Source organism: Pseudosulfitobacter pseudonitzschiae, assembly GCF_900129395.1.
GTDB lineage: Bacteria > Pseudomonadota > Alphaproteobacteria > Rhodobacterales > Rhodobacteraceae > Pseudosulfitobacter > Pseudosulfitobacter pseudonitzschiae.
Genome location: NZ_FQVP01000001.1, coordinates 676,672 through 904,274, shown reverse-complemented (window position 1 = coordinate 904,274; position 227,603 = coordinate 676,672). Strand labels below are relative to the sequence as shown.

228 protein-coding genes, 4 tRNA genes and 1 other RNA gene (2 of these 233 only partly in view) are annotated in these 227,603 nt (G+C 61.2%); 124 read left to right on the top strand and 109 right to left on the bottom strand.

Translation table 11 applies throughout. The annotated features are described in order from the left end of the window. From BUC08_RS04405 to BUC08_RS04310, 20 genes are all read left to right on the top strand, one after another. On the top strand, window positions 1–457 hold the final stretch of the coding sequence (locus BUC08_RS04405; protein WP_037920211.1) for a terminase large subunit. Its footprint begins 1,211 nt before the window's first position; the window shows 457 of its 1,668 coding nt (coding positions 1,212–1,668); the start codon falls outside the window, past its left edge; it ends in the stop codon at window positions 455–457. Next, window positions 454–1,719: a phage portal protein gene (locus BUC08_RS04400; RefSeq protein WP_143186665.1), complete on the top strand. Its 1,266-nt coding sequence runs from the start codon at window positions 454–456 to the stop codon at window positions 1,717–1,719. Before BUC08_RS04405 ends, BUC08_RS04400 begins: the two co-directional genes overlap by 4 nt. Before the next feature lie 3 nt (window positions 1,720–1,722). Then, window positions 1,723–2,631, top strand: a complete 909-nt coding sequence (locus BUC08_RS04395; protein ID WP_037920214.1) for a S49 family peptidase — start codon at window positions 1,723–1,725, stop codon at window positions 2,629–2,631. Between the two features lie 89 nt (window positions 2,632–2,720). After that, a complete protein-coding gene (locus tag BUC08_RS04390) occupies window positions 2,721–4,034 on the top strand; it encodes a phage major capsid protein (protein ID WP_037920217.1) in 1,314 nt (437 codons plus the stop codon). 88 nt (window positions 4,035–4,122) lie between these two features. After that, a complete protein-coding gene (locus BUC08_RS04385) occupies window positions 4,123–4,527 on the top strand; it encodes a hypothetical protein (protein ID WP_037920221.1) in 405 nt (134 codons plus the stop codon). Window positions 4,528–4,538: 11 nt separating this feature from the next. After that, window positions 4,539–5,102 (top strand): hypothetical protein, encoded by a 564-nt coding sequence (locus BUC08_RS04380; protein WP_037920224.1) that lies wholly within the window; start codon window positions 4,539–4,541, stop codon window positions 5,100–5,102. Then, window positions 5,102–5,437: a phage head closure protein gene (locus BUC08_RS04375; RefSeq protein WP_037915382.1), complete on the top strand. Its 336-nt coding sequence runs from the start codon at window positions 5,102–5,104 to the stop codon at window positions 5,435–5,437. Before BUC08_RS04380 ends, BUC08_RS04375 begins: the two co-directional genes overlap by 1 nt. Continuing rightward, on the top strand, window positions 5,434–5,883 hold the full coding sequence (locus BUC08_RS04370; RefSeq protein ID WP_037920227.1) for an HK97 gp10 family phage protein: 450 nt from the start codon (window positions 5,434–5,436) through the stop codon (window positions 5,881–5,883). The genes BUC08_RS04375 and BUC08_RS04370 overlap by 4 nt, the downstream gene beginning before the upstream one ends. A gap of 3 nt (window positions 5,884–5,886) precedes the next feature. Then, complete coding sequence (locus tag BUC08_RS04365) at window positions 5,887–6,270, top strand: DUF3168 domain-containing protein (RefSeq protein ID WP_037920229.1); 384 nt, start codon at window positions 5,887–5,889, stop codon at window positions 6,268–6,270. Between the two features lie 9 nt (window positions 6,271–6,279). Beyond that, entirely contained in the window at window positions 6,280–6,717 is a 438-nt protein-coding gene (locus tag BUC08_RS04360; RefSeq protein WP_037920231.1) for a phage tail protein, read from the top strand. After that, window positions 6,714–7,091, top strand: a complete 378-nt coding sequence (locus BUC08_RS04355) for a hypothetical protein (protein ID WP_037920233.1) — start codon at window positions 6,714–6,716, stop codon at window positions 7,089–7,091. Before BUC08_RS04360 ends, BUC08_RS04355 begins: the two co-directional genes overlap by 4 nt. A gap of 80 nt (window positions 7,092–7,171) precedes the next feature. Further along, window positions 7,172–7,387, top strand: a complete 216-nt coding sequence (locus BUC08_RS04350; RefSeq protein ID WP_037920235.1) for a hypothetical protein — start codon at window positions 7,172–7,174, stop codon at window positions 7,385–7,387. Then, a complete protein-coding gene (locus BUC08_RS04345) occupies window positions 7,387–10,539 on the top strand; it encodes a phage tail tape measure C-terminal domain-containing protein (protein WP_051693755.1) in 3,153 nt (1,050 codons plus the stop codon). The genes BUC08_RS04350 and BUC08_RS04345 overlap by 1 nt, the downstream gene beginning before the upstream one ends. Then, a complete protein-coding gene (locus BUC08_RS04340; RefSeq protein ID WP_037920237.1) occupies window positions 10,536–11,468 on the top strand; it encodes a hypothetical protein in 933 nt (310 codons plus the stop codon). Before BUC08_RS04345 ends, BUC08_RS04340 begins: the two co-directional genes overlap by 4 nt. Further along, the gene (locus BUC08_RS04335) at window positions 11,468–12,454 is read left to right on the top strand and encodes a pyocin knob domain-containing protein (RefSeq protein ID WP_037920239.1); all 987 of its coding nucleotides are present in this window, start codon (window positions 11,468–11,470) and stop codon (window positions 12,452–12,454) included. The genes BUC08_RS04340 and BUC08_RS04335 overlap by 1 nt, the downstream gene beginning before the upstream one ends. After that, the gene (locus BUC08_RS04330; protein ID WP_037920241.1) at window positions 12,451–12,732 is read left to right on the top strand and encodes a hypothetical protein; all 282 of its coding nucleotides are present in this window, start codon (window positions 12,451–12,453) and stop codon (window positions 12,730–12,732) included. The genes BUC08_RS04335 and BUC08_RS04330 overlap by 4 nt, the downstream gene beginning before the upstream one ends. Continuing rightward, window positions 12,729–13,070, top strand: a complete 342-nt coding sequence (locus tag BUC08_RS04325) for a hypothetical protein (protein WP_037920242.1) — start codon at window positions 12,729–12,731, stop codon at window positions 13,068–13,070. Before BUC08_RS04330 ends, BUC08_RS04325 begins: the two co-directional genes overlap by 4 nt. Next, window positions 13,067–13,603, top strand: a complete 537-nt coding sequence (locus BUC08_RS04320) for a hypothetical protein (protein WP_037920245.1) — start codon at window positions 13,067–13,069, stop codon at window positions 13,601–13,603. Before BUC08_RS04325 ends, BUC08_RS04320 begins: the two co-directional genes overlap by 4 nt. Before the next feature lie 70 nt (window positions 13,604–13,673). Further along, the gene (locus tag BUC08_RS04315) at window positions 13,674–14,549 is read left to right on the top strand and encodes a lysozyme (protein WP_037920248.1); all 876 of its coding nucleotides are present in this window, start codon (window positions 13,674–13,676) and stop codon (window positions 14,547–14,549) included. A 123-nt stretch (window positions 14,550–14,672) separates the two neighbouring features. Beyond that, window positions 14,673–14,873 carry a hypothetical protein gene (locus BUC08_RS04310; protein ID WP_037920251.1) on the top strand — a complete coding sequence of 67 codons (201 nt, stop codon included), beginning with the start codon at window positions 14,673–14,675 and terminating at the stop codon, window positions 14,871–14,873. Between the two features lie 379 nt (window positions 14,874–15,252). On the opposite strand, the gene BUC08_RS24550 is transcribed toward BUC08_RS04310, so the two are convergent. Further along, a complete protein-coding gene (locus BUC08_RS24550; protein WP_156024879.1) occupies window positions 15,253–15,408 on the bottom strand; it encodes a hypothetical protein in 156 nt (51 codons plus the stop codon). A 565-nt stretch (window positions 15,409–15,973) separates the two neighbouring features. On the opposite strand from BUC08_RS24550, the gene BUC08_RS04305 reads away from it, so the two are divergent. Further along, complete coding sequence (locus BUC08_RS04305; RefSeq protein ID WP_037920253.1) at window positions 15,974–16,204, top strand: hypothetical protein; 231 nt, start codon at window positions 15,974–15,976, stop codon at window positions 16,202–16,204. A gap of 159 nt (window positions 16,205–16,363) precedes the next feature. On the opposite strand, the gene BUC08_RS24545 is transcribed toward BUC08_RS04305, so the two are convergent. After that, window positions 16,364–16,534, bottom strand: a complete 171-nt coding sequence (locus BUC08_RS24545; RefSeq protein ID WP_156024880.1) for a hypothetical protein — start codon at window positions 16,532–16,534, stop codon at window positions 16,364–16,366. A 351-nt stretch (window positions 16,535–16,885) separates the two neighbouring features. Next, window positions 16,886–16,959, bottom strand: a tRNA-Gly gene (locus BUC08_RS04300). 63 nt (window positions 16,960–17,022) lie between these two features. On the opposite strand from BUC08_RS04300, the gene BUC08_RS04295 reads away from it, so the two are divergent. Then, the gene (locus BUC08_RS04295) at window positions 17,023–17,442 is read left to right on the top strand and encodes a hypothetical protein (protein ID WP_037920255.1); all 420 of its coding nucleotides are present in this window, start codon (window positions 17,023–17,025) and stop codon (window positions 17,440–17,442) included. Here the strand turns inward: BUC08_RS04295 and BUC08_RS04290 are convergent, their stop codons facing one another. The 3 genes from BUC08_RS04290 to speB form a co-directional block, all read right to left on the bottom strand. Next, window positions 17,443–18,279, bottom strand: a complete 837-nt coding sequence (locus BUC08_RS04290) for a class I SAM-dependent methyltransferase (protein ID WP_037920257.1) — start codon at window positions 18,277–18,279, stop codon at window positions 17,443–17,445. It abuts the gene before it with no gap. Then, window positions 18,276–20,330 (bottom strand): ASKHA domain-containing protein, encoded by a 2,055-nt coding sequence (locus tag BUC08_RS04285; RefSeq protein ID WP_051693937.1) that lies wholly within the window; start codon window positions 20,328–20,330, stop codon window positions 18,276–18,278. The genes BUC08_RS04290 and BUC08_RS04285 overlap by 4 nt, the downstream gene beginning before the upstream one ends. A 198-nt stretch (window positions 20,331–20,528) precedes the next feature. After that, window positions 20,529–21,485 (bottom strand): agmatinase, encoded by a 957-nt coding sequence (gene speB / locus BUC08_RS04280; RefSeq protein ID WP_037920261.1) that lies wholly within the window; start codon window positions 21,483–21,485, stop codon window positions 20,529–20,531. Window positions 21,486–21,622: 137 nt separating this feature from the next. Between speB and guaB the strand changes: the two genes are divergently transcribed. The 3 genes from guaB to BUC08_RS04265 all read left to right on the top strand — a co-directional run bounded on the left by guaB (window position 21,623) and on the right by BUC08_RS04265 (window position 26,796). Continuing rightward, complete coding sequence (gene guaB / locus BUC08_RS04275) at window positions 21,623–23,071, top strand: IMP dehydrogenase (protein WP_028956644.1); 1,449 nt, start codon at window positions 21,623–21,625, stop codon at window positions 23,069–23,071. Window positions 23,072–23,199: 128 nt separating this feature from the next. Next, complete coding sequence (locus tag BUC08_RS04270) at window positions 23,200–24,357, top strand: RsmB/NOP family class I SAM-dependent RNA methyltransferase (protein WP_037920264.1); 1,158 nt, start codon at window positions 23,200–23,202, stop codon at window positions 24,355–24,357. A 234-nt stretch (window positions 24,358–24,591) separates the two neighbouring features. Beyond that, on the top strand, window positions 24,592–26,796 hold the full coding sequence (locus BUC08_RS04265; RefSeq protein WP_081855304.1) for a hybrid sensor histidine kinase/response regulator: 2,205 nt from the start codon (window positions 24,592–24,594) through the stop codon (window positions 26,794–26,796). A gap of 6 nt (window positions 26,797–26,802) precedes the next feature. On the opposite strand, the gene BUC08_RS04260 is transcribed toward BUC08_RS04265, so the two are convergent. Next, a complete protein-coding gene (locus tag BUC08_RS04260; RefSeq protein ID WP_037920268.1) occupies window positions 26,803–27,396 on the bottom strand; it encodes a hypothetical protein in 594 nt (197 codons plus the stop codon). A 200-nt stretch (window positions 27,397–27,596) separates the two neighbouring features. On the opposite strand from BUC08_RS04260, the gene recA reads away from it, so the two are divergent. The 3 genes from recA (at window position 27,597) to BUC08_RS04245 (ending at window position 31,762) form a co-directional block, all read left to right on the top strand. Further along, entirely contained in the window at window positions 27,597–28,670 is a 1,074-nt protein-coding gene (gene recA, locus BUC08_RS04255; RefSeq protein WP_037920271.1) for a recombinase RecA, read from the top strand. A 148-nt stretch (window positions 28,671–28,818) separates the two neighbouring features. Next, window positions 28,819–31,473 (top strand): alanine--tRNA ligase, encoded by a 2,655-nt coding sequence (gene alaS / locus BUC08_RS04250; protein WP_037920275.1) that lies wholly within the window; start codon window positions 28,819–28,821, stop codon window positions 31,471–31,473. A 1-nt stretch (window position 31,474) separates the two neighbouring features. After that, window positions 31,475–31,762 (top strand): DUF1330 domain-containing protein, encoded by a 288-nt coding sequence (locus BUC08_RS04245; RefSeq protein WP_037920277.1) that lies wholly within the window; start codon window positions 31,475–31,477, stop codon window positions 31,760–31,762. A 129-nt stretch (window positions 31,763–31,891) separates the two neighbouring features. On the opposite strand, the gene typA is transcribed toward BUC08_RS04245, so the two are convergent. The 3 genes from typA to BUC08_RS04230 all read right to left on the bottom strand — a co-directional run bounded on the left by typA (window position 31,892) and on the right by BUC08_RS04230 (window position 34,639). Further along, on the bottom strand, window positions 31,892–33,709 hold the full coding sequence (gene typA / locus BUC08_RS04240; RefSeq protein ID WP_037920279.1) for a translational GTPase TypA: 1,818 nt from the start codon (window positions 33,707–33,709) through the stop codon (window positions 31,892–31,894). A 117-nt stretch (window positions 33,710–33,826) separates the two neighbouring features. Then, the gene (locus BUC08_RS04235; protein ID WP_174861760.1) at window positions 33,827–34,156 is read right to left on the bottom strand and encodes a DMT family transporter; all 330 of its coding nucleotides are present in this window, start codon (window positions 34,154–34,156) and stop codon (window positions 33,827–33,829) included. A gap of 24 nt (window positions 34,157–34,180) precedes the next feature. Then, window positions 34,181–34,639, bottom strand: a complete 459-nt coding sequence (locus BUC08_RS04230; protein WP_037915374.1) for an Lrp/AsnC family transcriptional regulator — start codon at window positions 34,637–34,639, stop codon at window positions 34,181–34,183. 114 nt (window positions 34,640–34,753) lie between these two features. On the opposite strand from BUC08_RS04230, the gene BUC08_RS04225 reads away from it, so the two are divergent. Beyond that, window positions 34,754–34,960 (top strand): DUF6356 family protein, encoded by a 207-nt coding sequence (locus tag BUC08_RS04225; RefSeq protein WP_028956634.1) that lies wholly within the window; start codon window positions 34,754–34,756, stop codon window positions 34,958–34,960. Window positions 34,961–34,963: 3 nt separating this feature from the next. Continuing rightward, entirely contained in the window at window positions 34,964–35,755 is a 792-nt protein-coding gene (locus BUC08_RS04220; protein ID WP_037920284.1) for a class II glutamine amidotransferase, read from the top strand. A gap of 91 nt (window positions 35,756–35,846) precedes the next feature. Here BUC08_RS04220 and BUC08_RS04215 read toward each other — a convergent pair whose 3' ends face one another. The 5 genes from BUC08_RS04215 to BUC08_RS04190 form a co-directional block, all read right to left on the bottom strand. Next, window positions 35,847–37,061: an NADP-dependent isocitrate dehydrogenase gene (locus BUC08_RS04215; RefSeq protein WP_037920286.1), complete on the bottom strand. Its 1,215-nt coding sequence runs from the start codon at window positions 37,059–37,061 to the stop codon at window positions 35,847–35,849. A gap of 266 nt (window positions 37,062–37,327) precedes the next feature. Beyond that, a complete protein-coding gene (locus BUC08_RS04205; RefSeq protein WP_174861665.1) occupies window positions 37,328–37,741 on the bottom strand; it encodes a DUF7282 domain-containing protein in 414 nt (137 codons plus the stop codon). 105 nt (window positions 37,742–37,846) lie between these two features. Further along, window positions 37,847–38,464 carry an HD domain-containing protein gene (locus tag BUC08_RS04200; protein WP_224769752.1) on the bottom strand — a complete coding sequence of 206 codons (618 nt, stop codon included), beginning with the start codon at window positions 38,462–38,464 and terminating at the stop codon, window positions 37,847–37,849. 9 nt (window positions 38,465–38,473) lie between these two features. Next, window positions 38,474–38,710 (bottom strand): hypothetical protein, encoded by a 237-nt coding sequence (locus tag BUC08_RS04195; RefSeq protein ID WP_037920292.1) that lies wholly within the window; start codon window positions 38,708–38,710, stop codon window positions 38,474–38,476. Then, complete coding sequence (locus BUC08_RS04190) at window positions 38,710–39,363, bottom strand: alpha/beta hydrolase (protein ID WP_028956628.1); 654 nt, start codon at window positions 39,361–39,363, stop codon at window positions 38,710–38,712. Before BUC08_RS04190 ends, BUC08_RS04195 begins: the two co-directional genes overlap by 1 nt. A 181-nt stretch (window positions 39,364–39,544) precedes the next feature. Here BUC08_RS04190 and iscR point away from each other — a divergent pair, with 181 nt between their 5' ends. From iscR to BUC08_RS04140, 10 genes are all read left to right on the top strand, one after another. Then, a complete protein-coding gene (iscR, locus tag BUC08_RS04185; protein ID WP_037920295.1) occupies window positions 39,545–40,003 on the top strand; it encodes a Fe-S cluster assembly transcriptional regulator IscR in 459 nt (152 codons plus the stop codon). Between the two features lie 70 nt (window positions 40,004–40,073). Further along, window positions 40,074–41,144, top strand: coding sequence for a cysteine desulfurase family protein (locus tag BUC08_RS04180; protein WP_037920297.1), 1,071 nt, complete (start codon window positions 40,074–40,076; stop codon window positions 41,142–41,144). Between the two features lie 31 nt (window positions 41,145–41,175). After that, a complete protein-coding gene (gene sufB, locus BUC08_RS04175; protein ID WP_224769751.1) occupies window positions 41,176–42,702 on the top strand; it encodes a Fe-S cluster assembly protein SufB in 1,527 nt (508 codons plus the stop codon). Between the two features lie 3 nt (window positions 42,703–42,705). After that, a complete protein-coding gene (locus BUC08_RS04170) occupies window positions 42,706–43,506 on the top strand; it encodes a polysaccharide pyruvyl transferase family protein (protein ID WP_037920301.1) in 801 nt (266 codons plus the stop codon). Between the two features lie 27 nt (window positions 43,507–43,533). Next, complete coding sequence (gene sufC, locus BUC08_RS04165) at window positions 43,534–44,289, top strand: Fe-S cluster assembly ATPase SufC (protein WP_037920305.1); 756 nt, start codon at window positions 43,534–43,536, stop codon at window positions 44,287–44,289. Continuing rightward, entirely contained in the window at window positions 44,289–45,572 is a 1,284-nt protein-coding gene (sufD, locus tag BUC08_RS04160; protein WP_037920307.1) for a Fe-S cluster assembly protein SufD, read from the top strand. Before sufC ends, sufD begins: the two co-directional genes overlap by 1 nt. Continuing rightward, window positions 45,572–46,057 carry a hypothetical protein gene (locus tag BUC08_RS04155; protein ID WP_037920308.1) on the top strand — a complete coding sequence of 162 codons (486 nt, stop codon included), beginning with the start codon at window positions 45,572–45,574 and terminating at the stop codon, window positions 46,055–46,057. Before sufD ends, BUC08_RS04155 begins: the two co-directional genes overlap by 1 nt. After that, window positions 46,054–46,650 carry a YIP1 family protein gene (locus BUC08_RS04150; protein WP_037920309.1) on the top strand — a complete coding sequence of 199 codons (597 nt, stop codon included), beginning with the start codon at window positions 46,054–46,056 and terminating at the stop codon, window positions 46,648–46,650. Before BUC08_RS04155 ends, BUC08_RS04150 begins: the two co-directional genes overlap by 4 nt. Then, window positions 46,643–47,863 (top strand): cysteine desulfurase, encoded by a 1,221-nt coding sequence (locus BUC08_RS04145; protein ID WP_037920310.1) that lies wholly within the window; start codon window positions 46,643–46,645, stop codon window positions 47,861–47,863. The genes BUC08_RS04150 and BUC08_RS04145 overlap by 8 nt, the downstream gene beginning before the upstream one ends. Window positions 47,864–48,001: 138 nt before the next feature. Then, window positions 48,002–48,078, top strand: a tRNA-Arg gene (locus BUC08_RS04140). Between the two features lie 42 nt (window positions 48,079–48,120). On the opposite strand, the gene BUC08_RS04135 is transcribed toward BUC08_RS04140, so the two are convergent. The 11 genes from BUC08_RS04135 to menC form a co-directional block, all read right to left on the bottom strand. Beyond that, window positions 48,121–48,552: a VOC family protein gene (locus tag BUC08_RS04135; RefSeq protein ID WP_037920311.1), complete on the bottom strand. Its 432-nt coding sequence runs from the start codon at window positions 48,550–48,552 to the stop codon at window positions 48,121–48,123. A gap of 52 nt (window positions 48,553–48,604) precedes the next feature. After that, a complete protein-coding gene (locus BUC08_RS04130) occupies window positions 48,605–48,904 on the bottom strand; it encodes a glutathione S-transferase family protein (RefSeq protein ID WP_174861666.1) in 300 nt (99 codons plus the stop codon). Window positions 48,905–49,009: 105 nt separating this feature from the next. Further along, window positions 49,010–49,675 carry a TetR/AcrR family transcriptional regulator gene (locus BUC08_RS04125; protein WP_051693759.1) on the bottom strand — a complete coding sequence of 222 codons (666 nt, stop codon included), beginning with the start codon at window positions 49,673–49,675 and terminating at the stop codon, window positions 49,010–49,012. A 265-nt stretch (window positions 49,676–49,940) separates the two neighbouring features. Further along, entirely contained in the window at window positions 49,941–50,330 is a 390-nt protein-coding gene (locus BUC08_RS04120) for a Na+/H+ antiporter subunit G (protein ID WP_037920312.1), read from the bottom strand. Beyond that, window positions 50,327–50,614 carry a K+/H+ antiporter subunit F gene (locus BUC08_RS04115; RefSeq protein ID WP_037920313.1) on the bottom strand — a complete coding sequence of 96 codons (288 nt, stop codon included), beginning with the start codon at window positions 50,612–50,614 and terminating at the stop codon, window positions 50,327–50,329. Before BUC08_RS04115 ends, BUC08_RS04120 begins: the two co-directional genes overlap by 4 nt. Beyond that, window positions 50,611–51,111: a Na+/H+ antiporter subunit E gene (locus BUC08_RS04110; RefSeq protein ID WP_037920316.1), complete on the bottom strand. Its 501-nt coding sequence runs from the start codon at window positions 51,109–51,111 to the stop codon at window positions 50,611–50,613. The genes BUC08_RS04115 and BUC08_RS04110 overlap by 4 nt, the downstream gene beginning before the upstream one ends. Window position 51,112: 1 nt before the next feature. Continuing rightward, on the bottom strand, window positions 51,113–52,657 hold the full coding sequence (locus BUC08_RS04105) for a monovalent cation/H+ antiporter subunit D (protein ID WP_037920318.1): 1,545 nt from the start codon (window positions 52,655–52,657) through the stop codon (window positions 51,113–51,115). After that, window positions 52,654–53,010, bottom strand: a complete 357-nt coding sequence (locus tag BUC08_RS04100) for a Na+/H+ antiporter subunit C (RefSeq protein WP_037920322.1) — start codon at window positions 53,008–53,010, stop codon at window positions 52,654–52,656. The genes BUC08_RS04105 and BUC08_RS04100 overlap by 4 nt, the downstream gene beginning before the upstream one ends. A gap of 1 nt (window position 53,011) precedes the next feature. After that, entirely contained in the window at window positions 53,012–55,894 is a 2,883-nt protein-coding gene (locus BUC08_RS04095; protein WP_037920327.1) for a monovalent cation/H+ antiporter subunit A, read from the bottom strand. Window positions 55,895–56,311: 417 nt separating this feature from the next. Next, complete coding sequence (locus BUC08_RS04090; RefSeq protein WP_037920329.1) at window positions 56,312–57,028, bottom strand: GNAT family N-acetyltransferase; 717 nt, start codon at window positions 57,026–57,028, stop codon at window positions 56,312–56,314. Next, entirely contained in the window at window positions 57,025–58,161 is a 1,137-nt protein-coding gene (gene menC, locus BUC08_RS04085) for an o-succinylbenzoate synthase (protein ID WP_037920333.1), read from the bottom strand. Before menC ends, BUC08_RS04090 begins: the two co-directional genes overlap by 4 nt. 125 nt (window positions 58,162–58,286) lie before the next feature. Between menC and BUC08_RS04080 the strand changes: the two genes are divergently transcribed. From BUC08_RS04080 to BUC08_RS04035, 10 genes are all read left to right on the top strand, one after another. Then, window positions 58,287–59,186 (top strand): MurR/RpiR family transcriptional regulator, encoded by a 900-nt coding sequence (locus tag BUC08_RS04080; protein WP_224769750.1) that lies wholly within the window; start codon window positions 58,287–58,289, stop codon window positions 59,184–59,186. 36 nt (window positions 59,187–59,222) lie between these two features. Beyond that, window positions 59,223–60,791, top strand: coding sequence for an ABC transporter substrate-binding protein (locus tag BUC08_RS04075; RefSeq protein ID WP_037920335.1), 1,569 nt, complete (start codon window positions 59,223–59,225; stop codon window positions 60,789–60,791). A gap of 20 nt (window positions 60,792–60,811) precedes the next feature. After that, window positions 60,812–61,735 carry an ABC transporter permease gene (locus BUC08_RS04070; RefSeq protein ID WP_037920337.1) on the top strand — a complete coding sequence of 308 codons (924 nt, stop codon included), beginning with the start codon at window positions 60,812–60,814 and terminating at the stop codon, window positions 61,733–61,735. 14 nt (window positions 61,736–61,749) lie between these two features. Then, the gene (locus BUC08_RS04065; protein WP_234973737.1) at window positions 61,750–62,598 is read left to right on the top strand and encodes an ABC transporter permease; all 849 of its coding nucleotides are present in this window, start codon (window positions 61,750–61,752) and stop codon (window positions 62,596–62,598) included. Then, on the top strand, window positions 62,598–63,563 hold the full coding sequence (locus BUC08_RS04060; protein WP_037920340.1) for an ABC transporter ATP-binding protein: 966 nt from the start codon (window positions 62,598–62,600) through the stop codon (window positions 63,561–63,563). The genes BUC08_RS04065 and BUC08_RS04060 overlap by 1 nt, the downstream gene beginning before the upstream one ends. Then, window positions 63,556–64,506: an ABC transporter ATP-binding protein gene (locus tag BUC08_RS04055; protein ID WP_037920342.1), complete on the top strand. Its 951-nt coding sequence runs from the start codon at window positions 63,556–63,558 to the stop codon at window positions 64,504–64,506. The genes BUC08_RS04060 and BUC08_RS04055 overlap by 8 nt, the downstream gene beginning before the upstream one ends. A 3-nt stretch (window positions 64,507–64,509) precedes the next feature. Further along, window positions 64,510–66,015: a M81 family metallopeptidase gene (locus BUC08_RS04050; RefSeq protein ID WP_037920348.1), complete on the top strand. Its 1,506-nt coding sequence runs from the start codon at window positions 64,510–64,512 to the stop codon at window positions 66,013–66,015. A gap of 46 nt (window positions 66,016–66,061) precedes the next feature. Beyond that, window positions 66,062–66,877 (top strand): carbon-nitrogen hydrolase family protein, encoded by an 816-nt coding sequence (locus BUC08_RS04045; RefSeq protein WP_200796192.1) that lies wholly within the window; start codon window positions 66,062–66,064, stop codon window positions 66,875–66,877. Then, a complete protein-coding gene (locus BUC08_RS04040) occupies window positions 66,867–68,540 on the top strand; it encodes a flavin monoamine oxidase family protein (RefSeq protein WP_037920354.1) in 1,674 nt (557 codons plus the stop codon). Before BUC08_RS04045 ends, BUC08_RS04040 begins: the two co-directional genes overlap by 11 nt. Window positions 68,541–68,762: 222 nt before the next feature. Then, window positions 68,763–71,075: a Tex family protein gene (locus BUC08_RS04035; protein ID WP_037920356.1), complete on the top strand. Its 2,313-nt coding sequence runs from the start codon at window positions 68,763–68,765 to the stop codon at window positions 71,073–71,075. Window positions 71,076–71,080: 5 nt separating this feature from the next. On the opposite strand, the gene BUC08_RS04030 is transcribed toward BUC08_RS04035, so the two are convergent. Further along, window positions 71,081–71,968: a LysR family transcriptional regulator gene (locus BUC08_RS04030; RefSeq protein WP_037920358.1), complete on the bottom strand. Its 888-nt coding sequence runs from the start codon at window positions 71,966–71,968 to the stop codon at window positions 71,081–71,083. Window positions 71,969–72,102: 134 nt separating this feature from the next. On the opposite strand from BUC08_RS04030, the gene BUC08_RS04025 reads away from it, so the two are divergent. From BUC08_RS04025 to BUC08_RS04000, 6 genes are all read left to right on the top strand, one after another. Beyond that, window positions 72,103–72,858, top strand: coding sequence for an HAD hydrolase-like protein (locus BUC08_RS04025; RefSeq protein ID WP_051693762.1), 756 nt, complete (start codon window positions 72,103–72,105; stop codon window positions 72,856–72,858). Continuing rightward, window positions 72,855–73,781, top strand: coding sequence for an ABC transporter permease (locus BUC08_RS04020; RefSeq protein WP_037920359.1), 927 nt, complete (start codon window positions 72,855–72,857; stop codon window positions 73,779–73,781). Before BUC08_RS04025 ends, BUC08_RS04020 begins: the two co-directional genes overlap by 4 nt. Before the next feature lie 12 nt (window positions 73,782–73,793). Then, window positions 73,794–74,666, top strand: coding sequence for an ABC transporter permease (locus tag BUC08_RS04015; RefSeq protein ID WP_037920362.1), 873 nt, complete (start codon window positions 73,794–73,796; stop codon window positions 74,664–74,666). A 64-nt stretch (window positions 74,667–74,730) separates the two neighbouring features. Next, the gene (locus tag BUC08_RS04010; protein WP_037921930.1) at window positions 74,731–76,281 is read left to right on the top strand and encodes an ABC transporter substrate-binding protein; all 1,551 of its coding nucleotides are present in this window, start codon (window positions 74,731–74,733) and stop codon (window positions 76,279–76,281) included. A gap of 72 nt (window positions 76,282–76,353) precedes the next feature. Further along, window positions 76,354–77,199: a metallophosphoesterase family protein gene (locus BUC08_RS04005; protein WP_037920365.1), complete on the top strand. Its 846-nt coding sequence runs from the start codon at window positions 76,354–76,356 to the stop codon at window positions 77,197–77,199. After that, window positions 77,196–78,857, top strand: a complete 1,662-nt coding sequence (locus tag BUC08_RS04000) for an ABC transporter ATP-binding protein (RefSeq protein WP_051693764.1) — start codon at window positions 77,196–77,198, stop codon at window positions 78,855–78,857. The genes BUC08_RS04005 and BUC08_RS04000 overlap by 4 nt, the downstream gene beginning before the upstream one ends. A 204-nt stretch (window positions 78,858–79,061) precedes the next feature. Here BUC08_RS04000 and BUC08_RS03995 read toward each other — a convergent pair whose 3' ends face one another. Then, a complete protein-coding gene (locus tag BUC08_RS03995) occupies window positions 79,062–79,607 on the bottom strand; it encodes a YcbK family protein (protein WP_174861761.1) in 546 nt (181 codons plus the stop codon). A gap of 340 nt (window positions 79,608–79,947) precedes the next feature. On the opposite strand from BUC08_RS03995, the gene BUC08_RS03990 reads away from it, so the two are divergent. The 4 genes from BUC08_RS03990 to BUC08_RS03975 are packed head-to-tail and all read left to right on the top strand — an operon-like array spanning window position 79,948 to window position 84,207. Beyond that, complete coding sequence (locus BUC08_RS03990) at window positions 79,948–81,555, top strand: L,D-transpeptidase family protein (protein WP_037920371.1); 1,608 nt, start codon at window positions 79,948–79,950, stop codon at window positions 81,553–81,555. A gap of 46 nt (window positions 81,556–81,601) precedes the next feature. Continuing rightward, window positions 81,602–82,693, top strand: coding sequence for a UDP-3-O-(3-hydroxymyristoyl)glucosamine N-acyltransferase (lpxD, locus tag BUC08_RS03985; protein WP_037920373.1), 1,092 nt, complete (start codon window positions 81,602–81,604; stop codon window positions 82,691–82,693). Window positions 82,694–82,732: 39 nt separating this feature from the next. Continuing rightward, complete coding sequence (locus tag BUC08_RS03980; RefSeq protein ID WP_028956591.1) at window positions 82,733–82,999, top strand: acyl carrier protein; 267 nt, start codon at window positions 82,733–82,735, stop codon at window positions 82,997–82,999. Continuing rightward, a complete protein-coding gene (locus tag BUC08_RS03975) occupies window positions 82,996–84,207 on the top strand; it encodes a beta-ketoacyl-[acyl-carrier-protein] synthase family protein (RefSeq protein ID WP_037920379.1) in 1,212 nt (403 codons plus the stop codon). Before BUC08_RS03980 ends, BUC08_RS03975 begins: the two co-directional genes overlap by 4 nt. Before the next feature lie 74 nt (window positions 84,208–84,281). Here BUC08_RS03975 and BUC08_RS03970 read toward each other — a convergent pair whose 3' ends face one another. Next, window positions 84,282–84,962, bottom strand: coding sequence for an invasion associated locus B family protein (locus BUC08_RS03970; RefSeq protein ID WP_037920384.1), 681 nt, complete (start codon window positions 84,960–84,962; stop codon window positions 84,282–84,284). 488 nt (window positions 84,963–85,450) lie between these two features. Here BUC08_RS03970 and BUC08_RS03965 point away from each other — a divergent pair, with 488 nt between their 5' ends. After that, entirely contained in the window at window positions 85,451–86,995 is a 1,545-nt protein-coding gene (locus BUC08_RS03965; RefSeq protein WP_037920387.1) for a helicase HerA-like domain-containing protein, read from the top strand. A gap of 105 nt (window positions 86,996–87,100) precedes the next feature. Here the strand turns inward: BUC08_RS03965 and BUC08_RS03960 are convergent, their stop codons facing one another. The 5 genes from BUC08_RS03960 to BUC08_RS03940 form a co-directional block, all read right to left on the bottom strand. Beyond that, on the bottom strand, window positions 87,101–88,426 hold the full coding sequence (locus tag BUC08_RS03960) for a branched-chain amino acid ABC transporter permease (protein WP_037920390.1): 1,326 nt from the start codon (window positions 88,424–88,426) through the stop codon (window positions 87,101–87,103). After that, window positions 88,423–89,433, bottom strand: coding sequence for a branched-chain amino acid ABC transporter permease (locus BUC08_RS03955; RefSeq protein ID WP_037920392.1), 1,011 nt, complete (start codon window positions 89,431–89,433; stop codon window positions 88,423–88,425). Before BUC08_RS03955 ends, BUC08_RS03960 begins: the two co-directional genes overlap by 4 nt. A gap of 72 nt (window positions 89,434–89,505) precedes the next feature. Next, window positions 89,506–90,330, bottom strand: a complete 825-nt coding sequence (locus BUC08_RS03950) for an ABC transporter ATP-binding protein (RefSeq protein ID WP_073194123.1) — start codon at window positions 90,328–90,330, stop codon at window positions 89,506–89,508. Continuing rightward, complete coding sequence (locus BUC08_RS03945; RefSeq protein WP_037920394.1) at window positions 90,327–91,109, bottom strand: ABC transporter ATP-binding protein; 783 nt, start codon at window positions 91,107–91,109, stop codon at window positions 90,327–90,329. The genes BUC08_RS03950 and BUC08_RS03945 overlap by 4 nt, the downstream gene beginning before the upstream one ends. Window positions 91,110–91,215: 106 nt before the next feature. Further along, window positions 91,216–92,412, bottom strand: coding sequence for an ABC transporter substrate-binding protein (locus tag BUC08_RS03940; RefSeq protein WP_037920397.1), 1,197 nt, complete (start codon window positions 92,410–92,412; stop codon window positions 91,216–91,218). A gap of 181 nt (window positions 92,413–92,593) precedes the next feature. On the opposite strand from BUC08_RS03940, the gene BUC08_RS03935 reads away from it, so the two are divergent. After that, on the top strand, window positions 92,594–93,709 hold the full coding sequence (locus tag BUC08_RS03935) for a PQQ-dependent sugar dehydrogenase (protein WP_037920400.1): 1,116 nt from the start codon (window positions 92,594–92,596) through the stop codon (window positions 93,707–93,709). Here the strand turns inward: BUC08_RS03935 and BUC08_RS03930 are convergent, their stop codons facing one another. After that, window positions 93,710–94,714, bottom strand: a complete 1,005-nt coding sequence (locus tag BUC08_RS03930) for a GlxA family transcriptional regulator (protein ID WP_037920402.1) — start codon at window positions 94,712–94,714, stop codon at window positions 93,710–93,712. Window positions 94,715–94,928: 214 nt separating this feature from the next. Here BUC08_RS03930 and BUC08_RS03925 point away from each other — a divergent pair, with 214 nt between their 5' ends. Further along, window positions 94,929–96,302 carry a class II 3-deoxy-7-phosphoheptulonate synthase gene (locus BUC08_RS03925; protein WP_037920406.1) on the top strand — a complete coding sequence of 458 codons (1,374 nt, stop codon included), beginning with the start codon at window positions 94,929–94,931 and terminating at the stop codon, window positions 96,300–96,302. Between the two features lie 63 nt (window positions 96,303–96,365). On the opposite strand, the gene BUC08_RS03920 is transcribed toward BUC08_RS03925, so the two are convergent. Next, window positions 96,366–97,067, bottom strand: coding sequence for a PAS domain-containing protein (locus BUC08_RS03920; protein ID WP_037920408.1), 702 nt, complete (start codon window positions 97,065–97,067; stop codon window positions 96,366–96,368). A 207-nt stretch (window positions 97,068–97,274) separates the two neighbouring features. Between BUC08_RS03920 and BUC08_RS03915 the strand changes: the two genes are divergently transcribed. From BUC08_RS03915 to phoB, 11 genes are all read left to right on the top strand, one after another. Then, window positions 97,275–98,189 (top strand): YicC/YloC family endoribonuclease, encoded by a 915-nt coding sequence (locus tag BUC08_RS03915; protein ID WP_037920410.1) that lies wholly within the window; start codon window positions 97,275–97,277, stop codon window positions 98,187–98,189. Window positions 98,190–98,195: 6 nt separating this feature from the next. Next, window positions 98,196–98,855 (top strand): guanylate kinase, encoded by a 660-nt coding sequence (gmk, locus tag BUC08_RS03910; protein ID WP_037920413.1) that lies wholly within the window; start codon window positions 98,196–98,198, stop codon window positions 98,853–98,855. After that, window positions 98,852–99,376, top strand: a complete 525-nt coding sequence (locus BUC08_RS03905; RefSeq protein ID WP_037920420.1) for a gamma carbonic anhydrase family protein — start codon at window positions 98,852–98,854, stop codon at window positions 99,374–99,376. The genes gmk and BUC08_RS03905 overlap by 4 nt, the downstream gene beginning before the upstream one ends. Before the next feature lies 1 nt (window position 99,377). Then, a complete protein-coding gene (locus BUC08_RS03900; RefSeq protein WP_037920423.1) occupies window positions 99,378–100,565 on the top strand; it encodes a trans-sulfuration enzyme family protein in 1,188 nt (395 codons plus the stop codon). Window positions 100,566–100,570: 5 nt separating this feature from the next. Further along, complete coding sequence (locus BUC08_RS03895; RefSeq protein WP_037920427.1) at window positions 100,571–101,653, top strand: ATP-binding protein; 1,083 nt, start codon at window positions 100,571–100,573, stop codon at window positions 101,651–101,653. Window positions 101,654–101,968: 315 nt separating this feature from the next. After that, the gene (locus BUC08_RS03890; protein ID WP_037921940.1) at window positions 101,969–103,009 is read left to right on the top strand and encodes a substrate-binding domain-containing protein; all 1,041 of its coding nucleotides are present in this window, start codon (window positions 101,969–101,971) and stop codon (window positions 103,007–103,009) included. Between the two features lie 128 nt (window positions 103,010–103,137). Beyond that, the gene (pstC, locus tag BUC08_RS03885; protein ID WP_224769749.1) at window positions 103,138–104,649 is read left to right on the top strand and encodes a phosphate ABC transporter permease subunit PstC; all 1,512 of its coding nucleotides are present in this window, start codon (window positions 103,138–103,140) and stop codon (window positions 104,647–104,649) included. After that, the gene (gene pstA, locus BUC08_RS03880; RefSeq protein WP_037920430.1) at window positions 104,649–105,992 is read left to right on the top strand and encodes a phosphate ABC transporter permease PstA; all 1,344 of its coding nucleotides are present in this window, start codon (window positions 104,649–104,651) and stop codon (window positions 105,990–105,992) included. Before pstC ends, pstA begins: the two co-directional genes overlap by 1 nt. Before the next feature lie 30 nt (window positions 105,993–106,022). Continuing rightward, on the top strand, window positions 106,023–106,805 hold the full coding sequence (pstB, locus tag BUC08_RS03875) for a phosphate ABC transporter ATP-binding protein PstB (protein ID WP_397467035.1): 783 nt from the start codon (window positions 106,023–106,025) through the stop codon (window positions 106,803–106,805). Window positions 106,806–106,817: 12 nt separating this feature from the next. Further along, entirely contained in the window at window positions 106,818–107,525 is a 708-nt protein-coding gene (phoU, locus tag BUC08_RS03870; RefSeq protein WP_037920433.1) for a phosphate signaling complex protein PhoU, read from the top strand. Between the two features lie 12 nt (window positions 107,526–107,537). Continuing rightward, entirely contained in the window at window positions 107,538–108,227 is a 690-nt protein-coding gene (gene phoB, locus BUC08_RS03865) for a phosphate regulon transcriptional regulator PhoB (protein WP_037920435.1), read from the top strand. Between the two features lie 8 nt (window positions 108,228–108,235). On the opposite strand, the gene BUC08_RS03860 is transcribed toward phoB, so the two are convergent. The 5 genes from BUC08_RS03860 to BUC08_RS03840 all read right to left on the bottom strand — a co-directional run bounded on the left by BUC08_RS03860 (window position 108,236) and on the right by BUC08_RS03840 (window position 112,963). After that, entirely contained in the window at window positions 108,236–109,045 is an 810-nt protein-coding gene (locus BUC08_RS03860) for an alpha/beta hydrolase (protein WP_051693767.1), read from the bottom strand. 4 nt (window positions 109,046–109,049) lie between these two features. Beyond that, window positions 109,050–109,847, bottom strand: coding sequence for an ABC transporter permease (locus BUC08_RS03855; RefSeq protein ID WP_037920438.1), 798 nt, complete (start codon window positions 109,845–109,847; stop codon window positions 109,050–109,052). A gap of 4 nt (window positions 109,848–109,851) precedes the next feature. Beyond that, window positions 109,852–110,688: an ABC transporter permease gene (locus BUC08_RS03850; RefSeq protein ID WP_051693769.1), complete on the bottom strand. Its 837-nt coding sequence runs from the start codon at window positions 110,686–110,688 to the stop codon at window positions 109,852–109,854. Next, window positions 110,685–111,851, bottom strand: a complete 1,167-nt coding sequence (locus tag BUC08_RS03845) for an ABC transporter ATP-binding protein (protein WP_051693771.1) — start codon at window positions 111,849–111,851, stop codon at window positions 110,685–110,687. The genes BUC08_RS03850 and BUC08_RS03845 overlap by 4 nt, the downstream gene beginning before the upstream one ends. Before the next feature lie 74 nt (window positions 111,852–111,925). Next, window positions 111,926–112,963: an extracellular solute-binding protein gene (locus BUC08_RS03840; protein ID WP_037921955.1), complete on the bottom strand. Its 1,038-nt coding sequence runs from the start codon at window positions 112,961–112,963 to the stop codon at window positions 111,926–111,928. A gap of 263 nt (window positions 112,964–113,226) precedes the next feature. Here BUC08_RS03840 and BUC08_RS03835 point away from each other — a divergent pair, with 263 nt between their 5' ends. The 4 genes from BUC08_RS03835 (at window position 113,227) to BUC08_RS03820 (ending at window position 119,274) form a co-directional block, all read left to right on the top strand. Continuing rightward, on the top strand, window positions 113,227–114,771 hold the full coding sequence (locus BUC08_RS03835; RefSeq protein WP_037920439.1) for an acetolactate synthase large subunit: 1,545 nt from the start codon (window positions 113,227–113,229) through the stop codon (window positions 114,769–114,771). Then, window positions 114,768–115,901: an NAD(P)/FAD-dependent oxidoreductase gene (locus tag BUC08_RS03830; protein ID WP_037920441.1), complete on the top strand. Its 1,134-nt coding sequence runs from the start codon at window positions 114,768–114,770 to the stop codon at window positions 115,899–115,901. The genes BUC08_RS03835 and BUC08_RS03830 overlap by 4 nt, the downstream gene beginning before the upstream one ends. Continuing rightward, complete coding sequence (locus BUC08_RS03825) at window positions 115,898–117,364, top strand: M81 family metallopeptidase (protein ID WP_037920449.1); 1,467 nt, start codon at window positions 115,898–115,900, stop codon at window positions 117,362–117,364. The genes BUC08_RS03830 and BUC08_RS03825 overlap by 4 nt, the downstream gene beginning before the upstream one ends. 272 nt (window positions 117,365–117,636) lie before the next feature. Continuing rightward, window positions 117,637–119,274: a class I adenylate-forming enzyme family protein gene (locus BUC08_RS03820; RefSeq protein ID WP_051693776.1), complete on the top strand. Its 1,638-nt coding sequence runs from the start codon at window positions 117,637–117,639 to the stop codon at window positions 119,272–119,274. Window positions 119,275–119,344: 70 nt separating this feature from the next. Here the strand turns inward: BUC08_RS03820 and BUC08_RS03815 are convergent, their stop codons facing one another. The 3 genes from BUC08_RS03815 to BUC08_RS03805 form a co-directional block, all read right to left on the bottom strand. Further along, window positions 119,345–120,523, bottom strand: coding sequence for a M20 aminoacylase family protein (locus BUC08_RS03815; RefSeq protein WP_037920450.1), 1,179 nt, complete (start codon window positions 120,521–120,523; stop codon window positions 119,345–119,347). A 110-nt stretch (window positions 120,524–120,633) separates the two neighbouring features. Then, window positions 120,634–121,578 (bottom strand): LysR substrate-binding domain-containing protein, encoded by a 945-nt coding sequence (locus tag BUC08_RS03810; RefSeq protein WP_051693778.1) that lies wholly within the window; start codon window positions 121,576–121,578, stop codon window positions 120,634–120,636. 33 nt (window positions 121,579–121,611) lie between these two features. Then, the gene (locus tag BUC08_RS03805) at window positions 121,612–122,301 is read right to left on the bottom strand and encodes a TetR/AcrR family transcriptional regulator (protein ID WP_037920452.1); all 690 of its coding nucleotides are present in this window, start codon (window positions 122,299–122,301) and stop codon (window positions 121,612–121,614) included. Between the two features lie 119 nt (window positions 122,302–122,420). Between BUC08_RS03805 and BUC08_RS03800 the strand changes: the two genes are divergently transcribed. The 6 genes from BUC08_RS03800 (at window position 122,421) to BUC08_RS03775 (ending at window position 128,805) form a co-directional block, all read left to right on the top strand. After that, window positions 122,421–123,488, top strand: coding sequence for an ABC transporter ATP-binding protein (locus BUC08_RS03800; RefSeq protein ID WP_037920455.1), 1,068 nt, complete (start codon window positions 122,421–122,423; stop codon window positions 123,486–123,488). A 47-nt stretch (window positions 123,489–123,535) separates the two neighbouring features. After that, entirely contained in the window at window positions 123,536–124,597 is a 1,062-nt protein-coding gene (locus BUC08_RS03795) for an extracellular solute-binding protein (RefSeq protein WP_037920457.1), read from the top strand. A gap of 79 nt (window positions 124,598–124,676) precedes the next feature. Next, complete coding sequence (locus BUC08_RS03790) at window positions 124,677–125,510, top strand: ABC transporter permease (RefSeq protein ID WP_037920459.1); 834 nt, start codon at window positions 124,677–124,679, stop codon at window positions 125,508–125,510. A gap of 4 nt (window positions 125,511–125,514) precedes the next feature. Then, a complete protein-coding gene (locus BUC08_RS03785; protein WP_200796191.1) occupies window positions 125,515–126,309 on the top strand; it encodes an ABC transporter permease in 795 nt (264 codons plus the stop codon). A 31-nt stretch (window positions 126,310–126,340) separates the two neighbouring features. Beyond that, entirely contained in the window at window positions 126,341–127,129 is a 789-nt protein-coding gene (locus BUC08_RS03780) for an enoyl-CoA hydratase/isomerase family protein (protein WP_051693780.1), read from the top strand. 5 nt (window positions 127,130–127,134) lie between these two features. Further along, window positions 127,135–128,805 carry a class I adenylate-forming enzyme family protein gene (locus tag BUC08_RS03775; protein ID WP_073194121.1) on the top strand — a complete coding sequence of 557 codons (1,671 nt, stop codon included), beginning with the start codon at window positions 127,135–127,137 and terminating at the stop codon, window positions 128,803–128,805. Window positions 128,806–128,923: 118 nt separating this feature from the next. Here the strand turns inward: BUC08_RS03775 and BUC08_RS03770 are convergent, their stop codons facing one another. The 9 genes from BUC08_RS03770 to BUC08_RS03730 all read right to left on the bottom strand — a co-directional run bounded on the left by BUC08_RS03770 (window position 128,924) and on the right by BUC08_RS03730 (window position 140,496). Continuing rightward, window positions 128,924–129,850: a sulfite exporter TauE/SafE family protein gene (locus BUC08_RS03770; protein WP_159436669.1), complete on the bottom strand. Its 927-nt coding sequence runs from the start codon at window positions 129,848–129,850 to the stop codon at window positions 128,924–128,926. Window positions 129,851–129,863: 13 nt separating this feature from the next. Continuing rightward, a complete protein-coding gene (locus BUC08_RS03765) occupies window positions 129,864–130,319 on the bottom strand; it encodes a hypothetical protein (RefSeq protein WP_037921973.1) in 456 nt (151 codons plus the stop codon). Next, window positions 130,316–132,262: an FHA domain-containing protein gene (locus BUC08_RS03760; protein ID WP_051693784.1), complete on the bottom strand. Its 1,947-nt coding sequence runs from the start codon at window positions 132,260–132,262 to the stop codon at window positions 130,316–130,318. The genes BUC08_RS03765 and BUC08_RS03760 overlap by 4 nt, the downstream gene beginning before the upstream one ends. 14 nt (window positions 132,263–132,276) lie before the next feature. Continuing rightward, window positions 132,277–133,113, bottom strand: a complete 837-nt coding sequence (locus tag BUC08_RS03755) for an FHA domain-containing protein (RefSeq protein ID WP_037920465.1) — start codon at window positions 133,111–133,113, stop codon at window positions 132,277–132,279. Window positions 133,114–133,123: 10 nt separating this feature from the next. After that, the gene (locus BUC08_RS03750; protein WP_051693786.1) at window positions 133,124–134,536 is read right to left on the bottom strand and encodes an FHA domain-containing protein; all 1,413 of its coding nucleotides are present in this window, start codon (window positions 134,534–134,536) and stop codon (window positions 133,124–133,126) included. Beyond that, a complete protein-coding gene (locus BUC08_RS03745; RefSeq protein WP_051693789.1) occupies window positions 134,526–135,698 on the bottom strand; it encodes a PP2C family protein-serine/threonine phosphatase in 1,173 nt (390 codons plus the stop codon). Before BUC08_RS03745 ends, BUC08_RS03750 begins: the two co-directional genes overlap by 11 nt. Next, window positions 135,695–136,282, bottom strand: a complete 588-nt coding sequence (locus BUC08_RS03740) for an FHA domain-containing protein (RefSeq protein WP_051693791.1) — start codon at window positions 136,280–136,282, stop codon at window positions 135,695–135,697. The genes BUC08_RS03745 and BUC08_RS03740 overlap by 4 nt, the downstream gene beginning before the upstream one ends. Window positions 136,283–136,329: 47 nt before the next feature. Then, complete coding sequence (locus BUC08_RS03735) at window positions 136,330–138,720, bottom strand: serine/threonine protein kinase (RefSeq protein WP_051693792.1); 2,391 nt, start codon at window positions 138,718–138,720, stop codon at window positions 136,330–136,332. A 147-nt stretch (window positions 138,721–138,867) separates the two neighbouring features. After that, complete coding sequence (locus BUC08_RS03730) at window positions 138,868–140,496, bottom strand: alpha-D-glucose phosphate-specific phosphoglucomutase (protein WP_037920469.1); 1,629 nt, start codon at window positions 140,494–140,496, stop codon at window positions 138,868–138,870. Window positions 140,497–140,779: 283 nt separating this feature from the next. On the opposite strand from BUC08_RS03730, the gene BUC08_RS03725 reads away from it, so the two are divergent. From BUC08_RS03725 to BUC08_RS03700, 6 genes are all read left to right on the top strand, one after another. Further along, window positions 140,780–142,471, top strand: a complete 1,692-nt coding sequence (locus BUC08_RS03725; protein WP_224769748.1) for a class I adenylate-forming enzyme family protein — start codon at window positions 140,780–140,782, stop codon at window positions 142,469–142,471. Then, window positions 142,464–143,237, top strand: coding sequence for an enoyl-CoA hydratase-related protein (locus BUC08_RS03720; protein ID WP_037920476.1), 774 nt, complete (start codon window positions 142,464–142,466; stop codon window positions 143,235–143,237). Before BUC08_RS03725 ends, BUC08_RS03720 begins: the two co-directional genes overlap by 8 nt. Before the next feature lie 43 nt (window positions 143,238–143,280). After that, window positions 143,281–144,564 carry an acyl-CoA dehydrogenase family protein gene (locus tag BUC08_RS03715; protein ID WP_037921983.1) on the top strand — a complete coding sequence of 428 codons (1,284 nt, stop codon included), beginning with the start codon at window positions 143,281–143,283 and terminating at the stop codon, window positions 144,562–144,564. Then, window positions 144,561–145,334, top strand: coding sequence for an SDR family NAD(P)-dependent oxidoreductase (locus tag BUC08_RS03710; RefSeq protein ID WP_028956545.1), 774 nt, complete (start codon window positions 144,561–144,563; stop codon window positions 145,332–145,334). The genes BUC08_RS03715 and BUC08_RS03710 overlap by 4 nt, the downstream gene beginning before the upstream one ends. A gap of 4 nt (window positions 145,335–145,338) precedes the next feature. Continuing rightward, window positions 145,339–146,112 carry an SDR family oxidoreductase gene (locus BUC08_RS03705; RefSeq protein WP_037920478.1) on the top strand — a complete coding sequence of 258 codons (774 nt, stop codon included), beginning with the start codon at window positions 145,339–145,341 and terminating at the stop codon, window positions 146,110–146,112. 65 nt (window positions 146,113–146,177) lie between these two features. After that, window positions 146,178–146,549 (top strand): VOC family protein, encoded by a 372-nt coding sequence (locus BUC08_RS03700; RefSeq protein WP_037920480.1) that lies wholly within the window; start codon window positions 146,178–146,180, stop codon window positions 146,547–146,549. A gap of 36 nt (window positions 146,550–146,585) precedes the next feature. Here BUC08_RS03700 and BUC08_RS03695 read toward each other — a convergent pair whose 3' ends face one another. From BUC08_RS03695 to BUC08_RS03655, 9 genes are all read right to left on the bottom strand, one after another. Beyond that, entirely contained in the window at window positions 146,586–147,458 is an 873-nt protein-coding gene (locus BUC08_RS03695) for an acyl-CoA thioesterase (protein WP_037920483.1), read from the bottom strand. Beyond that, window positions 147,455–149,410, bottom strand: a complete 1,956-nt coding sequence (locus BUC08_RS03690) for an acetoacetate--CoA ligase (protein WP_037920486.1) — start codon at window positions 149,408–149,410, stop codon at window positions 147,455–147,457. The genes BUC08_RS03695 and BUC08_RS03690 overlap by 4 nt, the downstream gene beginning before the upstream one ends. Further along, entirely contained in the window at window positions 149,407–150,615 is a 1,209-nt protein-coding gene (locus BUC08_RS03685; RefSeq protein ID WP_037920488.1) for a serine hydrolase domain-containing protein, read from the bottom strand. The genes BUC08_RS03690 and BUC08_RS03685 overlap by 4 nt, the downstream gene beginning before the upstream one ends. Window positions 150,616–150,620: 5 nt before the next feature. Next, the gene (locus BUC08_RS03680; RefSeq protein WP_037921985.1) at window positions 150,621–151,373 is read right to left on the bottom strand and encodes an enoyl-CoA hydratase/isomerase family protein; all 753 of its coding nucleotides are present in this window, start codon (window positions 151,371–151,373) and stop codon (window positions 150,621–150,623) included. Between the two features lie 148 nt (window positions 151,374–151,521). Further along, window positions 151,522–152,226, bottom strand: coding sequence for an ABC transporter ATP-binding protein (locus BUC08_RS03675; protein WP_081855285.1), 705 nt, complete (start codon window positions 152,224–152,226; stop codon window positions 151,522–151,524). Then, window positions 152,223–152,984, bottom strand: coding sequence for an ABC transporter ATP-binding protein (locus BUC08_RS03670; RefSeq protein WP_037920493.1), 762 nt, complete (start codon window positions 152,982–152,984; stop codon window positions 152,223–152,225). Before BUC08_RS03670 ends, BUC08_RS03675 begins: the two co-directional genes overlap by 4 nt. After that, window positions 152,981–154,297, bottom strand: coding sequence for a branched-chain amino acid ABC transporter permease (locus tag BUC08_RS03665; RefSeq protein ID WP_224769747.1), 1,317 nt, complete (start codon window positions 154,295–154,297; stop codon window positions 152,981–152,983). The genes BUC08_RS03670 and BUC08_RS03665 overlap by 4 nt, the downstream gene beginning before the upstream one ends. A gap of 8 nt (window positions 154,298–154,305) precedes the next feature. Further along, complete coding sequence (locus BUC08_RS03660; protein WP_037920494.1) at window positions 154,306–155,262, bottom strand: branched-chain amino acid ABC transporter permease; 957 nt, start codon at window positions 155,260–155,262, stop codon at window positions 154,306–154,308. A gap of 90 nt (window positions 155,263–155,352) precedes the next feature. Continuing rightward, window positions 155,353–156,603 (bottom strand): branched-chain amino acid ABC transporter substrate-binding protein, encoded by a 1,251-nt coding sequence (locus BUC08_RS03655; protein ID WP_037920496.1) that lies wholly within the window; start codon window positions 156,601–156,603, stop codon window positions 155,353–155,355. Window positions 156,604–156,795: 192 nt separating this feature from the next. Here BUC08_RS03655 and BUC08_RS24265 point away from each other — a divergent pair, with 192 nt between their 5' ends. Beyond that, a complete protein-coding gene (locus tag BUC08_RS24265) occupies window positions 156,796–156,999 on the top strand; it encodes a hypothetical protein (protein WP_143186664.1) in 204 nt (67 codons plus the stop codon). 89 nt (window positions 157,000–157,088) lie between these two features. Here the strand turns inward: BUC08_RS24265 and BUC08_RS03650 are convergent, their stop codons facing one another. The 9 genes from BUC08_RS03650 to BUC08_RS03610 form a co-directional block, all read right to left on the bottom strand. Further along, window positions 157,089–157,886: an IclR family transcriptional regulator gene (locus BUC08_RS03650; protein WP_037920498.1), complete on the bottom strand. Its 798-nt coding sequence runs from the start codon at window positions 157,884–157,886 to the stop codon at window positions 157,089–157,091. Beyond that, on the bottom strand, window positions 157,883–158,917 hold the full coding sequence (locus BUC08_RS03645; protein ID WP_037920499.1) for a phosphotransferase family protein: 1,035 nt from the start codon (window positions 158,915–158,917) through the stop codon (window positions 157,883–157,885). Before BUC08_RS03645 ends, BUC08_RS03650 begins: the two co-directional genes overlap by 4 nt. Window positions 158,918–158,927: 10 nt before the next feature. After that, window positions 158,928–159,572, bottom strand: a complete 645-nt coding sequence (locus BUC08_RS03640) for a histidine phosphatase family protein (RefSeq protein ID WP_037920501.1) — start codon at window positions 159,570–159,572, stop codon at window positions 158,928–158,930. A gap of 10 nt (window positions 159,573–159,582) precedes the next feature. After that, on the bottom strand, window positions 159,583–160,578 hold the full coding sequence (locus BUC08_RS03635; protein WP_037920503.1) for an NAD(P)H-dependent flavin oxidoreductase: 996 nt from the start codon (window positions 160,576–160,578) through the stop codon (window positions 159,583–159,585). 91 nt (window positions 160,579–160,669) lie between these two features. Beyond that, the gene (locus tag BUC08_RS03630) at window positions 160,670–161,866 is read right to left on the bottom strand and encodes an acetyl-CoA C-acyltransferase (RefSeq protein ID WP_037920505.1); all 1,197 of its coding nucleotides are present in this window, start codon (window positions 161,864–161,866) and stop codon (window positions 160,670–160,672) included. Between the two features lie 78 nt (window positions 161,867–161,944). Next, complete coding sequence (locus BUC08_RS03625; RefSeq protein ID WP_037920507.1) at window positions 161,945–162,862, bottom strand: SDR family NAD(P)-dependent oxidoreductase; 918 nt, start codon at window positions 162,860–162,862, stop codon at window positions 161,945–161,947. A 3-nt stretch (window positions 162,863–162,865) separates the two neighbouring features. Next, window positions 162,866–163,690 (bottom strand): SDR family NAD(P)-dependent oxidoreductase, encoded by an 825-nt coding sequence (locus BUC08_RS03620; RefSeq protein ID WP_037920509.1) that lies wholly within the window; start codon window positions 163,688–163,690, stop codon window positions 162,866–162,868. A gap of 15 nt (window positions 163,691–163,705) precedes the next feature. Then, window positions 163,706–164,821: an acyl-CoA dehydrogenase family protein gene (locus BUC08_RS03615; protein ID WP_174861667.1), complete on the bottom strand. Its 1,116-nt coding sequence runs from the start codon at window positions 164,819–164,821 to the stop codon at window positions 163,706–163,708. After that, the gene (locus tag BUC08_RS03610) at window positions 164,818–165,984 is read right to left on the bottom strand and encodes an acyl-CoA dehydrogenase family protein (protein ID WP_037920512.1); all 1,167 of its coding nucleotides are present in this window, start codon (window positions 165,982–165,984) and stop codon (window positions 164,818–164,820) included. The genes BUC08_RS03615 and BUC08_RS03610 overlap by 4 nt, the downstream gene beginning before the upstream one ends. Window positions 165,985–166,139: 155 nt before the next feature. Here BUC08_RS03610 and BUC08_RS03605 point away from each other — a divergent pair, with 155 nt between their 5' ends. Further along, entirely contained in the window at window positions 166,140–167,135 is a 996-nt protein-coding gene (locus BUC08_RS03605; protein ID WP_037920514.1) for an NADPH:quinone oxidoreductase family protein, read from the top strand. A 9-nt stretch (window positions 167,136–167,144) separates the two neighbouring features. On the opposite strand, the gene BUC08_RS03600 is transcribed toward BUC08_RS03605, so the two are convergent. After that, window positions 167,145–167,807, bottom strand: a complete 663-nt coding sequence (locus tag BUC08_RS03600; RefSeq protein WP_037920515.1) for a histidine phosphatase family protein — start codon at window positions 167,805–167,807, stop codon at window positions 167,145–167,147. A 45-nt stretch (window positions 167,808–167,852) separates the two neighbouring features. Between BUC08_RS03600 and BUC08_RS03595 the strand changes: the two genes are divergently transcribed. From BUC08_RS03595 to BUC08_RS03580, 4 genes are all read left to right on the top strand, one after another. Then, window positions 167,853–168,857, top strand: coding sequence for an NADP-dependent oxidoreductase (locus BUC08_RS03595; RefSeq protein ID WP_037920517.1), 1,005 nt, complete (start codon window positions 167,853–167,855; stop codon window positions 168,855–168,857). A gap of 28 nt (window positions 168,858–168,885) precedes the next feature. Further along, on the top strand, window positions 168,886–169,362 hold the full coding sequence (locus BUC08_RS03590) for a MaoC family dehydratase (protein WP_037920519.1): 477 nt from the start codon (window positions 168,886–168,888) through the stop codon (window positions 169,360–169,362). Window positions 169,363–169,440: 78 nt separating this feature from the next. After that, a complete protein-coding gene (aroQ, locus tag BUC08_RS03585; RefSeq protein WP_037920521.1) occupies window positions 169,441–169,884 on the top strand; it encodes a type II 3-dehydroquinate dehydratase in 444 nt (147 codons plus the stop codon). Further along, window positions 169,881–170,642 carry a LuxR family transcriptional regulator gene (locus BUC08_RS03580; protein ID WP_037920523.1) on the top strand — a complete coding sequence of 254 codons (762 nt, stop codon included), beginning with the start codon at window positions 169,881–169,883 and terminating at the stop codon, window positions 170,640–170,642. The genes aroQ and BUC08_RS03580 overlap by 4 nt, the downstream gene beginning before the upstream one ends. A gap of 412 nt (window positions 170,643–171,054) precedes the next feature. Here the strand turns inward: BUC08_RS03580 and BUC08_RS03575 are convergent, their stop codons facing one another. From BUC08_RS03575 to BUC08_RS03550, 6 genes are all read right to left on the bottom strand, one after another. Further along, entirely contained in the window at window positions 171,055–171,825 is a 771-nt protein-coding gene (locus BUC08_RS03575; RefSeq protein ID WP_037920525.1) for an MBL fold metallo-hydrolase, read from the bottom strand. Window positions 171,826–172,038: 213 nt separating this feature from the next. Beyond that, a complete protein-coding gene (gene tsf, locus BUC08_RS03570) occupies window positions 172,039–172,914 on the bottom strand; it encodes a translation elongation factor Ts (RefSeq protein WP_037920527.1) in 876 nt (291 codons plus the stop codon). Window positions 172,915–172,990: 76 nt separating this feature from the next. After that, window positions 172,991–173,863, bottom strand: coding sequence for a 30S ribosomal protein S2 (gene rpsB, locus BUC08_RS03565; RefSeq protein ID WP_028956517.1), 873 nt, complete (start codon window positions 173,861–173,863; stop codon window positions 172,991–172,993). 163 nt (window positions 173,864–174,026) lie between these two features. Then, entirely contained in the window at window positions 174,027–174,878 is an 852-nt protein-coding gene (gene olsA / locus BUC08_RS03560) for a lyso-ornithine lipid O-acyltransferase (RefSeq protein ID WP_037920530.1), read from the bottom strand. Then, complete coding sequence (gene olsB / locus BUC08_RS03555) at window positions 174,875–175,657, bottom strand: L-ornithine N(alpha)-acyltransferase (protein ID WP_037920532.1); 783 nt, start codon at window positions 175,655–175,657, stop codon at window positions 174,875–174,877. The genes olsA and olsB overlap by 4 nt, the downstream gene beginning before the upstream one ends. A gap of 102 nt (window positions 175,658–175,759) precedes the next feature. Beyond that, on the bottom strand, window positions 175,760–175,945 hold the full coding sequence (locus tag BUC08_RS03550; RefSeq protein ID WP_028956514.1) for a DUF3553 domain-containing protein: 186 nt from the start codon (window positions 175,943–175,945) through the stop codon (window positions 175,760–175,762). Window positions 175,946–175,971: 26 nt separating this feature from the next. Between BUC08_RS03550 and BUC08_RS03545 the strand changes: the two genes are divergently transcribed. Beyond that, a complete protein-coding gene (locus tag BUC08_RS03545; protein ID WP_037920534.1) occupies window positions 175,972–176,568 on the top strand; it encodes a histidine phosphotransferase family protein in 597 nt (198 codons plus the stop codon). Here BUC08_RS03545 and BUC08_RS03540 read toward each other — a convergent pair. The 8 genes from BUC08_RS03540 to BUC08_RS03505 form a co-directional block, all read right to left on the bottom strand. Continuing rightward, the gene (locus BUC08_RS03540; RefSeq protein ID WP_037920536.1) at window positions 176,565–177,830 is read right to left on the bottom strand and encodes a glutamate-5-semialdehyde dehydrogenase; all 1,266 of its coding nucleotides are present in this window, start codon (window positions 177,828–177,830) and stop codon (window positions 176,565–176,567) included. The genes BUC08_RS03545 and BUC08_RS03540 overlap by 4 nt on opposite strands. A gap of 74 nt (window positions 177,831–177,904) precedes the next feature. Beyond that, window positions 177,905–179,011 carry a glutamate 5-kinase gene (gene proB / locus BUC08_RS03535; RefSeq protein ID WP_037920539.1) on the bottom strand — a complete coding sequence of 369 codons (1,107 nt, stop codon included), beginning with the start codon at window positions 179,009–179,011 and terminating at the stop codon, window positions 177,905–177,907. Further along, complete coding sequence (gene obgE / locus BUC08_RS03530; protein WP_037920541.1) at window positions 178,999–180,033, bottom strand: GTPase ObgE; 1,035 nt, start codon at window positions 180,031–180,033, stop codon at window positions 178,999–179,001. Before obgE ends, proB begins: the two co-directional genes overlap by 13 nt. A 39-nt stretch (window positions 180,034–180,072) precedes the next feature. Then, window positions 180,073–180,609: a GNAT family N-acetyltransferase gene (locus BUC08_RS03525; protein WP_028956509.1), complete on the bottom strand. Its 537-nt coding sequence runs from the start codon at window positions 180,607–180,609 to the stop codon at window positions 180,073–180,075. Between the two features lie 231 nt (window positions 180,610–180,840). Continuing rightward, on the bottom strand, window positions 180,841–181,110 hold the full coding sequence (gene rpmA / locus BUC08_RS03520) for a 50S ribosomal protein L27 (protein ID WP_028956508.1): 270 nt from the start codon (window positions 181,108–181,110) through the stop codon (window positions 180,841–180,843). A gap of 11 nt (window positions 181,111–181,121) precedes the next feature. Then, a complete protein-coding gene (locus tag BUC08_RS03515; protein WP_037920543.1) occupies window positions 181,122–181,820 on the bottom strand; it encodes a 50S ribosomal protein L21 in 699 nt (232 codons plus the stop codon). Between the two features lie 183 nt (window positions 181,821–182,003). Next, the gene (locus BUC08_RS03510) at window positions 182,004–182,822 is read right to left on the bottom strand and encodes a DUF2059 domain-containing protein (protein ID WP_037920546.1); all 819 of its coding nucleotides are present in this window, start codon (window positions 182,820–182,822) and stop codon (window positions 182,004–182,006) included. Window positions 182,823–182,825: 3 nt separating this feature from the next. Next, entirely contained in the window at window positions 182,826–183,653 is an 828-nt protein-coding gene (locus BUC08_RS03505) for a DUF2059 domain-containing protein (RefSeq protein WP_037920547.1), read from the bottom strand. A gap of 140 nt (window positions 183,654–183,793) precedes the next feature. Between BUC08_RS03505 and BUC08_RS03500 the strand changes: the two genes are divergently transcribed. Continuing rightward, window positions 183,794–183,883: transfer RNA gene (locus BUC08_RS03500), tRNA-Ser, on the top strand. 251 nt (window positions 183,884–184,134) lie between these two features. Here BUC08_RS03500 and BUC08_RS03495 read toward each other — a convergent pair. Continuing rightward, complete coding sequence (locus BUC08_RS03495) at window positions 184,135–184,710, bottom strand: hypothetical protein (protein WP_037920549.1); 576 nt, start codon at window positions 184,708–184,710, stop codon at window positions 184,135–184,137. A gap of 223 nt (window positions 184,711–184,933) precedes the next feature. On the opposite strand from BUC08_RS03495, the gene BUC08_RS03490 reads away from it, so the two are divergent. Continuing rightward, entirely contained in the window at window positions 184,934–185,116 is a 183-nt protein-coding gene (locus tag BUC08_RS03490) for a hypothetical protein (protein WP_037920551.1), read from the top strand. Window positions 185,117–185,121: 5 nt separating this feature from the next. Here BUC08_RS03490 and BUC08_RS03485 read toward each other — a convergent pair whose 3' ends face one another. From BUC08_RS03485 to BUC08_RS03475, 3 genes are all read right to left on the bottom strand, one after another. Next, the gene (locus BUC08_RS03485; RefSeq protein ID WP_037920553.1) at window positions 185,122–185,565 is read right to left on the bottom strand and encodes a hypothetical protein; all 444 of its coding nucleotides are present in this window, start codon (window positions 185,563–185,565) and stop codon (window positions 185,122–185,124) included. Window positions 185,566–185,653: 88 nt separating this feature from the next. Further along, complete coding sequence (locus tag BUC08_RS03480; RefSeq protein ID WP_037921991.1) at window positions 185,654–186,370, bottom strand: RlmE family RNA methyltransferase; 717 nt, start codon at window positions 186,368–186,370, stop codon at window positions 185,654–185,656. 141 nt (window positions 186,371–186,511) lie between these two features. Beyond that, complete coding sequence (locus BUC08_RS03475) at window positions 186,512–187,624, bottom strand: Ppx/GppA phosphatase family protein (protein WP_028956501.1); 1,113 nt, start codon at window positions 187,622–187,624, stop codon at window positions 186,512–186,514. 266 nt (window positions 187,625–187,890) lie between these two features. On the opposite strand from BUC08_RS03475, the gene BUC08_RS03470 reads away from it, so the two are divergent. The 10 genes from BUC08_RS03470 to BUC08_RS03425 all read left to right on the top strand — a co-directional run bounded on the left by BUC08_RS03470 (window position 187,891) and on the right by BUC08_RS03425 (window position 195,359). Further along, entirely contained in the window at window positions 187,891–188,187 is a 297-nt protein-coding gene (locus tag BUC08_RS03470; RefSeq protein WP_037920555.1) for a virulence factor, read from the top strand. Window positions 188,188–188,220: 33 nt separating this feature from the next. Beyond that, entirely contained in the window at window positions 188,221–189,150 is a 930-nt protein-coding gene (locus BUC08_RS03465) for a methylenetetrahydrofolate reductase (RefSeq protein ID WP_037920558.1), read from the top strand. 13 nt (window positions 189,151–189,163) lie between these two features. Further along, window positions 189,164–190,246, top strand: coding sequence for a methyltetrahydrofolate cobalamin methyltransferase (locus BUC08_RS03460; protein WP_037920561.1), 1,083 nt, complete (start codon window positions 189,164–189,166; stop codon window positions 190,244–190,246). A gap of 266 nt (window positions 190,247–190,512) precedes the next feature. Beyond that, complete coding sequence (locus tag BUC08_RS03455) at window positions 190,513–190,782, top strand: STAS domain-containing protein (protein WP_037920563.1); 270 nt, start codon at window positions 190,513–190,515, stop codon at window positions 190,780–190,782. Next, window positions 190,779–191,144, top strand: coding sequence for a response regulator (locus BUC08_RS03450; RefSeq protein WP_037920566.1), 366 nt, complete (start codon window positions 190,779–190,781; stop codon window positions 191,142–191,144). The genes BUC08_RS03455 and BUC08_RS03450 overlap by 4 nt, the downstream gene beginning before the upstream one ends. A gap of 11 nt (window positions 191,145–191,155) precedes the next feature. Beyond that, window positions 191,156–193,288: a chemotaxis protein CheA gene (locus BUC08_RS03445; RefSeq protein WP_224769746.1), complete on the top strand. Its 2,133-nt coding sequence runs from the start codon at window positions 191,156–191,158 to the stop codon at window positions 193,286–193,288. Then, window positions 193,285–193,743, top strand: coding sequence for a chemotaxis protein CheW (locus tag BUC08_RS03440; RefSeq protein WP_037920571.1), 459 nt, complete (start codon window positions 193,285–193,287; stop codon window positions 193,741–193,743). Before BUC08_RS03445 ends, BUC08_RS03440 begins: the two co-directional genes overlap by 4 nt. Continuing rightward, entirely contained in the window at window positions 193,740–194,651 is a 912-nt protein-coding gene (locus BUC08_RS03435; RefSeq protein WP_073194119.1) for a CheR family methyltransferase, read from the top strand. The genes BUC08_RS03440 and BUC08_RS03435 overlap by 4 nt, the downstream gene beginning before the upstream one ends. Further along, entirely contained in the window at window positions 194,638–195,024 is a 387-nt protein-coding gene (locus BUC08_RS03430; protein ID WP_037920573.1) for a response regulator, read from the top strand. The genes BUC08_RS03435 and BUC08_RS03430 overlap by 14 nt, the downstream gene beginning before the upstream one ends. A gap of 23 nt (window positions 195,025–195,047) precedes the next feature. Further along, a complete protein-coding gene (locus tag BUC08_RS03425) occupies window positions 195,048–195,359 on the top strand; it encodes a hypothetical protein (RefSeq protein WP_143186663.1) in 312 nt (103 codons plus the stop codon). A 137-nt stretch (window positions 195,360–195,496) separates the two neighbouring features. On the opposite strand, the gene BUC08_RS03420 is transcribed toward BUC08_RS03425, so the two are convergent. After that, window positions 195,497–195,880, bottom strand: coding sequence for a chemotaxis protein CheD (locus BUC08_RS03420; RefSeq protein ID WP_224769745.1), 384 nt, complete (start codon window positions 195,878–195,880; stop codon window positions 195,497–195,499). Between the two features lie 709 nt (window positions 195,881–196,589). On the opposite strand from BUC08_RS03420, the gene BUC08_RS03415 reads away from it, so the two are divergent. The 5 genes from BUC08_RS03415 (at window position 196,590) to BUC08_RS03395 (ending at window position 202,191) form a co-directional block, all read left to right on the top strand. Then, on the top strand, window positions 196,590–197,672 hold the full coding sequence (locus BUC08_RS03415) for an ABC transporter ATP-binding protein (RefSeq protein ID WP_037920580.1): 1,083 nt from the start codon (window positions 196,590–196,592) through the stop codon (window positions 197,670–197,672). A gap of 2 nt (window positions 197,673–197,674) precedes the next feature. Next, on the top strand, window positions 197,675–198,604 hold the full coding sequence (locus tag BUC08_RS03410; RefSeq protein WP_037920582.1) for an ABC transporter permease: 930 nt from the start codon (window positions 197,675–197,677) through the stop codon (window positions 198,602–198,604). Then, entirely contained in the window at window positions 198,597–199,397 is an 801-nt protein-coding gene (locus BUC08_RS03405; RefSeq protein WP_028956487.1) for an ABC transporter permease, read from the top strand. The genes BUC08_RS03410 and BUC08_RS03405 overlap by 8 nt, the downstream gene beginning before the upstream one ends. A gap of 27 nt (window positions 199,398–199,424) precedes the next feature. After that, window positions 199,425–200,450 carry an ABC transporter substrate-binding protein gene (locus BUC08_RS03400; RefSeq protein ID WP_037920584.1) on the top strand — a complete coding sequence of 342 codons (1,026 nt, stop codon included), beginning with the start codon at window positions 199,425–199,427 and terminating at the stop codon, window positions 200,448–200,450. Between the two features lie 61 nt (window positions 200,451–200,511). Then, window positions 200,512–202,191, top strand: coding sequence for an amidohydrolase (locus BUC08_RS03395; RefSeq protein ID WP_037921995.1), 1,680 nt, complete (start codon window positions 200,512–200,514; stop codon window positions 202,189–202,191). Window positions 202,192–202,337: 146 nt separating this feature from the next. Here the strand turns inward: BUC08_RS03395 and BUC08_RS03390 are convergent. The 14 genes from BUC08_RS03390 to BUC08_RS03325 form a co-directional block, all read right to left on the bottom strand. Then, window positions 202,338–202,427 (bottom strand) — tRNA-Ser (locus BUC08_RS03390). Window positions 202,428–202,485: 58 nt separating this feature from the next. Beyond that, window positions 202,486–203,205 carry an alanyl-tRNA editing protein gene (locus tag BUC08_RS03385; protein ID WP_037920585.1) on the bottom strand — a complete coding sequence of 240 codons (720 nt, stop codon included), beginning with the start codon at window positions 203,203–203,205 and terminating at the stop codon, window positions 202,486–202,488. Then, window positions 203,205–205,664, bottom strand: a complete 2,460-nt coding sequence (locus BUC08_RS03380) for a DUF3772 domain-containing protein (RefSeq protein ID WP_051693801.1) — start codon at window positions 205,662–205,664, stop codon at window positions 203,205–203,207. The genes BUC08_RS03385 and BUC08_RS03380 overlap by 1 nt, the downstream gene beginning before the upstream one ends. Before the next feature lie 2 nt (window positions 205,665–205,666). Continuing rightward, window positions 205,667–206,701, bottom strand: coding sequence for a cysteine synthase A (locus BUC08_RS03375; RefSeq protein ID WP_037920588.1), 1,035 nt, complete (start codon window positions 206,699–206,701; stop codon window positions 205,667–205,669). 56 nt (window positions 206,702–206,757) lie between these two features. Next, window positions 206,758–207,864, bottom strand: coding sequence for an NUDIX domain-containing protein (locus tag BUC08_RS03370; protein ID WP_037920589.1), 1,107 nt, complete (start codon window positions 207,862–207,864; stop codon window positions 206,758–206,760). A 4-nt stretch (window positions 207,865–207,868) separates the two neighbouring features. Further along, the gene (locus BUC08_RS03365; RefSeq protein WP_037920591.1) at window positions 207,869–208,309 is read right to left on the bottom strand and encodes a TrgA family protein; all 441 of its coding nucleotides are present in this window, start codon (window positions 208,307–208,309) and stop codon (window positions 207,869–207,871) included. A gap of 50 nt (window positions 208,310–208,359) precedes the next feature. After that, entirely contained in the window at window positions 208,360–209,568 is a 1,209-nt protein-coding gene (locus BUC08_RS03360) for an SAM-dependent methyltransferase (protein WP_037921999.1), read from the bottom strand. Window positions 209,569–209,644: 76 nt separating this feature from the next. After that, on the bottom strand, window positions 209,645–211,066 hold the full coding sequence (locus BUC08_RS03355) for a cryptochrome/photolyase family protein (RefSeq protein WP_037922001.1): 1,422 nt from the start codon (window positions 211,064–211,066) through the stop codon (window positions 209,645–209,647). A 62-nt stretch (window positions 211,067–211,128) separates the two neighbouring features. Next, the gene (locus BUC08_RS03350) at window positions 211,129–212,331 is read right to left on the bottom strand and encodes an aminotransferase class V-fold PLP-dependent enzyme (RefSeq protein ID WP_037920593.1); all 1,203 of its coding nucleotides are present in this window, start codon (window positions 212,329–212,331) and stop codon (window positions 211,129–211,131) included. A 135-nt stretch (window positions 212,332–212,466) separates the two neighbouring features. Further along, window positions 212,467–214,128, bottom strand: a complete 1,662-nt coding sequence (locus BUC08_RS03345) for a BCCT family transporter (protein WP_037920595.1) — start codon at window positions 214,126–214,128, stop codon at window positions 212,467–212,469. 150 nt (window positions 214,129–214,278) lie between these two features. Beyond that, window positions 214,279–215,919 carry a BCCT family transporter gene (locus BUC08_RS03340; protein ID WP_037920597.1) on the bottom strand — a complete coding sequence of 547 codons (1,641 nt, stop codon included), beginning with the start codon at window positions 215,917–215,919 and terminating at the stop codon, window positions 214,279–214,281. Between the two features lie 173 nt (window positions 215,920–216,092). After that, the gene (locus tag BUC08_RS03335) at window positions 216,093–216,506 is read right to left on the bottom strand and encodes an HIT family protein (protein WP_028956465.1); all 414 of its coding nucleotides are present in this window, start codon (window positions 216,504–216,506) and stop codon (window positions 216,093–216,095) included. Continuing rightward, complete coding sequence (gene acuI / locus BUC08_RS03330) at window positions 216,503–217,486, bottom strand: acryloyl-CoA reductase (protein ID WP_037920599.1); 984 nt, start codon at window positions 217,484–217,486, stop codon at window positions 216,503–216,505. The genes BUC08_RS03335 and acuI overlap by 4 nt, the downstream gene beginning before the upstream one ends. Window positions 217,487–217,624: 138 nt before the next feature. Beyond that, window positions 217,625–218,131 (bottom strand): DinB family protein, encoded by a 507-nt coding sequence (locus BUC08_RS03325; RefSeq protein WP_073194117.1) that lies wholly within the window; start codon window positions 218,129–218,131, stop codon window positions 217,625–217,627. 262 nt (window positions 218,132–218,393) lie between these two features. On the opposite strand from BUC08_RS03325, the gene BUC08_RS03320 reads away from it, so the two are divergent. From BUC08_RS03320 to BUC08_RS03295, 6 genes are all read left to right on the top strand, one after another. Next, window positions 218,394–219,089, top strand: a complete 696-nt coding sequence (locus BUC08_RS03320) for a hypothetical protein (RefSeq protein WP_143186662.1) — start codon at window positions 218,394–218,396, stop codon at window positions 219,087–219,089. 18 nt (window positions 219,090–219,107) lie between these two features. Further along, complete coding sequence (locus BUC08_RS03315; RefSeq protein ID WP_037920603.1) at window positions 219,108–219,461, top strand: DUF4345 family protein; 354 nt, start codon at window positions 219,108–219,110, stop codon at window positions 219,459–219,461. Between the two features lie 78 nt (window positions 219,462–219,539). Continuing rightward, window positions 219,540–219,889: a transfer-messenger RNA gene (gene ssrA / locus BUC08_RS03310) on the top strand. 159 nt (window positions 219,890–220,048) lie between these two features. Then, window positions 220,049–221,269 carry a chromate efflux transporter gene (chrA, locus tag BUC08_RS03305; RefSeq protein ID WP_037922005.1) on the top strand — a complete coding sequence of 407 codons (1,221 nt, stop codon included), beginning with the start codon at window positions 220,049–220,051 and terminating at the stop codon, window positions 221,267–221,269. A 78-nt stretch (window positions 221,270–221,347) separates the two neighbouring features. Then, entirely contained in the window at window positions 221,348–221,860 is a 513-nt protein-coding gene (locus tag BUC08_RS03300; protein WP_037920605.1) for an SspB family protein, read from the top strand. A gap of 15 nt (window positions 221,861–221,875) precedes the next feature. Further along, complete coding sequence (locus tag BUC08_RS03295) at window positions 221,876–222,331, top strand: NUDIX hydrolase (RefSeq protein WP_327194687.1); 456 nt, start codon at window positions 221,876–221,878, stop codon at window positions 222,329–222,331. A gap of 6 nt (window positions 222,332–222,337) precedes the next feature. Here the strand turns inward: BUC08_RS03295 and BUC08_RS03290 are convergent, their stop codons facing one another. Continuing rightward, complete coding sequence (locus BUC08_RS03290; RefSeq protein WP_224769743.1) at window positions 222,338–222,907, bottom strand: hypothetical protein; 570 nt, start codon at window positions 222,905–222,907, stop codon at window positions 222,338–222,340. Between the two features lie 224 nt (window positions 222,908–223,131). On the opposite strand from BUC08_RS03290, the gene fumC reads away from it, so the two are divergent. From fumC to BUC08_RS03270, 4 genes are read left to right on the top strand one after another with little or no spacing between them, the layout of a single operon-like run. Then, on the top strand, window positions 223,132–224,523 hold the full coding sequence (gene fumC, locus BUC08_RS03285; RefSeq protein WP_037920609.1) for a class II fumarate hydratase: 1,392 nt from the start codon (window positions 223,132–223,134) through the stop codon (window positions 224,521–224,523). A 4-nt stretch (window positions 224,524–224,527) separates the two neighbouring features. Next, window positions 224,528–224,704 (top strand): DUF4169 family protein, encoded by a 177-nt coding sequence (locus tag BUC08_RS03280; RefSeq protein ID WP_037920611.1) that lies wholly within the window; start codon window positions 224,528–224,530, stop codon window positions 224,702–224,704. Continuing rightward, entirely contained in the window at window positions 224,701–224,919 is a 219-nt protein-coding gene (locus tag BUC08_RS03275) for a ribbon-helix-helix domain-containing protein (protein WP_037920613.1), read from the top strand. The genes BUC08_RS03280 and BUC08_RS03275 overlap by 4 nt, the downstream gene beginning before the upstream one ends. Before the next feature lie 23 nt (window positions 224,920–224,942). Further along, window positions 224,943–225,179 carry a hypothetical protein gene (locus BUC08_RS03270; RefSeq protein WP_037920615.1) on the top strand — a complete coding sequence of 79 codons (237 nt, stop codon included), beginning with the start codon at window positions 224,943–224,945 and terminating at the stop codon, window positions 225,177–225,179. A gap of 53 nt (window positions 225,180–225,232) precedes the next feature. Here the strand turns inward: BUC08_RS03270 and BUC08_RS03265 are convergent, their stop codons facing one another. The 3 genes from BUC08_RS03265 to BUC08_RS03255 form a co-directional block, all read right to left on the bottom strand. Beyond that, the gene (locus BUC08_RS03265; protein WP_037922009.1) at window positions 225,233–226,123 is read right to left on the bottom strand and encodes a fructose bisphosphate aldolase; all 891 of its coding nucleotides are present in this window, start codon (window positions 226,121–226,123) and stop codon (window positions 225,233–225,235) included. Window positions 226,124–226,207: 84 nt separating this feature from the next. Beyond that, window positions 226,208–227,560: a cytochrome P450 gene (locus tag BUC08_RS03260; protein ID WP_037920617.1), complete on the bottom strand. Its 1,353-nt coding sequence runs from the start codon at window positions 227,558–227,560 to the stop codon at window positions 226,208–226,210. Further along, a protein-coding gene (locus BUC08_RS03255; RefSeq protein ID WP_037920619.1) for a hypothetical protein crosses the window boundary here: on the bottom strand, window positions 227,557–227,603 show its final stretch. Its footprint extends 1,222 nt past the window's final position; only the last 47 of its 1,269 coding nucleotides appear in the window; its start codon lies off the right edge, out of view; its stop codon occupies window positions 227,557–227,559. Before BUC08_RS03255 ends, BUC08_RS03260 begins: the two co-directional genes overlap by 4 nt.

The following is a 227,603-nucleotide window of genomic DNA, read 5'->3' as shown; positions in this document are numbered from 1 at the left end:
CGAGTTTGTCGCCTGGCGCGATCAGGGCTGGCTGGAAGTGCACGCGGGCGGCGTGATTGATGAGGACCAGATCGCCGAGCGGCTGGAATGGATCCGCGCGAAGTTCGATCTGCGCGAGGTCGCCTATGACCCGTGGGGCATGAAGAACCTTGCCAAGCGGTTGGACCAGCGGCGGTTCCCGATGGTCGAGCATCGGCAGGGGTATGCCTCGATGTCCGAGCCGATGAAGCGGGTCGAGGAACGGGTCGTGCAGGGCACAATCCGCCACGGTGGCAATCCCGTGCTGGCTTGGCAGGTCGGGAACGTCCACCGCGACGAGGATGCGGCGGAGAACGTGAAGCCGAACAAGAAGAAATCGAGCGGTCGGATCGATGCTGGTGTCGCCATGATCATGGCGGTGGGTCGGGCCGAAGCACAGGAAGGCAAGCGCAAAGCGCGAGAGGTTGAGGTTGTATGAGCATGTTTTCCGGACTGATGTCGCGGCGCAAACCCGAGCGGGTGGCGCGGGTCGAGCCTGTCATTGCAGCGTCGGCGGAAACGTCCGGCACACGCACCCCAAATCCTGCGGTGTTCAGCATCGGCTATGGCGGGCAGTCACGCGTGCGGACACTTCCCCGCGCGACCGGTCTGATCGCACAGCGCCACGCGACGGTGTTTGCCTGTGCCAACAACATCGCGGGCGATCACTGCAAGGTGCCGCTGAAACTGTGGCAGCGCGATGGCATGGGGGGCGAGAACCGCGTGCGAGAGCATCCGGCGGCCTATCTGATGAACGTCGAGGCCTCGCCCGGTGTGTCCGCGCAGGTGTTGCGGTACGCCATGGTCTATTCCTATTGCATTCGCGGGCGTGGCCATGGCTATGCGCCCCGCGATGGTGGCGGTGAGCTGGAGTTGATCGAGGCAATCAACCCGGACCATGTGTCGATGTTCAAGGCGGGGCGGACCCGCGTGTTCGACTTCGAGGACGGGGCAGGGGTGCGGCGGCGGGTTCCATCGCGGTCGATGGTCAACTTGCGCTACATGCCCGAGGACGGCTGGACGGGACGCAGCCCGATCGAGGTTGCGGGCGAGAGCTTTGGCCTGGCGCTGGCGGGGCAAGAGGCGGCGGCACGCACGGCGTCGGGTGCAACCATGCGCGCGGTGATCACGATGGAAGATGTCTACGAGGATGAGGAGGCTTATCGCCGCAACGGTCGGCGGATCCGCAATGCCCTGACCGATCCGGAGCATGAAGGCTTTCCGATCATCGGTGCGAACGACAAGATCGAAAGCCTCGATCTGACAGCGGCGGACCAGGAACTGCTGGCCAGCCGCAAGTTCGACCGCGAACAGATCGCCGCCGTGTACCGGATGCCGCCGAGCAAGCTGCAGATGCTGGAATACGGCGTGAAGGCCAACGGCGAACAGCAGGCGATTGACTATCTGACGGACTGCCTGATGCACTGGTCGGCTTTGATCGAAGCGGAATATGCGATGGGGCTGCTGACAGAAGCCGAACGGCGCAGCGGTTTGTTCTTCCGCCACGACTTCGGCGCGCTGCTGCAGCCGACCACCAAGGAAAAATACGACGCGCTGACCAAAGCCGTGGGCGGTCCGATCATGACGGCCAACACCGCGCAGCGCATTGCGAACCTGCCGGTCACCGAAGGGCCAGATGATGATCGTCTGAACCCGGCGGCCAACATGACCCGCGATCCCGAAACCGAGAAAGAGGACTAAGCCATGACGCGTCGGACCATTGGAAGCTATCTGCAATCAAGCGCGCTGGCGCTGTCGCATCACGGTGGTGACGCGCTGCTGGCGATGGATGTGCCGGCGGATTGCCAGACCACCAACGCAGCAGCCGCAGTCACCGTCGAGCCTGGCGAACGCTATGCGGTGGCACGGGGCGTCGGTGTGGTGCCGGTGCGTGGGCTTCTGACGCCGAACTTTTTCCTCTTCGAAAAATACATGGGCTGGACCACCTATCAGGGGCTGGAGCAGTCGCTGGCCGAGCTGGCTGCCAACGACGACTGCAGCGGCATCGTGCTGGATATGGATTGCCCCGGCGGGATGGTCTTGGGCATCGAGGGCGCGGCCCAGGCGATTGCCGCAGCAGCTGCGATCAAGCCGGTGCATGTGCTGGTCAATCCTCTGGCGGCGTCGGCGGCCTACTGGCTGGCGTCCCAAGCCACCGAAATCACCATCACTCCGGGCGCGCTGGTCGGGTCGATCGGGGTGCGGCTGACCGCGACCTCGCCACAAGACACCGACAATTGGGGCGATCAATGGTTCGAGATCTCTTCGAGCCACGCGCGGGCCAAAGCGCCGGATCCGGCAACGGAAGCTGGCATGGCCGAACTGCGCCGGTCGCTGGATGAGACCGAAGCGCTGTTCCACGCGGCTGTGGCGGCAGGGCGCGGCATCGATCCGGCCCAGCTCACTGCCCAGCTTTCCGTCACGGATGACCCGCAAGACGGCGGTGCCGTCTTTGGCCCGGAACAGGGCATCGCGCGCGGGCTGGTGGACCAGCTCGAGAACCGTGATGCCTTCTATGCGCGGGTGATGGCGGCCTATGCCCCGGCTCCGCGTCCACAAGCCCGGGCCTTTGCGGCCCTGGCGGCGGCCGCCCAGGCGCGCGCCGCAACCTGACACCACATCACATCGGTGTAATCGACCTGTCCATCGCGGCGGGATCCTTGTGCTGCGCGAGCGGCATTTTTTCCATGGAGAATTGGAACATGAAAGACGTGAACGACCACCGCCGCGACCGGAAGGCTGCGGCCGCAAAAATGCAGGACTGTGCATCCGCCCTGTCCAAGCTGGAAGAGGGCAAGATTGCCGCTGACGCGCCAGAGATGATTGAAGCCGTCGCGGCCTTTGATGCGGCGCAATTGGCGTTTGAGACCGCTTCCAAAGCACTTGATCGCGCCGAGGCAGTCGAGGCTGCGAATGCGGCAACGGTGCAGTCCGATCTGGACACACCACCGGCTCCGTCCACCACACCTGCTGTGGCCAAGAACCCCGAAGACAAAGGCCTCGGCTTTGCCTTCATGGTGCACGCTCTGGCCAACAGCAAAGGCGACAAGGACCGCGCTGTCGCTCGTCTTGACAAGGACGGACACAGCGGCATGTCGGCTGCCTTGTCTGGCGCCAGCGACAGTGCGGGCGGTGTGACCATTCCGCAGGCGCAGGCCGCTGAGGTCATCGAGCTGCTGCGTCCGCGTGTGACGGTCATCAACTCGGGTGCGCGGATCATCGACATGCCCGCAGGTGAAGTGCGCAATGCGCGTCAGGCCACCAGTGCGACGGCCAACTACGGGGCCGAGAACCACGTCACCCAAGAAAGCGAGCTGTCCTTCGACAAGGTGGACCAGAACTTCAAAACCCTGCGTACATTGGTGCCGGTTGGCAATGCGCTGCTGCGCCACAGCGGCACCAACGTGATGCAGCTGGTGCGGGACGACATGTTGGACGTGATGGGCCTTCGTAAGGACCTGGCATTCCTGCGTGGCGACGGCACTGGCGACACGCCCAAAGGTCTGGGCGGCTGGGTGCTGGCCGGGCAAACGCAATCGGCTGTTGCCAAGACAGCGGCTGCGGTCGAGGCGGCACTGCGCAAGATGGTGTCCACGGTGCAGGATGCAAATGTTGCGATGATCTCCTGCGGTTGGATCATGCGTGCTTCCACACGTAACTTTCTGGCCAGCCTGCGCGAACCGAACCACGGCTCCTATCTGTTTCCGTCTATCGACCAGAGCAACACTCTGCTGGGCTATCCGATCAAGACCACATCGCAGCTGCCGGACAACCTCGGTGTCGGCGGCGACGAGACCGAAGTGTTCTTTGCGGACTTCAACGACTGCATGGTCGGCGACAGCATGAAACTGGTGATCTCCTCGTCCACCGAGGCGGCCTACGTCGACACCAGCGGCGACACGGTCTCGGCCTACCAGAACGATCTGACCTTGATGCGCGCGATCGAGGAGCACGACTTCGCACCGCGCCATGACGTGGCGATCTCCAAGCTGACCGGCGTGGCCTGGTCTCTCTAGGCCGCACCACCTGACCTGTGACTGACATGAGCGGACGGGGTGTGCCCCGTCCGCCCTTTACGCAATCCGATCTGAAAAGGACGATCCGATGACCAAAACAATCCTGAAGTTCTTCAAGGCGCATGGCCCTTACGTGAAAGGCGATATCGCGGGCTTTGATCCCGTGAAGGCCGCGAAGCTGAAATCCGTGGCGCGGCCCTATGACGCCGAAGCCGAAAAGAACCTGGCAACGGTGACCTTGAATATGGACACCACAGAAGTGCAGGCGATGATCGCCGATGCCGAAGCTGAGTTTGCCAGTAAGGCGGCGGACCTTGAGGCGCGTGAGGCCGCGCTGGCAGCCCGTGAGGCTGCGCTTGAAAGCAAGCCCGAGGACACCACGGACACGACGACCCCAGCGCCCACGCCCGCGCCGGACGATGCCAAGGCCAAAAAGGCGGGCAAGGGTGAGCCTCCCGTCCAGGGTGGCGCTGACGCTGCGGCCAATAAGTAAGGCTCACGCGCATGAAAAACCTGACCACGGCGGCCCTGGGGCCGGTCACCAAGGCCGAGTTCAAGCGTGCGATCCACATGCTTGAGATCGAAACGGATGATGATGATCTGATCGACGGTCTGATCGCGTCGGCGACCGCCGTGGTCGATACTGCAACCGCGCATCCGATGGTGGCGGCTGATTTTGAATTTGATGTGCCGGTCGGATGTTGGCGGCGCTGGTGGTTTCCGGTGCGGCCGGTCAACTCCGTGTCCAAAGTCGAATGGCAGGATGCGGATGGTGTCTGGCAGGGCGCGGGCCCGGGCGCGGCGCAACTGCTCCGCCCGCATGATGAGCCGCAATTGGTGGTGCCTGCGGATCTCGCGGCCTCTCTGCGGACGGCACAGGCCGTGCGTGTGACCGCCAATGCGGGCGGCGCACCCACCCAGCAACACCGGCAGGCGGTGATCATGATGGTCAAGGAATGGCGGGACGCTGGCATTGCCTTGGACGGTGTTGTGCCTGCCGAGCTTTCGTTTCCCATTCGCGCGCTGATCAAGCAGGTGCGGTATCGTCGTCCTGAGGTGGTCTGCTGATGGCGCAGGCATTGAAGCTGGACAGCCGCATAAGCTTTCGCACATCGGAAAAGACTGATGACGGCCTGACTGAGGTGGATGGGTTCGGCGAACCTGGTCCTGAGGTCTGGGCGGGCAAGGTCGATGTGAGCGACGCCGAGCGCCTGCGCGCGGGGCAGGTGTCCTCGACGCTGACCCGACGCTTTGTGGTGGCCTCGATGGCACTGACGCGCGCTGTCACGCCCAAGGACCGGCTGGTCTATGATGGCGTCGATTACGAGATATACAGCATCAAGGAAATCGGCATCCGCTGGCGGTTGGAAATTACCGCCGGTGCGGAGAGGGTTGATCCATGAGCGCGTCGTTCAAGGTGAGCGGGCTCAAGGATCTGGAAAAAGCGCTCGACCAACTGAGCAGGTCGGCGGGCAAGGGTGTGTTGCGCCGGTCGCTGAAATCAGCCGCCATGCCTATGGCTGCCCTGGCGAACGCCAATGCGCCGCGAGGTGAGACCGGCGATTATGCCAATTCCTTTGTCTACTCGACCAAGCTGACAAAACGGCAGGCGGGGCAGCATCGCAAGATGTTCCAGAGCGACCGCGCGGCGGTCGAGGGCTTTGTCGGCACTGCGGATCCAGCTGGCGTTCAGCAGGAATTTGGCAACGACCGGCATGGGCCGCAGCCTGCGTTGCGCCCCGCGTGGGACCAGGATCGCACCGCGATGCTGGAACGGTTGAGCCGCGACCTTTGGGCAGAACTGGACAAGAGCCTTCAGCGTGCAGCGCGCAAGGCCGCGAGAGGATAGGTCATGGAAGAACTGATCCGCGCCCTGCTGAAGGCAGACGTGACCGTGATGGCGCGTGCGAACGGCAACGTAAACTTCGGATCACACCCGCAGGGAACGCCGTGGCCGGGGGTGGTGCTTTACACTGTGGGGGATGCCGGGAGCTACACACTGCAGGGATCCAGCGGTCTCTCGAAAGCTCGCGTGCAGGCCAACTGCATTGCACCGAGCTATTCCGCCGCAAAACAGCTTTCCCGTGCCGTGCGTGACGCCCTGAGCGGTCATGCATCCGCCGGGCTGCAAGGTGTCTTTCACGTGGGCACGCGTGATGGCCGCGAGGGTGGCACCAATGAGGCCACAAGGCCCCATCTGGTGTCGCTGGATTTTATCGTCACTTACAACAACTAGGAGGCTCATATGAGCAATCAAATCATCGCCTACGGGGCGACTGTCGAACGGTCGACCAATGGCACGACGTGGCAGAACATTCCTGAATGCAAAGGCGTGGCGATCCCCGTGGTGGAAACGGATTACCGCGATGTGACCAGCCTGGATAGCCCGAACGGTTTTCGCGAGTACATCAAGGGGCTGAAGGACGCCGGTGTGATCTCGCTGCCCTGTGGTTATACCGCTGACGGGTACGAGCAGCAGATCGCGGATCAGGAAGCACCGCAACCGATCTATTACCGCACAACGCTGAAGGCTGCACCGAACCAGTCCACAGGCGATGTGTTCACTTTCAGGGGTTTTCCAACGCCAAAGGTTGAACCCGGCGATGTGGAAGGCGAGATCAACATGACCGTCGACATCCGCACCACCGGCGATGTCACATGGGCGAAAGGCGCAGCAGCATGAGCGCGCGTCGCGGGGCGATCCCTTTCGAGGTCGATGGCACGACCTTCCAAATGCGGTTCTCTGTCAATGCGATGCTCGCCTATGAAGACAAGTTCGGCGAGAACTTTGTCGGCGCATTGCGCGAGATGGAAGACAAGGACGTGCCGGACTTCAAGCGGCTGCGCGGTCTGTTCTGGGCCGGTGTTGGTCCTGATCAAATCTCCGTCGAAGAGGCGGGCGAGCTGATTTCGGATGTGGGGTTTTCGGGCGCAGTTGCCTTGATCACCCAGGCCGCTCAAGCTGCCTTTCCCGAAGCCGTGGCGGACAAGGCAGACGACCAGGGAAACGCGGCGGCGGGGGGCAAGCCCCGCGAAAAGGCAAAAGCCTCGACCTGATTGACGCGCTTCAGGCCAGTTGGCTTGAAGCGGATCAGGATTACGATCGGTTCTGGCGGCTGACCCCGCGTGAGATTGTCATGATCTTGCGCGCAACGGTCGCCAGAATTGAAAACGAGCACGAACTGGCACGGGTGCGGAATTTCGAGTTGGCAGGCCTTGTCGCCTTCGCCTTTCACGAGCCGAAAAAGCTCCCGAAATATTCCAAAACTAACAGCAAATCAGCGGTTCCCGATGAAGTGGCGCAGGCGCAAGTGCGTGCGTTCTTCATCGCGATGGCAGGAAGGACAGCATAATGGGGCAATCGGTGATCGGCGCGCTGCGCGTCAACCTCGGGCTGGATAGTGCAAAGTTCGAAAAAGGTGCCGGTGCGGCGGACAGGTCGCTTCAGAAAATGAAGCTGCAGTTTGCGGCTGTGGCCGGTGCGGCTGCGGCGTTCGGAGCAGCCTTGTCGACGGCTGCACTGGCCGGGGCAAAGCAGATCGATGAAGCCGCTAAGGCCGCGCGGCGTCTCGACAGCTCGATCGGGGGCTTTCGGGCGTTGGAACTGTCTGCGGGCGAGGCGGGTGTGAGCCTTTCGGGGCTGACAAACGACATCCAGACCATGAACCGCGAGCTGGCCAGTGTCGGCGTGTCCGGCAACGGCAAGCGTGCACTGGAAGCATTGGGGCTGGAGCTGTCGGATCTGCAAGGCATCGATGCCGACGAAAAGCTGGCCGTGATTGCTGACCGGGTAAAGGCTCTGGGCCTGTCCTCTGGCAAGACCACGGCGATCCTGCGCGATCTCGGTGTGCGCAACCGGGAAATGGCTCTGTTGGTCCTGCAGGGTGGTGATGCGATCCGGAACGCGCGCGCCGATATCAAGGCTTACGGGCTTGAGGTCAGCAAGTTTGACGCCAGCGCAATCGAGACGGCGAACGATCAGATCGGGCGGCTTGGGCTTATCGGGCAGTATGCGGGTCAGCAACTGGCGATTGCGCTTGTGCCAACACTTGGCGCGCTGGCCCAGACGATGACCGACAGCCTGAAGGAAGGCGGTTTGCTGCGGGCGATGATCGATGGCTTCACGCAGAACCTGAGCGCCTTCGCAGGCGTGGCCGCGGTGGCATCGACCGCTTTTGGGGTCCGTTATGTCGGAGCATTGGTGCTGGCAAAAGTTGCAACATTCTCACTGAGTGGTGCAGTGATCGCGCTGCGGGGCGCGTTAGTTTCTACCGGAATTGGTGCCGTGGTAGTTGCGGCGGGTGTCCTGGTCGGAAAATTCGCGGATCTGGTCGCCTCGACAGGGGGCTTTGGCAATGCACTGACATTGCTTGGCGAGGTTGCGGCGGGCGTCTGGGACGGGATCACGATCAGTGCGGGCGCGATCCCTCCTGCGCTCAATTCGGTGTGGAAACTTGTCCAGTCCGGATTTTTTGAAATGATGTCACATATTCAAGAAAACTGGTCGAGGTTTCTCGGAAACCTGGGGCAGGATCTTGCTGAAGTGCCTGGCCTCGGTAAGGCGGCTGATGCCGTTCTACAAGCCTCCGGGGCGTCGTCCGCGGCGATGTCGGAATTCAACGCGATGGCGCAATCGGCGGCGAACAGCGCGGCTGCGCTTAAAGCCGAAGCGGGCGCGCTAGCAACCGAAGGATTTGATCGGGCGCGTGAGGCGGCCGCCAAACTTTCTACGGTTGTCGAGGAAACGGGCGAGACGACTGATAGCCTGAACGAAGTGCTGGATGAGACCGGCGCAGCAGGTGGCAAGGCGGCCAAGGGTGCCAAGAAGGCTTCCAAAGCACTGAGCGAGGCCGAGAAGGAAGCCAAGCGGCTGCGCGAAGAAATGCAGCGCCCTCTGGTGAACGCGATCGGTGGTGTCGCTGATGCCTTTGGTGATTTCGTGTCGCGCGGCTTCAAGGACTTCAAGGGCTTTGCCAAATCCATTGTCGGCGGGTTCCAGCAGATGATTTCGCAGATGATTGGTCTGGCGGCCCGCAACCGGATTATGCTCTCGATGGGTCTTACGGGCGGTGGCGCAGGGGCTGCAGTGGCGGGTGTGCCTGGGCTGGGGCAGGTCGGAGGCATCTTTGGCGGAGCTGGTGGCGGTGGCGGACTGCTGGGGGGCTTGGGTGGCATCGGCAGCGCGCTTACGGGCGGCTTCATGAACTCGATCGGTTCGCTCTTCAGCGGTGGCATCGGCGGCATGTTTGGCAGCATTGGTGCGCAACTGGGCACCGCTTTTGCAACCGGCACCGGCACAGCTATCGCGGGCGCCATCGGCGCGATCGCAGCACCGCTGCTGGCAGTGGCAGCGGTGTTCTCGTTCTTCAAAAAGAAGGTAACCGAACTGGATGCAGGCCTGCGGATCACGGTCGATGGCATGGATGCGCTGGTCGAGACGTTCCGGACGATCGAGACAAAGCGGTTTTGGGGTTTAAGCAAGAAGGTCGGGACGTCCTACAGTGAGGCGGCTGACGACGTGGCAGCACCTCTGCAGAAAGCCATTGGCGACATCGGCAAAAGCATCATGGAGATGGGCACATACCTGGGCTTTGATGCGGAAAACATCGATCTCGCCAGCTTCCAGTTCAAGATTTCGACCAAGGGCAAGACCGAGGAAGAGATCCAGAAGGCCATCGCCGACGAAATGGAACGGCTGTCGGATGTCTTTGCAGATGCGATGGTCGGCAGCTTTGATGAAATCATCACCACCACGACCAACATTCTCGGCGGTGATGGTCTGTCAGGCCTGTTCGGCAAGTTCCTGAACCGCGAGACCACCGAGACGATCAGCCATGTGAATGAAGAGTTCGAGGCGCTGAAGCGGGTGGGCGAGGGGTCGTTTGACACGCTGCAGCGCATCGTGACCAGCTTGCAGGCGGTCAATCCAATGATGGATGCGCTGGGGTTGCAGCTTTATGATCTGTCGCTGGTGGGGGGTGATGCGGCGAGTAGCTTTGTCGATCTCTTTGGCAGCCTTCAGGATTTTGGCACCATCACCGGTGCCTATTATCAGGAATTCTACACCGCCCAGGAACGCACGGCCAAGGCCACGCAGCGGTTGACCAAGGAACTGTCAGATCTCGGGATCAATACCTTGCCGGGCAGCCGCGCGGCCTTCCGTGCGTTGGTCGATGAGGCAGACAGCCTGGGCGACACAGAACTGGTGGCCGCGCTCATCAAGCTGTCACCGGCTTTTGCCGAGATCACGGCAGTGTCGGATGCCTTGAGTGAAAGCCTCGCGAACAACGCGCTGTTCAAAACCAAGGCCGATGAAATCTATGCCCGAACCGCAGGCGGTTATCTCGCCAGCATCGAGGACATCCAGACGGCGGCGGGCAGCGAGATGACCGATCTTCTGCGCGAAGTGGTCAGAGCCATCCGCGAGGGTGATGTGAACAGCGCGCGGCTGACCAACCAGCTCTTCAACCTGCAACGCCGTGCCACACTGGAGCCAGACGCATGAAGATCATCCTGCCGGTGCCGGTCACCGATCTGACGCTGACAGCTGCAAACGTGACCGAGAACGATCATGCGGTCTGGTCAGCCATCACGACCTATGCGCGCGGCGACTATGTGATCAGCCTGGTCACGCACACCGTCTACAGATCTCTGCTGAGTGACAACATCGGGCACGATCCCGATCTTGAGGTGGCCGCTCTTGCGGACCCGCTCGTCGATAATCCCGATCCTGTTTACTGGCAGATCATCGGGGCCACGAACCTCTGGCGAATATTTGATGGAAAGCCGTCGCAGCCTGCGGTGCAGGCGGGATCGATCAGCTTCGAGGTCACGCCGGGGGTGTTTATCGGCGGCATCGCGGGCTTCGGAATCTCGGCCAACACGGTGCAGGTGCAGGTCTATGCGGGACCTGACATGATCTATGACAATACGGTCGAGATGAACGACGAAAGCGCGGTGACGGACTGGCTGGCCTATTTTGTCGAGCCTTATCGTCCGCTCGAGGACTTTGTGCTGACCGATCTACCGGTCCTGGGCACGCCGCGCATCGTGGCCACGCTGACCGGATCGCAGGTCTCGGTGGGGCAAATCGTGATGGGCTACGTCTCCCAGCTGGGGATCACACCGCAAGAGGGGGTAGGCTTCTCGGGGCTGGACTTCAGCTATGTGCAGACGGACGATTTTGGCAACCTCGACACGGTAAAGCGCGAGGCCACGCGGTTGTCCGATTTTGCGGTGACTGTGCCGCGCAGCAGCCTCGCGTCGATCACGCGCATCCTCAGGGGTTTGCGCGGCGGCGAACCGGCTGTGTGGATCGCAAGCGAAACCAGCGCCTTTGCGGCAATCAACTACGGGTTCTACCGCGGCTACCGAACGGTCTGCGTCGGGGCCGACCACGCGGAAATCTCAATCGAAGTACAAGGAATCGTATAATGGCTGCACCAACGCCCCCTGTGGTCCCGCTGCCCGCGCTGCGCAGTGATCCTGCCACCTTCAAAGACCGTGCTGAGGACAATATCGTCTTCTTCCAGCCCCTGGTCGAATACATGGCCGAGGTCTGTGGCTTCACCGAGGAAAAGGCCGCCGAAGCTCTGGCGGCTGCGCTGGCGGGCGATCTGCCCAACATCAGCGGAAAGGATGGGCGGGTACTCTACATCACAGGCGGAGGCTTGGGCTTCAAGCTCGTGCAGACCGGGGTGCATGACGACACCACCAATGCGTTGATGCCGGTGGGGGCGTTCGGGCTTGGACAGAAAGGGTCGACCACGACCGCCACGCTGAATGGGACGACAAGGACCGGTTTCTACAACTACGGCGCCACCGATCCTGATCGACCGGCCACCATCACGACGGGTGGGTCGTTCATTGCTGTGCGCTACGCCACCAACTGGATTTCCCAGATCATTTTTGCTCCGAATGCCAACTTGGTTTATTACCGCTTTTCCACTGACAACGGGGTTACCTGGTCAGCCTGGACGCGGATCATGCTGGCGACTGATATTGCCACGTTCGGACAGGCGATTGGCGGGACAAACACCGAAGTCTTGATGACCCCCCAGCGCACCAAGCAGGCCATTGATGCCCTTAGCCCCATCAAGGCCCATGTGTATTTTGATGGCGCAGGCAGCAGCCCAAGCTGGATCAAGGACAGCAAGGGCATATCGAGTGTCACGGACCTTGGCGTCGGCAGCTACCAGATCAACCTCTCTGCGCCGATGTCCAGCATCTGGTACAATGTCCTGGCATCCTGTCGGTCTGAGGCGGCAGGTTACTTTGTGACACCCCACACCGCCGGTGGGGTTCTCTTCACATCCCGCCCCCCGACTGTGAACGATTTTACCATCGCCATCACCGACCGGACGAACAATCCCCGTGACTCGGGCATTATCAGCGTAATCGTAGTGGAGTCAGACCTATGACCGATAAGTGCATCATTTACCAAACAGACACCGGCGGGGTGGCGGTTATCACTCCGTTGGAATGTGGCCTCACCCTGGAGCAGATTGCTCTAAAAGATGTGCCTGAGGGCAAACCCTTCAAAATTGTGGACGCCACCGACGTTCCAACGGATCGCGCCGTCCGTGACTTTTGGGCTGTGGACGAGGCCGATCTTACAGACGGCATTGGCGCGCCCATCGGCTCTGTCTTCGTCCCGCAGCCTGTTGCGGTTGAACCAGAAGGGGAGAGCCAAGAATGAGCCTTATCAAGAATACGGAGTTCACCTCCGCGATGGCGCTGGCGCAGGCCCGTGCAGCGGCGTCGTTGACCCGCCGGGAATTCTGCATTTGGCTGGACGAGGCGGGCGTACTGGATGGCGACGACGTTCTGAGCGCGGCAAAGGGAGAATGGCCGGTCGCGATGGACGCCTTTCTCGAAACCCTCTCGGCCGAGGGCGCGCGGCGCGTGAAACTGGAGTGGGCCGCTGCCACCGACATCCATCGAAACAACGACTTCATCGATCTGTTGATCTGGTGGCTCGATCTGGATCCTGTCGCGGTTGATGCGGCATTCGGGATCGAGGCGGGTGGCGCATGACCGAAGAGCGCAGGGGCTTTTCCGTTCAAGAGCTGCTAAAGCTGGTGGGGTTGATCGGTACTGTGGTGGCAATGCTGTTTGGCGGCATGACCTGGGCCTTCCTAAAATGGTCTGAGTGGCGCGAGGTGCCGTCGCGACTGCTGGCCGTCGAGACGCGGCTGGCGGCTTTGCCGGACAAGCTGTCGCCCAACATCCTCGACTTCAAGGGGATCGGCCTGGTCACGCAAAAGCAGATCCACCGGGGCGGCACTTTGACGGTGGTCTATGTAGTGCGCCGTAGCATCGATTGCGAAACCACGGTGCGCGTCCAGTTCTTCGATCACGACAAGAACCTGACCGTCTACGCCTACGACATGCCGGCCGTCCGGGCACCGGTGTCGAGCGGCTTCAGCTCGTTCGCTGCGCGCGTGCGTATCCCGTCGGACCTGCCTCCTGGAACATACAGCTATTGGCCGGTCATCATCCCGTCTGCCTGCGGCGTCTACGGCCCAACCACGCCGCCGATGTCCCAGGCCTTCGAGGTCGCGCTCTAGGCCGCCTCTGACCACTCCGAAAATTCAACAAAAATGCCCCGCCTGCGGGGTTTCAAGCATTGGAGAGACCATGCACATCGTCAACAACTGGAAGCAACTGTTCCGGACCTATTCGGTCTGGAGCATGATCCTGGGGTTCATCGCCTTTATCGGTGGGGAACTGCTCTATGCCGTGTGGGGCATCGAGGCCGACCCTTACCCGCTCGGGCTGGCCGCCTTGGTGTTCTTCATCGCCGGATTCGTGGGCCGGTTCATCAAGCAGGATGTGGGTAGCGCGCCGGTGCGCCGCACGCTCTTCATTGTGGCCTTTGGCTTTGGCGTGATCATGCTGGTCAAGTCACTGGGCGGGGCCGTCTATGAAAACAGCGTTCTGCCTGAAGCGGCGCCGGTGTCTGAAGAACAAGCCGTATGGCAACCGGCACGGGTTACGCTGGCAATGGCCGACAAGCCTTTGGTGCCCAAGGGTGCCATCGCGTCAGGCTTGGCCTCTGACGCCGAGTTCCTGCGGGTTGCAATCCCGTTTGTGGCAAAGTGGGAGGGGCTGCGGCTGGTCGCCTACCGCGACATCGTGGGGGTCTGGACGATCTGTTTTGGTGAAACCAAGGGTGTGAAGGCGGGCGACGTGTACACACAGGCCGAATGCGAGGCCATGCTGGCGCGCGAGCTGATCAGCTACCGCAGGCAGATGCACCGATACTTTACGCCCGAGACCTTGCGCATCCGGCTGCCAGTCTACCGCGACACGGCCTACACCGATCTCGGGTACAACGTGGGGATCGGGGCGGCTGGCACATCAACCGCGGTGCGCCGCCTGAATGCGGGACTGATCGCCGAAAGCTGCGAGGCGATCACCTGGTACAAAAAGGCTGGTGGCCGCGTTGTTCGCGGGCTGGTTATCCGGCGCGGTGGTGACTTCGATTACTGCATGAAGGGTCTGGTCGCGTGATGCGCGTCGCCGCGGCCGCCGCCGCTCTCTTGCTCATTGTCTTCCTGGTCTACCGGCAGGGCGGTGAAGACCGTGTGCGCGATCAGCGTGAAGACACCCTGCAACGCTCAAAGGACATCTCAGATGCTGTCAAAGATAGTGATGCTGCCCCTGATTGGCGTGACCAGCTGCGCGATCGGCACCAGTGACGCGGCCTTTTGCGGCCCTGAGTACACCGGCGCCATCGAGCGGTTGGCCGAGGCGCTGCCTGATCCGTTGACGCCTGATGCCGTGGGGCGTGCAGGGACAGCCGTCGTGCGGGGGCATGACGCGGGGTGTGGGTGAGGCAAGCGGTGTAGCTTGACAGAATCAACTTAAAAGTTTCATCATCACTGAATAAGCTACCTGAATCTTCCCTATTTCCCGACCGTTCATTCGGTCGGGTTTTTTTGTGCGTGACGACATTTGGCAGTTGTTCTACATCTGTTCCGGTTTCACCGGAGGGCGGCATGGTCATTGCGGATCTGCAGGTAGGTCTATCGCTGGTTGTTTATTGCAAGACCCCACGCTGCGACGGGCGTTTGTGGCTTAACCGCGATGACGCGATTGCGCGGTTCGGCGCAGACTTGCCTTTGTCCACGATCCGCGAGCGTGCTCGGTGCACCAGTTGTCGATCCGTTGGTGCGGACACGATTGTTCAGTATGCGGGTTGGACTGGGGTGGCTTAACCGCTAAGCGCCTTCATCGCGACTTGCTGAGCAGCAATGACCCACAGCAATGCCACAGCTGCCCAAAAGACCCAGATGCGGCGAAATCTTCTTTTGGGCTGTGGTTTATGTCGATCAAAATCCGAAGATTTTCCATCGATAACATTTGGCATAATCTCCTCCCCAAGATTTAGACCGTTGACAACAGCAACTACCATAACTCAATTTTTGTTGATTCGATATATCTCCACAAAGCGCTGGCATAAGTTCGCGAATAGCCACCGCTGGTGCGTGCGCATTCAGGGACACCTGAATATGCTGGAGGACAGTGGTATGTGTTTCCCCAAAATGACGTCTTAATCTGCTATTTTACGGAGGACTGTCCAGTTGCGCGGTCGGTACAAGTGATGCCGCTTTCGGCGGACTGGAATACACGGGCACCATCGAGCGGTTGGCCGAGGTGCTTCCCGATCCGTTGACGCCTGATGCAGTAGGGCGGGCTGGGGCTGCCGTGGTTCGGGCGCATGATGCGGGCTGTGCTAAACTAACTTCGAGTTGGTTCTGACGCTGCCGACTGGTGGCCTGATGCGAGCGCTTTGATACGTGCAGCGCGGAGGGGACAACGTCATGCCTTCTTAGTTCCAAATCGCTTCGCTGAGTTCATAAGCTTGACACAAACTGGAATTCAGCCGTGTTATGTTGGTATTTTTACGTCAAGCAATTGGGAGGATACCGCAGATGACTGGATTTGATCAATTTAGGCAACTGCAAGAGCGAAAGCGGGCAGCGGCACGAGAAAAATTTGATGCGGCAAATTCTGCTCTCGTTGGGTGCCAATTGGACTGGGCCGAGAACGAGGACAAGCTAACTCTGACGATCTATGGCAAGCTGACCTTGAGAGACCTTTGCGCTATCATCGAGTTCAAAGCAAAGATGGACAAGCGTCCTGTTGCTAGCCGACCGAAATAGCCAAGGTTAGGTGAAGCGGCAATCCACAATGTGATCCAGTCCACCAGATCACTCGGCCGCTTTTGCAGGGCAGGCACCATAACTTAGCTCCATCAATGATGTCTGATGGAGACTGTAGGGACCCTTCCCAATGAATAAAAAAGTTTGAAGTGATTTATTCTAAGTGGCGTTTCGACGCCTGAACAAATCGAACATAGCTTGCTTCATGGTGCGTTGTTCCGGCTCGGCAGTCAGCTCAAAGTAAACGCGGGCCTCATCGATAAACCCATACATCTCGATGTACTTGATCAAAGCTCGCTCAAGCATCTTTGTTCGATTCGCTTCAGTCATGTTGTCCTCCGTTGAGGACGCTAATCTTCATGAAAATCGTTATCAAAAGATTAACGATTTAGGAGACATCGCCACTTTAAGTGCTGCTATCTGCGTCAGGGAACCGACTTCGCATCTGGTTCGGATTCCATTTTGGGTAGACAGATCCACGGAATACATGAATTTGTGATGCCCTCGACTTCACCTTGAGGAAGGCTCACTTGGTCTGGGTGAAAGTCTGGGACTCGTCTTCCAAAACCACCCCAGACGTTCCCGATTTTTCCCACCACGTATATCGAAAATATGGTATGAGATAACAAGTCCGGGAGGCTTAAGTATCTTGATTTTATGGTATTTTTTTGGAATTATATTTGGAGCGGGTAACGAGAATCGAACTCGTAACTAAAGCTTGGGAAGCTGCCGTGATACCTTTTCACCATACCCGCCGCAGGCTGGACAGATAACGGGTGGCCTTGGGGGCGTCAATCGCGATTTATGAAAGGTTGGACATGACCGAAGACGAGGCCGCAGCATTGGCCGATGATTTGATCCAGGGCTATCCGGGGGGCAAGCCTGCGGTTCTGTACATGCAGGGGATGCGCGATCTGATGGGGGCGGATGCAGATGCCTATGCCGCCTTCGAGGACCGCTTTGCCGAGCTGACGGGCTATCGTGCCACTGCGCCTGACCCCGTGGCGGTCTCGGTCCTTCCCAAGCCTGCGCGTCTGTCAGAGGAGGAAATGCGCGAGGCTGTTCAGGCGGCTGTGGCGGATGCGTTTTCCGCGCCCTTTGATGGCACCAAACGGCGCATGAAAACGCTGATCGACCGTGCGCGCGGCAACTGCGCCCATATGGATGCGCCGCACAAGATGGTGCGCGACGCCATTGCCGAGGAAGAGCGCGCGCTGTGGGAAGCGTGGAACGACTGATCAGACCCGCGCGGTGATCAGGTTGATGCGGGCAGGCACGCGCACGCCGGTGTCCGTGTCATAGGCCGAAAACGCCTGTGCGATGCCGTCGCGGATTGCAGTGCGGTCGGCGTCGGTGGCGTTGAAATCGCGCATGATGCCCACCGCCGGGCCGATATGGCAGCTTTGCTCGGCCAGCGCGTCGAGCGTGTCCAGTGCGCCCAGACGCAGATCCACCGGTGTCACCGTTGCGTTCAGGCCGGCGGCGCCCAGCAGGCGGGTCACGCGGTCCGCATCCTCAAAAGCAAAGGGGCCGGGCAGGGTGCGGTCCACCTTTGGCGGGGTGCCCAGGCGGCCGCTGGCCACGCGGGCGGGGTCCATGAACCACGGGTTCAGATGCGCAGGCCCCCAGGCCGCCATGACCATACGCCCACCGGGCCGCAGGGCGCGGGCGAGGTTGGCAAAGGCGGCGGTCGTATCGGCAAAGAACATCACGCCAAAACGCGAGATCAGAGCATCGGCCTTGCCCTTGGCAAAGACATGGGTCTGGGCATCGGCTTGAGTCAGCGTGACCTGCGGCAGGTCCGCGGTGCGCTTGGCCGCCAGTTCCAGCAGGACCGGCGAGATGTCATAGCCATGAACGGCGCCCTGCGATCCCACAGCCTGTGCCGCCCGCAGGGTAGCCGCCCCGGTGCCACAGCCGATGTCCAGCACCGTCTCACCGGCTTGCAAGGCCGCGTGTTCCAGGACCGCGTCCAGAACCGGCGCCATGATCGTATCCAGCCCGCGCTGGTGCCTGACCCAGTTACGCCCGGATTCGGACGCCCAGAATTCTGCCTGAGCCGAATTGTCGCTCATCCGCGTCTGCGCCTGCGGCGCCCTCCATCCGTCTTGTCGCCGCCGCCGGTGTTGAAAGTGGCCGTGGGCAGATGGACGATGGAATTCAGGATCGGGAACGGCTCGACCGAATTGGGCATCGCGCTGGCGTTCACGAAATGCTCTTGAAAGCGGGGTTCGATGGCGGTTTCAACCTTGTGGATCGCGCGCACGGTTTCCTCGATCTCCATCCGGGCCTCGCGGTTCAGCAGGGCAATGCGCGCGCCGGTGCCTGCGGCGTTGCCGGCCGATGTGACCTTGTCCAGGGGCGCATCGGGGATCATGCCCAGCACCATGGCGTGTTTCGGCGAGATATGCGCGCCAAACGCACCGGCCAGCACGATGCGGTCCACCTTGTCGACGCCGAACTTGTCCATCAGCAGGCGCGCACCGGAATAGAGCGCCGCCTTGGCCATCTGGATTTCACGCACGTCGCGGTTGGTCACGGTGATGCGCGGGCCGCCCCGGTCGGTGGCGTCATAGACCAGGTAGGAATAGGTGCGCCCGTCCAGGATGCAGCGGTCTGTGCCGGTCTGTTCGGGGTTTCCGATCAGGCCGGGCGCGTCGACGATGCCCGCCATGCGCATTTCGGCCACCATCTCGATGATGCCCGAGCCGCAGATGCCGGTGACGCCGGAATCGGCGATGGCCTCGTCAAAACCGTCTTCGTCCGACCACAGCTCGCAGCCGATGACGCGGAAGCGCGGTTCCTTGGTGACGGGGTCGATCTCGACCCGCTCGATGGCACCGGGGGCGGCGCGCTGGCCGCTGCTGATTTGTGCGCCCTCGAAGGCGGGGCCGGTGGGCGAGGAACAGGCCAGCACCTTTTCGCGGTTGCCCAGCAGGATTTCCGCGTTGGTGCCCACGTCGACCACCAGAACCAGGTCTTCGGACTTGTCCGGTGCCTCTGACAGGGCGACGGCGGCGGCATCCGCGCCCACGTGGCCCGCGATGCAGGGCAACAGATAGACCCGTGCCGAGGGGTGGATGTTCAGGTGCAGGTCGTCCGCTCGCAGCCGCAGCGCGTTGGATGTGGCCAGCGCAAAGGGCGCCTGACCCAGCTCGAACGGATCGATGCCCAGGAACAGGTGGTGCATCACCGGGTTGCAGACAAAGACCGCGTCCACGATCAGCGCCTTGTCGATATGCGCCTCGGTGCTGATCTGGGTGAACAGCGCGTTCATGCCCTCGCGCACGGCGGCGGTCATTTCCTGCGCGCCGTTGGCGTTCATCATCGAATAGCTGACGCGGCTCATCAGGTCTTCGCCAAAGCGGATCTGCGGGTTCATGATACCGGACGAGGCCACGACCAACCCCGATTGCAGGTCGCACAGGTGGGCGGCGATGGTGGTCGAGCCCAGATCGACGGCCAGCCCGTACACCGACCCTTCGTAGTAACCGGGCCAGATGTGCATGATGCGCGGCGCGTTTTCGCGGTCGCCCAGATGGACGGCGACGGTGACCTTCCAGTCGCCCTTGCGCAGGATCGGCTGCATGGTTTGCAGGATGTGCAGGTCGGCGTGCACGTTCTCCAACGCCCATTGTTCGCGCAGGGCGTCGCGCAGCCGTTCCAGATCGCCCGAGGGGTCATGCATGTCGGGTTGCTGAACCTCGACGTAATACAGTTTGGTCGACGGGTTCATGGTGATGTCGCGCGCCTCGGCGCGTTTGCGCACGACCTGTTTGTGAACCTGGCTTTCGGGGGGCACGTCGATCACGACATCACCCTGCACCATGGCCTGACAGCCCAAGCGGCGGCCATCCAGCATGCCACGTTTGGATTTATAGCGTTCCTCGACGCTGTTCCATTCGCTGAGCGCGTCGGCGTGCACGGTGACGCCGTGTTTCGAAAACTGGCCATAGCCGGGGCTGATCTGGCATTTGCTGCAAATCCCGCGCCCGCCGCAGACACTGTCCAGATCGACGCCCAACTGGCGTGCGGCGGTCAGGATCGGGGTGCCTTTGGGAAAGCGTCCGCGCTTGCCCGAGGGGGTGAAAACGACGAGGGGGTCTTGGGAGGGATCGGTGTTCATGAACATGCCTTGCCTGTCTGTTGTCGCGAACATAGGGGTTTGGCAGGGAAGCGAAAGGCATAGAGCGGCAAAAACCGGGTTGATGGCGTCATTTGGACGAGGCTGAGGGGATTGATCGCGCGATGGTTTGGGTGCGACCGGGGCCAGGCGCTGCCTGTTGTGCATTCTGTTTTGGGCCGGAGCCTTGGCGCTTTTGGGTTATTCCGCACCACGCGCATGAAAGACGAACCCCAGCAGGTTCAACAGCACCTGTGCCGCCAGCACCGTGGTCGATCCTGTCGGATCATAGTCCGGCGCCACCTCGACCAGATCAATGCCTACGATCTCGTCCCCCTGCGCCACGCCCTGCAACAGTTCCAACACCTCGTAATACAGAAAGCCGCCGTGGCTGGGCGTTCCTGTTCCGGGCGCAATCGACGGGCAAAAGGCGTCGATATCCAACGTGATGTAGATCCGTGCGCCGACTGGTATGCGGGCCAGCAACGCCTGCGTGCCCAGTTCGCGGGCCTGCCGCACCGAGATGATGTCCGATCCCATGGCGCGAGCGTCGGCATAGCCTTCGCGCGCGGTGGAGGACACGTTGCGGATGCCCACCTGTGTCAGCCCCGTCACATAGGGCTGTTCGGCGGCGCGGCGCATCGGATTGCCGTGGCCGTGGCGCACGCCGTGGCGTTCATCGACAAAATCCAGATGCGCGTCGATTTGCAGGATGTGAATATCGCCCTGATCGTCAAAGGCGCGGATGCACGGAATGTTGACCGAATGGTCGCCGCCGATCACCACGGGAAGGGCGCCGGCCCTGAGTGCTGCGCGCACGCCCGCCTCGATATTGGCGTGGCTGCCTTCGGTGTCGGTGTGGATGATGTCAGCGTCGCCCATATCCACGATGCGCACCGAGGCGGGCAGGTAGGTCACGTCGTCCTCGTGGTCATAGGCCCCTGCGTGGCCAAAGCTGAACAGCGTCGATGCCTCGCGCACGCCGCGCGGCCCGAACCGCGCACCGGCCCGCCATTGCGTGCCTGCATCAAAGGGCGCGCCCAGAATCGCCACGTCGGCCTCAAGCGCATTCCAATCCGGCTGATAGGGGCGCTTGCCAAAGGTCGAGATGCCGACAAAGGGCAGGTCCAGCCGTCCGCTGTCATATGAATTGGCCATGAGGGTGCTCCGGTTCGCGCTGTCCCGCGCAGGTTTACGCAGGCATAGCCGCCATGCAATCGGCCATTTGCCCTTTTCTTCCTGCCCATCCCGTGAAATAGGAAATTGCCAACCGTAACTCCGATGCGAGGTGTGACATGGAGATTCGCGAGGCTCTTACCTTTGATGATGTTTTGCTGGTTCCGGCTGCGTCCAGCGTGCTGCCCAGCACCGCTGACACGCGCACGTGGGTGACCCAGTCGATTGCAATGAACATTCCGCTGCTCAGCTCGGCGATGGACACAGTGACCGAAAGCCGCATGGCGATTGCCATGGCACAGGCGGGCGGGATCGGCGTGGTCCACCGCAATCTGGACATCGAGGCCCAGTCGAAAGAAGTGCGACGGGTCAAACGTTTCGAAAGCGGAATCGTCTACAACCCGATCACCCTGCGCGCCGATCAGACCCTGGCAGATGCCAAGGACCTGCAAGAACGCTACCGCGTGTCGGGTTTTCCGGTGGTGGACGAAACAGGCCGCGTCGTGGGGATCGTGACCAACCGCGACATGCGCTTTGCCAGTGATGACAACACGCCGGTGCGGGTGATGATGACTTCGGACAACCTGGCGATTTTGCAAGAGCCTGCCGACCGCGACGAGGCGATCAGCCTGATGAAGGCGCGCCGTATCGAAAAGCTTCTGGTGACCGACGGCAAGGGCAAGCTGACTGGCCTGCTGACGCTGAAGGATACGGAACAGGCCGTTCTGAACCCCACCGCCTGCAAGGACGAGCTGGGCCGTTTGCGGGTGGCTGCGGCCACCACCGTGGGCGACGCAGGCTTTGAGCGCTCGGAAGCGCTGATTGATGCGGGTGCCGACATGATCGTGATCGACACCGCACACGGACATTCCGAAGGCGTCGCCGAAGCTGTGCGCCGGGTCAAGCAACTGTCGAACAAGGTGCAGGTCGTGGCGGGCAACGTGGCCACGGGGGCCGCTGTGCGCGCGCTGATCGATGCGGGTGCCGACGCGGTCAAGGTGGGCATCGGCCCCGGGTCCATCTGCACCACACGCATGGTCGCCGGTGTCGGTGTGCCGCAACTGACCGCCATCATGGACTGCGCGGCGGCGGCAGGCGACGTGCCGATCATTGCCGACGGTGGCATCAAGTTCTCGGGCGATTTTGCCAAGGCGATTGCCGCAGGCGCATCCTGTGCCATGGTGGGCAGCATGGTTGCCGGCACGGACGAATCCCCCGGCGAGGTGATCCTGTACCAAGGCCGCAGCTTTAAAGGCTATCGCGGCATGGGATCGCTGGGCGCCATGGCCCGCGGCTCTGCCGACCGCTATTTCCAGAAGGACGCGGCGAGTGACAAGCTGGTGCCAGAAGGCATCGAAGGTCAGGTGCCCTACAAAGGCAGCGCCAACGCCGTGATCCACCAGCTGGTGGGCGGTTTGCGCGCGGCGATGGGCTATACCGGCTGCGCCACCGTGGCCGAGATGCGCAAGAACTGCACCTTTGTCAAAATCACCAACGCGGGTCTGTCGGAAAGCCATGTGCACGACGTACAGATCACCCGCGAAAGCCCCAACTACCGCGTGGGCTGAACATCTGCGCCGACCTCTTTGCAGGGTCGGCGCGCCCGAGCGATGCCGTTGGGGTGTTGCGCTGAATTCTAAAAATTGGATATATATTTCATGATCTTGATCGACACTCTTAACCTGAGGTGCCACCCATGACGCCCGGTGCGCGGGTCGCCGCGTCGATCGAGATCATCGACGATATCCTGGCCGGTCAGGCCGCCGAACAGGCGCTGACCCGATGGGCGCGGAGCAGCCGCTTTGCCGGGTCCAAGGACCGCGCCGCGGTGCGTGATCTGGTCTTTGCCGCCCTGCGCACCTGGCGCAGCGATGCGGTGCTGGGCGGCGGCGAAGACGGTCGTGCGCGCATGATCGGACGGCTGCGGGCCGAAGGCGCAGACATCGAGGCGCTGTTTGACGACGCAGGCCACGCGCCTGCGCCGCTGACAGAAGAGGAACACCAGGCAGGGGGCCCCCCGACCGAGATCGGCGACCGCTGGAACCTGCCCGAATGGCTGTTGCCACAATGGCAGGCTGCCTTGGGCGACGCTGCCGAAGTGACGGCACTGATCGCGCAGGACCGCGCGCCGATCACCCTGCGTGTGAACACCCGCCTGTGTTCGGTGGACGACGTGGTCTCGGCGCTGGAAAGCGAACAGGTGCTGGCCGAGGCCAACAGCCTCAGCCCCACCGCGTTGACCGTCCTGTCCAATCCGCGCCGCGTCCGCCAGTCGCAGGCCTATATCGACGGCTGGATCGAAATGCAGGACGCGGCGAGCCAAGCGGTTGTCGATGCGATTCCCGGTGGCACGCGCGCGCTGGATTATTGCGCCGGTGGCGGCGGCAAGGCGCTGGCGCTGGCCGCGCGCGGCTTTATCGTGTGGGCGCATGACATCGCACCGGGCCGCATGGCCGACATCCCCGACCGTGCCGAACGCGCCGCTGTTCAGATCCGCGTGGTGGCCCCCGATCAGCTGCCCGAAAAAGAAAAATTCGATGTGGTTCTGTGCGATGCGCCCTGTTCCGGCAGCGGAGCATGGCGGCGCAGTCCCGAAGGCAAATGGGCGCTGACCCAGGAACGTCTGGACGAGTTGAACAGCATTCAGGATGAAATTCTGGACACTGCCATGACCCATCTGGCGACCGGCGGCACGCTGGTTTACGTCACCTGTTCGGTTCTGAAATGCGAGAACGAGGATCGGGTTGCGGCGTTTCTGGAACGGCATTCCGGCTGGACGTGCGATCTGCAAAAACGTTGGGACATCAGTGCCGAGGGTGACGGGTTTTTCACCGCACACTTGACCCGGGCCTAGACGCCACTTACACAACCATAGGACGAAAGGCGGTGAGGCGCCGGTTTTCATCTGATATCTCGGGGCAGTTAATCTGCAGTTAATCCTTTTCGCGCGACACTCGCGGAGACGATTCGAGATTAAGGTGATGTTTTGCCGGACAGTGCACTGACCACGGGGCCTTTGGGGCGCATTTCGGAATTGGGTGTAACGCGTCTGCGGGCCTTGGTGATCGCGATCGCGCTGCTGGGCGTGATGGCCGTCATGGCGCCTGCAGGGGTGGTGCAACTGGGGCTTGCGGCATCTGCGACCACTGTGCTTGCCCTGTCGGGGATTATGCTTGGGATTAGTCACCGCCAGAAACGCCGCCGTAACATGGCCTTTGCCGTGATGTCCGACTTTATTGAAAAGGACGCGGCACTCAGCCTTGTGACCGATGCAGACGGGAAGATTCTGTCGATGAATGCGGCTGCGCGTGCGCGCTATGCCCGTGGGGCCGGTGACACGCTGGCGGCGGTGCTGCGCGATACATTTGCCAACCCCGGCGGCATTATCCACCGCCTGAAAACCACCGCCGACGCCGAAGGGGCGGCGCGCGAGGATATCGCGACCCGCAAGAACCACCTGCGCCTGGCGGTTCATGTCATGGGGTCGGACGCCTATTTGTGGCGTCTGGAAACCCTGGCTGAACGCGGCATGGCGCGCGGCCCGGATGGTCCGGGGTTGCCGATGCTGATGGTCGGCCGCTCCGGGGCGATCCTGTACATGAACGACGGCGCGCGGAGTTTGATCGGCCACCGGGCCAAGACGCTGGACCGCCTGTTCCCCGCCGGTCTGCCCGTCTCGGGCGAGGTGGCAGAGCTGTCGACGGAGGAGGGCACATTGCGGTGTCTGGTGACCGAAGTGGACAGCGGCGCGGGCCGGCGCGCGGTCTACCTGCTGCCGATGGCGCAAACGGCGCAAACGCCTGCGGACAGCTGGGGTGCGTTCGAGACATTGCCGGTGCCTCTGGTTCTGATCACCCCGGACGGTCGCGTACAAGCCCACAACCGGTCTGCGGCAGCGCTTGTCGGGTCCGGCATCGCAGAGGGTGTGCATGTTGGCGCGCTGATGGAAGGGCTGGGGCGGCCGATCACCGACTGGCTGGCGGAAACACTCGCGGGCAGGGCGGTTCAGCATTCTGAATTCCTGCGCCTGAAACGCCCGGACAAGGAAATGTTCGTTCAGGTCACCCTGAACCGTGTCACCGAAAACGGTATCGCCAGCGTGATCGCGGTTCTGACCGACGCGACCGAGCTGAAAACGCTTGAAGCGCAATTTGTGCAGAGCCAGAAGATGCAGGCCATCGGCCAGTTGGCGGGGGGCGTGGCACATGACTTCAACAACCTGCTGACCGCGATTTCAGGGCATTGCGACCTGTTGTTGTTGCGCCACGATCAGGGCGATTCCGATTATGGCGATCTTGTACAGATCAACCAGAACGCCAATCGGGCGGCGGCATTGGTGGGGCAGCTGTTGGCCTTTTCGCGCAAGCAGACCCTGCGGCCCGAAATGCTGGACATGCGCGACACGCTGTCGGATCTGACCCATCTGTTGAACCGCCTCGTGGGGGAAAAGGTGACGCTGACGCTGAGCCACGATCCGCTGTTGCAGTCCATCCGGGCAGACAAGCGCCAGTTGGAACAGGTGTTGATGAACCTCGTGGTCAACGCACGCGATGCGATGCCGGACGGGGGCGAGATCCGCATCGAAACCGAATGCACGACCCTGACAAAGCCCATGCAACGTGACCGTGTGACAGTGCCGGAAGGGCAATATGTGACCGTGCGCGTGGTCGATCAGGGGACAGGCATTGCACCTGACAAGCTGCAAAAGGTCTTTGAACCGTTTTTCACCACGAAACGCACCGGGGAGGGTACTGGCTTGGGCTTGTCGACAGCCTATGGTATCGTGAAGCAGACTGGCGGGTTCATCTTTGTCGACAGCACCGAAGGCAAGGGCACATGTTTCTCGTTGTTGTTCCCCGTGCTGGAAGGCGCATCCATGCCCGCAGTTAAAGCCACCGTACCAGCGACCTTGCAGGCGCCAAGCCATGGCGACGGCGTGATCCTGCTGGTCGAAGACGAAGCACCGGTGCGCGCCTTTGCCAGCCGTGCGCTGCGATTGCGCGGCTATACGGTGCTGGAAGCAGACTGTGCCGAGGCGGCGTTGAAAACGCTGGAAGACACGGAGCTGAACGTGGACCTGTTTGTCACGGATGTGGTCATGCCGGGCAAGGACGGTCCCAGCTGGGTGCGCGAGGCATTGAAATCACGACCTGAAGTGCGGGTGGTTTTTGTGTCGGGCTATGCCGAGGACCGGCTGAACAACGACCAGGCGGCAATTCCGAATTCGGTCTTCCTGCCCAAGCCGTTTTCGCTGAACGAACTGACCGAGACGGTGCACAAGCAATTGCACTGACGTGGGTCAGGCGATGCTTTCGTAAAGGTCGAATTCTTCTGCGAACTTGCGCCGGAACCGCCCCGCGATTTCAGGCGAGAGGTTCAGCGGCATTTCGGGGGATACGTTTTCGCGGGCCAGGTTCAGGGTCACATCCAGCCGCTCTGACAAAAACGCCTGCAAGCGCGGCTGATCCTCGTAGCGGAACAGATGGGTCACGCCGACCCCGTTGGGCTGTGCTTCGAGAAACTTGAACTGGCTGCCCACATCGGCAAAGCCCGGTTTCTTGCCTTTCATATAGGCCAGCACAAAGTCGTCAAAGCTGATCCCGTGGGTCGCATTGGGTTTGCCTGCCATGAACGGGCGCTGGCGATAGCGCCACCACGAACCCAGCCAGCTGATCGGCTCGCGCATCACCGCCATCACGTCCAGTTCAGTGTCGCAGACTTTCAGAAACATGGGACGCACGAAGCGATTGTAGCGGTAAACCGGAGCATGTTTCAGCATCGGCGGTTCCGAAATCACCATGTCCGCCCGCGGTCGCAGCGCGCTTTCGTATGCAGTGGTTCCGGTTTTGGGGACCGACAAAAAGGCCAGACGTTCCTTAAAGAAAACAAGCATTTACACGGACACCCCTGTGCGCATTTTTCAAATCTCAAACCGTTCACCACTCTTTAACAATTATTGCGACAAAGTGGGACTGCAAAATTTCGATTGAAATGTTCTCATTTTGTCCGCATATAGAACACAATAGGAACATCGGCGCAGCACAGGCAACGATTGCCGCCCCCTTCGGGGTATGACACTAAGGGACGATAACAATGGCAACGGCAGATCTTTTGACAATGGACAGCAAGAAGAACGCGGACAAACAAAAGGCGCTGGACAGTGCGCTGGCACAGATCGAACGGCAATTCGGCAAGGGGTCGATCATGAAGCTGGGCGCAGAAGGCGCCGTTCAGGATATCACGGCCAGCTCGACCGGCTCGCTGGGTCTGGACATCGCATTGGGCATTGGCGGGTTGCCGATGGGCCGCATCATCGAGATCTATGGCCCTGAATCCTCGGGCAAAACCACGCTGACCCTGCACTGTATCGCGGAACAGCAAAAGGCGGGCGGCGTCTGCGCCTTTGTTGATGCGGAACACGCGCTGGACCCGCAATATGCCCGGAAACTGGGCGTGGACATCGACGAGCTGCTGATTTCGCAACCCGACACCGGCGAACAGGCGCTGGAAATCACCGATACGCTGGTGCGCTCGGGCGCGGTCAACATGGTGGTGGTCGATTCGGTTGCGGCACTAACGCCCAAGTCCGAGCTTGAGGGCGATATGGGCGACAGCAGCGTCGGCGTTCAGGCCCGTTTGATGAGCCAGGCCATGCGCAAGCTGACCGGTTCGATCAGCCGCTCCAACTGCATGGTGATCTTTATCAACCAGATCCGGATGAAAATCGGCGTGATGTTCGGCTCGCCCGAAACCACCACCGGTGGCAATGCGCTGAAATTCTATTCCTCCGTGCGTCTGGACATTCGCCGCATCGGCGCGCTCAAGGACCGCGACGAGGTCGTCGGCAACGCCACCCGCGTCAAAGTCGTCAAGAACAAGGTCGCCTCGCCGTTCAAACAGGTAGAGTTCGACATCATGTACGGCGAAGGCATTTCGAAAATGGGCGAATTGCTGGATCTGGGTGTGAAAGCAGGCGTTGTGGAGAAATCCGGTGCCTGGTTCAGCTATGGCGACGAACGCATGGGGCAGGGGCGCGAGAACTCGAAACAGTTCCTCAAGGACAACCCGTCCGTTGCGATCGACATTGAGGACAAGATCCGCGCTGCACATGGGTTGGATTTCAACGCCCACCCCGGCGACAAGGACGACGACCTGCTCGAAGGTTAACCTCTCTGAACCTTATGATTTAAAGCAAGGCGCGCCAAATGGTGCGCCTTGTGCGTTTGCGGACCCAGCTTTGCATGGTGGACAGCGGCCAGATCGGCAGGTATCCCATCGCAAAGCTACATTCCGCGCCAAAAAAGGCCCACACCACATGCCCACGTTGAACGACATCCGATCCACATTTCTGAACTTTTTCGAAAAGCAGGGGCACCAGATTGTCCCGTCCAGCCCGTTGGTTCCGCGCAACGATCCGACGCTGATGTTCGTGAACTCGGGCATGGTCCAGTTCAAGAACCTGTTCACCGGCGTCGAGACGCGCGATTACAACCGTGCGACCACCGCGCAGAAATGCGTGCGCGCCGGCGGCAAGCACAACGATCTGGACAATGTCGGCTATACTGCCCGCCATCACACCTTCTTCGAGATGATGGGCAACTTCAGCTTTGGCAACTATTTCAAGGAAGAAGCGATCACCTATGCGTGGGAGCTGCTGACGCAAGGGTTCGGCATTCCGGCCGAGCGGCTGTTGGTCACTGTCTATCACACCGATGACGAGGCCGCGAACCTGTGGAAAAAAATCGCGGGCCTGCCCGATGAGCGGATCATTCGCATCCCCACTGCCGACAACTTCTGGCAGATGGGGCCGACCGGTCCTTGCGGTCCCTGCACCGAGATTTTCTATGATCACGGCGACCACATCTGGGGTGGCCCTCCGGGCTCGCCCGAGGAAGACGGCGACCGGTTCATCGAGATCTGGAACGTCGTTTTCATGCAGAACGAACAGTTCGAAGACGGCTCCATGGTGCCGCTGGACATGCAGTCGATCGACACCGGCATGGGGTTGGAGCGGATCGGCGCGTTGTTGCAGGGCAAGCATGACAACTATGACACCGACCTGATGCGCAGCCTGATCGAGGCCAGCGCCGATGTATCGCACAGCGATCCTGACGGGCCGGGCAAGACGCACCACCGCGTGATCGCCGACCACCTGCGGTCCACCTCGTTCCTGATCGCAGATGGGGTGATGCCGTCCAACGACGGGCGCGGCTATGTGCTGCGGCGGATCATGCGCCGGGCGATGCGTCATGCGCATCTGCTGGGGGCCAAGGACCCGATGATGTACAAACTGGTCCCCGCACTGGTCCGCCAGATGGGCGCGGCTTACCCTGAACTGGGGCGCGCGCAGGCGCTGATCACCGAAACGCTGGAACTGGAAGAAACCCGGTTCAAGCAGACGCTTGAGCGTGGTCTGAAACTGCTGGACGACGAGTTGACCGGTCTGGCCGAGGGGGCTGCCTTGCCCGGTGCGGCGGCGTTCAAGCTGTACGACACCTTTGGCTTTCCGCTGGACCTGACGCAGGATGCCCTGCGTGAAAAAGGCCGCAGCGTTGACACCGAAGGGTTCGACAGCGCCATGGCCGAGCAAAAGGCCAAGGCCCGCGCGGCTTGGTCCGGTTCGGGCGAGGCGGCGGATGCGACCGTTTGGTTCGACGTGGCTGATACCGCTGGCACCACCGACTTCCTGGGCTATGACACCGAAACCGCCGAAGGGCAGATCGTGGCCTTGGTTCAGGACGGCGCGCGGGTGGACACCGCAGCCGAGGGGCAAACGGTGCAGATCGCGCTGAACCAGACACCGTTCTATGCCGAAAGCGGCGGACAGGTCGGGGACACGGGGCTGATCAGAACCGAAAGCGGCACCGCGCGTGTGACCGACACGCGCAAGACCGCGGGCGTGTTCACCCACACCGCCATCGTTGAAAAAGGCAGCCTGAACAAAGGCCAATCTGCCGTTCTTGAAGTGGATCACGCGCGGCGCACGTCGATCCGTGCCAACCACTCGGCGACCCACCTGCTGCACGAGGCCCTGCGCAATGCGTTGGGGGATCACGTGGCACAGCGTGGTTCGCTCAATGCGGCGGACCGGCTGCGGTTCGACTTCAGCCACGCCAAGGCGCTGAGCGCCGAGGAACTGGCGCAGGTCGAGGCCGAGATCAACACCTATATCCGTCAGAACGATCCGGTCGAAACGCGCATCATGACCCCGGACGACGCCCGCGCCATCGGTGCGCAGGCCCTGTTCGGCGAGAAATACGGCGACGAGGTGCGCGTCGTTTCGATGGGACGCGCCGACACCGGCAAGGGCGGCGATGGCCAGACCTATTCGATCGAACTGTGCGGCGGCACCCATGTGCGCCAGACCGGTGACATCGGCGCTTGTGTGATCCTGGGCGACAGCGCCAGCAGCGCAGGCGTGCGCCGGATCGAAGCGTTGACCGGGGCCGAGGCGCTCGCTTATCTGCGCGCCCAGGACTTGCGGCTCGCCGCTGTGGCGGACGCGTTGAAAGCACCTGCTGCCGAAGTGTCCGACCGCGTGCGCGCCCTGATGGACGAACGCAAGGCGCTGGCCAATGAAGTGGCGCAGTTGCGCCGCGAACTGGCGATGTCCGGCGGCGGCAAGGCCGAGCCACAGGCCGAAGACGTGAACGGCACGGCCTTCCTCGCGCAGGTGTTGACCGGCGTCACCGGCAAGGATCTGCCCGCCCTGATCGACGCACACAAAGAGCGCATGGGTTCTGGCGCGGTTCTGTTGATCGCGGATGATGGTGGTAAAGTCGCCGTTGCCGCCGGTGTGACCAAGGACAAGGTCGAAACCGTCAGTGCCGTGGATCTGGTCAAGGCGGCTGTCGCCGAACTGGGCGGCAAGGGCGGCGGTGGCCGCGCCGACATGGCCCAGGGCGGCGCCAAGGATGCCACAAACGCAGATGCAGCCATCAAAGCGGCAAAAGCCGTCATCGGAGGATAATATGCCCGCACTTTGGATCGCCCACGTCACCGTGACAGACGAAGAGGCTTACGGAAAATACGCCAAGCTGGCAGGCCCTGCGATAGCGGCCCACGGCGGTGCGTTCATCGCGCGCGGCGGACGTTTCGTGCAGCTTGAGGGCAAGGAACGCCCGCGCAATGTGGTGGCACGCTTTCCTTCGGTCGAAGCCGCCGAAGAGTGCTATCACTCGGACGCCTACCAACAGGCGCTGTCCCACGCCCGTGGTGCATCGGAACGCGAACTGCTGATCGTCGAAATCAGCGAGTAACCTGCCAGGTCTTGGCCCCAAATATCCCGGTTGAATTGGCCGCAGGCCAAGGAGGCAGCGCCCCGCACCGGACAAAGCAAAGAAGGCGCCCCGATCAGGGCGCCTTTTTCACATCTTATCGTCTTGAAATCAGGCTGATTTCGCCATCCGCTTGCGCTCGTGCGAGTCCAGATACCGCTTGCGCAGACGGATCGCATTGGGCGTGACTTCGACCAGCTCGTCGTCGTCGATATAGGCAATCGCCTCTTCCAGCGAGAGCGTGATCGGCGTGGTCAGGCGCACGGCTTCATCGGTGCCCGATGCGCGCACGTTGGTCAGTTGTTTGCCCTTCAGCGGGTTCACTTCCAGATCGTTTTCACGGCTGTGTTCCCCGATGATCATGCCGGTGTAGACGGCTTCCTGCGCGCCGATGAAGAACTTGCCGCGGTCTTCCAGTTTCCACAGGGCATAGGACACGGACACACCGTTTTCCATCGAGATCAGAACGCCCGCGCGACGGCCCGGGATGGTGCCCTTGTGCGGTGCCCAGCTGTGGAACACGCGGTTCAGAACGCCGGTGCCGCGTGTGTCGGTCAGGAATTCGCCGTGATAGCCGATCAGGCCGCGCGATGGCACATGGGCCACGATGCGGGTCTTGCCTGCGCCTGCGGGTTTCATCTCAACCAGTTCGCCCTTGCGCGCGCCGGTGATCTTTTCGATGACCGCGCCAGAGTATTCGTCATCCACGTCGATGGTGGCTTCTTCGATGGGTTCATGGCGCACGCCGTCGATGTCCCGGAACAGAACCTGCGGACGCGAGATCGACAGTTCAAAACCTTCGCGGCGCATGTTCTCGATCAGAACGCCCATTTGCAATTCGCCACGGCCCGCAACTTCAAAGGCTTCGCCGCCGGGGGTGTCGCTGATCTTGATGGCGACGTTGCTTTCGGCTTCTTTGTGCAGGCGGTCACGGATGACGCGGCTTTGCACTTTCTTGCCGTCACGGCCTGCCAGCGGGCTGTCGTTGATGCCGAAGGTGACGGTGATGGTGGGCGGGTCGATCGGCTGGGCCGGGATCGCTTCGGTCACGGATGCGTCGGCCAGCGTGTCGGCCACGGTTGCCTTGGTCATGCCAGCAATCGACACGATGTCACCCGCTTCGGCCACGTCGATGGCGGTCTGGTCCAGACCACGGAAGGCCAGGATCTTGGTGCAGCGGAAGTTTTCGATCAGCTTGCCGTCGCGCGACATCGCCTTGATGGTCTGGCCCGCTTTCACGGTGCCGGATTCGATGCGGCCGGTCAGCAGGCGGCCCAGGAACGGATCGCCGCCCAGGGTTGTTGCCAGCATGCTGAAGGGTTTGTCGGCATTGGCCACCTGCGCCGGCGCGGGAACGTGGCTGAGGATCAGGTCGAACAGGGCGTCCAGACCGTTGCGTTTGCCGTCCAGCTCCATATCGGCCCAGCCGTTGCGGCCCGAGGCGTACATGGTGGGGAAATCCAGCTGTTCGTCCGTCGCATCCAGGTTGGCAAAGAGGTCAAAGCATTCGTCCAGCGCGCGGTCCGGCTCGGCATCCGATTTGTCGACCTTGTTGACCACGACGATGGGGCGCAAGCCCAGCTTCAACGCTTTCGAGGTCACGAATTTGGTCTGCGGCATGGGGCCTTCGGCGGCGTCCACCAGCAGGACAACACCATCGACCATCGACAGGATACGTTCCACTTCGCCGCCAAAGTCGGCGTGGCCGGGGGTGTCAACGATGTTGATCCGCGTGCCTTTCCATTCCACCGACGTGGGTTTGGCAAAGATCGTGATACCGCGTTCGCGTTCCAGATCGTTGCTGTCCATCGCGCGTTCGGTGGTCGCCTGATTTTCGCGGTAGGTGCCCGATTGTTTCAGCAATTCGTCGACCAGTGTTGTTTTGCCGTGGTCAACGTGGGCGATGATTGCGATGTTGCGCAGTTCCATGGGTTCAGCCTTTAAGGATAAGTTGCCGCGCGCATACCGTGCGGGTGCAGCAAAGGCCAGTGAAAAAGGGTTTTGCGGCCCTTTGTGGTGTACAGTTGCCGCAAAGTTGCGTGTAAATCAGTGTTGGGCGCTGTTGGAAAACAGGTGGATCACCAGAATCCCCGCGATGATCAGCCCCAGACCGGCGACTGCGGGCAGGTCCAGTTTCTGGCCAAACAGCACATATCCAATCCCCGCGATCAGCACGATCCCCAGTCCCGACCAGATGGCATAGACGATGCCAACAGGCATCTCCTTGAGCGCCAGCGCCATGAAATAGAAGGACGCGCCATAGAATACGACCACGGCCAGCGACGGCCAAAGCCGCGAAAACTGTTGCGAGGCTTGCAGTGCGGTGGTGCCCATGGTTTCGGTGACGATGGCGATCACCAGCCAGAGGTAGTGCATGGGCATTGTGTTTTCCTTCGTGGGTCAGAGCGGCAGCGCGGTGCTGTCCTTGATGTCTTCCATCACGAAGCTGGCTGAAATATCCGCCACGGGCAAGCGTGCGATCAACTGTTGGTACAGACGGTCATAGCCCGCCATATCCGCCACACGGGCGCGCACCAGGTAATCAAGGTCGCCGGTCATGCGGTAGACGCTCAGGATACCCGGGATTGCCTTGGCAGCGGCGGCAAAGCGTGCCTGCCAGTCGGGATCGTGGCTGCCGGTGCGGATTTGCATGAACACCATCAGCGGCAGGCCGATCTTGGCCGGGTCCACCAGGGTGACGCGCGCGGTGATGATGCCTGCGTCCTCCATCAGGCGGATGCGCCGCCAGCAGGCATTGCGCGACAGGCCCACCGTATCGCTGAGCGAATCCAGTGATTGGCTTGCATCGCGTTGCAGTTCACTCAGCAGATTGCGGTCGATGTCGTCTAAATTCAACATACCGCCCGTTTACTTTGGATAATGTCCCAATGCAACCGCCAAGACGGTTTAAATTTGGGACCTCTTCCAGCCGGAAAACGGGCAAATTGCGCACAGAAAAACAGGAGCAAACCCATGATCGCACGCATTTTCCTCAGCCACCCGCGCACTGTCGATGAAAGCTATTTCGAACATATGCTGTTCGCAGGGCGCTTTGCGGTGCGGTTGTTTGCGGCAGGCGGTGCGGCGCTGGTCCACGCGGTGATCCCTTGTCTGTTTGAAAAGACCGCCAGCCGGATGATTGCGCAAATGTATGCGCAGACCCACAACCGGGGTCAATGACGGATGTGCCGTTGGGCCGCCTATCTGGGCGAACCAATCTTTATGGACGGGTTGGTGACCAGCCCCGGCCATTCGCTGGTGCACCAGTCACGCGCGGCCAGCGAATGCAAGACGGCGCTGAACGGCGACGGTGTGGGCGTTGCCTGGTACGGTGAGCGCGCAGAGCCGGGGCTGTACCGCGATGTCTACCCCGCGTGGTCCGATCCGAACCTGGCGGCGCTGTGCAGCACGGTCAAAAGCCACGCCTTCATGGCGCATGTGCGCGCCTCGACCGGATCGGCCACCAGCCGCAACAACTGCCATCCTTTCGCCTGCGGGCGCTGGAGTTTCATGCACAACGGGCAGGTCGGCGGGTTTGACCGGTTTCGCAGGCTGGCCGATATGGGCGTTTCGGATGCGCTTTATGCATACCGGCGTGGGGCGACGGACAGCGAGTTGTTGTTTCTTTACGCGATTGCCGAAGGTCTGGACGACGCGCCCGAGGTGGCGATGGTCACCGCTCATGCAAGGCTTGAGGCGATGTCGCGTGCCCATGGCACCACGCCGCACCTGCGGTCATCGGCGGCATGGATGGACGGGCAGCGGCTTTTCGTGCTGCGCACGTCGACCGACCATATTGCGCCCACGGTCTATTACCGGCGTAGGGCGGATGACCTGGGGTGGTTCGTGGTGTCCGAGCCGCCGGAGCTGGGGCAGGCGGGTTGGATCGAATTGCCCGCGGGGCATCTGGCGGCGTTTTCGGATGCGGGCGTGGAGATCACGCCGATGGCGGACGTTGCGAGGGTCGCGGCCTGAGGCATATGCGGTTGTGACTGCCTGCGCAGTTCACACACCGGACATTCACGCGGTGGATGTCCGGTGTGTGTGAAAACCGCCGATCTGCAAATCAGCCCTTTAACGCGGCGTTCAGGTTCTCGTCGACCTTCTCAAGGAACCCCATCGTTGTCAGCCAGCCCTGATCCGGTCCGACCAGCAGCGCCAGATCCTTGGTCATAAAGCCGCTTTCGACCGTGTCCACCACGACCTTTTCCAGCGTGTTGGCAAATTCGGTCAGGGCCGCATTGTCGTCCAGCTTGCCGCGATGTTTCAGCCCGCCGGTCCAAGCAAAGATAGACGCGATCGAGTTGGTCGAGGTCTGCTCACCCTTCTGGTGCTGGCGATAGTGGCGGGTGACGGTGCCGTGGGCGGCTTCGGCCTCGACGATCTTGCCGTCGGGGGTCATCAGCAGCGATGTCATCAGCCCCAGCGAGCCAAAGCCCTGTGCCACGGTGTCGGATTGCACGTCACCGTCATAGTTCTTGCAGGCCCAGACATAGCCGCCCGACCATTTCATCGCCGAGGCGACCATGTCGTCAATCAGACGGTGTTCGTACCAGATGTTGGCGGCTTTGAACTTGTCCGCGAATTCCGCGTCATAGACCTCTTGGAAGATGTCCTTGAAGCGTCCGTCATAGGCCTTGAGAATGGTGTTCTTGGTCGACAGATAGACCGGAAAACCGCGTTGCAGGCCGTAGTTCAGCGAGGCGCGGGCAAAGTCGTAGATCGACTCGTCCAGGTTGTACATGCCCATCGCCACACCGGCAGCGGGCGCATCGAACACTTCGTTTTCGATGGTTTCCCCGTCTTCACCGACAAAGGTCATGGTCAGCTTGCCGGGGCCGGGAAAGCGGAAGTCGGTCGCACGGTATTGGTCGCCATAGGCGTGGCGGCCCACCACAATCGGCTGGGTCCAGCCGGGCACAAGGCGCGGAACGTTCTTGCAGATGATCGGTTCGCGGAAGATCACGCCACCCAGGATGTTGCGGATGGTGCCGTTGGGCGAGCGGTACATGCGTTTCAGGCCAAATTCCTCGACCCGCGCCTCGTCGGGCGTGATTGTCGCGCATTTGACGGCAACGCCGACCTCTTTGGTCTTTTCGGCGGCGTCCACGGTGATCTGGTCGTCGGTCGCATCGCGGCTTTCGATGCCCAGATCGTAATACAGCAGGTCGATGTCCAGATAGGGCAGGATCAGCTTTTCCTTGATGAACTCCCAGATGATGCGGGTCATTTCATCGCCATCCATTTCGACGATGGGGTTCTCAACCTTGATCTTGCTCATGCGCATTTCCTTTTCAAAGGATGTTTTGGGTTGGCATTGGTCTAGCGCACAAGGGGGCGTTCGGAAAGAGTGTATACAAATGTATACCGATTTGTCGCACCTGTTTTCAAACAGCCTCGGCGGATGCCCGCGCGCGGTGCGCAGGTGCTGTCCATGCAGGCAGTTTGCAGGGCTGAAAACGAAAAACGCCGCCGTCATGGGGGGACAGCGGCGTTTGACCTGCCGGATCGGCGCGGATGAACCGCGCCTTGGCATTCCTTAAGGGTTTACTTGGCCGTGATGACCTGCATCACCAGCTTGTCCTCGATCTTGATGGGGCCGTCTTCCTTGGCGCCCAGTGTGTATTCGAACACGCCGGCTTTCATGCCGCCGGTTTCACCGTGGACCATCAGCATCAGCATATCGCCGGGTTTCACTTCTTCCTGAAGGATCGCCGCGACGTCCATGTTGTCCCCCTTGCGCAGCGGCGCATAGCCGACGACAGGGCCGGGCTTCATGTCGGCATCGGTGCGGTGCACCACCATCCAGCCGTTTTCGCCGGCGACGACCTTGTCAGCTGCAACAACCCCGTTTTCAACGGATTGGTCAGCGGCTTCGACAGAGGGTGCCATCGCGTGTGCAGCGGCAAACACGCCGGTGGCCGAGACGGAAAGGGCAAGTGCGATCAATGCGGTTTTCATCTTCAAAATCCTCATGTTGGTTCATGCGCAGCCGGATTCGTTCCGTGCCACTTGCAAGCAGTCACGTAAGAGGGCGCGGAAAGTTTCAGAGGCGCTGAAAGAAAATCAGCGTTTTGCGAAAAAACCAGCCAGCAGCGGGCGCAGCCACGCCCACAGGACCGGTGCGCCACGGTTGATGGGGGTGCCGACGCGGGCATCCAGCTGATCCATCGTCACGTTGTATTCGATCCAAGAGCCGCCACCGCTGTACAGGTTGCCCACGGGCGTCTGGGTGCGGTCGATGGCCTTGGCGAATTGGGCGTCCGGGCTTTGTGCGGCTTCGAACTCGTCCCACAGCGCGCGGAAATCGCGGGCCTGGTCGGGGGGCAGCAGGTTGAACAGCCGGTAGGCGGCGGCGGCTTCTTTCAGCGCCATCGCTTCGTGATCGACATGGCCGTGAATGGGCGCGTCGCCTGCGTCGATCTCGACAATGTCGTGGATCAACAGCATCCGCAGCACGCGAGATACGTCGACATCAGGCCCGGCATGTTCTCCCAGAACGGTGGCATACAGCATGATGTGCCACGAGTGTTCCGCCGAGTTTTCGCGCCGGGAATTGTCGAGCAATTTGGATGCACGCAGCACGCCCTTGAGCTTGTCCGCCTCGCGCAGGAAGCTCATCTGCTGGTCAAGCCGGTCCCGTTGGTCGGTGGTCAGATCCATCGCGGGCGCAGGTGCAGTCATCGGTCTGGCCTATACGTCAGTTTGGCTTTGGAACTCTTTGAGTTTCTTGACCAGAAACGCGCGGCCCTGTTGTTCGGCCAGCCGGGTGCGCACCGCCGTCAGAAACGCCTCTTCCAGCGTTTGCGACGATGCGCCCAGAACCTCGCCCAGCTTCATGAACAGCCGGTCATCGCCGATCTTGCGTTGAACGGCGATGCATTCTTCGGCCAGTTTGTTGGCCATCTCCTGAACCGAAGGATCGGTCATCAGCGGCTGTTTTCCGTCAGGCGGCGTTTCACATAATCGGTTGTGGCGCCGATCAGGGTGTCAAGGTGCGGCTCTTCAAAGAAGTGGCCGGCGCCTTCGACCTCGGTGTGGGTGATGGTGATGCCCTTTTGCTCGTGCAGCTTGTTCACCAGCGCCGTTGTGTCGGCGGGCGGGGCCACGCGGTCGGCGGTGCCGTTGATCACCAGACCCGATGCCGGGCAGGGCGCCAGGAACGAAAAGTCGTACATGTTCGCAGGCGGTGAGACCGAGATAAAGCCGGTGATCTCGGGGCGGCGCATCAGCAGCTGCATCCCGATCCACGCGCCGAAGGAAAAGCCCGCGACCCAGCAATGCTTCGAGTTGTTGTTCATCGACTGCAGGTAATCGAGCGCCGAGGCGGCATCCGACAATTCGCCGATGCCCTGATCGTATTCACCCTGGCTGCGGCCCACGCCACGGAAGTTGAACCGCAGAACGGTGAAACCCATATTGTAGAACGCATAGTGCATACGGTGAACCACCTTGTGATTCATCGTGCCGCCGAACTGGGGGTGGGGATGCAGAACGATTGCAATCGGGGCGTCACGTTCTTTTTGCGGGTGATAGCGGCCTTCGAGGCGGCCTTCGGGTCCGGGAAAAATGACCTCGGGCATGGGCATCCTGTGATTTGGCGTTTCAAGGACCGGATTTCTTGACGAAATCGCTCAGTTACCTTAGAACGGTTCTAAATGAAGCAACGGACAGCTCTGTCCCTTGCGGTTCGAATTGATGTAGGCCCTTGGCGCGCAGAGGTCAATCTGTCACTGCGTTCAGCGGACTTTGAGGAGGCAAAGAATGAAGCTGTCGACAAAAGGACGCTACGCGATGGTGGCGCTGTCCGACATTGCGTTGCAGCCCGAGGGGACTTTGGTCAGCCTTGGGGATATTGCGACCCGCCAGTCGGTGTCGTTGCCCTATCTGGAACAGCTCTTTGTCAAACTGCGCCGCGCCAAGCTGGTGATGTCGGTGCGCGGTCCGGGGGGCGGCTATCGGCTTGCGCGGCCTGCGTCCGAAATCCGTGTCGTCGATGTGCTGGAGGCCGTCGATGAAAAGGTCGACGCGATGCACAAGGGGGCAGGGGTGTCGGGTGGCACGTCGGGCAGTCGGGCGCAGTCGCTGAACAACCGCCTGTGGGAGGGGTTGAGCGCGCATGTCTACGTGTTCCTGCATCAGACGCGGCTGTCAGATGTGATCGACAACGAACTGGCCCCCTGTCCGGCAGTGCCGAACCTGTTTGCGCTGGTGGACGAATAAGGTCGAAGTTATGGGGGCGCGGCCCCTGTTCCCGTGGGAGCCCTACGGGAGGTATTTAACCAGAGAAAGTATGATGCGGGTCTATCTGGATCACAATGCAACCAGCCCTTTGCGGGCCGAGGCGCGCGCGGCGATGATCGCGGCGATGGACGTTGTGGGCAATCCCTCCAGCGTCCACGCCGAAGGGCGCGCGGCCAAGTCGCTGATGGAGCGTGCGCGCGCGGATGTGGCCGAGGCGCTGGGGGCGGTCGAGGCGGATATCGTTTTCACCTCGGGCGCGACCGAGGCGGCGGGGCTGGCCTGTGCGGGGCGTGATCTGGCGGGTGCTGCGGTGGAACACGATGCGGTCGGTGCCTGGGTGCGCGATGCACTGGCGGTGGATGCGCAAGGGCGCGTAACCGTCGAAGATGCGGGTGCGTCGGTGTTGCAACTGGCAAATTCCGAAACCGGTGTGATCCAGAATGTGCCCGCCGGGATCGCTGTGTGCGACATGACACAGGTCTTTGGCAAGATGCCGCTGGATTTCATGGCCTCGGGTGCGCGCATGGCCTTGGTGTCGGCGCACAAGCTGGGTGGGCCAAAGGGCATCGGCGCGCTGGTCTTGCGGCGGGGGCAGGAAGTGCCCGCGCAGATCAAGGGCGGCGGGCAGGAAATGGGCCGTCGGTCAGGCACGGAAAACATCATCGGCATGGTGGGTTTTGCCGCCGCAGCCAAGGCGGCTGTGCGCGATGTGGCAGAGGGCCGCTGGGACCGGGTTGCGGAACTTAGAAATATTCTAGAAAACGGTCTTGAGGCTGCGTCAAAGAAGACTATTTTTGTCGGGAAAGATAGGGGCGGCGCAGAATCGCTGTCTGTGCCCCACAGGCTGCCCAACACCAGCTGTTTCGTCACCCCCGGATGGAAGGGCGAGACGCAAGTGATGCAGATGGACCTTGCAGGGTTTGCGGTGTCTGCAGGGTCTGCCTGTTCCAGCGGCAAGGTGCGCGCCAGCCGGGTGCTGACCGCGATGGGATTTGTGCCCGCCGATGCTGCCAGTGCGCTGCGCGTGTCGCTGGGGCTGGAGACGACAGAGGATGATGTGCTGCGGTTCATTGATGCATGGACCGGCAAGCTGAGAAAACACGAGGCGCGCGCCGCTTGATGCGTGGCGCCTTAATAGAAGGAAGTCTGGTTTGGACAAAGTATTGGAAAATGACGGCGTTAAAGAGGGTGTCGACCAGGAGACCGTTGACGCGGTCCGCGAGGTGGGCGGTGCTTACAAGCACGGCTGGAACACCGACATCGAGATGGACTATGCGCCCAAGGGGCTGACACCGGACATCGTAAAGCTGATTTCCGAGAAGAACGAAGAACCGGCGTGGATGACCGAATGGCGGCTGGAGGCCTATGAGCGCTGGCTGACCAAGGAAGAGCCTGACTGGGCGATGGTCGACTATCCCGAAATCGACTTTCAGGACCAGTACTACTATGCCCGCCCCAAAAGCATGGCCGTGAAGCCCAAGTCGCTGGACGAGGTCGACCCCAAGCTGCTGGAAACCTATGCAAAGCTGGGCATTCCGCTGAAGGAACAGATGATCCTGGCCGGCGTCGAGGGCGCGGAAAACGCCCCCGCCGAAGGGCGCAAGGTGGCTGTGGATGCGGTTTTTGATTCCGTATCCGTCGGCACGACGTTCCAGGCCGAGTTGAAAAAGGCCGGTGTGATCTTCTGCTCGATCTCGGAAGCGATCCGCGAATATCCCGATCTGGTGAAGAAATATCTGGGCTCGGTCGTCCCTGTCAGCGACAACTTTTATGCCACGCTGAACTCTGCCGTGTTCTCGGACGGCTCGTTCGTTTACGTGCCGCCGGGCGTGCGCTGCCCGATGGAGCTGTCGACCTATTTCCGCATCAACGCGGAAAACACCGGCCAGTTTGAACGCACGCTGATCATCGCCGACAAGGGCAGCTATGTGTCCTATCTGGAAGGGTGTACCGCACCCGCACGCGACATCGCGCAACTGCACGCCGCCGTGGTCGAGATCATCATCGAAGAAGACGCCGAAGTGAAATATTCGACCGTTCAGAACTGGTATCCCGGTGACGAGAACGGCAAGGGCGGCATCTATAACTTTGTGACCAAACGCGCCGATTGCCGGGGCGACCGGGCCAAGGTGATGTGGACCCAGGTGGAAACCGGATCTGCCGTGACGTGGAAATACCCGTCGTGCATTCTGCGCGGGGACGATTCACAGGGCGAGTTTTATTCCATCGCCATCGCCAACAACATGCAGCAGGCCGACACCGGCACCAAGATGGTCCATCTGGGCAAGCGGACCAAGTCGCGGATCGTGTCCAAGGGGATCAGCGCGGGCAAGGCGCAGAACACCTATCGCGGGCTTGTGTCGATGCACCCAAAGGCCAAGGAATCGCGCAACTATACCCAGTGTGACAGCCTGCTGATCGGTGACAAATGCGGGGCGCACACGGTGCCCTACATCGAGGTCAAGAACAACTCGAGCCGCGTCGAGCACGAGGCGACAACCTCCAAGGTGGACGACGATCAGTTGTTCTATTGCCGGTCGCGCGGGATGGACGAGGAAGAGGCTGTGGCGCTGGTCGTCAACGGCTTCTGCAAGGACGTGTTGCAGGCGCTGCCGATGGAATTTGCGATGGAAGCCCAGGCGCTTGTCGCGATTTCGCTGGAAGGGTCGGTGGGCTGATTCATGACGGCGGGTGATCCCATAGCCTTGCATTGGTGGAAGGCGGTGCCGAATTTCGGTGACGCGATCTCTGCCATGGTGGTGGCCCATGTGTCGGGCCGCCCCGTGACCCATGCGGGTGCGGGCAAGGCTGACTTGTTCGCCATCGGTTCGATCATCCAAGTGGCACGGCGTGCGCATCAAGACGCGCGGGCCGACGGCGTGAAGCCGTGGATCTGGGGCAGCGGAATGCTGGCGCCTGTGAATCGCGATTTCCTGCCGCATGTTCAGATCGCGGCGGTACGCGGACCGATTTCGGCGGCGCTGTTGCAGATCGAGACCGACAGCTTTGGCGACCCCGGTCTGCTGATTTCCGAGGTGGTCACAGATGTACCCGAACGCAGCGACCGCATCGGGATCGTGCCGCATCACACGCTTGTGGACGCGGCGGCCGCGTTGGCTGCCGATCTGGGCTATCTGCTGATCGACCCGCGTGGCGACGCCGCCGAGGTCTGCCGCCAGATTGCATCCTGTGCGCATGTGTTCGCGTCTTCGCTGCATGGGCTGATCGTGGCCGATGCCTATGGCGTTCCGAACACGTGGGTGACGCCCACAGGGCAAGGCCATCTGAAATACCACGACTACGCCGCCGGCGTGGGCCGCAGCCTGATTGCGCCCGTCGCCATGGGTGATATTGCTGACTTCGACCGCGCTTCTGCCCAGCCACCGCAGGCCTATGCGCATGGTATCAAGCGCGCCCGCGCCGCCCTGAAAACCACATTCCCGGCACCGTTGCGTGCCGCACCGCATATGGCGTCAGCCTGACGCCCGGAGATGAAGAAAGAGACTTATATGTTGAAAATCAATAACTTGCACGTGCAACTTGAAGAAGAAGACAAGCAGATCCTGAAGGGTGTGAACCTTGAGGTCGAACCGGGCAAAGTGCACGCGATCATGGGCCCCAACGGCTCGGGCAAATCCACGCTGTCCTATGTTCTGGCGGGTCGTCCGGGGTACGAAGTGACCGAAGGCACCGCGCATCTGGGTGACGTTGACCTGCTGGACATCGAACCCGAAGAACGCGCCGCCGCCGGTCTGTTTCTGGCGTTCCAATACCCCGTCGAAATCCCCGGTGTGGGCAACATGACCTTCCTGCGCACCGCTGTGAACGCACAGCGCAAGGCACGCGGCGAAGTGGAAATGAGCGCCGCCGAGTTCCTGAAAGTGATCCGCGAAAAGGCAAAAACCCTGAAGATCGACGCCGACATGCTGAAACGCCCCGTCAACGTCGGTTTCTCGGGCGGCGAGAAAAAGCGCAACGAAATCCTGCAGATGGCGATGCTTGAGCCCAAGATGTGCATCCTGGACGAAACGGATTCCGGTCTGGACGTTGACGCGATGAAGCTGGTTTCCGAAGGTGTGAACGCGCTGCGTGATGAAGGGCGCGGGTTCCTTGTGATCACCCACTACCAGCGTCTGCTGGACCACATCAAACCCGACGTGGTGCACATCATGGCCGATGGCCGCATCATCAAGACCGGCGGCCCCGAGCTGGCACTGGAAGTCGAGAACAACGGCTACGCAGATATCCTGTCCGAGGTGGTGTAATGGCGGTCAAGAAACAGATCAACACGGCCGAGACCGAGGCGCGGATCGACACGCTGGACCTGCCGCAAGACGGCTGGTCCGCGGCATCGCGTGCCGACGCGCTGACGCGCCTGCGGGCGATGGGCATGCCGGGTCGTCGGGACGAGTATTGGAAATTCACCCGCCCCGATGCGCTGGTGCAGGTGTCTGCCCCCGTGGCCGAGGTCTTTGACAACGACGACGCACCGTTGATGGACGGCCAACCGTGCCTGCGTGCAGTGTTCGTGGATGGCGTGTTCGACGCCGATGCCTCGGACGACCTGGCGCTGGAGGGGATCGAGATCAGCCGTCTGGCCGATACTTCCGCTGACATCCACTGGGCCCAATCGCTGCACGGCACGCTGGAAACCGCTGGGCAAACGCCCGTGGCGCGGCCTCTTGCGGCGCTGGTCACGGCCTTTGCCACTGACGGTTTGCTGATCCGCGTGACGGGCAACCCGTCCAAGCCGGTGAACGTGATCTACAATCGCACAAGCGACGACGCCGATGTGATGCTGCACCACGTGGTCAAGCTGGAGCAGGGCGCATCGCTGACCCTGCTGGAAAGCGGTCCGGCGGCGGCGCGTCTGGGCACGGTGATGGAAGTGGACGTGGCCGACAATGCCGCCTTTCACCACGTCCGCACCCAGGGGCGGGATCATCAACGGCTGGCCGCGACCCATGTGTTCGGACGTCTGGGCACGGAAAGCACGTTCAAATCCTTCACCCTGACGGCCAATGGCAAGCTGACCCGCAATGAATGCGTGCTGGAACTGACCGGCGACGACGCGGTGGCCCATGTGGCCGGTGCCTGTGTGGGGGACGGTGATTTCCACCATGACGACACGGTGTTCGTGACCCATGACGCGGTGAACTGCGAAAGCCGCCAAGTGTTCAAGAAGGTGCTGCGCAACGGCGCCACAGGCGTGTTCCAGGGCAAGATCCTGGTCAAGGCGGGTGCACAGAAAACCGACGGTTATCAGATCAGCCAATCTCTGTTGCTGGACGGTGACAGCCAGTTTCTGGCCAAGCCCGAGCTTGAGATCTACGCCGACGATGTGGCCTGTTCGCATGGCTCGACCTCGGGCGCGATCGACGAAGAGGCGCTGTTCTACCTGCGTTCGCGCGGCGTGCCGGAAGAGGCCGCCACCAACCTGCTGACCTTGGCATTTCTTGCCGAAGCTGTGCAGGAGATCGAGAACGAGGACCTGCGCGCCGACATCGAAACCCGCATGTCGGGCTGGCTAGAGCGTCACCGCAGCTGATGGCTGTCACAACCGACATCGTGGCCTCCTACCGGGGGCCGGCCGCGGTGATCCGCAGGCTGCTGGCGCAGGGGCCACGTGAGGATCGTGCGCTGGTCTATGTGATGGCGGGCTGTCTGATCGTCTTCGTCGCACAACTGCCGCGTCTGTCGCGCGAGGCGCATCTGACGGGGCAGGATTTCCAGATGCTGATGGGGGGCACGCTGCTGGCGTGGATCTTTATCATGCCGCTGGTGCTCTATGTGCTGGCCTTTTTCGCGCGGCTTCTGGGGCGCGTGCTGGGCGGGCGCGGCACCGGATATGGCGCGCGGCTGGCGCTGTTCTGGGCGGTTCTGGCCTCCAGCCCGCTGATCCTGCTGCACGGCCTGGTCGCGGGCTTTATCGGTGCCGGCCCCGCGCTAACGTCTGTGGGCGTTGTCTGGCTGACGGTGTTCGGCTGGTTCTGGATCGGCGGTTCGCTTGCTCAGGAAAGGGCACAGGCATGACCTTGGGAAATACCGATTGGGGCGGGCTGGCGGTGCTGACCTTGCGCAACCCGCGCGCGGCGGCAGCACAGTTGATCAACTGGCAATTGCCCCGTGGCGTGATCTGGACGGCGCTGGCGCTGGTCAGTTGCTGTAATGCGATTCTTGCCGGTGTGTCCGAGCTGTTGTTCCCGTCGCCGGTGCCGTTGCCGTCGATCATGATGAACCCGCTGATGCTGTTCATCCTGCTGGCGGGCGGAATGGTGGTGACGGTTCACGCGCTGCTGTGGGCCGGTCGGGCTGTCGGCGGGCAAGGTGAACTGGAAGACGTCGCAATCGTGGTGACGTGGTTGCAGGCCCTGCGTGCGGCGGCACAGGCAGTGGTGGTCGTGATTGCGCTGATCTCGCCTGCATTGGCGGGCATGTTCGCAATGGCGGCCATGTTCATCGGACTGTGGGTCATGGCCAATTTCGTTGCACAGGCCCTGTCCTTTTCGTCCGCCTGGAAGGCCTTTGGGCTGATGGTCGCCCTGATGATCGGTCTTGTCTTCGGGATAATTGTATTGCTGGCCGTGACGGGGCTGGGCGTTTGGGGGCTGGATGCCAATGTATGATGTTGCAAAAATACGGGCCGATTTCCCGATCCTGTCGCGCGAGGTGAACGGCAAGCCGCTGGTTTATCTCGACAACGGTGCGTCGGCGCAAAAGCCGCAGGTGGTGATCGACGCGATCACCCAGGCCTATTCCCACGAATATGCCAACGTGCACCGCGGGCTGCATTACCTGTCGAACCTTGCCACCGACAAATACGAGGCGGTGCGCGGCACCATCGCGCGGTTCCTGAATGCAGGCTCCGAAGATGACATCATCTTCAACTCGGGCACCACCGAGGGGATCAACATGGTCGCCTACGGCTGGGCCATGCCGCGCCTGCAGGCCGGCGACGAGATCGTGCTGAGCGTCATGGAGCATCATGCCAATATCGTGCCCTGGCACTTTTTGCGCGAACGGCAGGGCGTGGTGCTGAAATGGGTTGACGTGGACAGCACCGGTGCGCTGGACCCGCAGGCGGTGATTGACGCCATTGGCCCCAAGACAAAACTGGTCGCGGTCACCCATATGTCCAACGTTCTGGGCACCCATGTGGACGTGAAAGCGATCTGCGCCGGTGCCCATGCCAAGGGCGTGCCAGTGCTGGTTGACGGCAGCCAGGCCGCCGTACACATGCCGGTGGACGTGCAGGACCTGGGCGTCGATTTCTACGCCATCACCGGCCACAAGCTGTATGGTCCCTCCAGCTCGGGCGCGATCTATGTGCACCCCGACCGGATGCGGGAAATGCAGCCTTTCATGGGCGGCGGCGACATGATCCGCGAGGTGACCAAGGACACGGTGACCTATAACGACCCGCCGATGAAGTTCGAGGCGGGCACGCCGGGCATCGTGCAGATGATCGGCCTTGGCGTTGCGCTGGACTATATGATGGGCCATGGAATGCAGGCGATTGCCGACCACGAGGCGAGCTTGCGCGATTACGCGGTGCAGCGTCTTGGCGGTCTGAACTGGTTGCAGGTGCAGGGCACCACCCCGGACAAGGGCGCGATCTTCAGCTTTACGCTGGACGGCGCAGCCCATGCCCATGATGTGTCGACGATTCTGGACAAAAAGGGCGTCGCCGTGCGCGCAGGCCACCATTGCGCAGGACCGCTGATGGAGCACCTTGGCCTGACCGCCACGTGCCGCGCATCCTTTGGCATGTACAACACCACGCAAGAGGTCGACGCGCTGGTCGATGCGCTTGAACTGGCCCACGATCTTTTTGCCTGAGGCTGTTGTCTTTTGGCTCTAACGATCCCGGGGGGCAGGCGGGGGAGGTCTTGCTTTGCGTCCGTGCACAACAACTGCACCATCGGGGCGATTTAACAATTGCAGCCCCGCACCCTCAAAGCTATACCGCCCCCTAGTGGACCATTAGCTCAGCTGGATAGAGCGCTGCCCTCCGAAGGCAGAGGCCAGAGGTTCGAATCCTCTATGGTCCGCCACCTTCTCCTTCTCAAAAACTGATTTCTCCTGCGCTCGATGCGTCAGGACGATGATCCCTGCGCTTTGCTGCCGGCAAACATCAGCATCCAGGGCGTGCCGTATTTGTCGGTGAACATGGCAAAGCGCTCGGCCCAGAAGGTTTCGTCGGGTTCCATTTCGATGCGCTCCGCATCCTTGGCAAGCGCGTCGTAGATGCGGTCGAATTCCGCCAGCGACTTTGGCGAGATCGAGACGCGGAAGCCCTGCGGCTTGTCGTACATGTCTTCGGAGTTATCCGAGGCCAGGACCAGGGCGTTGCCCAGCTTCATGGCCATGTTCATCACCATGTCGTCGCCACCGGGCATCCGGCTTTCCGGGGTCGGGGCATCGGCGTTGCGGAAAACACCGGTGATTTCACCGCCAAGCACCTTTGCATAATGGCGCATCGCCTCCAGGCAGTTTCCTTTGAAGAAGAGATAGATTTCAGGTTCCATGTTTTGGGTCCTCCCTTGATCCTGACGTGTTGTTGTAATTGTCCGGCATCACTCAACCGGCAGCGCTGCTATTGAAAAAGTCGCGTTGTGCGCCATAAGCCCGCATGAATGCAGGTCGTGCTTCGGCGTGGGCGACATAGGCGGAGAGATTAGGGACGTCTTCCAGCAATCCCGAGCCGCCCAACCGGCGCAGCACGTCCACCGTCATCAGGTCGCCGGCACTTAAGTCGCCATCGAGCCAATCGGCATCGCCAAGGCGGAGGGACAGGTCGGTCAGCTTGCCGCGACTGCGCGTCTCGACAGGTGCTAGGCGCTGTTCGAACCAGATCTCATCTCGTTCGAGGTAGAGCACATCCTCACGCTGGATGACTGAAGGCTCAATCGTGCTGCGCCAGGCGTCCGGCGAAACTGTCAGGTGGAAACGCCGGAACTCACTTTCGTTTCACGTTTTGCAGTCTCAGCCATGTGAATGTCCTCCCCAGGCCCTCGGCCCATTGCGCCCCAGTGTTCTCCCGAACAGCAGCTGCAGGTAGCGTAGCAGATGATCGACGCTGTCGTGTGCGCTGGTGCGGTCGCCAGTCGCCTTGGCCAGGATGAACGCGCCCTGCAGCACGGCCTGGGTGTGGGCGGCAAGGCTCGCCGGTGTCCAGTCTGCCGCAATCTCATGAGATTTCAGCGCAGCTTCGATGTCCGGTTCCAGCGTGGCGGTATGGCCGAAGATACTCGCGGCACAGGCATCGCGGATCGCCGGATGCGAAAGATAGACCTCTTGCGTCATCGTGCCGACAAGGCAGGTGAATGCGGCGAGATCGCCGTCGATGATCTCTTTGCGGAAGGCGACATAGCGCAGCAGCCGGTCGAGCGGATCGTCGTGGTCGTGATAGAGCGCTTCGGCGAAGAAGGCCGAGGTTGTCTCGGCCCAATAGGCAGCGGCGGCGACGCCCAACGTTTCCTTGTTCTCGAAGTGGTGAAAGAACGCGCCCTTTGTGACACCGGCCGTCTTGCACAGGTCGTCGATTGTGGTTGCGGCAAATCCTTGGGATCGGATCACGTCTCGTGCGGCCTCGAGCAGCCTTGTGCGGGCATCGCCGCGTTCAGGATTTTGTTTGGTCTGTCTTGGCATGGGTGTATAAATACCGACCGGTTGGTATTTATATCAAGCGGAAGTCGTTTCCGTCCCGAAACGGTCATCGACACTGTCTCTCGTCAGGTTTCTCTTCGTTCTAAGTGCTGGCAAACCTTCTTTCGTCAAGGTGCTTCCCCTTGACAGACGCAGGCCAAGTGTCCCCACAAACCCGCTCGCAGCGTTCGCGCCCTTGGCAGGGGCCAAGCACGGGCGATTTGATCTGGCTGCGGGCCCGTGAACCGGGGCCGGGCGCTGCAGCCGATCAGTCTTGCTTTTGCGGCGCGATCTCGCGGTCTTCTTCCGCAACATCCAGTGTCGACCAAGTCGCATCTTGCGGCGGGGGCGGCGGGGTGTCGCATGTCCGCATGTGAATGCTCACCTTTGCAATGAAATGCGCGGAAATCGGGGCGGTTACGAACAAAAATGCCATGATCAGCATCTCGTGCAGCGATCTTTCACCCTGCACGAAAGAGTTGAGCATCGACGCCAAGAGCAATGCGCCGATGCCGACTGTGCCCACCTTTGTCGGGGCGTGCAGGCGTGTCATCGGGTCGTTGAACTTCAGCAGACCGATCACGCCGACGATAACAAACCCCGCCCCGATCAGCAGGAGCAGCGCCACTGCATATGTACCGATAATCTCGAAGCTCATTCGATGATGTCCCCCCGCAAAATGAACCGCGCAAGTGCCACGGTCGAGACAAAACCCAGCATCGCGATCAGCAACGCGACCTCAAAGTAAATCTGCACACCTTGATAGATGCCCAGCAGGACGACCAACCCCAATGCGTTGATAACCATCGTGTCGAGCGCCAGAATGCGGTCAGCCGGGGTCGGGCCGATCACCAGCCGCACCATCGACAGGATCTGCCCCAAGGCCAGTATCACAAAGGTGACCATCAGCGCAAAATTCAGTAAATCCGCAGCAGCAATCATACAAAAATCTCCTCCAGCCGACGTTCGTAGCGGGTTTTGATGTCTTCCAGAACGGCGTCGGGGTCATCGGTGTGCAGCACATGCACCAGCAGGCTGTGGCCTTCGCAGGACAGGTCACAGGACACGGTCCCGGGGGTCAGGGTGATCGTCCCTGCAAGCAGCGTAATCGCCTCGGGTTGGCGCAGTTTCAGCGGTATTGCGATCCACGCAGGCTTGAGCTTGGCGTTGGGGACCGAAAGAACGATCCATGCGACCTGAATGTTGGCCACCAGAATGTCCCACATCACAATCAGGCAATAGCTGAACATCTTGCCGATGTGAAAGCCCTTGGGCAGGTCCGGCCACCAGATCGAGGTCATCCGCGGGATTATGATCCCTAGGATAACGCCGAACACCACCATTCCTGCGGAAACGTCATTTTGCAGCAGGGTCCAGACCACCGCCAGCAACAGCGTCAAAAGCGGGTGCGGCAAAAGCCAGTTATAGAAGCGGGTCATGTCAGTGGTCTCCCGTTTTGGGGATGCTCAACTTGCCGGGCGTGTCCACCACCGTCGAGATATATGGTTGTGGTGCGAACAGTTGCGCGGCCATCGTGGTGGTGTAGCTGTGCACAGGCCCGGCAAAGACGGTATGCGCGACCAGCAGCGTCACAAGCCCGCCAACCGCCACGTAGGACAGGGCATGAGGTCGCGCCATCACCTCGGCCTCGGCCTCGGGTGTGACGGAATGTGCCTTCCAGAACAGAATGCTGCCTGCGCGCGAGAACCCGACGATGCTGATCAGGCTTGAGCCAAGCACAACCGCCCAGATCCAAACCATCTGGGGGCTGTCATAGCTGGCATTCAGCACCAGCAGCTTGCCCAGAAAGCCTGACAGTGGCGGCAGACCGGCCATCGCAATCGCCCCGACAAAGAACATCGCGGCTGTCAGCGCGTTGCCCGCGAGAACAGCTTGTGGCGTCAGCGTCAGGCTGCCTCGCCCGGTGCGGACCAGGTCGACAATCAGGAACAGGGCGGCACCGGCCAGCGTCGAATGCACGATATAGTACAGCGCTGCCGCGATACCGGCGGGGGTGAACAGCGCAATCGACACCATCACCATACCCATCGACCCGATCACCGAAAACGCCACAAGCCGGTCCAGATGTTTGGCGGCAAGCACGCCGGTCATCCCGATGGCCAGCGACACCAGTGCTGCGGGCATCAGCCAATAGCCATGCAATCCCGCCGTCGCCGCCAGATCAGGCGAAAAGATCATCGTATAGACGCGGATGATCGCATAGGCGCCCACCTTGGTCATGATCGCGAACAGCGCGGCCACGGGGGCAGGTGCTTCAGCATAGCTGGATGGCAGCCAAAAGTGCAATGGCACCACCGCTGCCTTGATCGCAAAGACCAGCAACAGCAGCACGGCAGCGACCCGGATGCCCACCGTCGCCTCGGGGCCGATTTGTGCCACGCGGTTTGCCAGGTCGGCCATGTTCAGCGTGCCTGTCTCGGCATAGATCGACCCCAAGGCGAACAGGAACAGGGTCGAGCCGATGAGGTTGAACAGCACATATTGCACACCCGCTTTCAGTCGCGCATTGCCGCCTGCGTGGATCATCAGACCGTAGGACGCGATCAGCAGAACCTCAAAAAACACGAACAGGTTGAACAAATCGCCCGTCAGAAACGCGCCCATGATGCCCATAAGCTGAAACTGGTACAGTGCGTGAAAGTGCCAGCCGCGATTGTCCCAGCCCGAGCCGATGGCATACAGCAGCACAAACAGCGCCAATACAGCTGTCAGCAGAACCATCATGGTCGACAGGCGGTCAGCGACCAGCACGATGCCAAAGGGGGCGGACCAGTCGCTCATTTGATAAAGTGTGATGGTGCCGTCAAAGGCCTGCAGCGCCAGGCCGAAGGCGATGGCGATCAGGGCAAGAACGCCCGCCACGGACAGAACCCTCTGGATGCCGATGTGATAGCGTGCGGCCAGCACGATGAAAGGCGCGACAAGGGCGGGCAGGATGATGGGTGCAGCGATCCAATGGTTCATGATGCATCCTCCGAACGGTCTTCATCGGTTTGGGGTTGGTCGTCGACATGATCGTCATCCGACCCCAGAAACGCACCCAGGCCGATCATCACGACAACGGCCGTCATGCCGAAGGAAATAACAATCGCCGTCAGTACCAAGGCCTGCGGCAGCGGGTCGGTATAGGTGCTGACCCCGTCTCGCAGGATCGGCGGCGCCCCCACTGTCAGTCGGCCCGACGCAAACAGGAAAACGTTCACTGCATAAGTCAGCAGCGACACCCCCAGGATCACGGGAAAGGTCCGCAACCGCAAAGTCAGGTAGATGCCTCCGGCGGTGAGTATGCCAATGGCGGATGCAACAAGAAACTCCATGTTACACTCCCTTCTTTTCGGCGGCGGCAAGACCCGCAGCTTTTGTGTCGTCGCGCAAGGGATCGATGTCCATCGGTTCGTCGCTGTCGTGATATCCGGCCAGCCGCGCCAACCGCGAGAAGCTTTCCAGCGACAACATCACAGCGCCGACAACAGCCAGAAACACACCCAGATCAAACAATGCTGCAGTGGCCAGTTCGAATTTTTCGAACGGTGGAATGCGGACATAGGTGAAATCAGAGGTCAGGAAAGGTTTGCCAAAGAACCATGATCCGATGCCGGTCAGCCCGGCAATCAGAACGCCCGCTCCGATCACCCCGTGATAGGGATACCGCAACCGCGCCGACGCCCAGCCAAAGCCGCTGGCCATGTACTGCATGACGACGGCAATGGAAACGATCAGGCCTGCGATAAATCCGCCACCTGGTTCGTTGTGACCGCGCAAGAAGATGTAGAAGCCGACCATAAGAACGACCGGCATGATGACCCGCGTCAGCACGACCATCATCATCGGATGCTTGTTGCCAGAGCGAGCCTGATCGGGTTTGCGGTTCAACAACCGCGCCCGCACCGGTCCATCCAGAAGCGTTTCGGTCATCGCATAGATCAACAGGGCAGCGATGCCCAACACGATGATCTCGCCATAGGTGTCAAAGCCGCGGAAATCGACAAGAATGACGTTCACGACATTGGTGCCGCCGCCGCCCTTATAGGAATTGGCAAGGTGGAATTCCGAGATCGGCGTGTCGACCGCGTCCCTGAGCAAATAGTGAAAGGACAGCCCAAACGTCGCAAGACCACCCAGCACCGCCACGCCTGTGTCACGCACGCGGCGCAGCACTGTGCTTTCGACAGGGGTGGTATTGGGCAGGAAGTTCAGGGCCAGCAGCAACAGGATGATCGTGACAACTTCGACCGTGAATTGCGTCATCGCCAGATCGGGCGCGCTGAAGAACACAAAGCCGATGGACACCATCAGGCCCACGATGCCGATCAGGATCAGCGACAACAGCCGGTTGCGGTGCAATATGACCAGTCCCGCAGTGGCCGTCGCCAGCATCAGCCAGGCCGCGATGAACACGGGCGGTGCATATTGCACCGTTCGTGTGTCGGGGCCGACCGTGCCGGTGGACCATGCGTGATATCCGACAGCGACCATGACCACCAGGGCAATTGCCGCATAGCGCGAAAACGCACCGTTGTGCGACGCGTGAATCACGGCACGCGCCAGTTTCGCGACCGCCTCGACGATAGCTTCAAAGATGACCTTGGCCTCGGGGCGCGGTGCCTTGTCCCAGACGAACAGGGCAGGCTTGAACAGCGCCAACATCAGCAAACCGCCGGCAATGGCGATCAGCGACATGTACAGCGCAGGCACAAGCCCATGCCAGATCTTGAAATATGCCGTCGGCACCGCTGCCGCGTCGCCCAGAACCGAAGCCGTCACCAGTTTCACGAAGGGTTCAGCCAGAAACGGTGCCACGCCGATCGCCACCACCAGAACAACCAGCAAGGCAGGCGGCAGCCAAAGGCCGGTGTTGGGGTCATGCGGCTTGGCCGGATAGTCGTCGCGCACGGGGCCAAAGAACACGTGCCCGATCAACCGGAAGCAATAGGCGGCAGAGAACAACGATCCGACCGTCGCCAACACGGGCACCAGCAAGGGGCTGCCAAACAGGACAGTGTGATACGCTTCTTCCAGCATCATTTCCTTGGACAGGAACCCGTTCAGCAACGGAATCCCGGCCATCGAAAGCGCGGCGAGACTGGCAATGACAAAGGTCAAGGGCATCAACTTGCGCAACCCGCCCAAGCGGCGAATGTCGCGTGTGTGCGCCTCGTGATCGATAATGCCCGCCGACATGAACAACGCCGCCTTGAACGTCGCGTGGTTCAAAATATGAAACACTGCGGCCATCGCGCCGAATGCGGTGCCCGTGCCCAGCAGCATGGTGATCAGCCCCAGGTGGCTGACCGTCGAAAACGCCAGCAGCGCCTTCAGGTCGTGTTTGAACAACGCAATCACAGCCCCCAGAACCATCGTGATCAATCCCGCCGTGGTGACGATCACGAACCACTCAGGCGTGCCCGACAGGACCGGCCACATGCGCGCCATCAGGAAAATGCCCGCCTTAACCATCGTGGCCGAGTGCAGGTAGGCCGACACAGGCGTGGGGGCCGCCATCGCGTGCGGCAACCAGAAGTGGAACGGGAATTGCGCCGACTTGGTGAACGCGCCCAGCAGAATCAACACCAATGCAGGCACGTACAGCGGATCAGCCTGAATCAACTCGCGGTTCTGCAAGATCACGCTCAGGTCATAGCTGCCGACGATCTGGCCCAGCATCAACATGCCACCGATCATCGCAAGCCCACCCATGCCGGTGACGGTCAACGCCATCCGCGCGCCCTGACGGCCTTCGGGCAGGTGTTTCCAATACCCGATCAACAGGAAGGACGACAGCGATGTCAGCTCCCAGAAAACCAGCAAAAGCAGGATGTTGTCGCTCATGACAATGCCCACCATCGCGCCCTGGAACAGCAGCAGGTAGGTAAAGAACTGCCCCATATTGTCGTCGCGGCTGAGATAGTGGCGCGCGTAGGTGATGATCAGCAGACCGATGCCAAGAATCAGCAAGGCAAAGAAAAAGCCCAGTCCGTCCAGCATCAGCGAAAAGTTAAGCCCCAGCAGCGGCATCCAGTCGACCCGCGCCATCACCACGTTGCCCGCAAGCACAGCAGGCAGGTTGGTCAGAAGGCCCACAAAAGCGGCCAGTGACACGGTGAACGTAACGCCCGCCGTGGCCGCACGTCCGGCAGAGTTCATCAATCCAGGAAGCAGCGCCCCCAAGAATGGCAAAGCGACGATAAAGAACAGAGACAAATGAACTCCCACCCACTACGAAAAATTCAGCCTGCCGATTATGAATTAAATTCCCGCAGCCACAAGGTTAGCAACCTCAAGAACCCAAGATTCTTAAGTCGTTTTGGCCATTACAGACAAAAGGTCGCACTTTCGAACGGTGCAGGAAACGCCGTAGTTCCAAGCCTGTTACGGATGTCGCGCAGTTGCCATATTCCACGACCGGTGCGGGCCTATTGCGAGAGGTCCCATGTATAGAGGTCCGTTGGCACCTTGGACTATATTCAGGCTGTTCGTTGTGGACAGTTCCAGAAGCTGCTCAACGCAGCTTCCCGTTCTCGGCCCTTGCCATAGAGAATGAAAAACTTACCAACCACGTGACATTTCATTTAGATTTGCCACACCCGTCCATGCCCCGGCCTTGCAAGGGTGGCATCGTCATGCAGCAGGTTTCGCGAAAATATAGCAAGACTGGTCCGCGACAAACCCATTGATAACAAGACCTTCTTTCAAAGCATGGCCAATCTGCTCTCTCACGCGCAACCTTTCGGCCAAGGCCTTGGCCGGGTCCGACGCAAGAAGGGCGGCGAAATCCGTAGGAATGGTGACGCGTCGTGCTGCATCTGGGGGAGACTGCGCAATCCGTGCCGCGCGGTCGGCCACATGTGCGGTGTCCAGAAACCAGTCTGCCATCAACCGGTCAGAGGGGGTGCCCGCGTTGATACCCACCATTTTGCCGTAATAGTCGGCCATATAGGTGTCGACGATCACGCCCAGCTTGCCCACGTTCAGGGCCGCATTGGCCGCGCGCAGCGGGTCAAAGGTCCAGCGCACGTGGGTGATGCCGCGTGCCAGACACCAGTCACGCTGAAACCACTTCAGGCGCGCGCCCAGTCCCATGCCCTGCATCTTGGGCAACACCGCAAGCCGGTGCGAATGCTGGATGTGCAGTTCGCGCGTGGGAAAGCCAAAGACATAGCCGACCAGTTCGTCGTCTGAAAACGCTCCTGCGACAAGGCCGCCTTCATGCTGGATCACCATCATCAGATCATAGGGATCGACCAGATCATCCGGTCCCCAGACCGCACGTTGCAGGGCTTCAGCCGCGGTGAACTCTGCCACGCCGGACAATTCGCGGATCACCGGCGGTGTCATGCGGAAAAGCTTTCACTGGAAAGGGCCATTTCTGACAGAAAACTTTCATCCAGCGACACGCCGATGCCTGCGCCTTGGGGCACCGCCATCCGTCCGTCGGTTGCTTCGAGCGGTTCGTTGATGATGTCACGCGCAAAATAGCGGCTGGCGCTGGAGACATCGCCCGGTTTGGTAAAGTTCGGCAAGGTCGACAGGTGGATGTTGTGCGCACGCCCGATGCCTGATTCCAGCATGCCGCCGCACCAGACAGGCACGTCAAAGGCCGCCGCAAGATCGTGCATTTTCAGCGCCGTGTAATATCCACCCGACCGCGCCACCTTGATGTTGATCACCCGTGCGGCGTCGGCCTGAAGCGCCTGGCGGCAGGCGCGCACCGAGTTGATGCATTCGTCCAGGCAGATCGGCGTTTTCAGCCGTTTCTGCAGCACCGCGTGGTCCTGAATGTCATCCCATGCCAGCGGTTGTTCGATGTAATCCAATGCCAGATCGTCCAGTTTCTGCAGCAGGCCCGCGTCGGCCAGCGTGTAACAGGCGTTGGCGTCCACGCTCAGCCGGATATCGGGAAAGGCCGCGCGCACCGCACGGACCAGCGCCACGTCGTGCCCCGGTTTGATCTTGAGCTTGATCCGTTTGTAACCTTGCCGGTGGTGATCGGCCACGCGGGCGACCGTGTCGTCGATAGAGCCGATCCCCAAAGAAACGCCTGCGTCAATTGCATCTCCGGTCCCGCCCAAAACGGTTTGCAGCGGCAGGTTCAGCGACTTGGCCCACAGGTCCCAAAACGCCATGTCGACCGTCGCCTTTGTCATTTGATGGCCGCGCCACGGGGCCAGAAGCTTGTCCAGCGCCGCAGGGTTTTCAAAGGATTTTCCGACGATCATCGGCAGGAACAGGTCCTTGAGCAGCGCCATCGCGGCGGGCAGCGTTTCGCCAAGATAGTCGGGCAGGGGGTCCATCACCCCTTCGGCATATCCCTCGTGATCGCCTGAATAGAGCGTCAGCAGCGGGAAAATGCGGTCATGCATCGTGCCGGTCGAGATTACGAAAGGCTGCAACAACGGCAATCGGACAAGCCGCAATTCTGCCCGGTCTATCGTCAGCGGCGCGCGGGTCTGTCTGGAAATGTCCGGCATGTCGAACCCTTTGGTTTGGCTAGGTTGGATCACCTGTAGTTCAGAGACATAAATATTGCAAGATTGACATTATGAAAGCTTTCTGTCATTTGAGGTCTCAAGAGAGAGTTTCAGGGGGCGGCGCTTTGGCACATCCAGACAATATTTCGGTCAGCGTTCAGCAGTTGCTGGCTGACAGCGTCGAGGGTGCGACCAAAGGCGAAAAAGCCATTGCAAGCTACATGATGACCAACATCAAAACGCTTCCTTTCGAGACTGCCTCGACCCTCGCGACCAAGATCGGCGTGTCTGAGGCCAGTGTCGGGCGCTATTGCCGCAGCATCGGGCTGGACAGCTTCAAAGAGCTGAAATCGCGGCTTCAGGCCGACCTGGGCGACAGCGCGTGGTTGATCGGCGACCGGCTGAAAGACTTTCATGCACGGTCCCGCAGTGGGGGCGCCGAGTTGAGTCGTGCGCTGGAGCTTGAGATTGCGGCCCTTGTCGCGGTTTACGAAATGGCGGGCAGCAAGCCGTTTGAAGCCATGGTCAAACGGCTGGCGCGTACGCCGCAGGTCTTTGTCGCAGGGTTTCAGGCAGAGCGCGGTCAGGCCCAGTATCTGGCCAATGGATTGCAATACCTGCGCCCCGGTGTCTGGCTGGCCGACCAAGAGGGCGGCACGTTTTCCGAGCTGTTGCAGGGCGATCCTGCGCAGTCCTGCCTGGTCGTCATCGACGGGCGCAAATATTCCCGCATGGCCGAAAAGCTGGCCCGCGCGGCCAAGGAGCGCGGCGTGAAAGTGTCGTTGATCACCGATCCTTACTGCACGTGGGACGCAGGGCTGGCGGATGAAACCTTTGCCGTGCCGACCGAACTGAACCTGTTCTGGGACAACACGGCACCCATTTCCAGCCTGATCAGCCTGACGGTGAACGGTGTGTTCAACGAACTGGGCGCAGATGTCGAAGAGCGGATGGCCGCGATTTCTGCAGGCTACAACACCTTTGTCGGCCACCTCGGCGCGCGGTCTGACACAAGCAAAAAATAATCAAAAAAGCGCCACCATAGGGAAGGTATAATTACCATGAAGTTCAACAAACATTTGCTGGCTGCAAGCGTGTCCATCGCGTCGATGAATGCGATGGCCCCTGTCGTCTTTGCGCAGGAGGCTACGATTGTTTTGCCGTCCAACACGGTCGGTCTGACAAGCTATAACCCCGTAACAGCCATTCTGACGAATGCCGCCGCCTTTCTTATCTTCGACCGGCTGGTCGAGGTGGACGCCGCGCGCAACTACCATCCGCATCTGGCCGAAAGCTGGGAAGAGGCCGAGGACGGCATGTCGTGGGTGTTCCACCTGAAACAAGGGGTGACCTTCCACAACGGTGTGCCCTTCAATGCGCAAACCATCGCGGACTGGCTGCCGCTGTATGACGGCACCGACAACGCCTATTATACTGCGGCCATCGACAGCATTCAGGTTGTGGATGAATACACCGTGAAGTTCGTGATGAAACATCCCGAACCGAACCTGCTGTACAACCTTGCCATCATGGGTGTGCCCGAACCCAAATCCTTTGTCGCCATGGGCGAGAATTTTGGCGTGACCGAAACCATTGGCACAGGGCCCTACAAGCTGGAAAGCTTTGACATCGGCCAGCAAACCGTTCTGGTGCGCAACGACGATTACACCTGGGGCTCGCCCGTGGCCAAGAACACAGGCCCGGCCAAGTTCGAACACCTGACATTCCGCGAGATCGCCGAAGCCTCGACCGCGTTTCTCGAGCTGAAAACCGGCGGTGTCGATATGCTGCTGTCGGTCCCTGCCGATTTCGTTCCCGAGGTTGAAAAACAAAGCGACCTGAAGCTGGTCAGTGTTCCAGGGCGCGAGCTGGTCTACATGGTCATGAACGTGGTCAAAGAACCGTTCAACGACATCAAGGTGCGCGAGGCCGCGGCCCTTGCCATCAACCAGCAGGAAATTCTGGACAACATCTATGGTGGTATCGGACAGGTGGCAGACACCTTCCTGATCTCGGCATTGCCCGAGGCGAAAGTGGCCGACGAATATCGCATCGCGTTCAACCCCGACAAGGCCAACGCCCTGCTGGACGAGGCCGGTTGGACCATGGGCGCGGATGGCGTGCGCATGAAGGACGGCCAGCCGCTAAAGGTGTCGTTGTGGACCCAAAGCGACAGCGTGTTCCGTCGTCTGTCGGAAGTTGTGCAGGCGCAACTGAAAGCCGTGGGCATCAGCGCCGAGATCGGCACCTTTGACAGCGCCATGATCCGCGACCAGTACAAATCCGGTGAACAGCAGGTCGCCGTGCGGTCCTATGTCTGGGACAACGCCGATATCGTGGACTGGTTCTTTGGTGGTGACCGGCTGGGCTATCCGAACATCTCGATGTTCAACGACCCAAAGGCCGAAGACCTGCGCGCTGCGGCCATGACCGGATCAAAAAGCTCGGACGAGCGGATCGCGAACTTTACCGCCTATCACGAATACGTCCTTTCGCAGTTTCCGGTGGCCCCGATTTACCAGCCTGTTGTCAGTGTCGCGTACAACACCTCGCGGATCTCCATGCCCGAAGTGTTTGACGCGCCGGGCATCGGGTCGACCGTGCTGATGGACATGGCTCCGGTCGAATAAGCGTCAGGCGGGGATCAGACATGTTGGGTTATTTTATCAGGCGGGTGCTGGTTCTGATCCCCGTTTTCCTTGCGGTGTCGGCGGTGATCTTTTCGATCATCCACCTGATACCGGGCGATCCGATCGACAACCTTCTGAAGATCGGTGCCGGCCCCGAACAGCGCGAGATCATGACCGCGCGCTATGGCTTGGACAAGCCGCTGGTGGTGCAATACTGGATCTGGCTCAGCGGTGTCCTTCAAGGTGATCTCGGCACGGCCATCGTCGCCCGCAGGCCAGTGGCCGACCTGATCGCCCAGGCCTTGCCGCATTCTCTGGCGCTGGGACTGTGTGCGCTGGCGTTCTCGACCTTTTTCGGGATTGTTCTGGGCACGATCGCGGCGCTGACCCGTGACCGTTGGCCCGACCAGCTGATCATGACGGTTGTGCTGCTTGGCTCAACCGTTCCGGGATTCTGGCTGGGTCTTTTGCTGATCCTGGTGTTTTCCGTCTGGCTGGGCATGTTCCCGGTGTCAGGCGCGCGCGACTGGTCGGCGATGGTTCTGCCGGTTCTGACCGTGGGTCTGGGCGGCACTGCACTGGTTGCCCGGGTGACCCGCGTGGCGATGGTCGAGGCGGGCCAGCGCGATTTCCTAATGCTTTTGCACGCCAAGGGGATGCGCCCCGCGCGCATCCAGTTGCGCCATGTGCTGCGGCACGCGCTTATTCCTGTGGTCACCATCCTGTCGCTGCGCATTGGCTGGATCCTGGGCGGCGCGGTCACGGTCGAGGTGGTCTTTGCCCGTCCCGGTCTGGGCACGCTGCTGATCAAATCACTAAACCAGCATGATTATCCTGTGGTTCAGGCCTGTCTGCTGATCCTTGCGATGGCGGTGATGCTGGGCACCTTGGCGGGCGACCTTATCCAGGCGGCCATGGACCCGCGCGTCAGGGCGGCATTGTGATGGGGGTGGCTGTAGTGAAATTGTCCGACACCACATTGGGCCGCGTCATGCGCCGCCCCAAGGGCGTGATCGCAGGCACCTGGCTGATACTGGTGGTGTTCGTTGCGGTCTTTGCGCCGTACCTGACACCTTATGAATACGACATTCAGGACCTGCCCAACGCGTTCCGAGCACCGGATGCGGCGCATTGGCTGGGCACCGACGAATTCGGCCGCGATATGCTGACGCGCATCATGTATGGCGCGCGGACCTCGCTGAGCGTGTCGACGATTGCGATTGGCATCTCTGTGTTTTGCGGCATGTGCCTGGGGGCGGCGTCCGGATACTTCGGTGGGCGGTTTGACCGGGCCGTGACTGCGGTGATCGACCTGACGTGGTCGTTCCCCGAAATTCTGGTGGCGCTTATTCTGGTGGCCATCATCGGCCCCGGTGTCACGGGGGCGATGGTCGCCATCGGCGTTGCCTATCTGGCGCTGTTCACGCGACTGACGCGGTCGCAGATCATGGCGATCAAATCCGAAACTTTTGTCGAGGCATCGCTGTCTTTGGGGGCCAGTCACGGTCATATCCTGATGCGTCATCTGCTGCCGAACGCGCTGGCACCGGTGATTGTCGCCGCGATGCTGGCCACGGGTGACGCGATCATCCTCGAAGCGACGCTGGGGTTCTTCGGTCTGGGCGCGCAGCCTCCGACGCCCAGTTGGGGCGGGCTGATGTCGTCGGGCACGGCACATATGTTCAAGGCGCCGTGGATCATCATTATTCCGGGGGTGGCCGTGGCCGTGACCGTCTTTGCGATCAACCTGTTCGGCGATGCGCTGATCCATGCGCTGGACGTGCGCGCGCGTGTGCGGGAAAGCTGATGTTGCTGCGTGTCAAAAACCTGTCGGTGAGCATCGGCACACTGACCCTGCTGGAAGGTGTCAGCTTTGATCTGGCCAAGGGCGAGATCATGGGGCTGGTTGGCGAAAGCGGATCGGGCAAATCGCTGACGGCACTTGCGCTGACCGGCTTGCTGCCGCTGATTGGCGGGCGCGTCACCGCAGGGTCGCTTGAATTCGACGGCACCGACATGGTCACCCAGCCCAAGCGCAAGCTGCGGGCCCTGCGCGGACGCCGGATCGCCTTTATCACCCAAAACCCGATGACAGCACTGGACCCTGTGCAGCGCATTGGTCCACAGGTCGATTTCGTGTCGCGCACGCACCTGGGGCTGGACCGCAAGGCGGCGCGGGCGCGCACCATTGCGCTGTTGACCCAACTGCGCATTCCGCAGGCCGACGCCATCTGTTCGTCCTATCCGCACCAGTTGTCGGGCGGCATGAAGCAACGCATCGTCATTGCGATGGCATTGGCAGGCGATCCCGACCTGATCGTCGCGGACGAGCCGACGACGGCGCTGGATGTCACGGTTCAGGCGCAGATCATCCATCTGCTGACCCGCCTGGTGCGCGAACGTGGTCTGTCGCTGGTGCTGATCACGCACGACATGGGCGTCGTGGCACAGGCCTGTGACAAGGTGGCGGTGCTCTATGCGGGCCGGCTGGCCGAGCAAAAGCCGGTGCATGCGCTGTTTGCCAGCCCGCAGCATCCCTATTCAGCCGCACTGATCGACTGCATCCCCCGCGAGGGCATGGCACCCGGATCGCTGACTGGCATTCCCGGCAACGTGGCCTCGGCCACGGCCTATCCTTCGGGCTGCCGGTTTCACCCCCGATGCCCGCGCGCGGGGGCAGGTTGCGACACGAAGGTTCCTGTTCAGCGTGGCCTGTCCGACGCGGGCACGGTCGCCTGCCATTATCCCCTGAACGGAGCGCCGGATGTCTGAACCTCTTGTCAAGATCCAGTCCCTGTCCAAGCGGTTCGACACCCCCGGCGGGTTCCTGAAAAAACGGCGCAGCATGTTGGCAGTGCGCGATGTGTCACTGTCGATTGCACGTGGTGACATCGTCGGCGTGGTCGGTGAAAGCGGGTGTGGCAAGTCCACGCTGGCCCGTCTGGTGTTGCGGCTGATCGAGCCGACCGAAGGTGCTGTCTGCTTTGAAGGCGCCGACCTGACGCAGCTCAGCCGGTCCGAGTTGCGCAAGATGCGTCAGCGGATGGCGATGGTGTTCCAAGACCCTTATTCCTCGCTTGATCCGCGGTATCGGGTGGCAGATGCGCTGGCGGAACCTTTTGTGGTGCAAGGCCAGCGGGTGCCGCACGGTCGCATTGACGCGCTGATGGAAAAGGTCGGACTGCCTGCGTCATTGACGCAAAGCTATCCGCACCAGTTGTCAGGCGGGCAACGCCAGCGGGTCGGCATCGCGCGGGCCCTCGCGCTGAACCCGGATTTTATCGTGCTGGACGAGCCGACGGCGTCGCTGGACGTGTCTATTCAGGCGCAGATCGTGTCGTTGATCCAGGAGTTGCAGCGCAATCTGGACCTGACTTACCTGTTCATCAGCCATGACCTTGGGCTGGTCCGCTATTTCTGCAATCGCATCGTGGTGATGTATCTGGGCGCAGTGGTCGAGGAATTGCCCGATCCCGGCGCCGCGCCGCGCCATCCTTACACCCGCGCGCTGATGGCCAGCACCTTTGCCCCCAATCCAAACGCCCGTCAGGAGGCCACCGAGCTGACCGGCGAGATCCCCAGCGGTTTCGACCTGCCGCGCGGCTGCGCCTTTGCCGGGCGCTGTCCAAATGTCACGGCCAAGTGCCGCGAAACGGTTCCCGTGCTGAGCCGCGGACCGCACCCCGTCGCCTGTTTTCACCCGATCCAAGGATAACCCATGACGCACCATGTCCTCACTGCCGAATTTCTTCATGAAAGCAACACGTTCAAAAAGGGCCTGACCGAGCTGCACAACTTTGAGGTTGATGCGTTGATGGAAGGTGACGAGGCGTTGGCGCGTCTGTCCGACGGCAACACCGGTCTGTCGGGGTTCACGGATGTGGCCGACGAAGCGGGCTGGGACCTGACCCATGTGATTTCGGCCTATGCCGTGCCGGGGTCCAAGGTGTCGCGGCACGCATTCGAGCATGTTGCAGGCAAGATTTGCGCCGCGGTAGAACAACACAAGGACACATTGGACGGCATCCTGCTGGCGATGCACGGGGCCATGGTCACCGAGTTCTGCGAGGACGGCGAGGGCGAGCTGTTGCAGCGCCTGCGCGACATCGTGGGGCCGGACATGCCCATCGCCACCACGCTGGACCTGCATTGCAACGTCACCCCGCAGATGGCGGAACTGGCCAATATCATCGTGTCCTACAAGACGTACCCGCACATCGACCTGCGCGAGCGCGGGCAACAGGCGGGCCGTATTCTCGAGGCCGCGATGGCGGGCAAAAGCCGCCCAAAAACCTGTCGCGTGGCTTGTCCGATGCTGGACGATCCTAACGGCGGGCGCACCGATGTCGGCCCGATTGTCCCGCTATATGCGCGTGCACTGGACCACGAGACTGAAAAGGGCATTCACTGCGTGTCGATCAACGCAGGCTTTAGCGATGCGGATATTCACGACATGGGCCCGACCGTTCTGGTGACCTATGATGCCAACACCGATGGTGCCGAGGCGCGCGCCCACGCGATTTCACAGCAGATCGCAGGCGAGATCTGGGCTGCCCGTAACAGCATTGCAAACGATTTCCTGAGCGTGGAAGAGGCCTGTGCGGTCGCCATGTCGTTCGACACGTCCAAGGGGCCGCTGGTGATCGCGGATTATGCCGACAACCCCGGATCGGGTGCCTATGGCGATGCGACCAACCTGCTGGCTGCCATGCTGGACGCCGGGCTGAAAAACGCGACCTTTGCCCCCATGATCGACCCCGACGCCGCCGCCATGCTGTGCGCCCGAACGGTTGGCGACACGGTAACGCTGGACTTGGGCGGCAAGAACGATCCGGCCTTTGGCGGCGGGCCGTTGACGCTGACGGGAACGATCATGCACATTTCGGACGGCTGGCTGACCGGCGATGGGCCGATGCTGGGCGGGTTGCGCCGCAGCTTTGGCCCCACGGCGGTTCTGCGGGTGGACGGCATCGACATTCTGGTGACCACGGAACGGGATCAGATGCTGGACCTGCAACAGTTCAAGACATTCGGCATCCAGCCCGAGCAGAAGTCGGTCGTTGCGGTGAAGTCCATGCAGCACTTTCGCGCCGCGTTCGAGCCGATTGCGGGCAAGGTGATTGTGTGCGACAGCGGCGCGCTGTCCACGCCGCAGATGAGCCGACGCCCCTACGTCAAGGTGCGCCGCCCCATTTGGCCGCTGGATGCAGAGGCACGAATGTAGCAGAACTTGGTGAGCCCGCAGGGCAGGGCAGACACAGGAGGCTTGGGTGAAAATAGCATGTATGCAAATTGCTCCGGCATCGTCGGGCGTGGCGCATTGTCTTGAGCAATTGGACGGTTACGCAGCACAGGCCAGGTCTGCAGGTTGCGATCTGCTTGTCACGCCCGAGATGTATCTGACCGGCTATAACATCGGCGCAGCCCGTGTTCTGGAACTGGCGCAGCCAGCCGATGGACCCGACGCCGCACAGGTGGCAGACATTGCCCGCCGTCACGGGCTGGCGATCCTCTATGGCTACCCGCAGGCTGACCCACGGGGTGGTGCCCCTTTTAACGCCGTGCAAATGATCGACGCGGCGGGGGCGCGCATCGCGCACTACCGCAAGACCCATCTTTACGGCGATGTGGACCGCGCGCAGTTTCAGGCGGGCCATGCCCGCGCGCCGGTGGTGGCGTGGAACGGCTGGCGGATCGCACTGGCAATTTGTTACGACATAGAGTTTCCCGAATTGACCCGCGCCTATGCGCTGGACGGGGCCGATTTGGTGCTGACACCCACCGCCAACATGATCCCATATGACAGTGTCGCCACGCGGCTGGTCCCCGCACGGGCCGAGGAAAACGGGCTTTTCGTGGTCTATGCCAACTATTGCGGCAGCGAAGGTGATTTCGACTATTGCGGCCTGTCCTGCGTTTGCGCGCCCGATGGCCGCGATGTTGCGCGGGCAGGGCGCGGGCCGGGGCTGATCGTGGCCGATCTTGACCGGGCCGAGATTGCGCGCACGCGCCAAGCCGTGCGCTATCTGCACGACCGTCGCCCCGAGATTTACACCAAGATTGGAACTGCCCGCGATGACATCTGACCCCAGACCCCAACCCTATGTCACCGCCTTTGGCCCCGACTTTACCTTTGCCTTTGACGACTGGATCACCAATCCCGCAGGCTTGGGTGCGGTGCCCGCCGAAAGCCACGGGCGCACGGTGGGGATCATCGGTGCCGGCATTTCAGGGGTCATTTGCGCCTATGAGCTGATGAAGCTGGGCCTGCGCCCCGTCGTCTTTGAATCCGGCCAATTCGGCGGACGGCTGCGCAGCCAAAGCTTTGAGGGCACCACCAATGCCATCGCCGAACTGGGCGGGATGCGCTTTCCGCTCTCGTCCACTGCCTTTTATCACTATGTCGATATGCTGGGGATCGAAACGCGCCCCTTTCCGAACCCGCTGACGAAGGCCGCAGGATCAACCGTGATCGACCTGGCGGGCGAGACGCTTTATGCCGAAACCATCGACGATCTGCCGCCGCTGTTCCGCGAGGTCGGGGCCGCCTATCAGCAGGCGCTGGAGGATCACGCCCAGTTCGGCGCCTTGCAAGCGGCGATCAAGGCCCGCGATGCCGCGCTGGTCAAGGAACTGTGGAACCCTATCGCACAGGCCTGGGACGACCGCAGCTTTTACGATTTCATCGCCTCGTCGGATGCGTTCAAAAAGCTGTCCTTCCGGCACCGCGAAGTTTTTGGGCAGGTCGGGTTCGGCACCGGCGGATGGGACAGCGATTTTCCGAACTCGATGCTGGAAATCCTGCGGGTGAACTTGCTGGGGCTGGACGACGATCAACACTATATGGTTGGCGGCGTCGAACAGGTGCCGCGCGGCCTGTGGACCCGCAGCCCCGAGAAGATGGTCCACTGGCCCGAGGGCATGACGCTGGAGAAACTGCACGGCGGATCGACCCGGCCGGGCGTGGTGAAAGTGCGCAAGCAGGGTGACGATGGCCCATTCGAAGTGACCGACCGCTGGGGCCGTGTCGAGACATTCGACGCGCTGATCAGCACCTGCCAAAGCTGGCTGATGACCACGTCGATGGATTTCGAGGAACGGCTGCTGGCGCAGGATATGTGGATGGCGCTGGACCGCACCCGTTACATGCAGTCGTCGAAAACTTTCGTGATGGTTGACCGCCCGTTCTGGCGCGACCGCGATCCCGAGACGGGACGCGAGGTGATGAGCGTGACACTGACCGACCGTATGACCCGTGGCACCTATCTGTTCGAAGATGGGCCAAACGCGCCTGCGGTGATGTGCCTGACCTATTCGTGGATGTCAGACGCGCTGAAGATGGAACCGCTGCCGGTTGAGAAGCGGGTCGATCTGGCGCTGGACGCGCTGCGCAAGATCTATCCCAAGGTGGACATCACCCAGCATATCATCGGCAACCCCATTACGGTCAGCTGGGAAAGCGACGAGAATTTCCTCGGCGCGTTCAAGGGCGCGCTGCCGGGGCATTACCGCTATAACTACCGCATGTACGGGCATTTCGAGCAATCCGGGATGCCACCCGAACAACGCGGCCTGTTCCTCGCGGGCGACGGCATCAGCTGGACGCCCGCCTGGGTCGAAGGGGCGGTGCAAACGGCCCTGAATGCAGTCTGGGGCGTGATGACCCATCTGGGTGGTCATTCGCATCCTTCCAATCCCGGACCCGGAGACGCCTATGCCGAACACGGTCCCGTGGATTTGGGTGGGTAGGCGCAGGATCTATGCCTTTGATCGTCGGCCTGCCGGTGTCAGGCCGCAATGGTGCCTTGCTGGCGCGCACCTTTGAAATCTGACAAAGGCGGTGGCCTTTTTGATCCGTCATTTGCCGCGCCGTTCATCCAGCCAAGTCACAGCGCAAAACCGCCAGCGTGGCTTGGCGGCGGAGGCGCGTGGCGCTATCACAGGCGTCCGACACTCAGAGGATTCCCCGACATGACCGACGTTGCAGATCGCATTGCCCGCACCATCGCCGCCGACATCGACGCGCGGCCCGAACAGGTCACCGCCACCGTTGCCCTGCTGGACGGCGGGGACACGGTGCCCTTTGTCGCGCGCTATCGCAAAGAGGTGACAGGCGGGCTGGACGACACGCAATTGCGCCGTCTGGCCGAGCGGCTGGAGTACCTGCGCGATCTGGAAAAACGCCGCGCCAGCATCCTGTCCGAGATCACCAGCCAGGGCAAACTGACCGACGCGCTGGCCCGCGACATTGCCAAGGCAGACACCAAGGCCGTGCTTGAGGATCTCTATCTGCCCTACAAACCCAAACGCCGCACCAAGGCGATGATTGCCCGCGAAAACGGGTTGGAACCGCTGTTGCGCGCCATTCTGGCGGATCGCACGGCAGAGCCTGCGGTGCTGGCCAAGGGCTATCTGTCCGAGGCGGTTGAAACCGAAAAGGACGCGCTGACCGGTGCGCGCGATATCCTGGCAGAGGAACTGGGCGAGAACGCCGCGTTGCTGGGCCGTTTGCGTCAGCTCATGCAGTCCGAGGCGCTGATCACCGCCAAGGTGAACAAGGGCAAGGAAGAGGTCGGCGCGAAATTCTCGGATTATTTTGATCATTCCGAAAAATGGGCCGCGATCCCGTCGCACCGGGCCCTGGCAATCCTGCGCGCCGCAAAAGAGGATATCGTGTCCGTCGACATTGCCCCGGACCCGGACACCGGGCTGCCGCGTGTCATCGGCATCATTGCCTCGGAAATCGGCATTCCCGGCGACGGTCCGGGCGATATGTGGCTGCGCGAGGCGGCGGCGTGGACATGGCGGATCAAGCTGAGCGGGACCATGTTCATGGACCTTCTGGCCGAATTGCGCCGCCGCGCCCATGGCACCGCCATCGAAGTCTTTGCCCGCAATCTCAAGGATTTGCTGCTGGCCGCACCTGCGGGTGCGCGTGCAACGCTGGGGCTGGACCCTGGCATCCGCACCGGCTGCAAGATCGCCGTGGTGGACCAGACCGGCAAGCTGATCGACACGGCAACGATCTATCCGTTCCAGCCCAAGAATGATCTGCGCGGGGCCGAAGAAACCCTGCTGCACCTGATCCGCAAACACGGTGTTGCGCTGATTGCCATCGGCAACGGGACCGCCAGCCGCGAGTCGGAAAAGCTGGTGGGTGACGTGTTGAAACGACTGCCTGCAGGCACCGCGCGGCCCACGCCGGTGATCGTGTCCGAGGCGGGCGCGTCGGTCTATTCTGCGTCAGAGCTGGCCGCACAGGAATTCCCTGACGTGGATGTGTCCATTCGCGGCGCCGTGTCGATTGCACGACGGTTGCAGGACCCGCTGGCCGAACTGGTCAAGATCGAACCGCAGGCGATTGGCGTGGGCCAGTATCAGCATGACGTGGACCAGCGGCAACTGGCGCAATCGCTGGCCGCCGTGGTCGAGGACGCGGTGAACGCGGTCGGGGTTGATCTGAACATGGCCTCGGCCCCGTTGCTGTCGCATATCGCGGGGCTGGGGCCATCGTTGGCGCAGAACATCGTGACGCACCGCGACGCCAACGGTGCGTTCAAGTCGCGCAAGGCACTGTTGAAGGTCGCGGGGCTTGGTCCCAAGGCATTCCAGCAATGCGCGGGTTTCCTGCGCATTCCGAACGGCGACGAGCCGCTGGATGCCTCGTCCGTTCACCCTGAAGCTTACGGCGTGGCCCGCAAGATCGTGCAGGCCTGCGGGCGTGACGTGCGGTCGATCATGGGCGACAGCGGGGCGCTGTCGGGTCTGCGGGCTGAACAGTTTGTCGACGACAGCTTTGGTCTGCCGACGGTGCGCGATATTCTGTCCGAACTGGAAAAGCCGGGCCGCGACCCGCGCCCTGCGTTCAAGACGGCCACCTTTGCCGAAGGTATCGACAGCATCACCGACCTGAAACCGGGCATGTCGCTTGAGGGCACGGTGACCAACGTCGCGGCCTTTGGGGCGTTCGTGGACATCGGGGTGCATCAGGACGGGTTGGTGCATGTCAGCCAGTTGGCGGATCGTTTCGTCAAGGACCCGCACGAGGTGGTCAAGGCAGGCGACGTGGTGCGCGTGCGCGTGACCGAAGTTGACGTGCCCCGCAAACGGATCGGCCTGACGATGCGCAAAGACGGGGGCGATAAATCCTCACCCCGTGCGGCCCCCGCCGATAAGCAGAAACCGCGCGGCAAGGCCCCGATGTCGGCAGCCCCCAAGGCGGAGTCGCAAGGCGCATTCGGGTCTGCGCTGGCCGATGCGTTCAAGCGGCAGGGGTCGAAATAACCCACCTAGCCGTCGCGCGTTGCGACCTCGTGCGCTTTGGCGATGCCGTAAAAGGCGTCAACGATCTGGTTCTGGGTGTCCTTCAGGCTGAACACCGTTTCATGGGTGGCCAGACCGCGCATCTCGACAATGGGCAGCCGCGCCACACCATCGCTGCGGCCGGTGCTGGCACGCCACATGAACCCCACGCCCAGCCCATTCACGACAGCTTCGTACAACCCGTCGCGGGCGTCCAGCGTCAGGAACGGTTGCGGGGTCAGGTTGGCACGGGCAAACATCCGCTCCACCGCCCGCTGCGTGGATGAACCGCTGGCGCGAAAGATCAGCGGCACGCGCGACAGATCGGCGGCGGTCACTTCGGACGCCTGCGCCAGCGGATGATCGGCGGGCGCGATGGCGATCACTTCGGAAGAGGCCAGATGTTCACGGCGAAAGCGGGGATCGGCCGGGACATCCGGCAGCACGCCGATGTCGCATTCATGGGTCAGCACGGCGCGCGCGATTTTCTGGTGTGATCCGGTTTCCACATCCAGCGTCACCCCCGGAAAGGCGCGGTGAAAGGCGGCAATCACTGCCATGCCCGGCATCGCATTGCCCAAGCCGATGGCAATGCGCCCTTCGCGCAAGGATGACCGGCTGCGCAACAAACGCTCTGCCTCGTCCTGCGCTTCGGCGGCGCGTTCGGCCAGATCGCACAGTTTCAGGCACAGCGCCGTCGGGCGCAGCTGCCCTGATTCCCGCAAGAACAGGCGCAGGCCGAATTCTGCTTCCAAAGCACGCACTTGGGCAGAGATATTGGGCTGTGTCACGCCCAAAAGACGGGCAGCGGCTGCGTAAGATCCGCCTTCGGCCACGGCCCGGATGGCGTTCAGACGGGCGGTGCTGAGGCTCATTTTTCACGATTCCATACTGTGGGTTTGCTTAAACCTTAGCCTAGGTTTGCTTTGTTACAGGAACATCACACAACCCCGTCAAAGGTCGCCGCAGATGCGCGGCAGGTGCCCCGCACAAGACGGGAGACAGCCCCTTGGACGTTGCGACGACACATTATCCGGTGGCCCATCGGTACACACGACTGGACGCGCGCGCCGTTGCGGATGCGCGTCTGGTGCTGTGCGATCTGGACGGTTGCTTGATTGCCCAAGGACGCCCGTTTGCCGAAACGGCGGAATTCGTGGCGGCCTGCGGCGACCGTCTATGGATCGTGTCGAACGCCTCGGACAGCACCGCGCGCGCGATGTCGCGGCAACTGGCGGGTTTCGGCATTGCGGTACCGGCAGCGCGCATCTTGCTGGCCGGCGAGACGATGCTGGAACATCTGGCCCATGTCGAAGGCATCCGCCGCGCCCGTGTGTTTGCCAGCGCCGCGTTGATCGCCCGCGCAGTTGAGCTGGGCATCGACCCCGCAGCCGACGCACCGCAGGCGGTGCTACTGTGCCGCGACGCCGGTGTGACGGTGGAGACCATGGGGCCGATCCTGACGCAGGTCGGGCAGGGCGCACCGCTGTGGGTGTCGAACGAAGACCTGTCGCACCCCGGACATGACACCCAGCCCGTCGCGGAAACCGGCGCATTGCTGGCGGCATTGCGGGCGATCCAACCGGAATTGGAATGGCGCAGTCTGGGCAAACCCGACCCGATGATGCTGACCATGGCACTGACGCGCAGCGGTGTGTCCGCGCAGGACGCTGTCTTTGTCGGGGACAATGTCCTGACCGACGGGGCCGCCGCCGCAGCCCTGAACATGCCCTTTGTCCACATCCAAAGGAGCATCATCCAATGATCCCCTATCTGATCCGTGTCGCGGTGAAATCGGTGGTGACGCTATTTGCCATCGCCACGATCACCTTTATCGCCACCCGCCTGTCTGGCAACCCGATCGACACCTTTCTGGGCGACGGGCTGACCGAAGAGGGCCGCGCCGAGCTGATCCGGTATTTCCAGCTGGATGGTTCGTTGTGGCAGCAATACCTGGCCTTTATGCGCGGTGCCGTATCCGGCGAGTTCGGACTAAGCTTTGTCGACCGGCGCCCCGTGACCGAAGTGGTCAGCGACCGGCTGTGGGCTTCGGGGCAGTTGTTGCTGGCCTCGGTCGCGTTCACCTTGCTGGTGGCGATCCCGCTGGGGATACTGGGCGCGATCTATCGCAAAAGCTGGATCGGCTCAGCGGTTATGATGGTGGCCTTTGCAGGCTATGCGGTGCCGTCGTTCATTCTGGCCATCGTGATGGTGCTGGTCTTTTCCTACTGGCTGAACTGGTTGCCGGTGGTGGGCAACGGCAGTTTTGCCCATTTCATCATGCCGACCATCGCCATGTCCGGCGTGCTGATTGCCGCACTGACGCGGTTTACCCGCAACGCCATGCTGGACGTGCTGGGGCAGGATTTCATCCGCACCGCACGGGCCAAGGGGCTGGGCGAGGCACGCGTGGTGCTGCGCCATGGGCTGGGCAACGCCGGTGTCACCGTCATTTCGGTGATCGGCCTGCAAGTTGCGGGGCTGGCGGCGGCGGGCAGCGTGGTGGTCGAAAGCATCTTTTCCTGGCCGGGCATCGGACAGCTTTTGGTGAACGCGGCGCTGGTGCGGGACTACCCCGTCTTGCAGTTCGGCGTGATCACCGTGGCCGTCGCTGTCGTCGCCATCAACGCCCTAACGGACGTGTCCTATGCGCTGGCTGACCCGCGCATCCGACTGGCCCGCAGTTAAGGAGCCCGTATCATGACAACGCTCGCAGATCCCGTCATCGCCCCGCGCCGCAAAGGCAGCACCGATTTCATCCAGAAGATTGCCATCGGCATTGCCATCCTGCTGTTCGCGCTGGCGGTGTTTGCGCCGTGGATCGTGCCCTTTGGCCCGCTGGATCAAAGCCTGCTGAGCCGCCTGCGGCCGCCGCTGGGGTTCGAACGGTTCGCTGCGGGCCATTACGCGGGCACAGACGAGCTGGGCCGCGATGTGCTGTCGCGCAGCTTGTACGGGATGCGGCTGACGCTGACGCTGGCCTTTGCCGGTGCGCTGATCGGGTTGCTGATCGGCGGCACGCTGGGGCTGGTGGCCGGACTGCGCCGTGGCTGGGTTGAGGACGGGATCATGGCGCTGGTCGACATGCAGATCGCCATTCCCTTTACGCTGGTGGCGCTGTTGATCCTGTCGCTGCTGGGGTCGAACCTGACCGTGCTGGTGCTGGTTCTGGGCATCGCCGGATGGGAACAATACGCCCGCATCGTGCGCGCCGAGGTGCGCCGCCTGTCGGCGCTGCCGTTCATCGAGGCGGCGTGGACCGCCGGGGCAGGGCCGGTCTACATCGCTTGCCGCCATGTGCTGCCCAACCTCGTCTCGCCGCTTGTGGTGCAGTTCACGCTGGCGCTGTCCAACATCGTGATCCTGGAAAGCACGCTTAGCTTTTTGGGCCTTGGCGTGCAGCCGCCGCAGCCGTCGCTTGGGTCGATGGTGGGGCTGGGGCGCGACTATATGCCGACCGCGCCGTGGATCGTGCTGGTGCCTGCCGCGCTGATCGTGGCGCTGACCTTTTCCGTGCAGATCATGGGCGACTGGCTGCGCGACCGCGCCGATGTCCGTCTGCGCGACCGATAACAACCCCGAAGAGCCGCGTCCCAAGCGGCCGAACTCAGATTGCAACCGAACCCTGGAGAACATGATGTTCCGATTGATGCTGACAACCGCCCTTGCCGTGCTGCCGCTGGCTGCCACCGCACAGGAAATCACCGTGGGTGCCGCGAATATGGCCCCGTACCTTGATCCCGGCCGCGACCATTCGAACGTGGGATCACAGTTCTATTACAACAGCTTTGACACGCTGATCGACCGCGACCACACCAAGCTGGAGCCCGAGTGGGTGCCCGCGCTGGCCACATCATGGGAGCTGATCAGCCCCACCGTGATGGAGCTGAAGCTGCGCGATGGTGTCAAATTTCACAACGGCGACCCGATGACCGCTGACGACGTGATCTTTTCGCTGAACCGGATGATGCAGGCCACGTTCCCACCCTATGTGGTGCGCGCCAAGGACCGTCTGGCCAACTTCCCCGAAGCCGAGAAGGTGGACGAGAACACCATCCGTATCCACGCCAACCGCGAGGAACCGCTGTGGGAAACGCTGATCTCGCTGCAACAGGTCATGATCATCCCCGAAGCCTATACCAAGGCGCTGACCGGCGACCCCGACGTGGCAGAAGACAGCGATTTCGAAGCCTTTGCCTTGGCCCCCGTCGGCACCGGCCCCTACAAGATCGAAAGCTTTCAGCCGGGGGAAAAACTGGTCTGGACCCGTTTCGACGATTTCTGGGGCGAAAAGGCACCGCTGGAGCGTGTGAACGTTGTGCAGATCTCGGAAACCGCCAGCCGCGTGACCGCGCTGAAAACCGGCGAGGCGGACATCATCACCAACATCGCCCCCGACCAGCTGTCGCTGATCGACAATGACCCGGCGCTGAAAACCGCAGGGTCGGCGACGGCGCTGTTTCATGTGATGATCATGAACCAGAACCACCCGAAACTGAAAGACCCGCGCATCCGTCAAGCGATGAGCCTGGCCATCGACCGCGATGCGCTGAACGAGGCGTTGTGGCTGGGCAAGGCGATTGTGCCGTCCACGCATACGATGGCGGAAATGGGCGAACTGCACCAACCCGATCTGGTGACCTTCGAATATGATCCCGAGCGCGCCAAGGAGTTGTTGGCTGAAGCGGGCTATGACGGGTTCGAGATTACCTACGACACCGCGCCCAGCTATTACACCAACGGCGTTCTGGCCGCGCAGGCCATCATGGAGATGTGGGCCGCTGTCGGCATCAACGGCAAGATCGTTGTCGGCGACAAATGGACCGGTAACTCGCCGGACCTGATGGCGCGCAACTGGTCGAACCCGATGTATTTCGCGGACCCCTTCGGTTCGTTCGGCGTGATGTGGGCTCCCGATGGCCCGTCGCAAAGCGAGGGCCGGTTCAACACCGACGAAGCCTATGCCGAGACATGGGACCGCTTCCGCTATTCGACCGATGTCGCCGTGCGCAAGGCGGCCTATGCCGAGCTGATGGAACGGGTCAAGGAAGATCCAGCCGTTCTGCCGCTGTACCGTCCGTTTGAAAGCTGGGGCATGAAAACCGCGATCAACTGGGCGCCGATGCCGGGGCATATCCCTTACGTTCTGGATTTCCGCGCAGGCAGCATCACGCTGGCCGGAAGCTGACGCCATCAGGGCCGGGCGCGTGTTGCGCCCGGTCCGCCACCCTGATCCGCCATCGTTACAGGAGTGCTTTGCATGACCCGCATTGCCATCGTCACCGACATTCACCACGGCGCACCGTCGCACACCAAACGGGGCGATACCGCGCTGGACCTGCTGTGCCAGTTCGCCGACTGGTCCAACGCACAAAAGCCCGATCTGGTTCTGGATCTGGGCGACCGGATTTCCGACATTGACACCCAGACCGACCTGCGTCTGGAAGGCGAAGTGGCCGACGTGTTCGCGCGTCTGGACGCACCCGTTTACCACATCTGTGGCAACCATGACCGCGACCACCTGACCGTGGCCCAAAACGAAGAGATCCTGGGCGTCGATCTGAATAACCGGGTGATCGACCTTGGCGACTGGCAGTTGGTCCTGTGGCGGGCCGATGCAAAAATTCACCGGTCCGCTCCGCGCATCGGCTTTGACCTGCCCGAGGCGGACCTGTTGTGGCTGTCCTACGCGCTGCAACGCGCGACAAAACCGACGTTGATTGCCAGCCATGTGCCATGCTCGGGTCACAGCCAGATCGGCAACTATTATTTCCAGCGCAACGAAAGCCTGTCCACATACCCGCAAGCCGACCGCGTGCGCGAGGTGCTGGCGCAGGCGCGTGTGCCGCTGGTCTGCATCGCGGGGCATGTGCACTGGAACACGGTCACCACCGTAGACGGCACACCGCACATCACCCAGCAAAGCCTGACCGAAAGCTTTACCACCGCCGGTGAACCCGCCCGCGCGTGGGGGATGCTGGAGCTGGGCAAGACGGTGCATTGGCAGGTCTTTGGCGACGACCCGTTCGAGGCGCGGCTGACCCCGACCAACCAACGCTGGACCGCGCCATTGCAACCCTTCCTGTCAAAGCTGGCGGCGGAATGACACTGGTACCTCCCAATCCGCCCGTCCTGTCGGTCCGCGATTTGCGCGTGGCTTTTGGTCACAACGAGGCGGTCCACGGGCTGTCCTTTGACATCCACCGTGGCGAAACGCTGGCGCTGGTTGGTGAAAGCGGCTCTGGCAAGAGTGCCACGGCGCTGTCGATCCTGCGGCTGATCGAACGCGAAGGCGGGCGGATCGTGGGGGGCAGTATCCGGCTGGCTGGCGATTGTTTGACCGATATCACCAGACTGTGCGCCTCTGAACTGCGCGCGCTGCGTGGGGACCGTGTGGCGATGGTGTTTCAGGAACCGATGACCTCGCTTAATCCGGTGATGACAATCGGCGCGCAGATCTGTGAAACGCTGACACTGCACCGTGGTCTGCGAGGCGCTGCTGCGCGCGAAGCTGCGCGGGCGGCGTTGGAACGGGTCAAAGTGCCCGATCCCGCACAGCGACTGGATCAATACCCGCACGAACTGTCCGGCGGGCTGCGCCAGCGTGTGATGATCGCCATGGCGCTGAGCTGCGAGCCCGAGGTGCTGATTGCGGATGAACCCACGACCGCGCTGGATGTGACCACGCAGGCCGAAATCCTGCGTCTGATCGCGTCGTTGCAACGCGAGATGGGGATGGCGGTGCTGTTCATCACCCATGACCTTGGCGTGGTGTCGCAGATTGCCGACCGCGTGGTCGTGATGAAGGACGGGGAAAAGATCGAGGAAGGCCATACGGCCGATCTCTTTGCCAATCCGCGCGCTGATTATACCAAGGAGCTGATGGCCGCCTCGCCGCGTCTGGGCGAGGGCGCGCCGGAACCGCTGGCCGATCCCGAGCCGGTGTTGCAGGTGCGCGGGTTGACCACGACCTATGGCGGTGGCCTGTTTTCAATGGGCAGAGTCAAACCGGCGGTGCGCGATGTGTCGATCACGCTGGGACGCGGCGAAACGCTGGGGCTGGTGGGCGAATCCGGTTGCGGGAAATCCACGCTCGCGCGGTCGATCATGCGGCTGGTGGAACCCACGGCGGGGCAGATCACGCTGTTGGACACCCGCATCGACGGATTGTCACGCGCGGCGTTGAAAGCGCACCGGGCACATATCCAGATGGTGTTCCAGGATCCCTACGCCTCACTCAATCCGCGCATGTCGATCCGCGACGTGGTGACCGAACCTGCGTTCCTGCACGGTATGGTCGCCGCTGCGGACCGCAGGGCGATGGCGATCGAGCTGTTGGAGCGGGTCGCACTGCCGCGCGACGCGGTTGATCTTTATCCGCACCAGTTCTCGGGCGGTCAGCGTCAGCGCATCTGCATTGCCCGCGCCCTGTCGGTGCGCCCGCAAATCATCGTGGCGGACGAGGCGGTGTCGGCGCTGGATGTGTCGAACGCGCGGCGGATCACCGACCTGATGGCGGATATCCAGAAGCGCGACGGGGTGTCGATGCTGTTCATCAGCCACGATATTGCCGTCGTCGAACGGGTCAGCCACCGGATTGCGGTGATGCTGAACGGGCGGATTGTCGAGACTGGTCCAACCGACCGCGTGCTGAATGATCCGCAGCATCCCTATACCCAAGTGCTGCTGTCGGCGGTGCCGCGCATCGACCGGATCGGGGCCGCGAAAGGCAAAGAGAGGGCGCGGTCACTCGCTTTGGTCTGATGCGGACGGGCAGGGGGTAACCCGACGCGTGTGCCTGCGCGAAAAAGATGTTGCATCGCTGGAACCTTCTTCGGGATGCGGCGTTCTTTTTGTACCTGCGCGGCACTGCCTCTCATCCCCCGAGTTTTTGCAGTCCCGCACCCGCGCAGCAAAAAGGGCGCCGACCCGGCGCCCTTTTTCGCAACGTTGCATTCGGGTAGCTGTTCAGCCGCCCCAAGTGCGCACGGCACCACAATCCATGTGAACAAAGTTCGAACCGGAATAGCGTCCGACGCCACCGCCATGGCAGGCCGCTGCGGCCTTGGCAATCTGGTTGACCGACCGCGACGCCAGTCGAAGGTCAGCGGCCTGACCCTTCATGTGCAAGGAGTTTTTCGCCACACCGCCACTGCGCGCGCGCAGCATGGCGTTGGTTTTCGGCGAACGGTATCCCGAAAGAAGCATATAGGGTTCGTTGACGTCCATCAGGTTGTGGGCGGCGGCCATGATATCCACGGTCCGCAGGTCCATCTTGACCACGTCGTCGGTACGCCAGTCGCGCATGAAGTGGTTCAGTTCCTTGAAGGCATCGCTGATATATTCGCCTTCGATCCAATAAATCATGTCCAGGCGTTCGCCGGTGCGGCCCGAATACATTCTGATGCGTCGGATGTCGCCAGCGCCGCGCAAGAAGCCGGCTGCGTTTGCGAAAGTGGGTGCCGCAACAACAGTGGTTGCCGCAAATGCGCCCAATAGAGCGCGGCGGGTCATACCCGTAGAGCGATTGTCATTCATGATTCTGCGCGTCCCGTAGTTCTGCCTGACCGTGATGTTACACCGCCAATTTCATCTCATCCCCAGATGTGGGATCTGTATTGCATAGCAAGAATCGTTAACCAAGCGCTGAATCCCATCGGTTCCATCTATCAAGAGTTTTAGGCGAATTTTTGCGCATATTTGGGCATATGTGCTTTTTTGGCCCATGAGCGATGCAAGCCGGTCGCAGGGGAGAAACTTATCCATTTTCCCGCGTAAATGTGAGTGGACAGCCCTATTGTTGTCGTATGAAAACCGTCTTCAACAGTCCGACACCATACCAAATGGGGGAAATATGACGCTTACAGGCAACAGGTTCTTGGCGGTCTTCGCTGCATTGGCCGCCATCATCACACTGTGGAGCGTTCCTGCGCCCGCAAACGCGCAGGTTACTGCGTTCAAGCAGGCCGTGGCCGAAGGGGCCGCGCGCGACAAGGATATCGCGGCCTTCTACCAGGCCAACGGATATGAAAGCATCTGGACCGGCAACTCGGGCCGCGAACGCAAGCGTCGCGCCGAGTTGATCAAGGCGCTGAACAGCGCAGACGATCACGGCCTGCCGGTCTCGCGCTATGATCCCGACGGGCTTTTGGCCAAGATGAAAGCCGCAAGGTCGCCCCGCGATCTGGGTCTGGTCGAGGTCGAAATCAGCCGTGTGTTCCTGCAATACGCCCGCGATGTGCAAACCGGCGTTCTGGTGCCGTCGCGCATCGACAGCCGCATCGTGCGTCAGATCCCTTACCGCGACCGTACGTCCTATCTGGTGAATTTCGTAAAATCCTCTCCCTCGGGATTTTTCAAGGCACTGCCGCCGAAAACCCAGGAATACACAGCCCTGATGAAGGAAAAGCTGGGGATGGAGCGTCTGTTGGCCAAAGGTGGCTGGGGTCAGAAAGTGCCTGCCTCCGCGCTGAAGCCGGGACAGTCGGGCAATGCTGTCGTGATCATGCGCAACCGTCTGATGGCAATGGGCTTTCTGGACCGCACGGCGTCGCAGACCTATGACGCGAAAATGACCGCAGCGGTGCAGCAGTTCCAACTGGCGCACGGGCTGGCCGCCGATGGTGTGGCCGGACAGACCACCATCGTTGAAATGAACCGCTCGGTGCAGGAACGTCTGCAATCCATCATCGTGGCGATGGAGCGTGAACGCTGGGTGAACCAGGAACGCGGCCGCCGTCATATTCTGGTGAACATCCCCGATTTCACCGCCAAGGTTGTCGACAACGGCAAGGTCACCTTTGAAACCCGTTCGGTTGTGGGGGCCAACAATTCCGATCGTCCGACGCCCGAGTTTTCGGACGTGATGGAATTCATGGTCATCAATCCCAGCTGGTATGTCCCGCGCTCGATCGTGACCAAGGAATATCTGCCCGCGTTGCAGCGCAACCCCAATGCGGTCAGCCACATCGAGATCACCGACAGCAGGGGCCGCAAGATCAACCGTGGTGCCGTGAATTTCAGCCAGTACACTGCGCGGACCTTCCCCTTTTCCATGCGCCAGCCGCCCAGCAAGGGCAACGCACTGGGTCTGGTGAAATTCATGTTCCCGAACCAGTACAACATCTACCTGCACGACACGCCGTCCAAGAACCTGTTCGACCGCGAATCCCGCGCGTTCAGCCACGGGTGTGTGCGTTTGGCCGATCCGTTCGATTTTGCCTATACGCTGCTGGCCAGACAGACGAGCGACCCCAAGGGTTTCTTCCAGGCAAAGCTGGCCACCGGCGCCGAACAGACCGTGATGCTGAAAGAGCCGGTGCCCGTGCACCTGATCTATCGCACAGCCTTCACCACGCCCAAGGGGCACACCCAGTACCGCCGCGATGTCTATGGTCGTGACGCCAAGATCTGGGAGGCCCTGTCGCAGGCAGGGGTGGCCTTGCGCGCGGTTCAGGGGTAATTCGGACCCCAACAGGGGACAGTGGTCCCCGTAAAGGGGTACGCATATGTCTTATACGGTGAAAGAGATTGCAGCGGCGCTGGGGGCGGAGGCCTTTGGCGCCGTTGACCTTTTGATCACGGGCGTGAACGAACCCGCCTTGGCCGCAGCCGACCAGCTGGCGATGGCGACCTCTGCCAAATACGCCGAGAGCCTGTCACAAGGTGCGGCGCGCGCCGCCGTGCTGTGGCAGGGCGCCGACTGGCAGGCGCTGGGGCTGGAGGCAGCGATTGTGCCCGCGCGGCCCCGTTTTGCAATGTCCGGTCTGACGCGGATGATGGACCGCGGGCAGGGGTTCGGCACAGGTATTCACCCCACGGCGGTGATTGATCCCACGGCAGAGATCGGCAGTGACGTCAGCATCGGCCCGCTGTGCGTGGTGATGGCCGGCGCGCGGATCGGAGCCGGTTCAATCGTCGGGCCGCAGTGTTTCATCGGCACACAGGCGGTGCTGGGGGCCGAGGCATACCTGCGCGAACAGGTCAGCATCGGCGCCTATTGCCAGATCGGAGACCGCTTTATCGCGCAGCCGGGCGGACGTGTGGGGCCTGACGGGTTTTCCTTTGTCACCCCCGAGGTATCGGGAGCCGAGCAGGCCCGCGCCTCGCTGGGTGCGGACAACGACGCCAAGCCGCAGGCCTATGCGCGCATCCATTCGCTGGGGGCGGTGATCATCGGGGATGATGTCGAGCTGGGCGCGAATTCGACCATCGACAACGGCACGATCCGCGCCACCCGCATCGGCGACGGCACCAAGATCGACAACCAGGTGCAGGTTGGCCACAACTGCGTCATCGGCAACGACACGCTGCTGTGCGCAGGCGTTGGCGTGGCCGGATCGACCGTTGTGGGCAACAACGTCGTCCTTGGCGGGATGACCGGCGTAGGCGACAATCTGACCATCGGAGATCGCGTCATTTGCGGCGGCGGCACCAAGGTTTTGTCGTCGGTGCCTGCGGGCCGCGTCATGCTGGGCTATCCCGCAACAAAGATGGAAACGCAGCTGGAAACCTACAAGGCCCTGCGCCGACTGCCGCGCCTGTTCCGCGATGTCGCGGCCTTGCAGAAAACAGTTTTCAAGTCGGACAACAGTGACTAAGTCTTTGCGCGAACCGTGGACCAAGTGGGGGACGACCATATGAGCGTCAAGGACAAGGTTATCGCAATTATCGCTGAACAAGCCGTGCTGGAGCCGTCCGATGTGACGATGGACAGCACGCTGGAAAGCCTCGGAATCGACAGCCTGGGACTGGTCGAAAGCATTTTCGCAATCGAGGAAGAGTTCGACATTTCCGTACCCTTCAACGCCAACGATCCCAGCGAAAGCGATTTCGACATCTCTACGGTGGCGTCGATTGTTGCCGGCATCGAAAAGCTGATGGCGGAGCAAAAGGACACCGTATGAAACGGGTGGTGATTACCGGCGCGGGCACTGTGAACGCGCTGGGGCACAACGTGGCCGATACGCTTGAGGCCATGCGCGAAGGCCGCTGCGGTATCGGTCCGCTTGAATTTCAGGACGTGGACCGGTTGGCCATCCGCATTGGTGGCCAGGTGCGCGGCTTTGAGGCCGAGGGTTTGTACAACCGCCAGCAGATGAGCCTGTATGATCGATTCACCCAATTCACGCTGGCCGCTGCCAAAGAGGCTATTGCGCAGTCCGGCCTGATCTTCAGCGGGACATTATCCGCCAAATCGGGCGTGGTGCTGGGCACCGCCGGTGGCGGGGTCAGCACGTGGGATGCGAATTATCGCAGTGTCTACGAAGAGGGCAAGAACCGCGTTCACCCCTTTGTCGTGCCCAAGCTGATGAACAACGCCGCGGCCAGCCACGTCAGCATGGAATATAACCTCAAGGGACCGTCGTTCACCGTATCGACCGCCTGTGCGTCGTCCAATCACGCGATGGCGCAGGCGTTTCAGATGGTGCGCTCGGGCATGGCACCCGCGATGGTCACGGGTGGCTCTGAATCCATGCTGTGCTTTGGCGGGGTCAAGGCCTGGGAAGGCTTGCGGGTGATGTCACGTGATGCGTGCCGTCCGTTTTCGGCCAACCGCAACGGGATGGTTCAGGGCGAGGGCGCGGGTATTTTCGTGTTCGAGGAAATGGAACATGCACGCAAGCGCGGGGCCGAGATTCTATGCGAAGTGGCAGGCTTTGCCATGTCGTCGGACGCCAGTGACATCGTCATGCCGTCCAAGAACGGTGCCGCGCGCGCGATGGCGGGTGCCCTGGCCGATGCACAGGTAAACGCCGGCGAGGTCGGCTATATCAATGCCCATGGCACCGGAACGGCTGCCAACGACAAGACCGAATGCGCCGCCGTGGCGGATGTGTTCGGCCAACACGCGGACAAGCTGATGATTTCCTCGACCAAGTCGATGCACGGCCACCTGATCGGCGGCACCGGTGCGGTCGAGCTTTTGGCCTGTATCATGGCCCTGCGCGACGGGGTGATTGCGCCCACCATCGGTTATGAGGAACCCGATCCCGAATGCGCGCTGGACGTGGTGCCCAACGAAGCGCGTGATGCGTCGGTCGATGTGGTGTTGTCCAATGCCTTTGCCTTTGGCGGCATGAATGCGGTGCTGGCCTTGCGCAAATTCGCCTGATCGCGCCGACCGCCCACGAAAAAGGCCGCGCCCCGATGTGGGGCGCGGCCTTTTTTGAACCGTGACGGCTTGCGTTATTGCTCGATCACCGAGGATTTTCCGAAGCTGTCGGTAAAGCCTTTCAGCGACATTGTCAGTTCGACCTTCTGATCGGGGGCCAGTGCAGGCACGATCGTGAGCGTGGCGTTGGCACCGCGTTTGAATGCGGCCACATCTTCGGCCACCAGACCGATACGGGCATAGCAACCGACCGGGTTACAGAACGCGTAAGGATATGTGCGCGCGTTGCCGCCATCGACAGCGAGCTTCAGCTGCGCGGGCAGGGAGGTTTCCAACGGCACGATGATGGTCGCACCGGCCACGGCCTTGCCGCCTTCGGGCAGGCGGAACAGCGAAAACTCGGCGACGGGCGAACCCTGACCGTCATCCAGCAGCTGATACATCTGACAGGGGTCTTTTTCTTCTTCGGTCTTGATGCAACGGATTTCGAACGCACCGACGGTTTCGGCAGTATAGGGCTTGCCCAGTTCCGGATCGGCGTCGGGGTCGTTGCCCATGCTCAGTTGCGATTCAATCTCGGCTGCGGTGCCGGACTGTGTTTCAACGGGTTTATCACCTGTCTCTGCGGTCTCGGGCGCGCTTGTGTCGGGTGTGGTCGTCTCGGGCGTTGTGGTTGTCTCTTGTGCCAGAACAGCATGGGGCGCGGTCAATGCCAGCGCGGCCGTCAGCATCAGTGTTTTGATCGAATATGACATCTTAACTTCCAGACTTGATTGCTTTGCGATTCAGTTAGCACGCAAGCGCAGCACTGTCAGGGGCCAGTGCATTGAAATCTGGGGCGATCCGGCAGTTTTATGCCGTTTTTCAACGTCTGCGGGCACAAAAAGAAAAGAGGACCCGATTGGACCCTCTTTTCAAATGATATCTCCCCGTCGGACTGGCCGACTTATTTTAAAGAGAGATTAGGCAATGACACATAGACGGTCAACTGCAAATCTGAAGGCGGGTCGAGAATGCGGAAATCACAAGAAAAATTTCCGTGCTCAGCCAAAAGCCGCCTGAAATTTCAGCAAAAAAAGCCGCGCCCGAAGGCACGGCCAGTCTGACAGGGAGGAAGTCATTCCACACCGGAAGGACTAGACGGTGTCGAATGAAAATCACTATGGCCCTGAAAGGTTAAGTTTGTATGGTCGGCAGAACAGGTTTTGCGCGATGCGAGGCCAGCGAGTAACGGGACAGGCAGATGGAAGACGCAGTTTTTGTAGGGGGTGGCGGGCCGGAGTATGGGGTTCAACAGGGGCTGAGCCTGAAATACGCCAACCGGCACGGTTTGATCGCGGGGGCCACGGGCACCGGCAAGACAGTGACATTGCAGATTCTGGCCGAAGGGTTTTCTGCCGCCGGCGTGCCGGTGTTCATGGCCGACGTGAAGGGCGACCTGTCGGGCCTTGCCAAGGCGGGGAGCGCTGCGGCCAAGCTGCACGAACCTTTCACCGAGCGTGCGGCCAAGATCGGGTTTACCGATTATGCCTATGCCGCATTTCCGGTGACCTTCTGGGACATGTTCGGCCAACAGGGCCATCCGGTGCGCACCACTTTGTCCGAAATGGGACCGCTGTTGCTGAGCCAGCTTTTGGAGCTGAGCGAGGCGCAGGAGGGGATTTTGAACATCGCCTTCCGTCTGGCGGATGAAGAGGGGCTGCCGCTGCTGGACCTGAAGGATTTGCAGGCATTGCTTGTCTGGATCGGAGAAAACGCCAAGGATATTTCGCTCCGCTATGGCAATGTTTCTTCCGCGTCGGTGGGTGCAATCCAGCGCCGGTTGCTGGTATTGGAAAACCAGGGTGGGGCCAAACTGTTTGGCGAACCGGCTTTGGCACTCTCCGACCTGATGCGCTGTGATGCGGACGGGCGCGGGATGGTGAACATCCTGGCCGCGGATCAGCTGATGGCCTCGCCCAAGCTTTATGCGACGTTCCTGTTGTGGCTGCTGAGCGAGCTGTTCGAGGAACTGCCCGAGGTGGGCGACCCGGACAAGCCCAAGCTGGTCTTTTTCTTTGACGAGGCGCACCTGCTGTTCGACGACGCGCCGAAGGCGCTGATCAACAAGGTCGAACAGGTGGCGCGGCTGATCCGGTCCAAGGGGGTTGGCGTCTATTTCATCACCCAGAACCCGGCAGACGTGCCCGAGGATATTCTGGGACAGCTTGGCAACCGCGTGCAGCACGCCCTGCGTGCCTTTACCGCCAAGGACCGCAAGGAACTGCGCATGGCGGCGGAAACCTACCGCGAGAATCCCGCCTTTGACACCGAAACCGCGATCCGCGAGGTCGGCGTGGGCGAGGCCGTGACCTCGATGTTGCAGAAAAAAGGGGTGCCGGGGATTGTCGAACGCACCCTGATCCGTCCGCCGTCGTCACAACTGGGGCCGATCACGCCGGACGAACGGGCAGGGGTCATGGCCGCATCGCCCATGGCGGGGAAATATGACACGCTGCTGGACCGCACATCGGCTTTTGAAATTCTCAAGGACCGCGCGGCAAAGGCAGCCGCCGAAGCTGCGCGCGCCGAGGAAAAAGCCGAAGAGGCCGAAGAACCCGCCGCGCGCGATTTCAATGCAGGGCGACGTTATTCCGGTACGCGGGTGACGCGGTCAACGTCACGCTCCACCCGCAGCAGCACCAGCTTTGGCGATCAGATGACCAAGATGGTGGTCAAGGAACTGACCGGAACCATGGGCCGCCGCATCGTGCGCGGCATCCTGGGCGGGTTGTTCAAGGGACGCTAACAGCCTTGCTGCGCGCCGGCTATGTTGCTGTCCTTGCGTTCCGATTGAAACCCAAAAGGCCCGCGCGGGATGCACGGGCCTTCTTTCATTTGAATGGATGGTCCATCACCGCTCGGGGATCAAACCGCGCGGGCTGAACCGCAGGACCAACAGCAGAACCAATCCCATCGTCAACAACCGCATATGCGCGGCGCTTTCGATCAGGTGCACCTTGAGCGGCGATCCGTCGGTCATGCCCGAGGTGATGGCCTGCATCAGCAACAGCCCCATCGGTTCGACCTGAACCCACAGGAACCAGATCAGGAATCCGCCCAGCACAGCACCCAGGTTGTTGCCCGACCCGCCGACGATCACCATCACCCAGATCAGAAAGGTAAAGCGCAGCGGCTGGTAGGTGCCCGGTGTCAGCTGCCCGTCCAGCGTTGTCATCATCGCACCGGCAATCCCGCAGATCGCACTGCCCAGGATGAACACCTGCAAATGCCGCGCGGTCACGTCCTTGCCCATCGCTTCGGACGCGTTTTCGTTGTCGCGGATGGCGCGCATCATGCGGCCCCACGGACTGTGCAGCGCGCGCTGTGCCAGCACGAACAGGATCACCAGAACCACGGCGAACAGACCCGCATAGACCAGCTTGACCCAGATCGTGGACGCGGTGACGGGGTCCATCCCCAGACTTGCAGCCCGTTCCAGAAACGCAGGATCGCTTTGCAACTCGATCTCGTAGGGGGCAGGCCGGGGCAGGCCGATCACGTTTTTCACGCCACGGCTCAGCCAGTCCTCGTTTTTCATCACGGCAATGATGATCTCGGCGATGCCCAGCGTGGCAATGGCCAGATAGTCGCTGCGCAGGCCAAGGGCGGTCTTGCCGATGATCCAGGCGACACCAGCCGCCAGCAAACCACCAACAGGCCAGGCCACCAAGGTCATCCAGCCCCATGCCGCCCCGCCGGGGTTAAGGCCGCCCAGATAGCCGGTCGATGCAGGATCAATCGCCTCGATCCGTGCGACCGACGGGTCAAACAGCGCGCGGTACACGAAGAACCCGCCAATCAGCAGCACCAGAACCACAACCGTGCGCAGCCAGCCTGCGGACATCCGTTTGATCACCAATGCGGTGACCACAATCGTCGCGGCCCCCATCAGCAACGCCACGATTACACCACCACCGCCTGCGGCCCAGGCTTCGGTGGTGGGGGGCATGGACACCAGAACCGTGGCCAGACCGCCCAAGGCGACAAAGCCCATGATGCCCACGTTAAACAGACCCGCGAATCCCCATTGCAGGTTGACGCCCAAGGCCATGATCGCGCTGATCAGACCAAAATTCAGGATGAACAGCGCCGAGTTCCAACTTTGCAGAAATCCCGTGCCGATGATCAGCACGGCAACCAGCGCGAACAGCGCGGTGTTTTTAACTGTCTCGTTCATACCGATTTCCCCGCAAACAATCCGGTGGGCCGGAACAGCAAGACGATCAACAGGATCACGAAGCTGACGGCGAATTTATAGTCGGTGCTCAGAAGCTGGGCCAAACCGTCGGGCGCCAGGCTTTCGGGCAGGGCATAGCCTGCAACTTTTTTCCACGCATAGGTGACCATGACTTCGGAAAAGGCGATGGTGAACCCGCCCGCGATGGCTCCCAGCGGACTGCCCAGACCGCCAACGATGGCGCTGGCAAAGATCGGCAGCAGCAGCTGGAAATAGGTGAAGGGCTTGAACGACTTGTCCAGCCCGTACAGGACCCCCGCCACGGTCGCGAGAGCCGCGACGATCATCCAAGTGATCATCACCACACGCTCGGGGTTGATGCCTGACAACAGCGCCAGATCCTCGTTGTCGGAATAGGCGCGCATGGATTTGCCGGTGCGGGTGCGGTTCAGGAACCAGAACAGCGCCGCCACCACGATCACGGCTGTGATCACCGTGATCCCTTGGGTGGTCTTGATCGCCAACCCTTCCTCAAGGCCGGTCATGTCCTTGAACGTGCGCACCGACACGATAAACCGTTCGCCATCGGCAAAACGCTGGTCGTCTGGCCCAATGATGAAGCGCACCAAACCGTTCATGATGAACATCACGCCAAGCGACACGATCACAAGGATCACCGGCTTGGCCTTTTGTTCGCGGTAGAATTTATAGACCACACGGTCGGTGAACAGCAGCAGCGCCATACAGCCCAGAATGCCAAAAGGCAGGGCCAGCAGCGCCGTGGGCACCGGCCCCAGCGAAATGCCCCAGCTTTGGAACAGCCAGGTGAACAGGATGGTCACCATTGTGCCGAAGGCCATCGTATCGCCATGGGCAAAGTTGGAAAACCGCAGGATGCCATAGATCAGCGTGACCCCCAGCGCCCCCAGCGCAAGCTGGCTGCCATAGGCAATCGCAGGGATCAGAACAAAGTTGGAAAGCGCCACAAAGGCGTTGAGAAGATCCATTATGCACAGCCTCCGGTCGGGTTGGTGCCCAGCGGGCTGTGGATGCGGGGTGTTGAAGCGTGATGCATATCCTCAGCCCCCCAAGAACGATTTGCGGACTTCGGGATCGGCCAGCAGTTCTTTGCCGGTGCCGGTGAACGCATTCGCCCCTTGCACCAAGACATAGCCTTTGTCGGCAATCTCAAGCGCCTGACGGGCGTTCTGTTCCACCATCAGGATCGGGATGCCCGTGCGGGCGACCTCGATGATGCGGTCGAACAGCTCGTCCATGACGATGGGGCTGACGCCCGCCGTGGGTTCGTCCAGCATCAGAACCTTGGGCCGTGTCATCAGCGCGCGGCCAACGGCGACCTGCTGGCGTTGACCGCCCGACAGTTCGCCCGCCGCCTGACGGCGCTTTTCCTTGAGGATGGGAAACAGATCATAGACCTGCGCCATCGTATCGCGGAAATCGTCGCGCCGGATAAAAGCGCCCATTTCCAGGTTTTCCTCGACGGTCATCGAGGTGAAGATGTTCGAGGTTTGCGGGACAAACCCCATGCCCTTGGCCACGCGGTCCTGCGGGCTGAGGTCGGTGATATCCTCGCCGTCCAGCCGGACCGAGCCCTGGCGCACGTCCAGCATCCCGAACACCGCCTTCATCGCGGTGGATTTGCCCGCACCGTTGGGGCCGACGATCACGGCAATCTCGCCTGCGTCCACGGCCACGGTGCAGTCGTGCAGGATGTCGGGGCCGCTGCCATAGCCGCCGGTCATGCTGTCACCGATCAGAAACGCATTGCGCGTGTTCATCGCAGCACCCGTGCCGGGGTGGGCGGACAGGGTGCCGACACCCTTGGGGTTGGCGATCGACGCGTCCTTGTTGCCGCGTCCGTCTGAATATGGATTACCGCTCATGCGCCCACCTGCTCTTTGTTTTTCAGGCCGGTGCCCAGATAGGCCTCGATCACGTGCTCGTTGGCCTTGATCTCGTCCAGCGTGCCCTCGGCCAGAACCTTGCCCTCGGCCATGCAGATCACGGGGTCGCAAATCTTGCCGATGAAATCCATGTCGTGTTCGATCACGACAAATGTGTAATTGCGTTCTTGGTTCAGGCGCAGGATCGCGTCGCCGATGGTGTTCAGCAGCGTGCGGTTCACACCTGCACCAACCTCGTCCAGAAACACGATCTTGGCGTCGACCATCATGGTGCGCCCCAGCTCCAGCAGCTTTTTCTGCCCACCCGAGATCTGGCCCGCCTTGTGATCGGCCAGATGCTCGACCGTCAGGAACTCAAGAACCTCGTCCGCCTTTGCGCGCAGGGCGCGTTCCTCGTCGGCGATGCGTTTGCGGCCAAACCAGGTGTTCCACAGGGTTTCGCCCGACTGGTTGCCCGGCACCATCATCAGGTTCTCGCGGCAGGTCATCGAGGAGAATTCATGGGCGATCTGGAACGTACGCAACAGCCCCTTGTGGAACAGCGTGTGCGGCGGAAGTCCGGTGATGTCCTCTCCGTTCATGGTGACACGGCCCGAGGTTGGCTTAAGAACCCCTGCGATCACGTTGAAAAGAGTGGTTTTTCCTGCGCCATTCGGACCAATCAGCCCGGTAATCGATCCTGGTTTGATCGACAGGCTGGCGCCGTCTACGGCGTGAAAGCCGCCAAAATGTTTGTGAATGTCGTCGACGACGATCATTGGCTTTCATCCCCTGTGTGTACGCGACCCTCATTAAACGGGGTTCGCTTTATACTGGAAACGGCCCGAATGTGACTTCGGGCCGTCTTGAAATGTTAAACGCGCATCAGCGGTATTTGATTGTGGAATACTTGCCGTCAGCGAATTCGATTTCCTGGTAGTTGCCAGCCGATTCACCGGGTCCGATCAGTTCAACAGCGGAAGCGCCTTCATAGTCGACATCTTCGCCGTTTTTGATCAGCTCAAGCGCCTTGGCCAGTTCGCCGGGATAGATTTTCTCGCCGGGTGCGTTGGCCACGTCCATGACCTTGTCTTTAAAGTCAGCCGAGTCCATCGAGTTTGCCGCTTGCATCGCCAGCATGATCAGCGCCGCTGCGTCATAGCTTTCCGGTGCAAATGCGCCGGTGCCATCAAATCCGGCCGCTGTGGCCAGTTCCAGGAACTTGGCAGCGCCTTCGCTGTCGGTGCCGGGGTAGGCGCCGAACGAACCATTCAGTTCCGCACCAAAGTTTTCGTTCAGTTTTTCACCAACCATACCGTCGGGGAAATAGAACGTGTCAAACGCACCCGAGTCGATGGAGGAACGGACAATGCCCGAGCCGCCCTGGTCAACGTATCCGGCAACAACAAGCGCTTCACCGCCCGCCGAGGCCAGCGCGCCGACCTCTGCCGAATAGTCGGCTTTGCCGTCTTCGTGCGCGGTCGCGATGGTGACAGTGCCGCCAGCTTCTTCAAACGCTGCCTGGAAGGCATCCGCCAGACCCTTGCCATAGTCGTTGTTGGTATAGGTCAGCGCGACCTCTTTGACGCCGCGGTCCTGCAGGATCTCGGTCATGATCACACCCTGACGCGCGTCCGACGGAGCGGTGCGGAAGAACAGGCCGTCATCTTCGGCAGTCGACAGGCCGGGCGATGTGGCCGACGGCGAGATCATGACGATGCCGTTGGGACGTGCCGCGTTTTGCAGTATCGCACCGGTCACGCCCGAGCAGTCTGCACCCATGATGGCCGAAACCTTGTCCGAAGTGATCAGACGTTCGGCGGCCGAGGTGGCGGCACCGGCGTCGATGCATGTGCTGTCGCCGCGGATCGAGACGACTTTGGCACCATCCAGCAGCGCACCGCTGTCCGTGACTTCGGCCATCGCCAGTTCTGCACCGGCACCCATTGCGGGGGTGATCGATTCCAGCGGGCCGGTAAAGCCCAGGATCACGCCGATTTTCACTTCCTTGGCGTGGGCATCGGCAAAGGCCGTACCGGTCATCAATGCGGTGGCCGCTGTGGCCATCAGAAACTTTTTCATGTGGTAACTCCCTTATTGGAACTTTTCGTTCTGGCGCGAGCCTACGCACGTCGTTCTGAAAAGAAAAGCGATTTAAGATGCCCTTGTTCTTGGCCAACTCCTTTGGAAAGTCAGGATTTTCGACCTATCTGTATTTTCGAAACAAATTTACGGTGCCGGTCCGCGCGCCAGGGAGGATGCAATGATGCGACTGTTCACGATTCTATGTGTCTTGTGGGGATTTGGGACGGTTTCAGGGGTGCCACAGGCTCAGGCACAGGAGACTTCGGCGGGGCCGGTCACCTTTTCCGCACAGGTGCAGGATCTGGATACGCCCTGGGCCTTTGACTTTCTGCCAGAAGGCGGAATTCTGGTCACTGAGCGGGCCGGGACGCTGTGGCATGTCCGGCCCGACGGATCGCGCGTCGCTGTGACGGGGGTGCCCGAGGTCGCGGCCAGCGGGCAGGGCGGATTGCTGGACGTAACCCTGCCGCGCGACTTTGCCGACAGCCGTACGGTTCTGCTGACCTATGCCAAGCCACAGGATGGCGGTGGTGCAGGGACCGCGCTGGCCGCAGGCGTGCTGTCGGCGGACGGGTCGTCGCTGGGCGATGTGCAGGTGCTGTTCGAGATGAAGCCGGGCAACCAGGGCGGCAGGCATTTCGGCAGCCGCGTGGTCGAGGGGGCGGATGGCACGCTGTTTGTCACCATGGGCGACCGTGGCAAGGGACCGCTGGCGCAGGATCTGAGCCAGCACAACGGCAAGGTGGTGCGGGTGATGCGCGACGGGTCGGTGCCATCGGACAATCCATTTGCGGCACAGTCGGATGCGCTGCCTGACATCTGGTCATTTGGTCACCGCAATACGCAGGGCGCAGCGCTGGATGCCGATGGCCGCCTGTGGGTGGTCGAACACGGTGCCAAGGGCGGCGACGAAGTGAACCTGACGGTCAAAGGGGTCAACTATGGCTGGCCGGTCATCAGCTATGGCCGCAACTACAACGGGACGAAAATCGGCGAAGGGACAGAAAAAGACGGGATGCAGCAACCTGCGCATTATTGGGACCCGTCCATCGCGCCATCGGGCGCGATGTTCTATGACGGTGACATGTTTCCCGACTGGAAGGGCAATCTGTTCGTGGGCGCGCTAAAGTTCAACTATATCAGCCGCCTGCAGATCGACGGCGACGCCGCGCAAGAGGTCGAGCAGATCAAGGCGCCTGAAACAGCCCGCGTTCGTGACATCCAGACTGCCCCGGACGGCAGCATCTGGTTCCTGTCTGTCACGGACGGCACACTGTACCGGATGGCGCTTTGATCAGATGCTCAGCTTTGCCGCGTGCGATCCCCGCTCGCGGTAGGGCGTGGTGTCGTAATGCGCGCGGTAGCATTTCGAGAAATGCGAGGGCGAGGCAAAGCCGCAGGCCAGCGCCACGTTGATCACGCTCATATCCGTCTGCATCAACAGGTTGCGTGCCTTTTGCAGGCGCAATTCCATGTAATACCGCTTGGGCGAACGGCTGAGATAGCGGCGGAACAAGCGTTCGAGTTGGCGGGTGGACATGCCCACATCCTTGGCCAGGATCGACGGGCTGATCGGCTCTTCGACGTTGGTTTCCATGATCTGGATAACCTGAGACAGCTTCGGGTGCCGCACGCCGATTCGGGTGGGCACGGACAGACGCTGGGTGTCCTGATCGGTGCGGATCGACGAATAGATCAACTGGTCGGCCACTGCATTGGCCATATCCTCGCCGTGGTCATCGGCGATCAGCTTCAGCATCAGGTCGATTGACGACGTGCCGCCCGCCGTGGTGATCCGTTGACCATCCACGACAAAGACGGATTTGGTCAGGTTCACCTCTTCGAATTCTTCGGCAAAGCTGTCCTGGTTTTCCCAGTGAATCGTCGCCTTTTTGCCATCCAGCAGACCGGCGCGCGCCAGAGAATAGGCAGCGGTGCACAGCCCCCCCATTTGCAGCCCCTTGCGCGCTTCGCGGCGCAGCCAGCCCAGCAGACGTTTGCTGGTCGCGTCCTGGACGTCGATACCGCCACAGACCATGACCGTGTCATCGCGATTGAGTTCTTCCAGATCACCGTCCAGCTTGAACGCAGTGCCGGCCGAGCAGACAGCCGTTTCGCCGCCTTCACCAATGATGCGCCATTCGTACAGGTCACGGCCGGCCATGCGGTTGGCAATGCGCAGGCTTTCCAAAGCAGCGGAAAAGCACAGCAATGTGAAATTGTTCAAAAGGACAAAGACATAGCGGCGGGGTTTGTCGGGGGAAACAGACCGGTTGGTGGCTGAGCGCGTCTGCGACATCGCGGCGTCCTTATAAATACAGTTTCGACGAAGACCCGATACCTGCTCTCAGACATCTTATTCACCGGGCCTTTCCTGGCCATGGCGGGGACTCTGCCCACGCATGAGCCGCGACGTCAAGAGGTCGCAATTGACGTATGGCCAGTTATAGCACGCTTTTGTATAAGCCCTCCACTAGGGTGGCTGGATGACAGCCTGAACACGGAGAGACACTATGAGCGAATGGTCGAAATCGGATTGGCGCAGCAAGCCACGGATCCAGATGCCTGACTATACAGACACAGCTGCACTGGAGGCGGTCACCGCCCAGCTGTCGAAGTATCCGCCGCTTGTCTTTGCGGGCGAAGCGCGCAGGCTCAAGGCGCATCTGGGTGCGGCCAGCCGGGGCGAGGCGTTCCTGTTGCAGGGCGGCGATTGCGCCGAGGCTTTTGACCAGTTCAGCGCCGACAGCATTCGCGACACGTTCAAGGTGATGCTGCAAATGGCAATGGTGCTGACATTCGGCGCCAAGGTTCCTGTGATCAAGGTCGGCCGCATGGCAGGCCAGTTCGCCAAGCCGCGCAGCGCCCCCACCGAGGTCATCGACGGCGTCGAGCTGCCCAGCTACCGCGGTGACATCATCAACGGTCTGGAGTTCACGCCCGAGGCGCGCATTCCCGATCCGGCAAAGATGTTGCAAGCCTACACACAGGCGGCAGCCACGCTGAACCTGTTGCGGGCTTTTTCGACCGGGGGTTTTGCCGATATGAACCGGGTCCATTCCTGGACGCTGGGCTTTACCGATACCGAGGACGCAGCCAAATACGCCGAGATCGCCAACCGGATTCAGGACACCATCGATTTCATGGGGGCCGCTGGCATCAACTCGAAAACCACGCATGAGTTTTCGACGGTCGAATTCTACACCAGCCATGAAAGCCTGTTGCTGGAGTATGAAGAGGCGCTGACGCGGATCGATACGACTTCGGGCAAATGGCTGGCCGGGTCGGGGCATATGATCTGGATCGGCGATCGCACCCGCCAGCCGGATGGCGCGCATGTGGAATATGCACGTGGTGTCCAGAACCCGATCGGTCTGAAATGTGGCCCGACGACCACGGCGGATGACCTCAAGGTCTTGATGTCCAAGCTGAACCCCGAAAACGAGGCGGGTCGTTTGACGCTGATCGCACGCTTTGGCGCGGGCAGCGTGGGCGATCACCTGCCGCGTCTGATCAAGGCGGTGCAGGAAGAGGGCGCCAATGTGCTGTGGACCTGTGACGCAATGCACGGCAACACGATCAAGTCGTCCTCGGGCTACAAGACACGTCCGTTCGAAAGTGTCCTGCGCGAAGTGCGCGAGTTCTTTGCGGTGCACCAGGCCGAGGGCACAGTCCCGGGTGGCGTGCATTTCGAGATGACCGGGCAAGACGTGACCGAGTGCACCGGTGGTGTACGGGCCGTCAGCGACGAAGACCTGTCAGATCGCTATCACACCGCATGTGACCCGCGCCTGAACGCCAGCCAGTCGCTGGAACTGGCATTCCTAGTGGCCGAGGAACTGACGGCACGGCGCAACACGCAAATCAGCCAGCAGCACGTCGGCTGATGACATGGCGCAAGGATTTTCTGCGGGGAATCCTTGCGGCTTTCCCGTCGGAAGAACCTCACTTCAGTCTGTCTTGGTGTCGGTCTTGATCAGCCGCAGATAGGGCACATCGCCGGAGCGCCGGCCTTTGACAAAGGGCTTGGCGTCTTCTGCCATGCCGGACTGGCGTGTCGGGTTCTGCCCTGGCGAGGGTTCGGTCGGCGCCGATGTTGTCGCGGGTGCGGTGATTGCGCGGCTGGTCACCGAAATGACGTCGAAACGGCGCGGCTTGCGTCCGATGGTGCCGCGCGCCACGAAACAGCCCAATGCGCGGCTGACATCCCCCAGATCGCTTTTCAACGGCAACAGCACCATGCGGGCTTCCAGTGCCGGTTTGTCAAATGCCGCAGGCGCGTTGAGATGTACCTCGCAAACGGCCGGGCGCTGGAACACTTCTTCCAATGCGTCGCAAACCTGCCGCCGCCCGTCGGGCGCAATCAGCGCGGTCAGCGGCATCCCGCGCACCTCCATGCCCATAAGGTCGCCCAGGTGGCTGCCCGCGATGCGCAGCCGGGCCATGCCGGGGGCGATGCGTTCCAGGATAAAGGTGAATTCCAGCGCGGATTCGATTCCGCGCGGATCGATCTCGGATCGTTTCGGCATCAAACGCGAACGGCGCAGCGCATCCCAATAGCCTTCGACCTGCGAGAGGGCGGAAAAGCCGGAATCTGCCTGAAAATCTGTCATAGCCACCACGTTCTGCGGGTTGCGTTCGAAGAAATCCATTACATGCCTACCTTAGCCTTATTGAGCAGAAAGGTCTGCCACATCGTTACCAAACCATTAATAACCGAACACTTCCTTCATCGGTCTGAAATCTTAAGAGTTGGTTAACAGCGTCCGGTGCCGTGTAACCTGTTCGCGGATTTCTGCCTTTGCGGGAACCGCCGCTGTGGGTTGCCCACTGCACCCCAAAGGCCCTATTGCAATGTCATGACCAAATCAGCCCCAAACCCCGCCCTTCATTCCATGACCGCCTTTGCCACCTCTGCGGGGGAAAGCGGTGCCTATCGCTGGAGCTGCGAGTTGCGCAGCGTCAATGGCAAGGGGCTGGATATCCGCCTGCGCGTGCCCGATTGGGTCGAGGGGCTTGAGGTCGCCCTGCGCGCGCTTGTGGCAGCCCATGTGGCGCGGGGCAACATCACGCTGAACGTGCGTGTCACCCGCGAGGATGCTGGCGGCATGGTGCAGGTCAACAATGCGCAATTGTCCGCCGTGCTGACCGCCCTGACCGAAATCGAGGCGCAGGCCATGGACCTTGGCCTGTCGCTTGCCCCCTCCAAGGCCACCGACATTGCGGTGATGCGCGGCGTGCTGGACCAGACCAGCGTCGATCAGGACACCGGCCCGCTGAAGGCGGCGATCGAGGCTGATGTGACGGCGTTGGTGCAGGATTTCGTACAGATGCGCGCCAGCGAGGGCAGGGCGCTGGCCCACGTGTTGCACGCCCAACTGGACGAGGTCGCCGCGCTGACCGCCGAGGCCGCCCGCGTGGCCGAGGCCCGCAAGGACGAGGTGGCCGAAAACCTGCGCCGCAATTTGGCGCGCATCGTGGAAAACGCCGATGGTCTGGATGCCGCGCGTGTCGCGCAGGAGCTGGCGTTGCTTGCGGTCAAATCCGACATCACCGAGGAAATCGACCGGCTGGGTGCCCATGTCACAGCCGCGCGTGATCTGATTGACGCGGCCGGTCCTGTCGGTCGGAAACTGGATTTCCTGATGCAGGAGTTCAACCGCGAGGCCAATACACTGTGCTCGAAGGCGCAGAATACCGAACTGACGCGGGTGGGGCTGGCGTTGAAGGCGCTGATCGACCAGATGCGTGAACAAGTGCAGAATGTGGAGTAACCGCCAATGACAATCGAACGCCGCAAGAACGACCGCCGGGGCCTGCTGATGATCCTGTCGTCGCCCTCGGGCGCAGGCAAAAGCACGCTGGCCAAGCGTCTGCGGGCCTGGGACACTACGATCAGTTTTTCCGTCTCGGCCACCACCCGCCCCCCGCGCGTCGGCGAAGTGGACAAGTTCGACTATCATTTCGTGACCGAAGACGTCTTCAAGACGATGGTGAACAACGACGAGATGCTGGAACATGCGCATGTCTTCGGCAACTTCTATGGCTCGCCCACGGCCCCTGTGCGTGCCGCGATCGAACAGGGCAACGACGTGCTGTTCGACATCGATTGGCAGGGCGCGCAACAGATCCGCAATTCGGTGTTGGGCATGCACACGTTGTCGGTCTTTCTGCTGCCCCCCAGCATCCACGAACTGCGCCGCCGTCTGGAAGCGCGCGGGCAGGACAGCAAAGAGGTCATCGACCAGCGCATGAAAAAGTGCTGGGACGAGATCAGCCATTGGGACGGTTATGATTACGTTCTGGTGAATGATGATCTGGACGAAACCGAAGACAGCCTTAAAAAGATTATCGAGGTCGCCCGGATGCGGCGCAGCCAGCAGCCGAACCTGACAGAGCACGTGCGCAAACTTCAATCCGAGTTTCAGGAGCAGATATGACCATTTTCGCCTTGGGCGCAGATCGCCCCGACATACACCCCGATACATGGGTGGCACATGATGCCAACCTGATCGGCAAGGTCGTGATGGAAGAAGGCTCCAGCGTCTGGTTCGGGGTCACGATCCGTGCCGACCACGAGGAAATCCGCATCGGCAAGGGAAGCAACGTGCAGGAAAACTGTGTAATGCACATCGATCGTGGTTATCCGCTGACCATCGGTGAAAACTGCACCATCGGTCACAAGGTCATGCTGCACGGCTGCACCATCGGCAACAACAGCCTGATCGGCATGGGTGCCACGATCCTGAACGGGGCCAAGATCGGCAACAACTGCCTGATCGGGGCAGGGGCGCTGATCACCGAAAACAAGGTGATCCCCGATGGGTCGCTGGTCATGGGGGCACCGGGCAAGGTGGTGCGCGAACTGGACGCCGCTGCGATCAAGGGGCTTGAGGCCAGCGCGCTGCATTATCAGGACAACATGCGCCGGTTCCGCGACGGCATGACAAAGGTCGGCTAAAATGCGCAACGAGAAAGGATCGCTGATCCGCCCCGTTCCCTTGCCCGGAAGTGCATCGCGCCCGGTGGTCACCCCGTTGTCGCCGTCGGTGGTCTACGCCAGCGACACGCCTGACATGTTGGACGGCCAGTACGAGGGCAAGCTGCATGGCTATACCTACAGCCGCGAGGGTCACCCCAACGCCGATGTGGTTGCGGGTCTGCTGGACCGCATGGAGAATGCACCAAACCCCGGTGTCGTGACCTCCAGCGGGATGGCGGCGGTTTCGGCGGTGCTGTTGGGATTGCTGAAATCGGGTGATCACGTGATCGGCGGCAACCAGCTTTATGGACGGTCGCTGCGCATGATGGCCGAGGACCTGCCGCGTCTGGGCATCGAAACGACGCTGGCCGATCCCGGTGACGTGGATGCCGTGCGTGCCGCCCTGCGCCCCGAAACCCGGATGATCCTGGTCGAGGTGGTATCGAACCCGACGCTGCGCGTGGCCGATATGAAGGGGCTGGCCAAGTTGGCCAAAGAGGCGGGCGTGCTGTTGGTGGTCGACAACACATTCACCACGCCGCGTGCCTATCAGCCCTTTGAACATGGCGCCGACATCGTCATCCATTCGGTGACCAAGCTGCTGGCGGGCCATTCCGACGTGATGCTGGGCTATGTCGCGGCGCGCGATGCGGCGATCAACACGCGGCTGCGGGTCTTTACCGTGACCGCAGGCATGACACCCAGCCCGTTTGACTGCTGGCTGGCCGAGCGCGGCATGCTCAGCTTTGATTTGCGGTTCGAGCGGTGCCAGACCACGGCGATGAAACTGGCCGACGCTTTGGCGGGCTTCAGCGGGGTCAAGCGTGTGATCTACCCTGCGCGCACCGACCACCCGGACCACGCCCGCGCCGCCGACCTGCTGCAAGGGCGCTGGTGCAACATGGTCAGCTTCGAGCTGGACGGGGGCCGCGACGCCGCCAACGCGTTCACCACTGCCGCGGAGGGCCTGAGCTTTGCGCCGACGCTTGGCGATGTGGGCACCACGCTGTCGCATCCGGCCTCCTCCTCGCACCGGGCACTGACCGCCGAGCGGCGCGCGTCCCTTGGGATGTCCGAAGGTTTCTTTCGCGTGTCCGTGGGGCTGGAAGATCCCGACGCGCTTGTTGCGATCTTTGAACGCGCAGTCGCCGCTGCCGTAAAGGGCTGAGGTCCATGCCGCAGGACCATGCGATCCGCGCCATGCTCGAGGCGCTGCCGATGCCGGGGCTGGTGGTGAACCAGTCAGAGGTCATCGTCGGCGCAAATGCAGCGGCGCGCAATCTGATTGGCCAGCGGATCGAAGGGCGGCCCTATGTCACCATGCTGCGCCAGCCTGCGCTGCTGGACGCGGTCGAGGCGTGCCTGCGCCAGGGCAAGCCCCGCACCGCACCCTATCTGACCAACGACGGATCGCAGCACAGCACGTTTTCGGTGCACGTGGCACAGGTGGTGGTCGATGACGAAGCGCCGATGGTGCTGCTGACCTTCGAGGATGTCACACAGGTTCAGGCCGCAGGACAGATGCGCCGTGATTTCGTCGCCAACGTCAGCCACGAACTGCGCACACCGCTGACGGCGCTTATGGGGTTTATCGAGACCCTGCGTGGCCCTGCGCGCAACGATCCCGCGGCGCAGGCGCGGTTTCTGGGCATCATGCAGGATCAGGCCGAGCGGATGAACCGGCTGGTGGGTGACCTGTTGTCGCTGAGCCGGGTCGAAGGCGACGAACGGGTGCGGCCCACGACGCAGGTCAACCTGCGCGAATGTCTGTCATCGGTGATGCCGCTGATGACGCCGCTGGCCGAAGAATCATCGGTCACGCTGGTGGCAGAGCTGGGCGATGATCCGGTGGCCGTGGCCGCCGACCGTGACCAGTTGGTGCAGGTGGTCAGCAACCTGATTGAAAACGCGATCAAATACGGCGGCAAGAATGGCAAGGTCACCTTGCGGCTCGAGGTACATGACTACCTGCGCCCGCTGCGTGGACCGGGTGCGACGATTGTGGTCGAGGATGACGGACCGGGCATTGATCCGGTGCACCTGCCGCGCCTGACCGAACGGTTCTACCGCGCCGACAACCACCGCAGCCGCGAACTGGGCGGGACGGGCTTGGGCCTTGCCATCGTCAAACATATCGTCAGCCGGCACCGTGGCCGGTTGCGGATTGACAGTGTGCTGGGGCAGGGCACGACGGTGCAGGTGGCGCTGCCATTGTTGCAGCCCGAGGGCAGCGGCGTGATACAGGATCACCCCTGAACGGCGACAGATGCGGTATCCCTGGGGCTGCTGCTTGGCTTTCCCATGTGGTGTGACAGCCAGGACATCTATCAGAATCTCAACGGGCGCAGTGTGATATGGTGCCATGGCTGTGCGCGCCATTGAGTGTGGCATGCTTGAACCGCCGAAATCCAAATCCCTAAGAAAACCCTTCTGAAAATCTGCCATTCCCGCCGGTTGTCATAAAACTGTTACGCAACTGTCACAAAAGCATAGCGTCCACGCTCTAGGTCGGCGGCAAGGACGCCAATGGGGGTGCTCCAAGACTATGAAACACGCAAACAGGAGACTGAAATGTCCTTTGTAAAACTTGCAACTTCTACATTCGCCATCGCGGCCGTCGCTGCCGGTGCCGCCGCTGCCCGTGATCAGGTCCAAGTGGCCGGTTCCTCGACCGTTCTGCCCTATGCCTCGATCGTGGCCGAAGCTTTTGGCGAAAACTTTGACTTCCCGACACCCGTCGTGGAATCGGGTGGCTCGTCCGCTGGCCTGAAACGCTTCTGCGAAGGCGTCGGCGAAAACACCATCGACGTGGCAAACGCCTCGCGCAAAATCAAGGACAGCGAAGTTGAAGCCTGTGCCGCCAACGGCGTGACCGACATCATCGAAGTTCAGATCGGCTATGACGGCATCGTGTTTGCAAGCGACATCAACGGCAACACCTTCGAATTCACACCCACAGACTGGTACAAAGCCCTGTCCGACAAAGTGGTCGTGGACGGCGAAGTTGTCGCCAACCCCTACACCACATGGGACCAGGTGAACCCCGCGTTCCCCGCCCAGCCGATCCAGGCCTTCGTGCCCGGCACCAAGCACGGCACACGTGAAGTGTTCGAAGAAAAAGTGATCCTCGCAGGCTGCGAAGAATCCGGTGACTTCGAAGCGTTCAAGGCCGCCAACGGCGACGACAAGAAAGCTGCTGAAAAAGCCTGTATCGCACTGCGCACAGACGGCAAGTCGGTCGACATCGACGGCGACTATACCGAAACACTGGCCCGTATCGAAAGCAACGCGGACGGCATCGGCGTGTTCGGTCTGGCCTTTTACGAAAACAACACCGACAAGCTGCAAGTGGCAACCATGTCGGGTGTGACACCTTCGACCGAAAGCATCTCGACCGGCGAATACCCCGTGTCGCGCCCGCTGTTCTTCTACGTCAAGAAAGCGCACATCGGCGTGATCCCCGGCCTGAAAGAATATGCCGAGTTCTTCGTGTCGGATGAGATCGCAGGCCCCGACGGCCCGCTGGCGGACTACGGTCTGGTGGCTGATCCCGAACTGGCGAAAACCCAAGGCGTTGTGGCTGACGAAGTCGTCATGGGTGGCGCGTCCTAAGCTTTTGGTCTGATGACCTCGAAAGGCGGCGCAGAAACCGCGCCGCCTTTTACCAAATCCGGTCTTGAGACGCTTCAAGGCAAATGACGACTTGGGTGCGCCAAAGCTCACCCGCCGGGGGATAGAGAATGTCCGATCTTTTTAACGGCCTCATCGGTGGCAGCGCCGCGGCCTTGATGGTCATCGTGGTGCTGGGGCTGTCTGCCCTGGGGTTCTACATGGCCCGCAGCCGCGCGATGGCGTCCGGGAACGGCGACCGCCGCAACCTTCACTCGCTACCAAACTATTACGGCTGGAATGCCGCGATGCTGACCGCAGTGCCCGCGTTGGGCGTGCTGGTCATTTGGCTTTTGGCGCAGCCGATGATGATCGACAACGCCGTGTTCAAGACGATCCCCGACAGTGCCATTGCCGAAGGTTCGTCACGCGGGCTGGTGATGAGCGATGTGCGCCGTCTGGCCGATGGTCTGGACGTGATCATACAACGCGGCGTCATGGACGCCGAGCAAGTCACCACGCTGGACGCTGGCACCACAGACCTGCGCGCCACCTTGGCCGCCGAAGGTGTGGCGCTGGGATCGGCTGTGGAACAGCCGGTGCTGGACGCCGCCCAGATGTACCGCGCGCAGTCCTCCACGGGCCGCTTCTGGATGGTCGCATTGGTGACCGTGATCGCGCTGGCGGGATTTGTCCTGTCGCTGCGGGTGACCAATGCCGATTTCCGCGCCCGCAACATGGTGGAAAAGGGCATTTTGACACTGCTCATCCTGTCGGCCAGCATCGCGATCCTGACCACCGTGGGCATCGTGTTGTCGATGCTGTTTGAATCGATCAACTTCTTCCGCCTGCATTCCTGGACCGACTTTTTCTTCGGCAGCACCTGGGCCCCGAACTTTCGCGGTGACAGCGACCTGTCGATCCTGCCGCTCTTGTGGGGCACGCTCTATATCTCGATCATCGCCCTTCTGGTGGCTGTGCCCATCGGGTTGTTCTCGGCCATCTATCTCAGCGAATACGCAGGTCCCAAGCTGCGCAGCGCGGCCAAGCCGTTGCTGGAGATTCTCGCCGGCATTCCCACGATTGTTTACGGTCTGTTTGCCCTGCTGACAGTCGGCCCCGCACTGGTCAACATATTTGGTCGCGGTGAACAGGGCCTGTTGGGTGTCGAGTGGATGAGCGGTGCAACCTCTGTGCTGACCGCCGGTCTGGTCATGGGCATCATGCTGATCCCATTCGTCAGCTCGCTCTCCGATGACATCATCAACGCGGTGCCGCAGGCCATGCGCGACGGCTCGCTTGGGCTGGGCGCGACCCATTCCGAAACCATCCGCCAGGTGGTGCTTCCCGCCGCCTTGCCGGGCATCGTGGGCGCCATCCTGCTGGCCGCCAGCCGCGCCATCGGCGAGACCATGATCGTGGTGCTGGGGGCAGGGGCGATTGCCAAGATTTCGGCCAACCCGCTTGAGGCGATGACCACCATCACCACCCGTATCGTCAGCCAGCTGACGGGGGACACCAACTTTGCCAGCCCCGAAACGCTGGTGGCCTTTGCCCTGGGTCTGACGCTGTTTGTCCTGACCCTGGGGCTGAATGTGATCGCGCTTTATATCGTGCGCAAATACCGCGAGCAGTATGACTGATGACTGACATGACATCCGACACCCCGCACGTACACGGCACGCTGTTGCAGGCCGACGCACGCACCCGCAAACGCAACGCCGCCGAGACCCGCTTCAAGTTTTACGGAATCCTTGCGATTGCCGTAGGCCTGCTGATGCTGGCGATCTTGTTGTTCAACATCGTCAGCCGCGGCACCGGCGCTTTCACCCAGACCTTTGTCACCCTTGACGTGGCGCTGCTTGAGGACAAGCTGGACAAGTCCGGCAACCGTGACATCGAAGAGATGAAAAAGGTTTCGACCTTTGGCTACGCGCCGCTGTTGAAAGCGGCGATGACGGACATGGTGGAAAAGACCGGCATGGAAGGACAGATTTCGGCCGGCGATATGGCGGATATCCTTTCAAAAGGTGCGCCTGCGCAGTTGCGCGACTATGTGCTGGCAAACCCTGACAAGGTGGGTCAGCAGGTCTCGTTCAACTTTCTCGCCTCCAGCCGGGTTGATGGCTATATGAAAGGGCGGGTCAGCCGCGACAGCATCGCGAACGACAAGAGCATCAGCGCCGAACAGCTTGATTTCGTGGACAAACTGATCGCTCAGGGCATTTTGACGAAGAAATTCAACCTGTCCTTTATCACCGGTGCCGATGCCTCTGACGCCCGCCCCGAGGCGGCCGGCATGGGGGTGGCGATGCTGGGGTCGTTCTTCATGATGCTGGTGGTGCTGGTCTTGGCGCTGCCCATCGGGGTCGCGGCCAGCATCTATCTGGAAGAATTCGCGCCCAAGAACTGGATCACGGATATCATCGAGGTCAACATCTCGAACCTGGCCGCGGTGCCGTCGATTGTGTTCGGTATTCTGGGCCTTGCCGTGTTCATCAACTACATGCACCTGCCCACATCAGCCCCGCTGGTCGGTGGTCTGGTGCTGACGCTGATGACGCTGCCCACAATCATCATCTCGACCCGCGCGTCGCTCAAGGCGGTGCCGCCGTCGATCCGCGATGCGGCTTTGGGGGTCGGCGCGTCGAAAATGCAGTCGGTGTTCCACCACGTGCTGCCCTTGGCTGCACCCGGTATCCTGACCGGCACGATCATCGGCCTGGCACAGGCACTGGGGGAAACGGCACCTTTGCTGTTGATCGGTATGGTGGGCTTTATCGCCTCGAACGCACCCGACGGCATCGCCAGCGGACTGCTGGCGCCGAACTCGGCCATGCCTGCGCAAATCTACGAATGGGCCAAACGGGCGGACCCGGCGTTTTACGAACGCGCGTGGGGTGGTATCATCATCCTGCTGGTCTTCCTTCTGGCCATGAACACAATCGCGGTCATCCTGCGGCGGCGCTTCGAGCGGCGTTGGTAAGAAAGGAAAGATAGACCAATGAAAGACCTAATGGCGGAGAGAACCGTGGATACCCAGAAACTGAAAATCAGTGCGCGCAACGTGCAGGTCTATTATGGCGATACACATGCCATCAAGGACGTGAACGTCGACATTGAAGACAAAACTGTCACGGCCTTCATCGGGCCTTCGGGCTGCGGCAAGTCAACTTTCCTGCGTTGTATCAACCGGATGAACGACACAATTGATGTATGCCGCGTCCAGGGTGACATCATGATCGACGGCGAAGACATCTATGACAAGCGCGTCGATCCGGTGCAGTTGCGCGCCAAGGTGGGCATGGTGTTCCAAAAGCCAAACCCGTTCCCCAAGTCGATCTATGACAACGTGGCTTACGGCCCGCGCATTCACGGTCTGGCCAGGAACAAGGCCGATCTGGACGACATCGTTGAACGTGCCTTGCGGCGCGGGGCGATCTGGAACGAGGTCAAGGACCGCCTCGATGCGCCCGGCACCGGTCTTTCGGGTGGCCAGCAACAGCGTCTGTGCATCGCACGCGCCGTGGCGACCGAGCCCGAAGTGCTGCTGATGGACGAACCCTGTTCGGCGCTGGACCCGATTGCCACCGCGCAAGTCGAGGAATTGATTGACGAATTGCGCCAGAACTATTCGGTGGTGATCGTAACCCACTCGATGCAGCAAGCCGCGCGCGTCAGCCAGAAAACCGCGTTCTTCCACCTTGGGAATCTTGTCGAATACGGCGAGACGGGCACGATCTTTACCAACCCGACCGACCCGCGCACCGAAAGCTATATCACTGGCCGTATCGGCTAAGGAGCAGTAATAATGCCGTCAGATCAACACATTGCTTCCGTCTTTGACCGCGACCTGGAAACCATTCAGGCGCAGATCATGAAAATGGGCGGACTGGTAGAAGAAGCGATTTTGGAGGCTGCCATCAGCCTTGAAACCCGCGATGAAGAACGCGCCGAGGCGGTCCGCAAGGCCGACAAGAAGATCGACGCGCTTGAGGAAACCATCAACGAAGAGGCCGCCCGCGTCATTGCCCTGCGCGCGCCGATCGCGGTGGACCTGCGCCTGATCCTGAGCGTGATCAAGATTAGCGCCAACTTGGAACGTATTGGCGACTATGCGAAAAACATGGCCAAGCGCACCGGCGTTCTGGCGCAACTGTCGCCGGTCAGCGACAGCGCGGGGGCCCTGCGCCGCATGGCGCGCGAGGTCGAGCGGATGCTCAAGGACGCGCTGGACGCCTATGTGAACCGCGACGCAGAGCTGGCGCAGGATGTGATCGACCGCGATATGGAAGTCGACCAGATGTACAACGCGCTGTTCCGCGAATTCCTGACCTTCATGATGGAAGATCCGCGCAACATCACCGCCTGTATGCACCTGCATTTCATCGCGAAAAACGTCGAGCGCATGGGCGATCACGTGACGTCGATTGCCGAACAGACCGTGTATCTGGTCACCGGCGTGCACGCTGATGAAAACCGTTCCAAGGCCGACACGACGTCGGTTCAACCGCTGTAAAGGGGCCGGACCATGTCAGCAGATCAGCCACGTGTGCTTGTGGTCGAGGATGAACCCGCCCAGCGCGAGGTTCTGGTGTATAACCTGTCTGCCGAAGGATTTGATGTGGTGTCGGCGGGCAACGGCGAAGATGCGATGATGATGATCGACGAGGCGTCGCCGGACATCATCGTATTGGACTGGATGATGCCGCACCTAAGTGGGATCGAGGTCTGCCGAAGGTTGAAGATCAAGCCGGAAACCCGTGATATTCCTGTGATAATGCTGTCTGCGCGCTCGGAAGAGGTCGACAAGGTGCGAGGCCTGGAAACCGGTGCCGACGACTATGTGGTCAAACCCTATTCGATGATCGAACTGATGGCACGTGTGCGCAGCCAGTTGCGCCGCGTGCGGCCCGCCACGGTGGGCGTACAGTTGCATTACGAGGACATCATCCTGGACGCCGAACGCCACCGCGTCACCCGTGGGGAGGCCGAGATCAAGCTGGGACCGACCGAGTTTCGCCTGCTCAGCACGTTCATGGAAAAGCCGGGTCGTGTCTGGAGCCGTGAAAGCCTGTTGGACCGTGTCTGGGGGCGCGACATCTATGTCGATACGCGCACCGTTGACGTGCACATCGGTCGGCTGCGCAAGGCCCTGACCCTCTCGGGCGGGACTGACCCGGTGCGCACCGTGCGCGGTGCCGGCTATGCCTTGGGGTAAGGCTTGGTTCAGAAAACCTTTTTGAGGAATTTCGCGATCATCTCCTGAACCGGCGGCGCGTGCATGTCCGGCGTGGCATGTCCGCCGCCCTTTATCACCTTGAGAAAACTGGCCGTGCCATTCGCGGTCAATTGCGCATGCAGGACAAGGCTGTGTGACAATGGCACGACGGTGTCCTCGTCCCCATGGATAAACAGGAACGGCATCGCGGGCTGGTCGGTCACATGGGCCACGGGGCTGGCGCGATAGGCGTGGTGCGGGTCGGCTGTGACCGATGTGCCCAGCAGTTTCGTCACCGCTGACGGTGGCCGGGTCGGGTCGTTGGACCATTGTCCGTCCAGCGTGATCAGGTCGGATGGCCCATAGATGTCGATGACCCCCTTGATGTCGATGCCATGCGACGGCCCGAACCCCGGTTGGTCACAGGCGAGCCCGGCCAGTGCCGCCAGATGTCCCCCCGCTGACAGCCCCATGACGGCCACACGGTCCATGGGCAGGTCAAGATCGGGGGCAATCTGTACCAGCTTGGCCAGACCGACATTGATGTCACAGATCTGCGCCGGAAAGACCGCGTGGTCGGACATGCGGTAGCCCATGCCGACGATGGCAAACCCGTGGTCCAGCAGGTTCCAGCACGCAATCACCTTGCGGTCCAGCCACTGCCAGCTGCCCCCGTGGATGTTGGCCACCACGCCGTTGATCTTGCCCGATGGGGGCAGGTGCACATCAATCGCCTGCCGTTCGTGGCTGCCAAAGGCGATGTCTTCGAAACTGCGTGTGCCCGGCGGAGGGGGAAGGTCGGGACGCATGGGCGGCATGAGGTCAGCTCCCTGAACGCTGGACAAAGAACGTCAGCCCGGCAACCCGCTCCAGCAACACGATGGCAAGAAAGGTGATGATCACCGAAATCGTAGAGATTGCCGCCAGAACCGGCGATGCGTCGTCCTGGATAAAGGTGAAGATCTGCACCGGCAAAGTCGTGATTTCAGGCCCGATCAGGAACATGGTCACGGTCACCTCGTCAAAGGAAATGATACCGGTAAACAGCAACGAGGTCAGGATACCCGACCGGCAGATCGGCAGGATGATATCCTTGAGCGCGCGCAACTCGGACGCCCCCATGACTTCGGCGGCGCGGATCAGGTCCGGGTCAACCGACCGCAGGGCCACGTGCACGGGCCGATAGGAAAACGGCACGGTGACGATGACATGGGCCAGGATGATCGCACCGGGCGTGCCCACGATCCCCAGCTTGGCCATCAGCGCCACCGCCGCCACACCCATACAGGCATGCGGGAAAAACAGCGGCGAAAAGATCGCCAGTTCCAGCATCGTATTGATCCTGGGCGCGTAACGCAGGGTGAAATATGCCGCCATAAAGCTGATCGTCGTCACCACCACGGATGTCACGGCAGCAATCCACAGTGACGTGCCCACAGCGCGCGCCCAGCGCGGGTCGGTGAACGCTTCGATGTACCAGCGCAGTGAATAGCTCTCGGGTGGAAACTGGATATAGGCCGAGCCGTTGAACGACGCGCCAAAGACAATGAAGATCGGCAAGGGCAGGGCCAGCAGGAACACAATGCCAAGGGTGCGGCTGAGGGGGCTCATGGTGCGCATGGGATTACTCCTGTCCGCGCAGGGCGCGGCGTTCGATCATCTTGATGATCACAAGGGACACAAAGGACAGCGATAACAGGCAGATCGACCACGCGGCGGCCTTGCTCATGTTATAGGTCGCCATGACCTCCTGATAGATTTGCGAGCCGACGAATTTCTCGGTGATCCCGCCCAGCAGCAGCGGCGTCACGATGGCCCCGACCGAGGCCAGGTACAAAACCATCAGCGCGGTAAACACACCCGGCAGCGACAGCGGCAGGACGATGTTGCGAAAGGTCTGAAAGCCCGAGGCGCCCAGCACCCGCGAGGCCTCTTCCAGGTTTTCCTCGATCGACAGCAGCGACGACAGAATCGAGATCACCGCAAAAGGCACCAGAACATGGGTCAGCCCGATGATGATGCCGGTGTCGTTGAACATCAGCTTTACGGGTTCATCGATCACCCCCAGCCATCCCAGAAAGGCGTTGATAAACCCCTTGGGGCCCAGCAACACGATCCACCCATAGGTCCGCACCACAAGGCTGACCAGCCAGGGCACCAGCACCACGATCAGCAAGAGGTTGCGCCATTTGTTTGCACGCCACAGCAACAAGGCAATGGGATAGGAAAACAGCACCGCCAGAATGGCCACAGTGATCGACGACAGCACCGTGCGATAGAACACGATGTGATAGTCGGGCCGGTCGATGATCTGCTGGAAATACTTCAGCGAAAATCCGCCCCGGTCGACAAAGGCGCTGCTGAACAGGGTAAAGACCGAGATGAAGAACATCGCGAGGATGATCAGCATCGGCAGCAGCATCAGGGATTTGCTGAATGTCAGACGCTCGCCGCTGTTCATGCGTGTTCTCCAAAGGCTGAAGCCATATCGTCTGACAACGGCGCAAACAGCCTTGCGTGGTCGGGGTTAAAGCTGACCTTGCAGGCGCTGCCCGAGGGCAGGGGCGCCGTGTCGGCATCGGTCATCATCACCGCGATCATATCTGTCTCGCCCACGCGCAGGCTGACGCGGGTCAGCGGACCGATAACCAGCCGGCTGATCACCGTGGCGTTCAGCGTTGTCTGGCCCGTGACATTCGCCCCTGCGGGCAGCACCTTTAGCTGTTCAGGACGCAGGCAGATGACTGCAGCGTCGCCCGCCCGCGGGGCAAAGCCACGCGCGGCACTGGCGGGCAGCGTGAACTGTCCCGCGGCGGTGTCTATGGACAGTTGTGGACCGGTGTCGGTCACGCGGGCCGGGATTTCGTTCAGTTCGCCGATGAATTTGGAAACGAACAGGGTTTCGGGGCTGGCATAGATGTCTTGCGGCGCGCCGACCTGCTGGACGTGGCCATTGCTCATCACCACGACCGTGTCCGAGATCATTGTCGCCTCTTCCTGATCATGGGTGACAAAGACAAATGTGGTCTTCAGCTTTTGCTGGATGTCCTTCAGCGCGATCTGCAACTGCTTGCGCAACTGCATGTCCAGCGCCGACAGCGGTTCGTCCAGCAAGAGAATGGAGGGTTCCAGCACCAGCGAACGGGCCAGGGCCACACGTTGTTTCTGACCACCGGACAGTTGCGCGATGCGCCGGTCACCCATGCCGTTCAGGCCGACCAGGTCGATAAAACGGTCGACGCGTTGCTGCATCTCTGCAGCAGGAGTCTTGCGCAGTTTCAATCCGTAGGCGACGTTTTCGGCCACGCTAAAGTGGGGAAACAGCGCAAGGTTCTGAAACACCATACCGATGGGGCGCTTTTGCGTGGGCACGCCATTCATGTCGCGCCCGTCGATGGCGATCTTGCCCTTGGTCGGCTCGATGAAACCGGCTATCAGTCGCAACAGCGTGGTCTTGCCGCATCCCGATGGTCCCAGCAGCGTCAGAAAGTTTCCTGCCGGAATGCTCAGGTTCACATTCGACAGCACCTCGGTGTCGCCGTAGGATTTAGAGACAGATGCGATGTCGATGCTGCCGGTGACATTTTGAACGTCAGAAACAGACGGGTTAAGTGTCGTCGTCATGGAATACTCCGAAAAAAGGGCACCCGAACCGAGAGAGGTCAAGGCCGGGTGCAGGGAGACGCTGTAAGGGCGGTTTAGTTGCCCGCGTTTGCCATGATCTGTTCGACCATATTCACCCGCTCTTCATGGTTCTGAACGATGATCTTCCAGTCGGGTTTGTACATTTTCGAAAGCAGCTCGTCGAAGGGCAAGCCAAGCGATTCAATGTAATCTGCGGGCAGCTCTGCCTTGGTGTTGGTGGGGATCGACCCGGTCGCCACGGCGGAACGCACCTGTGTTTCGGGCTTGATCGAATAGGCCAGGTATTTCAACACTTCGTCGCGGTTTGCCGATCCCTTTGGCACGACCGAGGCATAGGCCAGCATCAGCGCGCCTTCCTTGGGGATGGTGATGTTCAGGTTTTTCTGGCCCTGTTCACGCAACTGCCAGATGCGTGTGGAATACATCGGCACCGCGACAACTTCGCCAGTGCCCATCAGCGTGTTGATATGGGCCAGCGATGTGTAGGTTGTCAGCGCGTTCTTCACCAGACCGGTCAGGATCTCGACGCCAGGCTCGATGTTTTCCGCGTCACCGCCATTGGCGTGCGCGAACATCGTCAGGTCATAGGACGCGGCATAGGTGGGGCGGGTGACGGACAGTTTGCCCTTCCATTTCGGGTCTGTCAGATCCTTCCACGATGAGAAATCCTCGGCGCTGGCCAGGTCCGAATTATAGCCGATGCCATAATAGCTGAACGACGACGGGATGCCGACGATCAGGCCTTCTTCGTTGCGGATGATGATTTCGGGCGGCAGGTCTTCGATGCCGGGAATTTCCTCGTCCTTGAACCCTTCAAGCAGGTCCAGATCGGCCATGGCGACGCCTTCAAAGAAGGTGACGGTGACAACGTTGTACTGCGAAGCCGTGGGCGAGCGAACGGCGCCGGCCGTGTTGGGCACTTCGGCCACTGTGGCGACGATCCCGGATTCTTCGGTGAACGGGGTTTGCACGTTGTCCTTAAGTGCGATGGCGCCTCCGCCACCCCATGTGGCGTGAACGACGTCAGCTGCCGCAGTGGTCGCCATGGCGGCGCAGACACTGGTCGCGACGATAGTTAGAAAGGTCTTCATCTGGTGATCTCCCTGGGTTGGCAGCGGCAACAAATGCGCTGTCTTTTGTCCCTCCACTGTCGGAGCAGTCGGGGTGATCTGTAAAATTCAAACCGGCTCGCTAAACATAACCAATATTTATATTCTTCTGAGCAGCGGCGTGGTGAGTGCCCTATGCATGTGTCCTGACACTCATAAGTTAAGAGAATGTTAACAGAGCGAGATACTATTTTCCGTGCGATCCTCGCTGACCTATCGTCAGCCGAACCAAGAGGAGAATTGGTATGAACGGCGCAGAAGTGACAGTCAGAACCTTGCAGGATCAGGGGATTGATCTGTGCCTGGCCAATCCCGGCACCTCCGAGATGCACTTTTTGGGTGCGCTTGACGCGCATCCGGGCCTGCGGCCTGTCCTGGTGCTGCAAGAGAATGTGTCCACAGGTGCCGCAGACGGGTTTGCGCGGATCGCGGGACGTCCCGCGGCGACGCTGCTGCATCTGGGGCCGGGCTTGGCGAATGGATTGTCCAACCTGCACAATGCGGCGCGCGCCCTCAGCCCGATCGTGAACATTGTGGGCGATCACGCGACGGCGCACCGGCGTCTGGACGCGCCGCTGACCTCGGATATCGAGGCGCTGTCGCGCACGGTCAGCGTTTCGACCCGCACGATCCTGCCCGGTCGCGGCGCTGCGGCGGAAACGGCCGCGGCGGTGGCCGACAGCATGGGGGCGAAACCGGGGATTGCCACGGTGCTGTTGCCGGCTGATGCCGCCTGGTCGGATGCGGAACTGCCGGACGGTCCGTTGCCCCGCGCCGAACGTGCCGGTGCCAAGATTGACGATGCGGTCATTCAGGCCGCTTTGGACGCGCTGAAGACGCCCGGTGCCATCCTGTTTCTGGGCCACCGAGCATTGCGCGGCACCGCCTTGCAGGATGCCGCGCGGATTGCAGAGCGGACCGGTGCCGCGCTGATGGCGCAAACGGCCAACCCGGTGACAGACCGCGGGGCAGGGCGCACGCCCGTCGAACGGCTGCCCTTTGCCCGTCTGGTCGCCCGCGAACGGTTGATGGATGTGCCTGTGCTGGTGCTGGCCGGTGCCGCGGCCCCCGTCGCCTTCTTCGGCTATCCGCAAGAGCGCGGCCAGATCTATGCGCCCCACACCCGTCTGGTTGAACTGTCCCGCCCCGAGGATGACACCGGCGCGTGGCTGGCAGCCTTGGCCAAGGCCTGCGACGCCCCGGCCTATGTCGCACCGGATGCGCCTGCGCGTCCCGATATTCCCGATGGTCCGCTGGATGCGGCCGCCATCGGTGCCGTTCTGGCGCATGACATGCCCGAGGGGACGATCCTGGTGGACGAATGCGTGACCAACGGCGTGCCGATCTTCACCGCCACGGCATCCGCGGCACCGCACCAGTGGCTGCAGAACACGGGCGGTTCCATCGGCTATGGCGCTCCGGTGTCAGTGGGCGCAGCGCTGGCGGCCCCTGATGCACCTGTGCTTGCGATCATCGGTGACGGCTCGGCCATGTATTCGCTGCAAGCCTTGTGGACGCAGGCGCGTGAAAACCTGAACGTGACCACGTTGATCCTGGCCAACCGGTCCTACCGCATTCTGCAAGGCGAGGTCGGCAACCTGACCCCCCGCAATCGCGGTGCCACCATGCAGGATATGCTGGAAATCGACCGCCCCACGCTGGACTTTGTCAAGATGGCCGAAGGCATGGGCGTGCCGGGCCGCCGCGTGGGTGACACCGCGTCCCTGCGTGCCGCTTTAGCCGAAGCGTTCAACACGCGCGGCCCGATGCTGATCGAGCTGACGCTATGAACCAGCCCGACGTTATCATCATCGGCGCAGGCATCGCCGGTGCGTCGCTGGCGTGGCAACTGGCCGGGTCGTGCAACGTGCTGCTGCTCGAGCAGGAGGACAGCCCCTCGCACCACAGCACCGGGCGCTCTGCGGCGATCATGACGCCCTATGCCGGGGCCGAGCTGATGCAGGCGGCAAGCCTGGCCAGTCGCGCCTTTCTGGCCGCCCCGCCCGAAGGGTTCAGCCCAGCGCCCTTGTTGTCCAGACGCGGTGTGCTGCGGCTGACGGATGAGGCGGGTGCCGGATCATTGGCGCGCCTGTGTCACACAGGAAAGTCGCAGGGGCGGCCCTTGCGTTTGCTGGATCGGGCGCAGCTTTTGGCACAGGGACTGCCGTTGACGGCAAAGGCGGTCATGGGGCTGTGGGACGACGAGCCTTGCGACATCGACGTGGATGCCCTGCACCAAGGGTTCCTGCGCGGCGCACAACGTCGCGGCGCGCGGTTGCTGACCCGACATGCGGTCACGGCCATGACCCGTCGCAGCGGCGTCTGGCAGGTCGAAACCCCGGTTGGCACCTTCGATGCGCCGCTTGTGGTGAACGCTGCGGGTGCCTTTGCCAGCCGGATCGGCAAGCTGGCGGGGGCGCTGCCGCTGACCATTCACCCAAAGCGCCGCACGATTGCCGTGGTTCCGGTGCCGCCGGGCAGCGATATGGCGCATTGGCCGCTGATCGCGGACGCCGGGGTCAGCTTTTACATCAAACCCGAGGGCAAGACGCTGATGGTGTGCCCGTCGGATGAGACACCCGCCGCGCCGGGCGAGGTGTACCCCGAAGAACTGGACATCGCCATCGCCATCGACCGGATGCAGCAGTGGCTGGATATCCCCGTGCAGCGGGTCCAGCACAGCTGGGCCGGTTTGCGCAGCTTTTTTGACGACAAGGACCCCGTGGTCGGCTTCGATCCGCTGGCCGAGGGGCTGTTCTGGTATGCGGGGCAGGGAGGGTTTGGTGTGCAATCGGCACCTGCCTTGTCACGCGCCGCTGCCGCCATCCTGCTGGGGCAACCTGTCCCGCAGACACTTGGGGACGCGGGGCTGACACCTGACCGTCTGTCGCCGCAAAGACTGGAGCCTGCTTTCACATGACCCGCGTTTTCATTGGTGGCATCGCCACGGAATCCAACACGTTCGCCACCATTCCGACCACGATGGCGGATTACGAAAGCCTTGGCCTGTTTCACGGCAACGCCACCGCGCAGGCGCCGGAACATTTCACCGCCCCGTTGCACGTCTGGCGCAAGAATGCCGAGGCCGCAGGGTTCGAAGTGGTCGAGGGCCTGATGGCCGCCGCACAACCCGGCGGTGTAACGCTGGCCAAGGTCTGGAAGGCGCTCCGCGACGAACTGCTTGTCGATGTGGCCAAGGCCGGTCCCATCGACATTGTCGCGCTGAACCTGCACGGCGCGATGATTGCCGACGGCGAGGACGATTGCGAAGGGGTGATATTGGAAGAGATCCGCAAGCTGCTGCCCGATGCCATCATCGGCTGCGAGCTGGACCTGCACTGCCATCTGACGGAAAAGATGATCGACGCCGCAGACGTGATCGTCAGCTACAAGGAATACCCGCATACGGACACGGCCGAACGCGCCGAAGACCTGTGGGATCTTTTGGTGCGCACCCATCGCGGCGAAATCAAACCGGTCGCGGCCCGCGCCGAAATGCGCATGTTGTCGGTCTGGCACACCACGACCCCGCCAATGACGGATTTCGTTCAATCCATGTTCGACGCCGAAGGACAGGACGGCATCCTGTCGATCAGCTTCTGCCACGGATTTGCCTATGGTGATGTTCCCGCAATGGGCTCCAACATGCTGGTCTATGCGGATGGAAATGCGGCCAAGGCCAAGGAGACCGCGGAAACCTTCAAAAACCGTGTATGGGACCTGCGCCACCAGACACGGCCCGCCGCCCTGACCCCGGACCAAGGCATTGCCAAGGCGCGCGACATCGGCAAACCGTGCGTGGTGCTGGCCGACACTGCGGACAATGCGGGCACGGGTGCGGGCACCGACAGCACCTATATGGTCACGGCCTTGCAAAAGGCGGGCGTGAAGGGCGCGATTGTCGGCATGATGTTTGATCCCGTTGTGGTCGGCATCGTGCGTGGCGCGGGCGTCGGGGCCACGCTGACCCTGCGCATCGGTGGCAAATTCTCGCCCCGGTCCGGTCCGCCGCTTGATCTTGAGGTGCGGGTACATGCCGTTCAGGACGACCACCGACAAACCACCGTGGCGGGACAGCGTATGCGCTGTGGCAACTGCGTGGTTCTGGAAACGAAAGAGGGTGTTCTTTTGGTGTTGAACGATGTGCGGACGCAGACCTTCAATCCTGACGCTTTTACCGGTCTGGGGCTTGACCCGGCCAACGCGCCCATTGTCGTCGTCAAATCGACACAGCATTTCTATGCAGGCTTTGCCCCCATCGCCAGCGCGATTTTCTACGTCAAGACCGACGCTGCGATCCGGTTTGAAGGGCCGGTGTCACCCTATACGCGGCGCAATGGCAATTACTGGCCCTTGGTCGAGGACCCTTTTGCCACTGCCTGAAGGCACGGTTTTGTTTCGGTGATTGCAGAACGGGAGAGGCCAGTCTTGGCCTCCCCTTGGGGTGCCATTACCGATAGGAATAACACTTCGTCAAAAGGCATGTGCCGCGTGCGCGCCTGGCCTGTTTGCACGGCCTAGGCAGTTGCCTCTGGTTCATGCCCTTTCGTTATGAATTTGCGAATATTCGCTATTTGCGAGAGGCGTCGGCGGATCGGTAAACTTGGACAACCTTTCCAGAACCACCGCCTTTGCCGCAAAAGGATCACCCCGACATGCCGACACCGGTTCCTCTGACCCTGCCAAGCCAGACACCGGAAGAACGTCGTCACACGATCGAGACCGCGGCCATGCCCACCTCTATCGGCGACCTTCTGGATCAGGCCGCGGCGGACAGTGCCGATCAGCTGCTTTGGACCTTTTTTGACGAAGGCACCTCGTTGACCTACGCGCAGGTGCGCCGCCAATCGCGTCAGGTCGGGGCGGCGCTGGCCGGGTGGGGTGTGGGGCAGGGTGACCGGGTGGCGGTGATGCTGCCCAACGTGCCGCAGATGCCGCTGGCGTGGTTGGGGCTGGCGCGGATCGGGGCGGTCATGGTGCCGGTCAACGCCCGCTACAGCCCGCGCGAATTGCGCTATGCCATCGAGAACTCGGGCGCGACCCGTTTGATCATTCACAGCAGCTTTGCCGACGTTCTGGGCGGCGAGATGGCAGGCGTTCTAACACCGGATGCAATTGCCATCGCGGGTGCGGATGGACCCGAAAGCTGGGATGCAAAGGTTGCAGCTGCGGATGCCACGGCATGCCCGCACCCCGATATCGACCGCGATGACCTGATGAACATTCAATATACCTCGGGGACCACGGGACTGCCCAAGGGCTGTATGCTGTCGCACCGTTATTGGCTGACCTCGGGCATGAGCAACGCCTGGCGCGACGGGCAGCGGTTCAAACGGATTCTGGCGGTCACGCCGTTCAGTTACATGGACCCGCAATGGCTGTTGCTGATGACGATGTACCAGCGCGGCACGCTGATGGTAGGCGCACGACAAAGCGCCAGCCGGTTTTCGCAATGGCTGTCACAGCACCGAATCCACTTTTGCCTCTTTCCCGAGGCCGCGACCAAACAACCACCCGCTGCGCATGACGCCGACAACCCGGTGGTGCGCGCCAATATCTACGGCGTGCGTGCCTCGGCCCACGCAGCACTTGAGGCGCGCTATGGGCTGGTGGCGCGCGAAGCCTTTGGCATGACCGAGATCGGATCGGGCATGTATATGCCGATGGAGGCGACGGATATGGTCGGCTCGGGCAGTTGCGGCATTGCCGCACCATTTCGAACCACCATGATCGTCGACGATCAAGGACAAGCCGTCGCCACGGGCGAAGTTGGCGAGTTGTTGGTCAAGGGATCGGGCATGTTTCAGGGATACATCGGTCGTCCCGACGCCACGGCCGAGGCTTTGCAGGACGGTTGGTTCCGCACCGGCGATCTGTTCCGCAAGGATGCGCAGGGCTATCACTACATCGTGGGCCGCAAGAAGGATATGATCCGGCGGTCGGGCGAAAACATCGCCTGCCGCGAAGTCGAGGGCGTGCTACGAGACTTTGAAGCGATCGAAGAGGTTGCGTTGATCCCTGTCCCCGACGATCTGCGCGGCGAAGAGGTCAAAGCCTTTGTCCAGCTGCAAGACGGTTTTCAGCCCGATGCGGAAACGGTGGCGCGGATCACCGCATATGCGTCTCGGCGGCTCGCGTCATTCAAGGTGCCGCGATATTTCGAGTTCATCACCGACATGCCCCGCACCACATCATTCAAAGTGGCGAAAAACGAATTGCAAAAGGCGCGCACCGATCACCGCCTTGGGTCGTTTGACCGTGTCGATCAAATCTGGCGCAAAGACGTCCCGTAAACGCGTCCCGCCCGAAATGACAATGCCGCCCGGCAGTGGGGCGGCATGTCGTGGCTGTATGCCGCGCCGGTTACGCGGGCTGCTTCGGTTTCAACTGATCTTCGACCAATGCCGCGAAATAAGACGCGCCGGTGGGCAGGATCGCGTCGTTAAAGTCGTATTCGGGATGGTGCAGCAGCGGATCGTTCTCGGTCTTGCCACCGCCGATAAAGATATAACAGCCCGGGCGCGCCGCCAGCATGTCGGCGAAATCCTCGCCGCCCATGGTGGGCGGAAATTCGGTTATGACATTCTCGTCGCCCAGAACCTGCCCGATCACCCGCTGAGCCGACAGGGATTCGTCCACGCTGTTGATCGTGGGCGAACAGCCCCAACGGTAATCCAGATCGATCTCGATGTTATAGACCGCTTCCATGCCTTTGCAGATCTCGGCGACACGGCGCTTGATCGTCTCGCGGGCCTCCATGTCAAAGGTGCGGATGGTGGCGTGCAGTTCCGCCTGTGCGGGCACCACGTTGGTCGCCGTGCCCGAGTTGAAGCGTGTCACGTTGACCACATTCGGCATGATCGGGTTGATGTTTTTCGTCGACAGATGTTGCAGCGCCGTGTGCAGCATCACGCCCACCGAAATGGGATCGTTGCCATTGTGCGGCTGTGCGCCGTGGCTGCCCTTGCCCTTGATGGTGATCGACATGCCGTCAACGGCGGCCATCACCGCGCCGGGGCGGGCAATCGCCGTGCCGGTGGCCAGTTGCGGTACATTGTGCAGCGCCCAGACGGTGTCGCACGGGAATTTCTCGAACAGGCCTTCGGCGACCATGCGCTTGGCACCTGCGCCTGCCTCTTCGGCGGGCTGAAAGATGAAATTCACCGTGCCCGAAAAATTGCGTGTCTCGGCCAGATATTTGGCGGCACCCAGCAACATGGCGGTATGTCCGTCGTGACCACAGGCGTGCATTTTGCCCGGGCTGGTCGAGGCGTGGTCAAACCCGTTTTGTTCCTGCATCGGCAGCGCGTCCATATCAGCGCGCAAGCCAATGCAACGTGGATCGTTGCCCTGACGCAAGACGCCGATCACGCCTGTCCCCGCCATGCCACGATGCACTTCGATGCCCCAGCTCTCCAACCGCTCCGCCACGATGTCCGAGGTGCGGTGCTCTTCATAGCCCAATTCAGGATGGGCGTGGAAATCACGCCGCCATGCGGTCATTTCGTCGTGGAATTTGGAAATGTCTGGATTGATCGTCATCTAAGGGACTCCTCGCGTTTTGAGGCCAGTCTAGCTGGGCCGCCGGCACAGATGAAAATCGCCATTTGACCTGAGATGATAACGTCAGGGCATGGGGTGGCGGCGCTGCCTCAGTCTTTCCTGCGCGGAAGGCGGACGTTCAGTGTACCGGAGTCGGCTTGCGATCCTTCGGCCATGTCGCGGATGCGCGCCTTGAGAATGTCCAGAAAGCGGTTCGCCAGCGCCACGTCGCCGCGATCCTGCGGGCGCAACAGTGAAAAGGTGAATTCAAGCTGCGGCTCGAAGGGGCGGATTTCCAGACCCGACCAGATGCCACGGCTGACGCCCAGCGGCTCGACAATCGCCACGCCCAGGCCACGGCTGACCAATGCGTTCGCTTCGGCCGAGGTGAACACCTCAAGCCGCATCTTGCGCGACACGCGGCGCTGTTCGAACACCGCATCGGTGATGTGGCGCATGCGGCTGTCGCGGGTGAAGGACACGAATTCCTCGCCTTCCAGATCGCGTGGCGTGATCTTGTCCAGCGCGCACAGGCGGTGCCCCTTGGGCAGAACGCAGACGGCGCTGGCGTGAAACAGCGCCTCGGTGCGCAGGGCAGGGTGGTGAAACTGCGTGACGGAGAAACCAAGATCGACGTTTTGCCGCAAGACATCGGGGCCGACGTTGCTGGATGTGTCGATCTTGATGTGCACGTCCTGGAATTCCTGGGCAAATTCGGTTGTGGCCTCGGAAATCAGCGTGTGCCCGATCGAGGTCGCGGTGATAATCCGCAGCTCGCCCGTGCGGAATTCGCGCAGATCCTGCGCAAAGCGTTCCACATCGGCCAACGACCCGAACAGGCGGCGCACTTCCTTGTACAAAAGCTGTGCCTCGTCGGTCGGGATCAGCCGCTTTTTCTCACGCGTGAACAGGGTCAGCGCCAGATCAATCTCAAGACCCGCCAGCATCTTGCTCATCGCGGGTTGCGACACGAACAATCGGTCAGCGGCGGCGGTGACTGTGCCAGTTTCCATGAACTGGACGAAGGCTTCGAGCTGCCGGTGGGTGATACGCATGATGCGGTGGTCCGTTCTGTGAGTCTGGGGGCGTCAGGCCGTCTTTTCTGCGGGGTCGGGGTCCTTGCCGTACAGGCACCGATACCACAGCGTTGTCAGCACATCGGCAAGATCCTCGTGCGAAGTGATCACCTGTGACAGATAGGGCGGCGGATCGATAAAGGCGTTTCTCAACGCCTCGTCGGCCATGATGATCACCAGCCGCAAGGACAACAGGCGACGCTTTTCCTCTTCGGGGGTCAGACGGTTTATCCCTTCGCGGCGCACCATGTCCCGCAGCAGGATGCCCGCCCAGCGATGGTTGACCTGGTCCCGGTTCAGCAACAGCTCGGGGCGTTCGTGGAACAGGGCGCCATTGCCCGCCAACAGCCGCGCGTTGCGGGCGTAGAAGCTGACATAAAACTGGTTCATCCGGTGAATCGCCTGCCAGGCGCTCAACTTGGCACCGCCACGCGGCCGGGTCTTGCGCAAGAGCGCCATGAAACTGCGGCGCACGGCAATCGCGGCTTCAGCCCGGTTCGGGAAATACAGATAAAAGGTGCCGCGCGCCAGACCGGCCCGCGCGACGATGTTGTTGATCGTCAGCGCCTCGTAACCCGATTGCTCAAGCTCGGCGGCTGTTGCTGCGAGCAACATAAGACGGGTGCGGGTCCGCTTGGGCTTGTTTTGGGCAAGCCGCACACGTTCCTCCAACAGTCCCGGGACATAGACCACATTTTCCATCGCGTAGTTATCCGGCAAGGGCGGGGCGACTGCAAGAGATTGAAGATTGGTGATTGACAAGTTCATAAATGACATTAGCGTCATAAATGACAGTGATGTCAATTTTAAAAGGACAAGCAATGGCCGTAGCCGGGATCACCTTCGAAAATGTCACAAAGCGCTATGGTGCTGTTGTTGCATTGGATCAGTTCAACCTGACCGTCGCGCCGGGCGAGTTCATGACCTTTCTGGGTCCGTCCGGTTCGGGCAAGACCACGGCGTTGAACATCCTTGCAGGTTTCGCTGGGATCACCGAGGGGAACGTTCGGATCGGGGACCGTTCTGTCGTAAATCTTCCTCCTGAGAAACGAAATGTTGGGATGGTGTTCCAAAGCTATTCGCTATTTCCGCACCTGACCGTTTTTGAAAACGTGGCCTTCCCGCTACGCTTGCGCGGCGAGCGGGGCGCGACCCTGGAAACCAAGGTGCGCGGTGCGCTGGAGATGGTGCATCTGGCGGAATTTGGCAAACGCATGCCCAACGAACTATCGGGCGGACAGCGCCAGCGCGTCGCCTTTGCCCGCGCCGTTGTGTTCGAGCCGCCGGTGCTGTTGATGGACGAACCACTGGGAGCGCTGGACCTGAAGCTGCGCGAGCAGATGCAGTTGGAGATCAAGCGGTATCACCAGCAATTGGGCTGCACGATCATATTCGTGACCCACGATCAGGGCGAGGCGCTGACGCTGTCGGACCGCGTTGCAGTCATGCGTGACGGCAAGATCGCGCAGGTGGACACAGCGCAGGACATTTATGACCGCCCGTCAACACGTTACGTGGCAGAGTTCATCGGGCGCACAAACCTGTTCGAGATTGAACAGGGCCAAGGAAATGGCTGGTCGATTGCGGCTCTTGGCACGCAGATGGCGGCTCTGGACGACCACGGCGCCGCCGGGCGCACGCTGTCTGTCCGGCCCGAGAAAATCCGCCAGATCGGGCAGGGCGACGCTGATACAACCATCAGCTTTGATGCCCGTGTGACCGACGTCGTATTTCAGGGCGACCATGTCCAATACCAGGCCGTCACCAGCGGTGGCGCGCCTTTGACATTCCAAGAACACCGCGGCCACGGCGCACGGCTTCAACAGGCGGGCGATGCGCTGCGCCTGGGCTTTGACGTGGCCGACGCGGTGCCCGTGCAGAACCAATAAAAACAAAAACAAGAAACGAAACCAACATATAAACCGGAGGATAAACAATGACCTACAAGCTAAAGCTTATGCCCGCTGCGGCGGTCGCACTGGGACTGCTGACAGGACCTGCGCTGGCGCAGGACAAAGTGCTGACCATCGCCGGGTCGGGCGGTGCCGTCAAAGATGCCACCGAACAGATCTTTTTGCCGGCCTTCACCGAAGCGACCGGCTGGAGCACCAAGTTCGTCGCGGCCGAAAGCAACATCATGCTGGAGGTTGAGACAATGCTGAAGGCAGGCAACATGCTGTATGATGCCATGGAAGTCTCAGCCAGCGCCTATCCCACCGGCGTGCAGAACGGGTTCCTTGCCCCCATCGACTATGCGCTTTTGGACCCCGAGGGCACCCTGCCGGAAGCGGCGAAAAAGGAATTCGGCGTCGTGGCCGCGGCCTATTCCACGGTTCTGGTACAGCGTCTGGACAAGACCCCCGAGGGGCGCAAAATGGAAAGCTGGGCCGACTTCTGGGACACGGAAACCTTCCCCGGCCCACGGTCCCTGAAACGTCAGCCGCAATACACGTTGGAATTCGCGCTGCTGGCCGATGGCGTTGCCAAGGACGAACTCTATGACGTTCTAGGCACCGACGAAGGGCTGGACCGTGCCTTTGCCAAACTGGACGAGATCAAGGACTCGATCCCGGTCTGGTGGACCTCGGGCGCGCAATCGGTGCAACTGCTTTCGGACGGCGAAGTGTTCTATTCGACCACCTACAACGGTCGCGTGAACAAGCTGCAGGAAAGCGGTATTCCGGCGGAAATCATGTGGAACGGTGGTGCATTGCACACCAGTTATGTGGGCATCCCCAAGAACGCGCCCAACTACGAAATGGCGCATGAATGGATCCGCGTGCGCACCATGCGCCCCGATCTTGAAGCGGAATACGTGAAATTCCTGCCGTACCCCAACTTTGCCCCCGGTCTGTTCGACACGATGACCGAAGAGCAAGCGGCGCAAATGCCAACGTTCAAAGCCAACGCAGACGCGCAGTTCGTGGCCGATGAAGAATTCTGGGCCGCCAACATCGACCGCATCCAGGAACGCTTTGACGAATGGCTGCTGTTCTAACCGGCGCCTTGCCGGCGCGCCCCTGGATGTGGCGCGTCGGACCCCGATCCTTTTCCTTTACAAGCGTGGGCCACATCGCATGAAGCGTCTTTCCCTGATCTGGTTGTTACTGCCTGCCGCGCTGCTGCTGGCCGCGTTTATCGTGATGCCCACGTTTGATTTGATCCGTGCCAGCATCTTTGACCCCGAATTTACCCTCAAACACTTTCAGCGGCTGGTGGAACGGGGCGTCTATGTGGACGTGATGTGGCGCACGGTGCGGGTGTCCCTGATCGTGGCGGTGATCTGCACAATCGTCGGCTATCCCGTTGCGATGTTTATCAATTTGCAGCCCAAGAAACGTCAGGTTGCGCTGCTGTTCCTGATCCTGATCCCGATGTGGATGTCGGTCCTGATCCGGACATTCGCCTGGATCGTGGTGCTGGGCCGCGAGGGGCTGATCAACGATCTGATGATCGGACTGGGTCTGGCGGACGGGCCTGTGCAGATGCTCTATACCTCGGGCACGGTGATCACCGCGATGGTGCAGATCATGCTGCCGATCCAGATCATCACCTGCTATTCCGCCATGACCGAGATCGACCTGGACCTGATGCGCGCCGCGCGCGTGCTGGGGGCACGCCGCTGGCAGGCGCTGACGCGGGTGTACCTGCCGCTCAGCTATGACGGCACGCTGACCGGGCTGGTGATCGTGTTCATGATGTCGATGGGCTTTTTTATCACGCCGGCACTGCTGGGCGGACGTCAGGACATGATGATCGCCAACCTGATCGAATTTCAGGTGCAACACCTGAACTGGAGCTTTGCCGCCGCCATCGGGATTGTCCTGCTGGTGCTGACCGTGGCGATGATTTTGCTGTTGCGCTGGACCGGACGGTTCGCGTTCCGGCGTCTGCTGAACGTGGGGAGATAAGCCGATGCGTGTGATGCAAACCTCGCGGATGCTGGCCGTCTATTTCTGGGCAATGGTCGTTTACCTGATCTTTCCGATCATCATCGTCCTGCCGGTGTCCTTTTCAGACTCGGAATTGCTGCGGTTCCCGCCAACCGCGTTTTCGATGCGCTGGTATCAGTCTTATTTCAACGATCCTGTCTGGGTCGATGCCACGCTGATTTCGTTCCGGGTTGCCGTGGTGTCGATGGTCATCTCGACCACCGCAGGCACGCTGGCGGCACTGGCGATCAACGCGGTTCCCAAACATCTGGCCGGACCGCTGACCTATGGCGCGACCTTGCCGATTGTGATCCCGCATATCTTTATCGCTTTGGGCGTTTTCATTCTGGCGATCCGCACCGGCCTGACCGACAACGAATTGATGCTGGCGCTGGCCCATGCGGCGGTGGCGATGCCTTTTGTGGTGCTGATCACCAGTGCGGCCATCCGCCAGATTGATCCGACCATCGCCCGTGCCGCCCGTGTGCTGGGCGCCGGACCGCTGCGCGCCTTTCGCGTGGCCACCTTGCCACCGCTGATCCCGGCCATTGCGGCGGCTGCGATCTTTGCGTTTTTCGTCAGCTTCGACGAGCTGATCATCGCCCAGTTCCTGATGAAAGGGTCGGAAACGCTGCCCATGCGCATCTGGGCCGATCTGCGGCTGGACTTCAACCCGACCGTGGCCGCCGTGTCGACCCTGTTGATCGTGGTGACCACGCTGGCGATGGGCGTGGCCGAAACCCTGCGGCGGCGCGCGGCGCGCACGCTGGCCCCTTAATCCCGAAATTCCAAACTCCCGAGGACGACCTATGACCATCAGATATGAAAAAGACGGCCACGTTGCGACCATCACCATCGACAACGGCAAGGTGAACGCATTTACCCCCGAGATGCACAAGCAACTGCATGATATCATGCAAGAGTTCATGGCAGACCGTTCGGTGCACGTGGGCATCCTGACCGGCGCAGGCACCAAGGCGTTCTGTGCAGGTGACGACATCAAGACCCCCAACGGCGTGCAGCCGCCGCAGGACGCGCTGGCCGCGCATTTCTTTCCCTCGACCGACGAAGATACAAACCTGCGTCCCGGCTGGGAACGCGAGTTGCGCAAGATGGAACGCTACAAGCCGATCATCGGTGCGATCAACGGACCTGCGTTGGGCATGGGCGCGATCTACTTGCTGAACCTGACCGACATTCGCATCGCGGCCCCCCATGCCTTCATCGGGCTGCCCGAGATTGCCTATGGCATGGCAGGGGCAGGGGGCTCGACCCAGCTGGCCAAACACGTCCCGCCCGCCGTGGCGCATTGGATGGTGCTGCTGGGCGAACGGATGCCCGCCGAGGATTGCCTGAAGTACGCGCTTTATAACGAAGTGAAACCGGCCGAGGACGTGCTGCCTCGTGCCCGCGAACTGGCCGAAAAGATTGCAGCGCTGCCGCCGATTTCGGTGCGTGTCGAGATGGAAGTGACGAAAAAAGCGATGGACCTGCCAAAGGCGGATGCACTCAGCCTGTCCGCGCATCTGTACCGCCTGCAACGCGCGGCGTTCTGGGCCAGTGGTGAATATGGCGGCACGCCGCTGGGCGAGGAATAACCCCGATGGACAGCAATCTGGATTACGGCGTGGCCGGTATGCAAGCCCTGCGCGTTCAGGCCGAGGCTGCAAGCTATCCCGAAACCCTGGGCGCACTGATCGACGACGCGGCAGCGCGCAACGGCGATCAACTGCTGGCCAAGTGGATCGCGGACGGCCAGACCATGACCTATGCCGAATATGCCCGCCAGACCCGCAAACTGGCGTCCTCGTTCGAGGCACAGGGCATTCGCAAGGGCACCCATGTGGGCGTGATGCTGCCCAACGTGCCGGCCTTTGTGGTGACATGGGGGGCGCTGGCGCGGATCGGGGCGGTGATGATCCCGGTGAATATTTCGTACACAGAAACCGAACTTATGTACGTATTAACCGATGCGGATGCGCAGTTTCTGGTCATGGACCAATCGGCGGTGCCGGTCTGGGACGCAATGACAGAGCACCCCGCGCTGGTCAGCGACACGCGGGTGATCGTACACGGCACTCCGCGTGACGGATCGCAAAGCTGGCAGGCGCTTCTGGATGCGGGTGACGAAGATTATGTCGCAACTTCAACGCTTTCCCGGACGGACTTGTTGAATTTGCAATATACGTCGGGCACCACGGGCTTTCCCAAAGGCTGTATGCTCAGCCACGAATACTGGATCTTGCTGGGCTCGCTGGCCGCCAAGTTCCGCGGGCGCGGCGGTGACGTGAAAAACGTCCTGATCAACGCGCCGTTCTTCTACATGGACCCGATGTGGCAGTTCCTGATGACCATGGTGCTGAACGGCACCGCCAAGATCGCGCCGCGCATCAGTTTAAGCAATCTTTACAACTGGTTGGTGGACGAAGATATCCATTATTGCATCTTCCCGCAGCCCGGCTTGAAAGCTTGGCCTGAAGGACCTGAAGATCGCAAGATAAACCTCAGATATGTCTCGATTTTTGGCTGGACACCAGAGGCGCGCAAAGAAGTCGAACGTCGTTTTGGTTGCGTGGCGCGCGAAAGCTTTGGCATGACCGAAATCGGTGGCGGTCTGATGGTGCCGCCCGAGGCTGGTTCCAAAGCCTATGAACGCACATGCGGCATTCCGGCCGCGTTTCGCGAGGCGCGGATCGTGGACGAAACTGGCAAGGACGTGGTCCAAGGTGAGATTGGTGAGTTGTGGATTGCCGGCCGTGGCTTGTTGTGGGGCTACTACAAACGCCCGGACGCCAACGCGACGGGCTTTTCCGGCCGTTGGTTCCGCACCGGCGATCTGTTCCGGCAGGACGCTGACGGGTTCTATTATATCGTGGGCCGTATCAAGGACATGATCCGCCGCGCAGGCGAAAACGTGGCAGCCCAAGAGGTTGAGGCCGCTGTGGTGTCGATGGAGGGCGTCTGGGAAGTTACAGCCGTCGGCGTGCCGGACAAGATGCGCGGACAAGAGGTGATGGTGGTGATCCGTCCACGCGAGGGCGTGACACCGGACCAGATTGATCCAGAGGCGGTCATCGCGCATTGCGCGTCACGGCTGGCCAAGTTCAAGACGCCAAGATTCATCAAGTACATCGACGAGTTCGAGCGAACGGTCTCCGGCAAGATCGTCAAACGTGCGCTGGTGGACGACAAGACCAATCCACGTGTCGGTGCCTGGGATCGCACGGTGGGTAAGGTTCTGGATCAGGCCGAAGCTGACGCGCAGATTGCGTGATTGACGTGAGCATTATCGGGTAACGTACTGATAATGCTCACTCTATAAATTACATAATATGGATTATACGTTTAACTGGTGCGAACGGCAGCGCGCCCCCCATTTCCTGCACGCAGTACTAGGTAAGCAGCAGATAGATGCTCGACGCGATGATCCAGAGCGACGCCAAGGTCTTGAGCCACAGCGATCCCAAGACCTGCGCGATCTGTTTGGCCAGGAAACCGCCGATGATCGCCCCCGGTATCGCGATCAGGGCGATCTCGATGCGAACCTGTCCCGACAGCAGGTTGTCCCAGACACCACACAGCACACAGACCACCGACACCCAGACCGCGACCGCGATGGCGACCTTGGTCGGGAATTTCTTCAGGATCAGGAAGATCGCCAGAAATTCGCCGATGCCCACCGAGAACAGCGCCGTCACCGCACCACCGATGATGCCCAGCCCCAGCAGCACCCACAGCTCGCCCGGTGTGACGTGCAGCTTGCGCTGGGACGCCGGTTGCCTGCGCTGCGCCCAGGTGAACAGCAACAGCACAGTGCCCAGCAACAGCGAGAATATCTTGAAGTAGAAAATCAGGCTTTTGCCATCGACGCTGACAAAGTTCTGGGTCAGCAGCAGCGCCGGTATCCCGGTGGCCAGTGGTGCCGCCGTCAGCGCCAGCAACGTGTGCGGCGCGATCTTTTCATCCCAGGCCAGCGTATCCTTGACAAAAATCGCCCTGCCCCAGACCAGCGCGCCGACCGACATGCCAAAGCATTGGATCATAAAGGAAACGCCAACGGATTCCTGCGGCGACAGTGATGCGAGAGTTTGCAGTTCGGGCGGCACCATGATGCCGCCTTTTTCCAGTGCGGTGAACACCGGCACGAACACCACGCCGCCACCGGTGCCCGTGGCGTTGGCGATGATGGCACCCATGATGCCCACGGGGAAAAAGAACCACAGGCCGCTGACCACCTCTGTCGTCAGGTCCGACACCTGTACCAGCCAGACATAGGCAATCGCCAGCGCGGCCAGATGCAAGGGCGTCCAGAGGCGCATAAAGCCTGCCATCTCAGAGCTTGCCCAATTGGCCCGCCTTGAACCGCCAGCGGATGAAGAACACCGAAATCGGCCCCAGCAGCGCAAGGAAGGACGGGATGAACACCGTGGCGAAATGGGATGAGGCCATGATCAACCCGTCGGTGCCTGCCAGCGCCTCGGCCGGCAGCCATGGGATCAGACCCGAACGCGCAGCCCACAGGACAAGGGCGAATTCGACGATGGAAAAGAAGAACTGATAGGCAAAGGGCCAGTCGCGGTCCCAGCGCAGTCTTTGCAGGCCGATATAGACCACGTCCATGATCAAACCAAAGCCGGTGACCGTGGCCAGCACGGTCAGCAGGAACACGAACAGCAGGTCCCAGTACAGCGGCAGCCACAGCCACGAAAACAGTGCTGTCAGCGGAATGCCCAGCAGCACGAACAGCAACAGACGCGTCTGGATGCGCCCCGCAAGCGTCGGAATCATGGTTTCGCCCCCCTGCACCATTTCAGCCATTGTCCGGCGGACCGCAGCGGCCCAAGGTTTTTCACGCCATGCGCGCCTTCGGTCACCAGATGGTCGGTGCTGCGCAGCGCCGAATATTGCAGGCCCAAAAAGCTGTCCACCGCCAGGTAAGGCCCGCCCGAGGTCACGGTCCCCGAGGCATAGACGCGGCCGCGCTGGTTGCGCAGGCCCTCGATCTCGAAATGTGGTGTGACGTCCAGCCCGGTGGGCCCGCGTTTTTCAAACCCGTCGCCCTTGCGCGCATAGGCGTGGTTGCGCGGCAACGAGTAGGTTTCGATCAGGTCGTTCAACAGGCTGGACCGCGTGATGTCGCTGATCAGGCCGGTACAATCGACAAGGTAATCGGCGATCAGCTCGGCGCGGTGGCCGCCCTCGCCCTCGACGCGGATCATGACTTTGTCGGGGCTGTCATCATGCGGCAAGATCTCGCGGATCGAGCCGTAGACAGGTTTGTACCACCCCTCTTCCGTGCCGCGTTCGATGATCCCGATCCAGTCGCTGCGTTCGGCCGTGGTGGTTCCGCCCAGCGTGGTCAGCATGGCGCCGCGCTTGGCCTTATCGGCGCGTTCGTATTCGAACCGCAAATCGCCGCCCCAACAGGATTTCGGCCAGTTGAACGGCTGAATCTCGATGTTGGTGCGCACCTGTCTGCGCGCCCGGCCATAGCGTGCGCCGCTGGTCGGGTCCAGTTTCGAGCGCATCGAATGCAGGATGGTGATTTGGGGGTTGCGTTTGCGCGCCTCGTGCAGGCGCTGGATGATCCGGCTGGCGACGATCCCGCGTCCGCGCACCACGACATAGACCGGCCCGTTTGCGGCCTCGGCGGCGTCGTAGATCTGGTCGTGCGGCGCATAGGCGTTGTGGACCATGTGGCGGTGATCGGGATAGTTCACGATAAACGTCTGGAAATCATCGACAAATCGCGTGGCCGGATAGCCTGTGGCCAGATGTAGCACATCGGCGATGATGATGCGGCGGCGGTCCGCCTCGGCCACCGCAGGATCGCGCATCGTGTAGGCCACGGCATAGCGCCCGTCGTTCAGCTTGCGGATACAGCGCGCCTGTCCCTGCCGGTGCATCGCGGGCCAGTCGATGCGCCGTTCCTCGCGGTCCAGGCTGTCGAACACGTCGCCTGCGCGCGGCGTATAGCTTTCGGCCAGTGTCGGTTCGCCAAAGACCTGGAAAATCCGCTTGAATCCGCCCAGACGCCCGCGCAACAACCCGCCAAAGGCCTCGCGGCTGGCGTATCCGGGAAAGCCCCAGATGTTGTCGGGCGTGGACAGCGAATTGGACCGCAGCCGTTCGTGGTCGGGGATCTGGCTGTCGCGGCAGTAGCGTTTATAGGTGGCATAGCTGACTTTTTCGGTGCCGATCACTGCAATGTCGCTGGACGGAACACCGTAGCACCGCAGATGATCGACAAAGGTGAAGGACCCCAGCCCGCCGCCAACCGCACAGAACTTGCGTTCCTCGATCGGATAGCCGTGGCTGTGCAAGGTGCCCACATCAACGAGCGTGTCATCGCCAAAGACATCATGGGGAAAACCCTGCGGGGACACGGTGGTCTCGGGCTCTGTCACGCCGAAGCTCAGGGAAGTAACCTCAAGCCGCCAGCCGGGAATGTCGATCACATCGCCCTGCCCCAGTTCGGCCAGACCCACGCGCATGTTGTTGACCTGCGTGCCGTTGGTGCTGTTCTGGTCGGTCAGCATCACGCGGCTGTCAGAAACGGTCAGGTCAAAATGATGGCGCGAGATCAGGTCGCCCTCAAGCACGATGTCACGCTCGGACGAAGAGCCGAATGAGATCGTGCCGGTCTCGTCAATCTCCAGCGGTGCGCCCGGCCCTCTGGGCTGGCCTGCAGAGTCCAGCTCGATCACGTTGAATGTCAGCAAAACCGTCATGGGCGTCTCTGTTCCTATCCGATGAACCGTGTGTGCGCGTCACCCAGACGGGTGCCGCAATACACGCAGTTCTGGCCGGGTTTGTAGTCGTTCAGCATCAGGCAAGTGTCGTTGACACAGGCCAGTTGCCTGTCCGCTCCTGCCCTGATCAGGTGCAGGTGCCCGCCCTCAAAGGTCAGCAAGACCCCATGTGCAACCGGTTCGGGTTGGTTCTGGCCGATCTGGCGGCGGTTCAGTTGCGCGGCAAGGCCGGTGGTGGCGACCGCGTGCATGTGCCCGCTGTGGTCGGGGGCGATGACCAGTGCGACGCGGCTGCCAAGGGCTGCGAGGATTCCGTTCAGATCGCCGTGGCGGTCGTAACTGTATCCGCCCGCCAGCGCACCGCCCGCCACAACCAGCGGGGTACGGTCCAGCGCCACGCGGTGCAGCTTGCCCGCCAGCCGCACCTCGGCGTGCAGGTTGCTGTTTGCGCGGGGCGCACGCGGCGGCTGGCTTTGAACGCGGATGTCGAAACCAACCGTGTCCAGCATCACCTGCAATTGCGCCGGAATGGCCATCGTATTGCCCTTGCCGATCAGACGCGCGGTGTTCTGTTGCGACACGAAAACGCCATTGGTCGACTGGTCCGCGATCAACAGCGTGCCGTCGGCTTCGGCGCTCAGCGTCATATGCTGGCGCGACACGTCAAAGCGGTTCTGTGCCAGCGGATGCGCCACCCCTGCCCCGTCGATCAGAGCCACGGCACCGCTGTCCCCGTCGCGGATCAGGCGCGCGGGCAAGGGCAAGCCCTGTTCGGACAGCACGGTACGTCCGGCCTCTTGGATGGTTATGGAGACGCTCCAGCCGCGCATGTCTCGCTCCTCAGTCGTTGGGATAGCCGAAGGTCAGACTGACCTCGCCCAGTTGCAATGTATCGCCGGCCTTGACCTCGGCCGACGTGACCCGCGTGCCGTTGACCAGCACGCCATTGAGGGAATTCAGGTCCACGATTTGCATGGCACCGTCGCCGGTGACCGAAAGTGTCGCGTGGCGGCGTGACACGGACGGATCATCCAGAACGATGTCGGCGTCCCCGGAACGGCCCAGCGTCGAAATGGACGAGGTCAGGTACAGATCCTCACCGTTTACGGTGGTCAGCACGCCGTAGACCTTGACCGGGTCGGGTGTTGGCACGGGGTCCGGCATCGGCGTCGGATCTGGCTCCGCCATCTCGGGTTGTGGCGGTTTGCGACGACCACGCAGGCCCAGAAGCAGGATCAGGAACAGCAACGCGCCGCCGGCAATCCACCCGGCCAGCGGGATGTTGTCGATCAGCGACGCGGCAGGTTCCTGCTGCGGCTCCCTGGCCGCCTCTTCCTCGGCCGCATCCGGCCCGACCGGCGCGATCTGATAGCGCAGGCTGCGTCCCGTTGCGGTGGTCAGCACTAGCGTGCCCTCGCGGACAAAGCCCGCGTCAAAGCTGACAACACCCACGCCTTCGCCCAGTTGCGCGATCCGGCTCAGATCCTCGGTGGCAAAATTGGCATTGCCCGGCGCCGTGCCGAAATACAGCCCGCCTGTTTCTTCGGCCATCCGTTCCAGCGTTTGGGTGTATTTCGTTTCGCTGGCCCGCAGCACAGCGCCCAGCCCGTTGACCCGCACGCCCATCTTACGCGACCGCTCGGACACGTCTTGCAGGGTAAATGCGGTGTCTTCTGCATTGCCGTCAGAGAACAGGACAATGTCACGACGCCCGTCAGGCGCGGCTGGCAATATGTTGAGTATGTCCAGCGTCGCCTCGTACAAGTTGGTGGTCTGCCCGTTGGCCTGAATGCCAGCAATCGCCTGTTGCAGCACGTCGCGGTCGGTTGTGGGCGCCTGCACTTCGGCAAAGTTCTCGTCAAAGGTGCCCAGGCCAATCGGGGTTTGCGGCGGCACCAGTTCGACCAGCGCCCAGGCGCTGTCCAGCGATTGGCGCAGGATCGCGGCGCGCGCGGGGTTCGATGTGTCGAAGGCCAGGAAGAGCACGCGCGGCGCATCCGCGTCGGGGGCTTGCAGTTCGGTCGGCTCGGCGGTGAAGCTGTGCGCAACTTCGGTGCCGTCGGAGAGGGTCAGCGTGGTCCGGGCGATGTCGGTGCCACCGGGAAAGAATACGGTGCAATCATGCCCCCCGTCCTCGGTTGCGCGACAGTCCAGCGGCGCGATTTGCGCCCTGCTCACCTGAGGCAGCCACAGGGCCAAAGCGGTGAGCAGCGCCACCGCCTTTGGTGCGCGAAAAAAGGTGTTATCTGCCACTGCTCATGCTCCGGTTCTGGTCATAGCCAAGATATTTATCCGTTTCGCGGCCGGCACTTGCGGATGCACGTTCCGATGTCACGGGGTATTCAGACATTTGCATCCGACCCGGCGCCGGTCGGCCGAAAATGTAGAGATAGGCCAGCACCAGGACGACCAGAGCGGCCACGATAACGCCGGCGATCAAGGCCAGCGGCAGCTTGGACGGAGTGGCTTGCCCCGCAGGCGCTGCGGGCTGCGGGGCGGCTTGCTTGATCTGCTCGGGGTCGGGTTCGGGCATGAACGTCTCGACGCTGCGCACGGCGGCGGCGGCGGCCTTGGGCCGTTCGCGGGTGATCTGCTGGGGCCGTCCGCGTGGCGGCGGTGGCGTGTCGGTCTGGCGGGCAAGTTGCAGCACCAGAATGGCGATGTTGTCCTGATCGGGATCGTCCAGCGCCTCGAGCGCTTGCATCAGTGCGGTGCATATCTGCTGCGACGACGCACCCGCCTGTTCGGCCAAAACCTCGGCAATCATCGCGTCGGACAGGAATTGCAGACCATCGCTGGCGGCAATCACCACGTCGCCCTGTTGCAGCTCGGTGGCGGTCTCGGGCGCGTTCTTCAGCTTGACCTTGCCCCCCATCAGCACCGAGGTCAGCGCATTGCGGTTGGGATGGTTCAGCGCCGCTTCTGGGTCAAGCTCGCCGTCTTCGACCATCTTGGCGATGATCGGGGCCATGGAGTGATCTTCGTTGATCTGGCGCAGCGCGCCGTCGCGGTACAGGTACAGCGGGCTGTCGCCCACAGACACCCAATACAGCCGGTTCTGGAACATGACGGTGGCCAGCAACGTGGCCCCCATACCCTCGCGGTCGGGGTTGTGTTCGACATTGTCGGCGATGGTTTCATTGGCACGGTCCGCCATGCCGCGCAGGCTGGCAGGCAGGCCGTTCTCGGCCCCCGGTCCGTCGCGCAGACGGTTCTGCAGATCGAATGCGACTTCATAGGCCACCAGTTGCGAGGCGACGTCCCCCGCCGCCTGCCCGCCCATGCCATCGGCCAGAACGGCAAAGCCCTGTGCCGCGCCACCGCCAAAGGCGGACAGCAGGCAATCCTCCTGATAGTCCCGCCCGCCCTGCGACAGCGCAAAGGCCGTGTCGTAATGAAACCGCGCCTTGCTCATGCGTCGGACCAGTCGAAATCAGGGCCACACAGCGCGCAGAACCGCATGGTCGTGGCACCCAGACGGATGTTGTCACCATTGGCCAGCGGCTCTGAGTTCAGCACCGGTTTGCCGTTCAGGCGCACAAGGTTCTGCTTACCGCCGTGGCTGACGTGGAAATTGCGCTCTTCATCGTCGTAGATCACATAGGCATGGGTGCCGCGCGAAATGCTTTCGTCGCCGAAATCCACCTGTACGGCCTGATCGTCGCCACGCCCGATGGAGTTCATGCCATTGACCAACTGCACGGCCTTGCCGCGGCCGGGCCCCTTGTAAACCACCAGCCAACCGACCACGGGCAGGCTGTCGTCATCGGCGTCCATCGCCGGTGCCGCATCCGCGCGGCTGCCGCCATGGCCCAGGGGCCGCGTTTTCGGCGGGCTCTTGCGCGCGGTGGATTCCGGGTCGGGCGTCATCCGCACCTCTTCGGCTGGCGTGGTCGCCGCGCCTCTGCCCGCGTTGTCGCCCAGGGGCCGGGTTTTCTTCGAGGCACTGCCTTCGGAGTCAGGCAGGTCCGACGAGCGGTAAAACTGTTTCTTTTCCATCTGTCTTTCCTTTTGAATTCGGTCCCGGAGAGGGGCTTGTGATCGCCTCAGGCGGCGGGTTTCGGACGAAAGAGGAACACCGCCACAAGGGCAAAGACCGCCCCCAGGCCGACGCTCAGCAAAAGTTCGTGGTGCGAGGGGGCCTCGGTATAAACCTGTTCGGCAAGCAGTACGGGCAGGATCTGGAAGCCCAGCAAGAAGGCCGAAACGACAGGCAACCAGCGCCGTTCAGGCACCGGGCGCGCCTTGCGGGCCTGACGGGTGATCAGCGCAAAAATCACACCGCTCACCGCCAGAAACGCTGCCGCGAACCACGGTACATCGCCGTCCACGTCAAATTTTTCCCCGATGAAAAGCCTTATGGTCTCAAACGAATACAACGGGTCGCCAAAGGTGAACATATTCGCCACCGAAGCCACCGCCAGAGGGATCAGCGCACCGGTCATGACCAGCGTGGCCCATGACAGGAAGCCGCTGGGATGGTCCCCTGCCGGTGCCCGTTTCGGCGGCGCATCCTTGGGTGCGGCGCGCGGTTTGGGCTTGGGCTTTGGTTTCGCACTGTCTGTTGCCTTGGCCGTTTCGGCGTCACGGGTCGAAAGGGTCGTGAACCGTGCAAAGGCATCCAGGGTCGGGCGCTGTCCGGGTCTGGGATTCAGCGCCGCGTCGATGGTGTCAAACAATGGCTTCGGGCCGAACATCGTGGCGGGGATCTTGCGCGTGACGTCGGCGGCGGGCGGACGACCAGTCAGGCAGGCGAACATGATCGCGGCAATCGCGTAGACATCCGACGCCTCTGTCACCGCCACATCCGCCGCCAGCAACTCTGGCGCGACATAGCGGGTCATCGCCGCAGGCACGTTTGCAGCAGCAACCTTGGACGACATCGGCACTGGATCGAAATCCAGGCGCAGCTTCAGGTGCTTGCCATCGACCACGGTGAAATCGTCCGGCGTCAACAGGCCAAAGGCCTTGTTGCTGCCGTGAAACAGCCGCGCCTTCTCGATCAGGTCGCGGGCCCAGTCACGCAGAGTTTCGGGGGCAACCAACGGTGTCTTGTTCAAGGCCCCCGAATTCTGACGCGACAACGCAGTTGCCAGAAAGGCCGTGAGCGACGGGGCCTTTGCAGGCGCGGCTTTTTCGGGGGCAGGTTTGGCCGTCTTTGCCTCTGCCGCTTTGGCCCGGTCTTTCGCGGGGGCCTTGGTGTCCATCATCGCCAGCCATTCCGCGGCGGTCTGACTGCGGTCGGCCATGCGCAGGGACATGCATTTGTCGATGGCCGACAACAGGCCCTGCGCATGATCGGGATATTGCCCCGACAGGGGCACATAGGGGTCCGCCTCGCCGTTTGATATCATATGCTGGCGCATGTCCGCAGCAGGCGGCACAGCGCCCGTAATCACGTGGTAAAGCGTCCCCGCCAGCGCATAGAGATCGGTTGCAGGCGTCTGCAAGGCGCCCGCGATATAAAGCTCGTTCGGAGAATAGCCGTCCTTGACCACGGGATGTGTCGACACGGCGCGGCTGGCCTTGGTCACCTCGGCACGCGCGGCGCCAAAGTCGATCAGCATCGGCTGGCTGTCCTCGTCAATCATGATGTTGCCGGGCGACACGTCACGGTGCAGCATTCCGGCGTCATGCACCGTGGCCAGCGTGTCCAGCATCGTGCGCGCCAGAAACTCCACGAACTCGGGCGTCAGCGCCTCGCGGTTGTGCTCAAGGTTCCAGTCGATGTCACGGCCGTGGACCCGTTCCAGCACCATATAGGCGGTGCCGTTTTCCTCGAAACAGCCTTTGACGCCCACGATATTGGGGTGGTGCAACTGTGCCAGCACCCGCGCCTCTTTCACGAACAGCCGGATGCACTTGCGCAGCGTCGGCTGCTGGTCGCGGGTGGCGGCGCTGACCCGGGTATCACGCCGCCGCGAGATCGAGGCGGGAAAGCATTCCTTGATGACAACCGAACGGCCCAGGTTGTCCTCGGCGAAATAGGTGATGCCGAAACCACCCGCCGCGATATAGCGTTTGATTGTGTATTGCCCGTTGGCCAGCGTGGTGCCGTTGGGCAGCTCCTCGCCCAGGTCCTCGTCTTCCCACTGGTCATCCTCGGCGATGTCCGCGTCACCCGAAGGGGCATAGTCGGCGTTGGACGCATGATGCACGCGCCCCTCGCTGTCCAGTTCGGCCCCTTCTTCGGCCTGCACCACGTAAAAGGCGACGGCGGGGCTGTCGATGGTCTGACCCACGGCCAGGAACGGATGAACAAATCCGTCATAGGGTGCTTTCAGCCCGATGCGGCGTCCGTTGGCATCGCGCAATTCATAAGCGATGGACCCTTTGGGCACCCACATCTGTTCGGAAATGCGGCATTGCGAAATTTCGACCGGATAAATGACCGATTGGGCCCGTGGAGTTGAGACCTTTCGCCAGTTTTCAAACACGTCAATCGCCTATTGGTTTTTTGCGGCCTTTGAGCAAAGACCTGCCAGAATGGGCGTAGGTTAAAAGACGTAGTTGCGCGATGTAAAGCGTTAATCCCGGCGCAAACTGCGGGAATTCATGTGTAAATTCGCAGCTTTGCCGTGTGGTCAGGTGATCACGTCGGGGGTGTTGCGCCCTGTCAAAGCAGGCAGGTCGCTGACCTCAAGCGCTGCCTTGCGCACCTGTTCCAGCACCTGTTCAACGGGGGCCGCGTGATCGCCGTCGTCCACGAATTGCTCAAGATAAAGCCGGATGGTTGCCCCTTCTGTACCGGTGCCCGACAGGCGGAACACGGCACGCGCGCCACCGTCAAAGAACAGGCGGATGCCCTGCGCGGCGCTTGTCGATCCATCGACGGGATCGGTATAGGCGAAATCGTCTGCCTTCGTGACGGTCAGCCCGGCAAAGCTTTGCCCCGCCATGGTGTCCAGTTGCCCGCGCAGGTGCGTCATCATCGCCTCGGCCCGCGTGCTTTCGACGGCTTCGTAGTCATGGCGCGCATAGTAATTGCGCCCGAACCGTTGCCAGTGGTCGGCCTGAACCTGTGCCACGGTCATGTCGCGCGCGGCCAGAATGTTCAGCCACAGCAGCACAGCCCACAACCCGTCTTTCTCACGCACGTGATGCGATCCTGTGCCGGCGCTTTCCTCGCCGCAGATGGTCACCCGGTCCGCGTCCAGCAACGTGCCGAAGAATTTCCAGCCCGTTGGCGTTTCAAAGCAGGGCACGCCCAACGCGTCGGCGACGCGGTCGGCGGCGGCGCTGGTGGGCATGGAACGGGCAATGCCCGCGATCCCGTCCCGGTAGGCCGGCGCCAGATGCGCGTTGGCGGCCAGTATCGCCAGGCTGTCCGAGGGGGTGACATATGTCCCCTTGCCCACGATCATATTCCGGTCGCCGTCGCCATCTGACGCGGCCCCCATGTCTGGCGCTGCCTCTGACAGCATCAGGTCCATCAGGTCCTTGGCCCAGATCGGGTTCGGGTCGGGGTGACCCTTGCCGAAATCCTCGGAGGGGGTGCCGTTCACAACGGTGCCTTCGGGCGCACCCAGGGTGCCCTCAAGGATCTTGTGGGCGTATGGTCCGGTGACCGCGTGCATGGCGTCGAACCGCATCGAAAACCCGCCCGCGAAAAGCGCGCGGATGGCGTCGAAATCGAACAGGCTGGCCATCAGGTCGCTGTAGTCGACGACGGGGTCCACCACGTCGATGACCATATCGCCGATCCGCGTCTGGCCAACCGTGTCGAGGTTCACATCCTCCACATACGCAATATCATAGCTTTCGATTGCCAGCGTCGCGTCGTAGATCCTGGCTGTCAGCGCCTCGGACGCGGGACCGCCATTGGCCGCGTTGAATTTCAGGCCAAAGTCCGCATCGATGCCGCCGGGGTTGTGGCTGGCCGACAGGATGAAACCCCCGTCGGCCCCGTTCAGGCGGATCAGGTGCGAGGCGGCGGGCGTGGACAGCAAACCGCCCTGCCCCACGATGACCCTTGCCGCGCCTTGGGCTGCGGCCATTTTCAGGATCGTCTGGATGGCTTCTCGGTTGAAGAATCGACCGTCCCCACCCAGCACAAATGATTTGCCCGAACCACCGCCAATCGCGGTGAAGGTCGCCGCGACGTAATTTTCCAGATAATGCGGCACCATGAAGCTGCGCGTCTTTTTGCGAAGGCCAGAAGTTCCCGGTTTTTGGTCATTGAAAGCGGTGGTGGAAATCGTCTTAACTGTCATAGCAGGCAGCCTTTTGCGGCGTCGGTGTACCGGTCAACTTGTCACGTGCGGGGGGCCAGTTGTCAACGCAACGTAAACGCGAAGTTTCCCCCATCGGCGGTTTTTCTGACCTTACGTCGCAGCGAAACGCAATTCCATTCTGCGGTATTGGCAGTGCGTTCTTTTGGGCCTAGGGTTGACCCTGAGGAACCGGGAAGGAGGAAGTCCCGGTCCACAAAAATGGGAGGATTCACATGGCCGTTTCCATGTACGCAAGCCGCATGGCAGGCCTGCGATGACTGCTATGAGCTATGATCAGGCAGCGGCCCATGTGACCGCCACCGACCCGACCTTTGAACTGACCACTGCCAATATTCGCGGCGTCGATTACACCGTTTACAAGAACATTCCCGGTGACGTTGCGGCCATGATGCGCAACAGCCGCGAGGTAATGGACAACGGGGCGGCAGAATACCTGGTGTTCGAAGGGGAGCGCTGGACCTTTGATGCATTCATTGGCGATGTGAACCGGCTGGCCCATGTTCTGGCGACGCGGTTCGGCGTGACGCGGGGCACGCGGGTGGCGCTGGCCATGCGCAACAGCCCCGAAATGCTGCTGGGCATGATGGCGATTGCGTCGCTTGGCGGTGTTGTGGTGTTCCTGAACGGTTGGTGGACCACCGAAGAACTGGACTATGCGCTGCGAGACAGCGCGGCCAAGCTGGTTCTGGCCGATGGCGACCGCGCCGCACGGCTTGCCCCGATCGAACAGGCGCTGGGCCTGACGATCATCGGCACGCGCGACGCGCAAACGCCGCTGCGGTACAGCGATCTGATGCAGGGTCTGGGCGAAGTCGCGGCACCTGATGTCACCATCGACACCGACGACGACTTTGCAATCATGTATTCCTCGGGCACGACGGGCAAACCCAAGGGCGTGGTGCAGACCCACCGTGGCGTTGTGAATGCCGTTTATTCGTGGCTGCTGACCTTTGTCATGGGCCCGCTGATCGATCCGCCCGAGGACCCCGACGCCGTGGCCCCGCGCCCTGCCGTGCTGATCGTCACGCCGCTTTTCCATGTCACCGCCACCCACCCCAGTTTCATGCTGAGCATGCCTGCCGGCGCCAAGGTTGTGGTGATGCCGAAGTGGGATGCGCGCAAGGCGGTCGAGTTGATCCGCGACGAAAAGATCACGCGATTTCTGGGGGTGCCGACGCAATCCGCCGATCTGGTGGTGGCCGCCCGCGAAATGGGTGAGGAACTGCCGTTGCTGACCTATATCGGCAGCGGCGGGGCCAAACGGCCCGCGGCACAGGTGGCCGAGATTGCGGGCACGTTCAAGAATGCAGCCGTCGCCACCGGCTGGGGCATGACAGAAACAAATGCCATCGGCATCGGCATGCTGGGCGACGAATACCTCGAGCGTCCCGGCGCGGTTGGCCGGTTGTACCCCGCGGTTCAGGAATTGAAATTTCTGGATGATGCGGGCCATCCCGTCGGCGTGGGTGAAGTGGGCGAGATCACTGTCAAAAGCCCCTGCAACATGCGCGAATACCTGAACAAGCCGCAGGCCACAGCCGAGGTGTTGCAAGACGGCTGGCTGCGGTCTGGTGACCTGGGTTATATCGACGCCGACGGCATTGTCACGATCGTGGACCGCAAGAAAAACATAATCATTCGCGGCGGCGAGAACATCGCCTGTCTGGATGTCGAAGGCGCATTGCACCGTCATCCCGCCGTGGCCGAGGCCTGTGTGTTCAGCGTCCCGCACGACCGTCTGGGCGAGGTTGTGGGCGCAGCCGTTCAATTGCGCGCGGGGCAAACCGCTGACGAGGAAGACCTGAAAGCGTTCCTGCGCGATCACATCGCCAAGTTCAAAGTGCCCGAGCATTTCTGGTTCCAGTCGGAACCGTTGACCCGTGGCGCCACCGACAAGATTGACCGCCGCGCCCTGCAAGCGGCCTGCCTTGGAAAGGACAAAGCACATGCCTGAATTCGTCACCACCGAAGTCCGGGGTCCGATCCTGATCGTAACCATGAACCGCCCCGAGGTTTACAACGCCGTGCATCCGCCGATGCATATGGAAATGGACGCGATCTGGAACGATTTCCGCGACAACAACGACCTGTGGGTAGCCGTGCTGACCGGTGCGGGCGACAAGGCGTTTTCGGCCGGCAATGACCTGAAATACAGTGCGTCCGGCAAGGGCGGAAAGATCCCCGACAGCGGCTTTGCCGGTCTCGCCAAACGGTTCGATCTGGACAAGCCGGTGATTGCCGCCGTCAACGGATTTGCCATGGGCGGCGGATTTGAAGCCGCGCTGGCCTGCGACATCATCATCGGCGCGGACAACTCCACCTATGCCCTGCCCGAGGTCAAGGTCGGCTTTTTCGCGGCCACCGGCGGCGTACAGCGCCTGTCGCGGTTCATGTCGCGCACCAAGGCAAATGAGCTGCTGTTCACCGGTCGCCACATGGACGCCACCGAGGCGCTGGGCCATGGCATCCTGAACGCCGTGGTGCCCCAGGCCGAGCTGATGGACGCCGCCATGAAGATGGCCCAAGACATCGCATCACAATCACCCTCGTCCGTACGCGCCACCAAACGTGTGTTGAACGACCTGGCCCGCGCCGAGGGTTTGGATGACAGCCTGGCCTACAGCTACGAGGTGCTGAGCGGGTTGATGAAAACCGAAGATCACCGCGAGGGCGTCACCGCCTTTGTCGAGAAACGCAAACCCAAATGGGTCAACAGATAGAAATCGAAAGAGAGGGCCGAACATGGCAAAATCAACGCCGGAAATGAACAACCTTGAGATGTCCGAGGGCAACAAACCGTTGCTGAACGCGGTCATCCGTCACATCCATGACAACGTCGATCCGATCACCGAAGAATTCTATCGTCTGGGCGAAGGCCGCGCCGATCGCTGGTCCTATGCGCCGGGTCAGCTGGAGCTGTTGGAAGAGGCCAAGCAGAAAGCCCGCGATGCAGGTCTGTGGAACTTTTTCCTGCCCAACGCCGAAACCGGCGAAGGCCTGTCGAACCTGGATTACGCCTATATCGCCGCTGAACTGGGCAAAAGCCCGCTGGCACCCGAAACGCTGAACTGCTCGGCGCCCGATACCGGCAACATGGAAGTGCTGGAACGTGTCGGGACACAGGCGCAAAAGGACAAATGGCTGAAGCCGTTGCTGGCCGGTGAAATCCGTTCGGCCTTTGCCATGACCGAACCCGATGTCGCCTCGTCGGATGCCAAGAACATCTCGACTTCCGCCGTGCTGGAAAACGGCGAATGGGTCATCAACGGCGAGAAATATTATATCTCGGGTGCCGGCGATCCGCGCTGCAAGATCATGATCGTCATGGTCAAAACCTCGCCCGACGCGGAAACCTTCCGTCAGCAGAGCCAGATCCTCGTGCCCATCGACACCCCCGGTGTTGAAATCCTGGGGCCGATGCATGTCTTTGGCCATGACGACGCGCCGCACGGACACATGCACATCAAGTTCACCAACGTGCGTGTGCCCGAGGAAAACATCCTGTGGGGCGAAGGCCGTGGCTTTGAAATCAGCCAGGTCCGCCTTGGACCGGGTCGTATCCACCACTGTATGCGTTCGATCGGCCAGGCGGAAAAAGCACTGGACCTGCTGATGGACCGTGCGTTGAACCGCGAAGCCTTTGGCAAGCGGATCGTGGACCTTGGCAAGAACATGGAAACCATCAGCCGCGCGCGGATCGAGATCGAGGCGATGCGCCTGATGGTCCTGAAAGCGGCCAAGGCGATGGATGTGCTGGGCAACAAAGAGGCCCGCATCTGGGTCAGCATGATCAAGGCGATGGTGCCGGAAAAGGTCTGCGACATCATCGACCAATCGATGCAGGTGCATGGTGCCACCGGTCTGTCGCAATGGTCGCCCCTGTCGTCCATGTACACCGGCACGCGGACGCTGCGTTTTGCCGACGGCCCCGACGAGGTCCACCACCACGTCGTTGCCCGCGCCGAAGTGGCCGAGTTCCAGGAAAGCAACGAACGTCAGCTTGCCGCGCACGGCAAGGCCCAGGGCAAGGTGTTTTCGGGACCATGAGCAAGATGTTCGATCTGACCGGAAAAGTGGCCCTTTTGACGGGCGCGTCCAAGGGCATGGGGCTGGCGATGGCCACCGCATTGGCTGAACACGGCGCGACCGTTGTGATCTCTGCGCGCAAGCAGGATCAACTGGACGAAGCGGCCGCTGACATCAACAAGGCTGTGGGCGCTACGCGCGCCCACGGTGTTGCCTGCAACGTCGGCTACAAGGACCAGCTTCAGGCGCTGGTCGATCAGACCCGCAAGATCGCGGGGCCCATCGACATCGTGGTCGGCAATGCGGGTGTGAACCCCTACTACGGCAAGACCTCGCAAATCCCGGACGATGCCTATCACAAGACCATGAACGCCAACGTGTTGTCGAACCAGTGGCTGGCCACGATGGTCGCTCCCGACATGATCGAAAAGGGCGCGGGTTCAATGATGTTCACGTCATCCATCGGTGCGTTCAAACCGTCGGAAATGCTGGGCACCTACGGCATGTCGAAACTGGCGTTGATCGGTCTGGTGCGCAATCTGGCACAGGAATTCGGGCCGCAAGGCATCCGGTTCAATGCCATCTGCCCCGGTCTGGTCAAAACCGACTTTGCCCGCGAACTGTGGGACAACCCCGAGGTCGAAAAGCGCATTCAGGGTGAGATACCGTTGCGCCGCCTGGGCGAGCCGGACGATTTCGGCGGCCTGGCTGTCTATCTGGCGTCGGATGCCAGCAAATACATGACCGGACAGGCGCTGACCGTCTGTGGCGGCTCGAACATGTGGACATAAGGCGATGGAACTGAAAGATAAAATCGTCGTCGTCACCGGTGCCGCCAGCGGCATAGGGCGCGCCATGTGTGTGGCCTATAGCGCCGAGGGTGCCATTGTCATCTGCGTTGACCGCGATTTCAAAGGGGCCAACGAGACCGCCAACAGCATCGACGGTCTGGCCATCGAAGTTGACGTGTCCAGCGAAAAGCAGATCGTCGCGATGATCGACCGTGTCGAGGACGAAGTCGGCCCGATTGATCTGTTCTGTTCGAACGCCGGTATATCCATTGCGGGCGGTGTCGAGGTGGACAACGACGGCTGGCAGCGGATCTGGGACATCAACGTGATGTCCCATGTCTGGGCCGCGCGCAAGCTGGTGCCGTTGATGACGGCACGCGGTGGTGGCTATCTGCTGAACACCTCGTCGGCGGCGGGTCTGTTGAACCAGGTGGGCAGCGCCCCTTATGGTGTGACCAAACACGCGGCTGTCGGTCTGGCCGAATGGCTGGCGATGACCTACGGCGATCAGGGGATCAAGGTTTCGGTCCTGTGCCCGCAGGCGGTGCGCACCGAAATGACACGCGGTCACGAAGACCACGTCGCCGCCATCGACGGCATGATGGAGCCGGATGTGGTTGCACAGGCCTGCATCGAGACGATCCGCAACGAGACGTTTCTGGTTCTGCCGCATCCCGAAGTCATGGGCTATATGCGCAACAAAACCGAAAACTACGACCGCTGGATCGGCGGAATGCGCAAGCTGAACCGCAGGTTCGGTCAGTTCAACGACGCCTGAACACGCCACCTCAACCGCGCGGGCGATGCCACAATCGTCCGCGTTTTTCGTGAAAGGACAGAGTTATGATCGGTTACACCACGCTGGGCGTGTCGGATATGGACGCCGCCAAGACATTCTACGCAGAACTTTTTGCATCCAAGGGCGCGAAAATCGTCACCGATATGGGCCGCATCGCCTTTATCAGCACCGGACGCGGACAGCCCATGCTGGCGGTTTGCGAACCCTATGACAAACAGCCCCCCACCTCGGGCAACGGCACGATGGTGGCCTTTGTGGCCGACAGCAAGGAAGAGGTCGACGCCATCTATGCGCGCGCGATTGAACTGGGCGCCACGGATGACGGCGCGCCCGGTCAGCGCATCCCGGACCGCTTTTACGGCGCTTACGTGCGGGATGCGGACAACAACAAGCTGTGCTTTTTCGTCTTTGGATGAGGGCGCAGAGGGTCGCGGCGCGTCCGCGGCCCTTGCTCAGGACTTGCGCGGTGTGATTTCGCGGATCAGCCCCTCTTGGGCGGTCGAGGCCACAAGGGTTCCGTTCTGATCATAGATGCTGCCCCGGTTAAAGCCGCGTGCGCCCCCGGTCCAGGGGCTGTCCATCGTGTACAGATGCCAGTTTTCAAAATGCACCGGGGCATGGAACCACATGGCGTGGTCCAGGCTGGCCGTCATCACCTTGCCGCTCATCCACGTCAGCCCGTGCGGACGCAGCGACGACCCCAACAGGTTCATGTCAGAGGCATAAGCCAGCATACAATGCTGCATTTGCGGACTGGACCCCTTGGCCGCGGACATGCGGAACCACGAATGGTTTTCGTCCGAAACAATCTCGGGTTCGAACAGGTCCCGCGGTTCGACATCATGCAGTTCGATGGGACGCGGCCGCATGAAATCGGCGCGGCGGTGCTCGGGCACGCGGTCCAGTTCCTCGGCCCGCAGCACGTTCCGGTCAGGCCAGTTTTCGGGGCCGGATACCTGCGGCATCGGATGCTGGTGATGGCGGCCCGGCTCTTCCACGTGAAAGCTGGCCGACATGTTCAGGATCTGCTTGCCGTGCTGGATCGCCACCACGCGGCGCGTGGTAAAGCTGCCGCCGTCGCGGGCGCGGTCCACCTGGTAGATCACCGGAATCTCGGGATCACCGGGACGGATGAAATAGGCGTGCAGCGAATGGCACAGCCGGTCGGGCACGGTGCCATAGGCCGCCGACAACGCTTGTGCCACCACCTGACCGCCGAAAATCCGCGTCGAGGTTTCGCCGCCCTGCCCGGTCCCGCGAAACAAATCGACCTCGAGCTGTTCGATTTCCAGCAGGTTCAGCAGGGTTTCCTGGGCGTCTGTCATGTGGCGCGGGCCTTTGCGTAGTCGATGAAAAAGTCGAAGCTGTCGGGATTGGCCATGGAGTCGCGGTTGACAACACGGGCCGGATCACCGCCCAAAAGCAGCTTTTTCACCGGAACTTCAAGCTTCTTACCGGACAAAGTGCGCGGAATGTCGGCCACTTCGACGATTTCGTTGGGCACGAACCGCGCTGATACGCCTGTGCGGATGGCGTTGTTGATCTTGTCCTTCAACGCATCATCCAGAATCTGCCCCTTGGCGGGCACCACGAACAGCGGCATGAAACTTTCGCGGCCAAGGAACTCAAGATCAACAACGAGACTGTCCATGACCTCGGGCAGCCCTTCAACCGCCTGATAGATCTCGGCCGACCCCATCCGCAGCCCCTTGCGGTTGATCGTGGCGTCCGACCGGCCATAGATCACCGAACCGCCGCGCGCATTGATCTCGATCCAGTCACCATGCCGCCAGATGCCGGGATAAGTGTCAAAATACGCGTCATGCAGACGGCTGCCATCGTCATCCCCCCAGAAATACAACGGCATCGACGGCAATGGCTGGGTGCAGACCAGCTCGCCCACGGCGCTGATCAGCTCGGTGCCCTCTTCGTCAAAGGCACGCACCGCATTGCCAAGCGCGCGGCATTGCATCTCGCCCGCGCGCACCGGCATGCCGGGATGGCCCAGCACAAAGGCCCCTGCCAGATCGGTGCCGCCCGAAATCGGGGCCAGCCAGAGGTCTTGCTTCACGTCGCTGTAGATCCAGTTGTAAGCATCTTCGGACAGCGGCGATCCTGTTGATCCCAGTGCGCGCAGTGCAGACAGGTCAACATCGGTGCGCGGCGTGATTCCGGCCTTGAGGCAACCGGCAAAGAACGCAGCCCCTGCGCCGAAATAGGTCAGCCCCTCGTCCGCGACGAACCGCCAGACCACGCCCATATCGGGGAAATGCGGCGCACCGTCGTACATCGCCAGCGTGGCACCCTGTCCCAGCGCCGTGAATTGCGAATTCCACATGATCCAGCCCGAGGAGGTCAGCCAGGCATAGCGATCCTTTGGCCCCAGATCCTGATGCAGCGACTGTTTGGCCGCTTCCAGCACGATGCCGCCATGCCCGTGAACGATGGGCTTGGGGTTGCCGGTGGTGCCCGAGGAATAGACGATCCACAGCGGATGCTCGAACGGCACCTGACGGCTTTGCAGCGTCGCCGCGCGATCCGTGAGCGTGGCAAAATCGACCCAACCATCGGGCAGCGTATGGGCCACAGGCACCATGATGCGCCCTGTGACCGATGGCAGCCCCTCGCTGATCTGCTGGATCACCGCACTACGGTCCACCGGCTTGCCCGCGTGGGTGTAGCCGTCCTGCGCAATCAGCACCTTGGGTTCGATCTGGGTGAACCGGTCGAGGATCGCCACATGCCCCATATCGGGCGCGCACAGCGACCAGATTGCCCCCAACGAGGCCGTCGCCAGAAAGGCAATCACAGCCGTCTGCGTATTGGGCAGGATCGCGACCACGCGGTCGCCCTGCCCCACGCCCATATCCGCCAGATGGGACGCCACCGACGCGACCTGTGCGCGCAGCTCTGACCACGTCAGGCTGATCCGGTCAAAGGTTTCCGACTGCACCACCAGCGCCACATCGCCCGGCCGCGTATCCGCATGGCGCAGCAGGTGATCGACATAGTTCAGCCTGGCCCCCGGCCCCCATTCGGCACCGGGCATCTGGTTCTTGGCCAGGAATGTCGTGGGCGGCACCGATGCAGGCATGTCGAAAAACTGCCAGATTGCCGACCAGAACCCTTCCAGATCGGTCACCGACCAGTCCCACATTTCGTTATAATCGGCGAACGTCAGCCCGCGTTCGGTCTCGAGCCAGCGTTCAAACCGTGCGATCGACGTATCGGCGATGCGTTCAGGTGTGGGTGTCCAGAGAATACGGCGATCGGTCATGACAAAGCCCCGTGCACCAGCGCCTTGAGGGCCGCACGTGCGGGGTAGCTGCTGGAGGGGGTGAGTTGGGTGAAGAACACCGCAGAGATGTCGTGCATCGGGTCGATCCAGAAAAAAGTCGACGCCATGCCGCCCCAGCTGAAGTCTCCGACAGACGATGGCGTACGGGTGCGCGCGGGGTTCAACACAGTCGCCCCGCCAATGCCAAACCCCATGCCGGTCATCGGCTGTTCCGCAAAGCTGGACGGACCCATGCTGGCAATGTCACCGGGCAGATGGTTGGACATCATGAACCGCAGGGTCGAACCGGACACCAGCCCCTGACCACCGGTGCGCAAGGCCTCGCAGAACAGCATATAGTCGTCGATGGTGCCGACCAGCCCGCCGCCGCCCGACAGGGTTTTCGGCGCGCGGAAGGGCGATTTTTCGGCGATATCGACACAGCGCAGCGTATCGGCGCTTTTGTCGCCGGCGTTGTCCAGCGACATCGCCCCCGCAGCCAGCGGCGTATAGAGCGAAGCAAACCGGTCCAATGCCCCATCAGGCACGGCAAAGCCGGTTTCGGTCATGCCGAGCGGATCGAAAATCCGTGACTTGAAGAACGCATCCAGCGTCTGCCCCGACACCACCTCGACCACCCGGCCGATCACGTCGATGCCCACGGAATACTCCCAGCGCGCGCCGGGTTGAAATGCCAAGGGCAGCTTTGCCAGGTTCTGCGTGACTTCGGCCAGACCGGCCTCAGAGGCGGCAAACATCAGCTTTGCCTCTTCCATCGCCTTGGGCAGCACCCCGGGGTTGAATGGATAGCTGAACCCAGCCGTATGGGTCACGGCCTGATGCAGCGTCGGCACGGTGCACCGCTCGACCTGATCAATCGAGGTGGCCCCGTCGACCAGCGCGTACATCTCGGCAAACTCGGGCAGAACCGCCGACAGCGGCGCGTCCAGATGGATCAGCCCCTCTTCCACCAGCATCATCAGCGCCAGCGACGTGACAGGTTTGGTCATCGAATAGATGCGCGCCACGGTATCGCGGGCAAACGGCGCGCCGCTTGCCACATCGCGCAGACCGGTTTCGTGATAGAATACCTCTTTGCCACCCTGCTTCAACAATACGGTGCAGCCCGGGTATTTCCTTTCATCTACATAGGTTTGCATCCAGGGTTTGATGCGGTTCAAACGGGCTTGGTCCAGTGGTGACATGCGTATTATCCTATCATCCGTGCCATGGCGGCAGCAGTTTCATCTGTGAACCACGGTTGGTTCGCAGCGGTTTCGGCGGCAATGGCCGCTTTGGTCCGGACTGTGGCATCCGACCGAAGTTGTCGTTTGACGGCAGCATAGGCCGCGGGCGGGATTTGGGAAAACTCGCGCGCTGCGTCCAAAGCCGCCTGCGCCAAGGTGTCTGCTTCGACAATCTCGTCGATCAGGCCTACGGCCAACGCCTCTTTCGCATCAATGGGTTGCCCGCGCATCATCAGGCGGCGCGTCATGTTCGCATCCAGCACCGCCTGTGCGATCCCGAGCGGCCCCGCCGGGAAATCCAAGCCCACCCGCACCTCTGCCAGGCCGAATTTTGCATGCGGCACGGAAATGCGGTGGTCCGAGGCGAGCACGAAGAACAAACCGCCCGCAATCGCGGGTCCGTTGATCGCGCAGATCACCGGTTTGGGACATTCGAACAGCGCCATGAAGCCAAGGTTCAACGCGTCCACAATCGCGCGCTGCTCGTTCAGGTCAAAGTGCTGCGCCTGTTTCAGGTTCAGCCCCGCGGAAAACACCTTGCACCCCGAGGACAATATGATCACGCGCACATCATCATCGGCAGACAAGTCATTCATAACATTATGGAACCCCATCAGCGTCGCGGGTTCCAACGCGTTGACCGGCGCGTGGTTCAGTACCAGTTCGACGATACCGTCACCGCGATCTGATCGTGTAATCCAAGTGTGATCCGCCATCATTTCAGCCCTCCCATCCGGTGCCAATGTGACGGCTATTACAGCACTGTCAAAGTCCAAATGCAGGGTATGACGTTGCGTTGAAGCATGATCTTCGGGGGGGTGGCGCGGCGGCGCCGGGGAGCTGGCCCCCGGCACCGCCTGAGGATCAGACCTCCAGCCATTCCTTGCGCACGTCGTCGCGCGCTTTCAGCTCTTGTGGCGTTCCTTCGAACACCACCTGACCGTGACCCATCACATAGACGCGGTGGGCGATGTCCAAGGCAATCGACAGCTTTTGTTCGACCAGCAATGTCGACACGCCCCGTTTTGCGATCTCCTGCAAAACCGTGGCGACCTTTTGCACCATCTGCGGGCTAAGCCCTTCGGTCGGTTCGTCGATCATCACAAGGTCGGGATCGCCCATCAGCGTGCGGCACATGGTCAACATCTGCTGTTCACCGCCCGACATGACCGAGGCCTCGACATCCGCACGTTCGCGCAGGTTCGAGAACATCTCGAACATATCGTTCATTGCCCAGCGGCCGGCGCCATCCTTCTGGCCAGGTTTCAGGCCCAGGATCAGGTTCTGCCGCGTGGTCAGGCCGGGAAAGATATCGCGGTTTTCGGGCACATAGCCGATGCCAAGGTTGGCCACTTCGAACGCCTTCTTGCCGGCGATTTCCTGACCGCGAAACTTGACGGACCCATGCGGGACAACTTCGCCCATGATCGCCTTGCAGGTGGTAGACCGCCCCACCCCGTTGCGGCCCAGAAGGGCGACGATTTCGCCCTCCTGAATGTTCAGGTTCACCCCTTGCAGGATGTGTGACTTGCCATAATAGGCGTGCAGATCGGTGACTTCGAGCATCAGTGTTCTGCCTCCAGTGCAGCGCCAAGATAGGCTTCTTGAACCTTGGGATCGCCGCGCACGTCTTCGGGGCGGCCGGTGGCGATCAGCTCGCCGTAGACCAGCACCGAAATGCGGTCGGCCAGACCAAAGACAACGCCCATGTCATGTTCAACCATGATCAGGGTCTTGCCTTCGGTCACGGTGCGGATCAGTTCGACGATATAGTCGGTTTCCGAATGGCTCATGCCGGCGGTGGGTTCGTCCAGCATGATCACATCGGCGCCACCGGCGATGGTGATGCCGATCTCCAGCGCGCGCTGTTCCGCATAGGACAATGTGCCCGCGGGCAGATCACGCCGGTTGGTCAGGTTGATCTGTTCCAGGATCTGCTCAGCCCCTTCGGTCAGCGCCCGACTGCGCCCGACCATGGACCAGAAGTTGTACTTGTAGCCCATCGACCACAGCAGGGAACAGCGGACGTTTTCGAACACCGACATTTTCGGAAAGATGTTGGTGATCTGAAAACTGCGGCTCAGCCCCATGCGGTTGATCTCGAACGGTGCCTTGCCCGCCAGATTCTGCCCATGCAGCAGAACCTCGCCCGCGGTCTGCGGAAACCGTCCGGTGATCAGGTTGAACAGGGTCGACTTGCCCGCTCCGTTCGGCCCGATGATGGCATGGCGTTCGCTTTTGCCGACCGCCAGGTTGACCCCGCGAATGATCTCGGTCTTGCCGAAACTCTTTTGCAGGTTTCTCAGCTCAAGTGCAGCGGTGGTCATGCGGCACCTCCATTGGATGTATTGGCCTTGGTTGCGTTGGCGTCGGCCCATGCGGCGCGCAATGTGGGCAGCATCATGCGCATGACGGCAAAGGCGACCACGGTCACACCGATTGCCACCGCCCACGGCAGGATGTCGTGGCTATCAAAGGTGGTCCAGAAGACGGTCATTTCCTCGTCCCCCACCGAAGAGTGGCGTACGTGGAATGTCATCTCGACCAATGCGGACAGACCCAGGATGCCGATCAGCGCCGGTATCAGGGTGGTTATGTAGGGCACCACCAGCTTTGACGCCCTGCCCATCTTTATCGCGGGCACGTGCATCATCAGCAGCCCTGCCAACCCACCGGGGAAGAACATCACGGTGGCAAGGAACAGGACACCTGCATAAAAGGCCCAGAGGTCCGTTTGCAGCGACAACACCGTTTGCAGCAGCGTAAAGGCAATCGCGCCGATGATCGGCCCGAAGAAGAAGCCAACGCCGCCCAGGAAGGTCACCAGCAGGATCACACCGGACGAGGCCGTGTTCAGGTTCTCTTCGGTCACGATCTCGTAGTTGATGGCAAACAGGCCACCCGCGATGCCGGCAAAGAACCCCGAGAAGATAAAGCTGTAATAGCGCACCCAACGGGACGAATAGCCCAGGAATTCAGCCCGTTCAGGGTTGTCGCGGACCGCGTTCGCCATGCGCCCGATGGGGGTGCGTGAAAACAGGTACATCAACAACGCCGACACCATCAGCCAGAAGGCGATCAGGTAATAGACCTCGATCTGGTGCAGGAATTCGATGCCGAAAAAGGGCATGCCATAGGTCCGGTCGCCCGAGATCCCCTCTTCACCGCCAAAGAAGGCGACGATGATGACCGAACAGGCCGCAATCAGCTCGCCCACACCCAGTGAGATCATCGCAAAGACCGTGCCCGCACTGCGCGTCGAAAAGCTGCCGACGATCATCGCCAGCCCCATGCCGAACAGCCCGCCAAAGATCGGCAGCACCGGCAACGGCAGCATCTCGAAAAAGTCAGTGCTGGCCATGACGTGCATACAGGCAAAGCCGCCGACACCCGCATAGACCGCATGGCCAAAGCTGAGCATCCCGCCCTGCCCCAGCAGCATGTTATAGGCCAGCGCAAAGATGATCGTGATCGCCATCTGGTTCATGATGGTGATGGCCGAGTTGTCGTTGAACACAAAGGGCATGACCAGCAAGGCAAGCCCCGCAATGACCCATGGCAAGGCGGCTATCCTCAACGATCCGGCGCGCATCCGCTGGGCGGGTTTGCTTGGATCGGTGGTGATCTGGTTTTCTTTCATTGGATTGCTCATGCGTCACGGTTCCCAAACAGGCCGTAGGGGCGGAAAATAAGGATCAGCACCATCAGGATATACGGAAGGATGTCGGCGATCTGCGGGCTGGTCACGGCCCAGATGTCGCGGAACATGCTGTCGCTCAGGTTCTCGGGCGTCGAAATGCCGATACCGTTCAGGATGTCTTCCATGCGGATGTTGTAGGACTTGGCAAAGGTGGTGATCCAGCCGATCAGCAAAGAGGCCACCAGCGCGCCCCACAACGATCCCAGGCCGCCGATCACGATGGTCACGAACACGATGGAGCCAAGCACAAAGGCCATGCCGGGGAACGTGCCCAGAACGGGGCCTGCAATGACACCGGCCACACCGGCCAGCGCCGTGCCCACACCGAACACACCCATGAAGATCAGCGGCACGTTGTGGCCCAATGCCTCGACCGTACGCGGATAGCTGAGCGCCGCCTGGATGATCATGCCGACGCGCGTCTTGGTCAGGACGTACAAAAGGCCGATGAAGATGGCGACCGAGATGAAGATCATGAACACCTTGTACGCGGGGATCGAATTCCCCGAGATCGCAAAGGCGGTAAAGTTCAGCACATCGGGGATCTGATATGGCATCTGGTTTCGGCCCCAGATGAATTGCACCAGCTCCTCGATCAACAGCGCCAGACCGAATGTAAAGATCAGCTCAGGCACGTGGCCGTATTGATGAACGCGGCGCAGGCCATAGCGTTCGACCCCGGCGCCAATGACACCGACGATCAGGGGCGCAATCAGCAGACCCATCCAGAATCCCAGCGCGATGCTGATCTGGTAGGCGAAATAGGCACCCAACATGTAAAAGCTGGCATGGGCAAAGTTCAGCACGCCCATCATAGAGAAAATCAGCGTCAAACCGGCAGACAGCATAAACAACAGCAGTCCGGTCACCAGCCCGTCGATCAGGTTGACGAGTACGAGGTCCATCCGGGGTCCCTCCGAAGTAGGATGTGGCGGTATTCGAGTGAAATGGCCCGCCCCCCGGATCGTCTGGGGAACGGGCCGACAAGACGTGCCTTAGGGACGTTTCATCTCGCAGGTGGTTGCGATATCCGCAGATGCGTTCTCAACCGTGTACTGGACTTTCAGGCCATAGCCGGAGTTGTCCATGTCATAGGGCGCTTCCACCGGTTGATGACCGAAGATGTGGATGTCCTGGATCAGCTGGTGATCCTCGGGGCGCATGTACATATCCTTGGAGCTCCACAGGCTGTCGGTAAAGTGCATACCTTCCAGCGCGCTGGCCACTTTTACGACATCTGTCGCTGTACCGGCTTCGTTGATGGCCTGCGCCAGCATCTGGATCACGTTGGTGATCCGGCTCTGGGACATGTTGCCATCGGGATACTTGGCCTTGAACGCCTGGATGTATTCCTGGGTCTCGGGTTTGGGCGCAGGGTTGTCGTCGCCCTCGGCCACGAGGTACAGCGAATCCACACCGCTTTCACCAAAGGCGGCGGTGATGCCGTCAGCGGCGGCATAGTAGGTAAAGATCGGACCCTCAAATCCGTTCTCCAGGATAGACTTGCCCAGGCCCAGCATGTCAGCGCCCCAGTTGCCGGTGATCACCGCATCCGCGCCCGAGGACACAACCTTGCGGGCATAGGGTGTAAAGTCCTTCACCTTGCCGATGGGGTGCAGTTCGTTGCCGACGACTTCGATGTCGGGACGTTTTTCCGCCAGCATCGAAACGGCAGCATCAGCCACGGCTTTGCCAAAGGAATAGTCCTGGCCGATGATATAGACTTTTTTGATGTCCTGGTTTTCGGCGATCATGTCAGTCAGCGCGGCCATTTTCATGTCCGAGTGCGGATCGAAACGGAAGTGCCAGAAGTTACACTTTTCGTTGGTCAGCGCAGGGTCCACAGCCGAGTAGTTCAGGAACAGGACCTGGCTGTCGGGGTTGCGGCGGTTGTGCTTGTCGATGGCCTCGGTCAATGCGTTTGCCACGCCCGAGCTGTTGCCCTGAACGATGTAACGCGCGCCCTGGTCGATCGCGACCTGCAGCTGGATCAGGGATTCCTTGGGGCTGATCTTGTTGTCGAACGGCAGGATTTCGAACATGTCGCCATCCAGAACGCCACCCTTGGCATTCACCAGCGTTTCGGCCGCGAATTCAAATTGGTGCAAGCCGTTGATGCCGGTCGCGGCAAAACCGCCACTCAGCGGATCAATGAAAGCAATTTTCACATTTTCGGCGAAAACAGCGGCTGTGCTGACGGAAAGCGCCAGCGCGGCGCTGAGGCCGAGCTTGATAGATTTACGCATTAGGTTCCTCCCTAGAACATACCCCGACTTACACTTGCGTGTATTTGCTATGCGTCGGTGTACCAAAAGCCTTGCATACTGGCGGGATAAGTCAAGCTTTCGACAGCGTCGCGCAGACAAGTTCCGGACCGAATTCCGAGGCTTTGGAGAGGTCAAAATTTCGGCACCTAACCCTGCAGGAGGCCGACCGATTTGGCGCGCCTGTTCGTGCGCAGGTTGAATAATCATACCTGCCTGTTATTAAATGATAATTCTAAATTATACTTGTCGGAAAGCGCGGTATTGGGCCTTGAAACCTTGCCTCAAAATGCGGCAAACGGTGCGGATTTCACGCCCTCAGAAGCAGGGTTATTTTGCAGTTTTTTTGCGGTGAAAACGGCGATCCCAACAATTTGACGCTGCGTCGCTTTGGGGGCGCTGTTTCCGCCCTGCAAAATCGAATTTCACAAAATCATGATTCTTTGACCCCACGACCATCTGGGGGATCAACCGCCCGTGCTCAGCTTTGCCGCTGCATCAACCAGCATTCTGCCATAAGCGCGTTCCAGGTGTTTTTTCTTCACATGAAACGACGGACCGCCCACGTTCAGACCATAGACACCGCGCCCGCTGAGCGCGAATACCGGGGCTGCGATACCGTTCACATCGGGGCGCCAGTCACCGTAGCTACAGCAATATCCGAGGTTCTCGTATTCAGAGCGTGCCTGCGCATAGGCCGCCTTGCGGCCCGCGTGGCCTTCGGGGTCCTTGGCCTTGGTCCGCTCGAACATCACGGCGCGGTCTTCCTCGTCCATGCCCACCAGCATCGCGCGGCCAATGGCCGAATGAAAGATCGGCAACCGCGCACCCACGTGCATGGTCAGCGACACATTCTCCATCGACTTTTCAACCGCCACATAGACCGCGTCGGTCTGATAGGTTTCAGCCAATGCGACGGTGATATAGCTGTTGGGTCCGTTTGACAGTGCGCGCATCGTGTCGCGGGCGCGGTCGACAATTTCCATCGACGACAACACCGAAAACCCCAACCGCAGCACCCCTGCCCCCAACTGGTAGGTTCCCGACCGCGGATCGGCGACCAGGTATTCCAGCACGCACAGCGTATGGGTCAACCGCGACACCGTGGGCTTGGGCAGGCCCGTGCGCGCGGCAAAGTCCTGATTGGTCAGTGTGCTCTCGCCGGGTTTGAAACAGCGCAGGATGTCCAGCCCGCGGGCCAGCGCGGTGATAAAGTTGCGGTCCTTGTCATCCAGGGCCTCGCCCGCGAGATCGGGATCAATCATCCTCTCGACTCCAGCGCCTGCAGCCCGTGTTCAGCGAACAGCGGTACATATTGCCCCATCTGCAACGCCCGTTCCGGGTTCGACGCATTGCCATCCAGCGCCCGTTTCAGCACGCCCTGAATAATTGCGGTCATGCGGAAAAAGCAGAAAGCGACGTAAAAGCCAAAGTTGTCGATGGGACCAATCCCACGACGTTCGCAATAGCGTGCAACGAATTCGGCATCCGTAGGCAGGCCGCGTTCGGTGCGGTCAATCCCGGCCAGCCCACGCCCTTCGGGCGTCGCAGGCATTTGCCACTGCATGATGACAGCGGCAAGGTCGGCATAGGGATGGCCGATCGTGCTCAGCTCCCAGTCCAGGATCGCCAGGCATTTGGTGCCGTCCTTCTCGAACATCATGTTGTCGATGCGATAATCGCCATGCACCAGCGTGCGCTGGCCGTCCTCTGCGGGGATTTGCTGCGACAGCGCCTGCATCAGCTTGTTCATGGCAGGCACGTCCACGGTTTCCGAGGCGCGGTACTGTTTCGACCAGCGGCCGATCTGACGTTCGTAATAGTTGCCGGGCGGTCCGAAATCCGAAAGGCCCACCGCATCGATGTCCACATCATGCAGCGCAGCCAGCACGCGGTTCATGTCATCCAGCACGGCAGTCCGGTCGGCTTTTTCAAGCTCGTCCAGCGAAGGCATGTTGAAATTGCGCCCGTCGATATGGTCCATGATGTAGAAATCGGACCCGATCACCTCGGGGTCCTCGCACAGCAGGTGCATTTTCGCCACGGGCACGTCGGTGTCCGCCAGCGCGGATTGCACGCGAAACTCGCGGTCGACCGCGTGGGCCGATTTCAGCAATTGCCCCGGCGGCTTGCGGCGCAGCACATAGTTGCGCGTGGGCGTTTTCAGCAAAAAGGTCGGGTTCGACTGCCCCCGCTGGAACTTGTCGGCCTCGATGGGACCTTTGAACCCCGGCAGATGGGCCTCCAGATAGGATTCCACCGCTTTCAGGTCCAGCGTCTGTGTGTCTTGGCTCATCTGTTTGCCCTCAGCTATAGGTCAGCAAATCGTGGTCGGTGTCGAAATGCGGTGTGGCGTTGAATTGATGCACGAAATGACGCGTGCCTGAAAAGACAAACTTGGTCACTGCGGTGTTTTTGATCTGAAGGTTCAGCTCCATCATCATCCGCGCAGGCGCTTCCAGCGCACGCGACACCAGCTGTCCGATCACCCCGCCGGACGACACCACCAGCACACGCCGCGCGCCGTCACGGGTGGCATGGGCCATCGCGGCCGCCGTCCGTTCGGAGAATTCCGCATAGGTTTCGGCGCAGCCGGTCAGCGTGCCCGCCTGCCATTCCAGAACTGTGTCACGCAGGGTGCGAAAATGGGTCTTGCGATCACTGCTGACCATTTCGGGCACCACGCCCTTGTAGCGAGCGCGCAGAAGGTCGTGAAAATCGTATTCATCGAAACCGGCGTGAACTTCGGTATCACCGTCATAGCCCATCGCAGACAACGTATCGCGCTGGCGTTCCAGCGTGCCCGTGACCAACCGGTCGGGCGTCCAGCCGGTGCTGCGCAGCCAGTCGCCCACGGCGGCCGACTGTGCCCGCCCCTTGTCACTCAGGCAGTCGTAATTGGCTGCCCCGAACGAGGCTTGTCCGTGGCGGATCAGGTACAGTTCGGCCATCGCGTGCGCCCTAACCCGTGAACTCGGCGGCTAGGCGTTTGCCCGCTGCCTGATATTCCGCAGCGATCCGGTCAACGACACCGGCGACCGGCCCCACGGATGTGACCGCACCAATCCCCTGCCCCGCGCCCCAGATGGATTTCCATGCCTTGGGCTTGGACGATCCGTTGCCAAAGTTCATCGACGAGGCATCCGCCGAAGCCAGGTTGTCAGGGTCCATCCCCGCCGCCGCAATCGAGCCGCGCAGATAGTTGCCGGCCACGCCGGTGAACAGCGAGGAATAAACGATGTCCTCGGCCCCGCTGTCGGCGATCATCTGTTTGTATTCGGCTTGGGCGTTCGCCTCGTCCGTGGCGATGAAAGCAGATCCGGCATAGCCCAGATCGGCCCCCATGGCGCGTGCGGCCAACAGCGCCTCGCCCGTGGCGATCGCCCCGGACAGCAGCAGTGGCCCGTCGAACCAGCCGCGGATTTCGCGGATCAGGGCCATCGGGGACTGCATCCCGGCATGACCACCGGCGCCAGCGGCAACGGCCACCAGACCGTCCGCGCCCTTGCTGATGGCCTTCTTGGCGAATGTGTTGTTGATCACGTCATGCAACACGATGCCGCCGCAGGAATGGGCCGCCTCGTTGACCTCTTCGCGCGCGCCCAGCGAGGTGATCCAGATCGGCACCTTGTGTTTCACGCAAATCTCAAGATCACGGTCCAGACGCGCGTTCGAGCGGTGGACGATCTGGTTGACCGCGAACGGTGCCGCAGGACTGTCAGGATTGGCCTGGTTGTGGCGGTCCAGTTCCTCGCTGATCTGCGTCAGCCATGTGTCCAGCAGCGGATGCTCGCCCTCGGCCTCGCGGGCGTTCAGCGCCGGAAAGCTGCCGACGACACCGGCCTTGCACTGGGCAATGACCAGTTCGGGCACGGAAATGATGAACAAGGGCGATGCCACCATGGGCACGCGCAGCCCTTGCAGGGCCTTGGGAAGATGGCTGTCGTCACGGGGCATTTGCACATGTCTTTCAGATAGGGGAATGGATGGGCTGTGCGCCCATCCGGTTGTTGTGATGGTGTAACGGGCGGAGGTGCCGCCGCGTTTGTTAGAGAACCTCAAACAGGCCCGCCGCACCCATGCCACCGCCGACACACATGGTGCAAACCACATATTTCGCGCCGCGACGTTTGCCTTCGATCAGCGCGTGGCCAACCATACGTGCACCGGACATGCCATAGGGGTGCCCGATCGAGATTGCGCCGCCGTCCACGTTCAGCAACTCGTCCGGGATGCCCAGCTTGTCGCGCGAAGCGATAACCTGGCAGGCAAAGGCCTCGTTCAGTTCCCACAGGCCGATGTCGTCGATCTTCAACCCGTGCGCTTCCAGCAGCTTTGGCACCGCATAGATCGGGCCGATGCCCATTTCGTCCGGCTCGCAGCCTGCGGCCATGACGCCCACATAACGACCCAGCGGTTGCAGACCGCGGCGCTCGGCTTCCTTGGCTTCCATCACCACAGCGGCGGATGCGCCATCCGACAGTTGCGAGGCGTTGCCTGCGGTGATGAACTTGCCTTCTTTCACGTGAATGCCGTCCTTGAACACCGGTTTCAGCCCTGCAAGGCTTTCGGCGGTTGTGCCGGGACGGTTGCCCTCATCTTTCTCCAGCGTGACCTCGTGTTTCGAGATCTCCTTGGTTTCCTTGTCCTGCACCATCATGGTGGTGGTCATCGGAACGATTTCATCGTCGAAACGGCCGGCCTGTTGCGCCTGATGGGTCAGTTCCTGGCTGCGGGCGGAATATTCATCCTGCGCCTCGCGGCTGATGTTGTACCGTTCGGCCACGTTTTCGGCTGTTTCCAACATGGTCATGTAGATTTCGGGCTTGGTCTGTTTCAGCCAGGGATCGGCGTTGACGCGCATGTCCTGCGTCTGCACCAACGAGATGCTGTCCACACCACCGCCAATGACGATGTCCATGCCATCGGTGATGACCTGCTTGGCCGCCGTGGCAATCGCCATCATGCCGGACGCGCACTGACGGTCCAGCGACATGCCGGCCACGGTCACGGGCAAACCGGCGCGCAGGGCTGCCTGACGGGCGATGTTGCCCGCCTGATACCCTTGCTGAAGCGCCGAGCCGAAAACGCAATCAGAGATTTCCGAGCCATCAAGGCCCGCGCGCTTGACGGCGTTTTCAATGGCATGCGCAGCAAGCGCCTGCGGTGTGGTTGCGTTGAATGCGCCGCGATAGGCCTTGCCGATCGGTGTGCGGGCGGTAGAAACGATGACTGCGTCACGCATGGGTTGGGTTCCTTGTAGGTTGGACGGGATATTCGGGGCGCTGCCCCTTGCCCCTGGATTTTTGAGGCTAAAAGAAAGTTACCAGTCGAGTTTGATGCCCTTCGCCTTGGCGGCAGAGAGCGCGAATTTGCGGGTTTGTCCGAAGGCGTCGTTCAGTTCTTCCTGACCTTCCGGGGCCGAGATGGCGTCCCATTGGGCGGCGACCGCCTCGGGGGTGATGTCGCCCTCGATCAGGGCACCTGCGGTCTCATACACGCGGGTCAGCGCAAAGTGCCCTGCCCCTGCACCCAGGATCTTGCGGCTGGGGCCGTCTTCGGAAACCAGGTAGAGCACGCCTGGGGTGATGGTCTCGGGTTTCAGCAGTTCCAGCGCCTCGGGCGGCATCAGGTTTTCGGTCATGCGGGTGGCGGCGGTGGGCGCCAGCGTGTTGACGCGGATGTTGTCGCGCGCGCCTTCCAGATGCAGCACGTTCATCAACCCCATGACACCGGCCTTGGCCGCGCCATAGTTGGACTGGCCAAAGTTGCCATAGAGGCCCGAGGCCGAGGTGGTAACCACGATGCGCCCGTACTGTGCCGCGCGCATGTGCGGCCAGACCGCATGGCAGCAGTTGGCCGTGCCAATCAGGTGAACGTCAACAACCTTGCGAAAGTCGTCCATCGTCATCTTGCCGAACGTCTTGTCGCGCAGGATGCCTGCGTTGTTGATCAGAATGTCGATGCGGCCCCATTTTTCCATGGTCTTGGCGACCATGTCGTTGACCTGCTCCTCATTCGAAACGTCGGCGCCGTGGGCGATGGCTTCGCCGCCCATGGCCTCGATCTCGGCCACGACCTTTTGCGCGGCGTCCGATCCGGTGCTCGCACCATCGGTGCTGGCGCCCAGATCGTTCACCACGACCTTGGCCCCGCGCTCGGCCAGACCCAGCGCGTGACAGCGGCCCAGGCCGACGCCTGCGCCTGTGACAATGGCGACGCGGTCATCAAAACGGATCATATCTCAGCCCTCCAGAGCAGCACGGAAAAGATTGGGGCCGGACATCACCTGAATGCCACCCGAGACCGGCAGGATCGCACCGGTGATATAGCTGCCGCCACGACCGCACAGGAACTGCATACAGCCTGCGATGTCTTCCTCGCGGCCGACACGGCCAAGCGGCACGTCATCACCGACCTTGGCGCGGGTTTCCTCGTCTGCGGTGGCAAAGGCGGTCATGCGGCTGACGAAGGGCCCCGGTGCCAGAGCGTTGACGGTGACGTGATGGCTGGCCAGTTCCTTGGCCATGATACGGGTGATCTGGTGCACCGCCGCCTTGGACGCGGCATAGCTGTATGCCCCGTCGCCCAGGGGCGCATCGCCCATGACAGAGCCCACGTTGACCACACGCGCCGGATCGTCGGCATTCGACGAGGCGATCAGCATCGGCAAAAGGGACTGTGTGAGGCTGAACATGCCCGCGTTGTTGACATTCATCACCTTTTGCCACGCATCAAAGGGAAATTGTCCCAACGGCGCGCCCCAGCTGATGCCTGCGTTGTTCATCAGGATGTGCAGGGTGTCGGTGCGTTCCTGCACCGCCTTGGTCAGGGCTGCCACGCCTTCCTCGGTGCCGACATCGCCAGCGAACCCCTCGACGCTGCCGGGGGCGTCCATCTGGTTCAGCTCATCCGCAACGGCGATACAGGCGTCGGCCTTGCGCGAGGCGATCAGCACATGTGCGCCGGCCTGCATCAGCCCGGTGGTCGCCATACGGCCAATGCCGGTCGCGCCCCCGGTCACCAGCGCGACCTTACCTTTCAATGAAAACAGATCATTCGGTGTCATAGCTCATCCTTTACCTTAAAACCCGCGCGCGGCGGCGACCTTGGCGGCGTGATAGCCATAGTCGCCCAGCCATTCGGTTGCGACGCGAACGCGCTTCATGAAAAAGCCCATGTCAAAGTCATCGGTCATGCCAATGCCGCCGTGCATCTGCACGCCTTCGATCACGGCCAGCTTGGCGGTCTGGGTGGCGCGGGCCTTGGCCAGCGACACGGCCAGCGTGGCGTTGTCGGGGTCTTCGTCCAGTTTGCGGCCAGCATGGCGCACAGCAGAAAGCGTGATTTCCGTTTCAGACCAAAGATGTGCAGCGCGATGTTGAAGTGCCTGAAACCGGCCGATTTCAACGCCGAACTGTTTGCGTTCCTTCAGATATCCGACCGTCATCGCAAAAGCCCCGGCGCTGAGGCCCAGCATTTCTGCAGACAGCGCGGCCTGACCAGCTTCCAACGCCAGTTTTAGGACGGCCATGGCGTCATCAACGGAACCCAACACATCGTCGCCTGTCGCCTGCACGTTATCAAAGGTCACCTGCGCCGCGTCGCGGGCATCGACCATGTTCTGGCCCACGCGGCTGATCCCCTCGCGGTCGGCAGGCAGATCGAACAGGGTCAGGCCGGCGTCTGTTTTGGCCAGCACCAGCAGACGGTCGGCATTGCTGCCGTCGACCACGAACCCTTTGGTGCCTGTCAGACGAAACCCGTTGCCATCGGCGCGCGCCTCAAGCTCGGTGGCCTCGGGGTTGTGTTTCGCCCCCTCGTCCACGGCAAGCCCGTAGATCACGTCACCCGCAGCAATTGACGCCAGCGCATCGCGCGCGCGGTCCGTGGCCACCTGACGCAGCGCCGTCGCGGCGATCACGGCAGTGGAGATAAAGGGCGAAGTGACCAGCGTCTTGCCCAGCTCGCCCGCCAGAACGCCCGCAGCGGCATGGCCCATGTCAGAGCCGCCCGCGTCTTCGGGGACCAGCACGCCGGTCCAGCCCATCTGCGCCATCTCGGCCCACAGCTTTGCATCATGCGTCTGCCCCGCATCGCGCAGCTTGCGGAAATGCGACACGGGGGCCGCCCCGTCCAGAAAGCCGCGCGCGGCGTCTTGCAGCATGGTTTCGTCTTCGGTCAACAAAAGTGTGCTCATGCCGGCAGCCCCAATACACGACGGGAAATGATCGACAGCATCACCTCGGATGTGCCGCCTTCGATCGAGTTCGCCTTGGTGCGCAGCCAGTCGGCGGCAAGCCCGTCATGCTTGCCATCCCATGTCAGCGCATCCGCACCGCCTGCCGACATCATCAGCTCGTGTCGGCGTTTGTTCAACTCGGTGCCTGCGTATTTCAGCATGGCCGAGGCATCGCCCACGCCACCGCCGCTTTCAGCCTGGTCCTTGTAGCGTTCCAGCGTCAGTGCCACGGCCAGCGCGTCAACCTCACAGGCCATCGCTTCGGCACGCAGCACCGGATCGGTCAGCCCGCCGTCCTGCGCGTTCAGAACCGCGCCCAGCGGCCGGCCACCCAACAGGCCCTGCCCACCGCCCGAGATCATCTCGCGTTCGTGGGTCAGAAGGTGCTTGGCCACGTCCCAGCCCCGGTTTTCGGTGCCGACCACATTGGCCTTGGGCACCCGCACGTCGTCAAAGAAGGTCTCGCAGAACGGCGACTTGCCCGAGATCAGGCGGATCGGCTTGGTGCTGACGCCGGGCGTTTCCATGTCGATCAGCAAAAAGGTGATGCCCAGATGTTTCGGCGCGTCGCGGTCGGTGCGCACCAGCGCAAAGATGCAGTCGGCCTTGTCGGCGTAAGAGGTCCAGATTTTCTGACCGTTGACGATATAGTGGTCGCCGTCGCTCTCGGCCCTGGTCTGAACGCTTGCCAGATCAGACCCGGCACCCGGCTCGGAATAGCCCTGACACCAGCGCACTTCGCCGCGCGCGATGGGCGGCAGGTATTGCAGTTTCTGCTCATGCGTGCCGAATGCCAAAAGTGCCGGCCCCAGCATCCAGATGCCAAAGCTTTGCAGCGGCACACGTGCGCCCATCTTGCGCATTTCGTCCAGAAGGATCTTGTGGTGGGCGCGGTCCATGCCTGCGCCGCCATATTCCACCGGCCAGGTTGGAACGGTCCAGCCTTTGTCGGCCATCCGTTCCAGCCAAAGCTTTTGGGCTTCGCTCTTGAATTTCCAGTTGCGTCCGCCCCAGACGATTGCATCCTCACCGGACGCGCCGTCGCGCATCTCTTGGGGGCAGTTCTCCTCCAGCCATGTCCGGACCTCAGCCCGGAATGCATTCAGCGCGTCATCGCTCATGCTCATCCTCCCCGATGCAGCAGTGCCGTTACGTTCCGCAATGCAAAATTGCATTTCGCAATTGCGCTGGCAAGGTGTCGCAGGCAGGATTGTCCATGACAAGACGCCGTGGCCAGTCGTGCCGTTGCGTCACGGATTATGGAGGGGAACCCGATATGAAAGCAATGTTGAGCACCGCCGTGGGCGGACCGGACAGTTTGGAACTGACTGAAATGGCTGACCCGAAACCTGCCAAAGGCGAGGTTCGGATCGCGGTCAAGGCGGCGGGTGTGAACTTTCCCGACACGCTGATCATTCAGGACATGTATCAGATGAAACCCGAACGCCCCTTTGCCCCGGGTGGTGAAGTGTCCGGCGTGGTCGAGGAACTGGGTGAAGGCGTCACAGGGTTCGCGGTCGGTGACAAGGTGATCGCAATGACCGGTTTCGGTGGCTTTGCCACGCAGCTGTGCGCCCCTGCGGCGGCCTGTCTGAAAATGCCTGACGACATGCCGTTCGAGGATGCCGCGTGTCTGGTGCTGACCTATGGCACATCGCATCACGCGCTGAAGGACCGCGCAAACATCCAGCCCGGCGAAACCCTGTTCATTCTGGGTGCGGCGGGCGGCGTTGGTGTTGCCGCGATCGAGTTGGGCAAGGCTGCGGGTGCACGCGTGATTGCCGCTGTGTCTTCCGAGGAAAAGGCACAGTTCTGCCGTGACGTCGGTGCGGATGAAACGCTGATTTACACGCGCGACATGGACAAGGACGCCCAGCGTGCGTTTTCCAAGGAAATCAAGGATCTGGTCGGCCCGAAGGGCATCGACGTGGCCTATGACGCAGTCGGTGGCAACTATGCCGAGCCGGTCATTCGCGCGATGGGCTGGGCCGGTCGGTTCCTTGTGGTTGGCTTTCCTGCAGGCATCCCCAAGATCCCGCTGAACCTGACCTTGCTGAAATCCTGCCAGATCGTCGGCGTGTTCTGGGGCGCGTCGACCCGTCAGGACCCAAAAGGCCACATGGAAAACATGCAGGACCTGTTCACGCTGTATTCGGCCGGCAAGATCAAGCCACGCATCGACGCGGCCTTCCCGCTGCAAGAGGCCGGCAAGGCGCTGGAATACATTCAGGACCGCAAGGTGCAGGGCAAGGTGGTGCTCAAGATCGAGTGACCTCTGGATTCAGAGGCCATCCAGATGCGAAATATCGTTGAACCCGCGAATGGTCATACGGTCGCCTTGGATCACAAGGCGGCTGATCGATCCGTTCGCGGCCCCCAGGAACGCAAAGGGTTCCGACCGTGCGGCCACGGCCAGCGCGGCCGCGATGACACCGCCGTGCACGAAGACAGCGACCTGTTCGTCGGTGTGCGCGGCGGCAATGGCCATCAACCCGCGCGTCACCCGTTCAAAGAACGCATCGCGGCTTTCGGCATTGGGGATCAGGCCCCAGTCCTGCGCTTCCATCGCGCGGCGATAGACGGGATCGTTTGCCGCCGCCTTGACGCGGTACAGACCGCCGTCCCAGTCGCCCAAATGCACCTCGTGCAGGTCGGGGTTTTGCTGCGGCGTCAGGCCCAGATGCTGCGCCAGCGGGGCCGCCGTCTGCTGGGTGCGCGTCAGCTTGGTCACGTAAATCTGGCGGATCGGGTTGCCTTTCAGGCGTTCGCCCACGCGCTCGGCCTGTTTGTGCCCCTGGGGGTGCAGGTGCGGATCGCCGTGCCCGTCCACTGTGTCGAAATGCACACCCTCGCGCGCGGGCGCACTTTCGCCGTGGCGGATCAACAGAAGGTCGGCGGACCCTTTGGGCGGCGCATAAACGGGCTGGCGGTATTCGCGGGACATGACAAACCTTTCTCTTTTCACGTTTGATAACAAGGAACGCTGACAATGAACAACCGACAGATTGTCGTGCAAACGCTGCCTGACGGCACGTTGACCGAGGACAATTTTGCCCTGGAGGAAACGCCCATGCCCACCGCGGGCGATGGCGAGGTGCTGTTGAAGACCATCCTGATGTCGATTGACGCAGCCAACCGCAGCTGGATGCAGGGCGCCACCTATCGCGATGCGGTCAAGGCGGGCGATGTGATGGCGACCTATTCGATCTGCGAGGTGGTTGAATCCAATACCCCCCGCGTTGCCGTGGGTGACATCGTGGCCGCCGAAGCGGTCTGGGCCGACTACGTCGTGCGCCCAGCCCACAAAGTCGAAAAGCTGCCCAAGGTGGATCAGCTGAGCCATCTGATCAGCGTCTACGGCATTGCCGGCAAGACCGCCTTTCACGGGCTGGTCAGCGTTGGCAAGCCGATGGCGGGGGAAACGATTGTTGTCTCTGCGGCCGCCGGGTCGGTCGGCGGCTACGTCGGACAGATCGGCAAGGCGCTTGGCTGCCGTGTGGTGGGCATCGCGGGTGGGCCTGAGAAATGCAAATGGGTGGTGGACGCGTTAGGCTTTGACGCCTGCGTTGATTACCGCGAAGCCGGCTTGTTCAAGGCGTTGCGTGCCGAATGCCCCGATGGCATCGACGTCTATTTCGACAATGTCGGCGGCACCGTGCTGGAAACGGTATTGGCCCTGATGAACGAAAAAGGACGCATCGCCTGTTGCGGCGCGATCAGCCAATACGACACCAAGGCCCCCACCGGCCCGCGCAACCTGCCCGGTCTGGTTGTGGTCAAACGGCTGCGTATGGAAGGGTTCATCGTGATGGATTTTGCAGACGACGATGCCAAGGCGATCCGCGCGCTGCAAACCTGGGTGCGCAGCGGTCAGATCAAGGTGACCGAAGACGTGGTCGAGGGGCTGGAAAACGCACCCAAGGCGCTGATCGGCCTGCTGGCGGGCGACAACAAGGGAAAACGGATGGTGCGCGTTGCCGCCGATCCGTCGTGAGATGACAGAGATCTAGGGAGAGAGAGACATGACACCAATTGAAACAGAAGTCGCGCGCCTTGAAGGGTTGATCGGGCAAGAGGTCGGTGTGTCCGACTGGATCACCGTCGATCAGGCGATGATCGACGACTTTGCCAAGACCACGATGGATGAACAGTGGATTCATGTGGACCCCGAACGCGCTGCCAGGGAAACGCCCTTTGGCGGCTCTATCGCGCACGGGTTCCTGACGCTCAGTTTGGCCAGCCGGTTTTCCTACGAGTGTTTTTCGATGGCAGAGGGCCAGGTGATGGGCATCAACTATGGCTTTAACAAGCTGCGGTTCCTGAACCCGGTCAAGGCCGGCGCGCGTGTGCGGGGCCGCTTTGTGATCAATTCGGTCAAGCAGCGCAATGCCACGGACCTGCTGCGCGAAAGCGGGCTGACAATCGAGATCGAGGGGGAAAAGACCCCTGCCCTGATCGCCGACTGGCTGGGCCTGGCCGTGTTTGCGCCCCCGGCATAAAAGATTGCGCACCGCACTGCGCTGGACAGTCAGGGTGCGGTGCGGCTAACTATACGTTGAATTTACAAGAGTATTGATATGACGTCGATTCTTGTCCTCAACGGACCGAACCTGAATTTGCTGGGCACACGCCAACCCGAGGTTTACGGACGCACGACATTGAAAGATGTCGAGGACATGTGTGTGGCAAGGGGCAAGGACATGGGGCTGGACGTGGTCTGTTTGCAGTCCAACCACGAGGGCGTGATGATCGACGCGATCCATGCGGCAAAGGGGACCCACGGCGGCATCGTGTTGAACGCTGGGGCCTATACCCATACATCCGTGGCGCTGCGCGATGCGATCGCATCGGTCGAGCTGCCGGTCGTCGAGGTGCATCTGTCGAATATCCACGCCCGCGAACCATTCCGGCATCACAGTCATATCGCGCCCGTCGCCCTGGGACAGATCGCGGGCTTTGGTGCGCAGGGCTATGATCTGGCGCTTCAGGTGCTGGCCGAACATCTGGGGACACCGTCATGACCGATGATGTGCGTATATATCTGCACGGGCTTTCCAATTGCCAGACAATGGAAGAGCTTTGGGATGCGCACACCGAGAAAATGGCCAGCTACGGCTTTGACCGGCTGATCTACGGCTTTACGCGCTATCGCTATGGCAACAACCTGGGCGATCCCGAGGATTTCATCATCCTGACGAACCATGACAAATCCTACACGGATGTGTTCATGGGCGAGCAGCACTATCTTCACGCCCCCATGGTCAGCTGGGCGCTGAACAACGAGGGGGCGGGCAGCTGGCGGATGCTGGCGCAGATGGTCGAAACCCAGACCCTGACCCCTGCCGAGGCACGGGTGGTGGAGTTCAATCACAAGATGGGCGTGACCGCAGGTTACACCATCAGCTTCAAATCGGTCTCGGCGCGGTCAAAAGGTGCCATTGCCCTGACGGCGCGCGCTGGGATGACCCAGGACGAGATCGACGCAATATGGGAGGTGCACGGCCGCGACATTCACCTGATGAACAACGTGGCGCACCTCAAGATCCTGACCCTGCCCTATTCCGGGCCCAATCGCGGCCTGACCAAGCGCCAGCGCGAAGCGTTGGAATGGGTCGGTGACGGCAAGACCATGCAGGACATCGCGGTGCTGATGGGACTGACTTCGGCGACGGTCGAGAAACACTTGCGACTGGCCCGCGAGGCGCTGGCGGTGGAAACGACCGCGCAGGCGGTGCTGAAAGCGGCCTTTGCCAACCAGATGTTCATCCTGGAGGCCTGAAGGTTTCTGACGGTCACCGCACGGACCAGTTGCATTTTCCGCGATAGAACTGCAAAAATTGTCACGGGTGATGCGACATAAACTTCTTTCCCCTTCCATGTGGATCGCAATAATCTGACCATGGGTAAGGATTACCTGACTTTCGTTAAGCCGTCTTAACAGTCAGTATCAAGGAGTTCCGTGAGTGGTGGCTTAATGCCATTGGAGCAGCGGAAGGTACCCTCGCGATTTCGAGGCTCTGCCGACCGGCCGGACTTTCCGGACCCCGGCCCTGGGATGTATAGTCCATCTTTGGGGTCGGACCTTATCCTTAGGGTCACGTCTCATCCCCGTGATCAAGGCCCGAGGATCAAAGAGTGGAGCCATCCATGCCCGGGTGGCTCCGTTTTTTATGGTACGTGCCGACGGGCGTTCAGCCCTCCTTGTGATACCAGTCGCCCATCTTGACCATGGTGGCGTCGCCAACCGCGGCGGCAAAGGCTTCGGGGTCCTGGGTGCCGCCATCACGCCCGCGATAGTGGTAAGGATAGACATAAGTCGGCTTGAAGGCGGCCACGGCCTCGGCTGCGGCTTCTGCATCCATCGTGAACGGCAGGTTCATGCAGACGAATGCCAGATCAATATCGCTCAGCGCCTTCATCTCGCGCGTACCCTCGGTGTCACCCGAGATATAGACACGGAATCCGTCGATGGTCAGAACATAGCCATTGTCGCGCCCCTCGGGGTGGAACTGCTTGCGGTCCTCGGTGGTGTTATAGGCGGGGATCGCGCGCACATCGATCTTGCCCACCAGCGCCTGTTCGCCATTGGCCAGAACCGTGGCGCGGGATTTCAGGTCCTCGGGCAGCTTGTCGGCGACGGCGGGGTTCACCAGCAGGATGGTGGCATCGCCGATCAACGCGGCCAGCGTTTCGGGATTGTAGTGATCGCCATGTTCATGGGTGACCAGGATCAGGTCAGCGGCCGGAAAATCGGCGTACATCGCCGGATCGCCGACCGGATCATTGTAGATCGTGCCTGCGGGCGTGGTCATCACAAAGGATGCGTGATCGACCGGGAACACCTTGATCTCACCGGTGTCGGTGGCAAAGCTGTCGCCCGCATGGGCGGCTGCGCGCGCGGCATAGGGCAAAAACGTGATGGCGGCGGCAGTCGTGGCCAGAAAGGTTCTGCGCGGTATCATTTGGATATGTCCCCTGTTGGATTGCTTTGATCGCAAACTAGGACGATCAGGCACCCTGCCAAGCCAACAAAAGCGTGAACGGGTCTTCATCTTGCCGGATAAACTCCATGGGACGCGTCGCAGACGCGCAGGGCAGAGCCCCCGAAATGCAAACAGGGCACCCCGATGGGATGCCCTGCCTGTTGTCTTTTGTCGCCTGTTACAGCGTCGAAATCAGCTTTGGCTGACTTTGGCCACTTCGGCGGCAAAGTCTTCTTTGACCACTTCGATGCCTTCGCCCACTTCCAGGCGCACGAAACCGGTGATTGTGGCACCCGCTTCTTTCGCGGCGTCGGCCACGGTCAGGTCGGGGTTCACAACGAACTGCTGGTTCAGCAGCGTCACTTCGGACATGTATTTCTTCATACGGCCGACGATCATCTTTTCGATAACCGCTTCGGGCTTGCCGCTTTCGCGGGCAATGTCCATCTGAACCTGTTTTTCCTTCTCGACGACAGATGCGTCCAGATCGTCTTCGCTCAGCGAAGCGGGGTTCACGGCGGCGATGTGCATCGCAACCTGTTTGCCAAAGGCATCGTCGCCACCGGTCATTGCGACCAGAACGCCGATTTTGCCCATGCCGGGCGCGGCTGCGTTGTGAACATAGGACACAACGGTGTCGCCAGTGATCGACTGCATGCGACGCACCGACATGTTTTCACCGATTGTGGCGATCTTGTCGGTCACGATTTCGGCGACAGTCTTGCCACCCATCGGAGCCGCGTTCAGCGCGTCAACGGAATCGACGGTGATTGCCACATCGGCGATGCCCGACACCATGCTCTGGAATTCGGCGTTCTTGCCGACAAAGTCGGTTTCCGAGTTCACTTCGACCGCGATGCCCTTGTTGCCGTCAACCTTGACTGCAACCAGACCTTCGGCGGCGGTGCGGCCCGATTTCTTGGCCGCCTTGGCCAGACCTTTGGTGCGCAGCCAATCGACTGCTGCTTCCATGTCGCCATCGTTTTCGGTCAACGCTTTTTTCGCGTCCATCATGCCTGCGCCGGTGCTTTCGCGCAGTTCCTTGACCATAGATGCTGTGATTGCCATCTGTCGGGTCTCCTCAGATATATTGCGGGTCGGCGGGGTTGCCCCCGCCGTCTTGTATCAAAGCCGTGTAACAGACTTAGCTGTCGGCTTTGGCCACTGTTTCTTTGGTGCTTTCGATGTCCAGGGGCGCGTCTTTCGCCATGGCATCGTTGTGCGCTGTCTCTTCCGAGACGTTGCCGGTTTCAACGCCAGTCGATTCCGCCACGGCTTCTTCGACAGGAGCTTCTTCCATCGCACCGATGTCCACACCGGCCGCACCCAGCTGGGCGCTCATGCCGTCCAGGGCTGCGCGGGCGGCCAGATCGCAATACAGCGTGATGGCGCGGGCCGCGTCGTCGTTGCCCGGAATGATATAGTCGATGCCGTCAGGCGAGCAGTTGGTGTCGACCACGGCCACAACCGGGATGCCCAGCTTGTTGGCTTCGGCGATTGCCAGTGCTTCTTTTTTCACGTCGATGACGAAGATCAGGTCGGGACGACCGCCCATTTCACGGATACCGCCCAGCGATGCTTCCAGTTTGAACTGGTCGCGTTCCATGCCCAGGCGTTCTTTTTTGGTGAAACCACCAAAACCCAGTTCCGACTGTTCGTCGATGGATTTCAGACGCTGGATCGACTTGGACACGGTCTGCCAGTTGGTCAGCGTGCCGCCCAGCCAGCGGTGGTTCATGTAATATTGTGCGCATTTCTCTGCGGCATCGGCGATGGGCTGTGCAGCCTGACGCTTGGTGCCGACGAACAGAATGCTGCCGCCTTTGGCGACGGTGTCACGGATGACTTGCAGCGCCTGGTCCAGCATCGGAACAGTTTGCGTCAGGTCCATGATGTGAATGCCGTTGCGTGCGCCGTAGATGTACGGGCCCATGCGGGGGTTCCAGCGCTGAGTCTGGTGACCAAAGTGTACGCCTGCTTCCAGCAGCTGGCGCATGGAGAACTCGGGAAGAGCCATGTCTTATTCCTTTTCCGGTTTTCGCCTTGGCGGGGTATCAGTGCGTTTGCACCAACCGGCGGACATCCGGGGATTTCTCCCCCGGAAAGCCCAATCCCCACCTGCGGATTGAAGTGTCGCGCGTATAGGCCGGTTTTGTGCGGGGCGCAAGAGCGGTTCGCCCTTATTTTCCCAGCTCTGGCGCGTTCTCCGCCGCTGCCAACACATGCGCGCCGCGCACCGCCCGTTCGGCCGTGGCAGCCAGCGTCTTGCGTTCTGCGAAATCGGCGACTTTCAACGGGGGGTGATACACCACCTCGACCCGGCCCTGACGGCGGGCGGCCAGTGTCGACAGCAGATGCGTGCCGAACGCCATATCGCCCCACCAGCCATAAAACCGCGCGTCGGCCCCGGTGGGCGCGTGATAGATCACCGTGACCGGCTGGACCTGCAACCGGTCGCGCAGTTCTGGCGCGAAAAAGGCCTGAAACAGCGTCGGTTTGAACGGCAACACCCGCAGCCCGTCCGTGCTGGTGCCTTCGGGAAAGAACAGCAACTTGTGGCCTGCCAGCAGTCTATCCTGGAACATCTGCGTTTGCTCGGCGGCGCGGCGCGGGTCGCGCACGACAAAGACGGTGCCGGTGGCCCGCGCCAGCCAGCCGATGCCGGGCCAGTTCGCCACCTCGGATTTCGACACGAAATAAATGCGCTTTGACGCATTCAGCACGAAAATATCCAGCCATGAGGAATGGTTGGCCACCACAGCCCCCTGCCCGCGCATCGGCACGCCTGTGACCTTCAGCGGCAAACGCATCAGCCGCAACGCGCCCTTGCACACGGCCACGGTGATGAACGGCGTCACCGGCCGGCGCAGCCCGCACAAGGGCCGCTCGACCAGGCGCACCAACAGCAGCAGGGCCAATCCACCAAAGACCAGCGTGCCCACTGCCAACCCGCGCAGCGCAACCCGCAACCAGTCGCCAAGCCCGAAGCGTCGCGGCGGTGGCACGTTGCCATCGTCCCATGTGACGGTCATGCATCGCCCCGCGCGGTGTACAGACGGCTTTGACGGGTGTTCATTTGCGCCGTGTCCATGACCAGACAGACATCGGTGGTGTTAAACGTCCGGTCGATCCACGCCCCCTCGCCCACGACGCCGCCCAGCCGCAGATACGCCTTGATCAGGGCGGGCACTTGCAACATGGCGGCGCGCCGGTCCAGCGCGTCCTCGGCGATCAGGTCCATGGTCTGAAACGACGTCTCGCGCGCCCGCACGCGCACTTCGGGGGGTGCCAGATGGCGGTGGTGCAGCAGCGACAGGGGTGCGGCAAGTGCCTGTGTGTCGGTGCCATGAAAGCTGGCGACACCGAACAATATCTCGATATCATGTTCCGCCACATAGGCCGCAAGCGCCGACCACAGGTGATGCATGGCAATGCCGCCGCGATAGTCGGGATGCAGGCAGGACCGGCCCAACTCCAGCAGGTTGCGCCCGGAATTGCGCAGCGGCGCAAGGTCGTATTCGTCCTCGGAATAAAACTGCCCCGCCGCCTGCGCCTGGTCGCTGCGCAACATGCGGTAGACGCCAACCACCCGCCCCTGGGTTACGTCGTGCAGCAGCATGTGATCAAAAAAGGGATCGAACCGATCGCATTCCAGACCGGCGGCGTGGTCCACCATGTCGCCCCCACCGCCCAGTTCACGCACGAAAACCTCATAACGCAAACGCTGCGCCGCCTTCAGATCTTCGGCATTGCGCGCCATCGAAATCCGAAATTGCGGAGCGGCCAGTGGAGCGGAGGAAATCTTGGGCATTCGGGTCAGTCTGTTTTGGGTCCGGTTGTGTCGCGGGCGCGCAACAGGCGCAACTTACATAAAATGGAAGACAACGCCCATATGTTAACCTTTCGGCAAGGATCATGAGCCATCAAAGACCGGTACCAAAGCGACGCGGGTGCTGTCGATAACAACCTTGCCATGCTCGCGGAAGTTGACAGTGATGCGTCTGTCGATGTTGCTTTGGACCTGACCTAACCCCCAGTCCGGGCAATCGGGATGGCGTACCAACATACCAGGAGCCAGAATGGCATTGAGATCTTCCATCTGTCACCCTTTCAAGGAGCTCGCCCGTGGGCTCCAGTAACGTAAATCTGGCCGCTCTGATCGGCAGCCGCATATGTCATGACCTCATATCGCCCATCGGCGCAATCAACAATGGGCTGGAATTGCTTGGGATGACGGGCAGCAGCGATGGACCAGAGCTGCAACTGATCACCGAATCCGTGGGCAGTGCCACGGCGCGCATCCGCTTTTTCCGCATCGCCTATGGTGCCGCGGGCAAACAGCAAATGGGCCGGGCCGAAATCGTGAGTGTCTTGCGTGACCTGATGCAGGGCGGGCGGCTGGACGTGGCATGGGGTCCGATGGATGAACAGCCACGCGAGGCGGTACGCATCGCATTCCTGGCAATCCAATGCCTTGAGACCGCCATGCCTTACGGTGGACGGATCGAAGTGACCTGCGAACGCCAACGCTGGACCGTTCACGGACGCGGTGAAAAAATAAACGTGGACAAAGCGTTGTGGGACACGCTGGAGTCAGCCATCCCACCGGATGAAATCCAGCCGGCACATGTGCAATTCGCCCTGCTGCCCGCTGTGGTCGCGGACGCAGGGCGCAAGTTGACGGTCAAAGGCCAGGGTACGGACCTGACCATCGGTTTTTAGCTGCGGGTCGTCCCGTCGCCGCGCACCAGGTATTTAAAGCTGGTCAGCTGTTCGGCCCCGACCGGGCCACGGGCATGCATCTTGCCCGTGGCGATCCCGATCTCGGCCCCCATGCCAAATTCACCACCGTCCGCGAACTGGGTCGAGGCGTTGTGCATGATGATCGCACTGTCGAGGCGCGCCATGAAGCGGGCGGCGGCGTCTTCGTTCTCGGTCAGAATACATTCGGTGTGCTGTGAGCCATAGGTGCGGATGTGGTCAATGGCCGCGTCGATGTCGTCGACAACACGGGCAGCCATGATCATGTCCAGATACTCGCGCCCCCAGTCGTCGTCCTGCGCCTCGACCGTGCCATCGATGGCCTTGAGCGTGTCGTCCACACGCATTTCAACGCCCGCATCCATCAGCGCCCGTACCAGACCCTGACCGATGGTGGACAGCACGTCGCGGTGGATCAGCAGACATTCCGCCGACCCGCAAATGCCCGTACGCCGCGTCTTGGCGTTCAGCACCACGCGCAGTGCTTTTTCGGGGTCGGCGTCCTTGTCCACGTAGATGTGAACGATGCCCTCCAGGTGGGCAAAGACCGGCACGCGGGCCTCACGCTGGACCAATCCCACCAGCCCCTTGCCGCCACGCGGCACGATCACGTCGATGGTGCCGGTCATGGTCAGCATCTCGGACACGGCGGCGCGGTCACGGGTGGGCACCAACTGGATGGCATCTTCGGGCAGGTCCGCATCACGCAGGCCCTGCATCAGACAGGCGTGGATGGCCTGCGAGGAATGAAAGCTTTCCGAGCCGCCGCGCAGGATCACCGCATTGCCCGCCTTCAGGCAAAGCGCTCCGGCATCTGCCGTCACGTTAGGGCGCGATTCGTAGATCACGCCGATGACACCCAGGGGCGTGCGCACGCGTTTGATGTGCAGCCCGCTGGGCTGATCCCATTCCGACATGACAGCCCCCACCGGATCGGCCTGTTCAGCCACGGCGCGCAGCCCGTCAACGATGCCCTGAATGCGGTCTTCGTCCAGTCTCAAGCGGTCCATCATCGCGGGCGACAGACCTTTGTCGCGGCCAAACTCCAGATCCTTGGCATTGGCCGCCAGGATCGCGTCGCGCTGCGCCCAGACGGCGGCGGCGGCGCTGATCAGGGCCGCGTGCTTGCGCTCGGCCGAGGCCACGGCCAGTTCGGCAGCGGCAGCCTTGGCGCGGGCACCGATGTCGGCCATCAGGGCGGGAATATCGGCGAGATCTTTCATCGGTCTGCTCCTTGTGGTCGGTGTTGGCACAGATTTATGCCTCTGGCGCGCATATTTACAGCCAAAACAAGCCGTCAGAGCGCCATGTCGTCGCGGTGAACCAATGCGGCACGGCCCGGATAACCCAGCAGGGTTTCGATATGGGCGCTGTGGTGGCCTTGAATGGTGCGGGTTTCCTCGGCGGTGTAGCGGGTGAGGCCAAGGCCCAGCACATGCCCCGATGCATCGGCGATGGCCACCGGATCACCACGGTTGAAATTGCCTGCGACGGCAGTGACACCCGCAGGCAGCAGGCTGTTGCCATTCTCCAGCGCACGGGTGGCGCCCGCGTCCAGTGTCAGCGTACCGCGTGGTTTCATCGCCGCGATCCAGCGTTTGCGCGCGGTTTGCGGGTCCAGCGTGGCCGAGAACCATGTAACCGGCGCGCCGGTGTGCAAACGGTGCAAGGGGCGCGGTTCAAATCCATGGCAAATGGCCATGGCACAGCCTGCGGCAGTGGCAGTTTTGGCGGCCATCAGCTTGGTTTTCATGCCGCCCTTGCTCAGGCCAGACCCTGCATCGCCCGCCTGTGCCTCGATCTCGGCGGTGATCTCGTCGATCACGTCATAGCGGATGGCGGTGGGGTCATCGGCGGGGTTTGCCGAGTAAAAGCCGTCGACATCCGACAGCAGCACCAGCTGATCCGCGCCGATGGTGGCGGCGATCTGTGCCGCCAGCCGGTCGTTGTCGCCAAAGCGGATTTCGTCGGTGGCCACGGTGTCGTTTTCATTGACGATGGGCAGCGCACCCAACCCCAGCAGCGTTTCCAACGTCGCGCGCGAATTCAGATAGCGGCGCCGGTCGCGGCTGTCCTCCAGCGTCATCAGCACCTGCGCCGTGGTGATGCCATGCACCGCCATCACATCCTCATAGGCGCGGGCCAACCGGATCTGGCCGACGGCCGCCGCCGCCTGGGATTGCTCCAGCGGCAGTTCCGTATAGGGCAGCCCCAGCACACCGCGACCCAGCGCGATCGAGCCGGAGGAGACCAGCACAACCTGTGTGCCCTGCCCCTTCAGCCATTGCACATCCAGCGCCAGTGCGCGCAACCAATCCTCACGCAGTGCACCGGTCGCGCGGTCCACCAGCAAGGCCGAGCCGATCTTGACGACCAGCCGCTTGGCGTCGGTCAGGGTCGCCACTGTTCTTCCTCTTGGGGTTCCTGCTTGCGCAGCCGGTCATCGTCGATCTGTTTGCGCAGGGCGCGCAACACTTCGGTCACGCCGTCGCGAGCCACGCCCGACATCAACATGACGGTGCCGCCGCAGGCCTTTTGCAACTCGACCTTGGCCGCGTTGCGTTCATCATCGTCCAGCGCGTCGATCTTGTTCAGGACCGTCACACGCGGCTTGTCGGCCAGATCGCCGCCATAGGCCTCAAGCTCGGTGATGATCGTCTTGTAGTCCTGCGCCACCGTGTCCGAGGTGCCATCGACCAGATGCAACAGCACGGCACAGCGTTCGACGTGGCCCAGGAACAAATCGCCCAAGCCCCGTCCTTCGGACGCACCTTCGATCAGGCCGGGAATGTCGGCCACGACGAATTCGACATTGTCCACGCCGACCACACCCAGGTTCGGGTGCAGCGTGGTGAACGGATAATCGGCAATCTTGGGGCGCGCGTTCGAAGTCGCGGCCAGAAAGGTTGACTTGCCCGCATTGGGCAGACCCAACAGGCCCACGTCCGCAATCAGTTTCAGGCGCAGCCACAGCGTGCGCTCGACGCCCTCCTGCCCCGGATTGGCACGGCGCGGCGCCTGGTTGGTGGCGGATTTGAAATGCAGGTTGCCGAAACCACCGTTGCCGCCGCGTGCCAGCTTCACGCGCTGGCCCACCTCGGTCAGGTCGGCAACGACGGTTTCTTCGTCTTCGTCCAGAATTTCCGTGCCCACAGGCACGCGCAGCACGATGTCATCACCGTCTTTGCCAGTGCGCTGGCGGCCCATGCCGGGCTGGCCGTTCTTGGCGAAAAAGTGCTGCTGATAGCGAAAGTCGATCAGCGTGTTCAACCCGTCCACAGCCTCGGCCCAGACGGTGCCGCCGGTGCCGCCGTCGCCGCCATCGGGGCCACCGAATTCGATGTATTTTTCACGCCGGAACGACACACAGCCGCCCCCGCCCGCACCGGACCGGATATAGACCTTGCAGAGATCAAGAAATTTCATAGCGCGGTCCTAGCCTGTGCGGGCCCCTCGGGGCATCCGTTAGAGTTTGCGCGAATACGTCCAGGTGGGGACGGTCGCATTGCGGGCGACAGAAAAACTTTCTGCTTCACCCAGATACTGAAAACCGCAGTGCGTCAACACCTTGGCAGAGGCAGCGTTGTCCTGAAACACCACTGCAAAAAGGGCCGCATTGCCCATCGGATTGGCGTCAATCAGGGCCTGCACCGCCTCGGAGGCAAGGCCGGTGTTCCAGAATGCAGGCGCCACCCAATATCCCAGCTCGGCCTGATTTCGGTCGATCTGCTGCATCGAGATCACGCCCATCAGCTCGGAACCGCCTTCCTTGGTGCCATCAATCGCCCAGACGTCCTCTTCACGGGTCGCGGACATGGCGCGTGTCACGAATGCCTCGGACGTGCCCGGGGGCAGCGGATGCGGGATCGACGTGGTCATGGTGGCGACACGTTTGTCGGCGGCATACATTTCGATCAGCCCACGGTCCGACGTACGCAGCGGGCGCAGGTCGAACCGTTCCGCTTCGATCACAGGCTGGGTGGCCACTTTGGTCATTTCCATCGGTTTGTTCCTCCTCGAACAGTCCGAATTCCGCCCCGCACATAAAATGCGCACGAGATGTAGATCAGTTAATAATTGACCCCGCGCAATACGAGGTCGGTCACGGGGCTGTCGCACAAAAAACTCACGACATCGTTAAATCGCGCGGCCCCTGAATGTTTTTGTCAGAAACGAAAAAGGGACCGGCGGTATCGCCGATCCCTTCAAGATGTTTAACCTATCAGGTTCGGCTTATTCCGCAGCTTCCGCCTGTGGCAGAACCGAAATGAAGGTGCGGTTTTTCAGACCCTTGTGAAAGGTCACGGCGCCATCGACGGTTGCAAAGATCGTGTGATCCTTGCCCATGCCGACGCCTGCGCCGGGCCAGAATTTGGTCCCGCGCTGACGCACGATGATGTTGCCGGGAATGGCGGCCTGACCGCCGTACAGTTTCACACCAAGACGACGACCCGCTGAGTCGCGGCCGTTGCGGGATGAACCACCTGCTTTTTTATGTGCCATTTGGTCTCTCCTTAGCCTTTGGTCATGTCTTTGGCCTGTTCGATCCAGCCTTCACGCTCGATCCGGCCTTTGAACGACAGTTTCTCGTCAATATCAGCAACGTCTGCTTCCGTCCATGCCGCGATCTGGGCAAAGGTGGTCACACCGGCTTCATGCAGTTTTTTCTCAAGTGCGGGACCAACGCCCGACAGTTTCTTGAGATCATCGGCGCCTGCAGCAGCTTCGGCTTTGGCAGCCTTGGCTTTTTTCGGTGCCTTGGCAGGCGCAGCCTCACCAGCATCGGCCTTGCGGGCTTTTTCAGCCTGCGCGGTTTTAAGCTTGGCGTTCTGGCCGTCTGCAAAGACAGCCGTGTAGCCTGCACCACCCACGGCGGCCATCACGCCCGACTTGTCCGCGCCCGAGGCGAGAATGTCGGTGATGCGCACCAGTGTCAGTTGCTGACGGTGGCCTTTGGTCCGCTTGCTCGAGTGCTTGCGGCGGCGCTTGACGAAGTTGATGGTCTTCACGCCTTTGATGTGGTCGATGACTTCGGCTTGAACGCCTGCGTCTGCAACCAGCGGAGCGCCAACCGTGGGCGTGTCGCCCCCGATCATCATCACTTCGTTGAATTGAACTTTGTCACCTGCTTTTGCGGCCAGTTTTTCAATGCGCAGCGTGTCGCCCGCTTGAACTTTGTACTGTTTGCCGCCGGTTTTGAGAACCGCGAACATATCGTTCTTCCTTACTCTACCGCGTCGTTTGGCACCGGAAGTCCCGGATTTCGTGCGATTTTCGCGCCACGGACTGCGCATCCCGTCGGGGATGTTTATACATATAACAGGCCCGAAAGCCCCATTCGAAGCCGCGCAATGCACCACACGCGGGCCAAAGTCAAGCGGTGCTGGCCCTATTTTTCAAAGCTCCTGGGCGCTTTCACCCAATGCCCTGAGGTTCAGCGCGAGAACCCGCCCAAGCGCATAGGTCACATCGCTGTAGACGCTGCCCATGCCATCGAACAATGCCGCGTTCAGCCTGCCCGCTTCGGGGGTCTGCATGAACGCGACATAGGTCGCGCGGTCGTCGGCGTCCAGCGGTTGCATCAGCAACATCAGATACCCCATCAGCCAGCCTTCGGTGTCGGCGCGCAGCTCCTCCTCCTGGGACCAGACCTCGTTCAGGATCTCTTCCTCGGTCATGATATAGGCACCACCGTCAACCAGCGCACGATAGAACTGGTAGTTGGCGGTCAGCGCGGTGCTGACGTTGCGCTCCACCAGGTCACCGGCCTCGATGATGGTGCGGGCGGCCTTCAGGCGCGGATCGTCGGTGCCCTGCAATTCGGCATAGGCGCCGCGGGCGGCGTCCTCTTTCTCCTGATCCATCATCGCAGTGCGTGCGGCCAGTTCCAGATCACTGATCCGCTGGCCCAGCTCGCTGCCCAGGAACAGGTTCAACCGCTCGAGTGTGGCGGTGTCGAGCGCCTCGATCGGGCCGCGCGCGCCTTCGACCATGCGGGGCACGTCATAGATACCGTCAAGCTGGCTGTGCCACAGCGCGCCGCCCTGCCCGCCCAATATCTCTGCGTTCAGCGTCTCGGCATGACTCAGGCCTTCTTCACGGGCGATCTGCATCTGCGCGTCCATGTGGATCAGACGCAGCGTGGTGTCGGCCTCGGGTCCGGCCCAGGCCACGCCCGCCAGCCCCAACCAGACCGCTGCAATCAGGCGCAGCATGCTTTACAACTCCTGCGAGGGTTGCAGGTTGCGCATGCGCGCGGCCAGCGCCTCGTAACGGTTGGCCATGATCTCGTATTGAACCGCGTTCATCAGGTCATAGACCTTGCGCATGTCGGGGTCCTCCAGCGCCTTGGCATATTCCAGAACCTCGGCGTCGGAAAAGGCCTGATAGGTGTAGGCGGCCCCGTTCAATGCGCTTTCGGCAATGGACTGGCGCAATTCGTCCTCGTCGGCGCGCATTGCTTCGCGCAGGTCCGGTTCTTCCATTTTCAGCTCGATCACCCCGGCGGCGGCTGCGGCCATGAGAAAGCGCACCTGCACCTCCTGAATGGCGCGCACGGCGGTGCCGGCGCTGTCGCTGGCGGCGTTCATCCGCTTGAGCGCATCCAGACGCGGCGAGCCGATCCGCTCAAGCCCCGCGACAATCGCCTGCCCTGCTTCGGATTTGGTTTCACTGTCGTCTTCCATGTGGCTGTTGTTCTCGGCCACGACCAGACGGCGGCCCAGGTCGGTGTCGTAAAACTCGGTCGCGTGATCCAAAAGGTCGTCTTCCAGTGTCGCCCCCAGGATATCCAGCGCCATGTCGTGCATCTTGGCGGTGTTGAACACATCGTCCGCCATCACTGTCCATTGGGTGCCAAAATCCTCCGCCTCCAGCCCCAGCATCGCGGGTGCAGAGCTGGCAGACAGGCGAATGCTGTCCAGTGCGACGTCGAATCCGGTCACTTCAAGAAATGTTTCCAACCGCGCGCGGTCGGCGGCCTGTGCGGCGGCGGCGGTCAGCGCAAGGGTGAGAGCAAGGCAAACAGAGCGGGCAAGAGCGATCATGATGGTCCTTTCGCATTTGCGCCGAGCATATGGGTTTTGCGATCACGGGCAATTAAATATCCCGTCATCGGCCATCATTGGCAAAACCCCCCTTGCCGCCCCCGATAAACCTAATTATTGGGACCGGACCAGACCCCCGCGGAGAGGTGCCGGAGTGGTCGAACGGGGCGGTCTCGAAAACCGTTGAGCCTTCACGGGTTCCCAGGGTTCGAATCCCTGTCTCTCCGCCATTATCTTTCAGAAAAGATATGTAACAAGTGCCGCATGTCGCGGTGGCATTTGCTTCTTCAAAGCGAAACCCGGAAGCAAGCGACGAAATTTGAACAGAAATTCGGGACGCTCTCATTCGGGACGTTCTATCGTGAGCCTCCACGCCTTGATGATCCCTTGGTGCCGCTGCCTTGATGTGCCGTTGCTACATAAACGTCAGTCGCAAAGGAACGACGGGTCCGGATGCACAGCCCCGCCGCTCGTCTTTTCCTCAATAAAACGCCTGCGCGTCTAGGCCGAAGGTCACCGCACCAATCATCTCGCCGGTGGCGGGGTCCGTCAGGCTCAAGGACACCTGCGCCTGATAAGTCTGCGTGCTTTCGTCCAGCTCAACCTCGCTGATGTGCACAGCGTCCGGTCCCACGCCATAGGTTTTCTGGAACTTCGCCTCGTCGCCCTGCCAGTAATCCGAAGTGACAGCACTGGCAGCGACGTTCAGCCCCTGTGCGTCCATGATGAACATTTCGGTGATTGTGCCGCGCGCGTCGGCGACATGATCGGTCAACGAGACGGACAAGGGGCTGTCCAACACCGACGCGATCAACGGCATTTCCGCCTGTCCCACCTGCGCGCGCCAATCCTTGTCCAGACTGTCAATCTCAGCCGCACTCAGACCGGCCGTGCGCGCGTTCTGGGCCTTGATCGCTGCAACGACCGTATCATTCATCAGCCATTCCGCCGCCCTTTCGCTGGCATATTGGGTCATTGCCCCGTCCGCTTCGGCGGCCGCCAGCGGGTTGGTCAGCAGAACAAGTGCGGCCGCGGCCGTCATAAGGCGTTTGATCATGGGGAATCTCCTTTGGCTGAAACGATCCAAAGATTGCTATCGAAACGGCGTGAATCGTCGGTTACCCGCGCTGCGGAGCAGTCGGAAATCTCTTTCAAATTGTACAGGATTTTCCCCAAACACGCCTTTGCACGGCCCCACGGTTGCCGCAAACCGCTGACAAATATGCACAAACAACAGCAAGCGCGCGGCATTCATCCGGCGCGTCGAGAGGAAAAGGCCAATGTCGTATTTGTCCCAGCACACCGCCCCGCGCCACGAACGCCTGTTCGAGCTGTTGCGTCAGGAGAACCGTGCCGCGACAACGGTTGCGCGGATCAAGGGATTCACGATCCGGCAGATCAGCGCAGAAGAGGCCGAGCAGATCAAGGCCGTCGCCAAACGGTCCTTTTCACAGCACAACTGACCGCGTCAGAATTGCGCAGCGTCCAGTTCGAACACCACGGCGCCGATCACCGTGCCGCTGTTCGGGTCCGCCAGGCTGAGCGAAATATGCGCGTGATGCGCCGCTCCGCTTTGGGTTGAATGCGCCTGCCCGACCATCTGTCCGCTTTGATCCAGCACGCTCAGCCCCGCGACGCGGCCCCGCGTGGTGGAGATGACCGACCACAGCCTCGCAGTCATACGCATGTTCAATGTGTCGTTCCTGCGTGCTGACACCGGGACACGGCTGTCCGGACCGCCCCAGAATCCTGTCCGATTGCAGGACTGCACCGCCGCGATCACATCCTTGCACAGCAGCTGCGTGGCCAGCAATCGCTGCGCAAACGCCTGCATTGCATCATTGTCGCGGGCATTCAGCCCGGTTTGCCCGGACCATCCGGTTATTGTGGTATCAAAGAGTGGCTTGAGCATATGCCTGGTTCCTTGTGGCCTGCCCCACATCGAGAGCACGGCCATCCAAGCACGCAGCGCTTAATATTTCGTATTCTCGCGGCTGACCTCAGCCGCGGAAACCGGTTGCGACGACGAATTTCTCTGAACTGTCGGCCCGTGACGACGGCGGTTTGATATTCGCCACCTTGTCGAACCGTTGTTTCAGCAGCTTTTGCAAATCGCCCTCGGCGCCACCGGCCAGCACTTTGGCAACAAATGTGCCGCCGACTTCCAGCACGTCAAAGGCGAAATAGGCTGCCGCTTCGCACAGCGCGATAATCCGCAGGTGGTCGGTCTGTTTGTGGCCGGAACTCGACGCCGCCATGTCCGACATCACCACGTCGGCCTTGCCGCCCAGCCACTCCTTGACCACCAGGTCGGCGTCGTCTTCCATGAAGTCCAGCACATGCAGCTCACAACCCGCGATCGGCTCCATTTCCTGCAGGTCGACGCCCAGGATGGTGCCCACCTTTTTGCCCGACCGTTCGTTCAGCGCATTGACCCGCTTGACCGCAACCTGACACCAGCCCCCCGGTGCCGCGCCCAGATCGACCACGCGCGCGCCCGGCACCAGAAAGCGGAACTTGTCGTCCAGCTCCATGATCTTGAACGCCGCGCGCCCGCGATAGCCTTCGGCCTGCGCGCGTTTGACATAGGGGTCGTTCAACTGGCGTTGCAGCCACCGGGTCGAGCTTGTGGTGCGCCCGCGCGCTGTCTTGACCTTGACGGTCAGTTCGCGCTGTCCGCGTCCAGAGGTGTTCTTGCCATCAGGTGTCTTTGCCACGGAAATCCGCCTTTCGTTGCCGACCAGATACGCGCTTGGGCCCACCGCTTCAAGCGATGGTACACGATCCGTCATATCTTGTTCGAAAAATCCTCAGGCGGACGGCCGTAAACGGAGGCAGACCGCCCCAAGCGCCGCTTGCTACAGCGCGCCGTCGCTCAAGACCCCGTCGGCGCTCATCTGCGCATAAAGCAGCCCCTCGCGCAGGCCACGGTCGGCCACGCTCAGCCGGTCCGTGGGCCAGCAGCGCATCAGCGCCTGCAAGATCGCGGCCCCCGACATGATCAGCGCCTGACGGTCCTGCCCGATGCGCGGATCGGCGCGCCGACCACCAGGCCCCATGTCCAGATAGCTGCGGATCACCTTGTCGATCTGCGCCGAGGACATGCTGAGCCCGTCCACCCGCGTCCGGTCATAGCGTTTCAGCCCCAGATGCGAGGCCGCCACGGTGGTCACGGTGCCCGAGGTGCCAACGATCTGGAACTTCTCGTGCACCTTGGTGTCATGATAGGGCGCAAAGTCCGCCAGGTTCTCTTCAAAGAACCAGCTCATCAACGCAAAGCGGGCCGCGTCATCCTCGACATCGTTGAACTGGTCGCGCAGCGTCGCCACGCCCAGGGGCACACTGATCCAGTCGACGACGCGCGCCTGAGCCACGTCCTTGACGGCAGCCGTGTTAAAGCCGCTGTGCAGCCGCATGATCGCCTGCGGACGGTCGTTCTTGGGCACTTTGGAAATGTCGATCCAGACCAGTTCGGTTGATCCGCCACCAATGTCGACCACAAGCAGGTTCTGCGTCTTGCGGCTGACCAGCGGCGCGCAGGAAATCACGGCCAGCCGGGCCTCTTCCTCGGGTTGGATGATGTCCAGCCGCAGGCCGGTTTCACGCTGCACGCGCTGGATGAACTCCTGCGCGTTGACCGCCCGGCGGCAGGCTTCGGTCGCGACAAGCTTCATACGCCGCACCTTGTGTTGTCTCAGCTTTTGCTGACAGATCCGCAGCGCCTGTATGGTGCGCGCCATCGACCCGCGCGACAAACGCCCGGTGCGCTCCAGACCCGCGCCCAGCTGGACGGATTTGGAGAAACTGTCCACAACATGAAAGCCCGTTCCCTTGGGTTGGGCAATCAACATGCGACAACTGTTCGTGCCCAGATCAAGCGCGGCATAAAGCTCACGTGATCCAGACTGAGGCACGGGGCTCAGAGCCGGTTGTTCGAGCGCGCCCGCACCTTTGGGACGCTTTGGCGCCATTGTATGCGCCTTTCATAACGAGTTGAGCAAACGATAGGCTTTTGATGCTTCCCGTGCAAGGCCACCTTTGTGTGATCGCCGCGGTCCGGGCGCCTTGTGGAACCGTGCATAATGATGATGAGCCTTTTGGGCCGCCCGGCCTCTGGCCCTGCGACGGGCCATCGCATAGCAAAGGGTCGCGGACAGATTGCTTTCGGTCGAAAAACGCCACCGTCAGCCGGACCCCGTGCCTTAGACAGGGCAAAATTGACCAAGGGGAATCACAGATGCCTGACGTGACAATCGTATATTGGCGGGACATCCCGGCACAGGTGATCGTGGGCAAGGGCCGTCGCGGGTCGAAACGCCAGTTGCCCGAGCGGTTCGAGCAGGCCATCGACCGTGCCGCGATGAAAGTGAATGCCAAAGACGCCGACGCCTATCTGGCCGAATGGCGCAAGGCAGACCCCTATGAAATGGACGGCGATCCCGACCAGATCGCCGACGCAGAGGCAACGCGCCTTGAAACAGAATATGACAGCGCCCGTATCAAGGCGCTGATTGACAACGAAGGCTGGGCCTGACCGCCCTTTCCCCTGTTTAGAAGGTTCCCTGTCATGGCACTTCTCAGTTTCAAGAAATCCCCCGAAGGTCCCGTTGCGGGCTGCATCTCGCCCGAGGTCGAAGCCTTTTTGCAGGGCTATTCGATCGAGGTGATGCCGCGCACCGCCGAGAAGGTCGAGAATTTCCGCGACCTGCTGCCCGAAGGCACGCGCGTCTATATCGCCCACATCGAAGGCACCCCCATCGAGGATATGGTCGCCACCGCCAAACGCCTGAACGCCGACGGTTTTCCGGTCATGCCGCATTTCCCCGCGCGTATCATTCACAATCGCGCCATGCTGGAAGACTGGATTGCCCGCTATCAGGGTGAGGCAGACGTAAAACAGGCGTTGCTGCTGGCCGGTGGTGTGACCACACCGCACGGCGATTTCGACAGTTCCATGCAACTGCTGGAAACCGGTGCCTTTGACAAGGCAGGGTTCACCCGCCTGCACGTCGCAGGCCACCCCGAAGGCAACAAGGACATCGACCCCGATGGCCGTGGCGTCAACGTGGCCGATGCCCTGCGCTGGAAGCAGGACTTTTCGAACCGCACCGACGCGCAAATGGCGCTGGCAACACAGTTCGCATTCGAGGCGCAGCCGATCATCGAATGGGCCGACAGCATCAAGGCAGCCGGCATCGACCTGCCCATTCACATCGGCATCGCAGGCCCTGCCAAGCTGCAGACCATGATCAAATTCGCCGTCGCCTGCGGCGTGGGCGCATCCCTGCGCGTGCTGCAACGCCGTGCCAAGGACGTGACCAAACTGCTTTTGCCCTTTGAGCCCACCGAAGTGATTTCGGACCTTGCGGCACATAAGGCTGCCAATCCCGACTTTAACGTGACAAACGTACATTTCTTCCCGCTGGGCGGCATCAAGACCAACGCTCACTGGGCCATTGAAAACGGCGGCGCTGCTGCCCAACCGGCCAACGCCTGAAGGACCGAAAAACATGACACGCACCATCGTTGAATCCAAAACCAAGACCGCGATCATCGGCTTTGACCAACCGTTCTGCGTGATCGGGGAACGTATCAACCCCACGGGCCGCAAGATCCTGGCCGAAGAGCTTGAGCGCGACGATTTCAGCCGTGTCGAAGCCGACGCGCTGGCACAGGTTGCGGCAGGTGCGAACATTCTGGATGTGAACTCGGGTGCCGTCTTCTCGAACAAAATGGCCGAAGATCCCCGCTATGCGGACAACAACTTTGTCGAGCCGATGCTGATGAAAGCCCTGGTCGAGCGGGTTCAGGCAATTGTCGACGTGCCCCTGTGCATCGACAGCTCGGTCCCCGGTGCGCTGGAAAACGGTCTGGCCGCTGCCGAAGGCCGCCCGCTGCTGAACTCGGTCACCGGCGAGGAAGAGCGTCTGGAACTGGTCCTGCCGCTGGTCAAGAAATACAATGTTCCGGTCGTGGCGATTTCCAACGATGACACCGGCATTTCCGAAGACCCCGACGTGCGCTTCGAAGTGGCCAGGAAAATCGTACAACGCGCCGCCGATTTCGGGATTCCGGCCCATGACATCGTGGTCGATCCGCTGGTCATGCCCATTGGCGCGATGGCGACCGCCGGCCTTCAGGTCTTTACCCTTGTGCGTCGTCTGCGCGAAGAGCTGGGCGTGAACACCACCTGTGGTGCGTCCAACATCAGTTTTGGCCTGCCCAACCGTCACGGCATCAACAACGCATTCCTGCCCATGGCGATGGCAGCGGGCATGACCAGCGCGATCATGAACCCCATCGCCCTGCCAATCGGTCCGCTGAAGATTGCCGAGAAACGCGCCGAAGTCGAAGCTGCCGGCATCATCCTGCCCGCCGACATGGACGACGAGACATTCGTGCAGTTGTTCGGCCTTGGCTCGACGCTGCCGCGCGCGGGCAAGGAAATGGAAGCCATTCGCGCCGCCAACTTCCTGACCGACAACGACCCGCACGGCACGGACTGGATTCGCTTTAACAAAGTGGCCCCCAAGGCAGGCCACGAAGGCCGTGGCCGCGAAGGCCGCACAGGCGGGCGTCGTCGGCGCGGCTAAGCTTTCCTAGAGTTTTAATGATTTAAACCCGGGGTGTTCCGCACCCCGGGTTTTTTATGTGCATCACGACCGCGCAATAACTTGAAAACACTGTCCTTGGTGCGATTTTGGCGACCCGCATCGGCCATTCGCGCCGTGTCTTTGGCAAGACGATATTCCCCGTAACCCGTTCTTAACGATGCGTCCGCTAGACAGTTGGCAACTGCTGACGAGGCTTGCGGAGATCGTGATGTTGCGCCCCTTCCCCGAATTGAAAGGATTGCCGAATGGCTGACCCAATCGTGCTTCCACCACGTCTGGACCTGTCCAGCGTGCCTGCTGTTCTGACCGAATTGACGGCGCGCCCCGCTGGCGAATCGCTGGTGCTGGACGCCGGTCAGGTCGTTCATTTCGGCGCCCTGGGGATGCAGGTGATCCTCTCTGCCTTCAAGACCGCAGGGGATCGGATTCAGCTGATCAATGTTTCGGACAAGGTTCTGGAACAGATGCGCTGGATGGGCATGACACCCGAAACCATTGCCGAGGTGGTGACATGAGCCTGAACATACTTGCCGTCGACGACAGCCGCACCATGCGCGACATGATCCGTCTGGCGCTGGAACCCGCGGGCTTTACCGTGACCACTGCCGATGATGGTGTGCACGGGGTCGAAGTTCTGAGCGGCATCGCGCCCGATGCGATCATCACCGACATCAACATGCCGCGCATGGATGGCTTTGGCTTTATTGACGCGGTGCGCGGTCAGCACAAACACCGCGCCACCCCCATTCTGGTGCTCACGACCGAAGCCGCACCGGAACTGAAAGCGCGCGCACGCAGTGCAGGGGCCACAGGCTGGATCGTCAAACCGTTCGACCCCGCGAAATTGATCAAAGCCCTGCAAATGGTTGCCGGTTAGGAGAACGCATCATGTCCGCACCCGACCCTATGGCTGAAATCAGAGCCTCGTTTTTCATCGAATGCGAAGAACTGCTCGAAGCCCTGCAAGACGGTCTCGAAGCGATGGCCGACGATAGCGGTGATCTTGAAACGATCAACGTGGTCTTTCGGGCTGTCCACTCGATCAAGGGCGGCGCTGGCGCCTTCGGACTTGAGGGGCTGGTGCGCTTTGCCCATCGTTACGAAACCGTACTGGACGCAGTGCGCAGCAACACGCTGGTGGCCGATGGCGACGCGATCAAACTGTTCTTTCGGGCCGCCGACCACCTGTCCGACCTGGTGCGAGAATCCCGCGACGATGGAATCCTGCCCGAAGCCGAGGGAAACGCGATCCTGACCGAACTGGATGCGCTGCTGGGCGATCATGGGGTTGCAGAGGAAGACGAGGCCGAAATCGAATTCCAACCCCTGGGACTGTCTCTGGACCTGGGCCTTGCCGATCTGCCGGCACCTGCACCCGCCAGGTTCACCATCCACTTCGCGCCCGAACCAGAATTGTACGAAACAGGCAACGAACCGTACATGATCCTGCGCGCTCTTGCGGAACTGGGCTCCTGCGAGGTCACTTGCCTGACCGACAAGGTCCCGCAACTGACCGAGTTTGCCCCCGAGGCAAGCTATCTGAAATGGACCGTGGTCCTGACGGCGGACGTACAGGAAGCCGAAATCGTCTCGATCTTTGAATTCGTTGATGGTCTCTGCGCCCTGACCATTGCCCCGATCCCATCCGACGTGCCCGCACCACAGGACGTTTCAAACGATCCCTTGCCTGAGCTACCAGAAATGCCAGACCTGCCCGACCTGACACCGCCGCCTGCACCTGCGGCGGAACCCGAGCCCGCCCAGCCGCCAGCACCCGCAGCCAAGGCAAAGGCCACACCGCAATCCGCTGCAAAATCGGTTGTCCGTGTCGATCTGGACCGGATCGAACGGCTGGTAAACCTTGTCGGCGAATTGGTCATCAATCAGGCGATGCTCTCGCAAAGCCTTGAATCTTCGGGGCTTTCCCCACATTCCGACGCGATGAACGGGCTCGAGGAATTCCAACGCCTGACCCGCGACATTCAGGACAGCGTGATGATGATCCGCGCGCAGCCGGTCAAATCCCTGTTCCAGCGCATGTCGCGTATCGTGCGGGAATGTTCAGCCGCGGTGCGCAAGGATGTGCGTCTGGTCACCGAGGGCGACACCACCGAAGTGGACAAGACCGTGATCGAAAGGTTGTCCGATCCGCTGACACATATGATCCGGAACGCGGTGGATCACGGGCTGGAACCCACTCAGAACCGTCTTGCCGCCGGCAAGCCCGAACAGGGCGTCGTCAAACTGACAGCCGCCCACCGTTCTGGCCGCGTCATCATCGAAGTGTCCGACGATGGCGGAGGCATCAACCGTGAGAAGGTCAAGCAAATTGCGACGGACAAAGGACTGATCGCCGCCGATGCGTCCCTGACCGATACGGAAATCGACAACCTGCTGTTCCTGCCAGGGTTTTCAACGGCATCCGAGGTTTCCGATCTGTCCGGTCGCGGCGTTGGCATGGACGTGGTGCGAAACGCCATCCAGGCCCTGGGCGGACGGATCACGATCACCTCGACACCTGGCGAAGGCACGACATTCTCCATCTCCCTGCCGCTGACCCTTGCTGTCCTGGACGGCATGGTCGTGCAGGTTGCCGGCGAGACCATGGTTCTTCCGCTCAATCTGGTGATCGAGACGCTGACCATCGACCACAGCAATCTCGAACAGACCCGCCCCGGCCTGAATGTCGTGCGGGTGCGGGGTGAATTTGTCTCGCTGTTCGATCTGGGTGTCGAACTTGGCTATCGCTCTGCCCAGGACAGCTATCTGGATGCTGTCGTTTTGCTGATCGCTGACGAAGGCGGCAGCCGTGCCGCCCTGATCGTGGATGAAATCCAGGACCAGAGGCAAGTGGTCATCAAAGGTCTGGACGAAAGCTTTTACCGCGCACCCGGCATCGCTGCCGCCACCATTCTGGGTGACGGGCAGATCGCCCTGATCCTCGACCCTTCCGACATCATCGCACAGGCCCAGGGCAGCACCTTGGCCATTGCTCCCAACCTGATGGAACTGACTTCATGACTGATCCCAAATCCAGTGCCCCCGTTGAGCTTTTGACCTTCCGTTTGAGTGATCAGGAATATTCGCTCGACATCATGTGTGTGCGTGAAATCCGCGGCTGGACCCGCACAACACCCCTGCCCCATGCCCCCAGTTACATGAAGGGTGTGATCAACCTGCGTGGGACCGTACTGCCGGTGATGGATCTGGCGGAACGGCTGGGCCTGCCGCCGCGTGAACATACGGACCGCAATGTGATCATCGTGGTGAAATACGAGGAGACGATGACCGGTCTTCTGGTCGACGCGGTGTCCGACATCATCGCGCTGACATCCGCGGATTTGCAGCCGCCTCCCGACGCTGCCTCTGCGGGAGGGCCGGGCGTGATCAAGGCGCTGACCCTGCTGGATGAGCGGATGATCCGTGTGCTTGAGCTCTCCGAAATCGTACCCACCCCGCAAAGCGATGCTGCATGATCGCCCCCGACGAAGCATCCGAACCCCAACTCAGCCTGCTGACGCTTAATGCGCTGCATCAGGTCTCTTACCGCGAGGCAGGGCTGATCCTGTTGCCGGAAAAGGTACGCATGGTGCAGTCGCGTCTGCGATTTCGGCTGAGGGAAACCGGGCTGGACACGTTCGAGGCCTATCTGGCGTTGGTTGGTTCCGACGCAGGGGCAAAAGAGCGCCGCATGATGATCTCGGCCCTGACCACCAATGTGTCCCATTTCTTTCGGGAGCCGCATCACTTTGACATTCTGACCGACGAGGTTCTGCCACGGGCCCAATCCCGACTGAAATCGGGTGGCCGCTTTCGCATCTGGTCTGCAGGGTGCTCCAACGGGCAAGAGGCGTTTTCGATTCTGATGCACCTGTTGGACAAGGACCCCGGCCTGCAAGACAAGGATTTCCGCATCCTGGCAACCGACATTGATCCCAAGGTCATCGCCTTTGCCCGTTCTGCCACCTATCCCGACCGGATGATTGACAACATCCCCGAGGATTTGCGCAAGCGGTTCATGCAGCCGTCCCGGTTGAACGAACAACCCGCGCATCAAATGACTGACAAGCTGAGAAATCTCGTACGGTTCAAGGAGCTGAACCTGATGAGCCCCTGGCCGATGCGGCAGGCCTTTGATGCCGTATTTTGCCGGAACGTGGTGATCTATTTCGATGCGCCCACGCAAAACGCACTTTGGCCGCGCTTCCATGATGCTTTGTTGCCGGACGGAATGTTGTTCCTGGGGCACTCGGAACGGGTGACCAACCCCGAGCAGCTGGGTTTTTCCGTCACCGGGCCGACCACCTACACCAAGATACGCGCACGTAAGATCAACACTTCAAATTTGCAGGCAGCACAGGGGATAGCACATGGCACTTCGTGATCAAATTCGGATCATGGTCGTCGATGACATGTCCACAAGCCGTGGTCTGATCACCCAGGCGCTGGACGGGTTCGGGATTCAGACGGTTTACACCTCGGACGACGGCGCCGCAGCGCTGGTCCAGTTGCAGCGCACGCCTGTGCATCTGGTGATCTCCGATTACAACATGCCCAATATGGACGGGTTGAAATTCCTTCACCACCTGCGCAGCCAGCCGGAAACACAAAAGATCGGGTTCATTCTGATCACCGGCAGAGCCGAACAGCAGATCATCGATTACGGACGCAAACTGGGGATGAACAACTATTTGAAGAAACCGTTCGAACCCATCGACCTGCGCCGCTGTATTGAAAGCGTGGTGGGGCCGCTATGACTGTGGCGCCCAGGAACACGCATTTGACATCGCGCACCGGCGCGCACCTGGCCGACCTTGCGGCGCAGGTGCGGCAGGTTGAACTGTTGATCGGTGCGCATTTCAAACATCTGGACATGACCGAAGCGGACTTTCTCACGGGGATGCAAAAGCTGGATTATTTGCATCAATCCCTGATGGATATCTCGGAGCTTGTCCGGCAATTTGGCGAGCCTGATCAACGCCCACAAAACCTGAGCGATACGGTGCGGCTGGAAAGCACGCGGCGGTTGATCGAAGATGCAGGACATGCAGCTGCGCAACACGATGATGCGGGCGCACTGGATCTGTTTTAGATCCGCCTATTGTACCAAAAATCGACAGATCGTGCGGGCACAGCGGAGATTGAGTAAATCTGTCGCTGTGCCCGTATTCTGATGACGAAACGCCCGAACGCGTCCTGCCGCTTCAGGCGCATCGCAAAACCTGGCGCTTAGAAAAGCTCCAGGTCGTTGCCTTCGGGCGGAGCGTGAACAATCGCCTTTGGTTCGATCACCCGGTCAGTGGACATGCGTTGCAGCACCCGGCCCGTGGCTGGCCAGAACCGGATGTTGCGCGCATTGGTTCCGCCAAAGGAATGACCTTCACAGGTGATCCCCTCGCTTGCGAGGAAATCCAGCGTGAACTGTGCGTTCGCCTCGCCGATGTCCGACAACCCGTCCACCATCCGCGCACCGCCAAAGGCCTTGGCGCGCAAGGAGCTGCGCTGTGCGCCGGATTTGATCAGCGCATTTATCAAAACTTCCATCGCATTCACGCCAACCAGGTTGTCGGTCAGGTTCGCGTCCTGTCGCACGGTCAGCAACATGTGATTCATGCCCCCCACCCGCGCGTTAGGGTCCCACAGACAGCAGGCAACGCAAGATCCCAGCAATGTCGTGATGACAACGTTGGCCTCACCCGATGCAGCGTGTTGACCTTGGGTGATGTGCATACGGATTTCCGTCATGGCATCACCCGTTTCGAGCCACGAACGCACGTACCCCCCTCGCAATGGGGCAAACGTTCCATTTCCAGGCAATCAGGCCGCCGGGACGGTTTGACGGTGGTGGCGACCATGGCCTTGGGCATTTGGGCAAACATGCGCATATTCTCAGCATCCGGGTGGCGAAATCAAAATACAGGCAAGGGCTGCGTGCCTGTTCCTTGCGGTTATGACGTTGAGGAATGAACAGGCGTTTAACTCTGGTTGGAGATTTCCCCGAGTTTTGGTCCATGCCCCACTTTTTCACTTTCGGCGAACCGCATCCGATCGCACCGAAACCTCAAACCGGTGCTGCCGCAAAAATCATCAGCACGGAGCTTGCGACAGAAAAAGAACGACAGGGCACGGAGTTTCGTTGCAGAATTTACATTTGCAGCCTAACATTTGATCAAATTAACCTGAGAACCGGACTGCCGTAGCACTATACACTTTAAAACAATGGTTTTTTTCAAGTGTTCAGGACGTTCAAGGCAACGCGCAAGCTCAGAGTTATGATCAAAACGGGCGATACAGACCCGTGGACCAAAGGGAGAAACCTCACGTGACTGCAGCAGCCATCAGTGCGCGCAACCTGCGCAAAGTTTATCCGGGGTCGCCAGATGTTGTCGCCCTGGCAGATGCCAGCATCGACATTCAGGACAACGAATTCTTTACCCTTCTCGGCCCGTCGGGCTGTGGCAAGACCACGCTCCTGCGGATGATTGCCGGGTTTGAACACCCCACATCCGGCACATTGACGATGCACGGCGAGGACCTGACGAACCTGCCCCCCTACAAACGCCCGGTGAACACCGTGTTTCAAAGCTATGCTTTGTTCCCGCACCTGACGGTCGCGCAAAACATCGGTTTTGGTCTGGAAATGCTGGGCAAGCCCAAGGACGAGATCAAGAAGACCGTCGGCGAGATGATGGAGCTGGTGAAGATGAGCCAGATGGCCGACCGCCAGACAGGCCAGATTTCGGGTGGCCAGCAACAGCGCGTCGCCCTGGCCCGTGCGCTGGCCCCACGCCCCAAGGTTTTGTTGTTGGACGAACCGCTGAGCGCGCTGGATTTCAAGCTGCGCAAGGACATGCAGCTGGAGTTGAAGCGGTTGCAGACGGAAACCGGCATCACCTTTATCTTCGTGACCCACGATCAGGAAGAAGCGTTGACCATGTCAGACCGGATCGCGGTGATGAGTGCCGGCACCATCCGCCAGATCGGCGGGCCGCGTGACATTTACGACCGTCCGGCGGAACGGTTTGTTGCCGATTTCATCGGGGACACCAATTTTGTCCCCGCCCAGATCGCGGCCAATACCGGCAACGACGCACAGGTCACCCTGTCCTCGGGCAAGACCGTGACGGCCAAGATGCCCGAAGGGGCCGCGTTGACGGGCAAGGTCACCCTGGCCGTGCGCCCCGAGCACGCCAGTATCGGCGCAGAGGCCGCGGGGCTGCTGCCCGGCAGGCTTTCGGAAATCGTCTATTTCGGCACGGACACTCATTTTCACGTGGCACTGGATGATGGGACCGGCTTTGTGGTGCGCAGCCAGAACCGGCCAAACGAGACGTTGCCGTTCAGCACCGGCGACCGCATCAGCGTCGATTTCGCGCCCGGTGTCGGTCAGGTTCTGAGGGATTGAGCATGACAGACAGCGCTCCCCCCGCCTCCTACGCCACCGTCGCGGAAAAACGCGCCAGCCGTGTGCGCTGGATGCTGTTGGCCCCTGCCCTTGCCGTGTTGCTGTTCGCCGCGTCCGGTCCGCTGCTGATCACGCTGGTCTATTCCATGCTGACGCCTGCGGACTATGGCGGGGTCATCTGGGAACCAACGGGCGATGCCTGGTTCAATGTGTTCATGCAGCGCGATATTTTCGATGACACGCTCAGCTGGTCCAGCGCGCATTTGTCGATCTTCTGGCGGTCGGTCAAACTGTCGTTGATGACCACCGTGGGCTGCATCATCTTTGGCTTTCCCACCGCCTATTTCATCGCGACGCGGCCAAAGCAACAGCGTGATATGTGGATGCTGCTGATCATCATCCCGTTCTGGACGAATATCCTGATCCGCACCTTTGCCGTGGTCGAGCTGATCCGCAACGAAGGCACGATCAACACGCTGTTGATGTGGACCGGCCTGATCGACGAACCGATCCAGATATTGTTCACCGAATTCTCGATCCTTGTCGGTATGATCTACGTCTATCTGCCGCTGATGGTCCTGCCGTTGTACGCCTCGATGGAACGGCTGGATTTCTCATTGGTCGAAGCGGGATACGATCTTTACGCCACCCGTATGAAGGTGCTGCGGCGGATCATCCTGCCGCTGGTCAAGCCGGGGGTTATTGCAGGCTCTATCCTGGTCTTCGTGCCCTCGCTGGGCGCCTATGTGACGCCGCGTGTGATGGGCGGCGGCAACCAGTTGATGATCGGCAACCTGATCGAGCTTCAATTCGGACAGGGGCGCAACTGGCCGCTTGGGGCGGCGCTTTCGATCACCCTGCTGGCGATCGTGATGGTGGCGCTGATGGCTTACGTGCGTACCGCAGGAAAAGAGGGCCCGGGACATGGCTAAACGTTTTCAGATTCAACAGATGCCCGGGTTCAGGACAATCGCGGTCGTTACCTTTGTCCTGCTTTACATGCCGATCTTTCTATTGGTGATCTATTCGTTCAACGCAGGCACCTCCATCGCGATCTGGGAAGGGTTTTCCTGGCGCTGGTATGTCTCTGCATGGGACAATCAACAGGTGCAGGAAGCAACCATTCGCAGCCTTGTAATTGCCTTCTGGGCCTCGGCCATTTCAACCACGCTTGCGGTGCTGGCTGCATTGGCCACCACGCGGACGCGCAAGTTCAAGGGTCAGGCGGCCGTCTTTGCCATGATCAACCAACCGCTGATGGTGCCCGAGATCGTCACCGCCGTGGCGCTGTTGATCTTTTTCGCGATGATCAAGGTGGCGACAGGCTACACCGGGCTGATGTATCTTGTGATTGCGCACACGGCGTTCTGTATCCCCTTTGCCTATCTGCCGATCCGCGCGCGGCTGATCGGGATGGATCTGGCTTTGGAACAGGCGGCGGCCGACCTTTATGCGCCACCCTTTCGCGTGTTCACGCGCATCACCTTGCCACAGCTGTGGCCTGGCATCCTGGCCGGTGCGATGCTGGCCTTTGTGATCAGCCTTGATGATGTGGTGATTACGGAATTTGTTAAATCTGCCGGACAAGACACGCTGCCCACCTATATGCTGGGGCAGTTGCGTCGCGTCGTCACGCCCGAGGTCAACGCGATCTCGACCGTACTGCTGGGGATTTCGGTGACCATGGTTGTCGCCTTTACCGCCCTCAGCAAACTCAAGACCTGAACGATAAAAAACAACTGGGAGTCTATCATGAAAAAGACACTGACAAGCATCGCCGCGCTGATGGCGATCAGCAGCCCGGCCTTTGCCGATGGCGCGCTGAACATCTACAACTGGGGCAACTATACCAGCCCCGAGATGATCGAAAAGTTCGAGGCCGAAACCGGCATCAAGGTGACGGTCACCGATTATGACAGCAACGACACCGCACTGGCCAAGATCAAGGCGGGCGGTCACGGATTTGATATCGTCGTTCCATCAGGCACTTATGTGCCGATCTTCATCCAGGAAGGTCTGTTGATGGAATCCAAGCCCAACGAGATGGAAAACTTCAAGAACATGGACCCGCAGTGGGTCGATGTCGAATTTGACCCCGGCCGCAACTACACCGTGCCGTGGCAATGGGGCACCGTCGGTGTGACGGTGAACACAGCCGTTTATGGTGGTGACATCAACACCGCCGCGGTTGTCTTTGATCCACCCGAAGAACTGAAGGGCAAGATCAACGTGGTGCCTGAAATGAACGACGTGATGGGCATGGCAATCCACTATGTCGGGGGCGAGCAATGCACCGATGACAAGGAAACGCTGATGAAGGTCCGCGACGTGCTAAAGGCGGCCAAGCCGTTCTGGGTGTCGATGGACTATGGCAACATCGAAAAATTTGCCAAGGGTGATCTGGCTGCCGGTGTAAACTGGAACGGCGCTTCTTTCCGTTCACGGGTGGACAATGCAGACATCGCCTTTGGTTATCCTCAGGAAGGCTATCCCGTCTGGATGGACAACGCGGCGATCCTGGCTGACGCGCAGAACGTCGAAAACGCCAAGATCTTCCTGAACTTCATCATGGACCCGGAAAACGCGGCAATGCTGTCGTCTTTTGCCCGCTATGCCAACGGGATTGCGGGGTCCGAGGAATTCCTGCCCGAAGACATGAAGACAGCGCCGGAAATCGTTGTACCGGAAGAGTTGAAAGGCGCCGCTTACGTGGCGAAGACTTGTCCGCCGTCGGCGTCCAAGCTGTACACGGCAATCTGGACAGACTTGCTGAAATAAACAGTTCTCTCAGTGCGGCCCCTGTCAACGGGGGCCGCGTTTTTTCATGCACGAGGCATACATGACGGCTGACATCATCATTTATAACGGCACCCTGATCACGTTCGATCCTGATCAGCCGCAGGCACAGGCACTGGCGATTGCCAGCGGGCGCATCACCGCCATCGGCGACGACGCCATGGTCAAGGGATTGGCTGACGACGCCACCCGCATGATCGACGCCAAGGGGGGCACTGTGCTGCCTGGTTTTATCGACAGCCACGTTCACTTGTTCGGTGGTTCGGTCGAGTTGTCCCAGCTCAGCCTTTACGGTGTGCACGGGCTGGACGAGATGCGCGATAAGATCCTGCCCTATGCCGCGGAAAACCCCGACGACGCGCTGATCTTTTGCGTGATGGCCGACTATGGCATCCTGGGCACAGGCAAGACCCTGACCCGTCAGGATCTGGACACCATCCTGCCGGATCGCCCGCTGGCGATGTTCGCGCCCGATCACCATACGGTCTGGGCCAACACGGCAGCACTTGAGGCCGCGGGATTGCTGCAGGGCGGCACTGTCGATGCCGGATCGCAGATCGTGATGGGTGACGACGGACTGGCCAGCGGTGAACTTCTGGAGCCGGGCGCCTACGGTCCGATCCTGTCGATGACGCGCCACGCAGGCCGCGAGATGATGGGGCTGACCACCGGCAAGGACCCGGTGCCTCCAGCCACCAAGGACCAGCGAGAGATGGACAAGGATGCCATCGAGGCCGGCCTGAAACATTGTGCAGCCCAAGGCATCACCAGCCTGCACCTGATGGACGGCAATATCTATCAGCTTGAACTGCTCAGCGAGCTTGAAACCGAGGGTCGTCTTCTGTGCCGGTGCGAAGTGCCGTTTCATATGAAAGGCACAGACCCGATCGAACGCATGACGCAGGATGCTCCGGAAATGCGGGCGCGGTTTCAAGGGGACAAGGTCCGTTGCAACCATGTGAAAATGTTCATCGACGGGGTGATCGAAAGCGGCACTGCGCTGATGCTGCGCCCCTACCCCGGCGATCTGGGCAAGGATGGGAATAAAGGCGACGAGGTCTTTACCCAGGATCATTTCGTCGCCAGCGCCATCGAAGCGGATCGCCTTGGGTTCCAGATCGCCGTACATGCGATTGGCGACGCCGCCGTACGGCGCACGATCGACGCCTACGAGGCGGCACAAAAGGCCAACGGTGTGCGTGACAGCCGCCACCGGATCGAACACCTTGAGGTGATGCACCCCGATGACATTCCGCGCCTGGCCGAACTTGGCATCGTCGCCTCGATCCAGCCCGGCCATGCGCCGCGCGGCCACATCTTTCCGCCCTCTGCGGTCGGTCAATACCTGCACGACGACCAGATCGCCGGGGCCTATGCCTGGCAGGACATCCGCAACACTGGCGCCAAGGTGGTCTTCTCCACCGATTGGCCGGTGATCCAGGTCGACGTGATGGACACGATCAAGGCGGCCATCGCCCCGCTGGATCTGGGACCAAAGTGGCGCGACCAGACCCAAAGCCTGAACGACACGCTGGCCAGCTACACCCGCGACAACGCTTGGGTGGAGTTCAACGAGGACCGCAAAGGCAAGCTGAAAGCAGGGATGCTGGCAGATGTGGCCATCCTCAGCCACGACTTGACCACGCTTGCGCCTGAAAAGATCACGGACGCCAAGGCTGTGGTCACGATCTGCGACGGACAGGTTACCTATTCGGCAAGCTGATCAGCCCTCGCGCCCTGACAAAGACCTGCGCGCCTCCGCGCGCGCAGGCTTCGCTGCTGCGCGAATTTAGTTTGCACACTAAGGCCACCGGTCTGAACCGGGGCTGAGGGTGTTCTGTTCTCGAGAAAAAACCACAAATCGTGGTATGGCGGAGCGACAGGGATTCGAACCCTGGAGACGGTCTCCCGCCTACACACTTTCCAGGCGTGCGCCTTCGACCACTCGGCCACCGCTCCGTCCGGGCGACATAGCGTGGGACCGACTGCCAATGCAAGAGGCAATCGGGACTGTTTGTCAGTTGTCGAGGTGAATGTAGACGCGGCGGTTCATCCGGCCCTTTTTCTCGATCCGGCCCAGCCGCAATTGACCGATTTCGCCCGTGCGCGCCACGTGGGTGCCACCGCAGGGTTGCAAGTCGATTGGGTCGCCAACATCACCGATACGCACCAGACGCACCCGCCCTGTCCCGCGTGGCGGCTTGACGGCCATGGTTCTGATCAGGCCGGGATTTTCGTCCAGTTCGGCGGCGGTAATCCAGTCTTCGGACACCTGCGCGTCTTCCATGACATAGGCATTCAGCGTAGCCTCGATGGCCTCACGGTTTTCGAGGGATTCGGGCATGTCGAAATCCAGACGCCCGTGGTTGGCGCTGATCGATCCGCCGGTCACGCCAAAGGGCACGACCACCGACAACAGGTGCAGCGCCGTGTGGACGCGCATGTGACGGTGCCGCCGATCCCAGTCCAGCGATTGCGTGACATAGGTGCCGATCCCCGGCAGCGGCTGCGGTTCGGCCGGGACCAGGGCAATCTGATCATCTTGCGCCTTGAGCGTTGTCGCGATCGGCATACGGATGCCGTCCCATTCCAGCACGCCGCTGTCACCGGGCTGCCCGCCGCCTGTCGGATAGAACACCGTCGCATCCAGCACCACGCCACCCTCGGGCGTATGGGCGATCACGCGCGCATCCGCATCGCGCAGATAGGCGTCCTCACGAAACAACATGCGGGTCATCACGTGCGGTCCGGTGTGTCTGGGGTGCCTGTATCGGTATCCGTGTCGACATCCGGGTCGGGATCGTCAGGCTGGCCCTGGGGTTTGGGCGCTGTCGCGGTGGCAACCTTGACCGGGCTCTGCTCGGGCGGTGCACCGCGCAAGACCTCGGGGTTGCGCAGCCAGATGTCGCGCTGGGCAAAGGGTATCTCGATGCCCTCTTCCTGAAAGCGCGCTGCGATCTTGTGGTTCATGTCGTTGCGCACGGACAGCAACCAGTTCACATCGCGCAGAATGGCGCGAATTTCGAAATCCAGCGAATCTGCGCCAAAGCCCATGAAGACCACGTTCGGCGCCGGATTCGCCAACACCATCGGGTGGGCGCTCGCGATCTCGCGCAGGATACCGTCGATGCGCATCGTATCGGTGCCATAGGCAACGCCGACCTTCAGGATCAAACGGCCCACCGTATTGCCACGGGTATAGTTGGTCACGGTGCCGCTGATCAGGTCGGCGTTGGGCACGATGACGTCGGTGCGGTCGAATGTCTCGATCCGCGTCGAACGGACCGAGATGTCGCGCACGTAGCCGTGTTGGCCGCCGACTTCGATCCAGTCGCCTTCTGAAATCGGACGCTCGATCAGCAGGATGATCCCCGAGACAAAGTTGCTGACGATGTTTTGCAAGCCGAAACCGATACCAACTGAAAGCGCACCGGCGACAATGGCCAGCGATGACAGGTCGATCCCCGCCGAGGTGATGGCAACCAGAGCCGCGAGGAAGATCCCGATATAGCCGACACCGGACACCATCGCCACCTGCCCGCCCGGATCAATCTTTGTCTTTGGCAACAGCGACGTTTTCAGCGTGCCTTGCAAGGCACGGGTCAGGAACAGCCCGATTGAGAACACCACGATCAGCGTGATAAAGGAACCGGGCGACAACGTGGTGTCACCAATGGAAACACCCGCCCGCGCGCGCGCCCACAGTTCGGTCAGGTCCGTCACCCGCGCGCCCCAGACCAGCGCAAACAGTGGCGCCGAGGCGATCAGCAACAGGAACCCGATCAGCGTTGGCATCAGCCCCTTGGTTCCGACCGGTGACTTTGAAAAGAACACATAGCCATCATTCACTGCCTCTTGCAGCAGCGCGATGGTGGCGAACAGCGCCAGTGACAGGATCGCGGGATAGATCAGGCTTGCGGATGCGGTGACATAGCCCGCAGCCCCCAGCACGGGGGCAACAATCGCAACCAGCTTTGCCGCCTGCCCCAGCAGCGAAACCAGACGGTTGCGATAGGCGTTTTCCTCGGTCAGCGAACTGCCGTCATGCGCAGCATCGTGCCGCCGCAACAGTTGACCCATGCGAAATGTCAGGAGGCTGGCGAATACGATGATCGGAAAGGCCAGCACATTGTTGCTGGCCGCGGTGAAGCGGTCGAAACTGGACAAGTTCATCACCAGCAGGTTCGCCGCCAGCGCCAAACCCAGCAACATTGAATAATAGCGCCCCTCGGTCCGCCGCGCTTCGCTCAGGCCCAGCGGGCTGTTTACCGCTTCGTCCGCAGGGAACATACGGCTGCCGATCCAACGCGAGACAAAGAAACAAATGCCCATCGCGGGCAGGATGGTCAGGATCAATTCGCCGCGCGGTCCGTACAGCTGGGTGGCCCCCAACGCACGGATCAACGCGAAAATGCCCAGCAGCGGAAACACGATCTGTCCCAATGACACCACGAAACCGGCAAAGTCGCTGCGTGTCTTGGTATCGCGCCGCACCAGATAAACGGCCAGCTGTTCGCTCCATGACCGCGACCGGGCCAACAGAATGATCGCCAGAACCACCAGCACCAGCACCAGCGGCAGATTGTTCTGCGCCTCGTCCCGGCGTGTGGGGGTTGACCATGCCTGATAGGTGCCACTCCACACCGCGCGCAACGACTGCCCCATGTCACTGAGGGCGGCGCCCCAAAGGGCGGGATTCACCGGCGATGGCCCGCGATTCAACAGCTTGTCGGCCTGGCGCGCCCTCAGAATCGCGTCAATTTGCGAAATGATGCCATTGGCGCGGCTCAACGCCTCTTCTGCAGAGCGTCGTGGCGTGGTCAGACGCGTCAGCTGATCGTTCAACTCGATACGCCGCTGGGCGATCTCGGGTGCCTCTGCCGGCGCGCCTTCGGCTGGCGGGTCACCCAATGCGGTTAGCTGGTCGCGCAGCGTTGCGATGCGGCTGTCGTTGCCCGAAAGCTGATCCTGGAACTGGCTGCGCCAATCGGCAATCTGGGCCCGCAGGGCGGTCAGCGCTGCGTCTGACGCCCTGGCCGTATCCACCGCCTTTTCCGCCCGTGTGGCGACCACTTCCCATTCGGAATAGTCCGGCGCATTGGCGGCAGATTGCTGTGCCATTGCGGGCGCAGCAACCAGCGTCACGGATGCCAGCCCCAGAAACAGGACCGTCAGAAAGCCAGAAAGCCAGCGCACCCTCAGTCCTCGAACACGCCGGGGATGCTGGACGGTGCTTCGGTCATCCAGTCAGCCACCGGCAGCCCTTTTTCACGCAGGAAGTCGGGGTTGAACAATTTCGACTGATAGCGCGTGCCATAGTCGCACAGGATCGTCACAATCGTGTGCCCCGGCCCCATTTCGCGCGCCAGTCGGATCGCACCGGCCACGTTGATGCCGGACGAACCACCCAGGCAAAGGCCTTCGTGCTCCAGCAGGTCAAAGACGACCGGAAGGGCCTCGTCGTCGTGGATGTTCCAGGCAAAGTCGGGCGTGAATCCCTCGAGGTTCTTGGTGATACGCACCTGCCCGATGCCCTCGTTGATCGACGAGCCGTCGGTGACGCTCAGATCGCCGTGGTCGTAAAAATTGAACAAGGCAGCGCCGTCGGGATCGGCCAGACCAATCTTTACCCCCTTGGGCTGAAGGTATTCCGCAACGCCTGCCAGCGTGCCGCCCGACCCCACAGCGGCGACAAAGCCGTCGACCTTGCCGCCGGTCTGTTCCCAGATCTCGGGACCGGTGGTTTCGACGTGGGCCTGACGGTTGGCCGTGTTGTCGAACTGGTTGGCCCAGATCGCACCGTTCGGTTCGGTTTTGGCAAGCTCTGCCGCCAAACGACCCGAGTAGCGCACAAAATTGTTCGGATTGCGATAGGGCGCGGCCGGCACCTGAATCAGCTCGGCCCCTGCCAGACGCAGCATATCCTTTTTCTCTTGGCTCTGCGTTTCGGGGATCACGATAACCGTACGGAACCCCATCGACGCGCCGACCAGGGCCAGTCCGATGCCGGTGTTGCCTGCTGTCCCTTCGACAATCGTGCCGCCGGGACGCAGTTCACCGCGCGCGATAGCGTCGCGGATTATGTACAGCGCCGCGCGGTCCTTGACCGATTGTCCGGGGTTCATGAACTCGGCCTTGCCCAGGATGGTGCAACCGGTTTCCTCACTGGCCTGCCGCAGCTTGATCAGCGGCGTGTTTCCAATGGCCTCGGCCAGATCGTTTGCAATGCGCATGGCGGCGTTCCTCGTGCGGTGTCTTTCAATGGATGTAACCCCGCGGGGCCGTGACCTCAAGCGGACTCGCGCAGACGGTCACGATGGCGTGCAAGCCACAGTGCCGCAACCAGAAGCGGCGTGTTGGCGGCCTGCATTTCGTCAACCATCTGCATCAACGCATCGAACGACAGGATATGGCTGCGGATATCCTCGGCCTCGTCTTCCTTGCCTGATACGCCGGTCACACTGTCGGGCAGGTCGGCAAGCCCCACGTAGATGTAATGAAACTCGGTCGCGTTGCCGGGCGAGGCATAGGCCTCGGCCACCGGCAGCAGCTGTGTCAGGGTCAGGTCCGCCTCTTCATGCGCTTCGCGGAAAGCTGCCTGTTCGGCTGTTTCGCCCGCGTCAATGCGCCCGGCAATGGGTTCCAGATGCCAGACACTGCGGTCGCCGCGCGCAAGCGGCCCCATGCGGATCTGTTCCACCAGCAACACGCGGTCACGCACCGGGTCATAGGGCAGCACGATGGCCGCATCGGTGGCCATGAACACCGCGCGCAGCAACGGCTCGGACATGCCGCCCGAGAACCGTTCGTGTCGCAATGTGATCTCGTCCAAGGCGAAGAACTTGGAATAGACACGTTCGCGTTTCTGGATGTCGACCTGCCCGCGCGCGGTGATCGCGCCGTGTTTCGACTGTGCCGCGTTGATTTGTGCGGTGGCCCGTGCGCGGATCATCGGGAACATGCGTGCCACCTCGGCCGCACTTCGCGTGCCATAGTATCCCATCACTTCGCGCGCGGCGGTCACCGACAGATCACCCCATTTTGCCTGCCAATCGGCCAACGACCACGGCCCGTCCGTCGCCAGCGCAGGATCGGCGAAATAGACCAACGCACCCTGCCCGTCCGCCAGCGTCATGGGTCGCAGGTCAAAGTCAAAACCGCCTTCGTAAAAGGTCAGCCGGTCAATCTGCACGTCATTCAGCCCACGCACCAGCACACCGCGCCCCTGCGCACCAGGTTGGGGTATGATCACGGGATAAAGCCCGCCTTCGGCCCCGACAATCGCGTGATCCGGCAACACGGCGTCGGCAAAGTCCAGATCAGAGGCAGGCGTGCCCAACACGATCTCGAGCAGCGGCATGTGCCGCAAAGTTCCGTAGAAAAACAGATTTTTCATTCAATCAACGCCACTTACGCCATGCAACTTCGGTGGCCAGCCCGGACAGAACGCCGCCCGCAACCAGCGTGCCGATCACCAGGGGCACCAACAGGATCAACCCGTATTCAGCGCCGATCTGGAACACGTCAACCGCCGCCTCGAACGGGCCGTCATAGCGGTTGCGCATGGCCAGGCGGACCATTTCGTTACAGGCCTGAATGAACAATCCCCACAGCACCAGGACCAGCACCCCGGTCAATCCGTTGTTGATCGCCGATGTCACACCACGCCCGGCGCGCTTGCCCATCACGAACCAGCCCACAGCCGCGCCAAGGGCGATGTTCACATAGAGAAAATAGCCAAAATTCGTGCTTTCCGGCATCAGGGGCACAATCTGCCCCGAAACGACAAAGGCCAGAATGGCCAGACATATGGCTGCAACCAGCCGTGCTGCGTCGGGCATGATGTCCCCCGATTGTGCCGCCGCATGGCGGGTAAACTGCCGCCCCGCGTTCAGGCGGGGCGTTTGATCGTGATCTGTGTCACGTCGCAGTTGGCACTTTCAAAGGTTGCAGCACAAGAGGTCAGGTAAAAATTCCACATGCGCCGAAACCGGTCGTCAAAGCCCATGGCAGCAATCTGGTCCCAGCGTTCGTTGAACGTTTCGTGCCAGCGCCGCAGGCTGATGGAATAGCTGGGGCCGAACTCGATCGAGCGTTCGATGCTCAATCCGGCCTTGACCACCTGATCGCGCAGCGCCTTGGGGCTGGGCAGCATACCGCCCGGAAAGATGTATTTCTGGATGAAGTCCACACCGCGCTTGTAAACCTCCCAACGGCGGTCCTGTACGGTGATGATCTGCAAGGTTGCGTTCTTTCCGGGTTTCAGCCGTTCGCGGACGGTGTTGAAATAGGCAGGCCAATATTGCTCGCCCACGGCCTCGAACATCTCGATGCTGGCGATGCCGTCATAGGTGCCCTTTTCATCGCGATAGTCCTGCAACTTGAACTCGACCATATCGGAAAGTCCAGCCTTTTCAATGCGCTCTCTGGCGTACTTGAACTGCTCTTCGCTGATGGTCAGCCCCGTGACCCGAATGCCCCGTTCCTTGGCCGCGTATTCGGCAAAGCCGCCCCAGCCACAGCCGATCTCCAGGATGTGATCGCCGCGTTGCGCGCCCATCTGGTCGATCATGCTGGCATATTTCGCGATTTGCGCGGCCTCGTGGCTTTCCTGTCCTGTCTTGAACAGGGCCGAGGAATAGGTCATCGTGTCGTCCAGCCACAGCCCGTAGAATTCGTTACCCAGATCATAGTGATAGCTGATGTTCTTGCGCGCCTGCGTGCGGTTGTTGCGCTGCAGCCAGAACCGGAAGCGTTCGACAAAGCGCACCAGCCCCATTCCGGGAAAGCCGTCATAGATGCTGTCGTTGTCGGCATGGACCAGATCCATGAATGCCTGCAAATCGGGCGTTGACCACCATTCATCAAGGTATGCATCGCAAAAGCCCAGATCGCCCTCGCGGATCAGGCGGGCGAACAAGTCATTGTTGTGAATACGCAATTCTGCCACGGGTCCGGGGTTTTTCCCTTCGGCGCGAAAGGTCCGCCCGTCGGGCAAGACGAAATCGACGCGACCGTTGTTCATGCCTTGGGTCATGGCGAAAACGCGGGCGAAATAGCGGGGAAGGTTCGTTTGTCCGTCGGTCGTGGTCAGGATCATGTGCGTGTCCATGTCGGTTTCTCACCGCGCCTTTCTGGCGCGTTATTCATTATACGTTAAGTTTAGCGTCTTAGTTTCAAAAGTCCCGATTTTCATAGGCATCCAGTGCACGGTGACGGCCTTGGTCAACCGGCACCACCGGATCGGGATAGGCATCATCGGGCGACAGCCCCCAGTGTCGGGGCATCGCATCAAAGAACGCCAGCGCATCGGCATGCGGGCTGGCGCGGCCTTCGGCGATCCAGCGGCTCGCATATTGCCGGTTTTTGTCGAATTTGTCCAACTGTGTGACCGGATTGAAAACGCGGAAATAGGGCGTGGCATCCGGGCCCGAGCCTGCGGACCACTGCCAGCCCATCGCATTGCTGGCCGGGTCCCAATCGATCAGGCAATCGTTGAACCATTCCAAGCCGATGCGCCAATGCGTCATCAGATGCTTGGTCAGGTAGCTGGCCACGATCATCCGGCCCCGGTTGTGCATCCGACCCGTAACATAGAGTTCGCGCATCGCGGCATCGACAAAGGGAATGCCGGTGCGCCCCTTCTTCCAGGCCCATACCTCGGACGCGCGCGCGTCGTCCTGCCACGGAAACGCGTCCCAGTCCTCGCGCCAGTTGTCGGTCAGGATGCGCGGCGTGTGGTGCATCAGGTGATAGGCAAACTCGCGCCAGACCAGCTCTTTCAGAAAGGTCTCGGCACCCTGTTTGCCTTCGTGGCGCGCACGCTGGCCCGCGTGCCAGCATTGATGCGGGCTGATCTCTCCCAATGCCAGGTTCTCGCTGAGGTTCGACGTGCCGTCCTCCCCCGGAATATCGCGCAAGGCTTTGTAATCCTGAACGATGTGGGCGATGAAATGACCCAGCCGCGCCTGCGCCGCCGTTTCTCCCAGACGGACAAAGCGGCGCACCACATCGGCACCACGGTTCATCGCGGCCCCCATGTGCCAATCGTCCAGCTTGTCGCTTTGCGGCCATGTGTCGGGTGCGGGGATTTGGGCGGGCGTCGGCAGCGGCGCATCAACATCGCGCGATTTCACGTTGTTCCAGAACGGCGTGAAGACCTTGTAGAACCCGCCCGAGCCTGTCTCGACCGTCCACGGTTCGAACATCAGATGCCCGCCAAAGGATTTCGCTTCGATCCCGTCTGACTTCAGCGCCTCCTTGACTGCGGTGTCGCGTGCGATGCTGTCCGGATCATAGAGCCGCGACCAATAGACCGCCCCTGCCCCTGTCTCGCTCACCAGGTCACGCAACACGTCCAGGGCCGCGCCGCGCCGCAGGATCAGGCGGCTGCCTTTCTCCTCCAGCGTCTTTGCCAGCTCTTCCACACCCAGACCCAGCCGCCATTTTGGCGCGGCCCCCAGTCCGTCGCTCAGGTCGTCGTGAATGAACACCGCGATCACCGGCCCGCCGCGTTTGCACGCCGCTGTCAGGGCGGCATGATCGCTCAGCCGCAGGTCGCGGCGATACCACAGGATGGTGGGTTTGGTGTCTGTCACGCGCAATGTCCCCCGTCGCTCGTTTCAAGGCAAACTAGCCCGTTCCGGTCGGGGTCAAGCGATTACAGAACCGCATCCAACGCGCTCAGCGCCTGATCAATCTCGGCGCGCGTGGTGTAATGGGTGAATGACAGCCGCAGGACGCCCTTGGCCGGATCGACCCCCATAGCCTCCAACGCACGCACGGCGTAAAAATCGTCGCCTGCGGTCATGATGCCATGTTTTGCCAATTCCTGCGCCACGGGCTTTGCAGCGCGGCCAAGATCCAGTGCCACGGTGGGGGCACGTCTGGCAGCCTCTGTGGGGCCCAGGATGCGCAGGTCGTTTCGACCGCGCAACGCGTCCAGCATATGTTGCAGCAATTGCGTTTCATGGTCGCGCATCACGCCATGCACGCCACGCGTGTCGGTGTTGTGATGTGCGGCAAAGGCATCGACATAATCGGCCATGCCCGCGCAGGCGGCCACTTGTGCATGGTCCGGCCCCGCAGGTGTGAAACGTTTATAGAGCGTGCCACCATTGAAATAATGCCCCTGGTTGGGCAACAGCTCGCCCAGGGCACGGCGGATCACCATCAGCCCCTGATGCGGGCCATAGGTTTTATAAGCCGAAAACAGGTAGATGTCCGGCCCCATATGGCCCACATCGGCAAATCCGTGCGGTGCATAGGACACGCCATCGACGCAGACAAATGCACCCGCCGCGTGGGCGGCGGCGGTGATCTCGACCACCGGATTGATCTCGCCCACGACGTTCGAACAATGGGGAAAACAGACCAGCCGGACCCGCTCGTCCAGCAGCGCCTCAAGCTTTTCGATCTCAAGCTTGCCGGTTTCGGGATTGATTTGCCATTCGCGTACCTCGATGCCGCGCTCGGCCAGCCGGCGCCACGGGCCGCTGTTGGCCTCGTGGTCCTGATTGGTCACGATGATCGCCTCGCCCGGTTTCATCATCTGGCCAAAGGCCTGCGCCAGAACATAGGTATTCTGCGTGGTCGATGGTCCAAAGCTCAACTCGTCGGTCTCGACGCCCAGGATCGCGGCCATGCGGCGGCGCGCCTCGTCCATCTCTTCACCGCCCAGACGGCTGGCTTCGAAGGTGCCATAGGGCTGAACCTTACGTTCGGTATAGAACCGCGTCAGCCGGTCGATCACGGGCTGGCAGGTATAGCTGCCACCAGCGTTTTCGAAAAAGGCCTGACCTTTGAGGGACGGTTGTGAAAAGGCGGGGAATTGGGCGCGGACCCAGTCGATGTCTATTGTCATGGGCGCAGGTTGGTTTTGTCCCAGGTAAAGGTCAAGACGGGAATGGCGCGGACGTTGCGGCGACAGGGCCTACCATGACACGAAAAAGGGCCGCCCCAACCGGAGCGGCCCCTTCATACGTTCCTCGTGACGCAATCACTCGGCGGGTGTGGTCTCGGCCGGTGCGGTCGAGGAGATGCCAGCCGCCTCGCGTTTGCCGTCCAGGTAGATCGCCTTGATCAAGGCTATCGCCATGAGCACCATCACCACGCTGAAGGGCAAGGCACCGATCACCATCGCCGTCTGGATCGCGCCGATCCCGCCGATCAACAGCAGCGCCGCCACCACGGCTCCCAACGCAACACCCCAAAAGATGATGTGCGGGCGTGCCTTGGGTCCCTCGTCGCCGGCGGCATTGATCGTATTGACGATCAGCACGGCCGAGTCCGCCGAAGTGACCAGATAGGTCATCAGCAAAACGACGATCACAACCGCCATCAACCAGCTCAGAACGCCCTCGCCCAACAGGATGTCGGTCATCGCAAAGATCTTGCCGCCGTCCGTGGCACCAAAGATCTTGCCCGCGGCCTGACCGGACAGTTCCAGATCAATCGCGGTGCCACCGGCCCATGCAAACCAGACAAAGCACATGATCGAGGGGGCGATCACCGCGCCCAGTACGAATTCGCGGATTGTGCGCCCTTTGGAGATCCGTGCAAGGAACAGGCCCACGAAGGGGGCAAAAGCCACCCACCAAGCCCAATAGAACACGGTCCACGACCCCTGCCAGCCAGCCAGGTCCTGATCAACGGGGTTTTCGCCGCTGTAGATTGTAAAGATCATGCCGGGCAGCGCGATGACATATTCCCACATGCCCACGAACAATGCGCGGAAGCCAAAGAAGGTCGAGCCGAAGATGATCAGGAAGCCCAGCAGGAAGATCGAGAGCGCCATGTTGAGGTTCGACAGCCACTTGATGCCCTTGCCCACGCCGGACAGCGCCGACAGGGTCGATGCGCCCATGATAATCACGATCGCAAAGACGATGCCCGCCGACGACGGTTTGCCTTCTGCGTTCATCAGCCAGTCACCAACGCCGATGCGCGCCATGCCGTCCACGAACTGGTTCACGCCAAAGCCCAGTGTTTGCGCCACGCCCAGAATGGTGGCGACCACCGCAACGATATCGACAAGGTGACCCATTTTGCCCGACAACCGCGCGCCAAAGAGTGGCGACAGCGACGACCGGATCGTCAGCGGCAGACCGCGACGATAGGCAAAATACCCCAGCCCCAGACCGGCAATCGCATAGGACGACCACGCCGAGAAGCCCCAGTGCAGGTAGGACCATTTATAAGCGTTCAGGATGTTGTCTTCGCCCTTGGCCGTGGCAAAGCCCTGCATCACGTCGGGGTTGTTGCCAAAGTGATAGATCGGCTCGGCCACAGCCCATGTCAGCATCCCGACACCGATGCCCGCACCGAACATCATCGAGAACCACGAGAAGTAGCCGAATTCAGGCTCGTCCGAATCGAGACCCAGCTTCAACCTGCCCGCGCTTGGCCAGACGGCCAGCACGATACACACGATGACAAAGGCCGCCATCACATAGACATACCACGTGGCGAAGTTTGTCAGGATAAAGCCGTTCAGACCGTTCAGAACCGATGCGGCTTGATCGGGAAAGGCCACAGCCCAGATCACCAGAAGGCCGATGATGATCTTGGCAGTGATCGTGACGTCCATGCTGAACCCGCGGTAGAACCCGCTGGAGGCCGTCTTGATCGGCAGTTTCGTGAGGGGGGGTTTTAGTGCCATTCTTTTCTGTCCCTGATTTGTTTGTTTTTGTTAATGCGGCCAACGCTACGGGGCAGGTCCGAAAATACAGGCGTCGATAGCGACACCCACAAAACAAAAAACGGCAGGTTGAAAACCTGCCGTCTTATTTTTCTCAAGCTGACTGTCGGATCAGCGCATATTCGCGCGTTCGCTTTGCAGGCCACGGAAGATGCACCAGCACATCACCAAAAGCACGACGGTGAACAGCAGCCCCGTCGAGATCACCATGGATTGCAGCGCCGCAAGGCCACCGCCCAGCAGCAGCGCAATCGCCACGGCGCCCTCGAAGATGCACCAGAACACCCGCTGCGGCACCGGGGCGTCGACCTTGCCGCCGGCGGTGATCGTGTCGATCACCAGGCTGCCCGAGTCCGAGGAGGTGACAAAGAACACCACCACCAGAACGATGCCGATGAACGATGTGATCGAAGCAAGCGGCAACTGGTCCAGCATGCGGAACAACTGCAACGGCAGATCCGCATCCTGCGCGCCGGTGTACCCGTCGTTCAGGACCTGATGGATCGCGGTGCCGCCAAAGATCGACATCCACAACACGCAGACCATCGAAGGAATCAGCAGCACGCAAACGACGAATTCTCGCACCGTGCGGCCCCGGCTGACACGGGCAATGAACATGCCCACGAAGGGTGACCAGCTGATCCACCACGCCCAGTAGAATGCCGTCCAGCCTTGGGAATAGTTCACGTCTTCACGGCCAAAGGGGTTCGAAAGCGCAGGCAGATACTCGACATAGGCCTTCAGGCTGTCCCAGAAAAAGGTGATCAGGAAGGTGGTCGGCCCGATGATCAGGGTGAACAGCGCCAGCAAACCGGCAAGGCCCATGTTGATCTCGCTCAGCACCTTCACGCCGCCATCAAGGCCACGCAGAACCGACACCAATGCCACTGCGGTGATCAGCGAGATCAGGATGACCTCGGTGGTGTTGCCGATGGGCACGCCAAACAGCTCGTTCAGACCCGCGTTGGCCTGCGTCGCGCCAAAACCAAGCGATGTCGCCAGACCGAAGAGCGTCGCAAACACCGCGATGATGTCGATGATGTGGCCCGGCCAACCCCAGACCCGATCGCCCAGGATCGGATAGAACGCCGACCGGATCGTCAGCGGCAGACCTTTGTTATAGGTGAAAAGCGCCAGCGCCAGAGCGACAGTCGCATAGATCGCCCAAGGGTGCAGCGCCCAGTGGTAGATCGTGGCAGCCATGCCCAGCCGGACCGACCCCGGCTCGTCCCCGGTGGCCGCACCCAGCGGCGCCCAGTCGGTGCGAAGCCCATCTTCGATGGCAGTGCCCCCGAATGCGGTCGAGAAATGCGTCAACGGCTCGGACACGCCGTAGAACATCAACCCGATGCCCATGCCGGCGGCAAACAGCATCGCGAACCAGCCCATGTAGGTGTAATCCGGCGTCGCCTCGTCTCCGCCCAGCCGGACCGAGCCATAGGGCGTCACGATCAGCAACAGCGCAAAGATCACCACGATGTCGGCAGAACCAATCAGAAACCAGTCAAAGTTGGTGGTGGTAAAATTGAACATCGCCTTGAACGCGGCAGAGGCCTGTTCAGGCAACAACAGCGTATACAGCACGAAAATCACGATGGCCGCGCCCGAGATAACGAATACCGGGTTGTGGATGTCCAGACCGAAGGGTCCGATTTTCGTTTCAAAGTTGTCCTGACCGATCTCGTAATCGGTCTCGATGACATCGGCTATACCATCTGGTGACGGTATACCGTGGGTGTCGGTATCTGACATGGACTGTCCCTTCCAAGTGTGACGGGTCGCGCAGGTCAAAACCGGAACGCGCCCGTTTCTGCAATTAGGTCGCAGTCACAAGCATAGGCCTCATCCCCGCAGTGGCAACCTTTCGCCTAGAAAAGTGGCAGTTGACATTTGAATTGAGGGGATGAGGTGGAAGCAAAGGCCAGTTACAACGCGGCTTTTATCGCCTCTGCGTGGGATTTGATCGCGTCCATGTCGCCCATTTTTCCCGGCGGGCGTGTCGCCACGCCCTCGTGCCGGGGCAGGATGTGGAAATGCAGGTGGAACACCTCCTGCCCGCCTGCGGCCTCGTTGAACTGTTGCAGGGTGATCCCGTCGGCGTTGAACGCGGTCATCGCCGCGTTCGCCACCTTGTTCACCGTCTTCATGCAGGCCGCCAACTGTTCGGGGCTGGCGTCCAGCATGTTGCGACATGGCGTTTTCGGGATCACCAGACAGTGCCCGTCAGCGCGTGGCATGATGTCCATGAAACACAAGGTTTCGGCGTCCTCGTAAACGGTCACATTCGGGATCTCGCCGCGCAGGATCTTGGCAAAGATGTTCTGGTCGTCATAGCTCATGCGTTCACATCCACCACTACACGGCCCTTGACCTGACCGTTCAGAATATCAGCGCCCAGCTTGGGCAGGTCCGACAGGGTCGCGGGCTGTACCATCGCGTCCAGCTTGTCCATCGGCAGATCCGAAGCGATCCGGCTCCAGGCCCGCACACGGTTGTCATAGGGCTGCATCACGGAATCGATTCCCAGCAGGTTCACACCACGCAAGAGGAAGGGAATGACCGTCGCAGGCAAGGCCGCACCGCCCGCCAGACCAACCGCGGCCACGCTGGCCCCGTATTCCATCTGGCCCAGCACACGCGCCAGCATCGCGCCGCCCACGGCATCGACACAACCGCCCCATGTTTCGCCTTCAAGGGGGCGTTTCACGGTCTCGTTGATCTCTTCGCGCGCAACGATCTGTGTGGCGCCCAGCGATTTGAGGTAATCCGCTGTCTCGGGCCGACCAGTGACGCCTGCCACCTGATGGCCAAGGTTGGCCAGAATGGCCGTTGCAACCGACCCGACACCGCCTGCCGCGCCAGTGACCAGAACGGGGCCTTTCTTGATGCCGTGATCTTCCAGCGCCATGACCGCAAGCATCGCGGTGAAACCGGCCGTTCCGACAGCCATGGCCTGACGCGTGTCCAGACCTTTGGGCAGCGGAACCAGCCAGTCGGCCTTGACCCGCGCCTTTTGCGCATATCCACCCCAATGCGCCTCGCCCACGCGCCAACCGGTCAAAACGACCTTGTCGCCGGGTTTGTAGCGGTCATCGTCCGAGCTTTCGACGGTCCCGGCAAAGTCGATCCCCGGCACATGCGGATAGTTCCGCACCAGACCGCCGCCCGGCCCAATGCACAAACCGTCCTTGTAGTTCACGGTCGAATATTCGACCTGCACCACAACATCGCCCTGCGGCAGATCATCCAGCCCCAGCTGCGTCACCGCCGCCGATGTCTTGCCGTCCTCGTCCTTGTTCACAACCAATGCGTCAAACATACTGCTCAGTCCTTCCCGAAGGCCCCTTGCCTTCTCTGTTTCAAAAAATATCCCGGGGAGCACGCGGGGTCGGCCCGCTCGGTCCCGCTCTCTCACGGTGTAACAACTCTCGTCGTCTTGCGCTCCGTTGGTTGCTGGTTACGCTCCGTTGTCATCCATGAACACCAGATCGCTGACCGGCGCCGCCTGTCCCGCAGCGGTCAACATCGCATGCACCTGTCCGCGATGGTGGGTCTGGTGGTTGAAGAAATGCGCAACGCACAGCGCCAAGGGTCGCGTCAGCGTTTTGTCGTGGCCACCGGAATACCACGACAGATCCCCCGCAAGATCAATGTTGTGCAAGCCCTTGGCCCAGATCGTCGTCCGGCCATCGACCTGGAACCGCTCGGCGCTCCAGGCGGCAATCGTCGGCGTGAGCTTGGTTGTGTCGCCGCGTGCCGGCGCGTCCACATCCGCTCCAAACCGGTTCAACCACATCCGGTCGCCCCACAGCAGATGGTTCAATGTGCCAAGGATCGAGCCGAAGAACGCACCGCGATCCTGTATCAGAGCGTCATGGTCCATCTTGGTCACGATGGCAGTCAACTGGCTGTTCTGCCAAGCATTATAGCGTGCCATCGTCGTGACATAGGTTTTGTCGATCACGTGCCTCGCCCTCCGGTCGGGCGGCAGACCAGCGGGCCGCCCTGAATCAGACTGACGCGAAATTGCCAGACATACCAGCCCGTGACAAAGGGAATTGACCCGCAGCGAGGCTGCACGCGGCCTGTGACCCTACGTCTTTGCGCAGGACCGCTCCCCGGAAACTTTGGCCCTGGTCACAACTTTTTCACGAAACTTTGAAACTTCAACCGAGAGTCGGGCGTTACAAAATCGTTACACAACTTACGTCCAACGAGACGATTTCATGCAAAGAACCGTAAAAATCCACGCTCATGACAGCGACGCGCATGTGGCGATGCCCATCCGCAGGCAGCTGTTCGCGGCTGCCACCGAGTTTTTCGGCCTGATGGCGTTGCTCGTGCTGGTGGTGCTTGTGGTCCGTCTGGATGCGGTGGTGCTGAGCGATACGATTTCCGAGGACTCCGTGACCGAAACACTGCACGTGGTTCTGACGCTGTGCACGGGGGCGATCTTTGCCCATGCAGCGGTGCGGCACCCGCAGGCGCGCGCGTATCTGGTCTGTGTTGCCACGATGTGCGGGCTGATCGTGATCCGCGAGAATGACCACCTTCTGGATCATGTCTGGCACGGTTTCTGGAAATGGCCCGCCCTTGCGCTGGGCCTGACCGGGCTGGCGCTGGCGATGCGCTTCAGGGGCACGTTGGCCGTGCCATTCCTACAGCACTTCCAGACCCGGTCGGGTACTTTCATGTATTGCGGATTTTTGCTGTTGGTGGTGTTCAGCCGTCTTTTCGGCACCGGCGCGCTGTGGGAACCGGTTATGGGCGCGGCCTATGACCCGCGCATCAAATCAATCATTCAGGAAGGGCTGGAATTGCTTGGCGGCGCGCTAATTACCTATGGTGCGATCCTGGGCATGCTGCAGAGGTTCGGTCTGGACATGGACCTGCACCTTTATGCCGACGACCGCTTGGATTAAGCAAGGCGAGGCCTTCGGATGATTGACATTCTCAACGTGATTGCAGCCCTGGCGACCGTGGCCTTTGGATTGTTCGGTTTCGTGGCCCCCCGCTACACGGCACAGACGCTGGATCTGGCCCCGACCAACAGCACCATGGGCCTGAGCGAGATGCGCGCCTCCGTCGGCGGGCTGTTCGTTGTATCAGGTCTTGCCGTGATGTGGCTGGATGCACCGATTGCCTATGGGATGCTGGGCTTTGCCTATGCGGGCGCGGCGGCGGGACGGGTCGTGTCGCTGGTCCTGGACAAGCCACCATTTAGGAAACTGCTGGTGTTTGGCGGGATCGAAGCGGCGCTGGCGCTTTGGCTGATCATTGCCAATCTTGGTTGATCAAAACTTACCCTAGCAAATCCAATATCTTGCAGGACGTTCCTCACCTGAAACTTGATGCGCTGATTTCCATCCATCCCCCTTGCAAGACATCCACGCCCGCCCTATATTTGAACTGTCCTTCGGGACTATGGACATAAACGCGCTCGTAATAAGCGGATCGGACCCGGGGGCGGTACCCGGCGTCTCCACCAAACATCCTTCATTTGGGGATCATGGGGACGAAATAGGATCGACGAACGTCTAAAGGGGTTTTGCTTTGTCTCGGCTGTCTGCCACCGTTATCGGCGAAAACTGTACAATTGCAAATGACAATCGTGCTCCGATGGCAGTTGCAGCGTAAGCTGTAACCTACATCGAAAATTAAGTCCTTGCGCCTAGCAGCGTAAGGCGGGGTTCGCAGGCACCTGGCAACAGAAGCCTGCACTTTCCCCTCTTTCCAGCCTTATTTATCACCGCTGCGGTGCGTCCCGATCGCAGTTGACAGATGCTTGTCCTGTGCGCACAGACTGGCCCGAACGGGGTCCTGCGCCCCCTTGGACAGGACCGTTGCTGTGCCCGCACCCCATCCTCCCGGCTTTGCCGACATGTTTCGTGTGTTCGGCCGCATCGGATTGCTGAGCTTTGGCGGCCCTGCGGCACAGATTGCCCTGATGCATTCGGAACTGGTCGAGCGCCACAAATGGCTGAGCGAACAGGACTATCTGCGCGCACTGTCGCTGTGCATGTTGCTGCCAGGACCCGAGGCGATGCAATTGGCCACCTACGCAGGCTGGCGCTTGCGCGGGGTTGCGGGCGGACTTCTGGGCGGGTTGCTGTTTGTATTGCCGGGTGCGGCGCTGATCATGGCGCTGGCCTTGGGCTATGTGCATTTTGGTGCATTGCCGCTGGTGCAGGCGGCCTTTGTCGGGATCAAGGCCGCGGTCATCGTGGTGGTGGTCCAGGCGCTGCTGCGGGTGAGTGGCAAGGCGTTGAAAGACCCGGCGGCTTGGGTGCTGGCAGGGCTGGCGTTCCTTGGGCTGTTCGCGTTCGGCGTGCCCTACCCGCTGCTGATCCTTGGCGCGGGGCTGTTCGGCGCATGGCGCGCACGTGCGTCAGCCCCCCAGCCGATCCCGGCATCCACCCGGACCCATCCCGGCAGAACGCTCGTGATCTGGGGCCTGCTCTGGGCCGCGCCGCTGGTGCTGGTCTGGATGCTGGATCAGGATTTCCTGCTGCAACTGGGCCTGTTCTTTTCCAAACTGGCCGTTGTCACCTTTGGCGGGGCCTACGCGGTTCTGGCCTATATGACGCAAACGGTGGTGCAGGATTTCGGCTGGATCGACACAGGTCAGATGATCGACGCGCTGGGGCTGGCCGAGACCACACCGGGGCCGCTGATTCTGGTGACCGAATTCGTCGCCCTGCTCGCAGGCTTTGCCCAGGGTGGCGCGACCATGGCGATTCTGGCGGGCATCCTGGCGCTTTGGGTTACATTTACCCCTTGTTTTCTCTGGATTTTCCTTGCCGGTCCTTACCTTGACACCCTGTCCGCCCGCCCGCGTCTGGCCGCAGCCCTTCAGGCGATCACCGCCGCCGTCGTCGGCGTTATCCTGAACCTGTCGGTGTGGTTTGCCCTGCATGTGTTGTTTGGCACAGTGCGCAGTTTGGGCGCGATGCCCCTGCCGGACCTTGCCACGTTGAACCTGACCGCCCTTGGCCTGACCCTGCTGGCCGCACTTTTGCTTTTGCGCCTGCGTCTGGGCCTGCCCGCCACGCTGGCAATCAGCGCCACGGCGGGACTGCTTGTGGGAGTGATCGGCGGATAATACTGGACACCCCTTTCGCTTGGTCGCAAAACTTATATGATCACCCTCAACGAAATACAGGGGCTTTAAGACACGCGCATGGGCCGAAACATTGACTATGGCAATCTGATGCATGACGCGATGCGGGGTCTGATCCGCAAGGTCTTGCAGGACGTGGCAGACAATGGTCTGCCCGGAGCGCATCATTTCTTTATCACCTTTGACACCAGCCACCCCGATGCAGAGCTGGCCGACTGGCTGTCAGACCGCTATCCCGGCGAAATGACCGTGGTGATGCAGCACTGGTATGACAAGCTGGAAGTGACCGATGACGGCTTTTCAATCACCTTGAATTTCGGTGATGCGCCCGAGCCGCTGTATATCCCCTATGACGCGATCAAGACCTTCGTAGATCCCTCGGTGGAGTTTGGCCTGCGCTTTGAAAGCCAGGACGCGACGGACGGTGACGATCTGCTTGCCACCCGGGCAGATCAGGAGAAGCACGAAGTTGTGCCCGCCCCGATCGAGCACACCGATCACTCTGACGCCAAGAAGAAACCCGGAAAGAAAGACGCCGACGTGGTGTCGCTGGACAGTTTCCGCAAACACTGAGGTGCGGGCGGCACTGTGCCAGAGACCCGCGATATCATGCTGACAGCGCCCAAACTTGCCGCACTTGCCGTTATGATCCGCGATGATCATGTTTTGCTGGTCCGGCGCAGGAACGAACCGGATGCCGGACTTTGGGGCTTTCCCGGCGGGCATGTGGAGCTGGGCGAGCCAACGCTGAAAGCGGCGGTGCGTGAATTGCACGAAGAGACGGGCGTGACAGGGCGTGCCGTGGAATATCTGACCAATATTGACGTGATCGTACATGACGAAAGCGGTGCCGTGCGATTCCACTTTTTGCTGGCCGCTGTGCTGTGCGCCTATGTCAGCGGTGTACCAGTGGCCAATGACGATGTCAGTGATGCGCGTTGGGTGCCCGTGACCGACGTGCTGACCCGACAGATTGCCACCAGCGAACATGTCGACAGCGTGGTTAAGAAAGCCGTTGGCGCCATGGCGCAAGTCGCTGGCTGAGCTGCCTTATTGACGCTTTAGAACCGTTGAAACCGACCGCAGCGGTGCGCCGTTGCGCAGGCGTTGGAATTTTAGACGCAGCCCTTCGTCCACCAGGGTACGGTCGTATTGCTGGATCTCATATCCACCCTCGTCCGTGACAAACAGCGAATAGACCGACAGCGTGTCGCCGCTGAGCCGGGCCCAGACATAGGGCTCGCCCTGCATCGGGTCCAGTTGCACATCATGACCGAACACGTTGCGGCCCATGGCGGCGGCATAGATTCCATTGCGATCGCTGGGAATAAACCGGATCGCGTAGGATTTCGACTTTTCAGTGCCATCGTCGCGGGTGCGCGTTGACGTCCAGCGCACGGTAAATCCTTTGTCAGAGGCACCGATTTCGACACTCATGTCACGGGGTTGCACGGTCCCATCCGCAGACAGCACATCGGCAGAACCTTTGTATGACCCTACAAACTTACTGATGTCGGCCCGTGCGGGCACGGCAAACGACAGCAACGCCAAAAGTGTCAGCCCCGCCAGCAATTGCAGGCGTGTGATAGCGTTGAAGGTAAGGGCGGCGCTGCGCGTCATGGTCTGTCCTCTTCAGATGGGCACGTGATCTTCAGCGCCCTGAGGTCATATATAGTGTCCCGTGGGCGGGCCGCCACAGGTGATGTGTCACATCCGGCCTCTTCTACAAGGTTTGGGCGCGGAATGCGCGGCAAGTCACCCGCTAACAGGGTCATTGCCCAATTGCACCAGCGCGGCCATGGCGGTACACCCTGCGTGACATTTCACAAGCCCGGAGCCTATTCATGTCCCAAACCCGCACCGAAACCGACAGCTTCGGCCCTCTTGAGGTCCCATCGGACAAATATTGGGGCGCGCAGACGCAACGCTCGATCATGAACTTTCCCATCGGCTGGGAAAAACAGCCCGTCGCCATCGTGCGCGCGCTGGGCGTGATCAAGAAAGCCTGTGCCGCAGTGAACCTGGAGTTCGGCGATCTGGATGCGGAGCTGGCCCCCGCCATCGCGCAGGCGGCGCAAGAGGTGATTGACGGCAAGTTCGACGACAACTTTCCGCTGGTCGTCTGGCAGACCGGATCGGGCACCCAGTCGAACATGAACGCCAACGAGGTCATCTCGAACCGCGCGATCGAGATCATGGGCGGCGAGATGGGGTCGAAGAAACCCGTCCACCCCAACGATCACTGCAACATGGGCCAGTCGTCGAACGATACGTTCCCGACCGCGATGCACGTTGCCATCGGCATGGTGGCCCGCGACACGCTGCTGCCGGGTCTGCGCAAGCTGCACGCCGCACTGGCGGCCAAGTCGGACGAGTTCAAGGACATCATCAAGATCGGCCGCACCCACACGCAGGATGCCACGCCACTGACGCTGGGACAGGAATTCGGCGGCTACGCCCATCAGGTCGCCAAGGGCATCGCGCGTGTCGAGGCCTGCCTGCCCGACATTTACGAGCTGGCGCAGGGCGGCACCGCCGTCGGCACCGGCCTGAACACCCGCAAGGGCTTTGCTGAGAAGGTTGCCGCAGAAATTGCCGCAATCACCGACCTGCCCTTTGTCACCGCCCCCAACAAGTTCGAGGCACTGGCCGCCCATGACGCGATGGTCATGTTCTCGGGCGCGCTGAAAACCGTCGCGGCGTCGCTGTTCAAGATCGCCAACGACATGCGCCTGCTGGGCTCGGGCCCGCGTTCGGGTCTGGGCGAGCTGATCCTGCCCGAGAACGAGCCGGGATCGTCGATCATGCCGGGCAAGGTGAACCCGACTCAGGCCGAGGCGCTGACAATGGTCTGTGCGCACGTCATGGGCAACGACGCCGCCGTGGGCTTTGCAGGCAGCCAAGGTCATTTCGAACTGAACGTCTATAACCCGATGATGAGCTATAACGTGATCCAGTCGATGCAATTGCTGGGCGATGCGGCGGGCAGCTTTACCGACAACATGGTGGTCGGCACGCAGGCAAACACCGCGCGGATCGACAAGCTGATGAAGGAATCGCTGATGCTGGTGACAGCATTGGCCCCGACAATCGGCTATGACAATGCCACCAAGGTCGCCAAGACCGCGCACAAGAACGGCACGACGCTGAAAGAAGAAGCGATTGCGCTGGGATTTGTCGATGCGGAGGAATTCGACCGCGTGGTGCGTCCCGAAAACATGATCGGGCCGAAGTAAGCCTATGGTCACGCCGGTGAACCTGAACAAGGCCCGCAAGGCCAAAGCCCGCGCCGAGAAATCCGCGCGGGCCGATGAAAATGCGGTAAAGTTCGGGCGCACCAAGGCGCAAAAAGACAGCGCGCGCAAAGAGGCCGACCGGGCCGTGCGCGCGCTGGACAATCACAAACGCGAACCATGAGCGGCCGGCCCGTCAAACGGTCACTCACCCTGCACGGGCACCGCACGTCGGTGTCACTGGAAGATGCGTTCTGGCGTGCGTTTCGTGATATTGCCGCCACACGGGGCCAGCCGATCAATGCGCTGGCGGCAGAGATTGACGATGCACGCGACCCAGAAGTGGGGCTTGCCTCGTCGATACGCCTCTTTGTCTTCCACGAATTAACCGGGCGTTAACCACGGTCTGCTGATCTGACGAAATGTCAGAGTTTCACCCCCATGGCCCCTTCAGCCCCGACCGATACGTTTTGGAAATTTTCAGCACCCAGGCGGCCCGTCGCGGCGCGGTCATCCGCCGTAAGATCCGCGACATCGAGCGATACGTGGGCCGCGACGCATTTTTGCGTGAAGTGCAACGGCGTGGCTATCATGCCATCGAGAACGCGGGCCAGTTCGTCGTCTTTTGCAACAACGAACCAATCCGCGTCCTGTTTTAGCGGTTTTTCAGACTGAAAAACCTGTTGGAGAATGCCGCGGCATTCTCCCTGATTCAGATCGACGCGCGGTAAATCTTGTCGATGTTGGTGCCCAGTGCGGTGTTGAACTCGGCATCGGACATCGACCGCTGCAACCCTTCGGTCAGCGCGCGGCTGAAGCTGGCGATCATCTTGGTGTTCTGGCTCAGCTTTTCGCAGGCGACATCGGTGCTGTACCCGCCTGACAGCGCCACAACACGCACCACGCGCGCGTGATCCGCCAGATCGTCATACAGACCCGCCGTGTTCGGGATGGTCAGCTTCAGCATCACGTCTTCGCCCTCGGCCAGCGTATCCAGATGCTTCAGAAGCGCCGCCTTCAGCATGTCCTCGGCTTCTGCCTTGCTCTCCGAATGGATGTTCACCTCGGGTTCGATGATCGGCACCAGACCGGCAGCGATGACCTGGCGCGCGACCTCGAACTGCTGGGCCACGACCTGTTCGATCCCCTCCGCATTGGCCACGTTCACGACCGAACGTTCCTTGGTTCCGTAAATGCCCGCCTTGGCTGCCGCTTGCAGTGTCGCGTCCAGCGACGGCATCGGTTTCATCATCTGCACGCCGTTTGCCTCGTCTTCCAGACCTTTGTCGATCTTCAGGAAGGGTACGACATTGCAGTTTTCCCACAGGTAGTCGGGCACTTTCTTGCCTTCGATGCTCTCGCCCATGGTGCGTTCAAACAAGATCGCACCGATCACCTTCTTGCCGGTGAAGTCATCCGCCAGAATGATCCGCTCGCGCATCTTCTGGATTTCGGCAAACATCGCTTCTTCGCTGTCATAGTCGTTGGAATCCACGCCGTAGAGCCCCAGCGCCTTGGGGGTCGACCCGCCCGATTGGTCCAGGGCGGCGATAAAGCCTGCACCGGTTTGCATTTGTGCGTGTTGGTCTGCGGTCTTGGACATGGGAAACTCCGAATTCATTTGATTCTTTGGCATGGTGTTACCGCATCTGGGCGCGGCTTAGAATGTGATAGCGCAAACAGATCCTCAGCGGCGGGTCAGCATCAGCGGAATGCCCCCATCCGAGCGTACGGTCAGGTGTGCGACGGGCACGGGCGGCGGTGCGTCGGTCAGCGTGACGCGGAAATCGCGCAGGATGCGTGACAGGATCAGCGGTCCCTCGACCATGGCAAAGCCTGCGCCGGTGCACACCCGCGCACCTGCGGAAAAGGGCATATAGGCGTTGCGCGCGCAGGTCTTGCCGTTTTCGGTGTGCCAGCGGTCCGGGTCAAAATCATCGGGGCGGTCCCACAGCCGTTCGTGCCGGTGCAGATGCCAGGGGCTCAGGACCAGCTGGCTGCCTTTTGGCACCACGCGGTCGCGGAAATGTTCGGGGCACGCGGCCTCGCGCACCATCATCGGCACGGGCGGGTACAGGCGCAGGGTTTCGCGGAACACGTCCCGCGACAGGCGCAGTTTGGACATAACAGCGAAATCGGCGCGTTCCAGCACCTGCGCCTCGGCGGCCAGCCTGTCCTGCCAGTCTGGATACAGCGCCATCAGGTACAGCGCCCAAGCCAGCGCCGAGGCACTGGTTTCATGGCCCGCAAGAAAGAAGATCGCCACCTGGTCGACCATCTCCTCGGTGTCGAACGTCTGGCCCGTGTACGGATCGGCGGTGGTCATGATCTTGGTCGCCAGATCGTCGGGGGCCGTTCCTGCCGTGATCGCCGCCATCCGGTCACGGGTCAGCCGTGTGATCAGATCGCGGATGCGCGCCGCACTGGCGCGGGTGGACTTGCGGTGCAGACGCGGCATCCAGCGCGGCAGCGGTATGAAAGCCGCAAGATTCAGGATCGGCTGGCCCCGCTGATAGCGGCGAAATTCGTCAAAGACCTCGGTCGCCACCTCATGTTCGATGGGGATGGAAAACAGCGTCCGAAAGATCACGTCGGCGGCGGCGTGACTGGTCTCTGCCTCGATCTCGACCACCTGCCCTGCGCGCTTGTCCAAACGCGTGGCCGCAGCTTCGGCTGCGTCCCACATCGCGGCAAAGGTGTCGCGCAGACGCCCACCCTCGAAGGCGGGATCGATGATGCGGCGCTGGCGTTTCCAGGTTTCTCCATTGGTCAGGAACACCGAATTGCCCAGCAGCGGGCGCAGCCCTTCGCTGATGCGGTCGGATTTGGGGAAATCGTCGGGGCGTTCTTTCAACAAAAGTTCGACCAGATCGGGCTGGTTCAGCATATAGGACCGGAAAAACGGCGTGCGAAATTCGGCCATCCAGGCGCGGTACAGGCGCGCAGGCTGGGCCGACAGCAAGTCCCGTCTGAACAGGCGCACATAGCGCCACAATGACACCTTGTCCGGACGGCTGGGGGGTTTCGGCGGTTGGATCATGCGGCCACAGAGGTGTATTTCGACACCGCCGCCACGATACGCG

Coding starts and splice junctions, on each gene's coding strand:
- BUC08_RS04400 (WP_143186665.1), top strand. CDS start 454: ATGAGCATGTTTTCCGGACTGATGTCGCGGCGCAAACCCGAGCGGGTG.
- BUC08_RS04395 (WP_037920214.1), top strand. CDS start 1,723: ATGACGCGTCGGACCATTGGAAGCTATCTGCAATCAAGCGCGCTGGCG.
- BUC08_RS04390 (WP_037920217.1), top strand. CDS start 2,721: ATGAAAGACGTGAACGACCACCGCCGCGACCGGAAGGCTGCGGCCGCA.
- BUC08_RS04385 (WP_037920221.1), top strand. CDS start 4,123: ATGACCAAAACAATCCTGAAGTTCTTCAAGGCGCATGGCCCTTACGTG.
- BUC08_RS04380 (WP_037920224.1), top strand. CDS start 4,539: ATGAAAAACCTGACCACGGCGGCCCTGGGGCCGGTCACCAAGGCCGAG.
- BUC08_RS04375 (WP_037915382.1), top strand. CDS start 5,102: ATGGCGCAGGCATTGAAGCTGGACAGCCGCATAAGCTTTCGCACATCG.
- BUC08_RS04370 (WP_037920227.1), top strand. CDS start 5,434: ATGAGCGCGTCGTTCAAGGTGAGCGGGCTCAAGGATCTGGAAAAAGCG.
- BUC08_RS04365 (WP_037920229.1), top strand. CDS start 5,887: ATGGAAGAACTGATCCGCGCCCTGCTGAAGGCAGACGTGACCGTGATG.
- BUC08_RS04360 (WP_037920231.1), top strand. CDS start 6,280: ATGAGCAATCAAATCATCGCCTACGGGGCGACTGTCGAACGGTCGACC.
- BUC08_RS04355 (WP_037920233.1), top strand. CDS start 6,714: ATGAGCGCGCGTCGCGGGGCGATCCCTTTCGAGGTCGATGGCACGACC.
- BUC08_RS04350 (WP_037920235.1), top strand. CDS start 7,172: ATGATCTTGCGCGCAACGGTCGCCAGAATTGAAAACGAGCACGAACTG.
- BUC08_RS04345 (WP_051693755.1), top strand. CDS start 7,387: ATGGGGCAATCGGTGATCGGCGCGCTGCGCGTCAACCTCGGGCTGGAT.
- BUC08_RS04340 (WP_037920237.1), top strand. CDS start 10,536: ATGAAGATCATCCTGCCGGTGCCGGTCACCGATCTGACGCTGACAGCT.
- BUC08_RS04335 (WP_037920239.1), top strand. CDS start 11,468: ATGGCTGCACCAACGCCCCCTGTGGTCCCGCTGCCCGCGCTGCGCAGT.
- BUC08_RS04330 (WP_037920241.1), top strand. CDS start 12,451: ATGACCGATAAGTGCATCATTTACCAAACAGACACCGGCGGGGTGGCG.
- BUC08_RS04325 (WP_037920242.1), top strand. CDS start 12,729: ATGAGCCTTATCAAGAATACGGAGTTCACCTCCGCGATGGCGCTGGCG.
- BUC08_RS04320 (WP_037920245.1), top strand. CDS start 13,067: ATGACCGAAGAGCGCAGGGGCTTTTCCGTTCAAGAGCTGCTAAAGCTG.
- BUC08_RS04315 (WP_037920248.1), top strand. CDS start 13,674: ATGCACATCGTCAACAACTGGAAGCAACTGTTCCGGACCTATTCGGTC.
- BUC08_RS04310 (WP_037920251.1), top strand. CDS start 14,673: ATGCTGTCAAAGATAGTGATGCTGCCCCTGATTGGCGTGACCAGCTGC.
- BUC08_RS24550 (WP_156024879.1), bottom strand. CDS start 15,408: ATGCCAAATGTTATCGATGGAAAATCTTCGGATTTTGATCGACATAAA.
- BUC08_RS04305 (WP_037920253.1), top strand. CDS start 15,974: ATGACTGGATTTGATCAATTTAGGCAACTGCAAGAGCGAAAGCGGGCA.
- BUC08_RS24545 (WP_156024880.1), bottom strand. CDS start 16,534: ATGACTGAAGCGAATCGAACAAAGATGCTTGAGCGAGCTTTGATCAAG.
- BUC08_RS04295 (WP_037920255.1), top strand. CDS start 17,023: ATGACCGAAGACGAGGCCGCAGCATTGGCCGATGATTTGATCCAGGGC.
- BUC08_RS04290 (WP_037920257.1), bottom strand. CDS start 18,279: ATGAGCGACAATTCGGCTCAGGCAGAATTCTGGGCGTCCGAATCCGGG.
- BUC08_RS04285 (WP_051693937.1), bottom strand. CDS start 20,330: ATGAACACCGATCCCTCCCAAGACCCCCTCGTCGTTTTCACCCCCTCG.
- speB (WP_037920261.1), bottom strand. CDS start 21,485: ATGGCCAATTCATATGACAGCGGACGGCTGGACCTGCCCTTTGTCGGC.
- guaB (WP_028956644.1), top strand. CDS start 21,623: ATGGAGATTCGCGAGGCTCTTACCTTTGATGATGTTTTGCTGGTTCCG.
- BUC08_RS04270 (WP_037920264.1), top strand. CDS start 23,200: ATGACGCCCGGTGCGCGGGTCGCCGCGTCGATCGAGATCATCGACGAT.
- BUC08_RS04265 (WP_081855304.1), top strand. CDS start 24,592: ATGGCCGTCATGGCGCCTGCAGGGGTGGTGCAACTGGGGCTTGCGGCA.
- BUC08_RS04260 (WP_037920268.1), bottom strand. CDS start 27,396: ATGCTTGTTTTCTTTAAGGAACGTCTGGCCTTTTTGTCGGTCCCCAAA.
- recA (WP_037920271.1), top strand. CDS start 27,597: ATGGCAACGGCAGATCTTTTGACAATGGACAGCAAGAAGAACGCGGAC.
- alaS (WP_037920275.1), top strand. CDS start 28,819: ATGCCCACGTTGAACGACATCCGATCCACATTTCTGAACTTTTTCGAA.
- BUC08_RS04245 (WP_037920277.1), top strand. CDS start 31,475: ATGCCCGCACTTTGGATCGCCCACGTCACCGTGACAGACGAAGAGGCT.
- typA (WP_037920279.1), bottom strand. CDS start 33,709: ATGGAACTGCGCAACATCGCAATCATCGCCCACGTTGACCACGGCAAA.
- BUC08_RS04235 (WP_174861760.1), bottom strand. CDS start 34,156: ATGCACTACCTCTGGCTGGTGATCGCCATCGTCACCGAAACCATGGGC.
- BUC08_RS04230 (WP_037915374.1), bottom strand. CDS start 34,639: ATGTTGAATTTAGACGACATCGACCGCAATCTGCTGAGTGAACTGCAA.
- BUC08_RS04225 (WP_028956634.1), top strand. CDS start 34,754: ATGATCGCACGCATTTTCCTCAGCCACCCGCGCACTGTCGATGAAAGC.
- BUC08_RS04220 (WP_037920284.1), top strand. CDS start 34,964: ATGTGCCGTTGGGCCGCCTATCTGGGCGAACCAATCTTTATGGACGGG.
- BUC08_RS04215 (WP_037920286.1), bottom strand. CDS start 37,061: ATGAGCAAGATCAAGGTTGAGAACCCCATCGTCGAAATGGATGGCGAT.
- BUC08_RS04205 (WP_174861665.1), bottom strand. CDS start 37,741: ATGAAAACCGCATTGATCGCACTTGCCCTTTCCGTCTCGGCCACCGGC.
- BUC08_RS04200 (WP_224769752.1), bottom strand. CDS start 38,464: ATGACTGCACCTGCGCCCGCGATGGATCTGACCACCGACCAACGGGAC.
- BUC08_RS04195 (WP_037920292.1), bottom strand. CDS start 38,710: ATGACCGATCCTTCGGTTCAGGAGATGGCCAACAAACTGGCCGAAGAA.
- BUC08_RS04190 (WP_028956628.1), bottom strand. CDS start 39,363: ATGCCCGAGGTCATTTTTCCCGGACCCGAAGGCCGCCTCGAAGGCCGC.
- iscR (WP_037920295.1), top strand. CDS start 39,545: ATGAAGCTGTCGACAAAAGGACGCTACGCGATGGTGGCGCTGTCCGAC.
- BUC08_RS04180 (WP_037920297.1), top strand. CDS start 40,074: ATGATGCGGGTCTATCTGGATCACAATGCAACCAGCCCTTTGCGGGCC.
- BUC08_RS04170 (WP_037920301.1), top strand. CDS start 42,706: ATGACGGCGGGTGATCCCATAGCCTTGCATTGGTGGAAGGCGGTGCCG.
- sufC (WP_037920305.1), top strand. CDS start 43,534: ATGTTGAAAATCAATAACTTGCACGTGCAACTTGAAGAAGAAGACAAG.
- sufD (WP_037920307.1), top strand. CDS start 44,289: ATGGCGGTCAAGAAACAGATCAACACGGCCGAGACCGAGGCGCGGATC.
- BUC08_RS04155 (WP_037920308.1), top strand. CDS start 45,572: ATGGCTGTCACAACCGACATCGTGGCCTCCTACCGGGGGCCGGCCGCG.
- BUC08_RS04150 (WP_037920309.1), top strand. CDS start 46,054: ATGACCTTGGGAAATACCGATTGGGGCGGGCTGGCGGTGCTGACCTTG.
- BUC08_RS04145 (WP_037920310.1), top strand. CDS start 46,643: ATGTATGATGTTGCAAAAATACGGGCCGATTTCCCGATCCTGTCGCGC.
- BUC08_RS04135 (WP_037920311.1), bottom strand. CDS start 48,552: ATGGAACCTGAAATCTATCTCTTCTTCAAAGGAAACTGCCTGGAGGCG.
- BUC08_RS04125 (WP_051693759.1), bottom strand. CDS start 49,675: ATGCCAAGACAGACCAAACAAAATCCTGAACGCGGCGATGCCCGCACA.
- BUC08_RS04120 (WP_037920312.1), bottom strand. CDS start 50,330: ATGAGCTTCGAGATTATCGGTACATATGCAGTGGCGCTGCTCCTGCTG.
- BUC08_RS04115 (WP_037920313.1), bottom strand. CDS start 50,614: ATGATTGCTGCTGCGGATTTACTGAATTTTGCGCTGATGGTCACCTTT.
- BUC08_RS04110 (WP_037920316.1), bottom strand. CDS start 51,111: ATGACCCGCTTCTATAACTGGCTTTTGCCGCACCCGCTTTTGACGCTG.
- BUC08_RS04105 (WP_037920318.1), bottom strand. CDS start 52,657: ATGAACCATTGGATCGCTGCACCCATCATCCTGCCCGCCCTTGTCGCG.
- BUC08_RS04100 (WP_037920322.1), bottom strand. CDS start 53,010: ATGGAGTTTCTTGTTGCATCCGCCATTGGCATACTCACCGCCGGAGGC.
- BUC08_RS04090 (WP_037920329.1), bottom strand. CDS start 57,028: ATGACACCGCCGGTGATCCGCGAATTGTCCGGCGTGGCAGAGTTCACC.
- menC (WP_037920333.1), bottom strand. CDS start 58,161: ATGCCGGACATTTCCAGACAGACCCGCGCGCCGCTGACGATAGACCGG.
- BUC08_RS04075 (WP_037920335.1), top strand. CDS start 59,223: ATGAAGTTCAACAAACATTTGCTGGCTGCAAGCGTGTCCATCGCGTCG.
- BUC08_RS04070 (WP_037920337.1), top strand. CDS start 60,812: ATGTTGGGTTATTTTATCAGGCGGGTGCTGGTTCTGATCCCCGTTTTC.
- BUC08_RS04060 (WP_037920340.1), top strand. CDS start 62,598: ATGTTGCTGCGTGTCAAAAACCTGTCGGTGAGCATCGGCACACTGACC.
- BUC08_RS04055 (WP_037920342.1), top strand. CDS start 63,556: ATGTCTGAACCTCTTGTCAAGATCCAGTCCCTGTCCAAGCGGTTCGAC.
- BUC08_RS04050 (WP_037920348.1), top strand. CDS start 64,510: ATGACGCACCATGTCCTCACTGCCGAATTTCTTCATGAAAGCAACACG.
- BUC08_RS04040 (WP_037920354.1), top strand. CDS start 66,867: ATGACATCTGACCCCAGACCCCAACCCTATGTCACCGCCTTTGGCCCC.
- BUC08_RS04035 (WP_037920356.1), top strand. CDS start 68,763: ATGACCGACGTTGCAGATCGCATTGCCCGCACCATCGCCGCCGACATC.
- BUC08_RS04030 (WP_037920358.1), bottom strand. CDS start 71,968: ATGAGCCTCAGCACCGCCCGTCTGAACGCCATCCGGGCCGTGGCCGAA.
- BUC08_RS04020 (WP_037920359.1), top strand. CDS start 72,855: ATGATCCCCTATCTGATCCGTGTCGCGGTGAAATCGGTGGTGACGCTA.
- BUC08_RS04015 (WP_037920362.1), top strand. CDS start 73,794: ATGACAACGCTCGCAGATCCCGTCATCGCCCCGCGCCGCAAAGGCAGC.
- BUC08_RS04010 (WP_037921930.1), top strand. CDS start 74,731: ATGTTCCGATTGATGCTGACAACCGCCCTTGCCGTGCTGCCGCTGGCT.
- BUC08_RS04005 (WP_037920365.1), top strand. CDS start 76,354: ATGACCCGCATTGCCATCGTCACCGACATTCACCACGGCGCACCGTCG.
- BUC08_RS04000 (WP_051693764.1), top strand. CDS start 77,196: ATGACACTGGTACCTCCCAATCCGCCCGTCCTGTCGGTCCGCGATTTG.
- BUC08_RS03995 (WP_174861761.1), bottom strand. CDS start 79,607: ATGACCCGCCGCGCTCTATTGGGCGCATTTGCGGCAACCACTGTTGTT.
- BUC08_RS03990 (WP_037920371.1), top strand. CDS start 79,948: ATGACGCTTACAGGCAACAGGTTCTTGGCGGTCTTCGCTGCATTGGCC.
- lpxD (WP_037920373.1), top strand. CDS start 81,602: ATGTCTTATACGGTGAAAGAGATTGCAGCGGCGCTGGGGGCGGAGGCC.
- BUC08_RS03980 (WP_028956591.1), top strand. CDS start 82,733: ATGAGCGTCAAGGACAAGGTTATCGCAATTATCGCTGAACAAGCCGTG.
- BUC08_RS03975 (WP_037920379.1), top strand. CDS start 82,996: ATGAAACGGGTGGTGATTACCGGCGCGGGCACTGTGAACGCGCTGGGG.
- BUC08_RS03970 (WP_037920384.1), bottom strand. CDS start 84,962: ATGTCATATTCGATCAAAACACTGATGCTGACGGCCGCGCTGGCATTG.
- BUC08_RS03965 (WP_037920387.1), top strand. CDS start 85,451: ATGGAAGACGCAGTTTTTGTAGGGGGTGGCGGGCCGGAGTATGGGGTT.
- BUC08_RS03960 (WP_037920390.1), bottom strand. CDS start 88,426: ATGAACGAGACAGTTAAAAACACCGCGCTGTTCGCGCTGGTTGCCGTG.
- BUC08_RS03955 (WP_037920392.1), bottom strand. CDS start 89,433: ATGGATCTTCTCAACGCCTTTGTGGCGCTTTCCAACTTTGTTCTGATC.
- BUC08_RS03950 (WP_073194123.1), bottom strand. CDS start 90,330: ATGAGCGGTAATCCATATTCAGACGGACGCGGCAACAAGGACGCGTCG.
- BUC08_RS03945 (WP_037920394.1), bottom strand. CDS start 91,109: ATGATCGTCGTCGACGACATTCACAAACATTTTGGCGGCTTTCACGCC.
- BUC08_RS03940 (WP_037920397.1), bottom strand. CDS start 92,412: ATGAAAAAGTTTCTGATGGCCACAGCGGCCACCGCATTGATGACCGGT.
- BUC08_RS03935 (WP_037920400.1), top strand. CDS start 92,594: ATGATGCGACTGTTCACGATTCTATGTGTCTTGTGGGGATTTGGGACG.
- BUC08_RS03930 (WP_037920402.1), bottom strand. CDS start 94,714: ATGTCGCAGACGCGCTCAGCCACCAACCGGTCTGTTTCCCCCGACAAA.
- BUC08_RS03925 (WP_037920406.1), top strand. CDS start 94,929: ATGAGCGAATGGTCGAAATCGGATTGGCGCAGCAAGCCACGGATCCAG.
- BUC08_RS03920 (WP_037920408.1), bottom strand. CDS start 97,067: ATGGATTTCTTCGAACGCAACCCGCAGAACGTGGTGGCTATGACAGAT.
- BUC08_RS03915 (WP_037920410.1), top strand. CDS start 97,275: ATGACCAAATCAGCCCCAAACCCCGCCCTTCATTCCATGACCGCCTTT.
- gmk (WP_037920413.1), top strand. CDS start 98,196: ATGACAATCGAACGCCGCAAGAACGACCGCCGGGGCCTGCTGATGATC.
- BUC08_RS03905 (WP_037920420.1), top strand. CDS start 98,852: ATGACCATTTTCGCCTTGGGCGCAGATCGCCCCGACATACACCCCGAT.
- BUC08_RS03900 (WP_037920423.1), top strand. CDS start 99,378: ATGCGCAACGAGAAAGGATCGCTGATCCGCCCCGTTCCCTTGCCCGGA.
- BUC08_RS03895 (WP_037920427.1), top strand. CDS start 100,571: ATGCCGCAGGACCATGCGATCCGCGCCATGCTCGAGGCGCTGCCGATG.
- BUC08_RS03890 (WP_037921940.1), top strand. CDS start 101,969: ATGTCCTTTGTAAAACTTGCAACTTCTACATTCGCCATCGCGGCCGTC.
- pstC (WP_224769749.1), top strand. CDS start 103,138: ATGTCCGATCTTTTTAACGGCCTCATCGGTGGCAGCGCCGCGGCCTTG.
- pstA (WP_037920430.1), top strand. CDS start 104,649: ATGACTGACATGACATCCGACACCCCGCACGTACACGGCACGCTGTTG.
- pstB (WP_397467035.1), top strand. CDS start 106,023: ATGGCGGAGAGAACCGTGGATACCCAGAAACTGAAAATCAGTGCGCGC.
- phoU (WP_037920433.1), top strand. CDS start 106,818: ATGCCGTCAGATCAACACATTGCTTCCGTCTTTGACCGCGACCTGGAA.
- phoB (WP_037920435.1), top strand. CDS start 107,538: ATGTCAGCAGATCAGCCACGTGTGCTTGTGGTCGAGGATGAACCCGCC.
- BUC08_RS03860 (WP_051693767.1), bottom strand. CDS start 109,045: ATGCCGCCCATGCGTCCCGACCTTCCCCCTCCGCCGGGCACACGCAGT.
- BUC08_RS03855 (WP_037920438.1), bottom strand. CDS start 109,847: ATGCGCACCATGAGCCCCCTCAGCCGCACCCTTGGCATTGTGTTCCTG.
- BUC08_RS03850 (WP_051693769.1), bottom strand. CDS start 110,688: ATGAACAGCGGCGAGCGTCTGACATTCAGCAAATCCCTGATGCTGCTG.
- BUC08_RS03845 (WP_051693771.1), bottom strand. CDS start 111,851: ATGACGACGACACTTAACCCGTCTGTTTCTGACGTTCAAAATGTCACC.
- BUC08_RS03840 (WP_037921955.1), bottom strand. CDS start 112,963: ATGAAGACCTTTCTAACTATCGTCGCGACCAGTGTCTGCGCCGCCATG.
- BUC08_RS03835 (WP_037920439.1), top strand. CDS start 113,227: ATGAACGGCGCAGAAGTGACAGTCAGAACCTTGCAGGATCAGGGGATT.
- BUC08_RS03830 (WP_037920441.1), top strand. CDS start 114,768: ATGAACCAGCCCGACGTTATCATCATCGGCGCAGGCATCGCCGGTGCG.
- BUC08_RS03825 (WP_037920449.1), top strand. CDS start 115,898: ATGACCCGCGTTTTCATTGGTGGCATCGCCACGGAATCCAACACGTTC.
- BUC08_RS03820 (WP_051693776.1), top strand. CDS start 117,637: ATGCCGACACCGGTTCCTCTGACCCTGCCAAGCCAGACACCGGAAGAA.
- BUC08_RS03815 (WP_037920450.1), bottom strand. CDS start 120,523: ATGACGATCAATCCAGACATTTCCAAATTCCACGACGAAATGACCGCA.
- BUC08_RS03810 (WP_051693778.1), bottom strand. CDS start 121,578: ATGCGTATCACCCACCGGCAGCTCGAAGCCTTCGTCCAGTTCATGGAA.
- BUC08_RS03805 (WP_037920452.1), bottom strand. CDS start 122,301: ATGGAAAATGTGGTCTATGTCCCGGGACTGTTGGAGGAACGTGTGCGG.
- BUC08_RS03800 (WP_037920455.1), top strand. CDS start 122,421: ATGGCCGTAGCCGGGATCACCTTCGAAAATGTCACAAAGCGCTATGGT.
- BUC08_RS03795 (WP_037920457.1), top strand. CDS start 123,536: ATGACCTACAAGCTAAAGCTTATGCCCGCTGCGGCGGTCGCACTGGGA.
- BUC08_RS03790 (WP_037920459.1), top strand. CDS start 124,677: ATGAAGCGTCTTTCCCTGATCTGGTTGTTACTGCCTGCCGCGCTGCTG.
- BUC08_RS03785 (WP_200796191.1), top strand. CDS start 125,515: ATGCGTGTGATGCAAACCTCGCGGATGCTGGCCGTCTATTTCTGGGCA.
- BUC08_RS03780 (WP_051693780.1), top strand. CDS start 126,341: ATGACCATCAGATATGAAAAAGACGGCCACGTTGCGACCATCACCATC.
- BUC08_RS03775 (WP_073194121.1), top strand. CDS start 127,135: ATGGACAGCAATCTGGATTACGGCGTGGCCGGTATGCAAGCCCTGCGC.
- BUC08_RS03770 (WP_159436669.1), bottom strand. CDS start 129,850: ATGCGCCTCTGGACGCCCTTGCATCTGGCCGCGCTGGCGATTGCCTAT.
- BUC08_RS03765 (WP_037921973.1), bottom strand. CDS start 130,319: ATGATTCCGACGCTTGCGGGGCGCATCCAGACGCGTCTGTTGCTGTTC.
- BUC08_RS03760 (WP_051693784.1), bottom strand. CDS start 132,262: ATGACGGTTTTGCTGACATTCAACGTGATCGAGCTGGACTCTGCAGGC.
- BUC08_RS03755 (WP_037920465.1), bottom strand. CDS start 133,113: ATGCGCGGCTGGAGCGTCTCCATAACCATCCAAGAGGCCGGACGTACC.
- BUC08_RS03745 (WP_051693789.1), bottom strand. CDS start 135,698: ATGAGCAAGGCGCGGTTTCATTACGACACGGCCTTTGCGCTGTCGCAG.
- BUC08_RS03740 (WP_051693791.1), bottom strand. CDS start 136,282: ATGGAAAAGAAACAGTTTTACCGCTCGTCGGACCTGCCTGACTCCGAA.
- BUC08_RS03730 (WP_037920469.1), bottom strand. CDS start 140,496: ATGACAGTTAAGACGATTTCCACCACCGCTTTCAATGACCAAAAACCG.
- BUC08_RS03725 (WP_224769748.1), top strand. CDS start 140,780: ATGAGCTATGATCAGGCAGCGGCCCATGTGACCGCCACCGACCCGACC.
- BUC08_RS03720 (WP_037920476.1), top strand. CDS start 142,464: ATGCCTGAATTCGTCACCACCGAAGTCCGGGGTCCGATCCTGATCGTA.
- BUC08_RS03715 (WP_037921983.1), top strand. CDS start 143,281: ATGAACAACCTTGAGATGTCCGAGGGCAACAAACCGTTGCTGAACGCG.
- BUC08_RS03710 (WP_028956545.1), top strand. CDS start 144,561: ATGAGCAAGATGTTCGATCTGACCGGAAAAGTGGCCCTTTTGACGGGC.
- BUC08_RS03705 (WP_037920478.1), top strand. CDS start 145,339: ATGGAACTGAAAGATAAAATCGTCGTCGTCACCGGTGCCGCCAGCGGC.
- BUC08_RS03700 (WP_037920480.1), top strand. CDS start 146,178: ATGATCGGTTACACCACGCTGGGCGTGTCGGATATGGACGCCGCCAAG.
- BUC08_RS03695 (WP_037920483.1), bottom strand. CDS start 147,458: ATGACAGACGCCCAGGAAACCCTGCTGAACCTGCTGGAAATCGAACAG.
- BUC08_RS03690 (WP_037920486.1), bottom strand. CDS start 149,410: ATGACCGATCGCCGTATTCTCTGGACACCCACACCTGAACGCATCGCC.
- BUC08_RS03685 (WP_037920488.1), bottom strand. CDS start 150,615: ATGTCACCACTGGACCAAGCCCGTTTGAACCGCATCAAACCCTGGATG.
- BUC08_RS03680 (WP_037921985.1), bottom strand. CDS start 151,373: ATGGCGGATCACACTTGGATTACACGATCAGATCGCGGTGACGGTATC.
- BUC08_RS03670 (WP_037920493.1), bottom strand. CDS start 152,984: ATGACCACCGCTGCACTTGAGCTGAGAAACCTGCAAAAGAGTTTCGGC.
- BUC08_RS03665 (WP_224769747.1), bottom strand. CDS start 154,297: ATGAAAGAAAACCAGATCACCACCGATCCAAGCAAACCCGCCCAGCGG.
- BUC08_RS03660 (WP_037920494.1), bottom strand. CDS start 155,262: ATGGACCTCGTACTCGTCAACCTGATCGACGGGCTGGTGACCGGACTG.
- BUC08_RS03655 (WP_037920496.1), bottom strand. CDS start 156,603: ATGCGTAAATCTATCAAGCTCGGCCTCAGCGCCGCGCTGGCGCTTTCC.
- BUC08_RS03650 (WP_037920498.1), bottom strand. CDS start 157,886: ATGATTGATCCCGATCTCGCGGGCGAGGCCCTGGATGACAAGGACCGC.
- BUC08_RS03645 (WP_037920499.1), bottom strand. CDS start 158,917: ATGAGCCAAGACACACAGACGCTGGACCTGAAAGCGGTGGAATCCTAT.
- BUC08_RS03640 (WP_037920501.1), bottom strand. CDS start 159,572: ATGGCCGAACTGTACCTGATCCGCCACGGACAAGCCTCGTTCGGGGCA.
- BUC08_RS03635 (WP_037920503.1), bottom strand. CDS start 160,578: ATGCCCCGTGACGACAGCCATCTTCCCAAGGCCCTGCAAGGGCTGCGC.
- BUC08_RS03630 (WP_037920505.1), bottom strand. CDS start 161,866: ATGCGTGACGCAGTCATCGTTTCTACCGCCCGCACACCGATCGGCAAG.
- BUC08_RS03625 (WP_037920507.1), bottom strand. CDS start 162,862: ATGATCCGTTTTGATGACCGCGTCGCCATTGTCACAGGCGCAGGCGTC.
- BUC08_RS03620 (WP_037920509.1), bottom strand. CDS start 163,690: ATGACACCGAATGATCTGTTTTCATTGAAAGGTAAGGTCGCGCTGGTG.
- BUC08_RS03615 (WP_174861667.1), bottom strand. CDS start 164,821: ATGAGCACACTTTTGTTGACCGAAGACGAAACCATGCTGCAAGACGCC.
- BUC08_RS03610 (WP_037920512.1), bottom strand. CDS start 165,984: ATGAGCGATGACGCGCTGAATGCATTCCGGGCTGAGGTCCGGACATGG.
- BUC08_RS03605 (WP_037920514.1), top strand. CDS start 166,140: ATGAAAGCAATGTTGAGCACCGCCGTGGGCGGACCGGACAGTTTGGAA.
- BUC08_RS03600 (WP_037920515.1), bottom strand. CDS start 167,807: ATGTCCCGCGAATACCGCCAGCCCGTTTATGCGCCGCCCAAAGGGTCC.
- BUC08_RS03595 (WP_037920517.1), top strand. CDS start 167,853: ATGAACAACCGACAGATTGTCGTGCAAACGCTGCCTGACGGCACGTTG.
- BUC08_RS03590 (WP_037920519.1), top strand. CDS start 168,886: ATGACACCAATTGAAACAGAAGTCGCGCGCCTTGAAGGGTTGATCGGG.
- aroQ (WP_037920521.1), top strand. CDS start 169,441: ATGACGTCGATTCTTGTCCTCAACGGACCGAACCTGAATTTGCTGGGC.
- BUC08_RS03580 (WP_037920523.1), top strand. CDS start 169,881: ATGACCGATGATGTGCGTATATATCTGCACGGGCTTTCCAATTGCCAG.
- BUC08_RS03575 (WP_037920525.1), bottom strand. CDS start 171,825: ATGATACCGCGCAGAACCTTTCTGGCCACGACTGCCGCCGCCATCACG.
- tsf (WP_037920527.1), bottom strand. CDS start 172,914: ATGGCAATCACAGCATCTATGGTCAAGGAACTGCGCGAAAGCACCGGC.
- rpsB (WP_028956517.1), bottom strand. CDS start 173,863: ATGGCTCTTCCCGAGTTCTCCATGCGCCAGCTGCTGGAAGCAGGCGTA.
- olsA (WP_037920530.1), bottom strand. CDS start 174,878: ATGACCGTCACATGGGACGATGGCAACGTGCCACCGCCGCGACGCTTC.
- olsB (WP_037920532.1), bottom strand. CDS start 175,657: ATGCCCAAGATTTCCTCCGCTCCACTGGCCGCTCCGCAATTTCGGATT.
- BUC08_RS03550 (WP_028956514.1), bottom strand. CDS start 175,945: ATGGAAGATCTCAATGCCATTCTGGCTCCTGGTATGTTGGTACGCCAT.
- BUC08_RS03540 (WP_037920536.1), bottom strand. CDS start 177,830: ATGAAAGATCTCGCCGATATTCCCGCCCTGATGGCCGACATCGGTGCC.
- obgE (WP_037920541.1), bottom strand. CDS start 180,033: ATGAAATTTCTTGATCTCTGCAAGGTCTATATCCGGTCCGGTGCGGGC.
- BUC08_RS03525 (WP_028956509.1), bottom strand. CDS start 180,609: ATGGAAATGACCAAAGTGGCCACCCAGCCTGTGATCGAAGCGGAACGG.
- rpmA (WP_028956508.1), bottom strand. CDS start 181,110: ATGGCACATAAAAAAGCAGGTGGTTCATCCCGCAACGGCCGCGACTCA.
- BUC08_RS03515 (WP_037920543.1), bottom strand. CDS start 181,820: ATGTTCGCGGTTCTCAAAACCGGCGGCAAACAGTACAAAGTTCAAGCG.
- BUC08_RS03510 (WP_037920546.1), bottom strand. CDS start 182,822: ATGCTGCGCCTGATTGCAGCGGTCTGGTTGGGGCTGGCGGGCGTGGCC.
- BUC08_RS03505 (WP_037920547.1), bottom strand. CDS start 183,653: ATGATCGCTCTTGCCCGCTCTGTTTGCCTTGCTCTCACCCTTGCGCTG.
- BUC08_RS03495 (WP_037920549.1), bottom strand. CDS start 184,710: ATGATCAAACGCCTTATGACGGCCGCGGCCGCACTTGTTCTGCTGACC.
- BUC08_RS03490 (WP_037920551.1), top strand. CDS start 184,934: ATGTCGTATTTGTCCCAGCACACCGCCCCGCGCCACGAACGCCTGTTC.
- BUC08_RS03485 (WP_037920553.1), bottom strand. CDS start 185,565: ATGCTCAAGCCACTCTTTGATACCACAATAACCGGATGGTCCGGGCAA.
- BUC08_RS03475 (WP_028956501.1), bottom strand. CDS start 187,624: ATGGCGCCAAAGCGTCCCAAAGGTGCGGGCGCGCTCGAACAACCGGCT.
- BUC08_RS03470 (WP_037920555.1), top strand. CDS start 187,891: ATGCCTGACGTGACAATCGTATATTGGCGGGACATCCCGGCACAGGTG.
- BUC08_RS03465 (WP_037920558.1), top strand. CDS start 188,221: ATGGCACTTCTCAGTTTCAAGAAATCCCCCGAAGGTCCCGTTGCGGGC.
- BUC08_RS03460 (WP_037920561.1), top strand. CDS start 189,164: ATGACACGCACCATCGTTGAATCCAAAACCAAGACCGCGATCATCGGC.
- BUC08_RS03455 (WP_037920563.1), top strand. CDS start 190,513: ATGGCTGACCCAATCGTGCTTCCACCACGTCTGGACCTGTCCAGCGTG.
- BUC08_RS03450 (WP_037920566.1), top strand. CDS start 190,779: ATGAGCCTGAACATACTTGCCGTCGACGACAGCCGCACCATGCGCGAC.
- BUC08_RS03445 (WP_224769746.1), top strand. CDS start 191,156: ATGTCCGCACCCGACCCTATGGCTGAAATCAGAGCCTCGTTTTTCATC.
- BUC08_RS03440 (WP_037920571.1), top strand. CDS start 193,285: ATGACTGATCCCAAATCCAGTGCCCCCGTTGAGCTTTTGACCTTCCGT.
- BUC08_RS03435 (WP_073194119.1), top strand. CDS start 193,740: ATGATCGCCCCCGACGAAGCATCCGAACCCCAACTCAGCCTGCTGACG.
- BUC08_RS03430 (WP_037920573.1), top strand. CDS start 194,638: ATGGCACTTCGTGATCAAATTCGGATCATGGTCGTCGATGACATGTCC.
- BUC08_RS03420 (WP_224769745.1), bottom strand. CDS start 195,880: ATGAATCACATGTTGCTGACCGTGCGACAGGACGCGAACCTGACCGAC.
- BUC08_RS03410 (WP_037920582.1), top strand. CDS start 197,675: ATGACAGACAGCGCTCCCCCCGCCTCCTACGCCACCGTCGCGGAAAAA.
- BUC08_RS03405 (WP_028956487.1), top strand. CDS start 198,597: ATGGCTAAACGTTTTCAGATTCAACAGATGCCCGGGTTCAGGACAATC.
- BUC08_RS03400 (WP_037920584.1), top strand. CDS start 199,425: ATGAAAAAGACACTGACAAGCATCGCCGCGCTGATGGCGATCAGCAGC.
- BUC08_RS03395 (WP_037921995.1), top strand. CDS start 200,512: ATGACGGCTGACATCATCATTTATAACGGCACCCTGATCACGTTCGAT.
- BUC08_RS03385 (WP_037920585.1), bottom strand. CDS start 203,205: ATGACCCGCATGTTGTTTCGTGAGGACGCCTATCTGCGCGATGCGGAT.
- BUC08_RS03375 (WP_037920588.1), bottom strand. CDS start 206,701: ATGCGCATTGCAAACGATCTGGCCGAGGCCATTGGAAACACGCCGCTG.
- BUC08_RS03370 (WP_037920589.1), bottom strand. CDS start 207,864: ATGAAAAATCTGTTTTTCTACGGAACTTTGCGGCACATGCCGCTGCTC.
- BUC08_RS03365 (WP_037920591.1), bottom strand. CDS start 208,309: ATGCCCGACGCAGCACGGCTGGTTGCAGCCATATGTCTGGCCATTCTG.
- BUC08_RS03360 (WP_037921999.1), bottom strand. CDS start 209,568: ATGATCCTGACCACGACCGACGGACAAACGAACCTTCCCCGCTATTTC.
- BUC08_RS03350 (WP_037920593.1), bottom strand. CDS start 212,331: ATGACAATAGACATCGACTGGGTCCGCGCCCAATTCCCCGCCTTTTCA.
- BUC08_RS03345 (WP_037920595.1), bottom strand. CDS start 214,128: ATGGCACTAAAACCCCCCCTCACGAAACTGCCGATCAAGACGGCCTCC.
- BUC08_RS03340 (WP_037920597.1), bottom strand. CDS start 215,919: ATGTCAGATACCGACACCCACGGTATACCGTCACCAGATGGTATAGCC.
- BUC08_RS03335 (WP_028956465.1), bottom strand. CDS start 216,506: ATGAGCTATGACGACCAGAACATCTTTGCCAAGATCCTGCGCGGCGAG.
- acuI (WP_037920599.1), bottom strand. CDS start 217,486: ATGTTTGACGCATTGGTTGTGAACAAGGACGAGGACGGCAAGACATCG.
- BUC08_RS03320 (WP_143186662.1), top strand. CDS start 218,394: ATGCAAAGAACCGTAAAAATCCACGCTCATGACAGCGACGCGCATGTG.
- BUC08_RS03315 (WP_037920603.1), top strand. CDS start 219,108: ATGATTGACATTCTCAACGTGATTGCAGCCCTGGCGACCGTGGCCTTT.
- chrA (WP_037922005.1), top strand. CDS start 220,049: ATGTTTCGTGTGTTCGGCCGCATCGGATTGCTGAGCTTTGGCGGCCCT.
- BUC08_RS03300 (WP_037920605.1), top strand. CDS start 221,348: ATGGGCCGAAACATTGACTATGGCAATCTGATGCATGACGCGATGCGG.
- BUC08_RS03290 (WP_224769743.1), bottom strand. CDS start 222,907: ATGACGCGCAGCGCCGCCCTTACCTTCAACGCTATCACACGCCTGCAA.
- fumC (WP_037920609.1), top strand. CDS start 223,132: ATGTCCCAAACCCGCACCGAAACCGACAGCTTCGGCCCTCTTGAGGTC.
- BUC08_RS03280 (WP_037920611.1), top strand. CDS start 224,528: ATGGTCACGCCGGTGAACCTGAACAAGGCCCGCAAGGCCAAAGCCCGC.
- BUC08_RS03275 (WP_037920613.1), top strand. CDS start 224,701: ATGAGCGGCCGGCCCGTCAAACGGTCACTCACCCTGCACGGGCACCGC.
- BUC08_RS03270 (WP_037920615.1), top strand. CDS start 224,943: ATGTCAGAGTTTCACCCCCATGGCCCCTTCAGCCCCGACCGATACGTT.
- BUC08_RS03265 (WP_037922009.1), bottom strand. CDS start 226,123: ATGTCCAAGACCGCAGACCAACACGCACAAATGCAAACCGGTGCAGGC.
- BUC08_RS03260 (WP_037920617.1), bottom strand. CDS start 227,560: ATGATCCAACCGCCGAAACCCCCCAGCCGTCCGGACAAGGTGTCATTG.